This window comes from Streptomyces sp. NPDC046977 (genome assembly GCF_040644455.1).
Taxonomy (GTDB): Bacteria; Actinomycetota; Actinomycetes; order Streptomycetales; family Streptomycetaceae; genus Actinacidiphila.
In genome coordinates this window covers 57,397-225,244 of record NZ_JBEYWO010000014.1, presented here as the reverse complement: position 1 = coordinate 225,244, position 167,848 = coordinate 57,397, and the positions used below count along the sequence as shown (strand labels likewise).

General features: G+C 72.8%; 165 protein-coding genes, 1 tRNA gene and 1 pseudogene (1 of these 167 cut by a window edge). 73 read left to right on the top strand and 94 right to left on the bottom strand.

The window, feature by feature from the left end; all coding sequences use genetic code 11:
* Positions 1-187: 187 nt before the first annotated feature.
* Positions 188-1,150 carry a thaumatin family protein gene (locus tag ABZ883_RS22530; RefSeq protein ID WP_360908686.1) on the bottom strand — a complete coding sequence of 321 codons (963 nt, stop codon included), beginning with the start codon at positions 1,148-1,150 and terminating at the stop codon, positions 188-190.
* Between the two features lie 299 nt (positions 1,151-1,449).
* On the opposite strand from ABZ883_RS22530, the gene ABZ883_RS22525 reads away from it, so the two are divergent.
* Positions 1,450-3,414 (top strand): sigma-70 family RNA polymerase sigma factor, encoded by a 1,965-nt coding sequence (locus ABZ883_RS22525; RefSeq protein ID WP_360908684.1) that lies wholly within the window; start codon positions 1,450-1,452, stop codon positions 3,412-3,414.
* 413 nt (positions 3,415-3,827) lie between these two features.
* Positions 3,828-4,541, top strand: coding sequence for an NPP1 family protein (locus tag ABZ883_RS22520; RefSeq protein ID WP_360908696.1), 714 nt, complete (start codon positions 3,828-3,830; stop codon positions 4,539-4,541).
* A gap of 46 nt (positions 4,542-4,587) precedes the next feature.
* Here the strand turns inward: ABZ883_RS22520 and ABZ883_RS22515 are convergent, their stop codons facing one another.
* The 7 genes from ABZ883_RS22515 to ABZ883_RS22485 all read right to left on the bottom strand — a co-directional run bounded on the left by ABZ883_RS22515 (position 4,588) and on the right by ABZ883_RS22485 (position 10,238).
* A complete protein-coding gene (locus tag ABZ883_RS22515; protein ID WP_360908682.1) occupies positions 4,588-4,980 on the bottom strand; it encodes a hypothetical protein in 393 nt (130 codons plus the stop codon).
* A gap of 59 nt (positions 4,981-5,039) precedes the next feature.
* Positions 5,040-6,005, bottom strand: coding sequence for a zinc-binding alcohol dehydrogenase family protein (locus ABZ883_RS22510; protein ID WP_360908680.1), 966 nt, complete (start codon positions 6,003-6,005; stop codon positions 5,040-5,042).
* A complete protein-coding gene (locus ABZ883_RS22505; protein ID WP_360908678.1) occupies positions 6,002-6,361 on the bottom strand; it encodes a hypothetical protein in 360 nt (119 codons plus the stop codon). The genes ABZ883_RS22510 and ABZ883_RS22505 overlap by 4 nt, the downstream gene beginning before the upstream one ends.
* Positions 6,358-7,221, bottom strand: a complete 864-nt coding sequence (locus ABZ883_RS22500) for an extradiol ring-cleavage dioxygenase (protein WP_360908676.1) — start codon at positions 7,219-7,221, stop codon at positions 6,358-6,360. Before ABZ883_RS22500 ends, ABZ883_RS22505 begins: the two co-directional genes overlap by 4 nt.
* Positions 7,214-8,074: a citryl-CoA lyase gene (locus ABZ883_RS22495; protein WP_360908674.1), complete on the bottom strand. Its 861-nt coding sequence runs from the start codon at positions 8,072-8,074 to the stop codon at positions 7,214-7,216. Before ABZ883_RS22495 ends, ABZ883_RS22500 begins: the two co-directional genes overlap by 8 nt.
* Complete coding sequence (locus ABZ883_RS22490; RefSeq protein WP_360908672.1) at positions 8,071-9,285, bottom strand: CaiB/BaiF CoA-transferase family protein; 1,215 nt, start codon at positions 9,283-9,285, stop codon at positions 8,071-8,073. Before ABZ883_RS22490 ends, ABZ883_RS22495 begins: the two co-directional genes overlap by 4 nt.
* A gap of 131 nt (positions 9,286-9,416) precedes the next feature.
* Entirely contained in the window at positions 9,417-10,238 is an 822-nt protein-coding gene (locus ABZ883_RS22485) for an IclR family transcriptional regulator C-terminal domain-containing protein (protein ID WP_360908670.1), read from the bottom strand.
* 409 nt (positions 10,239-10,647) lie between these two features.
* Here ABZ883_RS22485 and ABZ883_RS22480 point away from each other — a divergent pair, with 409 nt between their 5' ends.
* Complete coding sequence (locus tag ABZ883_RS22480; protein WP_360908669.1) at positions 10,648-12,102, top strand: amidohydrolase family protein; 1,455 nt, start codon at positions 10,648-10,650, stop codon at positions 12,100-12,102.
* Positions 12,103-12,197: 95 nt separating this feature from the next.
* Here the strand turns inward: ABZ883_RS22480 and asnB are convergent, their stop codons facing one another.
* On the bottom strand, positions 12,198-14,042 hold the full coding sequence (asnB, locus tag ABZ883_RS22475) for an asparagine synthase (glutamine-hydrolyzing) (protein WP_360908668.1): 1,845 nt from the start codon (positions 14,040-14,042) through the stop codon (positions 12,198-12,200).
* Positions 14,043-14,435: 393 nt separating this feature from the next.
* Positions 14,436-14,894 (bottom strand): ATP-binding protein, encoded by a 459-nt coding sequence (locus ABZ883_RS22470; protein WP_360908667.1) that lies wholly within the window; start codon positions 14,892-14,894, stop codon positions 14,436-14,438.
* 163 nt (positions 14,895-15,057) lie between these two features.
* Here ABZ883_RS22470 and ABZ883_RS22465 point away from each other — a divergent pair, with 163 nt between their 5' ends.
* Both ABZ883_RS22465 and ABZ883_RS22460 read left to right on the top strand, forming a co-directional pair.
* The gene (locus ABZ883_RS22465; protein WP_360908665.1) at positions 15,058-15,294 is read left to right on the top strand and encodes a DUF397 domain-containing protein; all 237 of its coding nucleotides are present in this window, start codon (positions 15,058-15,060) and stop codon (positions 15,292-15,294) included.
* A gap of 188 nt (positions 15,295-15,482) precedes the next feature.
* The gene (locus ABZ883_RS22460; RefSeq protein WP_360908663.1) at positions 15,483-16,391 is read left to right on the top strand and encodes a helix-turn-helix transcriptional regulator; all 909 of its coding nucleotides are present in this window, start codon (positions 15,483-15,485) and stop codon (positions 16,389-16,391) included.
* Positions 16,392-16,456: 65 nt separating this feature from the next.
* On the opposite strand, the gene ABZ883_RS22455 is transcribed toward ABZ883_RS22460, so the two are convergent.
* The gene (locus ABZ883_RS22455; protein WP_360908661.1) at positions 16,457-17,272 is read right to left on the bottom strand and encodes an SAM-dependent methyltransferase; all 816 of its coding nucleotides are present in this window, start codon (positions 17,270-17,272) and stop codon (positions 16,457-16,459) included.
* Positions 17,273-17,552: 280 nt separating this feature from the next.
* Between ABZ883_RS22455 and ABZ883_RS22450 the strand changes: the two genes are divergently transcribed.
* From ABZ883_RS22450 to ABZ883_RS22440, 3 genes are all read left to right on the top strand, one after another.
* Positions 17,553-18,035 (top strand): Lrp/AsnC family transcriptional regulator, encoded by a 483-nt coding sequence (locus ABZ883_RS22450; protein WP_360908659.1) that lies wholly within the window; start codon positions 17,553-17,555, stop codon positions 18,033-18,035.
* A 197-nt stretch (positions 18,036-18,232) separates the two neighbouring features.
* The gene (locus tag ABZ883_RS22445) at positions 18,233-18,724 is read left to right on the top strand and encodes a DUF2000 domain-containing protein (RefSeq protein ID WP_360908657.1); all 492 of its coding nucleotides are present in this window, start codon (positions 18,233-18,235) and stop codon (positions 18,722-18,724) included.
* A 94-nt stretch (positions 18,725-18,818) separates the two neighbouring features.
* Complete coding sequence (locus tag ABZ883_RS22440) at positions 18,819-19,181, top strand: DUF6204 family protein (protein ID WP_360908655.1); 363 nt, start codon at positions 18,819-18,821, stop codon at positions 19,179-19,181.
* 13 nt (positions 19,182-19,194) lie between these two features.
* Here ABZ883_RS22440 and ABZ883_RS22435 read toward each other — a convergent pair whose 3' ends face one another.
* The 5 genes from ABZ883_RS22435 to ABZ883_RS22415 form a co-directional block, all read right to left on the bottom strand.
* On the bottom strand, positions 19,195-19,833 hold the full coding sequence (locus ABZ883_RS22435; protein ID WP_360908653.1) for an SRPBCC family protein: 639 nt from the start codon (positions 19,831-19,833) through the stop codon (positions 19,195-19,197).
* Positions 19,830-20,246, bottom strand: a complete 417-nt coding sequence (locus ABZ883_RS22430) for a metalloregulator ArsR/SmtB family transcription factor (protein ID WP_360908651.1) — start codon at positions 20,244-20,246, stop codon at positions 19,830-19,832. The genes ABZ883_RS22435 and ABZ883_RS22430 overlap by 4 nt, the downstream gene beginning before the upstream one ends.
* A gap of 99 nt (positions 20,247-20,345) precedes the next feature.
* Positions 20,346-21,470 carry a type III polyketide synthase gene (locus ABZ883_RS22425; protein WP_360908649.1) on the bottom strand — a complete coding sequence of 375 codons (1,125 nt, stop codon included), beginning with the start codon at positions 21,468-21,470 and terminating at the stop codon, positions 20,346-20,348.
* A gap of 373 nt (positions 21,471-21,843) precedes the next feature.
* Complete coding sequence (locus ABZ883_RS22420; protein ID WP_360908647.1) at positions 21,844-23,049, bottom strand: cytochrome P450; 1,206 nt, start codon at positions 23,047-23,049, stop codon at positions 21,844-21,846.
* A 147-nt stretch (positions 23,050-23,196) separates the two neighbouring features.
* Complete coding sequence (locus ABZ883_RS22415) at positions 23,197-24,015, bottom strand: LysR family substrate-binding domain-containing protein (protein WP_360908645.1); 819 nt, start codon at positions 24,013-24,015, stop codon at positions 23,197-23,199.
* An 81-nt stretch (positions 24,016-24,096) separates the two neighbouring features.
* Between ABZ883_RS22415 and ABZ883_RS22410 the strand changes: the two genes are divergently transcribed.
* Entirely contained in the window at positions 24,097-24,498 is a 402-nt protein-coding gene (locus ABZ883_RS22410; protein ID WP_360908643.1) for a DUF5997 family protein, read from the top strand.
* A gap of 38 nt (positions 24,499-24,536) precedes the next feature.
* Here ABZ883_RS22410 and ABZ883_RS22405 read toward each other — a convergent pair whose 3' ends face one another.
* The gene (locus tag ABZ883_RS22405; RefSeq protein ID WP_360908641.1) at positions 24,537-24,863 is read right to left on the bottom strand and encodes a helix-turn-helix transcriptional regulator; all 327 of its coding nucleotides are present in this window, start codon (positions 24,861-24,863) and stop codon (positions 24,537-24,539) included.
* Positions 24,864-25,159: 296 nt separating this feature from the next.
* On the opposite strand from ABZ883_RS22405, the gene ABZ883_RS22400 reads away from it, so the two are divergent.
* Positions 25,160-25,540, top strand: a complete 381-nt coding sequence (locus ABZ883_RS22400; RefSeq protein WP_360908639.1) for an SMI1/KNR4 family protein — start codon at positions 25,160-25,162, stop codon at positions 25,538-25,540.
* Positions 25,541-25,913: 373 nt separating this feature from the next.
* On the opposite strand, the gene ABZ883_RS22395 is transcribed toward ABZ883_RS22400, so the two are convergent.
* Positions 25,914-26,882, bottom strand: coding sequence for a LysR family transcriptional regulator (locus ABZ883_RS22395; protein ID WP_360908637.1), 969 nt, complete (start codon positions 26,880-26,882; stop codon positions 25,914-25,916).
* 191 nt (positions 26,883-27,073) lie between these two features.
* On the opposite strand from ABZ883_RS22395, the gene ABZ883_RS22390 reads away from it, so the two are divergent.
* Together ABZ883_RS22390 and ABZ883_RS22385 are read left to right on the top strand one after the other, a co-directional pair.
* On the top strand, positions 27,074-27,844 hold the full coding sequence (locus ABZ883_RS22390) for a glycine betaine ABC transporter substrate-binding protein (RefSeq protein WP_360908635.1): 771 nt from the start codon (positions 27,074-27,076) through the stop codon (positions 27,842-27,844).
* Positions 27,845-27,894: 50 nt separating this feature from the next.
* Positions 27,895-28,920: a zinc-binding alcohol dehydrogenase family protein gene (locus tag ABZ883_RS22385; RefSeq protein ID WP_360908633.1), complete on the top strand. Its 1,026-nt coding sequence runs from the start codon at positions 27,895-27,897 to the stop codon at positions 28,918-28,920.
* Positions 28,921-28,942: 22 nt separating this feature from the next.
* Here ABZ883_RS22385 and ABZ883_RS22380 read toward each other — a convergent pair whose 3' ends face one another.
* Complete coding sequence (locus ABZ883_RS22380; RefSeq protein WP_360908631.1) at positions 28,943-29,593, bottom strand: TetR family transcriptional regulator; 651 nt, start codon at positions 29,591-29,593, stop codon at positions 28,943-28,945.
* A 79-nt stretch (positions 29,594-29,672) separates the two neighbouring features.
* Here ABZ883_RS22380 and ABZ883_RS22375 point away from each other — a divergent pair, with 79 nt between their 5' ends.
* On the top strand, positions 29,673-30,197 hold the full coding sequence (locus tag ABZ883_RS22375; RefSeq protein ID WP_360908629.1) for a DUF1772 domain-containing protein: 525 nt from the start codon (positions 29,673-29,675) through the stop codon (positions 30,195-30,197).
* An 11-nt stretch (positions 30,198-30,208) separates the two neighbouring features.
* Here the strand turns inward: ABZ883_RS22375 and ABZ883_RS22370 are convergent, their stop codons facing one another.
* From ABZ883_RS22370 to ABZ883_RS22350, 5 genes are all read right to left on the bottom strand, one after another.
* Complete coding sequence (locus ABZ883_RS22370) at positions 30,209-30,763, bottom strand: XRE family transcriptional regulator (protein WP_360908627.1); 555 nt, start codon at positions 30,761-30,763, stop codon at positions 30,209-30,211.
* Between the two features lie 11 nt (positions 30,764-30,774).
* Positions 30,775-32,829: a helix-turn-helix transcriptional regulator gene (locus ABZ883_RS22365; protein ID WP_360908625.1), complete on the bottom strand. Its 2,055-nt coding sequence runs from the start codon at positions 32,827-32,829 to the stop codon at positions 30,775-30,777.
* Positions 32,830-32,833: 4 nt separating this feature from the next.
* Complete coding sequence (locus tag ABZ883_RS22360) at positions 32,834-33,190, bottom strand: hypothetical protein (protein ID WP_360908623.1); 357 nt, start codon at positions 33,188-33,190, stop codon at positions 32,834-32,836.
* Positions 33,191-33,329: 139 nt separating this feature from the next.
* Positions 33,330-34,337, bottom strand: a complete 1,008-nt coding sequence (locus ABZ883_RS22355) for a DUF2278 family protein (protein WP_360908621.1) — start codon at positions 34,335-34,337, stop codon at positions 33,330-33,332.
* Positions 34,338-34,447: 110 nt separating this feature from the next.
* Complete coding sequence (locus ABZ883_RS22350; protein ID WP_360908619.1) at positions 34,448-35,680, bottom strand: FAD-dependent oxidoreductase; 1,233 nt, start codon at positions 35,678-35,680, stop codon at positions 34,448-34,450.
* 120 nt (positions 35,681-35,800) lie between these two features.
* On the opposite strand from ABZ883_RS22350, the gene ABZ883_RS22345 reads away from it, so the two are divergent.
* Together ABZ883_RS22345 and ABZ883_RS22340 are read left to right on the top strand one after the other, a co-directional pair.
* On the top strand, positions 35,801-37,060 hold the full coding sequence (locus ABZ883_RS22345) for a cytochrome P450 (protein WP_360908617.1): 1,260 nt from the start codon (positions 35,801-35,803) through the stop codon (positions 37,058-37,060).
* A 265-nt stretch (positions 37,061-37,325) separates the two neighbouring features.
* Entirely contained in the window at positions 37,326-37,880 is a 555-nt protein-coding gene (locus tag ABZ883_RS22340; RefSeq protein ID WP_360908615.1) for an HPP family protein, read from the top strand.
* Positions 37,881-37,947: 67 nt separating this feature from the next.
* Here ABZ883_RS22340 and ABZ883_RS22335 read toward each other — a convergent pair whose 3' ends face one another.
* Positions 37,948-38,799 carry an alpha/beta hydrolase gene (locus ABZ883_RS22335; protein WP_360908613.1) on the bottom strand — a complete coding sequence of 284 codons (852 nt, stop codon included), beginning with the start codon at positions 38,797-38,799 and terminating at the stop codon, positions 37,948-37,950.
* Between the two features lie 360 nt (positions 38,800-39,159).
* On the opposite strand from ABZ883_RS22335, the gene ABZ883_RS22330 reads away from it, so the two are divergent.
* Positions 39,160-40,311: an acyltransferase gene (locus ABZ883_RS22330; protein ID WP_360908611.1), complete on the top strand. Its 1,152-nt coding sequence runs from the start codon at positions 39,160-39,162 to the stop codon at positions 40,309-40,311.
* 33 nt (positions 40,312-40,344) lie between these two features.
* Here the strand turns inward: ABZ883_RS22330 and ABZ883_RS22325 are convergent, their stop codons facing one another.
* From ABZ883_RS22325 to ABZ883_RS22310, 4 genes are all read right to left on the bottom strand, one after another.
* Positions 40,345-40,608: a hypothetical protein gene (locus tag ABZ883_RS22325; RefSeq protein WP_360908609.1), complete on the bottom strand. Its 264-nt coding sequence runs from the start codon at positions 40,606-40,608 to the stop codon at positions 40,345-40,347.
* A complete protein-coding gene (locus ABZ883_RS22320; protein WP_360908607.1) occupies positions 40,609-40,776 on the bottom strand; it encodes a hypothetical protein in 168 nt (55 codons plus the stop codon). It lies immediately after the preceding gene.
* 200 nt (positions 40,777-40,976) lie between these two features.
* Positions 40,977-41,765 carry an alpha/beta fold hydrolase gene (locus tag ABZ883_RS22315; RefSeq protein ID WP_360908605.1) on the bottom strand — a complete coding sequence of 263 codons (789 nt, stop codon included), beginning with the start codon at positions 41,763-41,765 and terminating at the stop codon, positions 40,977-40,979.
* A 248-nt stretch (positions 41,766-42,013) separates the two neighbouring features.
* Complete coding sequence (locus ABZ883_RS22310; protein ID WP_360908603.1) at positions 42,014-42,892, bottom strand: SDR family oxidoreductase; 879 nt, start codon at positions 42,890-42,892, stop codon at positions 42,014-42,016.
* Positions 42,893-43,752: 860 nt separating this feature from the next.
* On the opposite strand from ABZ883_RS22310, the gene ABZ883_RS22305 reads away from it, so the two are divergent.
* From ABZ883_RS22305 to ABZ883_RS22285, 5 genes are all read left to right on the top strand, one after another.
* The gene (locus tag ABZ883_RS22305; RefSeq protein WP_360908601.1) at positions 43,753-44,547 is read left to right on the top strand and encodes an alpha/beta hydrolase; all 795 of its coding nucleotides are present in this window, start codon (positions 43,753-43,755) and stop codon (positions 44,545-44,547) included.
* Between the two features lie 242 nt (positions 44,548-44,789).
* The gene (locus ABZ883_RS22300; protein WP_360908599.1) at positions 44,790-46,049 is read left to right on the top strand and encodes an MFS transporter; all 1,260 of its coding nucleotides are present in this window, start codon (positions 44,790-44,792) and stop codon (positions 46,047-46,049) included.
* 81 nt (positions 46,050-46,130) lie between these two features.
* The gene (rpmF, locus tag ABZ883_RS22295) at positions 46,131-46,301 is read left to right on the top strand and encodes a 50S ribosomal protein L32 (protein ID WP_360908597.1); all 171 of its coding nucleotides are present in this window, start codon (positions 46,131-46,133) and stop codon (positions 46,299-46,301) included.
* 5 nt (positions 46,302-46,306) lie between these two features.
* Entirely contained in the window at positions 46,307-47,482 is a 1,176-nt protein-coding gene (locus ABZ883_RS22290; protein WP_360908595.1) for a GTP-binding protein, read from the top strand.
* Between the two features lie 2,384 nt (positions 47,483-49,866).
* Complete coding sequence (locus tag ABZ883_RS22285) at positions 49,867-50,172, top strand: hypothetical protein (protein ID WP_360908592.1); 306 nt, start codon at positions 49,867-49,869, stop codon at positions 50,170-50,172.
* 125 nt (positions 50,173-50,297) lie between these two features.
* Here the strand turns inward: ABZ883_RS22285 and ABZ883_RS22280 are convergent, their stop codons facing one another.
* Entirely contained in the window at positions 50,298-50,612 is a 315-nt protein-coding gene (locus ABZ883_RS22280) for a DUF6416 domain-containing protein (protein ID WP_360908589.1), read from the bottom strand.
* Between the two features lie 277 nt (positions 50,613-50,889).
* On the opposite strand from ABZ883_RS22280, the gene ABZ883_RS22275 reads away from it, so the two are divergent.
* Positions 50,890-51,714: a S1 RNA-binding domain-containing protein gene (locus ABZ883_RS22275; RefSeq protein ID WP_360908587.1), complete on the top strand. Its 825-nt coding sequence runs from the start codon at positions 50,890-50,892 to the stop codon at positions 51,712-51,714.
* A gap of 68 nt (positions 51,715-51,782) precedes the next feature.
* Here the strand turns inward: ABZ883_RS22275 and ABZ883_RS22270 are convergent, their stop codons facing one another.
* Together ABZ883_RS22270 and ABZ883_RS22265 are read right to left on the bottom strand one after the other, a co-directional pair.
* The gene (locus ABZ883_RS22270; protein ID WP_360908584.1) at positions 51,783-52,628 is read right to left on the bottom strand and encodes a GNAT family N-acetyltransferase; all 846 of its coding nucleotides are present in this window, start codon (positions 52,626-52,628) and stop codon (positions 51,783-51,785) included.
* A 333-nt stretch (positions 52,629-52,961) separates the two neighbouring features.
* Positions 52,962-53,177, bottom strand: coding sequence for a tautomerase family protein (locus ABZ883_RS22265; RefSeq protein ID WP_360908582.1), 216 nt, complete (start codon positions 53,175-53,177; stop codon positions 52,962-52,964).
* 334 nt (positions 53,178-53,511) lie between these two features.
* Between ABZ883_RS22265 and ABZ883_RS22260 the strand changes: the two genes are divergently transcribed.
* From ABZ883_RS22260 to ABZ883_RS22250, 3 genes are all read left to right on the top strand, one after another.
* Complete coding sequence (locus tag ABZ883_RS22260; RefSeq protein ID WP_360908580.1) at positions 53,512-54,585, top strand: class I SAM-dependent methyltransferase; 1,074 nt, start codon at positions 53,512-53,514, stop codon at positions 54,583-54,585.
* A 100-nt stretch (positions 54,586-54,685) separates the two neighbouring features.
* On the top strand, positions 54,686-54,937 hold the full coding sequence (locus ABZ883_RS22255; RefSeq protein ID WP_360908578.1) for a hypothetical protein: 252 nt from the start codon (positions 54,686-54,688) through the stop codon (positions 54,935-54,937).
* 227 nt (positions 54,938-55,164) lie between these two features.
* Positions 55,165-55,680: a DUF1877 family protein gene (locus ABZ883_RS22250; protein WP_360908576.1), complete on the top strand. Its 516-nt coding sequence runs from the start codon at positions 55,165-55,167 to the stop codon at positions 55,678-55,680.
* Positions 55,681-55,798: 118 nt separating this feature from the next.
* On the opposite strand, the gene ABZ883_RS22245 is transcribed toward ABZ883_RS22250, so the two are convergent.
* On the bottom strand, positions 55,799-56,278 hold the full coding sequence (locus tag ABZ883_RS22245; protein ID WP_360908574.1) for a diadenosine tetraphosphate hydrolase: 480 nt from the start codon (positions 56,276-56,278) through the stop codon (positions 55,799-55,801).
* A 701-nt stretch (positions 56,279-56,979) separates the two neighbouring features.
* Entirely contained in the window at positions 56,980-57,618 is a 639-nt protein-coding gene (locus ABZ883_RS22240; protein WP_360908572.1) for a Type 1 glutamine amidotransferase-like domain-containing protein, read from the bottom strand.
* Positions 57,619-57,970: 352 nt separating this feature from the next.
* Here ABZ883_RS22240 and ABZ883_RS22235 point away from each other — a divergent pair, with 352 nt between their 5' ends.
* Positions 57,971-58,675, top strand: a complete 705-nt coding sequence (locus ABZ883_RS22235; RefSeq protein WP_360908570.1) for an N-acetyltransferase — start codon at positions 57,971-57,973, stop codon at positions 58,673-58,675.
* Between the two features lie 15 nt (positions 58,676-58,690).
* Here the strand turns inward: ABZ883_RS22235 and ABZ883_RS22230 are convergent, their stop codons facing one another.
* Positions 58,691-59,029, bottom strand: coding sequence for a hypothetical protein (locus tag ABZ883_RS22230; protein ID WP_360908568.1), 339 nt, complete (start codon positions 59,027-59,029; stop codon positions 58,691-58,693).
* Positions 59,010-59,144 (bottom strand): hypothetical protein, encoded by a 135-nt coding sequence (locus ABZ883_RS22225; protein WP_360908566.1) that lies wholly within the window; start codon positions 59,142-59,144, stop codon positions 59,010-59,012. The genes ABZ883_RS22230 and ABZ883_RS22225 overlap by 20 nt, the downstream gene beginning before the upstream one ends.
* A gap of 351 nt (positions 59,145-59,495) precedes the next feature.
* Between ABZ883_RS22225 and ABZ883_RS22220 the strand changes: the two genes are divergently transcribed.
* A complete protein-coding gene (locus ABZ883_RS22220; RefSeq protein WP_360908564.1) occupies positions 59,496-60,191 on the top strand; it encodes a hypothetical protein in 696 nt (231 codons plus the stop codon).
* A gap of 491 nt (positions 60,192-60,682) precedes the next feature.
* Here ABZ883_RS22220 and ABZ883_RS22215 read toward each other — a convergent pair.
* From ABZ883_RS22215 to ABZ883_RS22200, 4 genes are all read right to left on the bottom strand, one after another.
* Positions 60,683-60,757 (bottom strand) — tRNA-Trp (locus ABZ883_RS22215).
* Between the two features lie 75 nt (positions 60,758-60,832).
* Positions 60,833-61,369 carry a hypothetical protein gene (locus ABZ883_RS22210; protein WP_360908562.1) on the bottom strand — a complete coding sequence of 179 codons (537 nt, stop codon included), beginning with the start codon at positions 61,367-61,369 and terminating at the stop codon, positions 60,833-60,835.
* Positions 61,362-61,661 (bottom strand): ATP-dependent Clp protease adaptor ClpS, encoded by a 300-nt coding sequence (locus tag ABZ883_RS22205; protein WP_360908560.1) that lies wholly within the window; start codon positions 61,659-61,661, stop codon positions 61,362-61,364. Before ABZ883_RS22205 ends, ABZ883_RS22210 begins: the two co-directional genes overlap by 8 nt.
* 116 nt (positions 61,662-61,777) lie before the next feature.
* Positions 61,778-62,428: an LAETG motif-containing sortase-dependent surface protein gene (locus ABZ883_RS22200; RefSeq protein WP_360908558.1), complete on the bottom strand. Its 651-nt coding sequence runs from the start codon at positions 62,426-62,428 to the stop codon at positions 61,778-61,780.
* Positions 62,429-62,868: 440 nt separating this feature from the next.
* Here ABZ883_RS22200 and ABZ883_RS22195 point away from each other — a divergent pair, with 440 nt between their 5' ends.
* Positions 62,869-63,096 carry a DUF6480 family protein gene (locus tag ABZ883_RS22195; protein WP_360908556.1) on the top strand — a complete coding sequence of 76 codons (228 nt, stop codon included), beginning with the start codon at positions 62,869-62,871 and terminating at the stop codon, positions 63,094-63,096.
* A gap of 20 nt (positions 63,097-63,116) precedes the next feature.
* Here ABZ883_RS22195 and ABZ883_RS22190 read toward each other — a convergent pair whose 3' ends face one another.
* Positions 63,117-65,252, bottom strand: coding sequence for a hypothetical protein (locus tag ABZ883_RS22190; protein ID WP_360908554.1), 2,136 nt, complete (start codon positions 65,250-65,252; stop codon positions 63,117-63,119).
* A 390-nt stretch (positions 65,253-65,642) separates the two neighbouring features.
* Here ABZ883_RS22190 and ABZ883_RS22185 point away from each other — a divergent pair, with 390 nt between their 5' ends.
* Positions 65,643-65,792 (top strand): hypothetical protein, encoded by a 150-nt coding sequence (locus ABZ883_RS22185; RefSeq protein WP_360908552.1) that lies wholly within the window; start codon positions 65,643-65,645, stop codon positions 65,790-65,792.
* A 234-nt stretch (positions 65,793-66,026) separates the two neighbouring features.
* On the opposite strand, the gene hemC is transcribed toward ABZ883_RS22185, so the two are convergent.
* Positions 66,027-66,962: a hydroxymethylbilane synthase gene (hemC, locus tag ABZ883_RS22180; RefSeq protein WP_360908550.1), complete on the bottom strand. Its 936-nt coding sequence runs from the start codon at positions 66,960-66,962 to the stop codon at positions 66,027-66,029.
* A 105-nt stretch (positions 66,963-67,067) separates the two neighbouring features.
* Complete coding sequence (locus ABZ883_RS22175) at positions 67,068-67,778, bottom strand: TetR family transcriptional regulator (protein ID WP_360908548.1); 711 nt, start codon at positions 67,776-67,778, stop codon at positions 67,068-67,070.
* Positions 67,779-67,955: 177 nt separating this feature from the next.
* Between ABZ883_RS22175 and ABZ883_RS22170 the strand changes: the two genes are divergently transcribed.
* Positions 67,956-69,413 carry an aldehyde dehydrogenase gene (locus ABZ883_RS22170; RefSeq protein WP_360908546.1) on the top strand — a complete coding sequence of 486 codons (1,458 nt, stop codon included), beginning with the start codon at positions 67,956-67,958 and terminating at the stop codon, positions 69,411-69,413.
* On the opposite strand, the gene ABZ883_RS22165 is transcribed toward ABZ883_RS22170, so the two are convergent.
* Positions 69,400-70,689, bottom strand: a complete 1,290-nt coding sequence (locus ABZ883_RS22165) for an amidohydrolase (RefSeq protein WP_360908544.1) — start codon at positions 70,687-70,689, stop codon at positions 69,400-69,402. The two genes, ABZ883_RS22170 and ABZ883_RS22165, sit on opposite strands and share 14 nt — an antisense overlap.
* Before the next feature lie 181 nt (positions 70,690-70,870).
* Here ABZ883_RS22165 and ABZ883_RS22160 point away from each other — a divergent pair, with 181 nt between their 5' ends.
* Entirely contained in the window at positions 70,871-71,050 is a 180-nt protein-coding gene (locus ABZ883_RS22160; protein WP_319659509.1) for a thiazolylpeptide-type bacteriocin, read from the top strand.
* Between the two features lie 71 nt (positions 71,051-71,121).
* On the opposite strand, the gene ABZ883_RS22155 is transcribed toward ABZ883_RS22160, so the two are convergent.
* The 9 genes and pseudogenes from ABZ883_RS22155 to ABZ883_RS22115 all read right to left on the bottom strand — a co-directional run.
* The gene (locus ABZ883_RS22155; RefSeq protein ID WP_360908541.1) at positions 71,122-73,038 is read right to left on the bottom strand and encodes a TOMM precursor leader peptide-binding protein; all 1,917 of its coding nucleotides are present in this window, start codon (positions 73,036-73,038) and stop codon (positions 71,122-71,124) included.
* Complete coding sequence (locus ABZ883_RS22150) at positions 73,035-73,796, bottom strand: ABC transporter permease (RefSeq protein ID WP_360908539.1); 762 nt, start codon at positions 73,794-73,796, stop codon at positions 73,035-73,037. Before ABZ883_RS22150 ends, ABZ883_RS22155 begins: the two co-directional genes overlap by 4 nt.
* A gap of 2 nt (positions 73,797-73,798) precedes the next feature.
* Complete coding sequence (locus tag ABZ883_RS22145) at positions 73,799-74,713, bottom strand: ABC transporter ATP-binding protein (RefSeq protein ID WP_360908694.1); 915 nt, start codon at positions 74,711-74,713, stop codon at positions 73,799-73,801.
* Between the two features lie 1,355 nt (positions 74,714-76,068).
* Positions 76,069-77,160: a lantibiotic dehydratase C-terminal domain-containing protein gene (locus ABZ883_RS22140; RefSeq protein ID WP_360908537.1), complete on the bottom strand. Its 1,092-nt coding sequence runs from the start codon at positions 77,158-77,160 to the stop codon at positions 76,069-76,071.
* Positions 77,157-79,925 carry a lantibiotic dehydratase gene (locus tag ABZ883_RS22135; RefSeq protein ID WP_360908535.1) on the bottom strand — a complete coding sequence of 923 codons (2,769 nt, stop codon included), beginning with the start codon at positions 79,923-79,925 and terminating at the stop codon, positions 77,157-77,159. Before ABZ883_RS22135 ends, ABZ883_RS22140 begins: the two co-directional genes overlap by 4 nt.
* Positions 79,922-81,565, bottom strand: a complete 1,644-nt coding sequence (locus ABZ883_RS22130; protein WP_360908533.1) for a SagB family peptide dehydrogenase — start codon at positions 81,563-81,565, stop codon at positions 79,922-79,924. The genes ABZ883_RS22135 and ABZ883_RS22130 overlap by 4 nt, the downstream gene beginning before the upstream one ends.
* Positions 81,566-81,629: 64 nt before the next feature.
* Complete coding sequence (locus ABZ883_RS22125; protein ID WP_360908531.1) at positions 81,630-83,594, bottom strand: TOMM precursor leader peptide-binding protein; 1,965 nt, start codon at positions 83,592-83,594, stop codon at positions 81,630-81,632.
* Positions 83,587-85,806, bottom strand: coding sequence for a TOMM precursor leader peptide-binding protein (locus ABZ883_RS22120; RefSeq protein ID WP_360908529.1), 2,220 nt, complete (start codon positions 85,804-85,806; stop codon positions 83,587-83,589). Before ABZ883_RS22120 ends, ABZ883_RS22125 begins: the two co-directional genes overlap by 8 nt.
* A 356-nt stretch (positions 85,807-86,162) precedes the next feature.
* Positions 86,163-86,897, bottom strand: a pseudogene (locus tag ABZ883_RS22115) (BTAD domain-containing putative transcriptional regulator); the annotation flags it as partial.
* Positions 86,898-87,597: 700 nt separating this feature from the next.
* Between ABZ883_RS22115 and ABZ883_RS22110 the strand changes: the two are divergent.
* The 6 genes from ABZ883_RS22110 to ABZ883_RS22085 are packed head-to-tail and all read left to right on the top strand — an operon-like array spanning position 87,598 to position 93,051.
* Positions 87,598-89,136 carry an ATP-binding protein gene (locus ABZ883_RS22110; protein WP_360908527.1) on the top strand — a complete coding sequence of 513 codons (1,539 nt, stop codon included), beginning with the start codon at positions 87,598-87,600 and terminating at the stop codon, positions 89,134-89,136.
* Complete coding sequence (locus tag ABZ883_RS22105; protein WP_360908525.1) at positions 89,136-89,591, top strand: roadblock/LC7 domain-containing protein; 456 nt, start codon at positions 89,136-89,138, stop codon at positions 89,589-89,591. The genes ABZ883_RS22110 and ABZ883_RS22105 overlap by 1 nt, the downstream gene beginning before the upstream one ends.
* The gene (locus tag ABZ883_RS22100; protein WP_360908523.1) at positions 89,588-89,947 is read left to right on the top strand and encodes a DUF742 domain-containing protein; all 360 of its coding nucleotides are present in this window, start codon (positions 89,588-89,590) and stop codon (positions 89,945-89,947) included. The genes ABZ883_RS22105 and ABZ883_RS22100 overlap by 4 nt, the downstream gene beginning before the upstream one ends.
* Positions 89,928-90,557: an ATP/GTP-binding protein gene (locus ABZ883_RS22095; RefSeq protein WP_360908521.1), complete on the top strand. Its 630-nt coding sequence runs from the start codon at positions 89,928-89,930 to the stop codon at positions 90,555-90,557. Before ABZ883_RS22100 ends, ABZ883_RS22095 begins: the two co-directional genes overlap by 20 nt.
* Positions 90,554-91,804: a cytochrome P450 gene (locus ABZ883_RS22090; RefSeq protein ID WP_360908519.1), complete on the top strand. Its 1,251-nt coding sequence runs from the start codon at positions 90,554-90,556 to the stop codon at positions 91,802-91,804. The genes ABZ883_RS22095 and ABZ883_RS22090 overlap by 4 nt, the downstream gene beginning before the upstream one ends.
* Positions 91,801-93,051 carry a cytochrome P450 gene (locus ABZ883_RS22085; RefSeq protein WP_360908517.1) on the top strand — a complete coding sequence of 417 codons (1,251 nt, stop codon included), beginning with the start codon at positions 91,801-91,803 and terminating at the stop codon, positions 93,049-93,051. Before ABZ883_RS22090 ends, ABZ883_RS22085 begins: the two co-directional genes overlap by 4 nt.
* Positions 93,052-93,186: 135 nt before the next feature.
* Here the strand turns inward: ABZ883_RS22085 and ABZ883_RS22080 are convergent, their stop codons facing one another.
* Entirely contained in the window at positions 93,187-94,125 is a 939-nt protein-coding gene (locus tag ABZ883_RS22080) for a 2-dehydropantoate 2-reductase (protein ID WP_360908515.1), read from the bottom strand.
* A gap of 19 nt (positions 94,126-94,144) precedes the next feature.
* Positions 94,145-95,338 carry an MFS transporter gene (locus ABZ883_RS22075; protein ID WP_360908513.1) on the bottom strand — a complete coding sequence of 398 codons (1,194 nt, stop codon included), beginning with the start codon at positions 95,336-95,338 and terminating at the stop codon, positions 94,145-94,147.
* Positions 95,339-95,379: 41 nt separating this feature from the next.
* Here ABZ883_RS22075 and ABZ883_RS22070 point away from each other — a divergent pair, with 41 nt between their 5' ends.
* Together ABZ883_RS22070 and ABZ883_RS22065 are read left to right on the top strand one after the other, a co-directional pair.
* Complete coding sequence (locus ABZ883_RS22070; protein WP_360908511.1) at positions 95,380-96,015, top strand: CGNR zinc finger domain-containing protein; 636 nt, start codon at positions 95,380-95,382, stop codon at positions 96,013-96,015.
* Between the two features lie 81 nt (positions 96,016-96,096).
* The gene (locus ABZ883_RS22065) at positions 96,097-96,852 is read left to right on the top strand and encodes a glucose 1-dehydrogenase (protein WP_360908509.1); all 756 of its coding nucleotides are present in this window, start codon (positions 96,097-96,099) and stop codon (positions 96,850-96,852) included.
* Between the two features lie 15 nt (positions 96,853-96,867).
* On the opposite strand, the gene ABZ883_RS22060 is transcribed toward ABZ883_RS22065, so the two are convergent.
* On the bottom strand, positions 96,868-97,161 hold the full coding sequence (locus ABZ883_RS22060) for a putative quinol monooxygenase (protein WP_360908508.1): 294 nt from the start codon (positions 97,159-97,161) through the stop codon (positions 96,868-96,870).
* Between the two features lie 164 nt (positions 97,162-97,325).
* On the opposite strand from ABZ883_RS22060, the gene ABZ883_RS22055 reads away from it, so the two are divergent.
* On the top strand, positions 97,326-98,678 hold the full coding sequence (locus ABZ883_RS22055; RefSeq protein WP_360908506.1) for an MFS transporter: 1,353 nt from the start codon (positions 97,326-97,328) through the stop codon (positions 98,676-98,678).
* Here ABZ883_RS22055 and ABZ883_RS22050 read toward each other — a convergent pair.
* Together ABZ883_RS22050 and ABZ883_RS22045 are read right to left on the bottom strand one after the other, a co-directional pair.
* Positions 98,638-99,099, bottom strand: coding sequence for a MaoC/PaaZ C-terminal domain-containing protein (locus ABZ883_RS22050; protein WP_360908504.1), 462 nt, complete (start codon positions 99,097-99,099; stop codon positions 98,638-98,640). The genes ABZ883_RS22055 and ABZ883_RS22050 overlap by 41 nt on opposite strands.
* Positions 99,100-99,172: 73 nt before the next feature.
* Positions 99,173-99,787 (bottom strand): TetR/AcrR family transcriptional regulator C-terminal ligand-binding domain-containing protein, encoded by a 615-nt coding sequence (locus ABZ883_RS22045; RefSeq protein WP_360908502.1) that lies wholly within the window; start codon positions 99,785-99,787, stop codon positions 99,173-99,175.
* A gap of 145 nt (positions 99,788-99,932) precedes the next feature.
* Between ABZ883_RS22045 and ABZ883_RS22040 the strand changes: the two genes are divergently transcribed.
* From ABZ883_RS22040 to ABZ883_RS22020, 5 genes are all read left to right on the top strand, one after another.
* Positions 99,933-100,697 carry an SDR family oxidoreductase gene (locus ABZ883_RS22040; protein WP_360908500.1) on the top strand — a complete coding sequence of 255 codons (765 nt, stop codon included), beginning with the start codon at positions 99,933-99,935 and terminating at the stop codon, positions 100,695-100,697.
* Positions 100,698-100,828: 131 nt separating this feature from the next.
* Entirely contained in the window at positions 100,829-101,752 is a 924-nt protein-coding gene (locus ABZ883_RS22035; protein WP_360908498.1) for an SDR family NAD(P)-dependent oxidoreductase, read from the top strand.
* Positions 101,753-101,942: 190 nt separating this feature from the next.
* A complete protein-coding gene (locus tag ABZ883_RS22030) occupies positions 101,943-103,535 on the top strand; it encodes a multicopper oxidase domain-containing protein (RefSeq protein WP_360908495.1) in 1,593 nt (530 codons plus the stop codon).
* A 44-nt stretch (positions 103,536-103,579) separates the two neighbouring features.
* On the top strand, positions 103,580-104,422 hold the full coding sequence (locus ABZ883_RS22025) for an MBL fold metallo-hydrolase (RefSeq protein WP_360908493.1): 843 nt from the start codon (positions 103,580-103,582) through the stop codon (positions 104,420-104,422).
* A 290-nt stretch (positions 104,423-104,712) separates the two neighbouring features.
* Entirely contained in the window at positions 104,713-105,045 is a 333-nt protein-coding gene (locus ABZ883_RS22020; protein WP_360908492.1) for a tetratricopeptide repeat protein, read from the top strand.
* Positions 105,046-105,073: 28 nt separating this feature from the next.
* On the opposite strand, the gene ABZ883_RS22015 is transcribed toward ABZ883_RS22020, so the two are convergent.
* Positions 105,074-105,289, bottom strand: a complete 216-nt coding sequence (locus ABZ883_RS22015) for a hypothetical protein (RefSeq protein WP_360908490.1) — start codon at positions 105,287-105,289, stop codon at positions 105,074-105,076.
* 107 nt (positions 105,290-105,396) lie between these two features.
* Positions 105,397-106,137 (bottom strand): VOC family protein, encoded by a 741-nt coding sequence (locus tag ABZ883_RS22010; protein ID WP_360908488.1) that lies wholly within the window; start codon positions 106,135-106,137, stop codon positions 105,397-105,399.
* A gap of 156 nt (positions 106,138-106,293) precedes the next feature.
* On the opposite strand from ABZ883_RS22010, the gene ABZ883_RS22005 reads away from it, so the two are divergent.
* From ABZ883_RS22005 to ABZ883_RS21995, 3 genes are all read left to right on the top strand, one after another.
* Entirely contained in the window at positions 106,294-109,323 is a 3,030-nt protein-coding gene (locus tag ABZ883_RS22005) for a glycosyl hydrolase (protein ID WP_360908486.1), read from the top strand.
* A gap of 61 nt (positions 109,324-109,384) precedes the next feature.
* Positions 109,385-110,041, top strand: a complete 657-nt coding sequence (locus ABZ883_RS22000; RefSeq protein WP_360908484.1) for a LysE family translocator — start codon at positions 109,385-109,387, stop codon at positions 110,039-110,041.
* A 70-nt stretch (positions 110,042-110,111) separates the two neighbouring features.
* A complete protein-coding gene (locus ABZ883_RS21995; RefSeq protein ID WP_360908482.1) occupies positions 110,112-110,486 on the top strand; it encodes a VOC family protein in 375 nt (124 codons plus the stop codon).
* Between the two features lie 19 nt (positions 110,487-110,505).
* Here the strand turns inward: ABZ883_RS21995 and ABZ883_RS21990 are convergent, their stop codons facing one another.
* A complete protein-coding gene (locus ABZ883_RS21990) occupies positions 110,506-111,588 on the bottom strand; it encodes an aldo/keto reductase (RefSeq protein ID WP_360908480.1) in 1,083 nt (360 codons plus the stop codon).
* Positions 111,589-111,828: 240 nt separating this feature from the next.
* Between ABZ883_RS21990 and ABZ883_RS21985 the strand changes: the two genes are divergently transcribed.
* Positions 111,829-112,326 carry a DUF2975 domain-containing protein gene (locus tag ABZ883_RS21985; RefSeq protein ID WP_360908478.1) on the top strand — a complete coding sequence of 166 codons (498 nt, stop codon included), beginning with the start codon at positions 111,829-111,831 and terminating at the stop codon, positions 112,324-112,326.
* A gap of 76 nt (positions 112,327-112,402) precedes the next feature.
* Here ABZ883_RS21985 and ABZ883_RS21980 read toward each other — a convergent pair whose 3' ends face one another.
* Both ABZ883_RS21980 and ABZ883_RS21975 read right to left on the bottom strand, forming a co-directional pair.
* A complete protein-coding gene (locus ABZ883_RS21980) occupies positions 112,403-113,314 on the bottom strand; it encodes an aminoglycoside phosphotransferase family protein (protein ID WP_360908476.1) in 912 nt (303 codons plus the stop codon).
* A 167-nt stretch (positions 113,315-113,481) separates the two neighbouring features.
* Positions 113,482-115,287, bottom strand: a complete 1,806-nt coding sequence (locus tag ABZ883_RS21975; protein WP_360908474.1) for an FAD-binding dehydrogenase — start codon at positions 115,285-115,287, stop codon at positions 113,482-113,484.
* Positions 115,288-115,484: 197 nt separating this feature from the next.
* On the opposite strand from ABZ883_RS21975, the gene ABZ883_RS21970 reads away from it, so the two are divergent.
* Complete coding sequence (locus ABZ883_RS21970) at positions 115,485-116,639, top strand: helix-turn-helix domain-containing protein (RefSeq protein WP_360908472.1); 1,155 nt, start codon at positions 115,485-115,487, stop codon at positions 116,637-116,639.
* Here ABZ883_RS21970 and ABZ883_RS21965 read toward each other — a convergent pair.
* The 3 genes from ABZ883_RS21965 to ABZ883_RS21955 form a co-directional block, all read right to left on the bottom strand.
* Entirely contained in the window at positions 116,623-116,847 is a 225-nt protein-coding gene (locus tag ABZ883_RS21965) for a DUF1427 family protein (RefSeq protein WP_360908470.1), read from the bottom strand. The two genes, ABZ883_RS21970 and ABZ883_RS21965, sit on opposite strands and share 17 nt — an antisense overlap.
* Positions 116,844-117,017 (bottom strand): DUF1427 family protein, encoded by a 174-nt coding sequence (locus ABZ883_RS21960; RefSeq protein ID WP_360908468.1) that lies wholly within the window; start codon positions 117,015-117,017, stop codon positions 116,844-116,846. The genes ABZ883_RS21965 and ABZ883_RS21960 overlap by 4 nt, the downstream gene beginning before the upstream one ends.
* Before the next feature lie 132 nt (positions 117,018-117,149).
* Positions 117,150-117,707 carry an NADPH-dependent FMN reductase gene (locus ABZ883_RS21955; protein ID WP_360908466.1) on the bottom strand — a complete coding sequence of 186 codons (558 nt, stop codon included), beginning with the start codon at positions 117,705-117,707 and terminating at the stop codon, positions 117,150-117,152.
* Positions 117,708-117,817: 110 nt separating this feature from the next.
* On the opposite strand from ABZ883_RS21955, the gene ABZ883_RS21950 reads away from it, so the two are divergent.
* The 3 genes from ABZ883_RS21950 (at position 117,818) to ABZ883_RS21940 (ending at position 122,661) form a co-directional block, all read left to right on the top strand.
* The gene (locus ABZ883_RS21950; RefSeq protein ID WP_360908464.1) at positions 117,818-118,459 is read left to right on the top strand and encodes a helix-turn-helix domain-containing protein; all 642 of its coding nucleotides are present in this window, start codon (positions 117,818-117,820) and stop codon (positions 118,457-118,459) included.
* 42 nt (positions 118,460-118,501) lie between these two features.
* Positions 118,502-118,717: a hypothetical protein gene (locus tag ABZ883_RS21945; RefSeq protein ID WP_360908462.1), complete on the top strand. Its 216-nt coding sequence runs from the start codon at positions 118,502-118,504 to the stop codon at positions 118,715-118,717.
* Between the two features lie 119 nt (positions 118,718-118,836).
* Complete coding sequence (locus ABZ883_RS21940; protein WP_360908460.1) at positions 118,837-122,661, top strand: S8 family serine peptidase; 3,825 nt, start codon at positions 118,837-118,839, stop codon at positions 122,659-122,661.
* An 84-nt stretch (positions 122,662-122,745) separates the two neighbouring features.
* On the opposite strand, the gene ABZ883_RS21935 is transcribed toward ABZ883_RS21940, so the two are convergent.
* Positions 122,746-123,585: a helix-turn-helix transcriptional regulator gene (locus ABZ883_RS21935; RefSeq protein WP_360908458.1), complete on the bottom strand. Its 840-nt coding sequence runs from the start codon at positions 123,583-123,585 to the stop codon at positions 122,746-122,748.
* A 129-nt stretch (positions 123,586-123,714) separates the two neighbouring features.
* Entirely contained in the window at positions 123,715-124,476 is a 762-nt protein-coding gene (locus tag ABZ883_RS21930) for an SDR family oxidoreductase (protein WP_360908456.1), read from the bottom strand.
* Between the two features lie 89 nt (positions 124,477-124,565).
* Here ABZ883_RS21930 and ABZ883_RS21925 point away from each other — a divergent pair, with 89 nt between their 5' ends.
* Entirely contained in the window at positions 124,566-124,802 is a 237-nt protein-coding gene (locus ABZ883_RS21925) for a hypothetical protein (RefSeq protein WP_360908454.1), read from the top strand.
* Positions 124,803-124,862: 60 nt separating this feature from the next.
* A complete protein-coding gene (locus ABZ883_RS21920) occupies positions 124,863-125,213 on the top strand; it encodes a hypothetical protein (RefSeq protein ID WP_360908452.1) in 351 nt (116 codons plus the stop codon).
* Between the two features lie 18 nt (positions 125,214-125,231).
* Here ABZ883_RS21920 and ABZ883_RS21915 read toward each other — a convergent pair whose 3' ends face one another.
* From ABZ883_RS21915 to ABZ883_RS21895, 5 genes are all read right to left on the bottom strand, one after another.
* The gene (locus ABZ883_RS21915) at positions 125,232-126,401 is read right to left on the bottom strand and encodes a permease (protein ID WP_360908450.1); all 1,170 of its coding nucleotides are present in this window, start codon (positions 126,399-126,401) and stop codon (positions 125,232-125,234) included.
* Positions 126,402-126,473: 72 nt separating this feature from the next.
* Entirely contained in the window at positions 126,474-127,424 is a 951-nt protein-coding gene (locus ABZ883_RS21910) for an ornithine cyclodeaminase family protein (RefSeq protein WP_360908448.1), read from the bottom strand.
* Positions 127,421-128,554: an aminotransferase class I/II-fold pyridoxal phosphate-dependent enzyme gene (locus tag ABZ883_RS21905; protein WP_360908446.1), complete on the bottom strand. Its 1,134-nt coding sequence runs from the start codon at positions 128,552-128,554 to the stop codon at positions 127,421-127,423. Before ABZ883_RS21905 ends, ABZ883_RS21910 begins: the two co-directional genes overlap by 4 nt.
* A complete protein-coding gene (locus ABZ883_RS21900; protein WP_360908444.1) occupies positions 128,551-129,198 on the bottom strand; it encodes a PAS domain-containing protein in 648 nt (215 codons plus the stop codon). The genes ABZ883_RS21905 and ABZ883_RS21900 overlap by 4 nt, the downstream gene beginning before the upstream one ends.
* Before the next feature lie 62 nt (positions 129,199-129,260).
* Complete coding sequence (locus ABZ883_RS21895) at positions 129,261-130,931, bottom strand: ATP-binding cassette domain-containing protein (RefSeq protein ID WP_360908442.1); 1,671 nt, start codon at positions 130,929-130,931, stop codon at positions 129,261-129,263.
* 416 nt (positions 130,932-131,347) lie between these two features.
* On the opposite strand from ABZ883_RS21895, the gene ABZ883_RS21890 reads away from it, so the two are divergent.
* Positions 131,348-132,439 carry a protein kinase family protein gene (locus ABZ883_RS21890; protein WP_360908440.1) on the top strand — a complete coding sequence of 364 codons (1,092 nt, stop codon included), beginning with the start codon at positions 131,348-131,350 and terminating at the stop codon, positions 132,437-132,439.
* Between the two features lie 8 nt (positions 132,440-132,447).
* On the opposite strand, the gene ABZ883_RS21885 is transcribed toward ABZ883_RS21890, so the two are convergent.
* The 6 genes from ABZ883_RS21885 to ABZ883_RS21860 all read right to left on the bottom strand — a co-directional run bounded on the left by ABZ883_RS21885 (position 132,448) and on the right by ABZ883_RS21860 (position 136,883).
* Complete coding sequence (locus ABZ883_RS21885) at positions 132,448-132,768, bottom strand: WhiB family transcriptional regulator (protein ID WP_360908438.1); 321 nt, start codon at positions 132,766-132,768, stop codon at positions 132,448-132,450.
* 217 nt (positions 132,769-132,985) lie between these two features.
* Positions 132,986-133,828 (bottom strand): oxidoreductase, encoded by an 843-nt coding sequence (locus ABZ883_RS21880; RefSeq protein WP_360908436.1) that lies wholly within the window; start codon positions 133,826-133,828, stop codon positions 132,986-132,988.
* A 166-nt stretch (positions 133,829-133,994) separates the two neighbouring features.
* Positions 133,995-134,867 carry a helix-turn-helix transcriptional regulator gene (locus tag ABZ883_RS21875; protein WP_360908434.1) on the bottom strand — a complete coding sequence of 291 codons (873 nt, stop codon included), beginning with the start codon at positions 134,865-134,867 and terminating at the stop codon, positions 133,995-133,997.
* A gap of 70 nt (positions 134,868-134,937) precedes the next feature.
* On the bottom strand, positions 134,938-135,789 hold the full coding sequence (locus ABZ883_RS21870; RefSeq protein ID WP_360908692.1) for an LLM class flavin-dependent oxidoreductase: 852 nt from the start codon (positions 135,787-135,789) through the stop codon (positions 134,938-134,940).
* Positions 135,790-135,981: 192 nt separating this feature from the next.
* Positions 135,982-136,476 carry a cupin domain-containing protein gene (locus ABZ883_RS21865; RefSeq protein ID WP_360908432.1) on the bottom strand — a complete coding sequence of 165 codons (495 nt, stop codon included), beginning with the start codon at positions 136,474-136,476 and terminating at the stop codon, positions 135,982-135,984.
* 38 nt (positions 136,477-136,514) lie between these two features.
* Complete coding sequence (locus ABZ883_RS21860) at positions 136,515-136,883, bottom strand: DUF4267 domain-containing protein (RefSeq protein ID WP_360908430.1); 369 nt, start codon at positions 136,881-136,883, stop codon at positions 136,515-136,517.
* A 93-nt stretch (positions 136,884-136,976) separates the two neighbouring features.
* Between ABZ883_RS21860 and ABZ883_RS21855 the strand changes: the two genes are divergently transcribed.
* Both ABZ883_RS21855 and ABZ883_RS21850 read left to right on the top strand, forming a co-directional pair.
* Entirely contained in the window at positions 136,977-137,549 is a 573-nt protein-coding gene (locus ABZ883_RS21855; RefSeq protein WP_360908428.1) for a TetR/AcrR family transcriptional regulator, read from the top strand.
* Between the two features lie 71 nt (positions 137,550-137,620).
* On the top strand, positions 137,621-138,349 hold the full coding sequence (locus ABZ883_RS21850) for a hypothetical protein (protein WP_360908426.1): 729 nt from the start codon (positions 137,621-137,623) through the stop codon (positions 138,347-138,349).
* An 18-nt stretch (positions 138,350-138,367) separates the two neighbouring features.
* On the opposite strand, the gene ABZ883_RS21845 is transcribed toward ABZ883_RS21850, so the two are convergent.
* Genes ABZ883_RS21845 through ABZ883_RS21825 form a run of 5 tightly spaced genes read right to left on the bottom strand, consistent with a single transcriptional unit; the run spans position 138,368 to position 143,816 of the window.
* Positions 138,368-139,252, bottom strand: coding sequence for a Gfo/Idh/MocA family oxidoreductase (locus ABZ883_RS21845; protein WP_360908424.1), 885 nt, complete (start codon positions 139,250-139,252; stop codon positions 138,368-138,370).
* Positions 139,249-140,466 carry an ROK family protein gene (locus ABZ883_RS21840; RefSeq protein WP_360908422.1) on the bottom strand — a complete coding sequence of 406 codons (1,218 nt, stop codon included), beginning with the start codon at positions 140,464-140,466 and terminating at the stop codon, positions 139,249-139,251. The genes ABZ883_RS21845 and ABZ883_RS21840 overlap by 4 nt, the downstream gene beginning before the upstream one ends.
* Before the next feature lie 35 nt (positions 140,467-140,501).
* Complete coding sequence (locus ABZ883_RS21835; RefSeq protein WP_360908420.1) at positions 140,502-141,371, bottom strand: carbohydrate ABC transporter permease; 870 nt, start codon at positions 141,369-141,371, stop codon at positions 140,502-140,504.
* Positions 141,371-142,381 carry a sugar ABC transporter permease gene (locus ABZ883_RS21830; RefSeq protein WP_360908418.1) on the bottom strand — a complete coding sequence of 337 codons (1,011 nt, stop codon included), beginning with the start codon at positions 142,379-142,381 and terminating at the stop codon, positions 141,371-141,373. The genes ABZ883_RS21835 and ABZ883_RS21830 overlap by 1 nt, the downstream gene beginning before the upstream one ends.
* Before the next feature lie 34 nt (positions 142,382-142,415).
* Positions 142,416-143,816 (bottom strand): extracellular solute-binding protein, encoded by a 1,401-nt coding sequence (locus tag ABZ883_RS21825; RefSeq protein ID WP_360908416.1) that lies wholly within the window; start codon positions 143,814-143,816, stop codon positions 142,416-142,418.
* A 151-nt stretch (positions 143,817-143,967) separates the two neighbouring features.
* On the opposite strand from ABZ883_RS21825, the gene ABZ883_RS21820 reads away from it, so the two are divergent.
* The 4 genes from ABZ883_RS21820 to ABZ883_RS21805 are packed head-to-tail and all read left to right on the top strand — an operon-like array spanning position 143,968 to position 149,246.
* Entirely contained in the window at positions 143,968-145,014 is a 1,047-nt protein-coding gene (locus ABZ883_RS21820; protein WP_360908414.1) for a zinc-binding alcohol dehydrogenase, read from the top strand.
* A 37-nt stretch (positions 145,015-145,051) separates the two neighbouring features.
* Positions 145,052-145,852: a sugar phosphate isomerase/epimerase family protein gene (locus ABZ883_RS21815; RefSeq protein WP_360908412.1), complete on the top strand. Its 801-nt coding sequence runs from the start codon at positions 145,052-145,054 to the stop codon at positions 145,850-145,852.
* Complete coding sequence (locus ABZ883_RS21810; RefSeq protein ID WP_360908410.1) at positions 145,849-147,267, top strand: hypothetical protein; 1,419 nt, start codon at positions 145,849-145,851, stop codon at positions 147,265-147,267. The genes ABZ883_RS21815 and ABZ883_RS21810 overlap by 4 nt, the downstream gene beginning before the upstream one ends.
* Positions 147,264-149,246 carry a glycogen debranching N-terminal domain-containing protein gene (locus ABZ883_RS21805; RefSeq protein ID WP_360908408.1) on the top strand — a complete coding sequence of 661 codons (1,983 nt, stop codon included), beginning with the start codon at positions 147,264-147,266 and terminating at the stop codon, positions 149,244-149,246. Before ABZ883_RS21810 ends, ABZ883_RS21805 begins: the two co-directional genes overlap by 4 nt.
* Positions 149,247-149,305: 59 nt before the next feature.
* Here ABZ883_RS21805 and ABZ883_RS21800 read toward each other — a convergent pair whose 3' ends face one another.
* The gene (locus tag ABZ883_RS21800; RefSeq protein WP_360908406.1) at positions 149,306-149,635 is read right to left on the bottom strand and encodes a GMC oxidoreductase; all 330 of its coding nucleotides are present in this window, start codon (positions 149,633-149,635) and stop codon (positions 149,306-149,308) included.
* A gap of 85 nt (positions 149,636-149,720) precedes the next feature.
* On the bottom strand, positions 149,721-149,984 hold the full coding sequence (locus ABZ883_RS21795; protein WP_360908404.1) for a UBP-type zinc finger domain-containing protein: 264 nt from the start codon (positions 149,982-149,984) through the stop codon (positions 149,721-149,723).
* Positions 149,985-150,184: 200 nt separating this feature from the next.
* On the opposite strand from ABZ883_RS21795, the gene ABZ883_RS21790 reads away from it, so the two are divergent.
* Positions 150,185-151,012, top strand: a complete 828-nt coding sequence (locus tag ABZ883_RS21790; protein ID WP_360908402.1) for a LysR family transcriptional regulator — start codon at positions 150,185-150,187, stop codon at positions 151,010-151,012.
* On the opposite strand, the gene ABZ883_RS21785 is transcribed toward ABZ883_RS21790, so the two are convergent.
* Positions 150,976-151,842: an alpha/beta fold hydrolase gene (locus ABZ883_RS21785; RefSeq protein WP_360908400.1), complete on the bottom strand. Its 867-nt coding sequence runs from the start codon at positions 151,840-151,842 to the stop codon at positions 150,976-150,978. The genes ABZ883_RS21790 and ABZ883_RS21785 overlap by 37 nt on opposite strands.
* A 188-nt stretch (positions 151,843-152,030) precedes the next feature.
* On the opposite strand from ABZ883_RS21785, the gene ABZ883_RS21780 reads away from it, so the two are divergent.
* On the top strand, positions 152,031-152,525 hold the full coding sequence (locus tag ABZ883_RS21780) for a CGNR zinc finger domain-containing protein (protein WP_360908398.1): 495 nt from the start codon (positions 152,031-152,033) through the stop codon (positions 152,523-152,525).
* Between the two features lie 62 nt (positions 152,526-152,587).
* On the opposite strand, the gene ABZ883_RS21775 is transcribed toward ABZ883_RS21780, so the two are convergent.
* The 4 genes from ABZ883_RS21775 to ABZ883_RS21760 all read right to left on the bottom strand — a co-directional run bounded on the left by ABZ883_RS21775 (position 152,588) and on the right by ABZ883_RS21760 (position 156,053).
* Positions 152,588-153,058 (bottom strand): hypothetical protein, encoded by a 471-nt coding sequence (locus tag ABZ883_RS21775; protein WP_360908395.1) that lies wholly within the window; start codon positions 153,056-153,058, stop codon positions 152,588-152,590.
* Between the two features lie 488 nt (positions 153,059-153,546).
* Entirely contained in the window at positions 153,547-154,284 is a 738-nt protein-coding gene (locus tag ABZ883_RS21770; protein WP_360908392.1) for a polysaccharide deacetylase family protein, read from the bottom strand.
* Positions 154,277-155,233 carry a DMT family transporter gene (locus ABZ883_RS21765; RefSeq protein ID WP_360908390.1) on the bottom strand — a complete coding sequence of 319 codons (957 nt, stop codon included), beginning with the start codon at positions 155,231-155,233 and terminating at the stop codon, positions 154,277-154,279. The genes ABZ883_RS21770 and ABZ883_RS21765 overlap by 8 nt, the downstream gene beginning before the upstream one ends.
* Before the next feature lie 4 nt (positions 155,234-155,237).
* Positions 155,238-156,053 carry an SDR family NAD(P)-dependent oxidoreductase gene (locus ABZ883_RS21760; RefSeq protein ID WP_360908388.1) on the bottom strand — a complete coding sequence of 272 codons (816 nt, stop codon included), beginning with the start codon at positions 156,051-156,053 and terminating at the stop codon, positions 155,238-155,240.
* 464 nt (positions 156,054-156,517) lie between these two features.
* Between ABZ883_RS21760 and ABZ883_RS21755 the strand changes: the two genes are divergently transcribed.
* Positions 156,518-157,675, top strand: coding sequence for a galactosyldiacylglycerol synthase (locus tag ABZ883_RS21755; RefSeq protein WP_360908386.1), 1,158 nt, complete (start codon positions 156,518-156,520; stop codon positions 157,673-157,675).
* A 36-nt stretch (positions 157,676-157,711) separates the two neighbouring features.
* Positions 157,712-158,434: a methyltransferase domain-containing protein gene (locus ABZ883_RS21750; RefSeq protein ID WP_360908384.1), complete on the top strand. Its 723-nt coding sequence runs from the start codon at positions 157,712-157,714 to the stop codon at positions 158,432-158,434.
* Here ABZ883_RS21750 and ABZ883_RS21745 read toward each other — a convergent pair.
* Entirely contained in the window at positions 158,418-158,909 is a 492-nt protein-coding gene (locus ABZ883_RS21745) for a hypothetical protein (RefSeq protein WP_360908382.1), read from the bottom strand. The two genes, ABZ883_RS21750 and ABZ883_RS21745, sit on opposite strands and share 17 nt — an antisense overlap.
* A gap of 184 nt (positions 158,910-159,093) precedes the next feature.
* On the opposite strand from ABZ883_RS21745, the gene ABZ883_RS21740 reads away from it, so the two are divergent.
* From ABZ883_RS21740 to ABZ883_RS21710, 7 genes are all read left to right on the top strand, one after another.
* Positions 159,094-159,843: an SDR family oxidoreductase gene (locus ABZ883_RS21740; protein ID WP_360908380.1), complete on the top strand. Its 750-nt coding sequence runs from the start codon at positions 159,094-159,096 to the stop codon at positions 159,841-159,843.
* A complete protein-coding gene (sigJ, locus tag ABZ883_RS21735) occupies positions 159,840-160,730 on the top strand; it encodes an RNA polymerase sigma factor SigJ (RefSeq protein ID WP_360908378.1) in 891 nt (296 codons plus the stop codon). The genes ABZ883_RS21740 and sigJ overlap by 4 nt, the downstream gene beginning before the upstream one ends.
* Positions 160,731-160,769: 39 nt before the next feature.
* The gene (locus ABZ883_RS21730) at positions 160,770-161,234 is read left to right on the top strand and encodes a hypothetical protein (RefSeq protein ID WP_360908376.1); all 465 of its coding nucleotides are present in this window, start codon (positions 160,770-160,772) and stop codon (positions 161,232-161,234) included.
* Positions 161,235-161,633: 399 nt separating this feature from the next.
* On the top strand, positions 161,634-162,698 hold the full coding sequence (locus ABZ883_RS21725; RefSeq protein WP_360908374.1) for an iron-siderophore ABC transporter substrate-binding protein: 1,065 nt from the start codon (positions 161,634-161,636) through the stop codon (positions 162,696-162,698).
* Positions 162,699-162,737: 39 nt separating this feature from the next.
* Positions 162,738-163,742, top strand: coding sequence for an iron ABC transporter permease (locus tag ABZ883_RS21720; RefSeq protein WP_360908372.1), 1,005 nt, complete (start codon positions 162,738-162,740; stop codon positions 163,740-163,742).
* Entirely contained in the window at positions 163,739-164,833 is a 1,095-nt protein-coding gene (locus tag ABZ883_RS21715) for an iron chelate uptake ABC transporter family permease subunit (RefSeq protein WP_360908370.1), read from the top strand. The genes ABZ883_RS21720 and ABZ883_RS21715 overlap by 4 nt, the downstream gene beginning before the upstream one ends.
* Entirely contained in the window at positions 164,830-165,660 is an 831-nt protein-coding gene (locus ABZ883_RS21710) for an ABC transporter ATP-binding protein (RefSeq protein WP_360908368.1), read from the top strand. Before ABZ883_RS21715 ends, ABZ883_RS21710 begins: the two co-directional genes overlap by 4 nt.
* 15 nt (positions 165,661-165,675) lie before the next feature.
* Here ABZ883_RS21710 and ABZ883_RS21705 read toward each other — a convergent pair whose 3' ends face one another.
* Together ABZ883_RS21705 and ABZ883_RS21700 are read right to left on the bottom strand one after the other, a co-directional pair.
* On the bottom strand, positions 165,676-167,301 hold the full coding sequence (locus ABZ883_RS21705) for an ABC-F family ATP-binding cassette domain-containing protein (RefSeq protein WP_360908366.1): 1,626 nt from the start codon (positions 167,299-167,301) through the stop codon (positions 165,676-165,678).
* Between the two features lie 108 nt (positions 167,302-167,409).
* Positions 167,410-167,848: the 3' end of an ABC-F family ATP-binding cassette domain-containing protein gene (locus ABZ883_RS21700; protein ID WP_360908365.1), read on the bottom strand. It continues 1,199 nt past the right edge of the window; 439 of the gene's 1,638 nt are visible here — the last part of the coding sequence; the start codon falls outside the window, past its right edge; its stop codon occupies positions 167,410-167,412.

Below are 167,848 nucleotides of genomic sequence, written 5' to 3'. Positions count from 1 at the left end.
GAAGCGGCCACCGCCGTCTGCCGGGCGTGCGCCGTCGGCCGCGCGGCCGACGGCGACCCCGGCTTCGTACGGCTGATGGCGGAACGCGGTGGCACACGGCGCTGGGACCGTGTGCAGGACTGGCTCGTGGGCCGCCGCGGGACGTTCACGGCCGCCCTGCTCGCCTGACCTGACCCGGCCGGGAACGCTACCCCGTGGTGCCGAAGGTGATCCGGTAGTAGCAGGCCCCCTTGCACGACATGGTCGCCGAGTCGTCGAAGGCGTAGGAGTAGGCGTAGGGCGCGGCCTTCTTGAAGACTCGGGTGTAGTCGACGGGCCACTTCGAGGGCACGCAGTTGGTGCGGCCCGCCCACGTCCCGCGGCAGCAGTAGACGTCGCCGCCGAAGGCCGCGCAGGGCGGCTTGCAGCCGATGACCTGGCCGCCGGCCTTGGCCTGCATGGCGCTCGGGCAGTCCACGGGGCTCGTGCACGTACCGCGGTAGCAGCCGGAGGCGCTGACCGGGTCGCTGCTCGTGGTGTGCGAGATGTTGATGTACATGGGCAGGTTGGAGCCGTCGACCATGCTCACGTCGTAGAAGTCCAGGCCGGCGTACGCGTCGAAGGTGAACTCGCCGAGTGTGGTGGGTGGGTTGGGGCCGTTGCACACGGTGGTGCAGTCACCGGTGCGGCAGGCGCTCGCGGCGGTCGTGGCGCAGCCCGTGCGGCCCCAGATCCGTCCGCCCCACTTGTTGCCCACGGTCAGCGTGGTGCTCTGCCCGGGGGCGAGCCTGCGGCCGCCGGGGTAGGCCGGGGAGTCGGTGACGACGGCCCAGACCGTCTCCTGCGTCCGGTTGACCACGGTGATCGACCGGCTGCCGGCCGGGACCGCAGCCCGGGACGTGCCTGCCCGGGGCGGGGTCTTGGCGGTGGGGGTGGGCCGGGTGCTGCCCTTGGCCGAGGGGCTGGGCGAGCCGGAGGGCCGGTGGCTCGCCGAGGGGGAGGCCGGGGGCGAGGCGGCCGGTCCCGTCCCCCTGGCGGTCGCCGCCGGGGAGGGGGCGGCGGCCGCCGCCGCGTCCCGTACCGCCGCCCGCGTCGCCGGTGCGTCGCCCGTGCCGAACTGGGTGAGGGCCCCGTAGACGGCGAGAACCGTCACCGCGACCGCTGCTGCCACCGACGCCCACCTGCGCCCTTGCGGGGACTTCGCGCCGTGCCGACCGCGTCGTGCCATCCTTGTGCCCTCCTCGTCCTCACCTGGTGCGTGCGCACGTATCGGGGACCGCGTCCGGGGACGTCCGACAACACAAAATCCGCGCGGGGTTCCCGCGGGATTTGTGTTGTCCGGGCAGCGGCCGGCCGTCTCCTGTACGTGCAGGCATTTCCGTCCGCCCCGCGCACGGGCCGGACGGGTCAGGGCAGCGAGACCAAGTGCCGCGCCACGGGGCGCCGGTACGAAGGGAAGAGTGGAGTCACATGCGCAAGACCCACCGGAGCGGACCCGGCGCCGGGGTGGTGACGGCGGCACGCGCCGGCGACCGGCGGGCACTGGACCAGCTGGTGGCCGAGTGCCTGCCGCTCGTCTACAACATCGTCGGCCGGGCGCTGAACGGCCACGCCGACGTGGACGACGTCGTACAGGAGACGCTATTGCGCATGGTGCGGGGGCTGGGAGAGCTGCGGGACCCGGGGGCGTTCCGCTCGTGGCTGGTGGCGATCACGATCCGGCAGGTCCGTGATCACGCGCGGCTGCGCGCGACGGCCCGGGACCGCAGCGCGGACCTGGCGGCCGCCGAGCAGATACCCGACCCGGGCCTCGACTTCGCCGGGCTGACGATTCTGCGGCTGGGCCTGACCGAGCAGCGCCGCGAGGTCGCGGAGGCCACCCGGTGGCTCGACGAGGACGACCGCGAGCTGCTCTCCCTGTGGTGGCTGGAGGAGAGCGGCGAGCTGGACCGGGCCGAACTCGCCTCCGCGCTGGGCCTGTCGGACCGGCACGCCGCGGTGCGGGTGCAGCGCATGAAGAAGCAGATGGAGGCCGCCCGCGTGGTGGTGCGGGCCCTGAACGCGGCGCCGCGTTGCGCCGAGCTCCAGGCGCCCGCCGACCACTGGGACGGCGTGCCGAGCCCGCTGTGGCGCAAGCGCTTCGCGCGGCACGTGCGCGGGTGCCCGGTGTGCGGCGGGATGGAGGAGGGCCTGTTCCCGATGGACCGCCTGCTGAGCGGGCTGCCGCTGCTGGCGGTGCCCCCGGCGCTGGACCCGGCGCGGGTGGTCGCGGCGGTCGCGCGCGAGGCGGGGACGCCCGCCGCGGCTCCCTCCGGCCCGGGGTCCTCCGGTGGTCCGGGGAGCCCCGCGGGGCACCGGGCGGCCGGCCGCGCGCGGCATTCGCACCGGGCCGCGCGGCCCGCGTCGCGCGTGTTCAGCACTCCGGTCGTCTCGGGGGCCGCGGTCGCGGCCGTGGTCACGGTGGCGCTGCTCGCCGCGGGGCTCACGTCGAACTCGTCGGACACCCCGCAGGAGGCAGCCGCGCTGCCCGCGCGGTCCGCCCCCGTCGGCACGCCCACCGCCTCACCGCGGGCCTCGGCACACTCCGCGAGCCCGTCCCCGTCCGTCAGCGCGTCGAAGTCGCCGGCGAAGAAGAAGGCGACGCCCAGGCCCACGCACAAGGCACCCGCCGCCCCGCCCGCGGTGAACATCGCCTCGACGTCCAAGAAGGGCGTCGGGGTGTGGACCTTCCCCGGGGTGAGCAAGGCGCTGGCGGCGTCCGGCGCGAGCTGGTTCTACACCTGGTCGACGCAGCACTCGGAGGTGACGAGCCCGGCGTCGACCGGATTCGTCCCGATGATCTGGGGGCGCGACTCCGTCACGCCGCAGAACCTGTCGCAGGCGAAGTCCCAGGGCCCGTACCTGCTGGGCTTCAACGAGCCGGACATGGCCGAGCAGTCCAACATGACGGTGGAGCAGGCCCTTTCGCTGTGGCCGCAGCTCATGGACGCGGGCAAGGTGCTCGGCAGTCCGGCGGTCGCGTACGGCGGCGACACCCCCGGCGGCTGGCTGGACCGCTTCATGTCGGGAGCGAAGGCGAAGGGCTACCGCGTCGACTTCATCACCCTGCACTGGTACGGGGGCGACTTCCGCACCCCGGAGGCGGTCGGGCAGCTGACGTCCTATCTGAACGCGGTGCACCAGCGGTACAACAAGCCGATCTGGCTCACCGAGTACGCCCTGATCGACTTCTCCCACGGCACCCGCTTCCCCACCCCCGACCAGCAGGCGGCCTTTGTCACGGCGTCCACCAAGGCGCTGGAGGGCCTGCCCTGGCTGCAGCGGTACGCGTGGTTCGGGCTCGGGGCCGACGCCGCCAAGCCGAGCAGCGGTCTGTTCACCGACGGCACGACGGCCACGGCCGCGGGCCGCGCTTTCCAGGCGGCGCACTCATAACACCCCGGACGGTCGGCTGATTCACAGCGGTATTTAATTTCCCGGCCGCTTGGCCCTGCTCTTCCCCGTCTTACCCCCAACAAAAGCCGGGACATGTCGGGAATGCCGTTCCGGAAATGCGTGCTTGCGCCACCGGATCGGCCTCGGATAACTTGTCGACGCATCAACAGGCGGAGTTCAGGCCGGAGATGATCTCTCCGGCCGCTCCGGCACGGCCGGAAACCTTCGTCGCGCGAAACCGTCAGTCCTCGGGCAGGGAATTCCTGCGAAAAGAGACCCCTGCCCCCTTTCATGCCGAGGAGTTCTTCGTGCGCAGCCTGAGGTCGGCGAAAAACAATCCCGCTGAAACGGCGTCCCGTACCCGGCGCCCCGGCCGTCTCCGTCTGGGCGCCGTCGCGACCGCCCTGGGCGCGATGGCGGTCCTTGCCTTCCCCGCCGAGGCCAACGCCTCCGTTCTCCAGCTCCTGCCGCAGAACGCGGACGGCCTGGAGCAGTCCTTCTCCCCGGCCTACGACTACGACAAGGACGGCTGCTACACCACGGCCGCCATCGGTGCCGACGGCACCCTCAACCCCGGCCTGAAGCTGGGCGGGGACGTCAACGGGCACTGCCACGACTACGCCCAGCTGGCCAACGCCAACACCTACTCGCGCGAGAAGTGCAACAACGACTGGTGCGCCGTCGTGTACGCCAGCTACTTCGAGAAGGACCAGGCCACGCTCGGCCCCGCGGCCATCGGCCACACCCACGACTGGGAGCACGTCGTGGTGTGGATCCACAACAACCAGGTCGAGTACGTCGCGGCGTCCCAGCACTCCGGCTACCAGATCGCCGCCCGCTCCGCGATCCGCTTCGACGGCACCCACCCCAAGATCGTGTACCACAAGGACGGTGCCTCGACGCACTGCTTCCGCTTCGCCAACACCAACGACGAGCCCCCGGAGAACGCCACGGGCGGCTGGTTCTTCCCCCGTCTCGTCGGCTGGGCGGGCTACCCGGCGGGCTACCGCGACAAGCTCATGAACGCGGACTTCGGCTCGGCCACCATCAAGATCAACGACGCCCGCTTCAACTCCACGCTCGCCAACGCCAAGCCGTCCGGCATCCCCTTCGACCCCAACGCCTGATCCGCCGTCGCGTGCGGTGCCCCGCCCGGGGCGCCGCACGCGCGCCTCACTCGCAGAGCCGCTTGGGCTCCGTCGCACCCGGCCGGGCAACGAACCGCACCCGGTGTCCCGCGTTGTCGGTGAACACGGCCTCGGTCGGCGAGACCACGGTCATCGTGCCCTGGTGCAGGGGATTGTCCCAGCCCGCGGGCGGGTTGCCGGAGCCGTCCGAGAGCGGGCGCTCGGCCTCGAACCACGCCGAACCGATACGGACGTCGTCGATTCCGCAGTGGGTGTAGAGCTCGAACGGCATGGCACGCGGCACGGCTGCGCCGGTCGCCGCGGCCGTCGGTTCGTGTCCGGCGGTACGGCGCGGCCGGTCGCCGTCACTGGTGCATCCGGTGAGGACCGCGGTGGAGAGTGCCGCGGCAAGGACGAGAATCGGGATTCTGGGATTCATGGCGCTTTGACGCCCCGGCCCCGGGCCCGGTTCCGGGGCGGGGCGGGCCGGGGCGGCACCTACCCGTGCGGGAGCAGGACGGCGCGGCCGTTCGCGGTGCCCGTCGCCTGGCGGTGCCATGCGGCGGGCAGGTCGTCGAGCGGAACCCGTTCATGGGCGACGGTGAGCCCGCCCTCGGCCGAGCGGCGGGCGATCTCGACCAGGGAGGCCGCCCGTTGGGCCGGGGTGAGCTCGTTGTTGGTGTACCCGAGGACCCGCAGGGAACGGCTGCGCAGCGTCCCCGAGTCGAGCGGGCAGGTCTCGGCCGCGGAACTGCCCAGATTGACCAGGCGTCCGCCGCCGCGCAGGGTACGGGCCGCCGCCGCGGCCGGCGGGCCGAAAAGCGGGTCGATGACCAGGTCCACGGGCCCGTCCGCCGCGGAGGCGATCCGGGCGGCCAACTCGCCCACGTCATCGGTGTCGAGGACGACGACGGCGTCGGCGCCCGCGTCTCGGACCCGCTCCCGCGCCGCGGCGGAGCGGGCGGCGGCCACCACACGTCGGGCACCGGCGGCCCGGGCGAGCTGCACCGCGGCCTGCCCGACCGTGCCCCCGGCGCCGAGGACGACCACCTGCTCCCCCGGGGCCAGTTCGCCGCGCCACGTCAGCGCCATGTGCGCGGCGACCGCGGACAGGCCCAGGGCGGCGACGGCCACCGGGTCGGCGCCGGGCGGCAGTTCGACCAGCGCCTCCTCGGGGACCGCCGCGAACTGGGTCATGCTGCCGTCCCCGGGTGCCATGCCCGCAGACGTCGGGAACCAGACCGTGCGCCCGGCGTGCAGGCCCACGCCCTGGACGCCGGGCACGTACGGGGTGCGCGGCCGGCCGAAGTACGAGGTGCCGCTCGCGCACAGCAGGTCCAGCGGTGTCAGCGGCGCGGCCCGCACCTCGACCAGGACCTCGCCCTCCCCCGGCCGCGGCGGCTCCCGGTCGGCCACCCGGGGCGGCCGGCCGGGCTCGGCGATCTCCGCCGCCCGTATCGTCATGTGGTGATGTCGGGGTAGGGCAGCGTCATGTGCGACAGCCGCCGGGCGTACTCCTTCTGGAACTCCAGCGGGCCGTGGTCGCGTTCGAACAGCCCGATGAAGAGCGTGATCGTGAGGAAGGGGTGCGCCCCCAGCTCGAACAGCTTCGGGTAGTCGTGGGTGGACAGGGCCTCGCGCTCGGTGTCGTCGAAGCTCAGCCACGTCGAGGCCTCGCCGTGCAGGCAGTTGAGGATGCGGTTGGCGTACTCGTCCTCCCACATCCGCACGGTGGCCGCCGGCTCCTCCCGGTAGCGCTCCAGCAGCTCCGGGTCGCGGTCGACGGTGTAGAGGAACTTGTTCAGCAGGTACTTGCTCACGAGCGGCCTCCGCGCGGGTACCAGGTGAAGTAGGCCTCCATGGTGTGGAACAGGTCGAACGTGTCGGTGTAGTCGGCCTTCCGGCCCTCACCGGCGACACCCATCATCAGCATGAAGTCCATGAAGCCGTGGGTGGCGTTCCCCGGCAGGTGCAGGCTGTCGAGGGTGACCTCGGCGAGGCAGCCCTCGATGTCACCGGAGGCGATCCACTCGACGGCCTTGCGGTCGAACTCCGGGTCGGGGCCGTGCGGCCCGAACTGGCGCGGCCCGCCGAGCTCCAGCGACAGATGGCCGGTGCCGACGACCGCGACGCGCTGGTCGGCCGGCCAGGACTCGATGAGCTCGCGTATCGCCCGTCCGAGCTGCACGAAGCGCTTGGGCTGCGGCAGCGGCGGGGCGAAGATGTTGGTGTAGATCGGCACGATCGGCAGGTCGTTCTCCGGCCGCAGCGTGATGATCGGGCACGTGATGGAGTGGTCGATGCGCAGCTCGTTGGAGAACGCGAGGTCGAAGCCGAGGTCGAGGCCGCCGCGCAGCACGTGCGAGGAGAGGTCCTCGTGGCCCTTGAGCAGCATGCGGGGCAGGCCGAACTCGCGTTCCTCGTTGTGGAAGTTCGCGTCGTAGAAGGGCGCCTTGCCCACGAGGAACTGGGGCATGTTGTCCAGCCACAGCTGGTGGAAGTGGTCGGAGCCGACCATGACCAGCACATCGGGCCGGGCGGCGGTCAGTGTCGCGCGGAACGCCTCCACCTTGCGCACCCATTCGTCGGCGAAGGGCGGCCGGTCCTCCCCGGTGGCGTTGCTCGCCCGGTAGTAGAACGGGTGGTGGGTGGACGCGATGACCGCGACCAGCTCAGCCATGCGGACCTCCGTGGGTCTCGTCGGCGGGTGAGTGGGGATCGGGTTCCACGGACCGGTTGTTCAGGTCCACGGACAGGAAGATCTCGTTCGCGACGGGGTACCGCAGCTCCTCGGCGAGCTGCCCGATGAGCCCGGCGGTACGGGCCAGCAGGGCGAAGCCGCGCAGGAGTTGCAGGGGAAGCCCGAGGTCGGCGAGCGCGGCGCCGCACACCCCGGCCCCGTTGAGCGGCAGCGTCCTGCCGAGCACCTCGGGGTGGACCCGGCCGATGGCGGCGAACAGCGACAGGTGGGGGCCGACGAGCCCTTCCTCCTCGGCGATGCGGAAGAGCCGGGGGGTGCGGGGGTCGCCGTTCTTGTGCACGTGGTGGCCGAGGCCGGGGATGAAGCGCCCTTCGGCCCGCCGGGCCCGGACGGTGGTGAGCGCCAGCGCGTCCCAGCCGGCGTCGTCGGTGGGCCGGGGGCCGTCGAGGGTGTCGAGGACGTCGTGCAGGAAGCGGCCGCAGTCCTCGGTGACGCCGAGGAAGCGGGAGCCGCCGCCGAGCAGTCCGGCAGCGAGCGCGCCCTGCACCGAGTCGGGGGCCGACAGGTACGTCAGCCGGGTGACGATGGCGGTGGGGGTGAAGCCGTGGTCGGCCAATGCCGCGAGCACGGCCTCGAAGACCCGGGTCTCCCCCGCCGTGGGACGGCGCTGGGTGGCGAGCCAGAAGGCGAGTTCACCGAAGCCGACCCTGCCCATCACGTCCTCGGCAAGGTCGTGGCCGAGCAGGGTGATGGACTCCGTGGACGAGGCCCCGAGGGCGGTGGGGTACGTGGGCGGGCCGGGGTGGGCCGGCTGCCCGCCGGGCCCCGTCACCGCTCCTCCCCGGAACCGGCGGCGTCCACGCCATCGCCCGGTTCGCCCAGCCAGGCCCGCAACTCGTCCCCGTGCTCGTCCAGTTCGGGTGGCGGCAGCCGGTAGCCGGCCGGGGTGCGGGAGAAGCGGATCGGGTGCCGGGTGGTGGGCACCGCGCGGTCGCCCTCGCCGACCTCGACGACCGGGTCCAGCCCGAAGCGCTCGGCCATCGCGAACCCGCCGTCGATGGTGTTGATGGGCCCGCAGGGGATGCCGGCCCGGACCAGCAGCTCGAACCACTCGTCCGCGCCGCGTTTGGCGAGCTGCCCGACCAGCAGGGGGCGCAGTTCCTCACGCCGCTCGGTGCGGTCGGCGTTGCGGGCGAAGCGCGGGTCGTCGGCGACCTCGGGGATGCCGAGGATCTCGCAGAGCCTGCGGAACTGGCCGTCGTTGGCGGCGGCCACGATGAGGTCGTTGTCGGCGGTGGGCAGCGGCTCGTACGGGAAGACACTGGGGTGGGCGTTGCCCATCCGGTAGGGGACCACGCCCCCGGCGGCGTAGGCGGAGCTGTGGTTGACCAGTCCGGTCAGGGCCGAGGACAGCAGGTTGACCTCGACGTGCTGGCCGTTCCCGGTGGCGTCGCGGTGGCGCAGCGCCGCGAGGATGCCGATGGCCGCGTGGTTGCCCGCCATGACGTCGAAGACGGAGATGCCGGCGCGGTAGGGCGGCCCGTCGGGGTCGCCGGTCAGGCTCATCAGGCCGGAGATGGCCTGCACCATCAGGTCGTAGCCGGGTACGTTCCGCCCGGGGCCGGTGCCGAAGCCGCTGATGGAGGCGTAGACGACGCCGGGGTTGGCGGCGGAGACCGAGGCGAAGTCCAGGCCGAAGCGCTCCAGGCCGCCGGGCCGGAAGTTCTCGATCAGCACGTCGGCGCGGCGGGCGAGTTCCCGGGCGGCCGCGGCGTCGTCCGCGTCCCGCAGGTCCAGGGCGATCGAGCGCTTGCCGCGGTTGACGCCCAGGTAGTACGTCGAGACCTCGCCGCGCACGGGGGGCATCCACGACCGGGTGTCGTCGCCCTGGGGGCTCTCCACCTTGACGACGTCCGCGCCCATGTCCGCCAGGAGCATGGAGGCGTAGGGGCCGGCCAGGATCCGGGAGAAGTCGGCGACCAGCACACCGGCCAGGGGCCCTGCCTGCGGCGGCGGCTCGGGTGGCAGGTGGGTGTTCGGCATAGGGGTGGGCCTCCATGTCCGCGAGGCGGACGACTGTCCGCTCGTGCGATTCTGGCACGTCACCCGCCGACGTCAAGACCGTCCGGCTCCCGAAAACCGCGGCGTCCTCCCTTGGCCTCGCTCTCCCACTGTCACGCGCGCGGCAACGCGGCCTGCGTCACGTGCGGAACGGTCTCCAGCCGGGCGAAATCGGCACTGATCTCCCCGGCGGCCTGCAGCAGCAGCGGGAGATGATGGTCGAGCAGGTGCTCCACGGACGTCTCGGCGGCGTGCGTGTTCACGTTGAGCGCGGCGACGACCCGGCCGGTCCCGTCGCGCAGCGGCACCGCGACCGACCGGATGCCGCGGGCGAGTTGCTCGTCGGTCAGCGCCCAGCCGCGGGCCCGCACCTGGCGCAGTTCCGCGTCGCGCTCCTCGGGTCCGGGCCGCCAGCGCGGCTCCAGCCCGGACCGGCTGGGCTCCGCGAGGACGCCGTCGACCTCCCCGGGCGCGAGCGCCGCCAGCAGCACCTTGCCGAGCGAGGTCTGCAGGGCCGGGAAGCGCGTCCCGATCTGCACGGCGAGGGTCACGATCTTCGGTACGGCCACCCGGGCCGCGTAGACGATGTCCGGGCCGTCCAGCTGCGCGACGGAGCAGGACTCGCCGGTGCGCGCGGACAGTTCCTCCATGTGCGGGCGGGCCACGTCCCACAGCCCCATCGACCGCACATAGGCCACGCCCAGTTCGAGCACCCGGGGCGTGAGCACGAAGCCGCCCCCGCCGGACGCGGCGCGCACATAGCCGAGTTCCTGGAGGGTGAGCAGGATACGGCGGGCCGTCGGGCGCGCGAGGCCGGTCGCGGCGGCCACCTCGCTCAGGGACATCGCCGGCCGGTGCGGCGCGAAGGCCGTGATCACCTCCAGGCCGCGCGCGAGCGCCTCGATGAAGTCGGGTCCGGTGCCCTCGCGTGGCATGTCGCCTCCAGCTGACGTACGGGATCGGTGGACGATCCACGGGAACGGCCCAGCCTAGCGTCCGGCAGGCGGACGCGAGTTCGGGCCCACCACCGGGCTGCCGGCGGGCCGAACGCCCTCTGTTTCAGCAGGTCACGACGGTCTCTGGCCCTTCCTGCCGCACAGATGGCCGGTCGCCCGCCCGATCACCTCCCCCCAGGCTCCGGCAGGCGGACATGATGCGCAAGACCGCCGAAGAAGGCACGCGGCAACGCCGCGCAACAGGTGCGGACAGATTCCTTGACAGCACCGGCACACGACATCACAGTGACAGAAATTCCAAGTGACCGCTTGCCGGACGGAAGTCCGTTGATCGGCCACGGGCGGCTGCCTGCCATGCCGCACCCCTGGCGAGGAGTGGAGTTCGACGATGAACGAGCAAGCGGAGTTCCCGCCCGGACGACCCGTCCTGCTGCGCGGTGGCACGGTCCTGCCGATGGACGACCGGCGGCAGGTGCTCCACGACACCGACGTCCTGGTCCTCCGCGACCGGATCGCCGCGGTGGGGCCGGACCTCGCGGCCCCGGACGGCGCCGTCGTCGTCGACGCCACCGGCGGCATCGTCATGCCCGGCATGATCGACACCCATCGCCACATGTGGCAGACCGCCATGCGCGGTTACGGCGCCGACTGGACGCTGACCCAGTACTTCGTCTGGTACTACCTGGAATCGGGCCGGCTCTTCCGTCCCGAGGACATCCACGCGGGCAACCTGCTGGCGGCCCTGGAGGCCGTCGACGCGGGCGTCACGACCGTCGTGGACTGGTCGCACGGCCTGCGGACCGTCGACCACGCCGACGCGGCGGTGGACGCGCTGCGCTCCGTGCCGGGCCGCTTCGTCCTCGCCTACGGCAACATCCAGCAGCCCCCCGCCGAATGGACCGCCGCCCCGGAGTTCCGCGACTTCGTGAACCGCCGGATCACCGGCGACGACATGCTCGGCTTCCAGCTCGCCTTCGACGTGACCGGCGACCCGACCTTCCCGGAGAAGCCCGCCTTCGAGGTCGCCCGGGACCTCGGGGTAGCGGTGACCACGCACGCCGGAGTGTGGGGCGCCACCGGCGACGACGGCATCCGCCTGATGCACGACCACGGCTTCATGACCGACCGCACCGTCTACGTCCACGCCGCCTCGCTGTCCGCGGACTCCTACCACCGCATCGCGGCCACCGGCGGGTCGATATCGGTCTCCACCGAGAGCGAGCAGAGCGCCGGCCAGGGCTACCCTCCCACCTGGGCCATCCGCTCCCACGGCATCCCGGTGTCGCTGTCCATGGACACCAGCGTGTGGTGGAGCGGCGACCTGTTCTCCGCGATGCGCACCACCCTCGGCGCCGACCGCGCGCGCGAGCACCACGAGGCGCACGCCAAGGGCGAGACGGTGACGCACTGCAGCCTGCGCGCCGACCAGGTCGTGGACTGGGCCACCCGCGGCGGCGCCCGCACCCTCGGCCGGGACCACGAGCTCGGCAGCATCGAGCCCGGCAAGAAGGCCGACCTCGTCCTGATCAAGAACGACCACTCCCCCGTGTCGTTCCCGCTGCTCAACCCCTACGGCCATGTGGCCTTCCAGGCCCAGCGCGGGGACGTGCACACCGTCCTGGTCGACGGCCGGGTCGTCAAGCACGAGCACCGCCTGGTCGGCGCCGACCTCGCGGCGGCGCGCCGCGAGGTCGAGGGGACGGTGGAGTACCTGCGCTCGCAGCTCGGCGAGGAGGGCTGGGTCCGGGGCATGAATCCCGACGTCCCCGAGACCAAGATCCTCGACAACCCCTACCAGTACACCGACTACCGCAGCGGCTCCACGCACAGCCGCGCCGAGTGACGCCCCGGCCCGGCGGGCCGGCCTGACAGGGCCTGCCCGGGGGCCGGGAGCGAGCTGCCCGGCCGCCGCCCGGCCGCCACCGCGCGGCGGCCGGGTCAGGCGGTGTCGACGGTGGGCGAGTAGAGGTCCATCCACAGCGCGAGGTCGAGGACGCGTTCCAGTCCGTGCCGGGCGGCCTGGGTGTGCTGCGGGGCGTCGTCCTTGACCGCGCGTTCCAGCCACGCCTTGCTGACCAGGTCGAAGACCGGGTGCGAGGGCTTGGTCAGCAGGTCCTTGCCGTTCTGCCGCAGTGCCACGGCGTACCCCGGGTCCTGCGTGGAGGGGTAGGGGCTCTTGACCCGGTCGTACACCGACTGCGGCAGCAGGTCCGCGGTGGCCTCGCGCAGCAGGCTCTTCTCCCGGCCGTCGAAGGACTTCAGCGCCCACGGGGTGTTGTAGACGTACTCCACCAGCCGGTGGTCGCAGAACGGCACCCGGACCTCCAGGCCGACCGCCATGCTGGCCCGGTCCTTGCGGTCCAGGAGGATGCGCACGAAGCGGGTGAGGTGCAGATAGCTGATGCCCCGCATCCGGAACTCGAAGTCGCTCTCGCCGTCCAGCCGTTGCACGCCGGTCATCGCCTCGCGGTAGCCGTCGTGGACGTAGCCCTCCAGATCGAGGGCCTTGGACATCGACTCGGTCAGGACGTTGCCGTCGTCCCCGAAGTGCTGGGCGAAGTGCACCAGCCAGGGGAACGTGTCGGCCCGGCGGGCCTCCTCGTCGAAGAACTGCTGGTAGCCGCCGAAGACCTCGTCCGCCGACTCCCCGGACAGGGCGACGGTCGAGTGCTGCCGGATGGCCTTGAACAGCAGGTAGAGGGAGCTGTCCATGTCGCCGAGCCCCGCGGGGATGTCCCGGGCGCGGATGACCCGGGCGCGTACCTCCGGGTCGGCGAGCTGCTGGGAGTCGAGCACGATGTCCTGGTGCTCCGTGCCGGCCAGTGCGGCGACGTCGTGGACGAACGGCGTGTCGGGGGTGGCCCGCAGCTCGTCCGGGACGAAGTGCTCGGTCTGCCCGACGAAGTCGACGGCGAAGCTGCGCACCTTCTCGCCCACGGCGGCGAGTTGGCGTGCGGCCAGCGCGGTCATCGCCGAGGAGTCCAGGCCGCCGGAGAGCAGGGTGCAGCGCGGTACGTCGGCGACGAGCTGGCGGCGGACGATGTCGTCGAGGAGCTCGCGCACGCGGGCGATCGACGTCTCCTTGTCGTCGGTGTGCCGCCGGGTCTGGAGCGACCAGTACACATGGGTGCGCAGCCCGCCCCGGTCGACCGTCACCACAGTGCCGGGCTCGACCTCGCGCATGCCGTCCCACACCGCGTGGCCGGGCGTCTTGACGAACGCGAACAGCTCGCGCAGGCCGTCGAGGGTGACATGGCGCGCGGCGAGCGGGTTGGCGAGGATCGCCTTGGGCTCGGAGCCGAACAGCACCCCGTCGTCGGTCGGGTAGTAGTAGAAGGGCTTGATGCCCATGCGGTCACGGATCATGACCAGTTTCTCGTCGCGGCTGTCCCAGATGGCGAAGGCGTACATGCCGTTCAGCCGTTCGGCGATCCCCTCGCCCCACTCCAGGTAGCCGTGGAGCACCACTTCGGTGTCCGAGGTGGTGGTGAAGCGGTGGCCGCGTGCGGCGAGTTCCTTGCGCAGCTCGGTGAAGTTGTACGCCTCGCCGGAGTAGACCATGACCGCCGTCCCGCCGTCGGGGTCGTCGGCGGCCATCGGCTGCCTGCCGCCGGGGAGGTCGATGATGGCGAGCCGGCGGTGTCCGAGCGCGGCGGGCCCCTGTACCCAGGTGCCGCGGGCGTCCGGCCCGCGGCAGGCCATCGTCTCGGTCATCGCGTCCACTGTGGCCTGCTCGTTCCGCAGATCCCGCTCGAACGAGACCCATCCCGCGATTCCGCACATGCGTGTGCCTCCGGCTCTGCTGTGCCTTCGTGTTCCGTCGCTTCGCGGCCCGGGGTCCCGCCTGGCGACTCCGCGCCGGGAGCACCATCACTGGGAGTGATGTGTATTAAACACCTATATGTCCGAGTTTCCGTCGGCCAGGGCCATTCGTCAAACGCCGCGCACGACGGCCCCCGGCAGCCGGCAAGCCGGGAAGGTGAAGCCCGCAAGGCGCCTCTGACCTGCGAGGACGTCGACATGCGGTATGCGGCGGCAACCCGTGTGCGCACACACGCACAGCGTCGCGGGCCGATGCGCGGACGTCCGTCCGAGCGAGCGGACGGCGGCGACAGGGGGCGGTGACGGCGGCAGCGAGGTGCTCACCATGCGCGACAGCCGGAGCGCCGCGCCGGATCAGCCGCTCGCGGAGACCAGCGCCCAGACCGACTTCCCCGCCCCGTCGGGCGGCGTCCAGCCCCAGGAGTCACTGAGCGAGTCGATGATGTGCAGCCCCCGCCCCGACTCGGCGAACCAGTCGGGCTCCTTGAGCACGGGAACGCCGGTGCCGGGATCGGCGACCGTGCACAGCACGGAGGTGTCGCGCAGCAGCAGCCCCAGCCACAGCGGCCGGTCGGAGAGCACGCACGTCGCGTCCTCCAGCCCGTAGCGAACGGCGTTGGTCAGCATCTCCGAGACGACTATCGACGCGTTCTCGACGACTCCCAGCATCCCCCAGTCGCACAGCGTGGACCGGGTGAACTGCCGCGCGGCGCCGGCCGCATGGAGATCCCCGCTCAGCCCGCAGGCGGCGAAGCGCGTCCCGGGACCCTCGGGCAGGTCGAAATCGAGGGGGGTCGCCGGGTGAGTCGTCATCGAGTACTCCGCGGAGCGTCGAGGGGGGCGCGGTGTCTACGGACTCCACTATCCCGGTCGGATCCCTACCGGTGCAAGCACATCTGCAATTACAGTCGTAAGTGCAACTGTAAGTACGTCTGCACGTGCAGATGCACGTGCAGAACGCCAAGGAGGCGTACCCATGCGGGAGTTCGAAAACGGCGTCCCGGCCACCGACATCGACGGCGCGGTCTGGCGGAAGAGCCGCCGCAGCAACCCCAGCGGCAACTGCGTGGAGCTCGCCCCGCTGCCGGACGGCGGCGTCGCGATGCGCAACTCCCGCCACCCCGGGGGTCCCGCCCTCGTCTACACCCGCGCGGAGATCGAGGCGTTCCTCGGCGGGGTCAAGGACGGCGACTTTGACGACATGGCCGGCTGACGGTCCATCATCCCGGTGATCCCGGCCGTATCCGCGATCCCCTCGATGACCTGCCCTCCCCCCCTTCGAAGCGCGGCCCCCCGGGCGCGCCGCCCGCGAACACGTGCGGCGCGCCCGGGGATATGGCTGTATTCGCACGCCCATTGGTGGGAGACTGGCTGTCTGCCCAGTCACTCACGGGAGTCGGCATGACCGCGACGCGGCCGAGCAACGAACCGTCGATAAAGCAGTACCTGGAGCACCCGCGAGGTGGTCCGACGGTCCTGCGCATCGTACTGGGCACGCAGTTGCGCAGGCTGCGGGAGGCGTCCCACATCACCCGCGAGGCCGCCGGCGAGGCGATCCGCGGCTCCCACGCCAAGATCAGCCGCCTGGAGCTGGGCCGTGTGGGCTACAAGGAGCGCGACGTCGCCGATCTGCTCACCCTGTACGGAGTGACCGACGAGTCCGAGCGCGCCGACTTCCTGAAGCTCGCACGGCAGGCCAGCACACCCGGCTGGTGGCACCGGTACGGCGATGTCCTGCCCGGCTGGTTCGAGACCCTGGTCGGCCTGGAGGAAGCCGCCTCCGTCATCCGTACCTACGAGGTGCAGTTCGTCCCCGGCCTGCTGCAGACCGAGGAGTACGCCCGCTCCGTGATCCGCCTGGGGCACCCCCGGGCGTCCGGCGTCGAACTGGAGCGCCGGGTCGCGCTGCGCATGGCACGCCAGCGTTTGCTGACCACGCCGGGAGCGCCGAGGCTGTGGGCGGTCGTGGACGAGGCGGCCCTGCGCCGGACGCTGGGCGGCCGGGAGGCGATGCGGGGCCAGCTGGAACGTCTCATCGAGGCGGCGGCCCAGCCGAATGTGACGCTGCAGATCGCGCCCTTCAACGTCGGCGGCCTCGCCACGGCGGGCGGCCCGGTCACGATCCTGCGTTTCCTGGAGCCCGACCTCCCGGACATCGTCTACCTGGAGCAGCTGACCAGCTCGCTGTACCTGGACAAGCAGGAAGACGTCGACAACTATCTGGCCGTCATGGACCGGTTGAGTGCCGAGGCCGAGCCGCCGGCGCGGACGCCCGGCATCCTCGACGACATCCTGAAGCAGCTGGTCTAGTCACCGGTTCCGTCCGGTCCCGGGGCGTGCGCCCCGGGACCCGGCACGGACGGTGCTCCGACCCGTCAGACCTTGCGGCCGACTCCGCCGAACTCGATCCACTCCTGTGTGGCCTGACGGGGCGCCAGGTCGGTGTCGGGCCGCCAGGTGGACACCTCCACCAGACCGGGCTCCAGGATCTCCATCCCGTCGAGGAAGCCGGCCACGTCGTGCTCCTGGCGCACCCGGCCCCAGTTGCCCTGCGTGCTGGCGTCCATGAACTCGGTGACGAAGTCGCGCACCGACTTGTCCTCGCTGACCAGCTGGCACACCACGAGGAAGCTGCCCGGCACCAGACGCTCCGCGACCCGCCGCACCAGGCCCGCCGGGTCGTCCTCATCGGTGATGCAGTGCATGACGGAGACGAAGAGGGCGGCGACCGGCCGGCTGAAATCGATCAGCCGCTCGACCTCCGAGTGCCCGAAGATGCCCTCGGTGTCACGGAAGTCGGCCTGGATGACGGCGGTGTTCTCGTTCTCCTCCAGCAGCGCCCGGCCGTGCGCGAGCACGATCGGGTCGTTGTCGACGTAGACCACACGCGAGGCGGGGTCGATGCGCTGGGCGACCTGGTGCACATTGTCCTGCGTCGGCAGGCCTGAGCCGTGGTCGAGGAACTGCCGGATGCCGTAGTCCCGCGCCAGCACGCCCACCACACGCTGGAGGAACCGCCGGTTGTTCACGGCGAGTTCCTTCGTGCTGGGCACGACCTTGAGCAGTTCCTCGGAGGCCTCGCGGTCGACCGCGTAGTTGTCCTTGCCGCCGAGCAGGAAGTCGTACATCCGCGCGACGCTGGGCGTCGCGGTGTCGATCGCGGTCGGCAGCGGCTCACGTTCCTGGCTCATCCGGCCCCTCACAGTCCTCCCCACGACCCGAACGCAGGGGTTGATCGCGGATCTCCATCCTATGGGCAATCCCCGGTGCCGATCTGTGGTTTTTCCATTCCGCTTGAGCAATTGCCCGCGGTGGAACGGATTCTGAAATGCCTTCAGTCAGTGCGGTACGCGACATTCCACGCACTCGGGCGGGCCCGCGCGGAGCGGCCGGCGCGACGGCCTCCCGACGGCCCCTCCCGGCGGCCGACGCCGGTCGCCGCCGCATGTCGTGCGGCATATCGTCGCTCCCATGGAACTCGATGCGCTGGACCGGGCCCTGATCCGGGAGCTCCAGCACGACGCCCGGCAGACCAACCGGGACCTGGCCGCCAAGACCGGGGTGTCCCCGTCGACCTCGCTGGAGCGGGTGCGGCTGCTGCGCGAGCGCGGGGTGGTCACCGGCTTCCACGCGGCCCTGGACCTCGAGGCCGTGGGGCGCCCGGTCCAGGCCCTCATCGCCGTGCGCATCCGGCCGCCGGCCCGGCCGGTCATCGAGGGGTTCCGCGAATGGGCGGCACGGCTGCCGGAGACCATCGGCCTGTTCGTCACCTCGGGGGCGCACGACTTCCTGATCCACATCGCGGTCCCCGACGTCAACGGCGTGTACGCCTTCGTCATCGACCGCCTCACCGAACGCCGTGAAGTGGCGGACGTGCAGACCACGCTGGCGTACGAGCACGTACGGTCCAGCTCGATCGAACCGGCCGGCCCGGACCGGCGCCGGAAACGCTGAGACCGCAGCTCCGGGTCCGGAGCGCCGCCGCACGAACGGGCAGTGCGGGGGGCGGAATGCCCTACGACGTGCGCCAAGAGACCGCGGGACTCGGGGGCCGCCGAAGGAAGTGCGGCAGCCACGTCACATGGCCGGACACCTGCCTAGCATCTGCCGGGTCCACCGAACGACGTGACAGAAGGACGGAAGACCAGACCATGAACGCCGCACACACCGCATCCCCCGCCGGAGCCGTCGGCTTCTCCCCCGAGGAGATCGACCAGGGCGCACCGACCCGCGCGGCCCGGCTCCGTTGGGTCGTCGTCGTCGACAGCGGCCTTCCGCCGGGGCGGGCCGTCAACGCCGCCGTCTGCGCGGGGGCGGCCACCGCCCTCGCCGTGACCGGGCTCCTCGGCGAGGACGCCACCGACTCCGGGGGCGGCGTCCACCCGGGGCTGCCGTGGGCCGGCTGCACGGTGCTGACCGCCGGCACCGCCGCGCTCCGGGCGATCCGCGCGGCGGCGCAGGCCTCCGCGGACACCTTCGTGGCCGACATGCCGCAGGCGGCCCAGCGCACCCGCGTCTACACCGACTATCTGGACGCGATGGGCAGGACCGCGGCCGAGGACGTCGACTACTGCGCGGTGAGCATCGTCGGGCCGCGCCGTCGCATCGACAGGATCGTCGGCAGGCTGCCGCTGATGCCATGACACCCACGGGACGCGGGACAGCCGGGTCGGCCGGGTCACCGGGTCACCGAAAAACCCGTGGAACGGCGAGGCCGCTGCGCCTAGGGTCGGGGACATGAGCACGCGCGTCTTCCGCATCACCGTCCGTGGCGTCTTCGACGGCCTCAGCCCCGAGCAGCGGGCCGAACTCCTGGCCCGCGCCGGGGACCACGACGTGCTGCACGCGGCCTTCACCCCGGAGGGCCACCTCACGTACGACATCGCCGCCCGCCCCGCGTTCACCTTCCGCTTCCAGGACTCGGGCGAGGCCGAGGAGGACATCCTGGAGGCCACCGAGCGCGCCGAGGAGGCGGCCCGGGAGTGGCTGACCGCACGCGGCTACGGCTTCAAGAACCTCCGCGCCCAGGCCGAGGACCTCTCCCAGGCCCCGCTCGCCAAGCGGCAGCGCCGCGCGGCGGCCACCCAGAACCCCGCCTGACGGCAGGGCCCGGCTACGCCTCGCGCGGCGGGACGTAGAAGGCGGTCGTCGCGGCGACCGCGGCCGCTACGGCGTCCTGGGGCGCGCCCGAGGCGGCGTACGCCTCGCCCCATGCCTCGCTGCTGCGGATCATGCCCGCGCGAACCTCGTCGGACTCCGCGAACTCGGCGGCCTTCTCGGGGCTGACGAACTCGCCGGCCAGGTAGCGCGAGAAGCCGAGGAGCGCGAGGTCCCAGCCGACGCCCACCGCACCGGGCCCGAACTGGTCCCACATGCCGGGCGGGACAACGGCGACGTGCTCGAGTTCGAGGACGGTCCGCTCGTCCTGCTCGGACAGGCGCACCGTCACCTCGCTGAAGCCCGGCGCCTCGCCCATCACCCAGCTGACGCGCAGCAGCCGGGGTGCCTCGCACTGGAGGATCTCCCCGCCCGCGTTGCCCTCCAGCTGGTAGCGGCCGCCGAGGCGCAGGTCACCGGTGACGGGCAGGAACCAGCGCTGGATGCGTTCGGCGGTGGTGCAGGCGTCCCAGACGTCCTCGATGTCCGCGTCGTAGGCGCGGCGGAGCAGCACGGTGCGCGCCTCCTCGCCGGAGACGTCCCGGGAACCCACCTGCCGGTGGGCTTGGTTGATCTGGTCGACGATGTCGCTCATGGTGTCTCTTCCTGTTCCCTCCCGGAGCGGGGGGTGTGCCCCGTCCCCGGCCGTGGTCCCTGCTGCCGTTCCCCGGCGATGCGCCGTTCCCGGCGTCCGCGCGCCAATTCCGTGCCCAGCGCGTCGAGCCGCTGCTCCCAGAAGCCCCGGAAGCGCTCCAGCCAGACGTCGACCTCGCGCAGCGGGGCCGCTTCCACGGCGTAGAGCCGCCGGGTCCCCTCCGCCCGGACGACGGCGAAGCCGTGCTCCCGCAGCACCCGCAAGTGCTGGGACACCGCGGGCTGCGAGATCCCGAACTCCTCGCGGATCACGTCGCTGATGGCGCCGGAGGGCTGCTCACCGGCGGCGAGCAGTTCCAGGATCCGGCGGCGCACCGGATCACCGAGGATGTCGAACGCGTGCACGCGGAGCACTATGCCAGGCTCCACTTATATAAGCAACAACTTATGGATAACCCGGTGACCCGGGGCGGCCGGCCGCCCCGGGTCGTCCCGGTCCGCCCCTCCCCCGCCTCACGGGGTCGCGGGATCGCGCAGGCCGTCGTCGAGCGTGCCGTAGTTGTGCTGCGGCAGCACGTCCGCGTCGTAGTCGGCCTTGACCCAGGTGCCGAGCACCATCTCGGCGGTGATGCCGGGGCCGAAGCCAGCCAGCAGACCGCGGTGGCCGTCGAGCGCGGTTCCCTCGTCGAACATCCGGGCCAGGGCGTCGAGTACGACGCAACTGGCGATGTTGCCGTACTCGGTGAGCGTGGCACGGCTGAAGCGGAACGCCTCCGGGGCGACGCCGAGGAAGTGGCTCAGGTCGTCCAGGATGCGCGGGCCGCCCGCGTGGATGACGTAGAAGTCCAGGGCCGACGCGTTCCACTGGTGCTCCGCGGCCACGCGGCTGAGCACCGGCGCCAGCGGCTCCATGGTGCCGGGCACCCGCTTGTCGAGCTGGAAGTGGAAGCCGGTCTGGCGCACCGCGTAGGAGATCCACGCCTCGGTGTTGGGAATGAGGTACGAGGAGTTGCGCTCCAGGCGCATTCCGGTGCCGCCGTTCCCCCGGACCACGGCGGCCGCGACGCCGTCGCCGAACAGCCCGTTGGACAGCAGCGTTCCGACGCTCAGGTCCGTCGGCTGGTAGCACAGCGAGCAGAACTCGCAGGCCACGATGAGGACATTGGCCTCGGGGTACGCGGTGCAGAAGTCGTGCGCCCGGTTGATGGCCGCGCCGCCCGCGGCACAGCCGAGTTGGGCGATGGGCAACTGCCTTGTGTCGTGCCGGAAACCCATCGTGTTGATGAGCCATGCCGTCAGCGACGGCATCATGAAGCCCGTGCACGAGACGTAGATGATGAGGTCGATGTCCGCGGCGGTCAGTTCCGCCTCGTCCAGCGCCTGGCGCACCACCGCGGGCACGCGCGCCTTGGACTCCTCCTCGTAGATCGCACTGCGCACATCGAAACCCGGATGTTCCAGCACCTCGTCGATCGGGCGTATCAGGTGCCGTTTCCGGACGCCGGTGTTCTCGATGAGCCGGAGGGTCAGGCCGAGTTGCGGGTGGTCCTTGTGCAGCCGTCGTGCCAGCTCAAGCGTCTGTTCGCAGGTGATAACGTTGTCGGGAACCGCGATCACCGGCTTGCACAGAACTGCCATGATTGGCTCCATTCCTGTCCCTCTGGCGGGCAATGGTCCACGCGATGTGTCGCCCCGGCGTATTTCTGCCGGGGCAGACCCGTACTGTCATGGAAATCAGTAGGGAAGTACGGGCGTTTCACCTGCGGCGCCCCAATGGCGCCGGATATGACACGTGGGCCCAAAACGGAGTCGGAAGACACATTCGGACCGGTCACCGTCGGTATGACGTGGTAACTCATTCACTTTCTGGTCCGCCCAACAAAAAGTACGGCAGCGGGACCCGGAGCGCACGTCGGAGGCGGTCGCGCCCCGCACCGCACGGTCACCGCACCACGGCGCCGGCCCCGCCCCGTACGGGCGGAACCGGCGCCGGGGGCACTCGGGGCGGTTTCTACCAGCCCACGTGCAGCGCGACCGGGTAGCGCCAGATCGACGTGGCGCTCCAGCGCACCTCCTCGGCCGGCTTGGCCAGCCGCAGGTCCGGGAAGCGGCGCAGCAGCTCGGTGAAGGCGACCTGCAGCTCCATCGTCGCCAGCGGGGCCCCGAGGCAGTGGTGACCGCCCCAGCCGAAGGTCATGTGCGGGGCACCGGTGCGCTCCAGGTCCAGTTCGTCGGGGCGCTCGAACTTCGCGGCGTCGCGGTTTGCGGTCAGGTACGAGACGTGCACAATGTCCCCGGCGCGGATCAGGACGCCGCCGAGCTCCACGTCCTCGGTGGCCACCCGCGGGATGCCGACACCCTTGCGGAACGGGATGTGGCGCAGCATCTCCTCGATGGCCTGCGGGATCTTGTCGGGGTGCGCACGCAGCGTCGCGAGCTCGCGGGGCCGGGTCAGCAGCGTGTAGGCGATGTTGCCGATCTCGTTCGAGGTCGTGTCCTGGCCGGTGATCAGCAGCACCATGGCCATGACGGTGAGTTCCTTGTCGTTCAGGATCTCGTCGCCGTCGCGGGCCGTCGCCAGCACGCTGATCAGGTCGTCGCCGGGGTGCGCGCGCCGCTGCGCGGTCAGGTCCGCGAAGTACGCGCGCAGATCGGCCTTGGAGCGCACGGCGTCGTCGCGGTTGTCCGGGCTGAAGTCCATCAGCGTGCGGGCGTGGGCGCGCAGCCGCCACCGGTCGTCCTCGGGAATGTCGAGGACCTCGCAGATCGCGGTGAGCGGCAGGGGCGCGGCCAGGTGCTCCACGAGGTCGGCCGGGGGGCCCTCGGCGGCCATCGTGTCGAGGAGTTCGGTGACGACGCGCTCGATGTGCGGGCGCATGCGCTCGACCTGGCGCGGGGTGAAGCCCTTGGAGACCAGGGACCGCAGCCGGCTGCTGTCCGGCGGGTCCATCACGTTGATCGCCTCGTCCTGCACGATCGGCTCGGGGGTCATGCGGGGGAAGTCCCGGCCGACGACGCCGCGGCGGCTGAAGCGCCGGTCGGTCGTCACCGTCCGGACGTCCTCGTAGCTCGTGACGAGCCACGCCTCGCCCTCCCCGTGGGGCAGCTTGATGCGGGAGATCGGTTCGTTCTCCATCAGGTGCTTCAACTGGGGGTCGAATTCGAGGGCCACGGCGAAGTCGAAGGGGCAGTCGTGCGCGGAGGGACCGGAATCCATGCGATGCTCCAGTGAGCCTGGACGTCAGGGAACATCTCACAACAAATCGCCCCCTGGGTCCTCACGGCCACCGCAGGAAGCCCATCCGGGGGACCCGCACCGGACGGCCCGGCGTGGCGCGCCCCGGGCCGCCTGCGGCCCACCGTGTCAGGAACGCCGGCGGGGCTTGCCCTGCTTGCCGCCGCGGCTCGCGCCGCCCTTGGCGCCCCCGGACGCACCGCGCGGGCTCTTGCCGCCGGCCCGGCCGCCACCCGCCTTCTGCGCGGTCTTCCCCGTGGCCTTTCCGGCCGCGGGCTTGCGCCGGGCCGCGCCGGCGTCGGGGCGCTGCTCCTTCGCCTGGGCCGTCGCGTCGGGGCGGCGGCCCCGCGTGCTGTTGACGGTCCGGCCGCGGACGACGCCGATGAAATCCTCGACCAGGTCCGTCGTCGCGTCCTCGGGCCACGACAGCGCGACACGCGACTGCGGGGCGTCGACGAGCGGACGGTAGGTGAGGTCCCGGCGGTGGTGGAGCCGGGCCAGGGACTGCGGGACGACCAGCAGCCCCACGCCCGCCGCCACCAGCTCGACGGCGTCCGCGGTCGTGGCCGGGCGCTCGATCGCGGGCCGGCCGGGGGGCCGCTCCCAGTCGAGGGTGTCGTCGAGGGGATGGAAGAGCACCTCGTCGGCCAGGTCGCCGGTGCTCACCTCCTCGACCCCGGCCACGGCATGGTCCTTGGGGACCACGACCACGGTCGTCTCGGTGTAGAGGGGGATCGCGCTGAGGTCGGTGCCGTCCACCGGGAGCCGTACGAAGCCCGCGTCGGCGCCGCGGCCGCGCAGCAGTCCCGTGACCTCGGCGGAGGGGACCGCGACGAGTTCCAGAGGGACGGCGGGGAACCGCTCCTGCCAGACCCTCACCCACTTGGCGGGTGTCACGCCCGGAACGTACGCGAGCCTGAACTGGGGGGATGCTTCCGAGCCTGTCACCAGGACAGGCTACCCGGGCCACGGCCGGGACGGCCCGTCCACGCGGTCGGGACAGCCCCGCGGGATCGATATCCTGGACGTATGACGTCGCACCACAGCACCCAGACCATGAAGCCCGCCACCGCGGCCAAGAAGCTGGGTGTGTACCTCGAGGCCACTCCCGCCGAGTTCCGGGAAGGCGTCGTCTCGCGCGACGAGCTGAACGCGCTCCAGGCCGACCCGCCGGAGTGGCTGCGGGACCTGCGGCGCGACGGGCCGCACCCCCGCCCGGTCGTCGCGGCCAAGCTGGGCGTCTCGATCGCGGGCCTGGCCCGCGGCGGCGTCACCGAGCCGCTCACGACCGAGCAGATCGACGCGCTGAAGCAGGACGTCCCCGAGTGGCTGGTGAAGGAGCGCGCCACACAGGCGGAGGTCCGCAAGGAGGCGGCGCGCCTGAAGGAGCGGGACGCCGAGCGCGAGGAGCGGGCGAACCGGTCGCGCTGACCCGAGGGTCCCAGGGGTCCCGGGGGGCGCTCCCCCCGTCACGCGGAGGTGGGGAGCGATCCGCCGGCGACGAGGTCGAGCAGGCCCGGGAAGCGTTCCTGGACGTCGTCGCGGCGCAGCGAGACCTTGCGGCTGTTGCCGTAGTTGACCTGGCGGATCAGGCCGGCCTCGCGCAGGACCCGGAAGTGATGGGTCATGGTCGACTTGGAGATCGCGAGGCCGAAGGACGCGCACGTGCGCTCAATGCCCTCGGACTCCCGGCACAGGTCCTCGACGACCTTGCGGCGCAAGGGGTCCGCCAGGGCGGCGAAGACGGAGCCCAGATCCATCTCCCCGATCTCGGGGTGGCCTTCGGCGTCCGGCATGTTCCCTCCTGGTCCCCTTCTGCCCCGGATACGACAATCACCATACCTCAGGGGTATGTGCGGCCTGCGGGGCGAGCTATCAACATATGCGGACCTTCCCCGAGGTCGGCCGACATCCCGCTTCCGTGGTCCGGCGCACCGTCAACTCCGCACCGGACAGCGGAAATCAGCCACCACCGGCCCCGCCCTGACCGAGCCGCGGGACGGCGGAGCGAACGGGGGGCCGACCGCGATATGGTGCGCCCCGGGAGGGGCCTCGGCGTGCGGTGCCGGAACGCCCAGGGGAGGGATGTGCCATGGGCGCACCAGACGCCGCGATCCAGCGGGCAGAGCGGGCACTCGGCGTCGCCTTCCCCGAGGACTACCGCTCCTTCCTCTCCGACCCGGGCTCCGTGGCCCGGCACTTCCTCCCCGCCGGCGACTTCCTGACGCTGTGCCCGGTCGGCGACCTCCTCGGCCTCAACGACGCGGCGGGCCCGGCCGGCCGTCTGCCCGGCGCCGTGGTCATCGGCGGCGACGGCTGCCGCGAGCTCCTCGTCTACGACTTCCGGCAGCAGCCACCCCCGCTGCTCCTGATCGACTCCGCGACCGCCGCCTGGTCCGAGGGCCTGCGCCAGGCGGCCACACTGACGGAGTTCCTCACCCACTTCCCCGAACACGGCTGGCGCTGGCAGTAGGCGGTGCGAGTGCCTGGCGGCCCGGCAGACCCCCGTCGACCGGAAAGCCGATCACGGCGGCCGCGTCCGCGACGGCCGTGAAGGACGCGGTGCCGTTCAGCGCGCGAACCGTCCACGTACTTGGCGCGCCAGGCGTCGATGTCGACCGGCGTCCCGTAGTACTGCTCTGCGAGATTGCGGAACGCCTCGGGTGCCGGGTCGGTCAGCAACCGGAAGAGCCGGTCGGCGCCATCGGGATCCGCGGACCCCTCAGGGAAGTCGATCCCGCCCGCGTGCCGGCGGTCGTCGTCCGACGCCCTGACCGTCCCGGTCCCCGACCCTGTGGGGCCGAAGTACCGCTCGCCGTAGTCCGACACATGGTGTGGTCGATCCGCTACTCCCCGGAAGGGGTTCCCGGTGGGGCGCCCGCGAGCCCGCGGCGGGCGTCGCCGCAGGCGTGCAGGCGCGCTGCGACGTGCGCGGGCATCAGGGGTGCGTGGGCGCTGAGGATCTCCAGGAAGGACTCGGTCACCGGGTCCGGGGTGGTGCGGGTGTATCCGGTCAGCCGGCGGAGCACAGGCGGGTCGGGGCGCAGGACGAGGCCGCCGAAGTGCGGCGGGATGGTGTTGGCCGGGACGAAGGTGGGCCCCAGGCCGGCGGCGGCGTACTCGACGGCCGACGGCGCCTGCTCGGTGCGCACGGCGATCCGGGGCCGGAATCCGGCGGCGGCGCAGGCGTCGTCGAGGATGTCGGAGAGGCCGCTGTCGGGCGTGAAGTGGACCCATTCGCGTTCCGCGAGGTCGCCGAGCCGGACGTCCGGTGCGCGGGAGGCGGCGGCCCGGTCGCCGGCGTCGGTGACGACCAGGAACTCCTCCGCGCCGATGGGCCGCGCGGGGCCCTCCCAGTCCTCGGGCAGGGGTCCCACCGCGACGTCCGCCTGGCCGGCGGCCATGGCCTGCGCGAGATCGTCCCATCTGCGGTGCTCGAACAACCGGACCCGCACCTCCGGATGTGTGCGGCGCCAGCGGCCCAGCACCGCGGGCAGTACACCGGAGCTGACCGAGTAGAGCGTCGCGAGATGCAGCTCGCCGGTGGCGACGCCCGCGGCACGCCGGGCGGAGGTGGTGGCCCGGCCCGCCTCCGCCAGGGCCGCACGGGCGTGCGGCAGCATCGACCGGCCGGCCGGGGTGAGCCGGACTCCGCGGGGCAGCCGTTCCAGCAACGGCCCGCCCACTTCCCGTTCCAGTGCCCGGAGTTGGTGCGACAGCCCCGGCTGCGAGATGTGGAGGCTCTCGGCTGCCCGGGTGAAGGACCCCTCGTCCACGATGGCCACCAGATATTCCAGCTGGCGCAGCGTTGCCATGCATTCAGGATATCGAAGGGATGCAAAACCTCTCTTGGACTTATGGCCGGGACCGGGCGAGGCTGGAGGGCGTAAGGCGATCCACGCGGTGCCGGTACGGCCCGGCGGCCGGATCGCACCTTCCGAGACCTCATCGGCACTGGAATTCCCAGGGAGGCACTGTGCCGCTCACATCTTCCGATCCGATCGTCGTGGGAAACATCGCTCTGTCCTTTCACCGTGCCGCCGCTGCCGTCGTCCGCCGCGCCCTGGAGTCCCACGGGCACCGGGTGGCGGGCGCCGAGGGCGTGCACGAGGAGATGTTCGGTCTCCTGGAGCACGGACGGGTCGACGTGCTGGTGTCGGCGTGGCTGCCGTCCAGCCACGGCCGGTACCTGTCCGGCTTCCGGGACCGGGTCCAGGTGCTCAGCCCGCACTACCAACCGCACTGTGTGTGGGCGGTACCGCGGTACGTCCCGTTCGACATGGTCGGTGAGGTGTCCGATCTGGTCCGGCCCGAGATCGCGGGCCGTATGACGAAGGCCATCGACGGGATCAACCCCGGCGCCGGCATCAGCCGCTTCTCCGCCGCGATGGTGGGGGCGTACGGGCTGGACAAGGCCGGATACAGGTTCACGCCGGGCGCCGAAGGGGATTTCGTGGCCCGGGTGGGACGCGGTATCGCCGCCGGCGAATGGTTCGTGATCCCGCTGTGGCGTCCGCAGTTCCTCAATCGCCTGCATCACCTCCGGCCGCTCGAAGAGCCCAAAGGGCTGCTGGGAAGCGTGGACGACGCCTGCCCGGTCATCCGCAACGACGCCCTGGAGCGCGTCGGCCCCGAGGCCGTTGCCCGGCTGGACGCCCTGGCCCTGGGCAACGACGGCGTCGAGGAGATCGACGCCTTGATCAACGTCGACGGGCTGAGCCCGCTGCAGGCCGCCGACCGCTACCTGGCCGCGCACCCCCGCGAGGTCTCCCTCTGACACGGCCCCCGGTACCCGGGCCTGTCCCCCACCGAACTGGAGTCACCCCCATGAACGCGACGACCATGCGAGCCGTCGGCTACCTCAAGAACCTCCCGATCGACGACGAGAGCAGTCTGATCGACCTCGAACTGCCCGTTCCGAAGCCGGAACCGCACGATCTGCTGGTGAGGGTCGAGGCCGTGGCGCTCAATCCCGTCGACTTCAAGATGCGCCAGAACAGCGATCCCGGCGCCACGGCGAAGGTGCTCGGCTGGGACGCGGCAGGCACGGTCGTCGCGGTCGGTGAGGAGGTGCGGCGGTTCGGGGTCGGCGACAGCGTCTACTACGCCGGTGCCATCGACCGTCCCGGCACCAACTCCGAGTACCACGTGGTCGACGAACGCATCGCCGCCCTCAAGCCGGCGACCCTCTCCTTCGCCGAGGCGGCCGCGCTGCCGCTGACCTCGCTGACCGCCTGGGAAGGGCTGTTCGAGCGGCTGGGACTGGAGAACGGGGCCATGAACCAGGACGGCGCCCTGCTCGTCACCGCGGCGGCCGGCGGCGTGGGAGCCATGGTCGCCCAGCTCACCCGCGCGCTGACCAGCCTCACCGTGATCGGCACCGCCTCGCGCCCCGAGACCGTCGACTTCGCCACCCGCATGGGCGTGCAGCACATCGTGAACCATCACCAGCCTCTGGTACCGCAGCTCGCCGAGGTGGCACCGGACGGGATCACCCACGTCTTCAGCACGACCAACACCGACCGCAATCTGCCCGACTACGCCGAGGCGCTGAAGCCCTTCGGCCACATCGTCGCCATCGACGACCACGACAGCCTGCGCGTCGGTCTGCTCAAGCCCAAGTGCATCGCCTTCCACTGGGAGTTCATGTTCTCCCGGCCACTCTTCCGCACGCCCGACCAGGACCGGCAGCACCACATCCTGACCCAGGTCGCCCGGCTCGTGGACGCGGGCATCCTGAGGACCACGGCGAACAGGGACCTGGGACCGGTCAACGCGGCCAACCTCCGCGAGGCGCACCGCGTCCTCGAATCCGGCTCCACGGTCGGCAAGGTCACCCTCACCGGGTTCTGACGACCGCGGGGGAAAGGGGGGGCTACGGCGCGAGGAGCGCGCCCGCGAGGGTCCTGGCGAGCCAGTCCTCGTACTCCTCGACGCTCCATTCGCAGACGTCGACGAACCGTTCGTACACCTCGATCGAGGTGAGGGCGTAGGCCTCGTCGGCGGCCCGGTCGGCGGTCAGGCCCGGGCGCAGGGCGCCCACTTCGGCCAGATGCCCGGTCAGTTGGCGGCTGCCGGTGCGGCGCTGCCGCTCGGTGTCGGCGAGCAGGTCGCCGGCACCGGCGCCGCCCGCGGCGGCCGCGGCGCGCAGCACGCGGTGGACCGGCCCGATCCGGCCGAGGATCGCGACCGCCATCGCCGCGTACCTGGCCAACTTCCTTTCCGGGTCGGGCTCTTCGACGATCGCCTGCACCGCGGGGCGTTCGCTCTGCGGGACCTGCCGGCCGTCGCCGGCCAGCGTGACGTCGTACACGAGCTTGACCAGGGCCGGTTTGCCGCCCGGGCAGGTGGCGTACAGCGTCTGCACGGCGACGCCGGCGGCCGCGGCGACGCCGCTCATCGTGGTGGCCGCGAAGCCTTGCTCGACCATCAACGCCCGCGCGGCCTCGGCGATCCGCAGCCGGGTCGCCTCGGCGTGCTCGCGCCGCAACTCGCTGTTGTAGCGCCGCTTGTGAGTGCCTTCCATCGGGGTTCATCGTGCCATACGATTCACAAGACGCGTCTCTAATGAAAAGCTGGATGTCCAGCCAAACAGGGGTGGGGCCATGCGTACCGTCGTACTGGAGATCGTCCGTGGCGGAGCGGCGACGCTGCTCGGGCTCTACGCGGGGGGCGTGTTCTTCGCCGTGATCGCGCCGTCCGTCGGACGGCTCCCCGGCCCGGTGTACGTGCCCTACTGGAAGGCGCTCAACACCGACTACGGCCGGGTGATGCCGCCGTTCCTCCTCACCTGCCTCGCGCTGCTCGTCGCGACGTGCGCGCTCTCCTACGGGCGGGGCAGGACGGCATTCTGGCTCAGCGTGGCCGCCACGGTGCTCGTGCTCGCCACGATCGTGCTGACCGTGACGCAGATGGAACCCCTCAACCGCCTTGTCGACGGCTGGAGTCCCGACGACGCGCCGGCCGACTTCGCCGCCGTCCGCGGCCGCTGGCTGGCCCTCCACACCGTCCGCACGGTCCTCGCGGTGCTGGCCTTCGTCAGCCTCCTCACCGCACAGGGAACCGACCGGGCGAAGCCGCCGCACACCCGTCCGGCCACGGCGGTCGTCGGCGTCGGCGTCGCGCGGTAGGCGACAGCCCGTCAGAACTCCAGCTCGACGTAGTCGATGTCGGTGAACTCGACGTTCAGGCCCTGGGCGCGGCGGCCGCGGTCCTTGAAGTAGATCTCCTGGAGGCCCTCGGCCGCGATGGCGCGCAGTTGCTGCTCGGTGGCCCCGGCGTCCTGGGCGGCGAAGAGGCGGGCGGCGTAGGCGGGCGGCAGGGACTGGGTGATGAGGCGGACGCGGCTGTCGTCGGTGGAGCCGGGCGCGGCGGTGAAGCCGAAGCGGGCGCGGGTCTCGATGACGATGCCGCCGGTGGTGGCGGCGCGCTTCTTCGCACGCTCGCGGACGCGGGGCTGCCAGCGCTCGCGGACGGCGTTCTCCAGCCGGGCCGCGAGGTCCTTGCGGGGATGCTTCAACTGGCCCGTGACGTAGCGCTCGACGGTGCGCTGGGAGATCCCGAGGAGGGCGGCAACGGCACGGGTGCCCTTCTCGTGCTTGACGAGGAAACGCATGCGCGACGGGGCCGACTTGGGGAGGGGGCGGGTGAAGGTCGCCGCGCTCGCCTTGTCGAGGCTGTCGCCGAGGACGCCCATGGGTGCTCTCCCTACTCGCCGTCGGCGGCGGCGTCGGTGCCCTTGATGTGGCGGGCGGGATTGTGCCCGTCCTCCAGGAGTTCGGCGGCCCACATCAGCGACTGGGTGCCCTCGTGCTTGACCATGCCGGGCGAGACCCCGAGGCGGAAACCGCCCGCCAGGGGCTTGCCGTCGGCGCTGTACGGCAGGAAGTCCAGGGGGCCGGGGCCGTCGGACAGGTAGACGGCGCAGTCGGAGAGCACCGCGATCGGGTGCAGGCCGACGGCGGCGAGCCTGAGCATCTTGCGGTGCATGTTGACGCGGGCGGTGGCGATGACGGCGGCGCGGATGTCGGGGCGCCAGGTGGGGCGTTCGAGGGCCGGCCAGCGCTCGCCGGGCCGGTAGCCGGCGCCCTGGGGACGTTCGCGGAGCTTGCCGATGCCGCCCTTGACGGTGGCCTTGATCGCCGACAGCAGCGCGACCCGCGCCGGGTCGGTCCGCTTGTGGCACTCCATCGCGGCCAGGAACTCGCCTTCCGGCATGCCCGGGACCACGCCCAGTTCGCCCATGGTGGCCAGATAGGCGTCGCGCAGCCGCGTGTACCAGGCGTCGAGGTACGGCCCGTGCTCGGGCCGTACGTACGCCTCCAAGGGGGCGACGCCGTAGCCGAGTTCGGCGGCGTAGGCCACCGTCGGCGTGGCGTACCAGGCGGGGCCCTCGGGGCGGCCGCCGTGCGGGGTGAAGGGGCTCGGCAGCCGCGGGTCGAGGTCGAGGCCGGACAGGTCGACCAGCCAGCACCCGGGCAACGACTTGTCGAAGGCCGGTGCCTTCACGTGCACGGGCTCGCCGAGCCCCACGCTGAGCCGGTTCGCGGCGGCGGCGAAGGCCATGTTGACGTCGACGCCGACGGCGTACGGCTGCGCGCACTCGGCGTCGGTGAGGAGTTCCGGGTCGCGGATCCAGTCGTACGCCTCCTCGTCCAGCACCTGGTCCGGGGTGCGCTGGTGGCCGCGGGGGTGGAGCGCGGCGACGACGGGGTGCTCGTCGGGGGCCTCGGGCGGCGCGGGGTCGGCCGGACCGGTGAGCGCGCCGGGGTTCGGCGCGGAGACCCATGCCCCGGTCGCCGGGTCCTTCACCGCCCGGGTGGGCGGGCGCAGGGCGGTCATCAGCTCCAGCCCGGACACGGCGGTCGAGCCGCGCGGGGTCAGCACACGGGAGGCGTAGGCGGCGAGCATCTGGGCGAGTTCGGGCGCCGGCAGGCCGGCGGCAGCGCCCCACGACCTCGTGTCCAGCGCCCCCCACGGCAGGACGGCCAGCTGCACGCACTGGCGCCGGCCGCCCTCCGCGGGCCGGAACACCCGGGCCCACGGGCCGAAGCCGCGCTGGGTCAGCTGCCATCCGGCCCGCGTGATCCGCCGCACGACCGCGTGGTCCGCGGGCAGCCTCAGGCCGCGGCGGTCCTCCAACTCCGCTGGCAGGCCGAGTCGTTCGGCCGCCGCGGCGGTGAGCACGATCAGCGGGTCGGCGTCCTTGCCGTTGCGGTGCAGCCGCGCCGCGCCGAGACGTGCCTCCGCGAGCGTCCACTCCACCAGGGACGGGATGTCCTGTGCCGGGCAGGTGAGCACCAGGCCGCCGGCTCCGTACGCCGATCCGTCGCCGTCCAGCACCGCCAGCGGGCCGTTCACGAACCGCGGGTCCGGCGCCTCCTGTTCGGCGCCCCGGGTGGGGCGTCCCGCCTGCGGCGCCCGCGCGGCGGGGGCGGTCGGCGCCTGCGGCTGCCGTTCCGGCTCAGGCTCCGGCTGTGGTGCGGGCTGCGGCTGCGGTGCCGCGTCCTGCGCGAGCTGCCCGGCGATGCCGTCCAGGAGCTTGGCGTACGCGGCCCGTGTGGCACCCTGCGGTTCGCTGCGGCCGGCCTCCCAGCCGGCCACCGTGGTGCGGGTGACCTGGAGCGCCTCGGCGATCTCGGCCTGGGTGAGGCCGTACGCGGTGCGCAGCCGGGAACGTTCGGCGGGCTCGGGGAGGACGGTGCGGCGGGGCCCGGTCCGCAGGAGGGCGTCGACGGGGTCGGGGCGCTGGGACTTCGTCATCGCGTCATGCCTCCCCGGAACGGTGGACGTCGCGCGGCGCGGCGTCGAGGAACGTGCGCAGGTGCTGGCCGGTGAGGATGCGCGCGGGGTTGCGTCCCGGGGGCAGCGGCAGCCGGTGGCCGAGTGCCCACTGGAAGCGGCGGGCCGGGGCGAGGTCGAAGACGAAGCGGCCGTCCGCCGCGTCGTCGCAACGGCTCCCCCGGATCTCGAAGGCGCCGACGCACACCCCTCCGTCGACGAAGGCGAGCAGGAAGTCGCCGTGCGTGGCGACGGTGCGCGCCGCGAAGCGCCAGCCGCGCCCCGCGCCCTCCGCCACGGTCCGGCCGTCGCGGAGCGACTGCCGGACGTCGACCGCAAGCATGTGCTCCTCCGACTCCGACCGGGGGCGGGCTGTTCGGCCGTTCCGGCCGGTTCACCCGCGTAACGACGGACTTTATCAGCCGATAAAGCCCGTCGCGATCATGCCGGCGCGGAGCCGCCCGGTGTGTCGCAAGGGCTCCTCAGAAAACGATCGTCCAGCCCTCGCGCCCGGCCTGCTCCGCGGTGTAGGAGACGCCGTGCACCTTGCGGCCGTCCGCGTCGAGGAGGGTGATCGCGCCGCCGCGGTTGCCCAGTTGGAGCGGGGCGGCGAGCGTGACGGCCAGGGCCGCGCCGGCCGGGAGCGGTCCGGCGGGCACGGCGCAGCCGTTCTTCAGGCGGTCGAGCAGGGTCCAGCCGGCGAGGTCGACCGGGACGGGCGAGGCGTTGAGCAGCGTGACGGTCTCCGTCTCGGGGGCGGGACCGGGCGGATTGGCGAGGGCCGCCACGATACGGACGCGCTCCTCGCCCGCGCCGGGTCGCGGGCCCGCGTCCTCCAGGGCGTGGCCGGTGATGTCGTCGGTGTGCCAGGCCTGACTCTGGAAGGCGAGGAAGATGCCGACCCAGCGCGGCTCGCCGGGGAAGCGGATCAGGAGGCCGCCGTCCTGCCAGACGCCGTCGTCGCCGCGGAACCGGCCGCTGTTGCCCTGGTTCATATGGATGTCGTGCACGCCGTTGCCGGGCAGGAAGCCGAACACCTTGTCCTTGACGCCCGGTTCGGGGCCCCAGCGCTCGCCGAAGACGTACAGCCGCGCGTCCGGGTCGGCGACGGCGCGCCGCACGTAGTGGTCGAGGAGGTCGGCGAGGTCGTTGTCGGGGCCCTCGGCGTCCGGCGGCAGGGTGCGCATCCGCGCGGGGTCGAGGAGATTGCCGCGGATGTAGTCGAGGTTGGCGCCGCCGGGACCGGCGGGGAGGGTGTTCCAGCCGCTTCCGAGGTCACCGAGGGGCCCGGTGAGGGGGTGCCGGAGGTCGTCCTCGACGAGGTAGAGGAGTTCGGAGGGCTCCTCCTGGGACCTGACGTTGACGGCCGCGCGGTAGTGGGTGCCGCCGTCGTCGGTGAGGTGGATCTGGTAATGCGGGGTGTCGGAGGCACCCTCCCGGCGGACGCCGGTCGCGCGGGCGACCAGGACTCCGTACGACTTCAGCGGCATCGGGTTCTGCTCCTTGCGTGGGGCGACCGCGCGCGCTGTGCGCCGGACGGCCCCAGTGTCGCAGCGAGGCAGCGGCCCGCGCGGCGAAACCTCCCGTTCCGCCCGGGAGTTCACCGTACGGACGCGGCCGGGGGGCGTTCGCGCAGGGCGCCGTACCCGAAGAAGTACGCCGGGAGCCGCCGCAGCCGGCGCGAGCCGGCGAGCGCGTTGGCCACGCGTCGACCGCGCGCGGCGCTGCCGAACGGCGGCTCGCCGCGCAGCACGGGCGCGATGACCCGGGCGTGGGCGATCCGCTGGAGGGTCTGGGTGGCGGCCGTGGTGGGCCGCCTGCGGCGCTGCACGGCGCGTACGTCGCGCAGGCCGACGCCGCCGCGGCGCAGGGGCTCGACGAGATGCCGGGCGGTGGCCACGGCGTCCTCGACGGCGAGGTTGATGCCGATGCCGAAGACCGGGGACATCGCGTGCGCGGCGTCGCCGATGCACAGCAGTCCGGGGCGATGCCAGCGGCGCAGCCGTTCCAGGCGTACGTCGAGGAGCTTGACCTCGTCCCAGGAGCGCAGGGCGCCGGTGCGGTCCCCCAGCCACGGCACGGCGGTGGCGTAGTCGGTGAGGAAGCGCTCCAGTCCGCCGGCGCGGCGCTCGGCGTCGCTGCCCTTGGGGATGAGCGCGGCGCACTGCCAGTAGTCGCCGCGGTCGATCATCGCGGTCAGGAAGCGGTCGCCGGCGCCGCCGACGAGACCGTGCGGGTCGCCCTCGTGCCGGGGCAGCCGGAACCACCAGGCGTCCATGGGGCAGTCGTAGCGGCGCAGGCCCAGTTCCGGCCGGGAGCGCGCCAGTGATCCCCGGCCGTCGCAGGCGACGGTGAGGTCGGCGCGCAGCTCGCCGGTGCGTCCCTCCGGGGTGCGGTAGCGCACCCCGGTGACGCGGCCGCGCTCGATGAGGAAGGAGGTCGCCTCGGTGTTCATCCGCAGGTCGAAGGACGGCTCGCGCCCGGCCTCGTCCGCGAGGAGTCCGAGCAGGTCCCACTGGGGCACCATCGCCACGTAGTTGTAGGGGCCGCGCAGCACTTCGAGGTCGGCGACGGTGACCAGCGACCCGTCGGTCCCGACGGGCAGCTGGAGGGTGCGCACCCGGCGCTGCGGCAGCGCCGCGAAGCGTTCGGCGAGACCGAGGTCGTCCAGCAGGGCGAGGGTCGAGGGATGCACGGTGTCGCCGCGGAAGTCGCGGAGGAAGTCGCCGTGCTTCTCCAGCACGGTGACCTCGATCCCGGCACGGGCGAGCAGCAGGGCGAGCACCATGCCCGCGGGGCCGCCGCCCACCACACAGCACGTGGTCCGTTCCATCGGCGCCCTGCCCCTCTCCGGCAGTGCACAGACACTGCCATATCGGTACATAATATTCCTATTGTGATCACAGCCTCGCGCGCCGGTCCCGACGCGCGAGCCCCACGTTCCGGAGGCACGATGAGCCGGCAACCGGTCCTTCTCCCCTACGCCGACCCGGCCTTCGTGGCGGACCCCTTCCCGTTGTACCGGGAACTGAGCCAGGAGGGCCCCGTACGGCGGGCCGTCATCGCGGGCGGTGTCGAGGCCTGGCTGGTGACACGCTTCGAGGACGGTCTCGCCGCCCTCTCCGATCCCCGGCTGAGCAGCGACGTCCGCGACGCGTCCGACCCCCGCCTCATGCGGATGCTGCCCGTCACGGAGCGCGAGTCGATGCTGAGCAGCATGCTGCGCTCCGACCCTCCCGACCACACGCGTCTGCGGCGGCTGGTCTCGAAGGCGTTCACCGCCCGCCGCATCGCCGAGCTGCGGCCGCGGATCCAGGAGGTCACCGACCGCCTGCTGGACGCGATCGTGCCCGAGGGGCGCGCCGACCTCGTCGCCGACTTCGCGCTGCCGCTCCCCGTCACCGTGATCAGCGAGCTGCTCGGGGTGCCGTCCACCGAGCAGGACGACTTCCAGCGGTGGACCGACGAGATGATCATGCGCGGGGCGGAGCCGCCGGACCCGGCGAAGGTCGACGCGGCCTGGCGGGAGATGCGCGCCTACCTGGTCGGCCTCCTGGACGACAAGCGCGCCCGGCCCGGCGACGACCTGCTCAGCGCCCTCATCACCGCCCGGGACGAGGAGAACCGGCTCGACGAGGACGAGCTGATCGCCATGTGCTTCCTGCTGCTGGTGGCCGGCTACATCACCACGGTCAACCTGATCGGCGGCGGCGTGGCGGCACTGCTCGCCCACCCGGAGCAGCTGCGCATGCTGCGGGACGACCCGGAACTGCTGCCCGGCGCCATCGAGGAGTTCCTGCGCTGGGACGGTCCCGTCAGCCCCGGCATCGCGCGCTTCGCGCGGGAGGACGTCGAGATCGCGGGCACGGCCGTTCCGCGCGGCGCGACCGTCCTGATCGCCTCCGCCATCGCCGACCGCGACCCGCAGCGCTTCCCCGACCCGGACCGGCTCGACATCACCCGCGGCGACAGCGCCCACCTGGCGTTCGGCCACGGCATCCACTACTGCCTCGGCGCCCCGCTGGCCCGCCTGGAGGGCCAGATCGCGATCGGCACGGCCTTGCGCCGCCTCCCCGGGCTCGCGCTCGCCGTGCCGCCGGAGGAGATCCGCTGGCGGATGGGCGGACTGCGCGGGCCGTCATGGCTGCCGGTCACGTTCACGGCCGGTGCCCCCGAGGAGGCGGGCCGGGAGGCCGGGGTCGCGGCGTCGTAGCAACCCCCACCGCCACGCCGGGGCATGCGGGCGGAAGTGCCTCGATAGGCGGTATCGATCAAGCGATAAAAAGCCGCATTTGGACACGCGGAGGGCCGGGACCTCAGGATTTTCTGCGTGCCCCACACCACGGACGACGAACCCGCCGTGTCCGGGAGTCGGGGCCGAATCCGAGGTGTTCCCGTGCTGCTCCCGCGCGTTCCCCCACCCTGCGCCGTGTCCGGATCCCGCCCCACGACGGGCCGCGATCGGGAGAGGCGGCGCCATGGCGACTAGCCCGCCCGAGACCACCGTGACCGCGCAGGCCCCGGCCCGCCCCGCGGACCGGGCGCCGGCCCGGTGGTGGCGCACCACGGAGCCGCGGCCGGCGCGGCGCACGGTCGTGTCGGCCGCCGTCACCACCTCGTTGGGACTGGCCGTCGTGGTGGCCCTGGGAACGCTCCTCCACCAGACGGTGCTGATACCGCCGCTCGCGGCCACGACGGCCATCGTCACGGCCACCCCCGGCTCGCCCCTCGCGCAGCCGCGCCACGTCTTCGGCGGCCACCTGCTGTCCTGCCTCGTCAGCTTCGTGGTGCTCGCCTTCGGCTGGCACGGCCCCTGGGCGGCCGCCGTGGCCTGCGGCATCGCCTGCGGGCTCGTCCTCGTGCTCAAGGCGGCCCACCCGCCCGCGATGGCGACCGCCGTCATGATCATGCTCACGAACCCGCCGGCCCATCTCTTCGTGCCCCTGCTCGCCGCCGGACTGGCCCTGCTGGTCATGGCGCAGATGGCCTCGTCCCGCCTGCAGCGAGAGGTCTACCCCACCACGTGGTGGTGAGCCACCGCGACACGGAGTGGGGCGGCGCACCTGACCTGCGGCCGCCCCACTCCGCCCCGTGTGCCGGTCAGCGCACCGTCCGCGCCGCCTGCTCGATGACGCGGGCGACGGCGTCCGGGTGGGACACGGTCACGGCATGGGAGGAGCGGACCGTCTCGATGTGGGCGTGAGCGCGCTGGGCCATCCAGACCTGCAGCTTCGGGGGGATGATCCGGTCGTTGGTGCCGACCAGGGCCCAGGAGGGGATCGTCTTCCAGGCGGGTTCACCGGAAGGCTCGTGCAGGGCCGTGCCCGTCCCCGGCCGCTGCGTGACCGCCATCAGGCCGGCGGTGCTCGCCGGGACGTCCGCGCCGAACGCCTGACGGAACTGGGACTGGTCTATGGACAGGTCCACGTCCTTGGAGCCGTCGGGATTCGTGATCGGGACGGGCCGGAGCACCTGCCCGATGACACTGCCCGGGAACTTGCCCGCCAGATCGTCGGCGCTCTCGCCCTTGTCGGGGAGGAACGCGTCCGCGTACACCAGTGCCTTGACCTTGTCGGAGCCCCGGGCGGCGTTGCTGATCACCGCACCGCCGTACGAGTGGGCGGCCAGGACCACCGGCCCGTCGACGGCGGCCAGCACATTCTTGACGGAGGCGGCGTCGCCGCTGAGACTCCGCAGCGGGTTGGCCGCGGCCACCACCGGGTAGCCGTCCTTCTTCAACTTCTTGATGACGCCGTTCCAACTGGAGGAGTCGGCGAACGCCCCGTGCACGAGCACGACGGTCGGCTTGACGCGCTGTGGGGAAGCGGCCTTCGCCGTGCTCGTCGCGCCTGCCGCATCGACCGACGCGGCAAGGAGGCCGGCGGCGGCCGCGGCCGTGGCCAGCACGACGAGCGGAGTACGGGCACGGGGGTACATCGAAAGACGGGACATGGGGGTCCTTTCCGAGCGGATGGTTCAGCCGTGCAGGGCGAACTGCCGGGAGGCCGCGGGTTCTTCGGATGCCGGCCGGGCCATGGCGTGTCGCGTCCCGGGCACCGGACGACGGCCTCGGGTCGGCAGGCTCTGCCCTGCTCACACCCCTTACGACAAAGCACTCGCCGAAAACGTGACATTCACTGCGAAAAGGTGTGCCGGACGGGCACTCGGGGAAAATCCGTTGAACCGCTCGGCCGCACACTACGTATCCGTCACTGCGGGTCGCGCCGGGTCGGCGGTGCGCCGCCCTGCGACAGAAGGGGCCGGACGATCTCAGTGCAGGCGAGCCGTCCTCCCGCGGGCAGCACCCTCGACATGCCACTGCCCGTGCCCGTGCCCGTTCCGGCGGGACAGGTGCGGCAGCAGCACGTGGCGGGCCTCGACGGCCTGCGCGGCCTGGCCGCTCTGTACGTGGTCCTCTTCCACTGCTGGCTCTACACGTTCCCGGGCTACCCCCACAGTTCGGCTCCCTGGTGGCTGGACGGGCTGATGTTCGGCCGGCTGGCCGTGGTCTTCTTCCTGGTGGTCTCCGGCTTCTCCCTCGCCCTGTCCCCGGCGCGCAACGGCTGGCGGACCGACGGACTGGCCCGTTTCCTGCGCCGCCGGGCCTGGCGCATCCTGCCCCCGTACTGGGCGGCACTCGTGATGAGCCTGCTCATCGCGTGGTTCGTGGTGCCTGCCTCGCATCTCGGTCCGCCCACGGGCGAGTCCGTCCTGGTGTACGGGCTCCTCGCCCAGGACATGGTCACCGCGCCGACACCGAACGGAGCGTTCTGGTCGATCGGCGTCGAGGCGGAGCTCTACCTCGTCTTCCCGCTCCTCCTCTTCGTGCGGCGGCGACTGGGTGCCGTGGCCCTGGTCGTCGGCGTGACGCTCCCGGTCGTCGTCCGCGGCCTGACGGCGGCCAACGCCTCCCCCGTGGAGGGCGACAACTGGCTGACCCCGCACCTCGCGCCCGCGTTCGTCGCCGGCGTGGCGGCCGCCGGGGTCGTCGCCGCATCGTCCAAGGTGCGGCGCCTGCCCTGGCATTGGCCGGCGGCAGCGGCGCTCGTTCCCGTCCTCGCAGTCGTCATCGCCAAGGGACCGGTGTGGACGGCGCACCACTACTTCTGGATCGACCTTGCCGTCGCACCCGCCATGGCGATGCTGCTCGCCGCGGTCGCCACGGGACGCCCCGCCCGTCTCGTACGCCTGCTGACCGCGCGGCCCCTGCGCGGCCTCGGCGGCTTCTCGTACAGCCTCTACCTCATCCATCTGCCGATCGTCATGACCGTCGTTCGCCGCATCGCCCCGCGGTTCGTGGCCCCCGGCCTGCCCACGTTCTTGCTCGCCCTCGCCGTGGCACTGCCCGTTTCGGTGCTGGGCGCATGGCTGTTCGCCCGGTTCTTCGAGACGCCGTTCCAGCGGCACCGTTCCTGGAAGTCCCTGCTCAGGTACAGCCGTTCCGGTGCGGAGGGGCGTGGGTGAGCAGCGCGTCGGCGGCACGGAACCCGGGCCCTCTCAGCGCGATCGGGCGGCCCGTTCGCAGACCGCTCGCAGCCACGGTTCCCTGACGGCGGGCATCCGCGCGAGCGTGTACCGGAACGCTTCCCTGGACGGCTTGAAGGGGTACCACGGGTACGGCGGCAGCGGATCGTCCCGCTCCACACCTGCCGGCAGCCCGCCGACCACCGGCAGCCGGGTCCGGTACGGCGGAAAGGCGAGCTCGGTCCAGAGCCCGGCCTCCGTGGGTACCGGCACCGCCCCGGTACGCGGCTGCCGCACCTAGCCGGTCTGCGGATGGACCGGGACCAGCACCAGCTCGGCAGCCGGCTCGCCGAACCCCGGGCCCGCCAGGTCCAACCGCTTCGCGCCTTCCCCGGCGGGCAACACCGCGCCGAGTGCCCGGCCGAGGAGTTCGTCCACCGGCCCCGGCACCACCTCGACCGGCACACCCCGGCGGCCACCACCACCCGTGCGAGAGCCACGCCCGCCGGGATGTCCCGGAACTCGCTCAGACGATGCCCCGGCGCGCCGGCACTCAGCAGCTCCGCCCAGTCCATGACCGGCCGCTCCGGCGGGCCGGGCAGCCGCACCACTGCCCGCGGGTCGACACCAAGCGGCGGTTCGGAGCGCAAGGGGTTTTCATGTGCTCAGGCCGAAGTCGGGTGCGGCGCACTCGTGTCGAGGCGGGCGAAGAGGTCGGCGACCAGCGGTGCCGCGTGCTGTTCGAGGTAGAAGTGCCCACCGGGGAAGGAGCGCGCGGCGAAGCCCGACCGGGTCACCGCGGACCAGGCGTTCACTGCGTCCGCGTCGACGTGCTCGTCCTGGTCGCCGTAGTAGGCGACGACCGGGACGTCCAGACTCCGGGGCGCGACATCGTCCCCGTAGCGGTCCAGGAGGCGGTAGTCGGCCCGGATCACCGGAAGGAACAGCTCACGGAGCTCCGGGTTGGCCAGGGCCTCCGCGTTGGTGCCGCTCATGGCGACGAGGTCCGCGACCAGTTCCTCGTCAGTCGCGTCGGCGAGACCCCGGGAGCGGGTCTTCCCCGGTCCGGGCCTGCCCGAGACGGACAGCGCCGCGAGTCCGGGGGCACGGGGACCCGCCGCCAGGCGTACCGCGACCTCGTATGCCACGGACGCACCCATGCTGTGCCCGAAGAACACCAGCGGGCTGTCGGCGAGCCTCGCGCATGCCTGGGCGATCGGCTCGGCGAGCTCCTCCATGCTCCGGGCCTGCGGTTCGGCGAAGCGGTCCTCGCGTCCCGGGTACCGCACGGCCAGCAGCTCGACGTCGTCGGGAACGAGCCCGGACCAGGGCCGGAAGAAGTTGGCCGAGCCTCCGGCGTGCGGGAAGCAGACCAGACGCAGCCGCGGGGCCGGGCAGTTCCGCAACTGCCGGAACCACGGTGAAGGCCATGTCCCATTGGCCGCGGTGTGCATGACATCTCTTCTCTGTCGTCGGCGTCGGAGGCCTTCGGCGTCCCGCGCGTCACACAGTACGGTGCCGGGTTTCCGAGGCTGCCACCACTGTGTCCGCCGAACCATGACCGCTCGCAGCAGTACGCGCCCCGCGAACGGGCCGTGGCCTCATGACCGATGGTGCCAACGCCGGAGACGGCGAGAACGCTTCGCGGCAGTGCGGCTCCCCAAAAGGGGTGGAACCGATGAGGCAGTCGGGTTCATCGGGCTCACGGTGGAGGAGGTTCGGCGACTCCTGGCCGGTTGCGCAGCGCTGCGGCGATTGCGGATCGCTGTTCTCGCATGACCGAGTAGGGCTGGCCGAGGGCGTGGCCGCCGTCGACATGAAGAATGTCGCCGTTGACATAGGCCGATTCATCGCTCGCCAGATACACGGCAGCGGCCGCGACGTCCTCCGGTTCGCCAACGCGCATAATCGGGCTGACTTCCTTCAGAAGAGGAAGAATTCTCCTCGAAACCTCCGCCAGCACCTCCGCGTCTTCGGACTCCTCGTCACCGTACCCTGCGACCTTGGCGAATATCCCCGTCGTGACGCCGCTGACGCTGATGGTGTTGACCCGGACCCCGTACTGCCCCATCTCCGCGGCCGCCCAGTTGCTCAAATGATGCAGCGCGGCCTTGGAAACGGAATAGTCGAGCCCCGTAATGGCCGCCCTCATTCCCGCGACACTGCCGATGTTGATGATGCTCCCCGAGCCCTGCTCCCGCATGAACCTGCCTGCATACTTTATCCCCAGCATCGGGCCGCAGACATTCACTTCGTACACGCGCCTGAAGGCGTCGAGGTCGATCTCGGTGACGGAACCAATGGTCGCCGGGGCCCCGGCGTTGTTCACCAATATGTCCAGCCCGCCGAAGCGGTCGACCGCCGAGCGCATCAACTGCTGGACGTCACTCTCGACCGACACGTCCGCCTGGACAAAGACAGCCGCTTCCCCCAGGCGTTCGGCTGTCGACAGGCCACTGTCCAGCCGGCGGCCGGACAAGGCCACCTGGGCGCCCTCGTCCACAAATCTTTGAGCTATGGCGGCACCGATTCCGCTTGTGGCGCCGGTTATTACCGCAACTTTCCCGTCGAGCCTTTTCATGTCCGCTCCGATACGCGTGTGTGGCCCACGCCCAGCGCGCCCATATCTGGCAATAGCTACGAAACTAACACGCATCTCCGCCAAAGGGCCGTACCGCAGCACTCACAGTCCCGCTCCGGCCAGAGCCCGCTGATCACGGTGTGAGGTCCCGAGTACCGCGAATGGTCCAAGCGTGCGTGCCACCGGACCCGACCCACTCATACGCTCGGGACGGGCATGTCGCCCAGCACGTGATGCCGCGACGTCGCACAGGCCAGTTGCCCTTGGCGTCAGTGCACAGAGGTCAGGAGCGCTCACGGACGGCACATCCCGCTGACATCCGTGTCCACGACTCCGCGCTGTGTGGTTCCGGGACCGAACTCCCCCTGAGGTGCGGCCCGATGGCCGCACCGGCGGCCGCGCTCAGGCCGTGGACCAGCGGTAGCGCTGTCCGCTCCTGCGGATGTGGGCGGCCTGTGCGCCGGGGGCTCGGTGCACCCCTCACCGCGGTCCCGGCCGCCGCCGAACGGGCCGTACACGCAATCCACCGCGTGCGAGACGCACTTGTTCGCGCGACGCGCCGAACGACTCCTCTCAGGACCCGGAGTCCATGCCTGACCACGGGCCCCGAGGAGCAGAGGGGGCCGGCCGAGCCCTGACGGGGCCGCGTGGGGCAGGCGCGCGTACCTGTCCGGACCGTCGACGGACGTCTGCCCACCCCACGCGAGCCCTTCCGGATCCGCGGACTTGATGGGGACTGAATCCTCAATGGAGGCACCACGCGACACGCGCCCCGCACCGTCAACGGCACGTCAAGTAGCCGCCCCTACGCTCGCCCACGATCACTTCAAGGCACCGCTGAATTGAAGGACGTGTAACGGATGACCACCACTCGCCGGACCTTGCTGGCCGGATCCGCCGCAATCGCGACCACCGGCCTGCTCAGTACCACAAGCGCGCAGGCGCACACCCGGGGGAAGGGACCCAAGCCGACCGTTGTGCTCGTGCACGGTGCGTTCGCCGACGCGTCCGGCTGGAACGGCGTCGCCACCCGGCTGATCCGCGACGGCTACCCGGTGATCGCGCCGGCGAATCCGCTGCGCAGCGTCTCCTCCGACTCCGCATACCTGCGGGGCATCCTGGCCACCCTGCAGGGACCGGTCGTGCTCGTGGCGCACTCGTACGGCGGGATGGTCATCACGAACGCGGCGGCCGGGAACACCGACGTCACGGCACTGGTCTACGTGGCGGCCTTCATGCCGGACCAGGACGAGACGCTGCTGGGTCTGCAGACCCGGTACCCGGGAAGCCGGTTGAACGAGGCCGCGCTGGACTTCCGTCCCTACGGCGACGGGCTGGTCGACGGCTACATCAAGAAGGAAGTCTTCCGGGACGTCTTCGCCGGCGATGTGCCGAGAGCCACGACCGAACTGATGTGGGCCGGCCAACGTCCGGCCGACACCCGCACCCTGGGCGAGCCCTCCGCTGCCCCGGCCTGGCGCACCGTTCCCTCCCACTATCTCGTGGCTCACAACGACCAGGTGCTGCCGGCCGCGGCCCAGCGCTTCATGGCGAAGCGGGCCGGCGCGCGCGTCCAGGAGGTCGGCGCCTCGCACGTCGCGATGATCTCGCAGCCCTCCGTGACGGCCGAGTTCATCAAGGGCGCCGCACGCTGACAAGCCCGAGGACAGCGGAGCCCAACGGCCGGGTTCGACTCCTGCCGCGAGTGGTGGGGCGTGGACCCGGCCGTGGCCTTCGCCGTTGTTTCAGTGGCGCCAGGGTCACAAGGCTCCTGCGGCACCGGGGATCGTCCGGATCTCGCCGGGCCGCAGCCGTCCGACGCTGCCCCACACCTGAACTGAGGGCCGTCCCATGCCGGCACACACGCCGACGGGCCCTCTTCCGGAAAGGACGAACGATGCATCAGCAGGCGTACAAGGGCCAGTGTGCCGCCGAGGAGGTCCGCCACACCAGGGCGAGAGCGCCGATCCGCAATCCGAGGCTGACCTTGCTCGCCCTGGCACTGGGCACCTTCGCCATCGGCACGGGTGAGTTCGGCAGCAACGGCATCATCCAGCTCTTCGCGGCCGATCTGCACATAGCGATTCCCGTCGCGACCTACGCGGTCACGGCCTACGCCGTCGGCGTGGTGATCGGCTCCCCTGCGATCATCCTCCTGGGAGCCCGGGTCAACCGGCGCACCCTGCTGCTCGGATTGATCGTGCTGTTCCTGGTCGGCAACGTCCTCTCCGCGCTGGCGCCGAACATCGCCCTGCTGGTGGCCTTCCGGTTCATCACCGGAAGTGTGCAAGGGGCGTTCTTCGGCGCCGGAGCCGTCGTCGCGGCGTATGTGTACGGCCCCGGAAAGAGCGGCACGGCGTTCGCCACGGTGATGGGCGGGCTCACCGTCGCCACCATCGTAGGCTCGCCGCTCAGCACCTTCATCGGTCAGAGCACCGGGTGGCGGGCCATGTACTGGACCGTGGTCGCCATCGGCCTCGTCGCCGGCGCCGCACTGGTCGCCTGGCTGCCGCGAACCAGCGACCTGCGCGGCAGCTCCATCACGAACGAGCTGGGCGCGCTGCGTCGCGGCAGCGTCTGGCTGATGGTCACCGTCGCGGCGCTCGGGATCTCCAGCATCTTCGCCGTCTACACCTTCATCGGCCCGTTCATCACCGATGCGGCCCTGCGCGACGCCTCCCTTGTCCCGATCGCACTCGCCGTCTTCGGCGTCGGCATGGGGGTGGGCAACTACTACGGCGGACGCGTGGCCGACCGGCACGAGAGCCGCGGACTCGTCTGGGGCTACGGCGGCGTCCTGGTGCTCCTCGTACTGATCGGTGTGGGCGGCAGCAACCTGACCGTCCTTCTGCCCTGTTTGTTCGGCGTCGGCGCCACCATGATGTTCGCCATCCCCACCATCCAGGTCCGCCTGACCGCCCTCAGCCCGGACGCCCCCACCCTCATGGGCGCGCTCAACCTGGCCGCGCTCAACCTTGCCAACTCGTTCGGCGCGATCGGTGGCGCCATCACCCTCGACGCGGGCTGGGGACCCCTGTCCACCGTCTGGGCCGGCTTCGCCCTGACCACGGCCGGTCTGCTGCTGTTCCTCGTGACCAATGTCCGGGGCGCGACCTTGTCCCACTCGACGCGAACGGCCCAGCCGACGGCACGCTGATCACTTTCGGTGGTGACCTTTTTTGGAACGGAAACCATTTTCATATAGCGTGGCCTCGACTTCAACGAGGAGTGATCTGTCGTGGCCGTACCGAAGCGCAAGATGTCTCGCAGCAACACCCGCCATCGCCGGGCCCAATGGAAGGCCACTCCCGCCGAGTTGGTCCCCGTCGTGGTGGACGGATCGGTGTACCGGGTGCCTCGCAGGCTGGCCAAGGCCTACGAGCGGGGCCTGCTCCGTCCGGAAAGCTGACGGGCGTGGCACACGATCGACTGCCGGTGACGGTGCTGTCGGGCTTCCTCGGCGCGGGCAAGACCACGCTGCTCAACTATGTGCTGCGCAATCGGGACGGCCTTCGTGTCGCGGTGATCGTCAACGACATGAGCGAGATCAACATCGATGCCGCGCTGGTACGTGGCGGCCAGGCGGCCCTGTCCCGCACGGAGGAACGCCTGGTCGAGATGACCAACGGCTGCATCTGCTGCACCCTGCGGGACGACCTGCTCGAAGAAGTGGCCCGGCTGGCCGGGGAGGGTCGCTTCGACTACCTGCTCATCGAGTCCAGCGGCATCTCCGAGCCGATGCCGGTGGCCGCGACCTTCGCTTTCCCCCGCGACGACGGCGCGACGCTCGGCGATCTGGCCCGGCTCGACACCATGGTCACCGTCGTCGACGCCGCGAACTTCCTGACCGAGCTCACAGGCGGGGACGGTCTCGCCGAACGTGGACTCGACCAGTACGAGGACGACGAGCGTACGGTCAGTGACCTGCTCGTGGACCAGATCGAGTTCGCCGACGTCATCGTGCTCAACAAGCTGGACCTCGTGGACGGCCGGGACGCCGACCGGCTCCAGGCCACGCTCACGCGCCTCAACCCGGCCGCGCACATCGTGCCGGCCCGGCACGGTCAGGTCGATGTCCGTGAGGTGCTCGGCACCGGGCGGTTCGACCTGGAACGGGCTCAGCAAGCCCCTGGGTGGGTCATGGAACTCAACGGGGACCATGTGCCGGAGACCGAGGAGTACGGCATCTCCAGCACCGTCTTCCGCTCCGACCGCCCCTTTCATCCCGCTCGCCTGTGGGCCTTCGTCACAGGCAGTCTCGACAGCGGCGCCTTCGGGCAGGTCCTGCGTTCCAAGGGCTTCTTTCGCCTGGCCAGCAGGCCGCAGGTGACGGGGCTGTGGTCGCAGGCCGGTTCGGTCGCACGGTTCGAGCCCTCCGGCGCCCTCGAGGCCGACTCGCCCCACGCCCAGGAGCTGGTGTTCATCGGAGTGGGCCTGCGCGCGGAGGCCCTGCACGCGGCGCTGTCGGCCTGTCTCATGGCCGACGAGGACGACGTTCCGGCAAGCGACCCGTTTCCCGAGTGGCTCGTCCACGAGGTGAACGACGCCTGTGAGCACGAGCCAGCAGGCCAGTTGACGCAGTCCCGTTAGATCCCGGGCCGGGCAGTGGTCACAGCCAGAGCACTGCCCGACCCGGCGCCGGACCGGTTCGTGCGGCGGACGCTGTTGTGCCACCGCGTCCTGATGCCAGTTCCGCTTCCGCGGTCGGCCGAGGCGTCGATACCTGCCTTACCCGCCGGAAGCCGGGCCCCGTCACCGCCGCCCGAACGGTCAGCGAGCGGCGGTGCGGCTGCGTGCCGCTGCCTCGTAGCGAGTGCCGTCGTGCTGTTGGTTGACGGACGGCCTGCCAACCCGCTCGCCTGAGGCCAAGTCACTTCTTGCTCAAGGCCTCTAACCCGCCGCGTTCATCACGTAGTTGATCGCGGAGACCACGTCATCAGCGACATGGGTGGGTTGTAGCCCTTCTCAGTCCGGGCCAGCCCATCCCTCACCCACACGTTCCCGAAGACCGAGGGCGTGAGCGCCGCCCGCAAGGTCGGCGTGCGCGACGTGATCGGCGTGATCGGCGTGATCGGCGTTTCACACCTGGGCCCGTCAGAGGGGCCGAGCCAATCGACATAGTCCTCGTCGCGGTAATTGGACTCGTCGGAGGCCGCCCGTGACCGCGGGTCCTACGTGTGGTGCGGCACACCGGACCCTGCCGGTCAGAAGGTCGGGCTTCGGCAGCCGGCGTCTTCATCCTCGCGTCGACACCGCCGTCGAAGCTCGTTCCTGGTCACCCAGTCGGCTTCTCAATGTGCACGCCGCAACAGGCAGGGCGATTCTTGCTGTGGGCTCGCTGTGTGTCAGCTCTTTTCTCCTGGTGAGCGGCGTCTGCCGCCCGCTACGAGCCCTTTCCTGGAGGTGACGTGTTGTCCCGAACAACCATGCCTCGGGTGCCCGTTCGGGGGCGCCGAGGCAGCATACGGATGTGGGCGGTGGCCGCGAGCGTGGCCTTGATGTCCAGCGCCATGACGGGTGCGGCGTACGGGGGAAGCGCCAATGGTGGCAAGGCTGATGCCGTGAAGCCCCGCGCTTACGCCGGTCTTGAAGACCCGTGCTTCCGTTTCCCGGAATTCCCCGGGTTCTGCCCGAGCCGCCCCGGTTACCCGGGCCGTCCTGGTCGTCCGGGGCCTCCCGGGCCACAGGGCCCAGCGGGGCCCGCCGGACCTGCCGGACCGCAGGGTCCGGATGGGCCAACGGGGCCCAAGGGCGACCCGGGAGATCAAGGTCCTGCGGGGCCGCCCGGTGTCGCTCCCGCTCACGGCTTGAGGGTCTTCGACGGCGACACTGCACTCATGGTGCCCGCCAACGTGACCTCGGTCTTTATCCAGGCCTGGGGCGGCGGTGGAGGCGGTTCCGGAGGCGACGCCTCAATGGCCGGGTCCGGTGGTGGCGCGGGAGGCTTTGTCTGGTGTGTCCTTCCGGTCCAGCCGGGCACTCTCGTCAACGTGGTCGTGGGCGTAGGAGGCCCCGGCCAACCCGCGCCCTCGAACGGCTTCGGGGGCACCCCCAGCGGGGCCCTCAACGGCCTTGGCGGCTTCGTGATCGCCGACGGCGGGACGGGCGGGAGATTCGTGACACAGACGGGTGGCGCGGGTGGCACCGCCAGCTGTCAGGGCAACGAGGGCACGGCCCGACAGGGCGCCAGTGGCGGAAACGCTCCGCAGCTGCCGACCCAGCCGCCCGGTGTGGGCGGCCGCCCGACAGTGGACGGCGTCGTGCAACCAGCGCCCTCGGATGCAGGCGTCGGTGGCACGGGCGGCGCCGGCGGCGGCGGCGTCACTACAGGTGAGGATGGCCGCGACGGATACGTGGTCATCTGGTGGTAGACCGTGTGAGGCCCGGCGCGCCATGTAGCGCCGGGCCTCACCGGGCAGGAGGCGGGAGCGCCCTCGGCGGTCGCGCCGGCCGGCGTCTTCGGCTTCTCACGGACCTCGCTGTCGGGGTACCGCTCGGCGACGGGCTTCGGCGCGGCGCTCGGCGTCGGGGCGTTCCATGGCTGCGTCGAGGACGTCGACCGGGCTCGGGTCCGCGTTCAGGGCCGTGGTGAACGAGACGGCCGACGACGCCTGATCCACAGGGCTGTCCACGGTAGGGGCGCCGTGTCCGGGCCTTGTCCGGACACGGTGTCCGCGCTGGTCAGGTGGAGGGCGGCGGACGCGGCCAGAGCCAGGTCCGAGCGCTCCGCGACGGCTGTCGCGACGAGCGGGGACGAGTGTCCGGGAACCGGGACGGACAGCAGCTGCCGGCGCCCTTCGTCATGTGGTAGCCGGACCGGCAGGCGGCGAACACCTGCAGGTCCTACTCCGACAGCCACGGCGCGGCGGCACCGGAGAACCGCATGCCGCGCTCGTTCATGCCGACGGTGACGATGCCCGCCACGGTGCGGGTGTCATCGAACCGGCAGGCAACGCTCATCCGACGCCGTCGCGGTGGTGGCCGACATTCGTTGTGAAGGCACCGACCCACACCAACTGGCCATTGTCGAGGCGCGGCTGACGCTGAACAACACGCTGGTGCGTCGCAACGAGGCGGCAACCACGGGCGGCGGCGTCAGCGTCGGCGCAAATGCCGCGGCGACACTGAACGACTCGAAGGTGCGCAACAACACCGCGAGCAATGGCGGCGGCATCAACCTTGACCCAGGAGGCTCGGTGACACCGATCCGCACACGGGTCCACGACAACACACCGAACAACTGCGTCCCGACGGGTTCTGTACCCGGCTGCATCGGCTGAAATCCCCCCGCACCCTCGCGAACACCTCGACCTGACCCGGACCCACACCGATCAGACGTATGCGCCGAAGGAACCGCGACCTCCCACTCGGTGTGCACCGCTTCAAGTCGTCAGCAACCGTACAGTCAGGCGGAGTTGCACTGAGCGGCCAGGAACACCGCTGCCACCGAGGGGCGGACTGCGTACGTTGCACCGGCGCTGCCCTCAGGAGCCTCCCACCAGTAGAACGGAAGCCGCCGCTCACTGTTGCCGTGTGCCTTGCTCATCCCGGACAGCACCCCTGCGACGCGCCGTGCCGGATCGCTCTCGTTCGGGCCGCCCAAGGCCTCGTCCACCAACTCCGTGCAGTGGATTCTCCTGCCAGGGTTGCACAGCAGGTGGTGGAACACCTGCCGCGCCTGCGGTGCGAGTTCGGTCAGGAACATCGCGGCGCGCTCCAAGTCCTCCGGGCCCCATTCAGGGGCTCCGTGGTGCCCCGCTTCCCCGGAGTGCCTGGTCCACAGTGGATCAGCCTCAGTCAGATACGCCGTCATGCCCGCCCCCGACAGTTCGCCACTCATACACGCGGTGCGAGCAGTTCAGCCGAGGAGAAGCCACAGGTCAAGAGGAGATCGGGACGCAGCCACAGGGCCCTCTCAAGCGCCTGTTCCACATTCCGCGGCCGACAGCGACCAGCCCCTGGGCTGATGTGCTGCTTCCCATGAGAGGGTGGTCGACATGAGCCGAGTCTCGGACGACGTGGCATCTCGTGAGTTTCTGGCGGCGATCCGGGTCGGCGACCTCGTCAGTGGGACCGTGACGGAGCTCGATCGATGGGTGTCCGTGACCCTGGACGGTTTCCCCGCGCGTCCGCTCGGGTTTGTGGGATCGCTCGACCGCGGCTGGGGCCGGCGGCGGGCAACGATGGACGTCGGCCGGCGGATCACCGCCGAGGTGACGGCAATCGATCTCGATCGGGGCCAAGCCTGGCTGTCCATGGCCGCCACGGAGCACCCCGAGCTCTGGGCATTCCTGAAATCCCTCCGCACCGGTGCGGTGCTTTCAGGGACGATCGCATCGATCGAACGGTTCGGTGTATTCGTGGCGCTGGACGACGGCCCGGACCATCCGCTCTTCCCCGGTGTCGGGTTCATCACGTACCCAGAGCTGTCCTGGTGCCACTTCGAGGCGGCCTCGGACGTCGTTCAGGTGGGGAAGAGCGTGTCCTGCGAGTTCCTCCAGTTCGACACAACCCACGGAGAAGCCCGGCTCTCCCTGCGAGCTACGCAGCCCGATCCCTTCCAGACGTTCGCCGACACCGCCATGGTGGGACAGACGATCCAGGGTGAGGTCACCAAGCTGGTCCCGTTCGGCGCCTTCGTCCGCATCACCCACGACATGGAGGGACTGGTCCCTCTGCGCGAGCTGGCATGGCCGCCTGTCGATGCTCCAGAGGACGTCGTCCAAGTCGGCGAGGAGATCGCAGTCGTCGTCACGGAAATCGATCGACGGCGACGCAGGCTGTCCCTCTCCCGGCGACGGGTATCTCCAGCTCTCAAGTAGCCCCACCGGCTTGTCGGCAGCGCCAGGATTCACCTGCCCAGGTACGCGCTACCGGGCCGAGCCGTGGCTCAAGCGAAGTCGAACGAGGCGAAGTCGGCGACCGGACGGTACCCGATGCGCTGGTAGAGCGCGTTGCTCGTCGGGTTCGCCAGGTCCGTGAACAGCACGACCTCCGCTGCTCCGGCGGCCAGCGCGGCTCGGCTCACCTCCGCCGTCACCGCGCCCGCGTACCCGCGACCGCGCAGCTCGGCCGGGGTGTAGACGGGCGCCACGCGGACCTGGCCCGCGACCATCGGCGTCACGCCCGCCATCGACACGGGGGTGCCGTCCGAGGTCTCCCAGAACGTGAAGCGCCGGTAGCCGGCCGACGGACCGGTGCCCCCGGCGGGGGCCTCTCCGGTCGCCACCGCGAAGTCGTCGTGCCACTGGGCCAGCCGCTGCTTGTCCTCGACGCCGGCGACGCGGCTGCGGCCCTCCGGCGCGGGCTCGGGCGGGGTGAACGTGCCGAGGCGGTACAGACGTCGCCGCTGGACGAGTACCGGCACCGCTCCGGTGCGGTGCCCCCAGGCCTCGGCGAACGCGACCGCCGTGTCATGCACCGCGGTGACGCCCGGCAGTCGGTGGCCGAGGTGGGACAGGCGGGCCGCGAGCACGTCGGCCTGGTCGACGGTGAGCTCGGTGAGGTTCAGTCGGCGGGGCGGCGTGCGGAAGAAGGCGGCGGCCACATCGCCCGCGTGCTCCAGGCTGCCGAAGACGGGGGCCTGGGCACCGTTCGAGGCCGCTCCACGCGCGCACAGGACCTCCGTCACCGTGAGCAGCAGCGTGTGCAGGGCGGGACGCGAGTGCAGGAAGTCCCCGGCCCCGGCAAGGAAGCCGTCGACGTCTTCGGTGAGCTGCCAGTCATCCACCCGCATACCCGGGACTCCTCACGGTCGGCGCACGACGGTGGCCCCGTCGCGACGGGGGAGACACGACGGAGCCACCACGGCCAGTGTGCGGCGACACTGCACGACACTGGGGGCAGTTCAGCCAAATGCCTGCTCAGCGTGGACTCGGCGGGTTGACGCCGCGGCCGACCCGAGCCGCCTCGGGCACTTCAGTACAGGCTTCTCCGGGAAGTGGACCCCGACCGCGGCACGTGGACGGGGGCGTCGGGGCATCGGGGCGTCCTGATCGGACTGCAGCTGGGCGGCCTTTTGATTCCGCTGTTCTTGGTTTACCTGGCTGATGCAACCAGTTTTCGATGCTCAACTTATTGACATTTTTTGCACATCCTCCGTCGTTACGGGGGTTCCGGCAATCCCCCAGGACCCGCTTTCCACCTCCTCGAATGTGACTACCACCACACTCCGAAGATGCTCTCCGCCTATTTCAACGAGCGCATCCGTCAGCTTGGATATTATCTCCCGCTTCTGGCGTTCGTCGTAGACGCCTTTAATTGCCTTCACTTGAATGAGTGACATGGAATCCTCCATAAGCCTGGAACACCACCCTAGGCGATGTCACCCGATGCGCAAATCGAGTGGCCTCAGCGTGAGGCGGTGTGCCGACCAGGACGGAACGCGCCGGAACCACAGTCTCGTTCGCCCTCCGAGACGTCAGCGCGACTGCATGTCAGCGCCTGTTCTTTTACATCATCGTGATGACCTGGTGATGGGGCGTGCGCGGGACGCATCGACACCTGGACATCAGGATCTGGCGCCCACTTCGACGTGCGGGAACAAATGCCCATGTCGAACACCGCTGTTACTGTTTCCTTGGTGTGGCAAATCACTGCACACGGAGAGGGTTGCGGTTATGACGCTGAGTTCTGAAGCCGTGGATCCGGAGCGGGTGATGGCGTTTCTTGGCCGCGTCGTTGGAGATGGTGCGGCCGCCGTTGCCGGACTGTCGACCTCAATAGGAGGGCGGCTCGGTCTGTACACGGCGATGGCGGGGGCAGGCCCGACGACCTCAGCACAGCTGGCCGAGCGGACCGGTCTTGTCGAGCGATACGTGCGGGAGTGGCTGGACACCCAGGTCGCAGGCGAGTACGTGCTCTTCGATGCGGAGGCACACACCTATTCCCTGCCGGCCGAGCACGCGGCGGTTCTCGCCGACCCTGCTTCGCCTGCCTACGCCGTGGGCCTGTTCGCCTTGATGAAGGCTCTGTACGCCACAGAGGAAGCCTTGGTGGAGGCATTCCTCGGGAGACAGGATGTGGGGTGGCAGCACCACTCCGATGCGCTTTTCGAAGGCGTTGCGGCGTTCTTCCGCCCCACGTACGCGGCATCGCTGGTGGATGAGTGGCTGCCGTCACTCGACGGCGTCGTGAACAAATTGGAGCATGGGGCGTCGGTAGCGGACGTGGGCTGTGGTTACGGATACTCCACTCTTCTGATGGCCGAGGCCTATCCGAAATCCCGTTTCCACGGTTTTGATTTCCACGAACCGTCGATCAAAGCGGCACGAGAACTGGCAACGGAGCACGGTCTGGCTGACCACGTGACCTTCGAGGCTGCAACAGTCGGCGACTCCCCGGGTGATCAATACGACCTGATCACCTTTTTCGACTGCCTCCACGACATGGGAAATCCCGGCGAGGTGCTGCACCGTGCCGAGCAGGCCTTGGCGAAGGACGGGACCTGCATGATTGTGGAACCGAATACCTCGCATCGGCCCCAGGACAGCATCAACCCGGTGGGCCGGGCGTTCGCGGGTCTGTCCACTGTCCTGTGCCTGCCGTCCGCGATGGCACAAAGGGGACCTCAAGCACTGGGCAACCACGCCGGCGAGGCGGCTATGCGGGATATCGCGAGCAGGGCCGGCCTGGACAGTTGGAGGCTGGCAACGGAGGGACTCATCAGCCGGGTTTACGAGGTAAAGCGCTAATGACCCGAATCGGGCAGTACCGGGTCTTGCTGACGCTCGATGCACGCATGGCCAGGATGCGGCTGCGCCATCTGTCAGACGGTCCCGGCACACTGGAGCCATGAAGCTGCCTCGCATCCCCTGCCCGACATGCGGCAGGCCCATCGCGGCCCGCCCGGTGGCCGGCACCCTCGGCCGGGGCCGGCTGTCGCGTCACGACGAGCCCGGGATGCGGTCCGAGTACGGCGGGGCTCTGGTGTCGTGCTCCAGCTCCCGCTTGGTCGTGAACCTGCCGACCGGTGCGCACCAGCTGGAACTCGGCGCCGACGTGGCCGCCCCCGCCGCTGAGGACCCGGCGCTGCCTCTCTTCTGACTGGCGCGGACGGACGACTCGGGGCTACCGGCCGCGCTGGAGGGCCCGCGGCATGAAGTCGTTGGGCCTGGTGCCCGGGTGGCGCACGTACGCGGCGAAGACCTCGAGCCCGCCGATGTCGAACCGCTTCCCTCATGGCGATGTCGGCAAGCCGGGCGGTACGCGTGGGCCGCTCGGGGTGAGGGCTGTAGACCTCACCCCGAGCGGCGTTCGCGCTACTGCACCGCATGGCGTTGACGCAGCAGCTCGCACGAGTCACCCCCCGATACCTGGAGCAATGCCGGCAGAACGCGGCAGCCTCTCCCGACAATGATCCTCAATGGGACCCGCCGCAGGACGACACCCTCGACCTGGACTGGGCGATCTGGGGTCTGATCAGCTTCTTCCGCTGGGCTCACGTCGACACGAAGCACCTCGACGCGCTCGACCGAAGCATCTCTGGGGACAACAGCAGTGACGTGGCATGCCTAGACCATCCCGAGGTCTATGACGGATTCGATGCCCCACCCGCACTGCTCGCGCACACGGAAGTTGCCCAAGTCGCCGACATTCTCAACGCCATCGACCTGGACCAGGCTCTGAGCCTGCTTCCCTCCAACAGCACGGAAGCGGCCCAAGCCTGCGGATTCGAGGGATTCAACGGACACCCTCGCGACTACCTGGTCCAGCATTTCACCGCGCTGCGGAGCTTCTACAACACCGCCGCCCAACGAGGCCTCGCCGTCGTCACCTGGGTCGACTGAACCCGATTTTCGGACCGCCACCTCCGCAGCCTCGGTCGAGCGGACCGAGCCGCCCGCCTGACCGGGCGGCTGAGCGAGCGGCCTCCCATCCGTGCCGGGTGGGAGGCCGCTGTCGTGGTCAGGCCACCGAGCGCAGCCGGTCCAGTTCGCCGCTGATCGCATCCCGCAGTACGTCGTGCTGCGGACCCAGCCTGAACTGCTCGTCACTCCACCGCTCTCGCGGATAGAGCCACACCGGGGCACCCACTGCATCAGCCGACTCCCACTCGAACCGCGGCCAGACATGCGCGTGCAAGTACGGGTCCGTGTTTCCAAGGATCTCCAGGTTGATTCGTCGGAAGGCCGGGTCCAGCCGCCGACAGACACGCTCGACCGCTTCACCGAGTTGGTCCATGTCCGACAGGAACAACAGCCGCTTCGCCCTCGGCAAGTCCGAGAGCCGCTGCACCTCTGGCTCGTCCACCAGCAGAACCGAGTAGCCGGGCAGGAACTGCACATCTCCGATCACCGCGAACCCCGCCGTGAGTCGCCGCAGCACAGTCGGGTTCTCACCCCTCAGCGCAGCCCCGATGCGGTCCATTCGCCAGTCACCAGTCATGGCCGGAACCTGGTAGGGCAAAACATGCGTTCGGCTTCATCGCTCGCCTGCGATGAGGACTCGTCGGCCCCGCAGCGGATGGTTTCCGCACTGAAGGACCGCGACCAAGTGGTCACCTCTCCCTGAACCTGGCCTCCTGTGCAAACGACGGAGAATCCTGCTGTCACACGTCTGGCTCCTACCGCGTACACGAAGCGGCCTCGATCAGAGGCGTCGTCGTAGTTGGCGACCCCCAAGGTGGAGTGCTCAAGGTCCCTGGGAACCACAAATCGGTTACCGAACTTGACCAGCCGAGTACTCGTCGTGGCCTCCAGTGAGAGGACAGCGACCGCAGGGTTGACGCCGGCTTCGACCGCGGCAGGCGAGATCGACGTCAGCATCGGATGAACCTGTCTCGCCTCAAGATGGAGCATCGCCGTTCGGCGTGCAGGAATCTCCACGTCTTGGGCATCGGACGCGGCTGCCAGTACCGACTCGAACTTGATGTGCTCCCATCGGTACGTGCCAGCCGCACATTTGTGTTCACCAGTCAGCAGGATGGAGGGCGCCGGATACGTCTTGTAGCCGACCGGTGCTTGCTCCCCACCCGTGCAGGCAGAAAGCAGCCCAACAGCCAGGGTGGCAACCGCCAGTGGTAAGGCTCTCAACGTGGCTCCATCCGTAGAGTAATAGTCAAGACCAGTGGATCAAGGAGGTGGCGGTCAGATGGCCGGCTCGGTGGTGTTGTGGACGTTGACCGCTTCCCCGTCCCGCAGGCATCGGTGCGGGAGCCCGCTTTCGGCCAGATGAGCGGCGGCTCGCTCGGCACCTTCCGTTTCGGGGTGGTTGGATCGCCAGTGGGGAACGATCCGGTAGGGCAGCAGGCGGAGGCATTCCGGTGAGGTGGTCGGCGGATACCCGTCGGGCAGGACGGTGGGGTCATCGATGAGGTCGATGCCTTGGAGGTCCGGTCCTGCGACGCAGGCTCCCGCTGAGTAGCCGCCGTAGGTGAACTCGGGCCGATGTAACTGCTCTTGGAGGGCGTCACGGAGTCCGGCCTGGGTCATGGCGCGGGCCAGGACGAATGCGTTGCCGCCCAGAACCCAGACGAGATCGAGGTCGGCCAGGCGCTTGGGCAGTTCCTTGGGGGCGGAGAAGTAGTTGCGGAAATCGAGTTCTTCGCAGGCGTAGCCGAAAGTCTCAAAGGTGCGGCACTCGCGGGCGTAATCGCGGGCGCGGGAGCCGCCGTACTCGTCGAGCGCGTTCAAGACGATGCCTGCTCTGCCGGTGCGAAAGGTGCTGGGCAGCGCCGACGGACGGCTGTCGGGGGTCAGAAACCAGGAGCTCAGAAGCAGCCTCATCGGTACTCTCCGTCAGTGAATCACGCCATGGTGATCGCTCATGCTGCCGTGCATGAAACCTGGCTGCTGGGGCGTTCGACAAGCCGCTGCGTTCGAAGACGGCTCCAGGGCGGACAAGGGCGACGAGGTGAGGGGCGTTCACGGCCCGCCAGCGGGTCTGATGTCCGGACGTCCGGACGGAGAAGGACGTGGCCTGCGCGGACACCGTCCCGGACAGGTTCGACGGCTGTGTCCGGCCCACCATGAAGGCCATCCAGATCGGCTGCCTACACTTTCAGCTTGTCCGCGGCTGGGGAGCCGCGGCAGGTCCAAGGGGGGCGGCATCGTGTGGTCAAGGCTGCGACGAAAGCGCGTGGGGCCGCTGCTGCCCTTGCCGGGCATCTGCGCCTATGGACGGCACGTTCTCTGGACAGAGCAGTTCTTGTTCCACACACCGGAGACGGCACTGGACATCGCGGCTTTGCTGGCTGCCGCCGCGGACCCTGAAGCGCAGCATTTTGTCGGGATGCCCGAGAACGCGGCGACTGTCCCTTTGGCTGATGACCGCATCCGGGAAGCCATCCTGAATCTGCGTCCAGGTGACCCCGCCTCCCTCCGTGCGGCGCCGTGGACGAGGGAATTGCTGGCTATCCCCTTCGACATCAAGGGTGAAGGGGAGTATCTCGTCGCTGTACGCCGAGACGACGGCAGATACGCCGGGTGCATGCAGTTGCATCCCGTGCTCCGGCAGATCAGCGGATGGCTGGCACCCCATACGCGCACCGTTGAGATGGAGACGGAACTGTACCGGGCAGCGGCGCTACTCGCGCACACTCATTTCGGATTTCAGACCATAGGCGCGGGCTACGAGGTGGCGAGCCCCGACGGTGCCCAGGCATTCGCCGCCGCCGGTTTCGTCTCCGTCGACGGTCCGGCAACCTTCACGCTTGAAAACGGCCGTGAAGTCGAGCCGCGGTGGGTGCAGCACGTAGCGGAAGGTCCGACCTCGCGTTGTCGCGGCTATCGGCCCTCCGCTCCGAGCACGTCGGAGGCCGGCGAAACCTCCGAGAGCCCGTAGGTCAGATTCTTCGGTTCAGCCGTACAGCTCGATGATCACGACGCCCTTGCCCCCGTCGAGTCCGGCCCCGTCACCGCCGAACGACAGTGAACCACCGGCGCCCGCGCCGTAGCCGCGAGTGGTCGTGCCGGGCCCCTCGCTGGCTCGCGGGTAGCCGCCGTGCCCGAGTCGGCTCTCCCCACCCGCGCCCGCGAAGGCCTGCGTCCCGGACAGGCGGATCGCGCCGCCGCCTCCGCCGCCGCCCTGGGCGATCTGCCCGATGCCGGCGCCCGGCCCCGGCACGCCGGACACCGCGTCCAGTGCGACCCCGGAGATCTCGACGGTGGACCGGCCGTCACCGCCGGGCGCGGACACGACGCCGCCGAACGACGACGTGCCGCCCGCGCTGCCGGGGGGTGCCGATCTCGCCGACTCCGTCCGCGCCGATGGCGATGGTCTCCACGGCGCCCAGGGCCAACATGTCGATCATCGACTCGGAGTCGCCGCTCCGGCTGCGCCCGCCCGCACGATGCACTGGTTCTCGGCGGCGTTCGCCCCGGCGGAACCCCCGCCCCCGCCCTGCACCATGACCCGGATACGGGCCAGCCACGGGAACGCGGACTTCTCGAACCGGTCGGTGCCCGATTCGGTGAACAGCAGAGAGACAGCAGCCCGGCCCAAAACCAGAGCTTCCCTGCTGAGTCTCGCTGGACGAGAGCCGTCGCCATGGTGGCCCCGGCATCGCCTGGCCACCCCCCTACGCCTACTATGCGATCCTCCGGCGACCCCTCGCTTCTGTTCGAAGGCCCGCTGCCGCACCATCACGTGAGGATCGCTCGCCATGAGGCGTTGGATTGCAGCTTTCGTCGCTGCCCTGTCGGTCGCAGGCAACGCCGCGTGCACCGCAACGACCGCGCACCCCGAACCGAAGGCGTCGGCGACGGTTGCGGTGGCGGGCCCGAGGGCTTGCGTGAACGGTACCTACCAGTGGTTCAACGTCGAGCAACCTCTTCGGCTCTCCGCGCTCTCCGGGGTGCTGACGCTCGGCAAGGGCGGCGGCGAGTTCAAAGATCCAGCTCCCATACACCGGGTATCGTGGCCCGTGACCTCCGTCTCGGCGAGCGGACCCGCGCTGCCTTCGCGTGACGTGCTGCTTTCCCTGGCCACATGGATAGGCGAGGCTGAAGCGGGCGACGATCCCAACAGCTATGCCTTCACCGACGTCAGCAGGAAGTCAGAGGACCCCAACAAGAGCCGGGCCATCTCCTCGGAGTCGGCAGGCCGCTTTGTGGAGTACGGGGAGACTCAGATCGTAGAGGCAGACTTCCGGTACGCGTGCCCGAGCTCGAAGGCCGTGACCATCGGGCACGCCAAGAGCTGGACGATCGAGGGCGGGGGCTTGATCGAGTGCGGCACGCCGATCCACGGCACCCGCGAATGGGCCCGCACCCATCTGGCTGTCGCGCGTGAAGCTGCCCGTCTCTCCTGCGGACCCAAGTCGGTGGCCGCGCAGGCCGATTCCGCAACCGGGTACTAGGCGAATGCCTGCTCACTGGACTGGTTCGGTCCTCGTTGCCCTTCTCGCCGCCGGAGCCCTCGCGCTGTTTGTCCGTGACGCACGAGCGCGCCGCTGGTTTGCTGCTGCCCGTAGCCTCTTGGCCGCGAGTGGCTTCGGCTTTCTAGCCGCCGGCAATGTGGGCTTCCCCGGATGTGGCTCCGCCGGAGCGTTCCTCTTGCTCTCCGCCATGGGCGCGTCCGTGTTTCTTCTGCCAGCTGACCACCATTCCGGGAGCTGATCATCAGGACCGCGCGCAGCAGATCTGGACTCGCCGCTGCCAGGTTCTCCTCGGCGAGGGCATACAGCGGCACCCTGCCAGGTATCCGGCCCCTCACCCCGATCAGGTAGGAACCCGTGGATCACTTCCCAGGACGCGGCCCAGACGCCCTTCAGGCGACCGATGTTCGTCCCCTGTGTCACTGACTCCAAAACCGTCGCAGTTCAGAGGGCATGCGGTGCGCCGCTTCTTGCAGGGGCGGCAGGATTTGAACCTGCGGCGTGCGGGTTTGGAGTCCGCTGCTCTGGCCGGGCTGAGCTACGCCCCTCGGTGCGCTCACTCTGGCACGGGAGCGCACCGTTGGACCAAGGATTTATCGCCGGACGCCAGTGGCCGCGTCCAACTACGGGCGCCCCGTGTCGCGTTCGTCGAGGGCGTCCAGGAACTGCGCCATCAGCGATCCGACGAGCAGTCCCTCGGGGCCGAAGCCGGGCGGCGCGACGACGTCGGGCTCGCGCAGGTAGCTGCCCGGTATGTCGAGGGGCTGGCCGTCGCCGACGGCGATGCCGTCGAGTTCGGCGGCCCGCACGGCGACGTAGAGGCGGTTGAGCCATTCCAGCCACAGGTCCGCGGCCTCGTCGTCGAGCCGGGCGTGGACCACGGAGCCCGACGCCGCGAGGACGTCCGTGACGGAGCAGTCGGAGTCCGCGACGCGGTCGGCCACCCGGCCGCGCAGCGACTCGGCCGCGGCGTCGGCCTCCCAGCGCCGCAGCGGGTCGTCGGCCGCGTCCTGGGCGAGTTCGACGAGGTGGTCCGGCCCCTGCACGGGGCTCGGCGCGGCGGCGACGCGGTCGGCCAGCCGGAGAAGGGTGCGCGGCAGCGGCTGCCGCAGGGCGACGAGGATCGTGTCGCCGTCGCAGGTGAAGACGGAGTCAGCCATGCCGCACCGTCGCCCACAGGCTCGCCGCCATCAGGCGTGCGGCGACGACCTCGCACGCGTCGCGGTCGCCGTTGAAGACGGCCGTCCGGCCCTCGGCGTGGGCGAGCAGCATGAGCCGGCGCGCCTCGTCCTCGCTGACCGACAGGATGCGGACGAGGACACGAACCACGTATCCCATGAGGTTGACCGGGTCGTTCCACAGCAGCACCGCCCACGAGGACGGCGTGACGGTGTCGGCGTGTTCGTCGAGTGCCGTTCCTGAGGCGGGGGCGGACTGGGTCGGGGTGGTCACGGTGTCCTTCGGTCCTTCCGGGACGGGTGGGGCGGCCGGAACAGCAGCCGGGTGCCGGTCCTCCCTGAGGAGGAGCCGGCACCCGGGCCTATGAACGAGGTGTCGTGCGGGGCTCGTCAGTGACGGGCGGCGCGACGCTTGCGGTTCGCGAAGAGCAGACCGCCACCGGCGAGCAGCGCGACGGCTGCGGCACCGGCGAGAAGCGGGGTGGAGCTGGAAGCACCCGTCTCGGCAAGGTCGGCGGCGGGCGAGGACTCGCCACCGGCCGGGGAGGGTGCCGCCTCGGAGGCACTCTGGCTCGCCTCGACGGTCGGAGTCGCGCTCGGCGCGGGCGACTCGGTGGTCGGGGTGTCCGACGGGGTCGCGCTCTGCGACGGGGTTACCGGAGTCTGCGGGGGCGCGCCCTCGCAGGCCTGAACGGTCTTCGTGTCGCTGAACGAGTACTGCTGGCCGTCGCCGGCCTTGACGACCAGGCTGACCTGAACCGCGCTGGTGTGCGGGGGCAGGGGCAGGTGGTCCTTCTCGAACGACGAACCGAAGGTCGTCGTCGGCAGAAGGTCCTTGCCGTCCACGGTGATGGTCACCGTGTTCTCCACACGGCCGTTGTAGGCCTTGAGGTCGACGGACGTCACCTCGGAGCAGCTCACGTCCCACTTGGGAGTGTGCGCCGAGGCAGGCGCGGCGCAGAGGCCGAGCCCGATGATGCTGGTTGCTGCGGCCGCTATGAGCACGCCGGGGCGCGGCCGGAATCGGGGGGATTGGGTCACTGGATCTCCAGGCTGTCGTTATCCGATGCCATTGGCGCGCAGATTACTCTGTCGCGCCACACGTCCCTCAGGCGCCCCATAGGTTGACTTCCGTCAACTGGCGTGATGCCCGGCTCGCGTGTTTTCCGGGTTTCGCAGCGGCCTGCGCGGAATACGCCCGTTGCGTGAGGACTCGTCCGTGCCGCGTACCGCGTCCGGACGCGGTACGCGCCGACAGGCCGGTCTCCGCGTGCGGTTGGCCCCTCGACAGCGGGGGGGCCCGCCGCGCACGGGGCGGCCGTCCGCGGGAACCCACAGGTCATCGCCGCCGCGACGGGCACGGTCCCGCCGCCCGGCCTACCATCGAAGGACAGGGCGGAGCGCGGCAGGGCCGCCGTCCCCGGGCGGGCCCGAGGTGCCGCGGTCATCCGCACACCGGGAGCACATCGGGAGTGATAGGGATGGCGACCACGAACGACGGCCCCAAGCTCGCCCCGCAACTGCGGCCGCACCGTGAAGGTGTGCCGCCCACGCCCACTCCCCCGTGCGAGGGCAGCACCACGGCCGGCATCTCCTACACCGAGCCGCCGGAGGTGCGGACGGCGTGGGAGGTCGTCTCGCTCTTCCTGATCTTCGCCGTGGCGGCCCTCATCGCCGTCGGGCTGATCGCCCGGGTGGTGGCGCTGTAGCGGGCGCCGTCACCGACGCCTCACCCCGACCCGGTCGTCGCCGCGGCGAGCAGCAGGCCGGCGCGCCGGCGCAACCGTTCGTCGTCGCGGACGATCCGGTCCTCAAGGCCCGAGCGGACGACCCGGGGATCCCGCTGGGCCAGGTCCGTGAGACGGCGTATGTGGTCCGGGGTCAACGCGCCCGCGCCCAAGGCCTCCAGGGCCTCGCACGCCCCGGCGGCGTCGGCGTCGTGCTCGGCCGAACGCAGGGCCGCGCCGGCCAGCGCGGAGCGGTCCAGGGAGCCCGGCTCCGCGACCGAGAGGAGCGCCAGGACGGCCGCGGGTGCCGCGTCGGGATCGTCGAGCAGCGACGCCAGCCGGGGTACGAGCGGGCGGCCGGCCGGGCCGAGGACGGCGGCAGCGCGGGCCGCGCGCACGGCCGTCCAGCGGTACCAGGGGTTGCCGGCGGTCCGGGAGAACACCGTCTCCAGGACGGGAAGCACCGCTTCGGCATCCTGGGTGAGTTCCCACAGGGCGGCGGCCACGGCCACGTCGGCTTCGAGGGCCGGTACGTTCTCCCGCGGGTCCTCCGACCTCAGGAACGCGCGCAGTGCGGGCGCCAGGGCGGCCGCCGCCGGGCCGGCTTCGCGCGCCGCGTCGGCCGCCTCGCGTACCGAGGAGGTGCTGCCGGCCAGCAGCCGGGCGAGCGCGTCGAGGAGGGGTCCGCTCTCGCCGGTCAGTGCGTACAGGGCCTGGGCCACGGCGAGGGTGCCGCTTCCCATGACGTCGCGCAGGGCGGCCGCCGCGCGCTCCCGCTCGGCGGCGGGGCAGTCGGCCGCGATCGCGGCCACGGCACGGGCCGCGGGGTGCGGGAACCTGGACAGCGACGCGTACAGCTCCGGCAGCGCGGGCGCGGACCGCGCGCCCCATCGCGCCAACAGCCCGGTGAGATGGACGGGTTCATTGCCGCACAGATCGTCCGCGGTGAGCCGCAGCCGGACGGCCTCCAGCAACGCGGCGTCGAAGGGGAGGGACGGCATGTCCTGGGAGCGGAATCCCGCGGCCTGGTCCAGGGCGCGCGGCCGCCGGGCGAGGTCGCGGGCGAGCAAGCGGGTGGCCCGGCCGGGCGCGACGCGGACGAGCGCGGCGAGCGCCCGGTCGGCGAGGTCGCCGTCGCCTGCCGCGATGCCGGCCAGGGCCGGTGCGGCCTCCGCGGCGGCGGGCCCGAACTCGGCCAGGAGCGACAGCGCTCCGGGGAGGGTCTCCGCGTCCGCGGCCAAGGCGACGATCGCGGGCAGCAGACGTGCGGGCGCGCCGCGCGAGATCCGGCAGGCGTTGTCGGCGGCCCACACGGCCTCGCTGCGCACCTCGGGCCGCGGGTCGCGCAGCGCCGTGTCGAGCAGGGCTGCCGCCGCCTCGCGGTCCGCGGCGGTGTCACGTCGCAGCAGGGCCGCGGTGATCGCGTACAGGGGCTCGGTACGGTCCTCGTCGAGGCGACCGGAGACATGGCCGTCCGCGGGCAGCAACGCGAGGACGGCCGTGTGCAGTTCCGGGCTCCACGGCAGGCCGGCGTCCAGGCAGGCGAAGACCGCGGCGACGCGCACCTGCGGGGGCTGCGCCGGGTCCAGGGAGGCCCGCGCGGCGGCCGTGGTGGCGACGGGGTCGACCCGGGCCAGGGCGCCCAGCAGTTCGGCCCGCACCAGCGGCTCGCGCTCGGACTCCCAGCGGCGGCGCAGCACGGGCAGCACGGCCCCGCCGTCGCCGGTCCGGGCGACGGCCCAGGCGGCGGCCTGGCGTATCGCGGCGTCGGGGGCGTCGAGCTGCGGCAGCATCAGGGGCAACTGCCGGGCGACCGCGGCCCGTACCGCGCCCGGCGCCACCCGATGCTCGTCGCGGCTCTCCGCCATGCCGCCGAGCAGGATCAGCACGTCGGCCGTACGGTGCCCGGCGGCGGCCACGCGCGCCAGGAAGGGTGCCACCTCGGCGCTGGCGGCGTAGACCGTGCCCTGGTGCAGCACGCTGCCGTACAGCTCGGAGATCGCCTGCTCGGCGGCCTGGTCGTCGCCGCCGGCCAGCGCGCGCAGATGGTGCGGCAGGTCGTCCGCGGAGCCGTAGGCGTGAGAAGTGTCCGCCCAGGGGTGAGCGTCGAGTCCGTCGAGCGGGTGCGCGAGTTCCATGGCCGGATCATGGCAGGCGGCTGTGACACCGGGTCCGGCGCGGGTGCCAGGTGCCCGCGGCGGGCTACGGGTACGGACCCGTGCGGGCCCGCGGAGGGGGAGCGTCATGCCCGGTCGTCACCGGCGGCCTCGCCTGGGCGGCGATCCGCCGGCAGGTCACGCGTCAGCGGGATCGCGACGACCGGCGGTGGCACCGGCAGAACCGCCGTGGGGCGTATGTGGAGTTCATGGCGGCCTGCCGCACCGCCACACGGGAACTGGCCTCGGCGGTCGGCCATCGCGCGGCGCACCCGTAGGAGCAGGCGGACCACCTGGTGGCCGCCCGGCGGGCACCCGTCCCCATGGACGCCGGACTCGCCGCCGTCCGCGGGCGATCTCGCGCACACGGTCATGGATCTGTTCGGGGCCGCGTACCCGTTGCTCTCCGGCGCCGGGATCGAGGACGTGCGCGGGGCGTTCCGGCCCGCCATGGGGCGGTTCGGGGTCGCCAACCGGGCGTTCGCCGCGGTCGCCCGGGCCGATGTACGGGGGACGCCCTGACGCGGCCGGGTCCCGGCACGTCACGCGGGCGCGCTGCTCGTGTTCGGGCGGGCGGACCGGGAGGTGCCGGCGGAGTGGCACGCGGGGAGGCGTCACGTCCACGTCGTCTCGACCGGTGGGGCGAATCGCGTACGGGTTGCGGGCCGTGCCGGCGGGGAGGGGTTGCGACGCGGTGGCGGACGTGACCGCAAGCGGCGGCCCGCCACCGCCACCACCTGACGGTACGTCAGTACCTCAGTGCGCGATGCTGTCGATCACTTCGCGCGCCCCCTGCCGCAGCAGGGCCACCGCGACCGAGGTGCCCAGTGTGGCGGGGTCCAGGGGGCCCGCCCATTCGTGGGCGTCCAGGACGGTCTTGCCGTCGGGCGAGAAGACGCGGGCGCGCAGGGAGAGGCGGCCGTCGCGCTCCGCGCGGGCGTAGCCGGCGATGGGGCTGTTGCAGTGGCCCTGGAGGACGTGGAGGAGCATGCGTTCCGCGGTGGTCTCGCGGTGCGTGTCGGGGTCGCCGAGGTCGCTGACGGCGTCGATGGTGGCGGAGTCGTCCTCGCGGCACTGAAGGGCCAGGACGCCCGCGCCGATGGGCGGGATCATCGTCTCGACGGGCAGGATCTCGGTGATGACGTCGGTGCGGCCGATGCGTTCGAGGCCGGCGACGGCGAGCAGGAGCGCGTCGGCGTCGCCCTGTTCCAGCTTCTCCAGGCGGCGGTTGGCGTTGCCGCGCAGCGGTACGCACGTCAACTGGGGGTGCGAGGCGGACAGTTGCGCGACCCGTCGGACGGACGAGGTGCCGATCCGGGTGCCGTCGGGGAGCGCGTCCAGGGTGAGGCCGCCGGGGTGCACGAGGGCGTCACGGATGTCGTCGCGCTTGAGGAACGCCGCGAAGACCGTGCCCGCCGGGAGCGGGCGGTCGGCGGGGATGTCCTTCACGCAGTGCACGGCGAGGTCGGCCCGGCCCTCCAGGAGCGCGGCGTCGACCTCCTTGGTGAACGCGCCCTTGCCGCCGAGCCGGCCGAGGTCGCCCATCCAGCGGTCGCCCGAGGTGGTCACGGGCACGACCTCGATGGCGAGCCCGGGATGGAGCGCGGTCAGTTCGGCGCGGACCCGCTCGACCTGAGCGAGGGCCATGGGTGAGGAGCGGGAGACGATGCGGATGAGGTCAGGGACGGCCATGTGCCCACGGTACGGCGGCGGGGCCCGGCCCGGGCAACCGGGGCGAAGCCGCCACCCAGGGTGACGAATCCGGCTAAGCTGCGCGAGCCCGCTGCGGCCCGGCCCTCAGGGCGTCACGTGCCCGCACAGGAGTCCCTTGAGGGCGGCGTGCAGCATGGTGCCGAGCGACTCGCCGAAGTTGACGCGGGCCTCGGCGAGGCAGGGGTCCCCGGTGGCCTCGACGACCGCGGGCGACGGGTTGGCGAACGGCCACAGCCCGGCGGTCAGCACGACGGAGATGCGGGTCAGTTCCATCGCCGCGGGCTCGTCCAGGCCCGGCAGCCGGTCGCCCGCCATGCGGGCCAGCCGGGCGCGGTGGTCCGCCTCCCGGAGTTTGAACGCGCGGACGGACTCGACCGAGACGTTGCGTTCCAGGACCGCGGCCAGGATGCTCCACAGCTCGCACAGCAGCGGCCGGCGGGCGAGCGAGCCGGCCCAGGCCCGGGCGAGCGTGCCGGACGCGACGGGCGGCCCGTCCGGCCCCGGCACGGGCGGCAGCTCGTCCTCCAGGGCGTCGAGCCACTCGCCGATGGAGCGGTCGAGGAGTTCGAGGAAGACGGCCTCGCGGGTCTCGAAGTAGCGCACGACGTTGGACTTGGAGAGCCCGACGCGGCGGCTGAGTTCGCGCAGGCTGACCTCGGACGCGGGCATCTCGCGGAGCAGTGTCCCGGCGGCGTCGAGGATCGCCTCGCGGCGCTGTTCGCGCTGTTCGGGGCGGCGGGCGCGCTGGAATGCGGCAGCGCCCGGGCTCTGCTCCCGGCTCTCGATCCGCGTCACGGTTCCGGTCCCCCTCTCCTCGGGCTTCCTCCGGCCGGTGTGGCCACCGTTACATCATAACGGACCGCCGGAACTTTATTAACGGCCCAGCGGTCTGTTAGCGTGGAGCACATAAGAGCCCACCGTCCCGTTATTTGGGACGGCTGCGGCGCACCCTCCCTTCAGGAGCGAACTCCCATGACCGCAACCCCGTCCGCCACCTCCTTCGACCGGTTGTTCATCGGCGGCCGCTGGACCGCCCCCGCCGGCGACGGCACCATCGAGGTCCGCTCGCCGCACGACGGGCGCCTGGTCGGCGTCGTCCCCGAGGCCGTCCCCGCCGATGTCGACCGGGCCGTGGCCGCCGCCCGCAAGGCCTTCGACCACGGCCCCTGGCCACTGACGACGCCCGCCGAGCGCCGCGCGGTGATCAGCCGCTTCAACGACCTGCACACCGCGCGCGGCGAGGAGCTGGCCGCGCTCGTCACCGCCGAGAACGGCTCGCCCCTGTGGTTCACCCACTGGCTGCACAACGGCGGGATCGCCGAGCAGACAGCCGCGTACCTGCGCGCCTCGGAGGCGTTCGGCTGGGAGGAGGAGCTGCCCTCCGCCGGCGCCGGCCGCACCCTGGTGCGGCGTGAGGCGGTCGGCGTCGTCGCCGCGGTCATCCCGTGGAACGCGCCGCACCAGTCGGCGCTGGCGAAGGTCGTCCCGGCGCTGCTCGCGGGCTGCACCGTGATCCTCAAGGCCGCGCCCGAGACCGCGGTGGACGCCCTGGTGCTCGGCGAGCTGTTCACGGAGGCCGGGCTGCCCGAGGGCGTGCTGAGCATCCTGCCCGCCGGGCGCGAGACCAGCGCGTACCTGGTCGCGCACCCCGGCGTCGACAAGATCGCGTTCACCGGTTCCACCGCGGCCGGCCGCGCCATCGCCTCCGTCGCCGGTGAGCAGCTCAAGCGCGTCAGCCTGGAACTGGGCGGCAAGTCCGCGGCCGTCGTCCTGGAGGACGCGGACCTCGCCACCGTCGCCGAGGGCCTGAAGTCGGCGTCGTTCGGCAACAACGGCGAGGCCTGCATCGCCCACACCCGCATCCTCGCGCCGCGCTCGCGGTACGAGGAGGTCGTCGCGGCGGTGGCGTCGATGATGGAGGGCATCACCGTCGGCGACCCCTCCGACCCGGCCACCTATCTCGGCCCGATGGTCCGCGCCGACCAGCAGGCGCGCGTGCGGTCCTACATCGACCTCGGGATCGAGGAGGGCGCCCGCCTGGTGACCGGCGGCCCCGGCATGCCGGAGGGCCTGGAGGACGGCTACTACGTGCGGCCCACGCTCTTCGCGGACGTCGACAACTCCATGCGCATCGCGCAGGAGGAGATCTTCGGCCCGGTCCTGGTCGTGATCCCCTTCGACGACGAGGACGACGCGGTGCGCATCGCCAACGACTCCCCGTACGGCCTCAGCGGCGGGGTGTGGACGGCGGACACCGAGCGCGGGCTCGCCGTGGCGCGGCGCATCCGCACCGGGACGTTCTCCGTCAACGGCGGTTTCGGCGGCTTCGACGGCCCGTTCGGCGGCTACAAGACCAGCGGCATCGGCCGCGAGTTCGGTGCCGCGGGTCTCGGCCAGTACGTCGAGCAGAAGACCATCAGCGCGGCGTGACCCCGGGCCCGAGGAAGGCCAGGGCGGCCGCCGTCAGGGCGGTGATGCCCGCAGGGACGGCAAGCCGCGGGTCGGTGCGGAAGTCCGGGGCGTGGTTCGGGGGCAGGGCCGCCATCTTCTCGGCGGCGCTGTCCCCGGGGGTCCCCGCCCACTGGCGGGGGCCGGTGCAGCCGAACATCCAGTAGGCGGTCCGGATGCCCTGGGCGCCGTGCAGAGCGGCCCCGGCCGGCCCGAACAGGGGGAAGTCCTCGGTGGCCGTCGACGCGGGCCACAGCGCCACGCGCCGCTCGCCGAGCGCCCGTTCGTGCGCGCGGCGCACCGTCTCCGCGGCCCCGGCGTCCGGTACGGTGGGCGGCGACTGGGCCAGCACCCGGACCGACGGCTCGCGCGGGCACCCCGAGGCCGCGCACTCGGCGGTGGCGATGCGCCGCACGGCGGACTCCACGCGGTCCAGGGCGGCGTCGGTGAAGGCCCGCACCGAGACCTCCAGCGTCGCGCGGTCCGGGACGATGTTGCCCCGGACGCCGGCGTGCAGGGAGCCGACGGTGAGCACGACCTGCTCGGCCGGTGCGGTCTCCCGGGACACCACGGTCTGCAGCCGCAGCACGATCGCCGCGGCGGCGACGACCGGGTCCACCGCCAGATGCGGGGCGGCCGCGTGCCCGCCGGAGCCGTGCACGACCACCTCCAGCAGGCGGCTGCCCGCCAGCACCGGCCCGTGCGCGGGTGCGTGGGCGGCCATCCCGGCGGGCAGGGGCGCGGCATGCTGGGCGAGCACGGCGTCGGGGGTGGCGAACCGCTCGTACAGGCCGTCCTCCAGCAGGGCGCGGGCGCCGCTCAGGGTCTCCTCGGCCGGCTGGCCGACGACCATGAGCGTGCCCGACCAGTGGGCGGCGGCGCCCGCCAGCAGGTCCGCCGTGCCGGTCAGGCAGGCGAGGTGCAGGTCGTGGCCGCAGGCGTGCATGACGCCGGGGCGCTCGCTGGCCCATGCGAGGCCGGTCCTCTCCTGCACGGGCAGGGCGTCGAGTTCGGCGCGGAGCAGAACCACGGGCCCGGGGCCGTTGCGCAGCAGGCCGACCACGCCGTGCCCGCCGACGCCGCCGGCGGTCTCGTAGCCGGCGGCGGTCAGGCGGGCGGCGACGCGGGCCGCCGTCCGCTCCTCGGCGCCGGAGAGCTCGGGGTGGCGGTGGATGTCGAGATGGTCCTCGACGGCCGCGCGCAGTACGCCGGGCAGGCCGTCGAGGACCGCGGTGGTGGCGGGGGCGGTGGGGTGCACGCCGGGCTCCTTGCGAGAGTCGTAGAGCTGAAGGGACCTGACAGCGAGGTGACAGCGGGACGTGGGCCGATCTGCCAGTGGGGGTCGTTAGAAAGGACTCCGGTACAGCGCACGGGTGTTCGCTCGATCCACCCGGGCCTGGGCCGCCGCTCCCGCCACGTTCACGTTGAGGAGGACCACCATGTCGCCGCAGCCGAAGTCCCTCGCGTCGCTTGCCGACGAGATCCTGGAGCTCGAGTCCGAGACCTTCGAGATCACCGACTACTCCGACGCCAGTGAGGTCATGCTGGGCTCGTCCACCAGCTGCAGCAGCACCAGCACCTGCAGCAGCACCACCAGCACCACCAGCTGCACGGCCTGACCCGGCCCTCGGCCCCCTGCCCGGCGGTTCGCGCCGCCGGGCAGGGGGCTTCGCCGTGCCGGCCCCGGCGATCAGGGGAACGGGTGCGGCACCCGGCGCAGTTCGGCGTCGGCGAGGTCGGTCTCCCGCAGCCCGGCCCGGCGGAAGGCGGTACGCAACCGGGGCATGTGCAGGGCGCGTTGCCGGGACCAGCCGAAGTCGATCGGCAGCAGGCCGGGCACCAGCGTGCACACCGTCCGCAGGCCCATGCGCGCCTGTTCGGGTGTGGTCTGGTCGACGGCGATGACGTCGTAGCCCGCCCCGGCGAGGAGGTCCCGGCACAGCGCGACGTCGTCGCGGAGGTCGCCGGTGCGCGGGCGCATCCGCTCCCAGTCGGCGTGCAGGTCCCGCAGCGGCCGTACGGCGGCCGGTTCGAGGTAGCTCGCGGCATGCCGGGCCATGTCGGGGAGCCCGAACAGCGCCGCGTGGTCGGGCAGCCGGCGTACGAGGCCGAAGTCGTCCGCCATGGCGGCCAGTTCGTCCGGGCGTTCGCGGACCTGGCCGGGCAGGTGCGGGATGTAGGTGAGGATCTCGGAGACGGCGGACTCCACGGCCGTCTCCGGGTCGAAGGCGGCGCCCGCGGCGAACGCCAGGGTGCCGGGGCCCCCGTCGCGGCGGACCGCGAGTCCGGTGGCGACCGGCACCGGCAGGTCGACGCGGTTGTCGAAGACATGCACGTCGTAGCCCTGCAGCGCCGCCCGGTCGACCATGGCGCGGGTCGTGCCGCGGGCGAGCGACCCGAGGTCGATCTCGGTCAGGGGCGCGTTGCCGTACCAGCCGAGCAGGAAGGCGTCGCGCTCGATGAGTTCGAGCAGCCCGAACAGGACCGCCTCCTCCAGGCAGCTGCCGATGGCGCAGCCGTTGGAGCACTCGAAGACGAAGTTGTCGGCGGCCAGGCCCGCGCTGTAGTGCACCAGGCGGGCCGGGACGAGGACGGGCCGTTCGTCGCGCAGCGACCAGCCCTCCACCCAGGGGATCGGCCGGTCGGGGGCGAACGGGCTGAGCAGGGGGTCGTCGCGGTAGGTCTCCGGCGCGTACAGGCCGCACTCGCGCGGGTCGAGGGCGCGGTCCCCGAGGGTGTCCCAGGCGGCGGTCATGAGTGGCGCGCGGCGCCGGCGGTGGGTGCCCGCGTAGCGTTCCAGGCCCTCCAGGAAGGCCAGGTCGCGGCTGGCCCGGAAGGAGTTGGCCTGTCCGCTCCAGGTGACATCGGTCAGACCGGCGTAGCCGCGCATGAAGACGCTGCCCGCGACCGGCGCGGTGGTCGGCGACTTGACGTCGGTCCAGGTCGCGGCGCCGAGCACACCGCAGACCGGGTTGGCGAGGGCCTGGGCGGGGAGTTCGTACGAGCGCGGGGAGCGCAGGCGGTAGGCGTCCGGCGCGGGCTTGGGGCGGGGGACGGTGCCGATCGGCGCCGCCGCCCCCTCGTCGGACGGGGCGCAGTGCGGGCACAGCGGTTCGCGCAGCAGCGGCACCGCCGCGACCTGGAGGGTGGCCAGGTCGAGCCGGACGACGCGGGGCAGGGGCCCGTCGGCGCGGCGGGCGGACGCGGCGGCGTACAGGGCCGCCGCGGCGTCGACGACGTACTCCGGCAGCACCGGCCACCGCCCTGCCGTGCCCGCGGAGGTGCCGGTCTCCCAGGCCTCGCGCTCGGAGCGGGTGCGCAGGCGCTGCCAGCGCATCGCCAGGCACTGGCCGCAGGCGTCCTCGGCGGGGTCGGTGCCGCCGAACGGGCCGAGCAGGACGGCGTCGTGGGCGAGGTGGACGCGGGCGCCGGGCCGGCGGTCCGCGTGGGGGTCGCGGCCGGGGTTGAGGGTGTCGACGGCGCCGAGCGGCACCACGTCCGGGACGGCCGCGGGCAGGCGCGCGGCGAGGGCGTCCCGCAGGGCGCGGGCCGCAGGGGCGGTGGGTGTGCCGGGCGGGGCCGCGGGCGCGGCGAGTTCGGCGGTCATCCCCGGTTGCTCCAGCGGAAGGTCCGGGCCGCGACGAGCGCGAACAGGACGGCGAAGCCGACGAGTCCGGCGCAGGCGAGGCCGAGGTCGGAGGCGCTGCCATGGTGGGTCTGCGAGAGCACGCCCAGGATGCCGTCGTTGAAGTAGCGCAGCGGCAGGGCGAGCGCGATGTCCCGCAGCCAGCCGGGCATGAGGTCGCTCGGGTAGAACGAGCCGGACAGGAACGCCATCGGCACCATGATGCAGTTGGCGATGGCGGCGACGGCCTCGGGCGTGTTGGCCAGGCTGCCGACGACCAGTCCCAGCGCCATGAACGTGGTGATGCCGAGGACCAGCACCGGGATCACCAGCGGCCAACTGGAGGCGAGTTTCAGCCCGAACAGCGGCAGCAGGGCGACGCCGACGAACAGCGCGGCCTGCACCAGGCCCACGCCGATGGCGATGGCGTAGCGGGAGGCCAGTACGGACGGCAGCGAGGTGGGCGTGCGCCAGATCAGCCGGAGGATGTCGTCGCGCCGCCAGTGCATCATCGTGAACGCCACGCCGAACATGGCGGCGTTGCCGACGCCCCAGGACAGCACGCCGGGCGCTATGTAGTTGATGTACGGGGGCCCGCCGTCCTCGACGGTCTGGCCCTTGAAGATCAGCCCGAAGACGACGAGGAAGATCAGTGGGAAGGCGAAGGTGAAGAAGACGGTGGTCTGGTCCCTGACGTAGGCGCGGTAGTTGGCCTTTGTCAGTGCTGCGTAGGCGCTCACGGTCAGTGCTCCGATCCGGTCAGGGCGAGGTAGGCGTCCTCAAGGGTCGCGGTGCGGGTCTGCACCGCGTCCGGTCCCGCGATGTCGTTCACGGCGACGATGACCTGTCCGGCCACCCGGGTCTCCATGACGACCTCGCCGCCCTCGACCTCGGCGCGGTCCACGCCCTCGATGGCGCGGGCGCGTTCGACGGTGATGCGGTCGGCGGGGACCAGGACCCGTGTGGGGGCCTTCAGGGAGCGGACCAGGTTGGCGGGCGTGTCGAGCGCGATGACCTTGCCGGCCGACATGATCGCGACACGGTCGCAGAGCGCCTCGGCCTCGTCCAGGTGGTGCGTGGTGTGGACGATGGTGCGTCCCTCGCGCTTCAGCTCGCGCAGCACGGTCCACAGCGAGCGGCGGGCCTCGGGGTCGAGGGCGGCGGTGGGCTCGTCCAGCATGATGAGTTCGGGGTCGTGGACGAGCGCGGTGGCGATGGCGAGGCGCTGGCGCTGGCCCCCGGAGAGGTTGTCGACGCGGGTGCGGGGCTGCGCGGACAGGCCCACCAGGTCCAGGGCGCGGACGGCGGCCTCGGGGCCGAGGCCGTAGAGGACGGCGACGGTCTCCAGGTGCTCCAGGGCGGTGAGCCGGGTGAAGAACGCGGAGGCCTGGGTCTGGACGCCCAGGCGCCGCAGCAGCGCGGTGTTGCGCGGCCACGGGGAGGCGCCGAGGACGGAGACGGTGCCGCTGTCGGCCCGGCGCAGTCCCTCGACCATCTCGATGAGGGTGGTCTTGCCCGCGCCGTTCGGCCCGAGGATGCCGAAGAACTCGCCGCGGTGCACGGTGAACGACACCCCGTCCACGGCCTGGACCGGGCCGTAGCGTTTGTGCACGTCGTCGATCACCACGGCCTCGGGGGCCGTGTCCACTGCCGTCATCTGCCGTTCCCTTGCTGTGTGTGCCGTGTGGGGGTCGTCGCCGGAGGGGGAGGTGCTGGTGCCGGGGGGTGCGGCGGCGTCCGGTGCCGTCGGCTCCCCGTCCTGGGGGGTGTGCGCGGTGCGCCTGGCGCGGGCGGCCAGGCCGAGCCGCCGGAGCACGGCGGCGGCCACGAGGAGGAGTACGGGGGCCGCGCCGGCCAGGGCACCGTACCGGTCGGCCAGCCACCGTCCGGCGGCGGCCAGGACGACCGCGGCCGTCCCGGTGGTGAGCGCCCCGGCCAGCAGTCCGTAGAGCGTGTAGGCCGCCCGGGCCCGGCGCGGGTAGGCGCTCGTGCCCGGCCCGCGACGGAACCGCCCGGCAACCGCCTGGGCGAGGAAGATGCGGCTGCCGGCGGCCAGTTGACCGATGCCGAGGGCGTAACCGAGCAGTTTGTAGCCGTCCAGCGGGGGCAGTGGGACGAGGTTGGCCAGCGCCACCGCGACGCCGAGCAGCAGCGTCCCGCCGAGGGCGTAGTGGGCGGGGCCCTCGTCCGGCACCCAGGCCCACAGGGGCCAGAACGGCAGCAGGAAGACGAGGTTGGCCGCGGGTCCGGCGGCGGCGGTCGCCACCTGGTGGCGGCGCCGGGCGAAGAACGCCACGTCCTGCACGAGGCAGTACAGGTAGGTGACGGGCAGCCGCCAGCGCAGCCCGATCTCCGCGACGGTGCCGCCGAAGGCGCGTCCCACCAGGCCGTGCGCGAGCTCGTGCAGGGCCAGGCTCACCCACAGCACGACGCCCACCGCCATCAGCAGCACGGGGCGCTGGGCGAGTTGGGACACGTCGTGGACGAGGGTGCCCAGGCGCGTGGCCAGGTGGACGAGCATGCCGAGGACCAGGACCAGCAGCGCGCCCAGGAAGGCCGGGGTGCGGGCGAAGGCGGTGCGCCGGTGCAGGGTCTCGATGAGCGCGCCGGCGTCGGACGCCATCCGCACATGGCCGTTGAGCAGCGTGGACCTGCCGTCCTGCACGCGCGGGACGGGGGCGGGTGCGGCCGGTTCCGGGAGCGGGCCGCCGTCCAGCAGCCGGCGCGCGCCGAAGAGCCCGAGGATCTGCTGCCAGCGGGCGTCGTCGAGGCGGGCGCCGAACTCGTGGGCGTAGGCCTCGCCGATGGCGCCGAGGGTGTGTTCGCCGTCGAGCCGGGACAGGACGAAGAACTCCTTGGGCCGCAGCTCGAACCGGCGGCCGCCGACCGGGTCCTTGAGGGGGTGGACGGGCGTCGTGCCGCGCAGCACGGACGGCCCGATCAGCAGGTCGGGCCGCCGCCGCGGCCGCAGCCCGAGCAGGTCGGGCAGGTCGGGCAGGTCCGGCGGTGCGGTCACCGCTCCCCCTCGGGCGTGCCGATGCCGTCGGTGGCGCCGGTGCCCTCGCGCAGGGCGCGGGCGAGGACGTAGGCGAGGAACGCCTCGTCGCGGATGGTCACCGAGAGCCGGTTGTTCGTCATGTGCATGTACGGGGACATGAGCATGGCCAGCGCCTGGCCCGGCTCGGTGACCACGAACTCCTCGTCGCCGCTCCAGGACCGGAAGACCAGCTCGCCCCCGGCCGCCAGCTCCCGTACCCGGTCCGCCAGTTCACGGCAGTGCCGCGCCCAGCCGCGCAGGAAGCCCGGGAGTTCGTCCTCGGCACCGGCGGCGACGGCCGACCGGACCCCGGCGAACCGGCGGCCGAGTTCGGCGCCCATGTCGCCGAAGGCGCGGTCGTAGCCCCGGCGGGCGGTGAACTCGGTCTCGGAGAACGCGCCGTCCCAGAAGGCGTGGTAGCGCTCCAGGAAGTGCGCCAGCTCCTCGCCGTCCTCCAGGAAGGAGGCCGACATGACCATCATGAGCTGCGCGGCGGTGCCCAGCAGGACCGTGCGCACATGGAGGTTCAGCGTGCGCAGGGCCTCGACGACCAGTTCGCTGGAGCGCTGGAAGTGCCATTCGGCGAGCGCGACGCCCGCCGGGCCGCCGTACTTGCCGTACTCCGGCTCGTAGGGCTCCACGCTGGCGGAGTTGTTGTCCCGCAGGAGCATCCGCCCGTCCGGCCCGACCAGCCGGTCGCGCTGCTCGCGCGGGTACTCCAGCTCGAACAGCTGGTTGTACAGGTCGGCGAGGAAGCCCGCCTTGACCTCGTACAGGGCCGGGCGGGTGGCGAGGAAGTCCTGGACGGCCCGCAGCGCGCGCTCGCCGACCTCTTCGGCGACCGCCGCGGAGGAGGGCTTCAGGCGCAGCCGTACGTGCGGTCCCTGGAGCCAGTAGTTGATGAAGAACCACCCCGACAGCAGCCCCTCGGACTCGAGTCCGGCGACCAGTGGCCGGACGCAGTCCAGCAGCAGCGGGCGCGGGCTGGCGGCGTAGAAGACGTGCAGTGCCTGCCATTCGCCGGGGGCGGCCCCGGTGGCGGCACCTGTCTGCGCGGGTGAGGTCATGACCGCTCACCGTGTCCTTCCTCGTCGGGTACGGGGTGTGCCGGGGCGGCGGGGAACATCTCGACGGCGAGTTCGGCGACGTGCCGGCCGCGGGCGGTGCGGACGTGGAGGTCGTCCTCGGCCGGCAGCATCTCCTCCAGGACGACCCGTCCGGCGCGCTCCTTGAGCAGGCCCTCCAGGGCGACCAGGCTCAGGGGGCTGTCGAAGTCGACGTAGTGCGGCTTGGAGCCGCCGCCCGCCCAGCCGCCGCCCGCCGCGCCCCGCGGGGCGTGCACGGTGGCGAACACCCGCGCGGGGAGGCCGTGTTCGAGCCGCCAGCGCTGCCAGGCCAGGAACCAGCCGGCGTCGTCCTGCCCGGCGGGCCGGACGGGCAGGGCCGCGGCGTCGGCGGTCCAGCTGCGCCGGCTGAGCACCACGGACCCGTGCCGTACACGGGGCCGGGCGGTGACGCCGCCGGTGGCGGGCGCCTCGGGCACGCCGGTCCACACGTCGAGGGCGGTCTTGGAGGTCGGGGAGAGCAGCAGCAGGGTGCGGGGGATCTCCGGGAGCACCATGGGCACCAGGTAGCCGAGGTAGAGCGGGACGACCTCCTTGCCGAGCCGCCGGGAGCGCACAACGAGGCGGTCCTCGGCGGCGTCGTGCTCCACGTACAGGTCGTCCAGGTGGATGCGCTGCTCGGGCGGGGCGGAGCCGGTCTCGCCGGGACACAGGATCTGATAGTCCGTCATGCGTCCGTGGAGATTGAGGTTCGTGGTCGCCGAGCCCGCGGTGATCTCCGCGAAGACCGCGCCCTCCGGCTGCGCCGCGCGCAGGTCCGCCAGGAGCGCCGCCGACAGTCCCGGGTCGTCGCCCGCGGTGTCGAAGCAGTGCGTGAAGCGGGTGAAGGGGAAGCACACGCCGCCGTAGGAGCCGTTGAGGACGACGAGGGGGTCATCCTCCCGGGCGGCGAGCTGGAGGAAGTGGCTCTGTGCGGCGAAACCCTCGGCGAGCGGGAGGAGTTCGCCCGCGATCCCCGCCACGAACGCCTCGTCCAGCCTCAGTTCCCCCGCGCCCGGCGGCAGGTCCTGCCACAGCGTGCGCATCCGGGTCACGAAGGCGGCGCGGGCCCGGTCCAGGGCGGCGATCTGCGGCAGCCCGAGCCAGTTCTCCTCCGGGGCGTGGCCCTGCGCGGGGTCGTGCGGGCCGCGTTGCGAGGTGAACAGCAGATACTGCTCGAAGAGGTCCTCGTGGAAGTCGTGGACGAGGCGCAGCAGGTCGTCGCAGCGGCCCCCGCTGCCGTAACGGGCCAGGAAGAAGCCCTTGAACGTGAGCCGCTGCGCCAGGGAGACGTCGAAGGCGGGCAGGATGCGCGCCAGCGACCGCAGGGGGCCGGCGGCGAGGCCGGTCCAGGTGCGCGCGTCGGCGGTGACGGGATCCGCGCCGGCTCGCGCGTCCTCGTACAGCAGGGTCTGCGGCAGGGTCGTGCCGGAGGCGCCGAGGGACTCCACGAGCGCGGGCAGGTCCCGCCTGAGACCCGCCAGCAGTTCGCGGCGGCGGGCGAGCGGCGCGGCGGCGTAGGCGTCGACGGCGGCCGCCACGCCGTCCAGGCGCGCGGCGACGTCCAGCGCCCAGGGGCGGCCGACCTCGCGCAGCGCGGTCTGGAACGCCCGCACCGGGTCGGGGCTGTGCACGTCGGGGTAGAGGCCGTCGAGCTGCACCATGCCCAGTTGCAGCAGCGCCGACAGGTAGCGTTCGGCGTCCTCCTGACTGGCGTCGCGCTCGGTGGTCAGCCAGGACGTGAGGTCCCGGTGGCGCAGCCGGGGCCGCTCGCGCAGCAGGGTGAGCAGCCCTTCGAGCGCGCCGCTGCGGCGCAGGAAGAACAGCCGGTCGCGGGCGGCGTCGAAGCTGACGGGGGCGCTGTCGTCGCCGGCGGTCACCGACCGGCGGACGAAGCGCACCCGTTCGTCGTCCAGTTCCCAGCCCGAGGCCGGGCCGACGAGCAGGTCGCCGCGCCGTTCGGGGTCGGCGGCGACGGCCTCGGCGATGCGGCGCAGCACGACGACGTTGAGGCGGGCGTGCCCGGTCCAGCTCTCGGTGACCTCGATGCCGCCCGCCGGGTCGGCGTCCGGCCGGAAGGCGCCGAGCGCGACCCCGGTGAAGGTGCTGAAGGGGCTCGTCTTGCAGGCCGTGCGGTACAGGTACGCGAGCAGCGACCGCTCGATCTTGCGGCCGCGCTTGCCGGACGCGGACGCGTCGCCCCGGATGTACGCGTCGAGCTGGCCGTCGAGGGTCGGGGAGGCCAGCAGCAGGCCCAGGCGCAACTGGTCGGATCCGGCGAGTCCGCGCAGCGCGTCGCGCCCGCGGGTGAACTCCTCCGCCAGCAACCCAGGGCCCTTGGCGTGCAGTTCGGCCAGGTTCCTGCGCTCGTGCAGCCAGTCGGCCAGGTCGCGGCCCGCGGGACCGTCGAGGCGGGCGGCGAGGCCGAGGGCGGCGGTCACGTCCTGCGGGAGCCGGTTGTTGAACACGGCGCGGCGCAGGCGCAGCACCTCGCGGCGCATGCCCTCGTCCTCGTTGCCGTCGACGACCGCGGCGAGCGGGTCGCTCAGGCGTGCGCCGAGGTCACGCAGGCGGGCCTCCTCGGCCAGCACCTCGTCGGCCCAGCCGCGGGCGGCGGCGCTGCGCAGCACCTCGGCCGCCTCCACGGGCAGGCCGGCCAGGCGCATCATGAAGCGCGGGGAGAGCACTGTGTCGGGCACGAGCCCCGACGGGGTGAGCGAGGTGGTCACCGGCCCTCGTCCTCCTGGGTCGGGCGCTGGGTGCGCTGCGCGGGGTCGTGGGCGAGGTCGTAGTGGAAGTCGGCCGTACGCGGCCGCTCGTTGCCCACCAGCATCAGCAGCAGGGGCAGTTCGCCCGTCCCGGTCAGTCCCAGCTCCTCGGCGAAGGCGACGCTGTCGAAGCCGAGCGCCACGCCGCACGCGGTGTCCGAGGCGGCCGCGGCGGTGTAGACGGCCTGCGCGGCCGCTCCGATGGCGGCGCTGACGAGCCGGTAGCCGCGCTCGCCGACGGCGTCGAGCACGTGGTGGGTTCGGATCGCGGGGACAATGGCGGCGGCGGCCTGCTCCAGGTTGTAGTTGTTGAGGAAGTAGTGCGCCTGGAGGAAGGGCCCGGGTGCGCCCGGCTTGATCAGGCGCAGTTCGTCCGTGCCGGGGTCGAAGGCGTAGGTGCCCTGGGGCACGCCCTCGACGTGGTTGACGAAGACGTACAGCGAGGCGAGCCGGGGCCCGCCGGGCGGGGTGGCGTCGGTGGTGAGTTCCGTCCCGGCCGCGGCGGCCCGCAGGGCGGCGGTGAGGTGGGCGGCCGACAGCGGTCGCAGTCCGGTGAACCGCCCGAAGCTGCTGCGGCGGGAGCGCAGGGCGCGGCGGACGCTCAGGTCCATGGGCGCGGCGGGCGGCAGCGGTACCCGTTCGCCGCCGGAGGGCACCGCTGGGGCGGCGGCGTCCGCCAGCGCGCCGGGCGCGGGGCGCTCCGCCGCGTGCCGGGTGGTGGCGCGGTGCACCGTGCGCACGGTGTCGAAGGCGATGACGCGGCGGGACCGTTCCTGCTCGGTGCGGTGGACACCGGAGGTGCGGGAGCCGGGCCGGTCGCTGTCCCGGACGGGGACCGCGCCCTCCCAGCGCAGCGGCACGACCGCGAAGACGCCCTCGTCGTCCGCGTCCGCGCCGAGCAGCCGGCCCAGCCGCGGCTCGTCGAACCACAGGACGGGGTCGATCCGCAGACCGCGGGCCCGCGCCCACATGCTCCAGGTCTGGAGCAGCGCGCCGAGGTCCATCGTCACCACGTGGTAGGCGAAGCTGTTGTACTTGAACGCGTTCTGCCAGAACTTGACCCCGAGGACGAGGAACTGGTCAGCGTCCCGGTGCAGTTCTGCGTCCCCGACCGCCGCCCGGACCTCCCCGGTGACGTCCCCGGTCAGCAGCCGCTGCACGGCGTGGTGCTGCGGCGAGTAGTGGTGGACGCCGGGGGCCAGCGGGCCCGACGCACCGGAGACCCAGTGCACGCCCACGGGGTAGAGGCCGCCGCCCGAGGCCGTGCCGCGCGACCAGTTGGCCTGGGTGTACATCGGCAGCGTGCCGAGGTCCGTATTGGCCTGCACCGCGAGGCGGCGGCCGACCAGCCCGTAGGAGTCCCGGAGCATGCCGCCGAGCAGCGGCAGGGTGAAGGGGGCGTCGCCGGGCGGACCGGTCAGGCCGCGGCCGACCCCGGCCTCCTCGGGGAAGTCGCCGTCGGGCAGCGGGAAGCGCTCGGCCCCGGGGTAGAACTTCTCCTTCCGGGGGCGGTCCGCCCAGTCGGGCACGAAGTCGGCGGGCTCCATCGCGACCCGGCCGCGCCGCATCACCGCGGTCGCGTACTCATGGGTGTCCCCCATGTCCGTTCCTCTCTGTCCGTGGTCTGTCTGTGGCGGCGTCGGCCGCGCCGGGTGGTCGGCTGGTTCACGGGAAGGGGTGCGGGGCGAGGTTGAGGTCCTCGTCCCGCAGGACGTGGCCGGTGAGGCCGGCGGTGTGCGGGGCGGTGCGCAACCGCGGCATGTGCAGCGCACGCTGGCGGTGCCAGCCGAAGTCGATGGGGATCAGGCCGGGCACCATGACGGCGGCCGTGTGCAGTCCGGCGTCGCGCTGCTCGGGCATCGTCTGGTCCACCACGACGACGTCGAAGCCGTGCGCGGTGACGGCCTCCACGGCGGCGTCGAGGTCCTCGCGCAGGTCGGCGGCGGGCGGGCGGCCGGTGCCGAGGGCGGCGACGGGGCGCGGCGGCGGTCCCGCGGGCCCGTCCCGCCGGTCCAGCAGGAAGTCCGCGTGCCGGGCCATGGAGGGCAGCCCGTACAGCAGCGGGTGGTCGTGCAGGACGTGGACGGAGCCGAAGTCGGCGGCCATCGCCTCCAGCCGGTCCCGCTCGCGTTCGGTGCGCCGCTGGAGCTTGACGGCGTCGGTGGCGATCTCGGCGAGCCCCGCGGCCAGGGCCGCCTCGGGGTCCCAGGAGGCTCCCGCTCCGAAGCACAAGGTGCCTGTGCCGCCGTCGGCGCGCTGTGCGACGGCGGTGACGACCGGGACCGGGAAGGTGATCCGGGTGTCGAAGAACCGGGCCCGGTAGCCGTACATGGCGAGCCGTTCGACCATGTGCCGGGTCGCGGGCCGGGTGCTGGTGGCGGGGTCGATCTCGGGCAGGGGGAGGCCGGCGTACCAGGCGATGAGGAAGGCGTCGCGTTCGACGGCCTCCATGAGCCCGAACAGGACGGCCTCCTCCAGACTGCCGCCCGAGGCGCAGCCGTTGGAGCTCTCCTGGACGAAGCGGTTCTCCAGCCCTCCGGGTGCGTGGTAGTACGCGAGCACTTCGGGGACGAGCAGCGGCCGCCGGTCGCGCAGCGAGTACCCCCACACCCAGGGGTGGGGCCGGTCCGGGTCGAAGGGCCGGACCAGGTCCTGGTGCCGGTAGAAGGCGTCGGAGTACACGCCGCAGGTGCGCGGGTCCAGGGCGTCGTCGCCGAGTTCGGCCAGGGACGCGACGACGGTGGTGCGCTTGCCGCGGGCGCGCATGCCGGCGAAGCGTTCCATGCCCTCCAGCACGCCGACGCGGACGCTGCGTCCGTAACTGCCCGTGTGGCCGCCCCAATAGGACTCGCGCAGGTAGCTGCCCGAGCGCAGGGTGAACGAGCCCACGGTGGAGGCGGTCGACGCGGAGGTGAGGTCCGGGGCGACGGAGGGGCCGAGCATGCCGGTGACGGGGTTGACGAAGGCCTCCAGCGGGAGGTCGTAGTCGTCGATGTGCCGGCCGCGGAAGCCGGCCGGGTCCGCCTTGGGGACGCTTCCCACGGTGACGGTGGCCGCCTCGGCGGTGTCGGGGACCCGGCGGTCGCAGTGCGGGCACTCCGCGTCGGGGACGAGGACGGCCCGGTTGACCTGGAGGCTCTCCAGGTCGAGCAGGTGGACGGCGCCGAACCGGCCCTGCTCCGGGGCGCGTTCACCGGCCGCCGCGGCCAGTGCGGCGACCGCGTCGACGGCGAAGGCGGTGGTGAAGGGCCACTCCCCCGTCGCCCGGGTGCCGGCGCCCAGTTCGAGGGCGTCGCGCAGGGTACTGGGCCGCACGGCCTGCCAGCGGCGGGCCAGGCAGCGCGGGCACGGCGTCCGCGCCGCCCGCCGGTCCGCGGGAGCGGGGCCGACGAGGGCGTGGTGCCCGTAGAGATGGACGGCGGCGGCCCCCTCGGCGGGGGCTCCGTCGGCGGGACCGGTGGCCGCGGCCTGCTCGTCGCGCAGGCCGAGCACCGCGACGCGCACCTTCGCGCCACCGCCGAGGTGGCGGCGCAGGCTGCGGGTGAACAGCGCCTCCATCGCCGGCGCGTCGGCACCGGCGTCGGGCGCTCCCCGCGGGGCGGCGGGCCGTGGCGCCGTGTCGTTACGCATCCACGGCCCCGTGGGCGAGCAGGACCCGGGCGACGTGCACGCCGCCGGCCCGCAGGTCGGCCGAACCGGTGTCCACGACCAGGGCGTCCAGGCCGTGACCGGCCAGCCGGGCGAGGACGCCCGCGCCCGGCTCCTGGTCGCGTACGGGCAGCGCGGACTCGCCGGTGACGGCCAGGGTCATCGGGTCGAGGTCGCCCAGCAGCGGGTCGCCGGTGTCGGGGAGCGCGGCGGGCGCGGACTCGCGGCCCAGTTGGACCTGTCCGAGCAGGTCGCGCAGGGCGGCGACGGCGGCTTCGCGGCGCGCGGGTCCGGAGCCGGTCGCCCAGAGCGTCCGCCCGGTGTGCGGGTCCTCCGCGCGGGCGAGCAGTACCGGCGCGGGCGCCTCGGCACCTCCGAGGTCCAGGAGTTCTGCGGCCAGGCCCAGGTTCACGGCCGACCGGCGCAGGAAGACCAGTTCGCGGTCCTCGCCCTCCCAGCCGGCCGGGAGCAGGGTGACCGCCGTTCGGCCGCGCAGCGCGAGGGTCAGGGTGTGCAGCGTCAGCGCCGAGTACAGGCCCTGCGCGGCGGCCTCGGACGGTGACCCGGCGGCGGCCGAACCGGCGGACGTGGGCTGGAACATCCGGTCGTGGTTGTCGGGGCCGAAGGGGCGCACCGCGCCCGCCGGGACCAGGGCGGTGCGCCCGGAGGCGAGTGAGGTCGCGGGCAGCCAGGTGCGGACCTGCCCGGCGCCGGCGCCGGTGCCCGAGGCCGCGTCCAAGGTGGCGGGGGCGAGCAGCGGCCACTTCTCCCGCGCGGCCTCCAAGGCGGCGCCGCGTACCGCGCCCGCCGGCGGCACCACGTGCTCGGCGTAGGTCGCGGCGGCGCGGTGCAGGGCCCGCAGCCGGGCCCCGGCGACGTGGTGCACGTCGAAGGCGGTGATCTCGCGCGGCCCGCGGTGGCCTATGCCGAGCCGTACCGTGCCGACCTTGAGGGGCGTCTGCTCCCACGCGTCGTCGGCGAAGGCGTCGAGCACGCCGGCGCGGGGGTGGGTGAGCACCGAACGAGCGTCCAGGGCGGCCATCGCCGCGTCGGCGTCGGCCTCGGGGGCGACCTCGCCCTCGTCTTGACGGACCGTCAAATTTGCTTCGACGGTCACGGGTTCCGGGCGGCCGTCCTGCTCGTCCCGGCAGAAGGGGCAGCGCGGATGCGGCAGCAGCGGCTCGGTGACCACGTCGAGGGAGTCGAGGTCCTGGAGGACGACGCGGCCCTCGGTCTCCGGCGCGAGCACACCGGTGATCTGCCGGAACACCTCGTACGCCAGGAGGTTGCCGAGCATGGCCGCGGGCGGGCCGGACACACCGGCGGTGGCGGACCGGCCGCTCTCGCCCAGGCTCGCGCCGCTCCAGAGGTCGGCCGCGGCACCGGCGTCGCCGTTGGCGCCCAGCCGCAGCGCCGCGCACGCCCAGCAGCCCGTCGTGGCCGAGGTCATGACGGGGCCGGCCACCGCCTGGCCGCCGAACGTCCAGGCGGGCAGCAGCCGTACGCCCTCGGGAACGCCCGCCTCCAGCAGACCGAGCACGGTGCGCGGGCCGCCCGTGGTGACGACCACGTCGTACCCGGCGAGGTCCGCCCACCCGGCTCCGGGGCCGAGGTCCTTGCGGGCGATCTCGACGGGGCATCCGTCGGCGGCCAGGGCGGCCGCCTCGTCGACGGCGGCGGCGAACGGGTCGTCACCCGTGGCCGCAGGTACAGCGATCGCGGCGCAGCCGTTGCGGACCAGGCTCAGCGCGCACCACTGCGCGACGTCGTCGTCGCCGAGCACCGCGACCCGGGTCTCGCGGAAGCGGCGGAACCGGCCGCCCGCCTCCCCCACATAGTGGTCGACGTAGTCGATCTGCGGGGCGAAGCGCCGCGCGACCTCGGGCGGCACTTGGTCCAGGCCGTCGCTGCCGGGCGTGACGTCACGGGCGAAGCCCCGTCCGTACAGGGCACCCACCAGCTCGCCGACCATGGCGCGCTGCTGGTCGCCCAGGCCGGCGCACATCTCCTCGACGCGGTGCGTCCCGTCGAGGTGGGGCACGATCAGCGACGCGAACCGGTAGGCCGATCTGCCCTGGAGATTGAATCCTCCGTGGGCATTGTGGAATACCACCCCGGCGGGCGTCTCGGTGAAAAGAACATCACGACGGATACGGGGATACGAGTGCGCGACTTCCTCGTACGCAGCGGTCATGCCGTATTACTCCCTTGCAGGGGCGCGGTCATGGGACACACGGAATCCCGGGCCGGTCGGGGAAACCGTCCGGAATCCGGTCAGGTCGTGCCGGGGGACATATCGGGGCCGGTGGCGTCGGAACGCATTTCCAGTGCGCCCCTGGCGAGGATGCGCAGCGAGTCGTGCATTCGGTACTGGCCTTCGGGGCCCTCTTCGAGCAGCCCCGCCCCGACGAGTGTTTCGAGGACCTGCGCCGCGCCACCGGCCAGAAAGGACTTTCCCGCGCCATCGGCCTTGGCGCCGGATTCGGAACGAGCCGGGAAATGGTCTCGACCATTGGCACGGGCCGCCGGGAGGGCGCGGCCGCCGGGCGCGCCGGCCGTGAGGTCGTCGCCCCGCAGCACCGCGAGCTCCAGCCGTTGCAGCGCGGGGCCGGGGTCGACCCCGAGCTCCGTACGCAGGTAGCGCTTGATCACCCCGTACTCGCGCAGCGCGTCCGCGCGGCGGCCCGTGCGGTGCAGGGCCGCCACCAGCTGCACCCAGAACGGCTCGTGGGCGGGGTGGGAGCGGGCCGCGGGCCACAGCTCGGCGAGCACCTGGCGGCTGCGCCCGAGGGCCGTTTCGAGGTCGAAGACCCGCTCCATGGCGCGCAGCCGCTCCTCGGTGAGCCGGGGCACGACCTCGCGCTGCAGGATCTCGGAGTGGATGTTGGCCAGCAGCGGCCCCTGCCACAGGGCGAGCGCGGCCCGCAGGGTGCGCAGCTCCTGTTCCGGGTCGGCCGCGGTGTCGGCGCTGCGCAGCAGATCGCGGAAGGCGATGAGGTCGAGCGTCGTGGCGTCCGCGGTGATGCGGTAGCCGCCGGGGACGGCCTCGATGAGCCGGCTCGCGACGCCGTACCGGGCGAACAGCTGCCGCAGCCGCTGCACGCAGGTGTGCAGCGCGGACTTGGCGCCGCCCGACCGCTCCTCCCCCCACACCACCCGCTGGAGAAAGTCCGCGGACACCGTGGAATTGGGGTGTAAAAGAAGGGCGGCAAGGAGGTTGGCGGGTTTCGACGGCTGAAGTGCGATGACGTCGCCGCCGTCCGCTATCCGAACCGGCCCCAACATGAGAAACCTCGGACTGAATTCCCCGGAATCGAATGACGCACCCGGTCCGGGTCCGTCGGACGTTTCCTGCACCTGGTCGACAGATTGCCTTTTCTGCATTTCCGCCCACACTCCCCGCTGACGTCCGCGAACGTACCACCGCTCACAGACCGCTCACAAGAGGACCGCAACAGCGCCGATGGGGTTTCCGGGAAGCCGTATGCACCATTTGGCCTCATTCATCTACGCGTGTCGACCCGGATGTACGAAGTTTTAACAAAAGCGCACCCTCGACCGCACTCCAAGAAAGGACCCGGCAATAGCGCGATGACGCGAACCACCCCATGCGCTCTTGCGCCGGACATCTCGGAGCACGCCGGACACGGGTAATCACCGCGGACATCCGGTTCATCGCCGCGCCGCCCGCCGAACCCGCCCTCCGGATACCGCCTCAGCTGACGTCACAGCAGGTCACGACGGTGATGCCGTCACGAAACCTCATCGGCGAACAGAAGTAACCGTGGTACCGATCAACCACGGTCAGGAACTCGCATATAGTGACCCGGAGTTCACGCGCCCCCGGCCCCGCCGGACGGGACGCGTGTTCTTTTGTGACATCACCTCCTTTATCCCCTTGCCCCCTTCACTCCCTTCACCTCCTTTACCTCCTTTCACGTCCGATCCGCACCCTCCGTCCGCACGGCCCCGAGGTCACCGATCCATGACAGCGCACACCCCGCCCACCCGCCTGTGGTCCGGGCGTTCGCGAGCCGCGGCAGCGCCAGAGCCGCCGCGTCCGCCGCTCCCGTACCTGGCCCGGACCGTCGCCGCCCCGGTGGTCGTCACCGGATCGGCGGGAATCTGGCTGGTGTCCGCCGCCGACGGTGCGCGCGTGCCCGCCGCGGTCGGCGCCACGGCCGGAGTCGTCCTCCTCGCAGCGGCGGCCGTCGTGGCGGCGACCTCCTCGTGGCGCGCGCGGCGTCTGGGCGAGCATCTCGCCCAAGAGGAGGCGGACACCGCCCGGTTCGCCGACGAGGTACTGCCCGCCCTGATCGACCGGCTGACGCACGGCGACTCCGCCGCCTCCGCCCTCGCCGCGCTGGGCGTACCGCTGGACGACGCCCGGCGCCGGACCCTGGCCCTGGTCGCCGAGGAACTGGCCACCAGCGAGGCGCGCCGCGCCGCGGCCATGTCCGCCGGATCCAACGCAGCGGGCCGCATGCAGGCACTGACCACCAGCATGCTGGCCGACCTGAGGGAGATGGAGCACCGGCACAGCGACCCCGCGGTCCTCGGCGACCTCCTCCACCTCGACCACCGCACGGCGCAGGCCGGCCGGCTCGCCGACAGCATCGCCGTGCTCGCGGGCGCCCGTTCGGGACGCCGGTGGGCCAAGCCGATCCGCATGGAGTCGATCCTGCGCGGCGCGATGGGCCGCATCAGTGGCTACCAGCGCGTGCGGCTGCACTCCAGCAGCGAGGTGGCGGTCGTCGGGCACGCGGCCGAGGGCGTGATGCACGCCCTGGCCGAACTCATGGACAACGCCGCCAACTTCTCGCCGCCGACCGCCGAGGTCCATGTGTACGTCGAGGAGGTGCCCGCGGGCGCGGTCATCACCATCGAGGACAGCGGACTGGTGATGGGCGAGGTCGCGCTCCGCCGCGCCGAGAGCGCGGTCGCGGCGAACGGCTGGGACCACCTCACGGGCCTGTCCGGCACGCGCCTCGGGCTCGTGGTCGTCGGCCGGCTCGCCCGCAAGCACGGCCTGAAGGTGTCCTTCCGGCCCTCGGCGCGCGGTGGCACCGGCGTCGTGGTGATGATCCCCCAGGAACTGATCACCCGTCCGCGCCCCGGCGGCACCGCGGACGCCGACTCCGCCGAGATCCTGCTCCCCGACCCGCTGCCCGTCGCGCCGCGCCCGGACCCCGAGGACCTGCCCTCGCGCACGGCTGCCGGTGAGGCAGCGCCGGAAGCCACGACCGAGACCGCGTCGGAGACCGAAACGGCGGCCGACCCCACCGAGTTCGGGGAGAGCGGCCTGCCCAAGCGCCGCCGCGGCCGCACCCTGGCCGCCGCCCGTCACACCGAACCGTCCGTCGTCACCCGCCGCTCCGCCCCCCGCGACGACGACACGCCCGCGGCCCGCGCCGCCCGCTTCAGCACCTTCCGGGGAGCCCTCAAGCGCAAGCCCTCCCCCGCATCAGCCCCCTCCGCGGCCCCCCACCAGCAGACCGCGACGGACCCAGAAAGCGATTCCTGATGACCGCAACCGCAGCCGGCAGCACCCACGGCAGCAGCACCAGCACCGACGAGAGACTCAACTGGCTGCTGGAGAACCTGCTCGAGCGGACGCCAGGCGCCCGCCACGCCCTGGTCCTGTCCCGTGACGGACTCAAGCTGTGCCGCACCCCCGAACTCTCCGTGGACCAGGCGGACCAGCTCGCGGCGATCTCCGCCGGCATCCAGAGCCTGTCGCAGGGCGCGTCCGTCGAGTTCGGCGACGGCAGCGGCGGCGTCCGGCAGGCCATGGCCGAGTTCTACGGCGGCATCCTGTTCATCGTGGAGGCCGGGGACGGCGCCCACCTGGCCGTCGTCGCCCGCGAGGACTCCGACGTCGGCGTGATCGGCCACAACATGAGCGAACTGGTCGAGCAGCTCGGGGAGCACCTCAGCGCGCCGCCCCGTGAGGCCGGCGCGGACGGCGACCTCGGATGACCCCTCGCCCGGGCCGGGACGACGATCCGGACCGGCTCTACACCCTCACCGGAGGACGCAGCCGTCCCGAATCGGACGTGTTCGACCTGGTGACCCTGGTGGTCGCCGAGTGCGATCCCGCACCCGGGATGCAGTCGGAGCACCAGCTGATCCTGCGCGTCTGCCGGCAGCCGACGGCGGTGGTGGAACTCGCCGCCGACCTCGCGCTGCCGGTCGGCATCACCAAGGTCCTGCTCGGCGACCTGCTGGAGACCGGCAGGATCAGCGCCCGCCACCCCCGAACCGTCCGTACGGCGGCCCAACTGCCGGACCCCGAGATCCTGGAGCAGGTGCTCGTTGGACTACGCAACCTCTGACCACAGCCCGCCGTTCCGGCGGCCGCTCAGCTCCACCGCCGACAACGGGCTGAAGATCGTGATCACGGGCGGGTTCGGCGTGGGCAAGACGACCATGGTCCGCTCGGTCAGCGAGATCCGCCCGCTGAACACCGAGGAGACGATGACGCAGGCGGGCGAGGCCGTGGACGACCTCGCCGGTGTCCAGGCGAAGACCTCCACGACCGTGGCCTTCGACTTCGGGCGGATCAGCCTGGACCGGCGCAATGTGCTGTACCTGTTCGGCGCGCCCGGTCAGCAGCGCTTCTGGTTCCTGTGGGACCGGCTGTTCAGCGGCACCCTCGGCGCCGTCGTCCTGGTCGACACCCGCCGGCTGGACGACTCCTGGTACGCCATCGACCGCCTGGAGCACCACGGGACGCCCTTCGTGGTGGCCCGCAACGACTTCGGCGGCCCCCGGCACACCGAGGAGCAGGTACGGGACGCGCTGTCGCTCGCGGACGGCATCCCGCTGATCGAGTGCGACGCGCGCTCGCGCCAGTCCTCCAAGGACGTGCTGATCACGCTCGTCCGGCATCTGCACACCCTGTCCGCAGCCAGCCCGCGTGCCCGGGAGACGACCGCACCGTGACCACCGAGCCATCGACCACCGAGGACGCGTTCGCGGGCGCCGTGCCCTTCAGCGGACCGCGCTTCCACGTCGAACCCGCCCAGCTGTACCGGGAGATGCGGCGCGACCACGGCGCGGTCGCCCCCGTCCTGCTCGACGGCGACGTGCCCGCCTGGCTGGTGCTGGGCTACCGCGAGCTGCTGCACGTCACCAACGACGCGGTGCTGTTCAGCCGCGACTCCGACGTGTGGAACCAGTGGGACCGCATCCCGGACGACTGGCCGCTGCTGCCGATGATCGGCCGCAAGCAGCCCTCGATCCTCTACACGGTCGGTGAACGGCACCGGCAGCGCGCCGCGATGATGAGCCACGCCATGGAGGCCGTCGACCCGTTCGAGCTGCGGCGCAGCGCCGAGCGGTACGCGGACCGGCTCATCGACTCCTTCTGCGGCCGCGGCCGGGCGGACCTGCTGGGCGAGTTCGCCACGCTGCTGCCGGTGCGCGTGCTGGCCCGCCTCTACGGCTTCACCGACGAGCAGGGCCCGGCGCTGGTCAAGGCGATCAACGACCTGGTCGACAGCACCGAGGACGCCATCGCCGGGCAGACCCATGTCTTCACCGCCATGACCGGGCTGCTGGAGCTGAAGAAGGAGCGGCCCGGCCCCGACGTCGTCTCCCGCATGCTCGCCGACCGGTACGACTTCTCGGACGAGGAGATCGTGCAGGACATGATGGTGATGACCGTCGCGGGCCACCAGCCGACCGCGGACTGGATCGGCAACTCGCTGCGGCTGATGCTGACCGACGACCGCTTCGCCGCGTCGTTCTCCGGCGGCCGGCACAGCGTGGGCCAGGCGATGAACGAGGTGCTGTGGGAGGACACGCCCACGCAGAACATCGCCGGGCGGTGGGCCACGCGCGACACGCGGGTGGGCGGGCGCCAGATCCGCTCCGGCGACCTGCTGATCCTCGGCTTCGCCGCGGCCAACGCCGACCCCCAGGTGCATCTGGAGGCGGGCGGCCCGACCCACGGGAACAACGCCTTCTTCTCGTTCGGGCACGGCGAGCACCGCTGCCCGTTCCCGGCCCAGGAGATCGCCGAGGTGATCGCCCGTACCGGGATCGAGGTGCTGCTCGACCGGCTGCCCGACATCGATCTCGCCGTCGCTCCGGAGACCCTGGTGCGGCGTGCGTCCCCCTGGCTGCGGGGAATGACCGAACTCCCCGTGCGCTTCACTCCCACTCCGGCTCTTGGAGAACGTCCATGAAATGCCCCGTCACCGGAGCGAGCGCCCTCGACGGCGCGCGCATCGTGCTCGACCCCCTGGTCCAGGACCTGGCCGCGGAGAGCGCGCTGCTGCGCGACGCGGGCCCGCTCGCGGCGGTCGAACTGCCCGGCGGCGTACCCGTGTGGGCCGTCACGCACCACGCGGAGGCGCGTGCGCTGCTCACCGACCCGCGGCTGGTGAAGGACATCGCCCACTGGGACGCGTTCACCCGCGGTGAGATACCGGCCGACTGGGCGCTGATCGGCCTGGCCAACCCGGGCCGCTCCATGCTCACGGTGGACGGCGCGGACCACCGCCGGCTGCGCGCGCTGGTCGCCCAGGCGCTGACCCCGCGTCGGGTGGAGCGGATGCGCGAGCGCATCGAGGAGCTGACCGCGGGTCTGCTGGACCGGGTGGCGAAGGCCGCCGAGGACGCCGAAGTGATCGACCTCAAGGCCGAGTTCGCGTACCCGCTGCCGATGTACGTGGTGCAGGAGCTGATGGGCATCGACGAGGCGCATCTGCCGCGGCTGAAGGTGCTGTTCGAGAAGTTCTTCTCGACCCAGACCCCGCCCGAGGAGGTGCTCGCCACCCTGGGCGAGCTCGCGGAGATGATGGGCGGCACGGTCGCGGCCCGCCGCGCCGAGCCCGGCGACGACCTGACGAGCGCCCTGATCGCGGCCTCCGAGGACGGCGACCACCTCACCGACGCGGAGATCCAGAGCACCCTGCAGCTGATGATCGCCGCCGGTCACGAGACGACCATCTCGCTGATCGTGAACGCGGTGGTCAACCTGCTGACCCACCCGGACCAGCTCGCGCTCGTCCTGGAGGGCAAGGTGGCCTGGGAGGCCGTGGTGGAGGAGACGCTGCGGCACTCCACGCCGACCTCGCACGTGCTGATCCGCTTCGCCACCGAGGACGTCCCGGTCGGCGACAAGGTCATCGCCAAGGGCGAGGCGCTGATCGTCTCGTACGCGGCCATCGGTGGCGACGAGGCCCAGCACGGGCCGACCGCGGGCGAGTTCGACATCACGCGGGAGCCGATCCGGCACATCGCCTTCGGCCACGGCCCGCACGTCTGCCCGGGCGCGGCGCTGTCCCGCCTGGAGGCAGGCGTGGCGCTCCCGGCCCTGTTCGCGCGCTTCCCCGGCCTGTCCCTGGCGGTCCCGGCCGCGGAGCTGCGCAACAAGCCCGTCGTGACCCAGAACGACCTGTACGAACTGCCCGTCCGGATCGCCGGCTGACCAGCCCGGCACGTCTCCCCCAGGTGCGCTGCGTCGCACCTGGGGGAGAGTCGTCCCGTGGCCGGCACGGTCGGCCCCTCGAGGCGGTAGCCGGGGTGGGGCCATTCGACACGCGCCCCGGCCCGGCGGCCGGGGTCAGGCGTCCGGGGACGCCGGACGGCCGAGTTCGTACGGGGCGAGGATGTCGGCCACGGTCCGGTTGCGCGGCGTGGGCACGCCGAGCCGCTGTCCCAGGGAGACGACCCCGCCGCTGAGCCACGGCACTTCGAGCCGGTTGCCGCGCTCCAGGTCGTGGGCCATGGACGAGGCCATGCCGGCCGGGAGGCCGTCGACCGCGGCCATCTGCGCGTCGGTGAACGCCTCGTCGAGGTCCACACCCGCGGCACGCCCGACGGCGACGGCCTCGGCCATCACCTCGCGCAGCAGCTCGCGGGAGCCGGGATTGCGGCGGATGACGCCGATCGGCTGCCGCACGGCGGTGGTCGTCGCGGACAGCCCGGTGAGGAACACGTACTTCTCCCAGACCGTCCGCGCGATGTCCGCGCCCACCTCGGCGTCGATACCGGCCTTCACGCACGCCTGCTGGAACTCGGCCACGCCGTCCGCCGGCCGCCCCTCGTAGGCGCCGAGAACGATCCGCTGCAGCGCCCCGCGGTGCACGACGACGCCGGGCTCCTCGATGACCGCCGCGATGTAGCAGACACCGCCCCACACGGCGTCGTCCGGCAGGTGGCGGCGCAGCACCGTGTCCTTCTCCACGCCGTTCTGGAGGGAGAGCACACGGGCCCCGCGGTCGGTGAGATGCCGCAGCCCGGCCGCGACGTCCTCGGTGTCCCACAGCTTCACGGCGACCAGGACGACATCGGCCTCGCGCACGTCGGCCGGCGACTCGACGAAGTGCCCGGCGCCGACCCGGACGTCCCCCAGCGGGCTGCGCACCAGCAGCGCCCCCCGTTCCCGTACGGCCGCCAAGTGCCGGCCGCGCGCCACGAAGGTGACCTCGTGGCCCGCCTCGGCCAACCGGGCGCCGAAGTAGCCTCCGACGCCGCCCGCTCCCACAACCACGATGCGCATGACGTGCTTTCCTTCCGGTTCAGCCGGTGTGACTCGGGTGCCCGGGCGATGCCCTGCGCAGCAGCGCGGTCGCCGGGATGAGGATTGCCGCCGTGGCGGCGGCGCAGACGAACAGGGGCGCGGGCGGCAGGACGCCGTGCAGCGCGGTGACGACGAGCGGCGTGACGAATCCGAGGTAGGCCAGGCAGTAGAAGACCGCCGCGGCGCCCGCGAGGTCGCGCGGCCCGGCCCAGCCCTCCACCTGGCTGAGCCCGGCCACCAGGAGCAGCCCGTAGCAGGCCCCGAGGGCCATCGCCGCGGGGATCAGCAGGACGGGTTCCGCCAGCCGGACGGCCGCCGCGGCGAGGAGGAATCCGAGGACGGCGGCGGCCAGACCCCAGCGCCGGGTCACATGGGAGCCGCGGCGGGACAGCCGGCGGGCCGGCGGCTGGACGAGCAGGCCGGTGAGGAGGGTGAGTCCGGCGATGCCGCCGCCCGCCGCGATGTCCGGGCCGTGCAGCGGCACGAGCGCGGGCAGCACGGCGAAACTCGTGGTGGGCGCGCCGAAGACGAGCGGCGCCGAGGGGGCGACCTCCCAGCGGAACTCCCGCTGGAGCAGGGCGGTCCGCAGCCGGGGGCGGGCCTGCCGGGAACCGCCGGCGGCGGTCGCCGCGACATCCGGCACGGCGGGATCGGGCGCGTTCCACACGAACGGTGCCACGGCCGCCGTCAGGCACAGGTGCACGAGATAGGGCAGTGCCTCGGGCGCCGCCAGCCACTGCGCGAGGATGCCCGCCACCAGCGGGCCGCCGCCGAATCCCGCCGACAGAGCGACGGCGGCGCGCCGCGCGCCCGCGCCGGGTCCGGCGTCCGCCGACAGGTCCTTGATCCATGCCGTGCCCGGCCCGAAGGCGGCGCCGGACGCGACACCGGCCACCAGCCGTCCCAGCATCAGTGCCCAGAACCGGTCGCCGCCGGCCAGGAGGACGGCCGAGGCGACGGCGGACAGCACCAGGGCGGCGCACACCACCTCCCGCCGTCCGAAGCGCTGCGCGAAGCGCGCCGCCAGCAGGAGCGCCGGGATCAGCCCGGCGGCGTAGGCCGCGAACGCGGTGGTGACCACGCTCGCGGTCACCCCGCTGTCCGCGCGGTAGACGAGCAGCAGCGGCGAGAACTGGTTCGCGCCCCAGCCGACGACGAACATCGCCGAGGCCGCGCGCATCCAGGATCGCATCGTCCGTCCTTGGTAACCGTCTTTCCGGTTACTATTGTCGCATGAGCGTGGAAGCCCCGGCCACCCCGCGGACCCGGATCACCGCCAAGGCAAGGTCGCTGCGGTTCGACGCCGGCTCGCTGTCGCTCGACCTGGTCGCCACCGTCGGGCGCCGTCCCAGCACGCCCGTCGAACGCCTCGACGGTCCCGAGCGCCTGCGCGAATGGTGTGCGGGGGTCGGCCTCGCCCCGAGGGACGACGAGGACCCGGCCGCGCTCCTCGCCGCACTGCGCGAACTGCGCGGCGCCGCCCACGACGTCGTCACGGCCCACCTGGACGACCGCGCCCCGCGACCGGAATCCGTGGACCTGGTCAACGCACTGGCCCGGGTCGCCCCGCCGGCGCCCCGGCTGCGGACCGACACGCGGGGACGGCTCGCACACCCGCCCGCTCCGCGGCTGACGACGGCCGAACTGCTCTCCGCGGTGGCCCGCGACCTGATCGCCGTGACGACCGATCCGCGCACCCGGGATCTGCTGCGCACCTGCGACGCGGAGATCTGCCGCATGATCTACCTCGACAACGGCGCCGGCAAGGGCAGGCCGCGCAAGTGGTGCTCCATGGACCGCTGCGGCAACAGCGCCAAGGCGGCACGCCACCGGCGACGCACGGCGGCCCCCGGCCCGGCCCGTTCCTGAGCCCGCCGCGGTCGCCGGTCCTCAGCACCCGCTGCGACGATGGGAAGGCGATGGCCGACCCCGAGCGGACGGGAGCGAACCATGGGAGAACTCACCGGCAGGACGGCGGTCGTCACCGGCGGCACGACGGGCATCGGCCTGGCGACGGCACGGCGGTTCGCGGAGGAGGGCGCCCTGGTCTTCGTCACCGGCCGGCGTCAGGAGGCCCTCGACGCCGCCGTCGCCGCGATCGGCGGCGACACCGTGGGCGTGCGCGGCGACGTGTCCGATCTCGCCGACATCGACCGCCTGTACGCCGCCGTCACCGACCGCGGCCGGCAGGTGGACGTCATCTTCGCCAACGCGGGCACCGGCCGGACGCTGCTGCTGGAGGAGGTCACCGAGGAGTACTTCGACGCGACCTTCGCCGCCAACGTCAAGGGCGTGTTCTTCACCGTCCAGAAGGCACTGCCGCTCCTCCCCCGGGGTGCCTCGATCGTCATCAACGCCTCCACCGAGCGGACCGCGGCCAAGGAGGGCCTGAGCGTCTACTCCGCCACCAAGGGCGCGCTGCGCACCCTCACCCGCTCCCTCGCCAACGAACTGCGCCACCGCGGCGTCCGGGTCAACGCGGTCAGCCCCGGCCCGGTCGAGACCCCGGGCCTCGGAGGCCTGGCGCCCGACCCGAACGAGAAGGACGCCTTCCAGTCCGCCCTGGCCCAGGGCGTTCCCCTCGGCCGGCTCGGGCGGCCCGAGGAGGTGGCGGAGGCGGTGCTCTTCCTCGCGTCCGACCGCAGTTCCTTCACCACCGGCGGCGAGCTCTACGTGGACGGCGGGATCAACCAGTTCCAGACCTGATACGGCGTCCCGGGGCTATTCGCCGGCCTCGTAGGTCGTGACCACCCGGCTGACCAGCAGGGGGGCGATCCGCCGGAGGACCAGGTCCTTGAAGTGGAGGGAGTCGCGGTGGGCCGCGAAGGCCCGCGGGGAGTCGTACCGCTCCAGGAGCACGACGTCCCGCGCGTCACCGAGCGCGTGGAAGACCTCGAAGGAGACGTTGCCCGGTTCCGCGCGGCTCGCCTCGGCCAGCACGGGCAGCAGGGCGAACACCTCGTCCTCGTGACCCTCGGAGACGGTGTAGCGGGCGATGACCTGCACCTGGGGCATCGGGGCACCTTTGCGGTCGGGCGGCGGGGCTGCGGGGTGTCGGGGTGGGGTGACGAGCGGAGCATCCGCCCCACTCATCATCACCGGGGACGGGTAACGGGGCAGTTCCGAGGGAATGTGGTTGTTACACGTATATAGCCCCGTCCCTCACCGCCCAGGTGCCGATGCCGCTCATCCACCGATCCGACCCGCCCGACCCGCCCGGCCGCCCTTGCAGCCGGCCCGGCGCCGGCCCGCGCGAACGGGCCCTGCCGGCGGCGGGGCAGGCCCCGTCCGGACGGCTCGTCCTGCTGCTGGCGGTCGCGTGCGGGCTGACGGTCGCCAACCTCTACTACGCCCAGCCGCTGCTGGCCGTACTGCGGCAGTCGCTGCACATCAGCGAGCTGACGGCCGGCACGCTGATCACCGTCGGCCAGGCGGGCTACGCGGCCGGCATGATCCTCCTCGTCCCGCTCGGCGACCGCGTCGAGAACCGGCGGCTGACCACGATCCTGCTGGCGGTCGCCACGGCGGCGTGCGTCGTCGCGGGGACGGCACACGGGTTCGGGGTACTCGCCGGGGCGCTGCTGGTCGCCGGCGCGGTGTCCGTCGTCGCCCAGATCCTGGTGCCCTTCGCCGCCGGACTCGCCCCGGACCATCTGCGCGGGCGCGTCGTGGGCCGCGTGATGAGCGGGCTGCTGACCGGCATCCTGCTCTCCCGCACCCTGAGCAGCCTGATCACCCATGCGGCCGGATGGCGCGCGGTGTACCTGCTCTCGGCGGGGCTGATGGCCGTCCTCGCGGTGGCACTGCGCGGGGCGCTCCCCAGCCGGCCGCCGCCGGCCACCCTGCCGTACGGGCGGCTGCTGCGCTCCACCGCCGGGCTGCTGCGCCGGCACGCGGTCCTGCGCCGGCGGGCGCTGTACCAGTCACTGATGTTCGGCGGGTTCAGCGCGTTCTGGACGACGGTCTCCTATGTGCTCACCGGGCCGCCGTTCCACTACTCACAGATCGGGGTGGCCCTGTTCGCGCTGGCCGGGGCGGGGGGTGCGGCCGTGGCACCCCTGGCCGGCCACTGGGCGGACCACGGACTGACCCGGCCGATGACGGCCGCCGCCTTCGCCACCGGCGCGCTCGCGTTCGTCCTGGCCGGTCTCGGCCGGCACCAGATCCTGCTGCTCGCACTGGCCGCCGTACTGATCGACATGGCCGTCCAGACCTCCCTCGTGCTCGGTCAGCACACGGTCTACCGGCTCGCCCCCACCGCCCGTGCCCGGCTGAACAGCGCGTACATCGCGGTGTTCTTCGTCGGCGGCGCGCTGGGGTCCCAACTCGGCTCCGTCGCCTACCACCTGGGCGGCTGGGAGGCGCTGACCGGCTTCGGTGCCGGGCTGCTCACCCTCGGGCTGCTGCTGCAGGCACCGGCGCTGCTGCCACGCGGCAAGAACGCCGCGGACGCCCAGAACACCGCGGACGCCGAGACCACCGCGGACGGCGTCAGTGCTCGCCGTCCCCGGAGGGACGCAAGGCGACCATGAGGTCGATGTTCCCCTCCTGGGCGACCTGGTCGCGCTGATTGAGCAGTGCGAACCTGCGGTTCAGGATGCCCGCGTCGCCCCGGCCGGTCAGGCGGGTGGACAGGATCGCGACGCGGCAGCGCACGGTGTCGCCGACCAGCAGGGGGCTGCGGAAGCGCCAGTCGTCGATACCGAGGAGGGCGATCGAGCTGCCCTCGAAGACGCCCAGTCGCGAGGCGAGCCCCATGGCGACGGAGACGCCGAGCAGCCCGTGGGCGATCCGCTCGCCGAAGCGCGTGCCCGCGGCGAAGGAGGCGTCGGTGTGGACGGGGTTGGTGTCCCAGCTCCACGCGGCGAAGGAGGCCACGTCGGACTCGGTGAGCGTACGGCCCTGGGTCGTGAACTCCTGGCCCGCGCGGAAGTCCTCGAAGTACAGCGGCATGTCGGCTCCCGGTGCTTGCGGCGGTCCAGTCCAGTGGCGGTGCGGGGTTCAGCGTAGGGCGGGGACGGGGGCGCTACGCACCGCCGCCGGGGGTTCCGATGCCGGCCATCAGATTGGCGACCAGGGCGACCGCGAACTCCTCCGTGAGGGGCTCGTCGGGGATCAGCAGGCGGTGGTAGCAGGCGCCCCACAGCTGGTCGACGAGCACCTGCGGGTCGACCTCGGGGCGGATCTGGCCGCGCTGCTGCGCCCGGCCGATCGCCTCGGCGGCGAACGCGCGCCGGGGGCCCGAGTAGTGCTCCCGGAACGCCGCCGACAGGTCCGGGTCGGTCTGCGCCTGCCCGACCAGTTCGACGACGATCCGCCCGGCGCGGGTGCCGGTCATCAGGCGCACGAAGGCGCGCAGCTGGGCGGTGAGGTCCGCGGCGATGTCGCCGGTGTCGGGGAAGGCCAGCGTGCCGCGGACCGCGGCGAAGTAGCCGTCCAGCGCGAGAGCGCCCTTGGAGGGCCACCACTTGTAGATGGTCATCTTGCTGGCGCCGGCGGCGTTGGCCACCCGCTCGATGGTGAACGCGGCCATGCCGTCGGCGAGCAGCAGCGCGCCCGCGGCCTCGAGGATGTCGGCGCGTACTTCGTCGGCCGGCCTGCGGCCGCGGCCGCGGCGGACGGGTTCTGATGCTGATGTCATGACGGTCCTCTTCCTCGGTTCAGGGTCTCGGGAACATTTTATATAGACGCGGCGTCTACATGTGTGCTTATATGGACCCCGCGTCCATAAAACGCTTCCACGGCCGCCCGGCCACGGAAGTCCCACACCGGAAGGACCCCTTGCCATGAGCACCTCCGCCGCCTCCGCCGCCGCCACCTCCACCACCGACCGGGTCGCGATCGTCACCGGCGGCTCCGGTGGTATCGGCCGGGCCGCGGCCGAGCGCCTCGCCGCCGACGGCATGAAGGTCGTCATCGGCTACGCGGGCGGCCCCGGCCGCGCCAAGGAGGCCGTCGAGGCCGTGGTCGCCGCCGGCGGCACCGCGATGGCCGTCCGGGCCGACGTGGCGGACGAGGACGAGGTCGCCGCCCTGTTCGACCAGGCCGAGCAGGCCTACGGCGGCGTCGACGTGGTGGTGAACACCGCCGGGGTCATGCTGCTGAGCCCGCTGGCGGAACTGGACTTCGCCGACTTCGACCGGATGCACCGCACCAATGTGCGCGGCACCTTCGTCGTCAGCCAGCAGGCCGCGCGGCGCGTGCGCGCCGGCGGTGCCATCATCAACTTCTCGACCAGCGTGACCAAGCTCGCGTTGCCGGGCTACACCGCCTACGCCGCCACCAAGGGCGCGGTGGACGCCATGACGCTGATCCTCGCCCGCGAGTTGCGCGGCCGCGACATCACCGCCAACGCCGTCGCCCCCGGCCCGACCGCCAGCCCGCTGTTCCTGGAGGGCAAGGACCAGGCCACCATCGACCGCCTCTCCTCGGTGTCCGCCTTCGGGCGCCTGGGGACCCCCGAGGACGCCGCCCAGGTGGTCTCGTTCCTCGCCGGACCCGGCCGCTGGGTCAACGGCCAGGTCATCTACACCAACGGCGGAGCCATCTGACGGCCCCCGCGCCGCCGCACCCGCTCCACCGGTCGCACCCATCGATCCTTCATCCCCCTCACCCCCTCACCCACCGGCCCCGGCACACCGCCGCCGGGGCCGGGCCCCACCCGCTCCAAGGAGTCGTTCACATGTCCTCCACCATCCTCATCACCGGCGCCGGCTCCGGATTCGGCGCACTGACCGCCCACGCCCTGGCCGCCGCCGGCCACACCGTCTACGCGAGCATGCGCGACATCGAGGGCCGCAACGCCGCCCGCGCGGAGGCGGTCCGCGAGCGTGCCGCCCGCGAGGGCATCGACCTGCGCGTGGTCGAACTCGACGTGCTCGACCAGGGAAGCGCCGACCGCGCGGTGGCCCGCGTCGTGGCGGAGACCGGCGGGCTCGACGTGCTCGTGCACAACGCCGGGCACATGGTGCTCGGCCCCGCGGAGGCCTTCACGCCCCAGCAGTTGGCCGACGTCTACGACACCAATGTGCTGGGCACCCAGCGCGTCAACCGGGCCGCCCTGCCCCTGCTGCGCGAGCAGGGCCACGGACTGCTGCTGTGGGTCGGCTCCTCCAGCACCCGCGGCGGCACCCCGCCGTACCTCGCGCCGTACTTCGCGGCGAAGGCCGCCATGGACGCGCTCGCCGTGAGCTACGCGGCCGAACTCGCCCGTTTCGGCATCGAGTCGACGATCGTCGTCCCCGGCGCCTTCACCAGCGGCACCGAGCACTTCGCCAACGCGGGGTACGCCGCCGACCGCGCTGTCGCGGAGGCGTACGAGGCGCGGTACGCGGGCATGACGGACCAGGTCGGCCGGGCGCTCGCGGCGATGACCCCCGAGAACGCCGATGTCGCCGACGTGGCACGGGAGATCGTCCGTGTGGTCGGGCTGCCCGCGGGCAGTCGTCCCTTCCGCACCCACATCGACCCGGCCGACGACGGGTCCGAGGTCGTGTCGGTCGTCGCCGACCACATCCGTGAGCGCTTCTACCACCGTCTCGGCCTGCCGGACCTGCTGGGCCCGGTCCTCGCCCCGGCGGCCGAGGTGCGCCCGCCGTCGGCCTGAGGCGCCGGACGGCCGTTGCCCCTGGTCCGGGTTCCCGCGCGAGCGGGGCCCGGACCAGGGGCTTTTAGTGCGTTCATATGTCTATTCGCCGGGCGTGACGGGTGTCGTCCTGGCACGCGTGTCCCACCCTTTCGTGTGTACGGTGCAGCCCTATGCTGACGAAAGCCGTAAAACGATCAAATCGGCGTGGATGGGAGCCAACGTGATCCGAGGTATCGACCGGCGCCGCTTTCTCGCCACAGGTGCGGCAGCGGTCATCGGGGCGGGGGTGGCGGCACGCGCCACGGCCCTGTCCCCCGCCGACGTGCCACCAGGCGGCGTCCTGCGGAGCAAGGCCCCGCTTCCCCGCCCCTACCAGGTGCCGCTGCCGATCCCCGCGGCACCGCCGCCACTGCAGAGCGCGGGCGGCACCGACACGTTCCAGATCGTGCAACGCGAGGCGAAGCTGGAGATCCTGCCGGGCCTGCGCACGCGCTGCTGGACGTACAACGGCACCTTCCCCGGGCCCACGATCATGTCCCGCGCCGGGAGGCGCACCATCGTGCGGCACCGCAACGAGCTGCCGCAGCCGACCGTCGTCCATCTGCACGGCGGCCACACCCCGTCGGAGAGCGACGGGTACCCGATCGACCTGACGATGCCCGTCAACAGCCGCCTGTCCGTCAAGGACGCGATGGCGGGCATGGACGACATGGGCGAGACACACGGCACCATCGCCTACGGCGAGCGCACGTACACGTATCCCATGCAGCAGCGTGCGTCCACCATGTGGTACCACGACCACCGCATGGGCTACACCGGATCGGCCGTCTGGCACGGCATGGCGGGCTTCCACCTGCTCGGCGACGACGAGGACGGCGCCCTCGCCCTCCCGCGCGGCGAGCGGGACATCCCCCTCATGATCACCGACCGGGCCTTCGAGGCGGACGGTTCGCTGATGTACCCGGGCGACCCGGGCATGCACTCCCCCGGCGTCTCGCGCAACCACACCGCCGGCGTCCAGGGCGACGTCATCCTGGTCAACGGGGCCCCCTGGCCCGTGCACCGGGTCCAACGCGGGCGCTACCGGCTCCGGTTGCTCAACGCCTCCAACGTCCGCTACTACAAGCTCGCACTCGACCCGCCGCCCCCCGGCGGCAAGGGCCTGGTGCAGATCGGCAGCGACGGCGGCCTGCTGGAGCGCCCCCTGGCCCACGACAACCTGCGGCTGGCACCCGGTGAGCGCTTCGACATCGTCGTGGACTTCTCCCGCTACCGGCCCGGCACCAAGGTCCGCGTGGTGAACCACTTCGGCAGCCGGACCACCGCCGACGTCATGCGCTTCGACGTCTCGCCGTCCACGCGTGCCGTCCACGACGACGCCCGCGTCCCCGACCGGCTGGCGCTGCGGGCCGAGACCGTCCTCAACCCCGCGAAGGCCGTCGCCACCCGGACCTTCGAGTTCCGGCACTCGGGCCGCAGCGGCTGGACGATCAACGGCAAGCCCTATCTGCCGGGCCGCTCACTGACCCGCGCGAAGCTGGGGACCGTCGAGATCTGGCGCTTCAGATCGGTCTTCTTCCACTCGATCCATGTGCACCTCGACCCCTTCCGCGTGGTGTCCCGCAACGGCAAGGCACCGGGGCCGTTCGACCACGGCTGGAAGGACACGATCGCGATGGGGCCCGGGGAGACCGTCGACGTGGCCGTCCGCTTCACCGACTACACCGGCCACTTCATGCTCCACTGCCACAACCTGGAGCACGAGGACATGGCCATGATGGCCGACTTCTCGACCTACTAGGGCCGCCCTGGTCGACGGTCCGCGAAAGAGAGGCGGGTGCCGCCGTGGCCCCTCGCATCAGTCCCGAGCGCCGGGCGTGCGCGGTCTGCGTCGTCGGCGGCCCCACCGTCGTCCTCGACATCGGGGGGCTGCGGCTGGTGACCGACCCCACCTTCGACGAGGCCGGGGAGCACGGATACCTCACCAAGACCGCCGGCCCGGCCGTCCACGAGGACGAACTCGCCCCCGTGGACGCCGTCCTGGTCAGCCACGACCTCCACCCCGACAACCTCGACGTGCGCGGCCGGGCCTTCGCCCTGGCGTCCTCGCTGGTGCTCACCGGGCCCGCCTCCGCGCGCCGGCTCGGGCACCCCGCCCGCGGTCTCGCGGTCTGGGAGAGCGTGGAGTTGCCCCGGCCCGGCGGGGACACCGTCACCGTTCACGCGGTGCCCGCGCAGCACGGCCCCGACGACGGCGAACGGGACGAACAAAACCAGGTGAACTGCGAGGTCACCGGCTTCGTCCTGAGCGGCACGGGACTGCCCACGGTGTACGTCAGCGGCGACAACGCCTCCGTCGGCGTCGTCGCCGAGATCGCCCGGCGCATGCCGCCCGTGGACATCGCCGTGCTCTTCATGGGCGGCGCGCGGGTGCCCGTACGCAGCCGCAACCGCCCGCTGACGCTGACCGCGGAGCGCGCGAGCGCAGCGGCCTCCGTCCTGGGATCGCCCCTCGTGGTCCCCGCGCACTGCGACAGCTGGGCCCACTTCACCGAGGACCGCGCCGACATCGACCGGGCCTTCGACGACGCGGGACTCTCCGCGCGGCTGCGCTCCGCGGAGAACGGCGTATGGATCGACCTCGGCTCGCCGGGGCCCTCCGGGGCGGACCGGTTCGCCCCGCGGTAGCGGCGGGCGGTTCATCGCGCGCTCCGCGTGCGGACCCGGTGCCCGGCCCGCCCTCTGGCAGCAAAGCGGCACCTTGCCCGGCCGCGCCCGGCCCGGGTCACGTCACACGGCAGAAGCCGGCGCCACCCGTGTGACACACACCACCCCGCCGCGAACAGATCCGCCCCAAGGGCGGAACAAACGGACACTCCGGGCGGTTGGCACCCCTGTCGGTCATCGGACCGGCGACCACCCACCACCCGGAGGGGCGCTGTCACGACAGCGACGTCGGAAACGGAAAGGGCCCCCGCATGAACAGCTCGACTGCGGAGACGTTCAAACGAGCGACGCTCTACTTCAACGGCCAGCACTACAGGGCGGCAGCGAAGGAACTGAGCGGCATCGTGGACGTGGCACCCCGCAACCTGGCGGTTCGCATGCTCCTGGCGCGGTCCTACTACTACTCCGCCCAGTTCACGAAGGCGGAGAAGGAACTCCGGCACATTCTGCGCACCGAGCCGAACGACCCCCACGCGCACCTGCTGCTGGGCCGCTCGCTGGAGCGCCTGGGGCGCAGCGCGGAGGCGCGTCCCCACCTGCGGCTGGCGGACGCGATGACGGCCTGGGACCTCATCGTCGTCTGATGTCCTGACGCCCGGCTTCAGCCGCTGCTCACGCGCAGTAGCGGATGAGCCAGTCCGTGTCCGGGTTCCTGCCGAAACCGGGATCGTTCGGGGCGGCGACGGGCCGGCTCTCGACGGTCTTCTCCAGCGGGACACGCTCGGGCAGCCTGCCGAAACGGGCCTCGCGCAGAGCGGCGTCCACAGCGGCCTCGGCGGCGTCGTCGCGCGGTGGCCGCGGGACCTGGGAGTGGGGCTGTGCGCTCATCGTTCCCTCCCTGATCACGAAGTCCGGAGCCCGGCGGCCCGGAACCCCAGGGTACTGCCGCACCGCGGCGTCCGGACAGGGTGGCCGAGTGCCGTAGGGGCTCCGGGTCAGGACGGGGCGAGGACGCAGAACTCATGGCCCTCGGGGTCGGTCAGGCAGGTCCACGGGACGTCCCCCTGGCCGATGTCGAGGTCGCGGGCGCCGAGGGCCCGCAGCCGCTCCGCCTCCGCCTCCTTGTCGTCACCGGGGTACGGCAGCAGGTCGAGGTGGACGCGGTCCGGCACGGTCTTCGGTTCGGGCGTGCGGTAGAAGTCGAGGTAGGGCCCGCCGGCCCTGGTGGAGCGCAGCACCGCGTGGTCGTCGTTCACCTCGCGCAGGGTCCAGTCCACCGCCTCCCCCCAGAACCGGGCCATGGCCCGCGGGTCCGCGCAGTCGACGACCAGGGCGGCGATCGGTCCGGTGTCCCGGTAGACCTCCCGGGGTTCCAGCACGCAGAACTCGTTGCCCTCCGGGTCCGCGAGGACCGTCCACGGGACATCCCCCTGGCCCACGTCGACGGGTGTCGCGCCGAGCGCCAGGAGGCGGTCGACCAGCTCCGCCTGATGGGCGGCGGACGTGGTGGCGAGATCCAGGTGCAGCCGGTTCTTTGCCGGTCCCTTGGGCTCCGGGACGGGAACGACGTCGATGCCGACGGCGACCGGGTCCGGCCAGGCGAAGCCCTCGCCGGGTCCGACATAGGTGGTCGCGCCGGGCCGGAAGACGTTCCAGCCGAGCGCCTCCGCCCAGAACCGGCCGACCGCCAAGTGATCACGAGCCTTGATGTTGACCTGCACAGGTCGCGGTGCCATGGCCGGATCCTATGCGGCCGCTCCCCCGCCCGCCCCCGCACCGCTCCCCGGCGACGACGGCGCGCAGGGATCTTGCCGGGCACCGGAACGGGGGGATAGCCTCCGCGTGGTTCACGATTAAAACGTTTCAATACCTTCACCGGGAGCCGCGCACCGATGCATGACGACACAAACCGTCCCGAAGGCGCCGGGGTCTCCCGGCGCACCCTGCTCATCGCGACCGCCGTCGCGGGCACGGCGGCCGCCCTCGCCCCCGCCGCCCCGGCGAACGCCGTACCGGCCGCCGGAGGCGAGGCCCTGAGCCGTGGCCACGGGGCGGCCGCGGCCGGGTCGTTCGCCCGGCCGGGCGCTGCCGTCCGGCCGAAGTTCCGGTGGTGGTGGCCGGACGGGCTGGTGGACCCGGACGAGATCCGACGCGAAGTCGACCAGATCGCCGAGGCCGGTTTCGGCGGGGCGGAGATCGCCGCCGTCCACCACAGCGTGAAGGACACCTCCGTCCTCGACACCGAGCACCACGGGTGGGGAAGCCCCGCGTGGACCGCTGGCGTGCGCGCGGCGCTGGACCAGGCGCGGCGCCGCGGCATCACCATCGACCTCACCATCGGCCCCAGTTGGCCCGCGGCCGTCCCCGGCATCACACCGGACAGCGAGGCCGCCGTCCAGGAACTCGCCCTCGGCGCGGTCACGGTGGCGGCCGGCGCCGCGTACGACGGCCCTGTCCCGCCGCCCGCCGCGGCCCCCGCCTCCGGTGTCACGCGGCAGGACCTCGTGGCGCTGCTGGCCACCCGTGTCGACCCCGCCAACGCCACGCGCAAGGAGACCGGCCTGGACCGCGCGAGCGCCCAGGACCTGACGGCCTCCGTCAGCGGCGGCACCGTGAGCTGGACGGCGCCCGAAGGCGGCGACTGGGTGCTCACCGCCTTCTGGCGGCGCGGCACCGGCCAGACCCCGGAGGGCGGTCCGCACACCGCGCCGACCGCATACGTCGTCGACCACTTCAGCGCCGCCGGCACGTCCGCCGTCACCGGTTTCTGGGAACGGAACGTGCTCACACGGGAGTTCCGCGGCCTGCTGCGTGCCGCCGGCGGGATGCTGTTCGAGGACTCCCTGGAGATCGAGACCAAGGCGCTGCCGTGGACCCCGGGGCTGCCCGCGGCGTTCGAGAGGCGCACCGGCTACGCCCTGCTTCCGGTGCTGCCCGTCGTCGCGATGTCGGGTGGCAACCAGGTCTACGCGTACGACGCCGTCGCCACCCGGCAGATCCGGCACGACTTCTGGGACACCGTCAGCGAGCTGTACACCACGCACCATCTGACGGCGCTGCGCGACTGGGCACACGCGCTCGGCCTCGGGCTGCGCGCCCAGCCGTACGGACTGCAGACCGACGCCATCGCCTCGGCCGCGCTGCTGGACATCCCCGAGGGCGAGTCGCTGGGCTTCAAGAACCTGGACGACTTCCGCTGCCTGGCCGGCGGCCGCGACATGGCCGGGCACACGGTCCTGTCGTGCGAGGCGGGCGCCTACACCGGCTCCGCGTACAGCACGACCTGGGAGAAGTTCCTGCGCACGATGGGCGGCGCCTACGCCGCGGGCGTCAACCAGACCGTCGTGCACGGGTTCTCGTACGCCACGCTCCCCGGGGTGAAGTGGCCGGGCTACGCGGCCTTCACCCCGTACAACGGCACGGTCGGGTACGGCGAGTCGTGGGGGCCGCGCCATCCGACGTGGCGGCACGTCGGGGACGTCTCCGGCTATCTGTCGCGGGTGCACCACGTGACGCAGCGGGGCACCGCACGGGCGGACGTCGCGGTGTTCCGGCAGACCGGGTACACCGCCACCGGCATCGGGGCGTCCTGGTTCACCTCGACGGGGATCCCGCTGGGCTGGACGCACCAGTTCCTCAGCGGGCCGCTGCTCGACCTGCCCTCGGCCCGGGTGCGGGACGGGCGGCTGGCGCCCGACGGGCCCGCGTACCGGGCGCTGTTTGTGGAGGCCGACTTCTTCTCGGGCTCCGCCGTCACCCTCACCCCCCGCGACGCGGAGCACCTGCTGCGGCTGACCCGGTCGGGGCTGCCGGTGGTCCTGCTCGGGGACTGGTCCGCGGTGACCACGCCGGGTGTCGCCGACGCCGCGGAACTGGCCGGACTGCGCTCGGTGGTGGCCGAGTTGCTGGCGCAGCCGCGAGTCCGCCAGGTCACCGACAAGACGGCGGTGGGCCAGGCGCTCGCGGACCTCGGCGTCGAGCCGGACGTCGGCTACGCGACCTCCTCGACGCTGCTGACGATGCACCGGTACGAGGACGGCACCGACTGGTTCTACCTGTGCAACGGCAAGCACGCGGAGACCGTCAAACCGCCGGTCGCCGCGATCGACCACGAGATCACGGTGCGCGCCACCCGCCCCGGCACCGTGCCGTACCTGCTGGACCCGTGGACGGGCGAGGCCCGGCCGCTCGCGCTGTACCGCCGCGAGGGCGAGCGGTTCACCTTCCGGGTGGCACTCCAGCCCGCCGAGTCCATGGTTGTCGCGTTCGCCCGGCCGGGGCGGCTCGGCGCCCGGCCCGGACGCGTCCACGCGACCGCGACCGACGCGGGCGACGTGCGCTTCGAGGGCGGGCGCCTGGTGCTGCGCGCGCAGGCGGCCGGCACCTACGCCACGACGCTGTCCGGCGGGGAGACCGTGCGGACCGTGGTCGCCGAGGTGCCCGCGGAACGCGAGCTCACCGCGTGGACACTGGACGCGGAGGACTGGCGGCCGGGCGCCGACCCGGACCGCACCGTCGTCGTCCGCCACCGGGTCGAGCTGGACGCGCTCGCCCCGTGGAACGCGATCCCCGAACTCGCCGACGCCTCCGGCATCGGGCGCTACCGCACCACCGTCGACCTCGACGGGCCCTGGAGCGGCGGGTACGGGGCCCTCCTCGACCTCGGGGAGGTCACCGACACCTTCCGCGTCACCGTCAACGGCCGCCCGGCACCGGTCACCAGCCTGATCGACCCGGTCGTCGACCTCGGCCCGCTGCTGCGCCGGGGCAGCAACACCGTCGAGGTCGAGGTCGCCACGACGCTCCTCAACCGGCTGCGCGTCAGCGATCCGTCCGTGTACGGGGGCGCCGCCTCGCAGCGCACGGGTCTCGTGGGCCCGGTCCGGCTGGTTCCGTACGGGGAGGCGGCGGTACGGAAGTGACGGACGACCGCTGACCCCGGGGGTCACGATGCTGCTTCAATGGCCCGCGGAGGTGAGGACATTGGTGTCCACCGACCGGCTGCTCGCGTTCGCGGCCATGTCCCTGATCGTCATCGTGATCCCGGGTCCCAGCGTGCTCTTCGTGATCGGCAGGGCGCTCGCGCACGGCCGGCGTACCGCGATGGCCTCGGTCCTGGGGAACTTCCTGGGGTCGTACCTGCTCGTGGTGGCCGTCGCGCTCGGCCTCGGCTCGCTGTTCGAGCGTTCCCTGCCGCTCTTCCTGGCCGTCAAACTGGCGGGCGCCGCCTATCTGGTGCATCTCGGCGTGCGCGCCTTCCGGCACCGCGGGGAGATGACGGTCGGCGCGACGGACACCGCGGCCGGGGCCGGGGCCCCGGCGGCGCGCGGGGACCTGCGGACGGTGGCCGACGGCTTCACTGTCGGCGTCACCAATCCCAAGGGCATCGTCTTCTTCGCGGCCGTGCTCCCGCAGTTCGTCGATCCCGCGGCGGGCCATCTGCCGGCCCAGATGCTGCTCCTCGGTGTCATCCCCATCGGGATCGGCCTGGTCACCGACACCTGCTGGGGCCTCACCGCCTCCGCCGCCCGCGCCTGGCTCGGCCGCTCGGAGCGCCGCCTGTCGCTGCTGGGCGGCGCGGGCGGCATCGCCATGATCGGCCTCGGCGTCACGGTCGCGGCCACGGGCCGGTCGGACTGACGCGGCCGGCCGGGCGCGGGCCGGCGTTCCCCCGTTGCGGAAGCCCGGCGCAACCGGCGAGACTCGGCGTATGACCTCCGTGATCCGCCATGTGACGATCGACTGCGCCGACGCCCACCGGCTGGCGAGCTTCTGGTCCCTGGTCCTGGACCGTCCGCTGCACGACGAGGACGAACCGGGGGACCCGATGGTGCTGGTGCGGACCGACGGGGCCGGGCTGCTCTTCATCACGGTGCCGGAGCCGAAGGCCGTCAAGAACCGGGTGCACCTGGACGTGCAGCCGCAGGACCGCACCCGGGACGAGGAGGTCGAGCGGCTGCTCGCCCTCGGCGCCGCGCTGGTCGACGACCGCAGGAACCCGGACGGCACGGGCTGGGTGGTCCTCGGCGACCCGGAGGGCAACGAGTTCTGCGTCGAGCGCAGCGCGGCGGAGCGCGGGGACTGACGAGACGTCAGCCCCCGCCTCAGTAGCGGACGTCGCTCTGGAGCAGCGGCGGATACACCGTGGAGGACTCGCCGTCCACGGTGGTGCCGCCGAACTGCAGCATCGCCCGCAACGCGCCGTTCAGCGGTGCCGGGTAGCCGAGGACAGGGGCCGACACCTCGTCCAGCCGCCGCAGGTGGCCGGCGGTGAGGGTGACCTCCAGGCCGGCGAGGTTGCTCTCCAGGTGCTCCAGGCGGCGGGCGCCGACAATGGGCACGACCGTGCCCTCGCGGGCGCGCAGCCAGGCGAGCGAGACGGCCGCGGCGGTGGTCCCGAGCTCGTCGGCGATCCCGGTGACCGCGTCGATGACCGTGAAGTCCTCCTCGGTGGGCTCGCCCACGAAGGACGTACGGGCCGAGTCGGCGGTGCGCGTGCCGCGCCGGTACTTGCCCGACAGGAAGCCGTTCTTCAGCGGGCTCCAGGGCACCAGCGCCATGCCCTGGTCGCGTGCGAGCGGCGCGAGTTCGCCCTCGACGGTGCGGGCCAGCAGCGAGTACTCGACCTGCAGCGCGATCAGCGGGGTCCAGCCCTTGAGCAGGGCGGTCGTCTGGGCCTGGGCGGTCACCCAGGCGGGGGTGTTGGAGAAGCCGATGTAGCGGATCTTGCCGGCCCGGACCAGGTCGTCGAGGGTACGCATCGTCTCCTCGATCGGCGTGTTCCGGTCCCAATTGTGCAGCCAGTACAGGTCGATCCAGTCGGTCCGCAACCGGCGCAGGGTCTCGTCGAGCTGGGCGATCACCGACCGGCGGCCCGCGCCGCCGCCGTTGGGGTCGCCGGGGTGGAGGTTGGTGAAGAACTTCGAGGCCAGCACGGTGTGTTCGCGCCGTCCGGGCCGCGCGGCGAAGAAGTCGCCGAGAATGCTCTCCGCGTGGCCGTTGGTGTAGAAGTTCGCGGTGTCGATGAAGTTCCCGCCTGCGTCGAGATAGGTCGCGAGGATCTTCTCGGACTCCTCGACGCTGCACCCGGCGCCGCCGGGATCCTCCCCGAAGGTCATCGCGCCGAGGGCGAACGGGCTGACCCGCAGCCCCGAGCGGCCGAGGGTGACGTACTGGTCGAGCGGCATGGAGATGCTCCCGTTGAGGTCGGAACGGTCTGTGCAGCGGTCCCGACCATCGAAGCGCGGGGCGTATCCCGGCCGGTAGGCCGATCGACGCGGACCCTTGCCCGATCCTGCCGGTACCGCCCCGACATCCGCGCGGATCGCGCCGCACGAGCACCATGTGCGACCTGCCGTGAGCGCCCACCTTGCCAGAGCTATCGAATCTCGATAGCTTTCCATCGTTGTTCGATGGATGGAGGGGTGATGAGACAGCTGACGGTGGTCGCGCTGCGCGCGGTGCTCCTGGTGCTGATCGCGGGTTCGGTGTTCGTGCAGACCGTGATGGTGCCGCTGGTGGCGATCGACATGAGGCAGCTCGACGCGGACCTCGCGTATCTGCGCGTCCCGTTCCTTGTGATCACGGTGCTGGGAGCCGTGGCGGCCCAGGTCGTCCTGGTTTGCGTGTGGCGGCTGGTGACGATGGTGGGCCACGGGACGGTGTTCTCCCCCGCCGCCTTCCGGTACGTGCACATCGTCATCGGGGCGATGGTGGCCGCCGGACTCCTGGTCGTCGCGCTCGGAGTGCTCCTGGCGCCGGGCGAGGCCGTCCCCCCGGGCCTGGTCCTCCTGATCGGCGGATGTGCCGTGGCCGTCATGGGTGTCGCGCTCGTCGTGCTCGTCCTGCGGATGCTGCTCGGTCAGGCCGTCGCGCGCGACGTCGAGGCGGCGTGGCTGCGGGGCGAGCTGGCGGAGGTGATCTGACGCCGACCGCGGTGGCCGTCGACGTCATGCCTGGCGCTGCCCGGGAACGGCCGCGCCGGCAGGGTCGCCGCCCGCCTCAGGCGTGCCGGTCGTGGTCGTCCAGCACCTCCCGGATCACGCGCTGTTCGGCCGCGGCGCGCACCGGATCACCGTCGATGACACCGGTGAGCACCAGCAGCGCCTTCCACAGCGCCCACCCCCGCGCCCGGGCCCAGGTCGCGTCGTCCATGGCGACATCACGGCGGAACGCCTCGCGGCCGGCGCCGGAGAAGTACGTCCAGGTGATGACGAGGTCGCAGGCCGGGTCCCCGACCCCGGAGGTGCCGAAGTCGATGACGGCCGCGAGGTCACCGTCGTCCACCAGGAGGTTCCCGGCGGCGATGTCGCCGTGGAACCAGACGGGTTCGCCCCGCCATCGCGCGGCGAGGGCGGCGTCCCAGACGGCGGTGGCGCGGACGGTGTCCACGCGGCCGTCGAGGAGGGCGAGGCAGCGGCGGGTCTGGTCGTCGTAGTGCGCGGGTGACGCGCCCCGGTACCAGCTGTGCTCGCCGGCGACGGGCCCGCCGGACGCGTCGCAGCGCTGGAGGGCGCGCAGGAACGCGGCCAGGGAGGCGGCGAACCGCGCCGGGTCGTCGACGCGTCCGCGCTCGGCGGTATCCCCCGGCAGCCAGCGGCGCACGGACCACGGGAAGGGGTAGCCCTCGCCGGGGACTCCCGTCGCCAGAACGCGCGGAACGGGGACCGGCAGGCCGGGCGCGAGCCGGTGCAGCCACTGGTCCTCCTTGGCCACGGCGGGAACGTATCCGGGGGCCGTCGGCAGCCGCACCGTCATGGCGTCGCCGAGACGGTAGGTGCGGTTGTCCCAGCCGTCCTTCTCGACGGGCGTCACGGGCAGGTCGCGCCACTGGGGGAACTGCGCGCTCACGAGCCGCCGTACGAGGTCGGCGTCGATCCCGGCGCGGCCGTCGGGCGGAGAGGTGGTCGGCACCCGGGGATGGTGGCCCCCCATGCGGCCCGGCCGCAACGGGATTTCGGCGAGCGACCGCGAGGGAGGAGATGCGGACCGGCCGGCGGGCCGGGGCAGGGAGGCCCGGCCCGCCGGCGGTCGTACGGGGACCGGCCCGGTGCCGCCGGGCCGGCCGGTCGCCGTGCCGGTCAGGTCGCCGTGGCGGCCGCCGCCGCACGGCCCGCCTGGCGGCCGGAGAAGAGGCAGCCGCCGAGGAACGTGCCCTCCAGGGAGCGGTAGCCGTGGACCCCTCCGCCGCCGAAGCCGGAGACCTCACCGGCGGCGTAGAGACCGGGGACGGGGGTACCGCCGGCGTCCAGCACCCGGCCGGACAGATCGGTCTGGAGGCCGCCGAGGGTCTTGCGGGTCAGGATGTTGAGGCGCACGGCGATCAGCGGGCCCGCACCCGGGTCGAGGATGCGGTGGACCTGGGCGGTACGGCTGAGGAAGTCCCCCGTGTAGGCAAGGGCGTTGCGGATCCCCATCACCTGCGCGTCCTTGCTGTAGGGGTGGTCGGTCTCCCGGTCCCGGGCCCGGATCTGCCGTTCCAGGCCGGCGAGGTCGATCAGCCCTTCCCCGGTCAGCCGGTTCATGCCCGCGACGAGGTCGGGCAGGTTGGTCGCCACGACGAAGTCGGCGCCGTTCTTCTTGAACCGCTCGATGGGCTCCGGGGTCTGCCACAGCCGGGAGAGGGTGAGCGGGATGTCCTTGTTGGTGAGGTCGGGGTTCTGCTCGGAGCCGGAGAGCGCGAACTCCTTGGCGAGGATCTTCTGCGTCGTGACGAACCACGAGTAGTCGTGGCCGCTGCCGGTGATGGCCTGGAGGGTGCTCAGCGTGTCGTAGCCCGGCAGGTTCGGGGCGGAGAAGCGCTTGCCGGTGGCGTCGAACCACATGGACGAGGGGCCGGGCAGGATGCGGATGCCGTGCTTGGCCCAGATCGGGGCGTAGTTCTGGAGCCCCTCGGTGTAGTGCCACATGCGGTCGGGGTTGACGATGCGTCCGCCGGCCGCCTCCGTGATGGCGAGCATGCGGCCGTCGACGTGCTCCGGGACCCCGGAGATCATGTTCTTCGGCGGGGCGCCGAGGCGAGCGGGCCAGTTCTGCCGGACGAGGTCGTGGTTGGCGCCGATGCCGCCGGAGGTGACGACGACCACCGGGGCGCGGAACTCGAACTCGCCGACGACCGTGCGCGAACTGCGCGTACCCCGGGGTGCGTTGCTCGGCTCCAGCACCGCCCCGCGCACTCCCGTCACCACCCCGCCGGTCCGCACGACCTCGTCGACGCGGTGCCGGAACCTGAACGCCACCTTGCCGCGCGCCACGGCGGCGCGGACCTTCTTCTCGAAGGGCTCGACGACGGCCGGCCCGGTCCCCCACGTGACGTGGAAGCGCGGCACCGAATTGCCGTGGCCGTCGGCGAGGCCGCCGCCGCGCTCGGCCCAGCCGACGATCGGGAACCACCGCACGCCCAGCCCGTAGAGCCAGGACCGCTTCTCCCCCGCGGCGAAGTCCACGTACGCCTGGGCCCACTTGTGGGCCCAGTAGTCGTGCCCCGCGGGGTCGTCGACGCCTCGGTCGAAGCCGGCCGCGCCCTGCCAGTCCTGCCAGGCCAGGTCGTGGGAGTCCCGGACGCCCATGAAGCGCTGCTCGGCGGAGTCGACCAGGAAGAGGCCGCCGAACGACCAGAAGGCCTGCCCGCCGAGGTTGGTCTCCGGCTCCTGGTCGAGCAGCAGCACCTTGCGTCCGGCTTCCGCGAGTTCGGCCGTCGCGACCAGACCGGCCAGACCGTGGCCGATGACGATCGCGTCGGCGTCCTGCGCCGCCGTCGCGCCGAAAGCGGGTGCGGCCTGCGAGAAGGCGGCCGCGCCGGCGAGGACTCCGCCGGCCACCGTCAGCAGGTGGCGGCGGCTGGGCAGGGGGGACTGGTGGGGCGATCTGTCTTCCGTACTGTCCATGCTGTTCACGGGTGCCTTCCGGACGCGGTGGGGGGCGGAACGCACGAAGGCTCTGTTGTCCCGGTGACCTTGCTGTTACCTTCGGTAGCTCACAGGTAACCAGGAGGTCGCGCCGGTGCGGTAGTCGCCCGGCGTCAACGCGTCCGCACCGGCGTTGTGTCCCGCGCACAGCGCACGGACGAAGAGGGGCGAGGCTCTTGACCGTCACCGATCAGCGCGAGCCCGTCGCCGGGATCCTGCGTGCCATGGCCGCCGACGCGGACGTACGGGGCGAACTCGTGCACGCCGCGCGGACGCACTCCCCCGACGTGGCGCGACTCGGCGAGGACGACACCCGCCGGCACGTCACCGCCATGGTCCGCGCCGCCGGAGGCTGGCTCGGCACCCTCGACCGGGTGGACGACCAGGACTTCGCCGCCGCGCTGGGACTGGGCACGGACCGGGCGGTGCAGGGCGTCCCCATGACCTCCGTACTGCGCGGCGTGCAGGCCGGGCTCACCCGCGCGGTGGAGATCACCGTCGACCGCAGCCGCTCGGCCGGGGTGCCCGACGGGCTGCTGCTGACGGCGGTCCTGCGGCTGAAGGAGTACGGCGACGCGGTCGAACGCCATGTCGTCAACGGCTACCGCGCGGCGGAGCGCGGCATGCCCGCGACCGCGGAGGGAGCGGCCAGGGCGCGGCTGCTGCGCCGGCTGCTCGTGCACGGTGTGCTGCCGGCCCCGGAGGACCTGGCCGGGGCGGGCCTGCGACCGGACGGCACGTACCACTGCCTCGTCGCGGAGACCCGCGACCCCGGTGCCGTACGGCTGCCGGCGCACGGGATCGCCGCCGTGCTGGACGGGCGGCTCGTCGGTCTGCTGCCGTGCCGCCCGGTGTATGCGGCCGGAGGCGCGGGACCGGTGGCCGTGGTCTCCCCCGCCGTCCCGCCGGCCGGGGCGGGCGCGGCGTACCGGCTCTGCCTGCGGGCACTGGGCGTCGCCGCGCGCGGCGGACGACGAGGCCTGCTCGACCTGACCGACCTCGCGGGGGAGACGGCTCTGGCGGAGCAGCCGCTGCTGGGCGCCTACCTGAGCGGGCGGCTGCTCGGCGGCCTCGACCCGGCGGACGACTTCCACCGGCAACTCGCCCTGACCGCACGGGCGTTCCTCGACCACGGCCGGCGCCTGGACCAGACCGCGGCGGCCCTGTTCACGCACCCCAACACCGTTCGCTACCGGCTTGCGCGGCTGCGGGAGATCACGGGCGGCTCCCCCGAGGGCTCCGCGGGCCCGATGGCCGCGCTGCACTGGTGGTGGGCGCTGTCGACCTGGCTGGGGCCCGGCTCCGAGCCGCCGTTCAGGTCGCCGTCGTAGTCGTGGTCGTGGTCGCAGGGGGCTGGCCGCGCCGCCGCCACCGGTCCCGCAGCGTCCGCACGGCGTACTCGCCGACCAGGATGCCCAGCAGGCCGGCGAGGGAGATCCACGGCGGGGCCGGCGACCGGACGCCCATCAGCCAGTAGAGCCCGCCCGCGAGGAATCCGGCGGAGAAGGACACGGCGCAGCGCTTGAGCAGGGCCCTCATGCGAACGACTCCAGCAGTCCGTAGCCGATCAGCATGCCGGCCAGGCCCACCAGGCAGACGAACGGCGGTGCGGGCGTCCGGACCCGCAGGAGTCCGTACATGACACCCACGGCCAGGCCCGCGCCGACGGAGAGGGCGTACTCCACGCGGGACCTCGTTCCGATGCGCACGGCGTGGACGTTTTGTCCCTTTGTAGCAGCACGTGCGGCGGCTTCCGCATCCCGACGCGACGTACGGGGGAAGCGCGACGGCGGCGCGACGGAGTGCGTCGCGCCGCCGTGGGCGCCCGGGGGACGGGGATGTCAGGCCGCGGTGGCGGCCGTGGAGCTGAGGCGCTCGATGACCTCGATCACGCCGGAGACCACCTCGGCGTCGTCGATGGGGTGCGTGTCGGCGAAGCGGACGACCGAGCCGGGGATGGAGAGCTTGACGTCCTCCAGCACCGCGGCACCGGCGATGCGCGCCGCCTTGCGGGCCTCGTCCTGCGCCCACACGCCGCCGTACTGGCCGTAGGAGGTGCCGATGACGGCGACCGTCTTGCCGGTCACCGCGCCCTCGCCGTGCGGGCGGGACAGCCAGTCGATCGCGTTCTTCAGCACCGCCGGGATGGTGCCGTTGTACTCGGGCGAGAAGAGGAGGAGGGCGTCGACCTCGCGGACGGCGGCGCGCAGACGGGCCGCGGGCTCCGGCAGCGTGCCCTCGACGTCGAGGTCCTCGTTGTAGAAGGGGATCTCGGCCAGGCCCTCGTAGAGCTCGATCTCGACGCCGTCAGGGGCGTGCTTGAGGGCGACCTCGGCGAGCTGGCGGTTGTGGGAGCCGGCGCGGAGGCTGCCGACGAGCGCGAGGATGCGGACGGACATGAGAGGAACTCCCGGTGAGCGGTGGGGTAAGCGGACCGTGGTCCGTTTCTCCTTTGTAGCACCTCAAGCGGACCGCGGTCCACTTTCATTCCCGCCGCTACGCTATGGCCATGACCGACCCACCCCCGGCCATCCGTTCCGCCTTCGACGCCGCCTCGGAGATCACGCTGACCCCGGCGGGCGACCAGCCGCCCCTGCGGGCCGACGCCGCGCGCAACCGGCAGCGCCTGCTCGAGGTGGCCGCCGAGCTCTCGACCGAGCACGGGGCCGCCAACGTGACCATGGAGGCGGTGGCCACCGCCGCGGGGGTCGGCAAAGGGACGGTCTTCCGGAGGTTCGGCGACCGCGCCGGGCTGATGGTGGCGCTCCTGGACCACCACGAGCAGCAGATCCAGGCGGCCTTCCTCATGGGCCCCCCGCCACTGGGACCGGGCGCCCCGCCGCTGGAACGCCTCCGCGCCTTCGGGCCGGCGGTGATCCGCCACGAGCACGCGTTCCGCGACCTCTACGTGGCGGTGGCGGCACACCCGCGCCGCCGTTTCAACCCGTCGTACCACGTCAAACACACCCACATCACCCTGCTGCTGCGGGAGTCGGGGGCAGCGGGCGACATCGAGCTCGTCGCGCACACGCTGCTGGGCTACCTCAACACCACGCTCGACGACTACCTGATCAACAGCCGAGGGATGTCCGTGGAGCGCCTGACGGCGGGCTGGCACGACCTCGTCACGCGCCTGGCCGGCGGGGAGTAGCCCGGTGGCCGGGCAGGCCGGACGGGCACGGACCGTCGCGCCGTGGCACGGATCCTGGCCGACCTCGCTCTCGGGCCGCCGGCCGCCGTACCGCTCTCTCCTGCGCCCAGATGGACGCTGACCGCGTACCTGCCGATGGACTGCCGCAGCATCGCCGACGCCGCCGCGCCCGGCTTCTCCGGCACCCGCGACCACCACGTACTCGACCACGCCGGTCCCGGGATGTTCCTGGCACTTCCGCTCGTCGTGCACGCGTGACGGGATCCGGACAGCCGTCATAAAGTCGCCGCTGGTCAACCTGGGGTTTCCCTACGATTGAATCGTTCAATTCACTAGCATGCGGCGGACATTGGACGGATCTAGCGTGAAGGACCCATGTGAGACCGCTCTTCCGGGGCCGCCCAGGCCTCCAGATCATCGCGGGTGTCGCGGGTGTCGCGGCCGTGCTGGCGGCGATCCCGCCGGCATCGGCCAGTGACCACGCCACCGCTTCCGCTTCCCTGCCCTCGCACCGCACCGCGACCGACGGCGAGGCCCGGGGCGGCTCGCCCTCACGGACCGTCACCCTGCTGACCGGCGACCGGGTGACGCTCACGGCCGGCGGCTCCGGCCCTGACTCCCTCACCGTGCAGGGCCCGGACGGCGGGCGCGCCGACGCCCGCATCACCACCCGGGACGGCGACACCTACGTCTACCCGGCCGCGGCCGAGCGCTACGTGGCCGCGGGGCTCCTCGACACCGATCTGTTCAACATCACCCGGCTGATAGCCGACGGCTACGACGACGCCCACGCGCAGGGGCTGCCCGTCATCCTCACCTACGCCTCGGACGCCCGCCGCAGGCTCGCCGCCCCGGCGCTCCCCGAGGGCGCCACCGGAGCACGGGCGCTGACCAGCATCGGCGGCACAGCCGTCACCGCGGAGCACGACCGCGCCGCGGACTTCTGGGCGGACCTCACGCACCAGGCACCCGGTCCGACGGCAAAGGCCGCGAAGGCCGAGAAGGCCGTCGGCGCTTCTGCGGCCCGCCCCACGCTGACCGGCGACGTCCGCAAGGTGTGGCTCGACGGCAAGGTCGACGCCGACCTCGCGGACAGCGTCGCGCAGATCGGCGCCCCGCAGGTGTGGGCCGGCGGCAACACCGGGCAGGGCGTGGACGTGGCCGTCCTCGACACCGGTTACGACACGGGCCACCCCGACCTCGACGGCGTGGTCGCCTCCTCCGAAAGCTTCGTCCCCGGCGAGGACATCACCGACCACCACGGCCACGGCACCCACGTGGCCTCGACCATCGCCGGCAACGGCGCGGCCTCCGGCGGCAAGGAGAAGGGCGTCGCCCCCGGCGTGCGGCTGCACGTGGGCAAGGTCCTCAACAACGCCGGCAGCGGCGCCGACTCGTGGATCATCAGCGGCATGGAGTGGGCCGCCCGCGACGCCAAGGCCCGCGTGGTCAGCCTGAGCCTCGGCAGCGACCGGCCGTCCGACGGCACCGACCCGATGAGCCAGGCGGTGAACGAACTCAGCGCCGAGACCGGCGCGTTGTTCACCATCGCGGCGGGCAACTCCGGGCCGGGCGAGGCCACCGTCGCCGCCCCCGGCGCGGCGGACGCGGCCCTCACGGTCGGCGCCGTGGACGCCTCCGACACCGTCGCGGACTTCTCCAGCCGCGGTCCCCGCTTCCGGGACGACGCGCTCAAGCCGGAGGTCACCGCCCCCGGGGTGGACATCCTGGCCGCCCGCTCGCAGTACGCGCCCTTCGGTTCCGGCCCGTACGCCACGCTGAGCGGCACCTCCATGGCCACCCCGCACGTGGCGGGCGTCGCGGCCCTCGTCGCCGCCCAGCACCCCGGCTGGTCCGGCACCATGATCAAGAACGCCCTGGTCAGCACGGCCGAGCCGACGCCCGCCAACCCGGCGGACGCGGGCGGCAACGGCCGGGTCGACGCGGTCGCCGCCACCGGGAGCGCCCTGGTGGCCACCGGAGTCGCCGACGCCGGCATCCACTCCCTCGGCGGCACGCCCGGCGAGACCGTGACCCGTACCGTCGAGTGGACGAACGCCGGTGACACCGCGCTCACCCTCACCGCACGCGTCGACGCGCCGGACGCCCCGGAGGGGCTGTTCGTCCTGAAGGACCGTCAACTGACGGTGCCCGCGCACGGATCGGCCTCCACCACGGTGACCACCGCGCTGGACCGCGCTCCGGCCGGAGGCCGGTGGACCGGCCACGTCGAGGCGACCGTGGACGGCAGGGTCGCCACCCGCACGCTGCTCGCCGTCAGCACGCGTGAGGAGATGCACCACCTGCGGGTCCACGTCACCGACCGCGGCGGCGCCCCCGTCTCGGACCTCGTGATGTACCAGCGCAAGGGCGACGAGTACGCCCAGGCCGCCTACAGCGACCTCGACGGCACCCTCGACGCGGTCGTGCCGTCCGGCACGTACACGGTCTGGACCTGGATCGCCGTCCGCGGAACGCACGGCGAGTCGTCGTTCGGCCGCGCCCTGATGGCGAGGACCGGCGTCGAGATGCGCGGCGCCGACACCGACGCCGTACTCGACGGCACGAAGGTGCGCCGGACCGAGGTCGTCACACCGCGGACGTCCACGGACAGCGACATCCGCATGGACCTCACCCAGTCGTTCAAGGACGGCACCCCCGCCATCACCGACACGGTGACCGTCGGCGACGGCTTCGACAGCGTGTGGGCGCTGCCCACCGCCAAGCCGTCCTCCGGCGACCTGGCGTACACCGTCCGCTGGCGGATGCAGCAGCCGCTGCTGGCCCTCTCCTCCGGTTCGCAGGAGTTCGACGACCTGTGGCTGCAGCCCGGCTCCGGCCGGCCCGCGGAGGCCACCCGCACCCTGCCCGCCGTGTTCGCGGGCAACGGCACCCCGGCGGAGTACGCGGCCGCGGGCGCCAAGGGCAAGGTCGCGGTGGTGCGGTACGTGCCGCCCGCCGACGACGAGGACGACGACGAGGAAGAGGACCGGTCCGCCGCGACCGACGACCAGTACACCGCCGCGCAGAAGGCCGGCGTCGCCCTGCTGGTGGTGGTCAACGACCTCGGCGGCCGGCTGCGCGAACCGGTGCGCCGGACCGACCTCGTCATCGCCGGCATCTCGCACACCGAGGGCGAGACCCTGATCGGCCGCATCCAGGACAGCCGCTCGGGCTCCGTGCCGATGCGGGTCACCGGGCACGCCGAGACCGGCTACCTCTACGACCTGGTGCACACCTGGCACGGCGGCATCCCGGCGACCCAGCGCTACGCGCCCGCCGAACGCGCCCTCGCCCGGGTCGACGTCGGCTTCCGGAACGAACCCGGCACCGAGGTCGACGAGTTCCGCTACGACATCCAGCCGTACCTGGGGGTGAAGGTGGGCGGCCAGCGGCTGTCGACCGCCGGGGCGGAGCGCACGGACTGGGTCACGCCGGCGGGCGAGGCCACCTGGATGGAGGAGGCCTCCAACGGCATCCGGTCCATCCAGTTCTCCGGGCAGGTCGGTTACCCGGCGGGCCGCACCACGGACGTCCAGTGGTTCGGTCCCGTCGAGCACCCGCGGATCAACGAGAGCCAGCAGCTGCCGCAGCGCACCGGCGACCGGCTGGAGGTGACCGTGCCCGGCTGGGGCGACGGCGGCCGCGACCACACGGGTGTGGTGGGCCCCGGCACGACGTCCGAGGTCAACGAGCTGTTCCGGAACGGCAGTTCCCTCACCCGGACCGACGGCACCTGGCTGGGCGCCGACCTGCCGGCCGGCTCCGCGCGCTACCGCCTGGTGACCGCCACCGAACGGACGGAGGGCTACCCGTACTCGACGGCCACCCGCACCGAGTGGGGCTTCACCTCGGCCACGCCGCACGGGGACGCCGCGCAGACGCTCCCGCTGCTGCAACTCGACTACGGGATCGCGACCCGGGCGGACGGCACGGCGCGCCGTGACGCCGAACTCCTGGTCACACCGGCGCAGTTGCCGGGCGTGTCCCGGGCGTCGCTGCGTACGGACTCCGTCGAGGTGTCCTACGACGACGGACGCACCTGGCGCCGGACCGCACCGCGGGACGCCGGCTCCGGTGCCGCCCGCGTCCGGCTCGACGCCCCGCGCAGTGCCGCGTTCCTGTCCCTGCGGGTCCGGGCCTCGGACTCGCGCGGCAACACCGTGACGCAGACGGTCGTCCGGGCCACCGGGCTCGGCTGACCGGCTGCCGTACGGCACGGAGGTGCCGGTCCCCGCGACGGGGGCCGGCACCTCCGGCGTTCCGGGGTCGCGAACGGCCGCGCGTCAGGTTCCGGGCACGCGTTCGCCGAGGGCGGCGAGCAGTTGCAGCTTCTCTTGGCTCTCCGACCCGGGTGCCGCGGTGTAGACCAGCAGTGACTGCGCGTGGTCGGCGTCGTACAGCACCTGGCACTGCAGTTCCAGCAGCCCCAGTTCCGGGTGGACGATGCGTTTGATCTCGCCGCAGCGCACGCCGATCTCGTGCGCCTGCCACAGGTCGCGGAATTCCGGGCTGTTCGCGATCAGTGCCTCGACGAGGGCGCCGGCCTGCGAGTCCCTGCCGAGCCGGGAGTAGACCTCGCGCAGGTCCGCCACGAAGCGGCGGCTCAGCCCGGGGCGGTCGTCCTCGTGGTGGGCCAGCCTGCCGGCGGGGTCGGTGAACCAGCGGTAGACGAAGCTGCGGGCCGGTCCGGTGAACCGTGTCTCGTCCCCGACCAGGGCCACCGACAGCGGGGTCTGCAGCAGCGTCTCCCACAGGGCGTTGACCACCTGGGCCGGGGTGTCGGCGAGCCGGTCCAGGATGCGCATCATCCCGGGGCTGACATGGTCGCCGCGCAGGGCACGGCTGGGGGTGTTGTGCCCGGCCAGGCGGAACAGGTGGTCGCGCTCGTCCAGGGACAGCCGCAGGCCGCGGGCGATGGCCGCGAGCATCGGCTCGGACGGCTGCGGGCCGCGCCCCTGCTCCAGCCGGGCGAAGTAGTCCGTGGACATGCCGCACACCGCGGCCGCCTCCTCGCGGCGCAGACCCCGGGTGCGCCGCCTGGGGCCGCGCGGCAGGCCCACGTCCTCGGGTTGGAGGGCTTCCCTGCGGGTGTGCAGGAAGTCCGCCAGTTGTGGTCGGTCCATGTCGGGATGCTTCCAGTTCGCTGCGGTTGCGGCCGGGGCCGCTCCGTCCGAAGGGTACGCCCGGGCCGGGCGCGGGCGGCGGGGGCGGTGGCGGGGGACGGCGTCCGTCCCCCGCCACCGCGTCCCGGTCTACAGGCGCGTGCCGCCGGAGGCCTCGACGCGCTGGCCGGTGATCCAGCCGGTCCCGGGTGCCAGCAGCGCGGCGACGGCCGCCCCGACGTCCTGCGGCTCCCCGATGCGGCCCAGCGCCGCGTGGGAGGCCATCACCGTGCGCAGCCCCTCGTTGTCACGGACCACCCCGCCCGCGAAGTCGGTGGCGATCGGCCCCGGCGCGATCGTGTTGACGCTGATGCCCCGCGGGCCGAGCTCCTGTGCCAGGTACCGGCTGTAGGTCTCGACCGCCGACTTGGCCGCCGCGTAGACCGACCAGCCCTCGCCCACGAAGCGGGTCAGCCCGGTCGAGGTGTTCACGATCCGGCCACCGTCCGCGAGCAGCGGCAGCAGCTCCTGGGTCAGGAAGAACACCCCCTTGAAGTGCACGTCGACCAGCAGGTCGAACACCTCGGCGCCGGTGGCGCCGAGCGGGGTCAGCGCCCCCGTGCCCGCGTTGTTGACCAGGAAGTCGAACGAGTCGCGCCCCCATGTGGCACGCAGGGTGTCGCCCAGCGTCCGCGCGAATCCGGGGAACTCCTCGAACGCGGTGGTGTCCAGCGGCAGCGCGGCGGCCCTGCGCCCCATCGCGGTCAGCGCGTCCACCACCTCCGCGGCCTGCTTCTCGTTGCTCCGGTACGTCAGGACAACATCCGTTCCCGCCTCGCCCAGCGCGAGGGCGGTGGCGCGGCCCAGTCCCCGGTTGCCCCCGGTGATCACCGCGACCGTGTTCGTGCTCATGTTCGCTACTCCCGCTCCATCGGTTCGCGGCCGGGGCCGGACGGGCTCCGGAACCGCTCACCACCAGACTCGGGGCCGCCGCCGTGCCGATGAAGGCATCACCTGTCCAGGGAGCGCCGGTCCCTCCTTCGGGCCGCCGACCGGCCGCCGCAGGTATAGTCGCGGCCGTCACAGCGACCCCCGCCCTTCGTTCCCGCCCCGCCGTCGCCGCGCCGGCGGCGAGCGCCCTGTTCGGGCTGGTGCTCGGTGGCGCGACGTACCTGCTCCACGGGGTGTCCCCGGTGTTCGAGCGGGCGACGAACTCCTCGTCGTCCTGGATCGTGTGAACGGCACTCGCCGGAGCCCTCGTCCCGCGCGTCCGGACGGCGGCCGCGTGCGGGGCGCTGATGATGATCACGACGTGCGCGGGGTACTACGCGACGTCGTCCCTGAACGGGACGTTCGGCAGCGGAGGCATCCCGACGGCGTTGGTGTGGGCGGCCGCGGGGACCGTCGGGGGCCGCTGGTGGGCGCGGCGGGCTGGGCCGTACGAAGGACTGTACCTGGGGCTGGAGTTGGGCTACTGGGGCGAGGCGGCCGCCTTCCTCGGCCTCGGGGCCGTGCTGACGGCGGTACTCACCTGGTACCGCGCACGGCAGACCGGGCCGCACTCGTGGCTGCCGGTCCCGCTCATGCCGGCGGTCGCGGCCGCGTACTTCGGCCTGGAGGCCGGCGTCCTCGACGCACTGCCGGGCTGAACGCCCGCGACCGCCGCGTCACCCGTGCGTGCGACCGCAACCCGGCTCGCGGGCCCCGGGCGGCGCACCGCCCATCATGCGCAGCATGCCGCGGCCCCCGGTGGCCAGGAAACGCGCCAGCAGGACGGCGGCAAGAGCGAGGAAGGCGATGTTCAGCCAGGTCGTGTAGTCCCAGCGGACACCGCCCGTAGGGACACGGGCCCGCGAAGGATCGGGGATCAGGCCGAGGGCGCCGAAGACGATCTCGACCACGTACCCGGCGACGACCATGGCGACGTAGAACGTACCGAGGAGGAACAGCGCCATCCGGGTGCCGTAGTACTTCCGGTAGATGTTCAGGATGGGCAGGATCAGCAGGTCGGCGAAGATGAAGGAGACCACGCCGCCGAAGCTGATGCCCCCGGTCCACAGGACCACCGCGAGCGGCACGTTGCCGACCGAGCAGACGAACGAGGCCATGGCCACGAGGGGGCCGACGAGCGGTCCCCAGATCTTGGCGGCGAGCGGGTGGTCCTCGAAGAAGAAGGCCTGCCAGAAGGTGTCGGGCACCCAGGCGGCGACGGCGCCCGCGATGAGCAGGCCCACCACGAGGTCCCGGAGGATCGCGGCCCACTCCATGACGAAGACGTGCGAGATGGCGGTGAAGCCCTCGGCCGAGAACAGCCGGCGCCGGAACGACCCCTCGCGCCGTACGGTCATGTCCATCGCCGCGTGCCCCTCCATCGACCCGGCGACACCCCGCTCGGCCTGCTCGCGGGCCTGCCGCAGCAGACCGGGGCGGAGCAGGCGGCGGAAGAGCACCGCCAGCACCACGATCATGACGGGCCCGCCGACGAACTCGGCGGCCGTGAACTGCCACCCCATCAGCAGGGCCAGGATGACGCCCAGTTCGATCACGAGGTTGGTCGACGCGATCTCGAGCGTCATCGCGGCCGTGAATCCCGCTCCCTTGCGGAACAGCGACCGCGCCAGGGCGACGGCGGCGTAGGAGCACGAGGAGGAGGCCGCGCCGAGTCCGGCGGCGATCGCCAGCGTCCGCGGGCGGTCGTCGCCGAGCAGCGCGCCGACACCCTCCTTGCGCGCCACGGCCTGGACGACCGCGGACAGGGCGAAGCCGAGGATCAGCGCCCAGGTGATGTCCCAGGTCATCGATCCGGCGATCGACAGCGCGTGCAGTACGGCGTCCATGCCCGCAGTCTCCCCGGGCACCGGCACCCTCGCGCGGCACGACACCACCGGCCGAGCCGCGCGGGGCCGCGTTCAGGCCAGGCCCGCCGCCCGTACCACCGCCGAGGCGACCGCCGCGTCCAGGGCGCCGACACCGGTCAGGTCGGCGACCGTCACGTCCCGCGCGCCGCGGGCGGCACCGTCGCGCAGCAGCAGTCCGGCCGGTGTGTCGGCATCGGGCGCGACCTGGCCGGCTCGCACCGCGTGGCCGAAGTCGCCGTGGTGGAGGCACTGTTCGTGGTCGTCGGTGGCCACGATCGCGGCGCGGGCGAAGAGCGCCGGGGGCAGTTCGTTCTTGTGCGGCATGTCGGTGCCGATGCCCGTCACGTGGGCGCCGTCGTTGACGGCGGCGGCGTCGAGGACGGGCACGGCGGACGGGGTGGCGGTCAGCACGATGTCCGCGCCGGCCGCCTCCGCCGCCGTGGCGGGCACGGCGGGCAGCCCGTGCTCCCGCAGCCGGTCGCACAGGCCGCGTACCCGGCCGCCGTCGCGACCGTGGACCAGGACGGCGGCCACCGGGCGCAGCCGGGCGAGCCAGGTGACCTGCAGCAGCGCCTGCTCCCCGGTGCCGAAGACCCCGACACTGCCGGCGTCCGGGCGCGCCATGGCGTGGGTGATCAGCGCTCCGGCGGCCGCGGTGCGCCGGGCGGTGAGCACTCCCCGGTCGTCGAGGAGGGCCCGTACCTCGCCGGTGCGGGCGCTGAGCACGCAGACCAGTCCGTTGTTGACGGGCAGGCCGCGTTCCGGGTTGCCGTAGAAGCCGGTGGCCACCTTGACGGTGAACTCGTCCGCGCCGCTGATCCAGCCGGCCTTGACATGGCAGTCGCCGTGCTCGGCGGCGAAGTCCAGGTGGATGGGGGGCGGGACGGTGGTGCGGTGCTCGGCGTGCGCGACCAGGGCGTCCCGCACCGCGGCCAGGACGGTCGCGGGGCCGGCCGCGGCGGCTGTCGCCTCCGGGCCGAGCACCGGGATCGTCGTGGTCACCGGCGCTCCCGCAGCCAGCGGTCGAAGGCGTCCAGGGCGGGCGCCGGGTCGCTGCGGCCGACGCCGATCCGGAAGCGGTCGGTGGGCCCGGGGGTGAGCTCGGAACGGAACACGGACGCCGGGAGCAGGAGGACCCCGGCCTCCTCGACCAGCCGGGTGCAGAACTCCTCGACGCCCTCCGCCCCCAGGTAGCGGGGGTAGGCGACGCAGCCGCCGTCGGGGGCCCGCCACTCGAACAGGTCGGGGAAGCCGGCGAAGAAGGCGTCGAAGAGCGGGAGGTTGGCGTCGATGATCGCCCGGTTGCGCGCCAGGACGGCCGGGCGTGCCTTGAGGGCGATCCTCGCGAGGATCTCGCTGGGCGCGGAGTTGCAGATCGTCGTGTAGTGCTTGGCCCGCTCCAGCCGGGACAGCAGCTCGCGGTCGCGGCAGGTGATCCAGCCGATCCGCAGCCCGGGCAGGCCCAGCGACTTGGAGGTGACGTTGAGGGACAGCGCGCGCTCGGACAGATCGGCGGCCTGCGGGAGCGTACGGTCCGGATCGCGTTCGAGGCCGCGGTACACCTCGTCGCTGAACAGGCGGATGCCGCGCTCGTCGCAGAGCGCCGCGAGCCGGGCGAGGTCGGCGGCGTCGATCACCTTCCCGGTGGGGTTGTGGGGGAAGTTGACGGACACGACACGGGTGTTGGGGCGCAGGGCGGCGGCCACGGCGTCCAGGTCCAGGGCCCAGTCGTTCCCGGGGTCCAGGGCCACACCGGTGACGGCGCACAGGGAGAGCGGTACCGTCTCGGCCGCCTGGTAGTTGGGCGTCACCACCACCGCGTGGTCGTCGGGGCCCAGCAGCACCTGCATGGCGAGGTAGAGGGCCTCCTCGGCGCCGCCGAAGCACAGCACGTCGTCGGCACCGGCGTGGTCGTACGTCGACGCGACGGCCTCGCGCAGCAGCGGGTCGCCGTAGGTCTCGGTGTAGCCGAGGGCCAGGGTGTCCCAGGCCTCCCGGTCGGCGGGATCGGCCAGTTCCAGCAGCCCGGCCACGGTCATGGTCTGGGCGTCGGAGGCGGTGAGGTGGTGGCGGGCGGTGAACTCCCAGCGGGAGAAGTACGTCTCCAGCCGGAAGTCGGGCAGTCGGGTCACGAGGGGTCCCTTGGTCGTGCCTTGAGTTCGGCGAGCAGCGAATAGACCGTGGAGCGCGAGGTCTTGAGGGCCCCGGCGACGAACGGCACCGCGCGCCGCACGGCGAACACCCCGGCGCGGTCGAGCTCGCCGAGCAGGGCGAGCCGGTCTTCGCGCCCGAGGCGCTCCACGGACCGGCCGCGCTCGCGGACGTACGCCCCGACGACCTGGTTGACGCGCTCGGTCCAGTCCTCGGCGAACAGTGCCTCGGGGCGGGGCGCGGTGGGCGCGGCGAAGCCCGCGAGCAGCGCCGCGACGCCGTCGAGGGGGGTCCGGTCGAAGTTGACGCAGAGCACCGCGGAGGGCGCTCCCGCCGCGTCGCGGAGGACGGCGCTGACCGAGGTCAGCCGCCTCCCGTCGGGCAGCAGTTTCTCGTACGGGCCGTACACGTCGCGCCCGGCGGGGTCCAGCCCGTCGAGCTCGCCGAGGAGCGAGGGGTCGCCGGGGGCGCGGACCGACATCGGGTTCCAGATGCCGATCACCCGGTCGGTGGCGGCGTCGTGCAGGACGACCTCCGCGTGCGGGGCGAGCAGCAGCGCCACCGCCTGGCACACCGGCGACCACGCCGTGACGTGGGGATGGTCGGGGTCCGTTCGCGTCTCCATGTCTGGACCATACGTCCGGACTGGACACTCTGTCCAGATCCACTGGTAACGGCGGACCGCGCTCAGCCGGCGGCCGATGCCTCCAGCAGCGCGCGCACCTCCTCGGCGCTGGTCTCCCGCAGGTCCTCCCCGACGAGCACCCAGCGCGTGGTGCCGATCGCCTCCAGGAACGCGAGGTCGTGCCCGGCCACCACCAGCGCCCCCTCGAAGGAGGCCAGGGCGCCGGTCAACTGCCGCACGCCGGAGGCGTCCAGATTGTTGGTGGGCTCGTCCAGCATCAGCAGTTGCGGGGCCGGTGCCGCGAACATCGCCGCGGCCAGCGCGGCCCGGAAGCGCTCGCCCCCGGAGAGGGTGCCCGCGGGCAGGTCGGCGCGGGCACCCCTGAACAGGAAGTGGGCAAGCCGGGCCCGGATCTCGTTGTCCCCGGCGCCCGGTGCCGCGGCGGCCACGTTCGCCGCCACGCTCAGCCCGTCGTCCAGCACGTCCAGTCGCTGCGGCAGGAAGCGCAGCGGCACGAACGTCCTGGCCTCGCCGGACAGCGGCGTCAGCTGCCCGGCGAGCGTGCGCAGCAACGTGGTCTTGCCGGCCCCGTTGCGGCCCACGAGCGCGACGCGTTCGGGACCGTGCACCTGGAGGTCGCCCGAGCGCAGCCTGCCGTGGGCCGGGCGCAGCCCCCGCACTGCCAGCACCGTGCGGCCCGCGGGCACGGCGGTGGCCGGCAGGCTCACACGGATCTCCTCGTCGTCCCGGACGGCGTCCGCCGCCTCCTCGCGGCGTTCGCGTGCCGCGCGCAGCCGTTCCTCGTGCAGGCCGCGCAGGGCGGCGCCGGACTCCTGGGCGGACCGCTTGCGGGCACCGGCGACGATGCGCGGGGCCCGCCGCTGCTCGTCCATCTTCCTGGTGTGCCGCTGCCTGCGGGCGACCTTGATCTGCGTCTCCTCCAACTCGCGCTTCTGGCGCCTGACATCGGCCTCGGCGGCCCGGAGCATCCGTCCTGCAGCCTCCTGCTGCCCGGCCACGGCCTCCTCGTACGCCGACCAGCCGCCGCCGTACCAGCTCACCGCGCCGGAGCGCAGCTCCGCGACGCGGTCGACGCGTTCGAGGAGTTCGCGGTCGTGGCTGACCACGACCAGCACACCCGAGCGCCATGAGCCGACGGCGTCGTGCAGCCGGCGGCGGGCGAACAGGTCGAGGTTGTTGGTGGGTTCGTCGAGCAGCAGGACCTCGGGACGCTCCAGCAGCAGCGCGGCCAGCCGCAGCAGGACCGTCTCGCCGCCGGACAACTCGCCGACGGTGCGGTCGAGTCCCACACCGCCCAGGCCGAGCGAGCCCAGGGTGGCCATGGCGCGCTCCTCGACGTCCCAGTCGTCGCCGACGGTCTCGAAGTGGTGCTCCGCGACGTCGCCGGCCTCGATCGCGCGCAGCGCGGCCCGCCGCCCGGCGATGCCGAGCGCCTGGTCGACCCGCAGACCGGTCTCCAGGGTCAGGTTCTGCGGCAGGTACCCGAGGCGGCCGTCGACCGTCACCGATCCCCGGGTGGGGCGCAGCCGCCCGGCGAGCAGCCGCAGCAACGTGGACTTGCCCGTGCCGTTGGCGCCGACCAGGCCCGTCCGGCCGGGGCCCGCGGTCAGCGAGATCCCGTCGAGGACGGGCGTGCCGTCCGGCCACTGGAAGGACAGCGCGGAACACGTCACGGCGGGCCCCGAGGGGCCGGGGGTTCCGGAAAGGGACATGGGGGTTCTCGCATTCGCGGTCGCGTGGGGTGAGGGCATGGCGTGCGAGCACCGCGCGGCCGTGGGGCGAGAAGGGGGAGCCCGGTCCCGGGAAGGTGAGGGACGGCTCTGACGCCGAGGTCGCGGAGGGGGCGCGGGTCACGGGCGGCGGAGCGCCGGCGGCGTGACGCGCGTACGGCGGGGGGCCGTACCGCGCGATGATCGCGGACCTCAGACGAGCAATGTCCACCTCAATCGAAGACAACAGGACCTTCGCACTGTACCCCGGCCCCCCCGGGGAGCGGCCAAGGATTTTCTCAGTCCCCGGTCCCCGGTCTCCGAAGCCCGCCGGCCCGGCCGTGCGGCGACATTCCGTGGTGCTACGGTCGCACCGTGCCCGCCTGCCGGGGCGGGTCGAGGCCGAGGGGGGCGCCGCAGTGAAGCACCCTGACATGTCGCGCGGCGCGCGTACGACCGCGTACAGCGCCGTCTCCACAGCCCTGGCCCTGTGCAGCGACCGCGCCCTGCGCGACCTTGTCGACGCGGCCGTGCCGCTCGGGTCCGGCATCGGCGGTACGTCGGCCCGGCTGGAGGTCGCGGGCATCCCGGTCTTCGTGAAGCGGGTGCCCCTCACCGACCTGGAGAGGCTTCCGGAGCACGTGCGCTCCACGGCGAATCTGTTCGAGGTGCCCGGCTTCTGCCAGTACGGCGTCGGCACCATCGGCGCGCCGGGCTTCGGGGCCTGGCGAGAACTCGCCGTGCACACCATGACCACGAACTGGGTGCTCGCCGCGGAGTACGAGGGCTTTCCGCTGATGTACCACTGGAGGGTGCTGCCCGGCTCTTCACCGCTGCCCGGGGAACTGGCCGACGTGGACCGGGCGGTGGCCTATTGGGACGGCAGTCCGCAGGTGCGGCGCCGGATCGAGGCTCTTCAGCGGTCCTCGGCAAGTATCGCCCTGTTCCTGGAGTACTTCCCGCAGAACCTGCACCAGTGGCTGGGCACCCGGATCGCGGTGGGCGACGAGGCCGCCGACCGGGCCTGCGCGATGGTGGAGAGGGAACTGGCGGCCGGCGTCTCGTTCATGAACAGCCGCGGGCTCCTGCACTTCGACGCGCACTTCGAGAACATCCTGACCGACGGCCGGCGCCTCTACTTCGGGGACTTCGGCCTCGCGATCTCCTCCGGCTTCGAACTGTCGCGGGCCGACGCCGACTTCTTCGACCGGAACCGGGCCTACGACCGCTGCTACACCGTCACCAACCTCGTGAACTGGCTGGTCACCGCTCTGCAGGGGATCAGCAGGGAGGACCGGGACGGCCGTTACGAGCTGGTGCGCGCCTACGCGGAGGGCGGGCGCCCCACGGGCCTCCCGAAGGAGGCCGCGGCGATCATCGCCCGGCACGCGCCGATCGCTGCGGTGGTGTCCGACTTCAACCGCACGTTCCAGCGGCGGAGCAGGCAGACCCCCTACCCGCTGGAGGAGATCTGCCGGCTCGGCGGGATGGCCGCCCCCGCCGACCGCTGAGGGACGCCCTAGCCCGCGGCCTCGACAGGGCCGCTCTCGTAGGCGGAACGGGCCGTGCTGAGCAGGTCGCGCCAGGAGGTGACGGCCGGGCGGCGGCGCAGGAGGGCGCGGCGCTCGCGCTCGGTCATGCCGCCCCAGATACCGAATTCGATCTTGTTGTCCAGCGCGTCGGCAAGGCACTCGGTCCGGACCGGGCAGCCGGCGCACAGGGCCTTGACCCTGTTCTGCGCGGACCCCTGGACGAACAGCTCGTCCGGGTCGGACACGCGGCAAACGGCCTGGGCGCCCCAGTTCTCCACCCACGCCCGCACTGCCACATCAAGCTTCATCCGTGCCTCTCTTCCGCTCAATCCCCGCGGTTGACGTCGCCGTCTGATACGGGTTCCCGGGCGGAAGCGTTCAACTCCAGTCACGAGAGGCCAATTTATTTCAGCAATTGTCGGGGTCGGAGTGTGACATGACGGCACATCACGCAGCGGAAGCCCCGCGAAGCCTACGGCCCCGGCCGCAGCGGCAGCCGGGGCCGGGCACACGCGCGGGCGCCGGTCACCCGGCGGAGGGGGCGAAGTCCGTGGACAGGGCCACCTCGCGCCAGGCGTCGATGTCGCGCGCGACCTCGGCGAGCTTGTTCTCGACGTCGGCGACGCTGGCCTTGCCCAGCGGCACACGGGCCGGCATCCGCTCCGCACCGGCGACGGTGATGATGGCCGCCGCCGCCTTCACCGGGTCGCCGTCCTGGGCGTGGTTGCTGTCGTCGGCCCAGGCGCGCATGCCGCCCGAGCTCTCCTCGTAGTCGCCGATGACCCGCTCGGTGCGGTGCAGCGAGGAGGAGTCGAGGAAGTCGGTGCGGAACGGGCCCGGCTCGATGGAGGTCGCCTGGATGCCCAGCGGGGCGAGCTCCAGCCGCAGGGCCTCGGTGACGGCCTCGACGGAGAACTTGGTCGCGCAGTACAGGCCCCAGCCCGCCCAGCCCACGAACCCGCCGACCGAGCTCAGGTTGACGATGCGTCCGGCGCGCCGCGCCCGCATGACCGGCAGCACGGCCCGGGTCACCGTCAGCAGGCCGAAGACATTGGTGTCGAAGACCGCCCGCGCCTCGGCGTCGCTGGTCTCCTCCACCGCGCCCAGCAGGCCGCGGCCCGCGTTGTTGACCAGGACGTCGATGCCGCCGAACCGCTCGACGGCCGCGTCGACGGCGGCTTTCGCCTGCCCTTCGTCGTTGACGTCCAGCGGCACGGTCAGCAGGCGGTCGCCGTGCCCGGCCAGGGCGTCCCGCAGGGGGCGCGCGTCCCGCGCCGTGGCCACGACGTTGTCGCCCCGGTCGAGGGCCTGCCGCGCGATCTCCAGACCGAAACCGCGGGACGTGCCGGTGATGAACCACGTGGTCATGTGGTGTGCTCCTCTGGGTACGGGGATCGGCTGGTTCACCGATCCGCACCCAGCGTGCGGCGGCCGCCGACGAGGGGCCAGAGACGCTTCGACCATAGGAGACGCCTGCCTGGGACCGGCGTTACCAGGCAGGCGCGGAGCGTACGGCCGGGGCCGGGGGCCGTCGTCAGCGCCGCGCGGCCGCCGGGGCCGAGGACCACGTGGCCAGGAAGCGCAGCGCCTCGGAGGACGGCGTGTCCGGCTGCGCGGTGTAGACGAAGACCGTCCGGTCGGGCTCGTCCCCCAGCACCAGGCTCTGGAAGTCCAGCGTCATCGCGCCCGCGACCGGGTGCCGGAAGCTCTTGGTGCCCACCGCCCGGGTCCGCACCCGGTGGTCCGACCACCAGCGGCGGAAGTCGCGATCGGCGGCGGACAGCTCCTCCACGAGCGCGAGCAGCCGCCGGTCCCCGGGGTCGTGGGCCATGCCCATGCGCAGATACCCCACGCACTCGCGCGCCACGTGCCGCCAGTCCGCGTAGAGCTCCCGGTACGACGGGTCCAGGAACGCCAGCCGCACGAGATTGCGCTCGTTCTCCGGAAGGGCGCCGAAATCGGTCCCCAGGAGCGCCGCGCCGAGCGCGTTCCACGCCAGTACGTCCAGCCGGGGCCCCAGCAGCAGCGCGGGGAAGGCCCAGCCGTCGAGCAGGGTCCGGGTCTGCGGCCGGACGGCGGAATCGGCCGGCTGCGGCGCCGGCGCGTGGGACGCCGCGCCGGCCTCGGCGACCCGCAGCAGGTAGTCCCGCTCGTCGGGGCGCAGGCGCAGTGCCCGCGCGAGCGACTCCAGCACCGTCGTCGACACGTTGGCCGTGCGGCCCTGCTCCAGGCGCACCACGTAGTCGACGCTGACGTTCGCCAGTTGCGCCAGTTCCTCGCGCCGCAGCCCCGGCACCCTGCGGTGCCGCCCGTCGTCGGGCAGACCCGCCTCGACGGGGTGCACGCGCGCGCGGCAGGCCCGCAGGAAGTCGCCCAGGGTCGGGTTCGAGGCGTTGCGGTGACTCATACCTCGATTATCGGCGCTCGGCCGCGGTGCCGGAACGGGCCGCCGGGCCGGACGGCCCGGCGGCCCGGTCTCAGGAGGCCGCGTCCGCGAGCCGGGCGACCTGGTCCGGATCGGGCGACCAGCAGTAGAGCATCACCTCGTCGGCGCCGAGGTCGGCGAACGCGGCGACGGCCTCACGGACCGCCCGCGCCGTGGTCAGCAGGCCGGCGGCGATCCCGGCGGCGTGGCCCGTGAACGCGTAGTACGCGCCGATACCCGCGCGCGCCTCCTCGACCACGGCCTCCGTGCCGAGCGCGACATTGACCTGGGCCAGCAGGCGCGGGCCGCCCATCCGCCCGTGGGCCGCCCAGGCACGCTCCACGTCCCGGAAGAGCCGGTCCATCGACCGCGGGGGCAGGCCGGCGCCGATGAAGCCGTCACCCCAACGGGCGACCCGCTCGGTCACGGCGGCGGCGAAGCCGCCGAAGAGCACTTCGGGACCGCCCGGTGTGGCCGGCGCGGGGCCGATCGGCCCGATGCCCGTGCCGTGGTCCTCGCCCGCCCAGGTGCGGCGCAGCGCCGCCATCTGCGCGTCGAGCCGGCGTCCGCGGCGCCGCGGGTCGACACCGGCGGCGAGGTAGTCGTCCTCGCGGCCGCCGACCCCGATGCCCAGGGTGAACCGGCCGCCGGAGAGCCGGTCCAGCGTGGCCGTCTGCTTGGCCAGGAGTGCGGTGGTGTGCAGCGGCGCGATGAGGACCTCGGTCTGGAGCCGGATCCGGGTCGTCGCGCCGGCCAGCAGGGCGAGGGCGACCAGCGGTTCGGGATTGCCGTACACCAGGCGGTCCAGCAGTCCGAGCGTGGTGAAAGGACCCGCGTCGGCGCGCCGCGCCCAGGACAGCAGTCGGGAGGGGTCGTCGACGGGGAGGCCGAGGCCGATCTTCATGGTGCGGTTCTCCTTCGGGAGGGCAGGTGTCATCACTGCCGCCCCTCCGAGGTCCCCGCACCCGTGGTGCGTTCGTGCTCCCGCTCTGCGGCGTCGTTCCAGGGAGCATGCTGTGTGAAGTGCCCTCACCGTATCCGGGTGTGCCCGGGCCGGCCAACGGGATTTCCCCCCTGGCCGGCCGGCGTGGCACCGTCAGGAACGGGCCTGCTTCCAGGGGGTGCTGGTCTCGAAGTAGGTGTCGTAGAGCTCCTGGACGTCCAGCAGGGACTCCGGCGGCACCTTGCCGTAGGCGATGCGCTCCAAGTGGCGGAAGTACTCGAAGCGTTCCACCCCCGGGGTGATGACGATGAGGATGTCGGCGCTGTGGCCGGGGGCGGCGGCGAAGGCGTGGGCGAGGCCGGGCGGGACGATCACGAGGTCGCCGCGCTCGGCGGTCACGACCTGTTCGCCGGACAGGAGTTGGGCGGTCCCGTCGAGCAGGTAGAAGAGTTCGGCGGAGTTGGCGTGGTGGTGCGGGTTGGCCCCGTCGGCGCCGTCGGTGAGCGTGACGCGCTGGGTGGACAGCGCCCCGCCCGTGGCACTGCTGTCGGCCAACAGCCGGATGGTGGTGGGGGCGTGGCCGATGACCTCGGCATCGGCGGTGCGGACGACCACGGACTCGGTGAAGCCGGGAACGATCAAAGACACGGCCGGATCCTTTCGGCGCAGGTCGGTGGGGACGACGGTCAGACGGCGAAGAGCAGGGCGGCGCTGATCAGTACGACCACGGCGGTGGCGAAGTGGATCCCGAACGCGACGGCCTTGGTTCCGCCGTTGCGGAGCACTATCAGGGTGTCGCCGAGCGGCAGCAGGGCGACGACCAGCATGTACCACGCCTCGGCGGTCGCTCCCGCGAAGGCGAGAAGTGCCAGGCCGAGCAGGCCGTACGCCCCGTCGCGCAGGCCCTTGACGGTCAGGTAGGCGCCGCCGGCTCCCTCGGCCGGAACGCCGTAGCCGGCGGCCGCCGCGCGCGGGGCGAGGAGGAAGCGGCCCCCGATGAAGAGGACGAACAGGTTGAGCACGACGGCGAGCGAGTAGGCGACGGTGCTGAGCATGTCTTCCCCCTGCGACTTGGCTAGCGTTGCTAGGAACAAGAATGACGCTAGCAGAGCATCGACATGAAATCTAGCGCTGCTAGAATGGAGGCCATGACCATCAGCACGCGCCGGGAGCGCGAACGCGCCGAGCGGGAGGCGCTGATCATCACGGCGGCCCGCGAACTCGCCGAGGACGAGGGCTGGGACGCGGTGACGACCCGGCGGCTCGCCGAGCGCGTCGAGTACAGCCAGCCGGTTCTGTACAGCCACTTCAAGGGCAAGGACGCCATCATGGCGGCCGTCGCGGTGGAGGGATTCGCCGACCTGGCCGAGGAGTTGCGCGCGGCCCGCGTCGCGGCGCCCGGGGCCCGCGGCGCGCTCGCCGGTGTGAGCGCGGCCTACGCCGGCTTCGCCGAGCGGCGCCCGGCCCTGTACGACGCGATGTTCGGCCGGGCCGTGGACCTGCCGTTCGCCACGCCGCAGGCTCCGGCGGCCCTCCACGCCTGCTTCGGCGAACTCGCCGAGGCCGTCCGCCCGCATGCCGGACAGGACGATCCGGGCCTGCTGACGGAGACGTTCTGGGCCGCGCTGCACGGCCTGGTGACCCTCACCCGGGGCGGGCGCCTCCCCCGTGAGGGGCACGCCGACCGTCTCGCGCTCCTGCTGGCCCGGTTCACGAGCTGACCGCCCCCCGTCCGCAACCGGCCGCTCCGCCGGGGGCGTCCTGCATGGTGGGGAGCCGTGTGGGGGGCCGCATGCAGTTCATCGAGGTGACCGAGCTGGCGGGGGTGCGTTCCGCCGTCGTCCGCTTCCGCAGGCGCGGCAGCGGGCTGTCCTTCGTGCTCTTCCCCATGGTGCACCTGGGGGAACGTTCCTTCTACGACCAGGTCACCGCCCGCCTGCGCACTTGGTGCGACCTGGTGATCGCCGAGGGCATCAGGGGCGAGTCGCCCACCACGGAGGCGCTCACGCAGTCCTACCGGCGGCTGGACGGCGTCGAACGGCTCGGCCTGGTCGTGCAGGACATCGACTACAACGCGCTCGGCGTGCCGGTGGTGTGCCCGGACATGACCGGCGAGGAGTTCGAGAGCCGGTGGCGGCGCGTCCCGTTCCGGGAGCGGGCCGCGGTGGCGGCCCTGGTGCCCGTCTACGCGGCGGGGATGCGGCTGCTCGGCACGCGGCGGTTCATGGCCCGGCACCTGCGCACCGAGGACCTGCTCACCGACGCGGAGGAGGCCGCCGCCAACGTCATGACGGGGATGGAGGACGTGATCCTGCACCGGCGGGACCGCCTCCTGCTGGACGCGGTGAAGGAGTTCCACCGCGCCCGCGGCGGCCGCAAGGAACCGTTCACGGTCGGCATCGTCTACGGCGCCGAGCACATGCGGGCGGTGGCCCCGGCACTGGCCGACCTCGGCTACCGCACAGCGGAATCCGAGTGGCTGACGGTGTTCGCCCTCGACCCGCCGCGCCCCCGGCGGTGACCGGCCGGCCGCCCCGCGTCAGCGGACCGCGGCCTCGATCAGCTCCTGGAGGCGCAGCCCGCGCGCGGCGTCCAGTTCCCCGGGGCGGCCGGTGCGGACGGCCTCGGCGAACTCGGCGCGCAGGATCGGCCAGCACTCCTCGTGGTCGATGCCGGCGGTGTCGTAGGTCAGTTCGCCGCCGGGGCCGAGGAGTTCGACCCGGGTACGGGCCTTGGGCAGGTTCACGCTCCCGGAGAGGGAGGCCTGGCTGACCGCGCCGTTCTCGTGCTCGCAGGTCAGCTCGACCCAGCGGCGGGGATCGCCGGTGGCACGGATCGCGGTGATCGGGCCGATCGCGGCGTCGAGCAGGTCGATCAGATGCGGGCCGAGGTCGAGCAGGGCGCCCTGCTCCAGCCGCCAGCCGGTGGCAAACTCCCCGCCGAGGAAGGCCCCGTGGAGATAGCAGGACCGGGCGCCGAAGACCTCGGTACCGCGGGCCCGGCGCAGGAAGTCCCGGGTCACGGGGTGGTAGCGCTTGGTCAGCACCATCTGCGAGACGACCCCGGCCTCGGCGACCGCGTCCGCGACCGCACGGGCCACGGCCAGGTCCGGCCCGAGCGGCTTCTCCAGCAGGACGGCCTTGCCCGCCTTGGCGGCGCGCACGGCGAGTTCGGCCTGCACGGCCGGGGGCACGGCGAAGGCGACGGCCTCGCACTGGTCGAAGAGTTCCTCGGGGCTGCCGGCGGCCACCGCGCCGTGGGCGGCGGCGATCTCCTGGGCGGCGTCGGGGCGGCGGGCCCAGATGGCGGTGAGCCGGGTCTCGGGACCGGCGGCGAGCATCCGGGCGTGCATGGCGCGGGCCCACGGTCCGGCGCCGATGAGGCCGACCCGTACGGGGGCCGGAAGGGGGGCGGGGGTGTTCATCGGGCTTGCTCCAAGAGGCGGTTGGGGTCCGCGGCGGCCAGGCGGGCGTTGGCCTGGTCCGGCGCGTACAGGTGCTCCACGACCATGGCGCCGGCGCCGGCGAGCGCGGAGCGGTCGCCGAGGCGCGAGGTGACGACCTGGAGGTGGCGCGTGGCGCGGGGAAGCGCGCGCTGGTAGAGCAGTTCGCGGACGCCCGTGACGAACTGGGTCTCCGCGAGGTCCCCGGCGATCATCAGGACACCGGGGTTGAGCAGGGTGACGACGGTGACCAGGACCTCGCCGCAGCGCCGGCCTGCCTCGCGGGCCAGCCGGACCGCGTCGGGGTGGCCCGCGTCCAGCTGGGCGCGGACGTCGGCGGCGGAGGCGGCGGCGACGCCGAGGGCGCTGAGCTGCCCGGCCAGCGCCCGACCGCTGGCGACGGCGGCGAGGCAGCCGTACGAACCGCACATGCAGCGGGCGTCCGAGGCGTCGTGCAGCCGGATGTGGCCGAGGTCGCCGGCGCCGCCGTCGATGCCGCGGAAGGGCCGGCCGTCGATGACGACACCGGCGCCGATGCCGGTGGAGACCTTCACCAGGACGAAGGCCGAGCAGTCGCGGTACGCGTCGCGCTGCTCGCCCAGGGCCATCAGGTTGGCGTCGTTGTCGACGAGCACCGGCACCCCGGCGGGCAGTCCGGCGTACCGGGCGAGCGCCTCCTGCATCCGGGCCGGGACGGGGTAGCCGTCCCAGCCGGGCATGATCGGCGGACGGACCACCACGCCCGTCGACTGGTCGACGGGCCCGGGGACCGACAGGCCCACGCCGCACACCGCGGCCGGGGCGGTCCCGGCCGCGGTGAGCAGGCCCGCGAACCGGCGGGCGAGTTCGTCCAGGACCTGCTCGGGCCCGTCGTCGAGGAGGAGCTCCCCGGTGTGCTCGGCGAGCACCCGGCCGGACAGGTCCAGCACGGCGGTGTGGGCCTGCGCGGTGTCGAGGTCCGCGGCGAGCACGGCGGCGTGCCCCGGGTCGAACCGCAGGTGGATGGAGGGCCGTCCGCCGGTGGACTGCCCGCCCGGCACCGACTGCACCCAGCCCGCGGCGAAGAGCTGGTCCAGACGCTGGCCGACGGTCGAGCGGGACAGGCCGGTGACACTCTGGAGTTCGCCGCGCGTGGCGGCCTGCCCGGTGCGGATCAGTTCCAGCAGATGTCCTGCCGTGCTCCAGGGCGTTGCCATCCGTGCTCGTTCCCCCTCGTGTCGGGCCACTGCGCTCAGCTCTTGTCCGCGCCGCTGGTCAGGCCCTCGGTGAGAAGCCGTTCGGCCGCGTAGAAAAGGAGTACCACGGGAATCGTGAGCACCACGGAGCCGGCCATGAGGACGGTCTTCGGGACCTCGATGCCGTTGGCCAGCTGCTGGAGGCCGAGCGAGACCGTCCACTTGTCGGGATCGGCCGCGAGGAACAGCAGGGCGAACAGGAACTCGTTCCAGGCGATCATGAAGACATACAGGCCGGTGGCCATCAGCGACGGCGCGGCGAGCGGGAGGACGACCCGCCGTACGGTCTGCAGCCGCGAGCAGCCGTCGAGCGCCGCGGCCTCCTCGATGCTCTCCGGAATGGTGATGAAGTAGTTCTTCAGCATGTAGATCGAGACCGGGACGGTCTGCGCGATGTAGACGATCGCGAGGCCGAACAGGCTGCCCTGGAGGCCGATCCGGGCGAACACCACGAACAGCGGCACGGCCAGCAGCGTCGCCGGGAAGAGGTACACGGCCAGGAAGACCGCGCTGACCTGGCGGCCGCCGAAGAACCTCAGCCGGCTGACCGCGTAGGCGCCGGGGACGGAGACCAGCAGCGTCAGCACGACCGTGCCGAGCGCCACGAGCGCGGAGTTGCCGAGCATCCGCAGGAAGCCCTGGCCTCCGTCGTCGACGGACTGCAGCACGGTCCGGTAGGTGTCGAAGGTGATCTCGGAGGTGCTGACCCAGAGCTTGCCGGGGTCGAGCAGGAGCTCGTCGATCGGCTTCAGCGACAGCAGCACCATGTAGTAGAAGGGGAAGATCGTGGCGACGGCGAGGCCGGCGATCACCACCCAGCGCAGGACCGCGAAGGTCCGGTCCTCGATCTGCGCGCGACTGGCCATCACGCCTCCTCCTGAACCTTCTTGGCGAAGAACTTGAAGTAGATGCCGAGCAGCACGGCGAGGATCGCGGCGAGGACCAGGGCCTGCGCCGCGGCGGCGCCCACGTCGTAGCGGGCGGTGAGGAAGTCGTAGACGCGCACGGCGACCACGTCGGTGCCGGAGCCGCCGCCGGTCAGCAGGTAGACGTCGTCGAACTTGTTGAACGTCATGATGAAGCGGAGCACCGACAGCAGGGCGATGACCGGCATCAGCTGGGGCAGCAGGATGTGCCGGAAACGCTGGGTGATCGTGGCGCCGTCGACGACGGCGGCCTCCTCGAGCCCGTCCGGGACCGCCTGGAGGCGGGCGAGCAGGAAGAGGAAGGCGAACGGGAAGTAGCGCCAGATCTCGAAGGCGATCACGGTGAGCAGGGCCAGCGGCAGGTGGATGTGCCAGCCGAGCAGGGAGATCTCCTGCGACCTGGTGGACAGGAACGCGACGGGCTTGTCCCAGCCGAGCAGGTTGGTGCCGACCTCGTTGACGATGCCGAACTGCGGGCTGAGGGCGATCTCCCAGACGAATGTCACGGCCACCACCGGCGCCACGTAGGGCAGCAGCATGGTGCCGCGCAGCAGCGCGCGGCCCCGGAAGGGGCGGCGCAGCGCGAGCGCCGCGACGAGTCCGAGGAGGATGGAACCGACGGTGGCGCCGACCGTGTAGGCGAGCGTGGTCCACAACGAGGTCCAGAAACCGGGCGAGGTGAAGACCTCGGTGAAGTTCCGCCAGGTCCAGTTGGACAGGAAGTCCATGCTCTGGATGTCGACCAGCCGGGCGTGCTGGAAGGCCAGCAACACGGTCCAGGCGATCGGGAGGATCACGACGACCAGGACGACGAGCAGGGTGGGCGACACGAAGGCCAGGCCCGTCCGGTTCTCGCGCTGGGTCAGGGTCAGGGGCCGGCGCCCGCGGGGGTCTCGCGGGGTGTCCGCGGCCGGGCTTCTGTGCTGCTGCGTGGTCTGTGCGGTGCTCATCGCTGCTTCCTTGAAGGACGAGGCCGGTGGCGGGTCACTGGAGGGACTTCTGCAGTGCCGCGACTTCCTCGTCGGCCTGCCTCATGGCCTCGCGCGGAGGCGTCTGGCCGGTGGTCATCTCCCCGACGGCCTTGGGGATGGGCAGCTCGCCGATGGTGGCGCCGACCAGCGCGCCCTGCCCCTGGGTGATGCCCCAGCGCTTCATGTTGCTGACGCCGGCGGTGAGTTCGTCCAGCAGTTGCGGTGAGAAGACCGACTGCAGGGGCTTCTTGGTGTCCACGCCGATGTCGCTGGCGCGCCAGGCCTTGAGGTATTCGTCGGGGTCCTGGGCGGTACCGGAGCGGACCGGGATCTTGCCCTCGGGGGCCATGCCGAACCAGCCGGGATAGCCGTCGCTCATCATGTAGCGGATGAACTTCTCCGAGGCGGCGGTCTCCGCGGTCCTGGTGACCACCCACGAGGAGATCTCGCCGAACTGGGCGGGGGCCGAGGCGTCGGGGCCGCGCAGGGCGGTGACGATCCCGCTGTTGTCGGACAGGTACTGGTGGTCCTTCTTGCACTGCGGGCAGCTGGGCAGGGCGTCGTTGCGCAGTCCGGCCAGTTCGTCCAGGAGGAAGGTGGACCAGACGATCATCGAGGACTGTCCGGCGAAGTAGGTGGCCCGGGTGGTGTCGACGGTCTGGGTGCCGGGGGCGCCGTAGTCGCCGCCGAGGCGGTCGTAGAGGGAGAAGGCGCGCTCGCACTGCGGGCTGTCGAGGGTGACCTTGCCGTCGCTGCCGGCGAGTTCGCAGCCGTTGGCGAGGGCGATGTCCTCGAAGCTCTGCTGGGTGAAGACGTCCCCGGGGTCGGTGGACAGCGACATCCCGTCCAGGCCCTTGGTGTCGAGCTTCTGCGCCGCCTTGAGCATGGCGTCGTAGGTGTCCGGGGCGGCGAGGCCGGCCTTGGCGAAGAGGTCCTTGCGGTAGACGAGGATCTGCATCCAGGCGTCACTGGGGACACCTAGCCGGGTGGCGCCGTCAGCGGTGAGCTTCAGGGCATTGGCGTTGAAGGTGCCGGCGCCGAGGTCCTTCACGACCTTCGCGGTGGCGTCGGTGTTGAGCAGGCCGTTGGTGTACATCTGCCAGACGGGGGCGAGGGGTATGCCGCCGATGACGTCGGGCAGGGTGCCGGCGGCCGCGGCCGACATGATCAGTTGCGGGAGCTGGCCCTCGTCGACGCCGACCAGGTCGACCCTGACGCCGGACTGCTTCTCGAAGGCGGCGACGGTCTTCTTCGTCGCCGCCATGCGGTCGGTGAGGTTCTCCAGACTCCAGACGGTGATCTTGTTGTCGGGTGTACCGGTGTCCTGCGCGGCGCACCCCGACATCACCCCGATCCCCAGTGCGGCGGCCAAGCCGCTCGCCAGCGCCCTCGACCGTCGGGACCACATCCCCATCAACCGTCCTCACGTCAGCCCTGCGTTACGTATGCGTTGCATCAGAACACCACTTTTGCTTGTTGACAAGACTTAAGTCTCGGATATCTTCGACGTAAGTCAGCTCGCGAGAGCTGAACGGCCCGCATAACCAAACTCCCCGGAGCCCCTTGTGGAACGCGTCGTCCAGTTCACCGGCCCCCGTCAGGTGGAGGTCGCCCCGAGCGAGTCAGCCGCCCTGCCCCCCGGCCATCTGCGCGTGCGCACCCGCTACTCCGGCATCTCCGCGGGTACCGAGCTCACCGCCTACCGCGGCACCAACCCGTACCTGACCCGCACCTGGGACGCGGAAGCCCGCCTGTTCAGGGACGGTGCCGCCGGCATCGAGTACCCCGTGGCCGGCTGGGGCTACTCCGAGGTCGGCGAAGTGACCGAAGTCTCACCCGAACTCGCCGGCGTACCGGGCATACCCGCCGCCGGCGACCTGGTCTGGGGCATCTGGGGCCACCGCAGCGAGGGCATCGTCCCCGCCGAGCGCATGGTCGGGCACCGGCTCCCGGCAGGCCTGGAGCCGCTGGCGGGCGCCTTCGCCCGGGTCGGCGCGATCGCGTACAACGCCGTGCTCGGCAGCGACCTGCACCTCGGTGAGGACGTCGCCGTCTTCGGCCAGGGCGTCATCGGACTGCTCACCACCCGGCTGGCCCAGCTCAGCGGCGCCCGCGTGACCGCCGTCGACGCGCTCGACGGCCGGCTGGTCAAGGCCGCGGAGTACGGCGCGAGCACGACCCTCAACGCCCGCACCGACGCGGTCGCCGAGCGGATCCGCGCGGCCACCGACGGCCGCGGCGCCGACGTCGCCATCGAGATCAGCGGCGCCTACCCCGCGCTGCACGAGGCCCTGCGCTCGGTCGTCGTCGGCGGCCGGGTCGTCGCCTCCGGCTTCTACCAGGGTGACGGCGCGGGCCTGCGGCTCGGCGACGAGTTCCACCACAACCGCGTGCAGCTCATCTGCTCGCAGATCGGCGGGGTCCCGCCGCAGCTTGCCGGGCGCTGGACGGTGGAACGCCTCCAGCAGACCTTCCTGCGGCTTGTCGCCGAGGACCACGTCGATGTGAAGTCCCTGGTCAGCCATGTCGTCCCGGTCGCGGAGGCGGCCGACGCGTACGTCCTGCTGGACGAGCGTCCCGCCGAAGCGCTCCAGGTCGTCCTGGAGTTCTGAGACCGCCCAGAGTTCCTATCCGAGAGGCCCCTCGACCATGTTCAAGACCGCCTGCCAGGAACAGCTGCTGCCCGGCGACACCCTCCAGCAGAAGTGGGAGTTCGCGCGGAGCGCGGGCTACGACGCCATCGAACTGCGCGGCAAGGGCGACTTCCACTTCCGCGACCGGCTGCCCGAGCTCCGCAAGGCCCAGGCCGACGGCGTCGTCATGCCCACCGTCTGCGTCGACATGCTGCACTTCTTCGGCGCCTTCGACGCCGAACTGCGCCGCGACGCCCTGGAGCAGATGAAGTCGCAGCTGTCCGTCATCGGCGAACTCGGCGGCCTCGGCGCCCAGACCCCCGCCTCGTACGGCATGTTCTCCCGCCGGCTGCCGCCGTTCGAGCCGCCGCGCAGCGAGGAGGAGGACCGCGAGGTCCTGCTGGAGGGCCTGGCCGAGCTCGGTGAGCACGCCCGCTCCGAGGGCGTCACGCTCTTCCTCGAACCCCTCAACCGCTACGAGGACCACATGGTCAACCGGCTGGAGCAGGCCGCGGACCTGATCCGCGCCGTCGGCCTGGACTCGGTGCGCATCGGCATCGACAGCTACCACATGAACATCGAGGAGGCCGACCCCTCGGCCGCCATCCTCGCCGTCGCGCCGCTCATCGGCCACGCCCAGGTCAGCGACTCCAACCGCTTCCAGGCCGGCGCGGGCCACCTGGACTGGCCCGCCTGGCTCGGGGCGCTGGACGCCGCCGGGTACGACGGCTACCTGGCCGCCGAGTGCCGGCTGACCGGCGACCCGGTCGAGGCCGTGCGCTCCGTCCCGGCCTTCCTCCACCGGGCCGCGGGATGACGTCCGTGCTCGAACCGGCCGTCCGTACCCCGGTCACCGACAGGGACGCGGCGAACCCTGGGGACACAGCAGAGGCGGCGCTGCGGCGCGACGCCGCGCACGTCCTGCTCTCCAACTGGACGGGCGCGGCGACCGTGCCCTCGCGGACCCTGTACCCGCACCAGTGGAGCTGGGACTCGGCGTTCATCGCCATCGGGCTGCGCCACCTGTCGCCCCGCCGCGCGCAGCGGGAGCTGGAGACGCTGCTCGGCGCGCAGTGGGGCGACGGCCGTGTCCCGCACATCGTGTTCAACCGCGCGGTGCCGCTGGACGCCTACTTCCCGAGCCCCGACTTCTGGCGCTCATCCTCGGCGGGCGCCGTCTGCGGCGCCCCTGCGGACATCGAGACCTCCGGCATCGTGCAGCCCCCCGTGCACGCGCTCGCCACCTGGCAGGTGCACCGCGCCGACCCCGCCGAGTCGCGCCGCCGCGGCTTCCTGCGGCGGATGTACCCCCGGCTCGCCGCGTGGCACCGCTGGCTCGCCTCCTCCCGTGACCTCGGGGGCGGCGGCCTGGCCGCGATCGTGCACCCCTGGGAGCCGGGCCTGGACAACAGTCCTGTGTGGGACGCGGCGCTGGCCCGCGTCGAGCCCGCACCGCCCGAGTCGTTCCGGCGGGCCGACCTCGACCACAGCGCGGCCGCCGACCGGCCCACCGACCTGGACTACGGGCGCTACGTCCGGCTGGCCGCCACCTACCGGGACCACGGGTACGACGACGCGGTCGCGCCGCACGCCTTCGCGCTGGAGGACCCGGGCTTCAACGCCCTGCTCATCGCCTCCGAGCACGCCCTGGCCGCCATCGCCGAGGAGGCGGGTGCCGACCCGGCGCCGCACCGCGAACGGGCCGCGGCGGCGACCGCGGCGCTGGTCGGCCGGCTGTGGAGCCCCGAGGCCGGCGTCTTCCTCGCCCGCGACCTCGTCACGGGCGAGGCGATCCGCGCGTACAGCGTCTCCGGGCTCGTCCCGCTGATCGTTCCCGGGCTGCCCGAGGACGTCGTGCGGGCACTGGTGGCCACGGCGCACGGCGAGCACTTCGGGCTGGGCCGGGCGCACATGGTGCCCAGCTACGACCTGACAGGCCCCGTCTTCGACGCCAACCGGTACTGGCGCGGGCCCAGTTGGTTCAACACCGCATGGCTGGTCCACCACGGGCTGGCACTGCACGGGCAGAGCGAGGCCGCCGCCCTGCTGCGCGCCCAGGTCCTCGACGACGCGGCCGCCACCGGCTTCGCCGAGTACGTCGAGCCGTGGAGCGGCCAGGGCCGCGGCATCCGCCGCTTCAGCTGGACGGCGGCCCTCGCGCTGGACCTGCTGCGGCAGCCCGATGCCGGCCGTCCGGCACACCGCACGAAGGAAGGAGAGCCCCGCCGATGACCGCCGACCGTCTACTGGTCCACCGCGGCACGTTCGCCGCCGTCGGCCCGTCCGGTGACATCACCGGCCGCCGCGGCGACAGCCCGGACGGGCTGTTCCTCCGCGACGCCCGGCACCTCAGCCGCTGGCGGCTCACCGCGAACGGCGCCGAGCCCGCGGTGCTGACCTCGTCCGGCGAAGGCGTGGTGCTCACTCCCGCGGGCGGCCGCGACGAACCGCCCGCGTACTCCCTCTTCCGCCTCCAGGCGGTCGTGGCGGGCGCGCTCACCGAGCGCATCCGGGTGGTCGGCAACCGGGCCGAACCCACCGTCGTGGAGATCGGGTTGGAGGCGGACGCCGACTTCGCCGACCTGTTCGAGCTGCGCGCCGACCACCGCCGCTACGACAAGTCCGGCGCCGTACGGACCGTGGAGGAGGGCACGGCCGGCGTCGTCTTCCACTACCGCCGCGGCGACGACTGGGTCTCGCGCACGACGGTCGCCGCGTCTCCCGTGCCGCTGGAGGTGCACCCCGTAGACGACGCGGACGACGCGGACGACGTGCAGGACGGCGGCACCGCGCGCCGGCTCACCTGGCGCTTCGAGCTGCCCGCCCACGGAACCGCCGAGCTGGCCCTCACCGTGACCGCGGTGCCCCAGGGCGCCGGCGCGCAGCCCGCTCCCCCGTCGCCCGCGGCGGTCCGCAACCAGCACGCGGCGGAGACGGACGCCTTCGTGCAGGCCCGGCCCCGGCCGCGCTCGCTGACCTCGTGGGACGAACTCGCGCGCGCCTGCGACGTGGGGCTGGCCGACCTGGCCCGGCTGCGGGTGCCGGCCGCCGGCCCGTCCGGGGAGGCACTGCTCGTGCCCGCCGCCGGCATTCCCTGGTTCCTGACGCTCTTCGGCCGCGACTCGCTGCTCACCTCCCTGTTCGCACTGCCGTACCGGCCGGAACTCGCCGCGGGCACCCTCCTCGCGCTGGCCGCGACGCAGGGCACGCGCGACGACGACAGCCGGCTCGAGCAGCCGGGCCGGATCGTGCACGAAGTGCGCCACGGCGAACTCGCGCACTTCCGGCAGGTGCCCTACGGCCGCTACTACGGCAGCGTCGACGCCACCCCGCTCTTCCTCGTCCTCCTGGAGGCGTACACCGCGGCCACCGGCGACCGCACGCTCGCCCGCCGGCTGCGCCCCCACGCCAGGGCGGCCGTGGACTGGATGTTCGGCCCCGGCGGCCTGGGCGCGGGCGACTACCTGCGCTACACCTCCGACGCCGATCGCGGCGGACTCGCCCACCAGAACTGGAAGGACTCCGAGGGCGCGATCTGCCACGCCGACGGCCGCCGGCCCGAGGGCGCCCTCGCCGTCTCGGAGGTCCAGGGCTACGCCTACGACGCCCTGGTCCGCACAGCCCGGCTCGCCCGCACCGTCTGGGAGGACGCTGCGGAGGCCGACCGGCTCGAGAAGGCCGCGGCCGATCTGCGGGACCGCTTCCGCCGGGACTTCTGGATGGCGGACGCCGGCTTCCCCGCGCTGGCGCTGGACGGCGGGGGCCGCCAGGTCGACGCCCTGGCCTCCGACGCCGGGCACCTGCTGTGGTCCGGCATCCTCGACCCGCGCGACGCCCGTACCGTCGGCCGCCGCCTGCTGCAGCCGGACTTCTTCTCCGGCTGGGGCATCCGGACGCTGGCGGCGGGCCAGGCGCCGTACCACCCGCTGTCGTACCACCGCGGGAGCATCTGGCCGCACGACAACGCGGTCATCGTGCTCGGACTCGCCCTCAGCGGCCTGGCGGAGGAGGCCTCACGGGTCGCCCACGGCCTCGTGCGGGCCGCCGCCCTGCACGACTGGCGGCTCCCGGAGGTCATGGCCGGCTACGGCAGCGCCGACCACCCGGTCCCCGTCCCCTACCCGCACTCCTGCTCCCCCCAGGCCTGGGCGGCCGCCACCCCGCTGGCGCTGCTCACCGCCCTCAACAGCGCGCCTGACCCGCGCGGTTGAGTTCCCGGCCCGGGCGCGGTGCGGACGGCATCCACGCCGCACCCGGGCCACCCCTCGACTCACACGTCAGGCTCCCGGGCGATCAGCTCGGCCGCGCGTTCCCCGATCATCACGGACGGGGCGTACGTGTTGGCGTGCGTGATGGCGGGCATGACGGACGCGTCGGCGACGCGCAGCCCCGTGATGCCGTGCACGCGCAGATCGGGTCCGACGACCGACTGCTCGCGTGGCCGACCGCCGACCCGGCCGCCACCACGCCCTGAACGGCGGGCGTCAGCCCGCGGTGCGGTGCACGAAGCACCATCGCCACGCCCGTCGTTCCGACCGGGCGGGCCGGCGGCACAGGCAGGGCACAACCCCCGGCACGCCGGCCGCACGCCCGGCACCATGGGGCCACCGGACCGCGCCCATCGGCGCTCATCGGCCTCGCGCAGACCGCCGACCCGGCCACCACCGCGCCCTGAACGGCGGGCGTCAGCCCGCGGTGCGGTGCACGAAGCACCATCGCCATGTCTCGCCCGGCTGGAACGAGCGGATCACGGGGTGTCCGGAGGCCGCGTAGTGCGCGCTGGCGTGCTTGCCGGGCGAGCTGTCGCAGCAGCCCACCCGTCCACAGGTCAGGCACAGCCGCAGATGCACCCAGTCACGCCGGCCGTGCGCCAGGCATTCGGCGCAGCCGTCCGCCGGCGGCAGGGGCGCGATGTCCGCCGGCGCCGCGTCGAGTTCGGCACAGTCCATGCTCGCCACCCGCGTCTCACGAGGTCGACGGCCCGCCCCGGGTCCGGGGCCGGTGGCTTTCCACGCTACGCGCACCCGGCGTGGCCCGCGGGGCGGGCAGCGGCCTCAGGCGAGCCGACCACCACCCGGACCGCGATCCGGCCCGGAGACCGCCGGGTGGGAGCCACGACCGCTTCGACAGGCGTGCATACCCTGAAGGTATGGACCGACTGGAGACCCGCGAGCTGGTCTATTTCGTCGCCGTCGCCGAGGAGCTGCACTTCGGCCGCGCCGCCGAGCGGCTGGGCATCGCGCAGCCGCCGCTGTCGCGCGCCATCGGCAGGCTGGAGCGGCGGGTCGGGGTGCGACTGCTGGAACGCAGCAGCCGCCGCGTCGGACTGACCGCCGCGGGCGCGGTGTTCCTGGAGGAGAGCCGCAGGGCACTGGACGGCCTCGACGCACTGGTGCGCCGCACGCGGCGGGCCGCCACGCCGGGCCGCCTCGTCCTCGCGGTGCGGCCCGGCACCGCCTCGGGGCTGCTCGGTGAACTGGTGCGCGGCGGCGAGGGGCCGGCGGTCGACCTGGTCTTCACCCACGACCAGCCCGCCGCGCTGCGGGACGGCAGCGCGGACGTCGCCGTGCTGTGCGCCGGCACCGACGACCTGACCGGGCTGCGGACCGCCGACCTCACCGAGGAGGAGCCGGTCGCCCTGCTCCCGGCCGGACACGCCCTCGCGGCGCGCGCGTTCGTGACCACGGCCGACCTCCGGGACGAGGCGGCCTACCAGGGCGAGTGCCCCGCTGCCACGCTGGACGAGATCGTCGACCGCGTGGCGCTCGGCCGCCTCGTCGCCGTCGTCGGGTCGACCGCCGCCGGACGGACCGGGCCGTCGGCCGTGGCGGTCCCGGTGGCGGACCTGGCGCCGACGCGGGTCGTCCTGGCCTGGCCCGAGCGGGTCTCCCGCCCCGACGTCGCCGGCTTCGTCCGCGGTGCCCGGGCCGCCGCCGCGGCTCAGGACGTGATGCGCCCCAGGAAGCCGCGCATGTAGCCGGCGATCGTGTCGAGCTGGCTCTCCAGGGCGAAGTGCCCGGCGTCGAGGAGATGGACCTCGGCGTCGGGGAGGTCGCGGAGGAAGGCGCGGGCGCCGTCGGGGCCGAAGATCTCGTCGCCCGCGCCCCACACGGCCAGCAGCGGGACCTGGCTGCTGCGGAAGTACTCCTGGACGGCCGGGTACATCTCCGCGTTCCGGGGGTAGTCGCGGAAGAGCCGCAGCTGGATCTCGTCGTTGCCGGGCCGATTCAGCAGCGCGAGGTCGTGCAGCCAGGTGTCGGGGCTGACCAGGCTCGGCTCGGGGACGCCGTTGAGGTACTGCCAGCGGGTGCCCTCCTCGCTCAGCGCGAACCGCGCGCCCCTCTCGTTCTCGGGGTTGGGATCGGCCGCGTAGGCCCAGACGGTCTTCCAGAAGTCCTCGACGAAGCCCTCGGTGTACGCGTTGCCGTTCTGGCTGACGATGCCGGTGATCCGGGCGGGGGCGCGCAGGGCGAGGCGCCAGCCGATCGGGGCGCCGTAGTCCTGGACGTACAGGGCGAAGCGCTCGACGCCGAGGTGCTCCAGGAGCCCGTGCGTGATGTCGGCGAGGGCGTCGAAGGTGTACGGGAACGCGTCCGGGGACGGCATGGCGGACTGGCCGAAGCCGATGTGGTCGGGCGCGATGACCCGGTACCGGTCGGCGAGCAGCGGGATCAGGTTGCGGAACATGTGCGAGCTCGTCGGGAAGCCGTGCAGCAGCACGATCACGGGGGCCTCGCGCGGCCCGGCCTCCCGGTAGAAGACCTCCTGCCCGGCGACGGTGACGGTGAGATGACGTACGGGAACCATGACCTAACCTCCGAAGACTCTCTGTGTGGTTAGTTCCAGCCAAGCCCATGTGCGCTAACCTGTCAATTCCATTGATGAGGTTAGGTGCGCTGAGGTCCGGCCCTGCCGCACCCGACGCTTTCCAACCTGGACGACGCCTTAAGCTGGTGAGACCTCTCGCGCACTGCGGGGACGGAAGGGAGACCGGAATGGCCGACAGCGAGTTCCTGCTCGCCCTCCTCAACAGCCGGCCGGTCGTGCACGGCGAGCAGCAGGACGCCCTGGCGGGGGACGACGCCGGTACGGCCTGGCTCCGCGACCGCGGCGGCACGGGGACCCCGGCGGAGCTCGCCGCGGTGCGACGGGCCCGGTACCTGCTCGACGAGGTCGTGCGCGGCGGGAGCACCGCCCAGGTCCTCGCCGAGGTGCTGCGCGGCGTGCACCAGGTGCCCGTGTTCGGCACCGGCGCCCTCGACTGGGAGCTCGTCGTCCCTGACGACGCCCGCCTCGCGGTGCACAGCGTCCTGGCCTGGGACGAACTGCGCCACACCGCCCCCGGGCGCCTGCGGGCGTGCGCCAACCCGGAGTGCCGGCTGTTCCTGGTCGACCGCAGCCGCGCGAACCAGGCGCGCTGGTGCTCCATGGCCGCCTGCGGCAACCGCATGAAGGCCCGCCGCCACTACGCCCGCGGCCGCGCCACGTAGACCGCGCCGCCCAACACCGCTGCCCCGGCGGCCCGTTGACCCGCCGACCGGTCCCGGCCGGGTCAGCGGGTGAGCGGGCCGTCCCACAGCTCGTAGGTCGAGGAGTGCGGCCACCACGGCTTCCGGTTGAGATAGGTGATCGTCAGCGTCGTGTAGCGCCGCAGATGCGGATCGCCGGGCCAGGCCACGTTGCCGGAGAGCCGTACCCTGACCGCGAACGTGTGGAAGGTGCCGGCGGCGCAGTACGGATCGCAGTCGTTGACCTCCTCGTACCCCGAGCCGACGGCCGAGTCGCGGTCCCAGCTCGTCCAGTAGAGCCCTCCGAGGCGGTCGTTGCCGTCGCCGCAGGCGAGCAGGACGTCGCCCGGGATGACCCGTGGCTGGCCGAAGCAGTTGACGAGGACGGTGGCGTACGTCGCCGCGCCGGGGGTGTTCCGCGGGCCGGCGGCGGATGCCTGCGTGGGCGCGAGTGCCATCGCGGTGGTGAGACCGGTGGCGGCGGCCGTGAACGCGAGGGTGCGGAGGAGTGGCATGGCGTTCTGCCTTCCTGGCCGCTGCCTGGTGCGGTAGCAGTCGGGTGCGAAGGTCGGCGACGGGTCCCGCCGCCGGTGGTGCGTTCGCGAGGGGGCGCGACAGGTGTGACGGCCCCCTCGGGCGGCAGTCGTACCACTGCGAACTCACGGTCCTACAGGGGGCGGCGGCTCGCAACCCGGCTCCGGCCCACCCCCGCCGGAACCCTGATGACCTGCCGTTTCACGGGCTTTGGCCCTCCCTCGGATCCCGGCGCACACCGGTCGCGCACCGCGCACCCGCGGTCACCCGCCGTCATCGGCAGGGCGTGCCGCGCACCCCGTGCTCCGCGAGCGGACCGACCGTCAGACCCGCCGCACGACACCCGGCGACCAGCCCCGGCAGGGCTGCGAGCGCCACCCGCCGCACGGTCCGAGTACCGCCCGCAGCACCGGGTTCAGGCCCACCCACGCAGCAGCGGCAAGCACCGCGCACCCGCGGTCACCCGCCGTCATCGGCAGGACGTGCCGCGCACCCCGTGCTCCGCGAGCGGACCGACCGTCAGACCCGCCGCACGGCACCCGGCGACGAGTTCCGGCAGCGCGGCGAGCGCGGCCCGCCAGCTGCCGGGGGCCGAGGCGCGGTCGGAGTCGTGGAGGAGCACGGTGCCGCCGGGGCCGAGGCCCGAACGCACCGTCCGCAGCACGGAGTCCGCGGTGGCCCCGGCCGTCCAGTCGCGGCCCCACGCCGTCCACAGCACCGGGGTCAGGCCCGCCGGCGCGGCGGCGGCGAGCCGGCCTCCGGTGAGGATGCCGTACGGGGGCCGGTACCAGCGCGGCACGCTGCCGGTGGTGTCGCGGACCGCCGCCGCGGAGCGCAGCAGCGCGGCGCGGTCCCGCCCCGGGGCGGGCAGCCAGGGGCGGGTGTGCGTCCAGCCGTGGACGGCGAGTTCGTGGCCGCGGCGCACGGTCTCGCGGGCGACCGCGGGATGCCGCAGCACGCTCGCGCCGAGGACGAAGAAGGTGGCCCGGACCGACAGTTCGTCGAGCGCGTCGAGGAACCGCGGTGTGGAGCGCGGGTCGGGGCCGTCGTCGAAGGTGAGGGCGACGTGGTCTGCGCGGCCGAGGCCGGCGAGCGCCGGGAAGGCCCGGCGGCGCAGACCGGGCAGCCAGGTCGCGGCCGGGACGATGTGCGTGGCCGCCAGCAGCAGCGCGGCCGCGCCGGCCCGGCCGCCCGCCGCGCTAGTCACGGCGCGCCGTCCGCACCGGGGCCTGCGTGCGCTCGCGCTCGGGCGTGTCCCAGCCGCCGCCGAGCGCGGGCGAGCGGGACAGGCCGACCACCCCGGCCGCGATGAGCGCGGCCCCCACGATCTCCGGGACGAGATGGGCGCCCAGCGCGATCCGCTCCCCGAACAGCACCCACCCCAGGGCGACGCTCAGCAGCGCGTCCCCGAGCGTGAGGGCGGGCTGCGAGGCGGCGAGGGTGCCCGCCCGCAGGGTGGCCTGGAGCATGACCAGGCTGAGCAGGCCGACCGCGGCGGCGGCGTACAGCTGCCAGGCGGTGACCGGCGCGCCGAGGCCGTCGGGAATGCGTCCGGTGACGTCCTTGATCAGCGCCGCGGTGCAGGCGAAGCCGGTCGCCGTGGCGCAGCCGAGTACGCCCGCCCGGGCCGCCGCACCGCGCAGCGCGCGCCCGGCGAGCCACAGGACGGCCGCCAGCACGGCCAGCGGCGGGCCGGCCCGCAGCCAGGCTCCCGCCAGGGCCGTGGGCTGCCCCTCCGAGGGCGCCGCGGCGGCCAGGAAGACGGCGAGCCCGGCGGCCAGCGCGAGGAACCAGAGCCAGGTACGGCCGTCCGGGCGGTGGGAGAAGACGATGCTGCCCGCCATCAGGGTGAACAGCAGCTCGGTCGCCATCAGCGGCTGGACGACGGAGAGCCGGCCCACCGCGAGCGCGGTCGCCTGGAGCACACCGGACAGGGCGAGCGCGGCCATCCCGGCCACCCACAGGGGGCGTCCGACCAGCCGCAGCACGGACCGCACGATCCCGGTCCTGCCCCGCCCCCGGACACCGCGGCCGGGCGCGCGGTCCCGCCGCTGCTCGTCCTGCTGCAGGTTGGCCTTGCGCTGGAGCACCGAGGCCGCGCCGTTCGCGCAGGCCGCCAGCAGGGCCAGCACGATCGTCAGGACGTGCGCGTCCACCGTCTCATCCGTACCTGCCGGCCATCCGGCGGTAGACCCCGGGCAGCAGACCGCGCACCATCACCGGCACGCGCAGCCAGCCGGGCACGTACACCTCGGCGCGGCCCCGGCGGACCGCGTCGCTCACCGCGGCCGCGACGCGCTCGGCGGGCACCGGACGCGGCCGGGACCGCTTGTAGGCCACGCCCCGGTGGGCGAAGAAGGGCGTGTCCACCACGCCCGGGATCACGTGCGTGACCCGTACGCCGCTGCCCGCGAGTTCGTACCGCAGCGACTCCGCGAACGTGCCGAGGGCCGACTTCGCCGCCGAGTAGACCGCCTCCTCGCGCACGCCGACGGTGCCGGCGAAGGAGCCGATCATCACGATGTGCCCGCTGTGCCGCGCCAGCATGCCGGGCAGCGCGCGCCGCACGAGTTCCATGGCGGCGAGCACGTCCACGTGGAAGACCCGCTCGACCGCGTTCTGCGGCATCGACACGAACGGCCCGGCCCAGCCGATGCCGGCGCCAACCACGAGGAGGTCCATGTGGCCGGTGGTGAGCAGGGCGTCGCGCACCAGCCGCTCGGGGCTCCCGGGGTCCTCCAGGTCGGCCCGCAGGGCGGTGGCCGCGGTGCGTTCCGCGACGGCACCGAGCCGCTCCCGGTCGCGGCCGCTGACCAGCAGGCGCCATCCGTCGGCCGCGAGGCGGTCGGCGACGGCGGCACCGATGCCCGACGACGCCCCGGTCACCAGCGCGACGGGGGCCGGCGCGCCGGGCGGTACCGGCCTGCCGGACAGAGCGCGTTCGGCGCTGATCGCTTTGGACGGGTGAGTGGTCATGGGCGTCGCTTTCTGTCGCTGCCGCGGACGCGGGGCAGAGGGCGCTCCGCTTCCCCGGAACGTGTCCCTCCGGTCTCAGTAAAGCGCCCGAACGCCACCCCGGCTCTGCGAGCTTCACCGCCGGAGCGGTGTTTGCCGCGGCGGCACAACCGATGCCCGACGACGCCCCGGTCACCAGCGCGACGGGGGCCGGCGCGCCGGGCGGTACCGGCCTGCCGGACAGAGCGCGTTCGGCGCTGATCGCTTTGGACGGGTGAGTGGTCATGGGCGTCGCTTTCTGTCGCTGCCGCGGACGCGGGGCAGAGGGCGCTCCGCTTCCCCGGAACGTGTCCCTCCGGTCTCAGTAAAGCGCCCGAACGCCACCCCGGCTCTGCGAGCTTCACCGCCGGAGCGGTGTTTGCCGCGGCGGCACATCGGATACTCCGATACATCGACGAAATCCGCAGTTCCGCGGAGGTGATCCGGTGACCGGTGCCGACGTGCCGCACCGACCCCATGAGGACCCCGCGCGCCCCCGGGTCCTCGTGATCAGCGCGTCCATGGGCGCGGGCCACGACGCGGTCGCCCGCGAGCTCGGCGCGCGGCTCACGGACCGCGGCGCGCACACGGTCCGCACCGACGTCCTCGACCTGCTGCCCGCGCACACCGGCGCGGCCCTGCGCTCCTTCTACCGCGCCTCGATCCTGCACCTGCCGCTGCTCTACGCGGGGATCCACACCGCCTTCCTGCGGTCCGGCGCGGGGCAGCTGCCCGGCCCGGGCGGGCTGGCGGCCCTCGCGGAGGGGCGCCTGGCGGAGGTGGTCGGGCGCGAGCGGCCGGACCTCGTCGTCCCCGTCTTCCACCTCGCGGCGCAGCTCACCGGCGCGATGCGGGCGAAGGGTTCGCTGCGCGTGCCCAGCGCCGTGGTCGTGACGGACTTCGACGTCCACCGGCAGTGGCTGCACCCCGGCAACGACCTGTACTGCTGCCTGACCGAGGACGCGGCGCGCACCGTGCGGAAGGCCGCCGGACGGCCCGCCGCCGCGACCGGCCCCCTGGTGGCGTCCCGTTTCCTTGCCCCCGCCGCCGGTGCGGAGCGGTGGCGGCGTTCCTTCGCGTCCCGCGCGCCCGGGCGGCCGGTCGTGCTGCTGTCGGCGGGCGCCTGGGGCGCGGGCACGCATCTGGCCGGCACCGCCCGGCTGCTGGCGGGGGCCGGGTACCTGCCCGTGGTGATGTGCGGAGGCAACGCCCGGCTTCGGGCCCGCCTCGCACGGGTCACGGGCACCGTCGCCCTCGGCTGGGAGGACGACGTCCCGGGCCTGATGACCGCGGCGGACGCGCTGGTGGACAACGCGGCCGGGCAGACGGCGCTGGAGGCCCTGGCGATGGGGCTGCCGGTGATCGGCCACCGGCCCATCCCGGGCCACGGCAAGGCGGGGGTGCGGCGGATGGCCGCGCTCGGGCTGACCCGCTGGGCACCCGACCCCTGGTCGCTCGTCGACACCCTGGACCGGGTCACCGATCCGGGCGGCCGCGGCCCCCGCGTCCGCGGTGCCGCGGCGGCGGAACTGTTCGCCCGGGACACCGCCGAACTGCTGTTCTCGGCCTCCCGCGCTCCGGCGACACTCAGTGGGGTCGAGTAGCTGCGCCCGGACCCTCGTCCTCCGTAGCATCGGCCCATGGCCACCCTCTGGGAACTCATGAACGACTGCATTCCCAACGATCACGCACGGCAGGTGACCTCGCGGTATTACCTCGACGAGGCCATGACCGCCAAGGGCGCACCCGACCGGGTCGTGGATCTCGGCTGCGGCCGGGGCACCTCCGCCGGGCTGTTCCGGAAGCATGCCCCGAAGGTGCGGTGGGTGGGCGTCGACATCAGCGGCTCGCCCGAGGCGCAGCAGCGCGCGGCGGGACGGGACCCGATCGTCTACTACGACGGCATCCGGCTCCCGTTCCGCTCGGGCACGATCCCGCTGGTCTACTCGCACCAGGTCTTCGAGCACGTCTCGCACCCGCGCGAACTGCTCGCGGAGATCGGCCGGGTGATGGAGCCGGGCGGCGTGTTCATCGGCAGCACCTCGCAGTTCGAGCCGTACCACTCCTTCAGCCTGTGGAACTACACGCCGTACGGCTTCCGCGTACTGGTCGAGGAGGCCGGGCTCACGCTGGAGGAGATCCGGCCGTCGCTGGACGGCGTCGCGCTGATCATGCGGACGTACCACGGCCGGCCGCCGGAGTACGCGCGGTACTGGGACGAGGCGTCTCCGCTCAACTCGGAGATCGACACCTGGGCGAAGAAGACGAAGCGCCGCACCGCCCTGGTGAACCTGCGCAAGCTCACCTTCTGCGGGCAGTTCGCGTTCCGCGTGCGCAAGCCCGAGGTCACGGCCGCCGGCTGATCCGCGACCACCACCGTGGGCGGGGCCCGGATGCCGGGAGACGGAGTCCGAGCCCCTCCGCGTACGCGACGAGGCTGTCCTCGGGACCGTTGACGAAGCGCTTCACGACCCGCCGGACCGGCCGCACGACCGAGCCGTCCGGCAACCGGAGCGCGACGTTCACCTCGCCCCGCGGATCGTCGTCGTCGGCCTCCCACGTGCCTCCGGCGGCGCGGCGGACGGTCTCGCCGACGTAGGCCCCCACGGCGAAGAGAACCGCTCCAAGGCGCTCCGCGAGCGGGCTGCCCGCGACGGCGCTGCCCCGGTCGCTGTTCGCGGTCATGAACCGCTCGACCTCGATGAGGCTCGCCGGCGTGAAGTCGGCGCGGTAGCCGTCACCGCGCAGGGCCCGCGCCACCCATGCGGCCTGCACCGGCAGGTCCACCAGGAGCGGGGTGTCCGGCCCGGTGCCGGTGTCGTCCGTGGTCTTCCCCATGAGGCCTCCCCCTCTGCGGTGCTCAGGGTCCGCACCGTATCCGCCGCGACCGACAGCGCGGCCCGGCCGGTCGGCCGCCGCCGATGTCACATTCCGGTGCGGCTGTCCCGTCGTACCCGTGTGGGACCTTCCGCGGCCGGATGCCGCGGACCCCGATCAGGGGTGACACGGGAAGGGCGAGGACATGCGCATCGCGGTGGCAGGCGGGACCGGCTGGGTCGGCCGGAAGGTCGTGGAGGCCGTCCGGGCGGCGGGGGACGTACCCGTGGTGCTGGCACGGTCGACGGGCGTGGACCTCACCACGGGGGCGGGTCTGGACGAGGCGCTGGACGGCTGCACGACGGTGATCGACGTCAGCAACGTGGTGACCACCGGCAAGCGGAGGTCGGTGGCCTTCTTCGACGCCGCCACGACCCGTCTGCTGACCGCGGGCGCCCGCGCCGGGGTCACCCACCACATCGCGCTGTCGATCGTCGGCTGCGACCGGGTCGGGCTCGGCTACTACATGGGCAAGCGCCGCCAGGAGGAACTGGTCCTGTCCGCGGCCGCGCCGCACACGGTCCTGCGGGCCACACAGTTCCACGAGTTCGCCGCCCAGATGCTGGCGCGCCGGGGCCCGGTGGTGGCGCCGCGGATGCGCAGTCAGCCGATCGCCGCGCGCGAGGTCGCCGACGCGCTCGTGACGCTGGCCGGCGCCGCCCCCGCGGGCCTGGCGCCCGACCTCGCGGGACCGGAGGTGCTGGAGATGGACGACATGGTGCGCCGGCTGGCCAGGGCCCGCGGGGACCGCCGGCTCCTCGTCCCCGTCCGGCTGGGGGCCACGGGCCGGGCGCTCACCGCAGGGGGGCTGCTGCCGGCGGCGGACGGCCCGCGGGGCCGGCAGACCTTCGCGGAGTGGCTGACCACACCCGACGCGGGGGCGGAGGGCCGGTGAACAGCCGCGCGGCGGAGCTGTCGGTGGCGTACAACGCGGCCCGGCCGCGGCTGGTGCGGGTCGCGTACGCGGTGCTCGGCAGCCGGGCCGAGGCCGAGGACGCGGTCTCCGACTGCTGGCTGCGGCTGGTCGCGGCCGACGCCCGCACCCGCGTGAAGGACGTGGAGGCCTGGTCGACCGTGGCGGTGGCCCGGGTTGCGCTGGACGTGCTGCGTTCCGCGCGGGTCCGGCGCGAGCTGTACCTCGGGCCGTGGCTGCCCGAACCCCTGGTCGAGGCAGGGCCGTTCGAGGGTGACCCGGCCGACCGGGTCACCCTCGACGACACCATCAGCTACGCGCTGATGGTCGTGCTGGAGTCGCTGAGCCCGGCGGAACGGACGGCCTGGGTGCTGCACGACGTGTTCGGCATGCCGTTCACGGAGGTCGCGCGGACCGTGGGCCGGACCCCGGCCGCGGTGCGCCAACTGGCCGTCCGCGCCCGCCGGCACGTCGGCGAGCGGGCGCCCCGCGCGGAGGTGGGGGCCGCCGAGCACGCGGCCGTGGTGACACGGTTCCTGGACGCGGCCGTCGGGGGCGACCTCGGCGGCCTGCTCCGGGCCCTCGACCCGGACGTCGTCCTGACCACCGACGGCGGCGGCCAGGTGTCGGCGGCGCTGCGCCCGGTGCACGGGGCGGACCGGGTGGCCCGGTTCCTGCAGGGTGTGGCGGCGAAGACGCAGCCGCACGAGCGGATCGGGGTCATCGTCGTCAACGGGGCGCTGGGGATCGGGGTCTTCGACGGCGAACGGCTCACCACGGTCGTGTCGTTCACGGTCGCCGAGAGAGGCGTCGTCCGCGTCGACGTCGTCCGCGCCCCGGACAAGCTGCCGCCCGTGTGCCCCTCCTGACCGGGGCGGCCCGCGGCTTCGACGAACGGAGAGACCCCCATGACGCTCACGTTGCGCCGTGCCCTGCTGGCGCTGCTCGCCTTCGTCGGCGGGTACACCGGGATCTGGGCCTGTGCCGCCCCGCGGCAGTGGTACGCGAACTTCCCCGGGTTCGGGCGCCATTGGCTGCCGCCCCTCGGGCCGTACAACCAGCACCTGACCGTGGACATGGGCGCCATGTTCGTCGCGCTGACCGCGATCACCCTGCTCGCCCTCGCCCGCGCGCGCGACGACGGGACGGTCCGCACCACCGCCACCGCCTGGCTGGTGTTCAACGTGCTGCACATCGTCTTCCACCTGACGCACCTGCACATGTACGGCCCGCTCGACAAGGCCCTCAACGCCGCCGGTCTCACCGCCGCGCTGATCGCGTCCCTGGCCCTGCTGCTGCCGGTGCCCCGCACTCCCGGGCCCGCCCGCCCGGAGACGGGGACGAGCCCCGCGGCGGCCGACCGCACCGGCTGATCGGGCGACGGCGCGGGGCCGGGTCACCACGGGAGGAGCACGGCCCGACGGCGCCACCCTCGAGCCCGCGGTGCTGCGCACCGATGTACGGCACGCTCGACAAGGTCCTCCACACCGCAGACTTGGCCGTGTACCCCGCACTCCCGGGCCTACCCGACCGGAATCCGGGACGAGGACCGCCGCGGCGGACCGCGCGGGCGCCGGGTCACGACGGGGGACCACGGCCCGGCACCCGCTTCTTCTCGCCTCACCGGCACGGCGGGATTCATGCGTGGCCGCCCGCCGTTCCGGGCGCACGGCGCCTTCCGGGACCCCCGCTTGTCTCCTGGGCGAGGGTTCGACATAAGGTAAGGCTCGCCTAATGATTCACAGGCGCACCACAGCTACAGGAGCCTCCACATGTCTCTTCGGCACCGCGGTACCGCCGCAGTCGCCCTGGCCGTCGCCGCCGCGCTGTCCCTCGCGGCCTGCGGCAGCGATTCCTCCTCGAACGGGAAGGAGGGCAGCGCCGCCGCGTCCGCGACGGCCGGTTCGGGGTCGAAGGACTCGAAGTCGGTCGCGCAGGGCGGTCAGGACTTCGCGGACGCCGCCGAGAAGACCGCCGCGCTCGGCACCGACGCCAAGCCCGGCCAGTGGCCGCGCACGATCAAGCACGCGATGGGCAGCACCGAGCTCACCGCGCAGCCCAAGCGCGTGGTCGTGCTCGACGTGGGCGAGCTCGATAACGTTGTCTCCCTCGGGATCAAGCCGGTCGGCCTGGCCCCCACGGAGGGGTCGCCGGAGCTGCCGTCGTACCTGAAGAAGGACGCGGGCACGCCGAAGAACATCGGCACCATCAACAGCCTCAACCTGGAGGCCATCGCCGCGCTCAAGCCGGACCTGATCCTGGGCAGCCAGCTGCGCGCCGCCGCCTCGTACGACGAACTGTCGAAGATCGCGCCGACCGTCTTCTCGATCCGCCCGGGCTTCACCTGGAAGCAGAACTACCTCCTCAACGCCGCCGCGCTCGACAAGACCGCGCAGGCGCAGGCGAACCTCGCCGCGTACGAGAAGCGCGCCAAGGACCTCGGCGCCCGGCTCGGCGCGCACAAGCCGACCGTCTCGATGGTCCGCTACATGCCCGAGGGCAAGATCCGGCTGTACGCGAACGACTCCTTCATCGGCACGATCCTCAAGGACGTCGGCATCCCGCGCCCGAAGAACCAGGACATCGAGGACCTGGCGGCCGAGATCAGCGCCGAGAACATCGACCAGGCGGACGCCGACTGGATCTTCACCGGTGTCTACGGCGACCCGAAGGCCACCGACAAGACCAAGGCCCAGGGCAACCCGCTGTGGAAGAACCTCAAGGCGGTCAAGGACGGCCACGCCTTCGACGTGCCCGACGAGACCTGGTACCTGGGGCTCGGCGTGACCGCCGCCAACGCGGTGCTGGACGACCTCCAGACGCACCTGACGGCCTGACGGTCTGCCGGTCCGACGAAGAGAGAGTGAGCGCGGCGCATGTCGCCACCCACCCGCCGCCGTGCCGCCTGGCTGCTGGCCGGCGTGCTGATGCTGCTGACCGCCGTCCTGCTGAGCCTCGCCGTGGGCAGCCGCCAGATCGCCCCGGGCGAGGTGGTCCAGGCCCTGCTGCACGGCGGCACGAGCAACGACGCCCAGGTGGTGCGGTCGTTGCGGCTGCCCCGCACGGTCATCGGGGTCCTGGCGGGCGCCGCGCTCGCCCTCGCCGGGACGGTCATGCAGGGCATCACCCGCAACCCGATCGCCGAGCCGGGCATCCTGGGTGTCAGCCAGGGCGCGTCGGTGGGTGTGGTGTGCGCGATCGCCTTCTGCGGCGTGCACACCCTGAACGGCTATGTGTGGTTCGCGTTCACGGGCGCCGCGCTGGCGGCGGTGGGGGTGTACGCCGTCGCCAGCGGGGGGCGCGGTGGCGCCTCACCGGTCAAACTCGCCCTCGCCGGGGCCGCGATGAACGCCTTCCTCGCCTCCCTCGTCTCCGGGATCGTCACGACGAACGCCCGGGCCCTGGACGAGTTCCGCTTCTGGCAGGTCGGCTCCATCAGCGGGCGCGGCAACGAGATCATCGGCCAGATCTGGCCGTTCCTGCTGGCCGGCGTGGTGCTGGTGGCGGCCATGGCCCGCGGTCTGGACGCCCTCGCGCTCGGCGACGACGCCGCCAAGGGCCTCGGCCACAACGTGGGCCTGCTGCGCGTGCTCGGCGCGCTGGGGGCGACGGTGCTGACGGGCGCGGCGGTGGCCGCGGTCGGCCCGATCGCCTTCACCGGTCTCGCCGTTCCGCACATCGCCCGCGCCCTGGTCGGCACCGCGCACCGCTGGGTGCTGCCGCTGGCCGCGCTGCTCGGACCGGTGATGATCCTCGGCTCCGACGTGATCGGCCGCATCGTCTTCCCGCCCTCGGAGGTGCCGGTGGCCGTCATGACCGCCCTGATCGGCGTGCCGTTCCTGATCGCGCTCGTGCGGCGCAGGGCGGTGGTCGCGGCATGACTCTCGACGCCCCTCGGGCGACCGGCACTTCGGCCCGCTCCTCCGTCCGCCCGGCCGGGCACGCCGTCGTCCGCGGCGGACGCGCCAGCTTCCTCGTGCACCGCCGCGCGGTCGCCGTCGCGTCGGTGCTCGCCGTGCTGCTGGCCTGCGCGGTGGTGGCGTACCTGTGCGTGGGCGAGGCCTTCGTCTCCCCCGCGCAGGTCGTCCGCGTCCTGCTCGGGCGGCCCAGCCCCGACGAACTGGTGGTGGGCACCTTGCGCCTGCCCCGGCTGGTCGTCGGGCTGCTGGCCGGGGCCGCGTTCGGTGTGGCGGGAGCGCTGGTGCAGACCGTCGCCCGCAACCCCCTGGCCAGCCCCGACGTCATCGGCGTCACGCACGGCGCGGGCGCGGCCACCGTCGCCGCCATGAGTTTCAACGCCGTCGCGTACGACGTGCTGCCGTACGTCTCCGTCGCGGGCGGCCTGTCGGCGGCGCTGATCGTCTACGTCTTCGCCTGGCGGCGCGGTCTGCACTCCTCGCGGTTCGTGCTGGTGGGCATCGGGGTGTCGGTCGCGCTCGGCTCGCTGACGCAGCTGTTCCTCACCAAGGGCGACTACCTGGTGGCCCAGCAGGCCAAGGTGTGGTTGACCGGCTCGCTCAACGGCCGCGGCTACGAGGAGGCCGGGCCGCTCGGGCTCGTCCTGCTGATCGGCGTCCCCGCGGCGCTGTGGGCGGCGCGGGCCCAGCGCGGCGCGTCCTTCGACGACGACACCGCGACCGCGCTCGGCGTGCGCCTGGACCGGGTCCGCCTCGGTCTGACCGCCCTCGGTGTCGTCCTGGCGTCGGTGGCGACGGGGGCTGCGGGACCGGTCGACTTCGTCGCGCTGCTCGCCCCGCAGATCGCCCGCCGGCTGACGCGCACGGCCCAGATCCCGCTGCTGTCCTCGGCGTTGGCCGGCGCGCTGGTCGTCGTGGTCGCGGACCTGCTGGCCCGCCGCCTGTTCTCCCCGATCGAGCTGCCGGTCGGCGTGCTCACCGCCGCGGTGGGCGCCCCTTACCTGATGTGGCTCATCGTCCGCACCCGCAGCCGTTCCGGAGGCACCTCGTCATGAGCCGTACGCCCACCAGCCGCCTCTCGGCGCGGGACCTCACCCTGGCGTACGAGGACCGCACCGTCGTCGAGGGCCTGGACCTGGAGATCCCGGACGGCCGGGTCACGGTCGTCGTCGGGCCCAACGCCTGCGGCAAGTCGACCCTGTTGCGGGCCCTGGGCCGGCTCCTCAAGCCGCGCCGCGGCACGGTGCTGCTCGACGGCACCGAACTCGCCCGCGTCCCCGGCCGGCAGGTCGCACGGACCATCGGGGTGCTGCCGCAGTCCCCCACCCCGCCGGACGGCATCACGGTCGCCGATCTCGTCGCCCGCGGCCGCCAGCCGCACCAGCGGTGGTGGCAGCAGTGGTCGGAGGCCGACGAGCGGGCCGTCGCCGACGCCCTGGAGCGCACGGACACCGCCGACCTCGCCGACCGGCCGGTGGACGAGCTCTCCGGCGGCCAGCGGCAGCGGGTGTGGATCGCCATGGCCCTGGCCCAGGACACCGACCTGCTGCTGCTCGACGAGCCCACGACCTATCTGGACATCGCCCACCAGGTCGAGGTGCTCGACCTGGTCCGCCGTCTCAACCACGAGCGCGGCCGGACCGTCGTCGCCGTGCTCCACGACCTCAACCAGGCCGCCCGCTACGCCGACCACCTGGTCGCCATGAAGGCCGGCCGCATCGTCGCCCAGGGCCCGCCGGAGTCCATCGTCACCGCCGAACTGGTCCAGGACGTCTTCGGCCTCGCCTCCGTCGTCGTGCCCGACCCCGTCACGGGCGGACCGCTGGTCGTCCCCACCCGCGCCTGGCAGCCCGCGCCGCCGCAGGGGACGCGGGCCGGCTGAGGCCCGCCCGGCCGGTCACGAGGCGCCGCACAGCCGCAGTTCGCGGCCCGGCCAGCGGGAGCGCAGGCGGCGGTCGTGGGTGGCGACGACGACGGCGCCGGGGCCCGCGCCGAGTGCCTCCTCCAACTCGTCGCACAGCCGGGGCGAGAGGTGGTTGGTGGGCTCGTCCAGCAGGAGGAGTTCCGGCGGGTCGGCGACGAGCAGCGCCAGTGCCAGGCGGCGCCGCTGACCGACCGAGAGGTGGGCGACCGGCTTGCCGAGTTCGGCCTCGGCGAGCAGGCCGAGCGAGAGCAGGGGCACGGCCGCGGCACGCTCGTGGCCCAGAGCCGCGTCGTAGGTCTCCGCGGCGGTACGGTCCGGCTGCGCGAAGGCCGTGTCCTGGGTGAGCAGCCCGACACGCAGGCCGCCACGTCGCCGGACGGTGCCGGAGCCGGCGGCCAGTCGGCCCGCGAGAACGGCCAGCAGGGTCGACTTGCCCGCGCCGTTGGCACCGGTGACCAGCAGACGGTCCTGTGCCGGGACGTCGAGTCGGGCGAGGCGGAGGCGGCCGGGCACATGGAGGTCGCGCAGCACGACCAGCGGTCCGTCGGCGGAGGCGGCCGCGGCGAGGCCGCCGGTGCGCAGCCGCAGCGGCTCCGGCGGGGGGCCGGTCCGGTCGCGCTCCAGCCGTTCCAGGCGGCGGGCGGCGTCGCGGACGCGCCGGGAGACCTGGTTCTGCACGCGGCCCGCGCGGTGGCCGTATCCCATCTTCTCGTTGTCGCGTTTGACGTGGTCGTGGGCGACCTGGTGCGCGGTCACGGCGACCTGGCCGCGCAGGGCGGCGATCTCGGTCTCCTGTTCGGTGAACCGGCGCTGCCAACGCTCCCGTTCGGCGTTCCGGTGGGCCAGGTAGGCGCTGTAAGTGCCGCCGAAACGGGTGGGGCCTCCGGGGGCGGGGTCGAGGTCGATCAGGTCGGTGCAGACGGCGTCGAGGAAGGCCCGGTCGTGACTGGCCAGCACCACCGCCCCCGGCAGCGCGCGCAGTTGCTCCTCCAGGAAGGCGGCCGCGGCGTCGTCCAGGTGGTTGGTCGGCTCGTCGAGCAGCAGCGCCGGGGGCCTCCTGACCAGCAGCGCGGCCAGGGCCAGCCGGCCGCGGCCGCCCCCGGACAGACGGGCGAGGGGCAGGTCCCGCGGGACGTCGCCGAGGCCGAGTCCGGCGAGGACGATCCACGCACGCCGGTCGGCGTCCCAGCTCTCGCGGTCCTGGGCGGCCTCCAGCCGCACGGCGTACGCGTCCAGCAGGGCGCCGTGGGCGGGATCGCCCGCGGCGGTACCGGCCAGGGCACGGGTGAGACGGTCGAGTTCGGCCAGGTCCTCGCGGGCCTCGCGCAGCGCGTCGTCGAGCACGTCGGCGACGGTGGCCGTCGCGGCGAAGGGCAGTTCCTGCCACAGGAAGCCGAGACCGGGCGGGCGGACGACCGTGCCGGCGTCGGGTTCCTCCACCCCGGCCAGCAGCCTGAGCAAGGTCGACTTGCCGGAGCCGTTCTCGCCGATGAGGCCGATCCGGCGGCCCGGCGGGGCGGTCAGGGAGACACCGTCGAGGACGCGCCGCGTCCCCAGGACGCGGACGAGGTCGTGGGCGGACAGGGCGTGTTCGGGCATGCGGACCACCGGGAGGAAGAAGGGGGCGCCCGGCCCCGGCCGTGACACGGCGGTGCCACGGCCGGGAAGGGCAGTGGGCAGGAGCAGGAAGCGGGGCGTGCGCGCGGGCTACGGCCGCACGGGCCCGGTCTCCGTCAACTGCCCGTCCGCCAGGCGCAGCCAGCGGTCCGCGCCGATCGCGGCGAGGAACCGCACGTCGTGGCTGACCACGACGAAGGCACCTTCGTAGGCGTTCAGGGCGCTCTCCAACTGGCCCACGCTGACGAGGTCGAGATTGTTGGTGGGCTCGTCCAGCAGCAGCAGATGAGGGGCGGGTTCCGCGCACAGGACGCAGGCCAGGGTGGCGCGCAGCCGTTCGCCCCCGGACAGCACCCGTACCGGCAGGTGGGCGCGCGTGCCGCGGAAGAGGAAGCGCGCCAGCAGGTTCATCCGGTCCGCCTCGGGCATCGCGGGCGCGGCGTCCGCCAGGCTCTCGGCGACCGTGCGGTCGGGGTCCAGCAGATCGAGGCGTTGCGACAGGTACGCGACACGGCCGTCGGCGTGCCTG

Bases quoted from the DNA above. Each gene is read 5' to 3' on its own strand.
- ABZ883_RS22525 (WP_360908684.1), top strand. From the start codon at position 1,450: ATGCGCAAGACCCACCGGAGCGGACCCGGCGCCGGGGTGGTGACGGCG.
- ABZ883_RS22520 (WP_360908696.1), top strand. From the start codon at position 3,828: ATGGCGGTCCTTGCCTTCCCCGCCGAGGCCAACGCCTCCGTTCTCCAG.
- ABZ883_RS22515 (WP_360908682.1), bottom strand. From the start codon at position 4,980: ATGAATCCCAGAATCCCGATTCTCGTCCTTGCCGCGGCACTCTCCACC.
- ABZ883_RS22510 (WP_360908680.1), bottom strand. From the start codon at position 6,005: ATGACGATACGGGCGGCGGAGATCGCCGAGCCCGGCCGGCCGCCCCGG.
- ABZ883_RS22500 (WP_360908676.1), bottom strand. From the start codon at position 7,221: ATGGCTGAGCTGGTCGCGGTCATCGCGTCCACCCACCACCCGTTCTAC.
- ABZ883_RS22490 (WP_360908672.1), bottom strand. From the start codon at position 9,285: ATGCCGAACACCCACCTGCCACCCGAGCCGCCGCCGCAGGCAGGGCCC.
- ABZ883_RS22485 (WP_360908670.1), bottom strand. From the start codon at position 10,238: ATGCCACGCGAGGGCACCGGACCCGACTTCATCGAGGCGCTCGCGCGC.
- ABZ883_RS22480 (WP_360908669.1), top strand. From the start codon at position 10,648: ATGAACGAGCAAGCGGAGTTCCCGCCCGGACGACCCGTCCTGCTGCGC.
- asnB (WP_360908668.1), bottom strand. From the start codon at position 14,042: ATGTGCGGAATCGCGGGATGGGTCTCGTTCGAGCGGGATCTGCGGAAC.
- ABZ883_RS22470 (WP_360908667.1), bottom strand. From the start codon at position 14,894: ATGACGACTCACCCGGCGACCCCCCTCGATTTCGACCTGCCCGAGGGT.
- ABZ883_RS22465 (WP_360908665.1), top strand. From the start codon at position 15,058: ATGCGGGAGTTCGAAAACGGCGTCCCGGCCACCGACATCGACGGCGCG.
- ABZ883_RS22460 (WP_360908663.1), top strand. From the start codon at position 15,483: ATGACCGCGACGCGGCCGAGCAACGAACCGTCGATAAAGCAGTACCTG.
- ABZ883_RS22455 (WP_360908661.1), bottom strand. From the start codon at position 17,272: ATGAGCCAGGAACGTGAGCCGCTGCCGACCGCGATCGACACCGCGACG.
- ABZ883_RS22450 (WP_360908659.1), top strand. From the start codon at position 17,553: ATGGAACTCGATGCGCTGGACCGGGCCCTGATCCGGGAGCTCCAGCAC.
- ABZ883_RS22445 (WP_360908657.1), top strand. From the start codon at position 18,233: ATGAACGCCGCACACACCGCATCCCCCGCCGGAGCCGTCGGCTTCTCC.
- ABZ883_RS22440 (WP_360908655.1), top strand. From the start codon at position 18,819: ATGAGCACGCGCGTCTTCCGCATCACCGTCCGTGGCGTCTTCGACGGC.
- ABZ883_RS22435 (WP_360908653.1), bottom strand. From the start codon at position 19,833: ATGAGCGACATCGTCGACCAGATCAACCAAGCCCACCGGCAGGTGGGT.
- ABZ883_RS22425 (WP_360908649.1), bottom strand. From the start codon at position 21,470: ATGGCAGTTCTGTGCAAGCCGGTGATCGCGGTTCCCGACAACGTTATC.
- ABZ883_RS22420 (WP_360908647.1), bottom strand. From the start codon at position 23,049: ATGGATTCCGGTCCCTCCGCGCACGACTGCCCCTTCGACTTCGCCGTG.
- ABZ883_RS22410 (WP_360908643.1), top strand. From the start codon at position 24,097: ATGACGTCGCACCACAGCACCCAGACCATGAAGCCCGCCACCGCGGCC.
- ABZ883_RS22405 (WP_360908641.1), bottom strand. From the start codon at position 24,863: ATGCCGGACGCCGAAGGCCACCCCGAGATCGGGGAGATGGATCTGGGC.
- ABZ883_RS22400 (WP_360908639.1), top strand. From the start codon at position 25,160: ATGGGCGCACCAGACGCCGCGATCCAGCGGGCAGAGCGGGCACTCGGC.
- ABZ883_RS22395 (WP_360908637.1), bottom strand. From the start codon at position 26,882: ATGGCAACGCTGCGCCAGCTGGAATATCTGGTGGCCATCGTGGACGAG.
- ABZ883_RS22385 (WP_360908633.1), top strand. From the start codon at position 27,895: ATGAACGCGACGACCATGCGAGCCGTCGGCTACCTCAAGAACCTCCCG.
- ABZ883_RS22380 (WP_360908631.1), bottom strand. From the start codon at position 29,593: ATGGAAGGCACTCACAAGCGGCGCTACAACAGCGAGTTGCGGCGCGAG.
- ABZ883_RS22375 (WP_360908629.1), top strand. From the start codon at position 29,673: ATGCGTACCGTCGTACTGGAGATCGTCCGTGGCGGAGCGGCGACGCTG.
- ABZ883_RS22370 (WP_360908627.1), bottom strand. From the start codon at position 30,763: ATGGGCGTCCTCGGCGACAGCCTCGACAAGGCGAGCGCGGCGACCTTC.
- ABZ883_RS22365 (WP_360908625.1), bottom strand. From the start codon at position 32,829: ATGACGAAGTCCCAGCGCCCCGACCCCGTCGACGCCCTCCTGCGGACC.
- ABZ883_RS22360 (WP_360908623.1), bottom strand. From the start codon at position 33,190: ATGCTTGCGGTCGACGTCCGGCAGTCGCTCCGCGACGGCCGGACCGTG.
- ABZ883_RS22355 (WP_360908621.1), bottom strand. From the start codon at position 34,337: ATGCCGCTGAAGTCGTACGGAGTCCTGGTCGCCCGCGCGACCGGCGTC.
- ABZ883_RS22350 (WP_360908619.1), bottom strand. From the start codon at position 35,680: ATGGAACGGACCACGTGCTGTGTGGTGGGCGGCGGCCCCGCGGGCATG.
- ABZ883_RS22345 (WP_360908617.1), top strand. From the start codon at position 35,801: ATGAGCCGGCAACCGGTCCTTCTCCCCTACGCCGACCCGGCCTTCGTG.
- ABZ883_RS22340 (WP_360908615.1), top strand. From the start codon at position 37,326: ATGGCGACTAGCCCGCCCGAGACCACCGTGACCGCGCAGGCCCCGGCC.
- ABZ883_RS22335 (WP_360908613.1), bottom strand. From the start codon at position 38,799: ATGTCCCGTCTTTCGATGTACCCCCGTGCCCGTACTCCGCTCGTCGTG.
- ABZ883_RS22330 (WP_360908611.1), top strand. From the start codon at position 39,160: ATGCCACTGCCCGTGCCCGTGCCCGTTCCGGCGGGACAGGTGCGGCAG.
- ABZ883_RS22315 (WP_360908605.1), bottom strand. From the start codon at position 41,765: ATGCACACCGCGGCCAATGGGACATGGCCTTCACCGTGGTTCCGGCAG.
- ABZ883_RS22310 (WP_360908603.1), bottom strand. From the start codon at position 42,892: ATGAAAAGGCTCGACGGGAAAGTTGCGGTAATAACCGGCGCCACAAGC.
- ABZ883_RS22305 (WP_360908601.1), top strand. From the start codon at position 43,753: ATGACCACCACTCGCCGGACCTTGCTGGCCGGATCCGCCGCAATCGCG.
- ABZ883_RS22300 (WP_360908599.1), top strand. From the start codon at position 44,790: ATGCATCAGCAGGCGTACAAGGGCCAGTGTGCCGCCGAGGAGGTCCGC.
- ABZ883_RS22275 (WP_360908587.1), top strand. From the start codon at position 50,890: ATGAGCCGAGTCTCGGACGACGTGGCATCTCGTGAGTTTCTGGCGGCG.
- ABZ883_RS22270 (WP_360908584.1), bottom strand. From the start codon at position 52,628: ATGCGGGTGGATGACTGGCAGCTCACCGAAGACGTCGACGGCTTCCTT.
- ABZ883_RS22265 (WP_360908582.1), bottom strand. From the start codon at position 53,177: ATGTCACTCATTCAAGTGAAGGCAATTAAAGGCGTCTACGACGAACGC.
- ABZ883_RS22260 (WP_360908580.1), top strand. From the start codon at position 53,512: ATGACGCTGAGTTCTGAAGCCGTGGATCCGGAGCGGGTGATGGCGTTT.
- ABZ883_RS22255 (WP_360908578.1), top strand. From the start codon at position 54,686: ATGAAGCTGCCTCGCATCCCCTGCCCGACATGCGGCAGGCCCATCGCG.
- ABZ883_RS22250 (WP_360908576.1), top strand. From the start codon at position 55,165: ATGGCGTTGACGCAGCAGCTCGCACGAGTCACCCCCCGATACCTGGAG.
- ABZ883_RS22245 (WP_360908574.1), bottom strand. From the start codon at position 56,278: ATGACTGGTGACTGGCGAATGGACCGCATCGGGGCTGCGCTGAGGGGT.
- ABZ883_RS22240 (WP_360908572.1), bottom strand. From the start codon at position 57,618: ATGAGGCTGCTTCTGAGCTCCTGGTTTCTGACCCCCGACAGCCGTCCG.
- ABZ883_RS22225 (WP_360908566.1), bottom strand. From the start codon at position 59,144: ATGATCGACATGTTGGCCCTGGGCGCCGTGGAGACCATCGCCATCGGC.
- ABZ883_RS22220 (WP_360908564.1), top strand. From the start codon at position 59,496: ATGAGGCGTTGGATTGCAGCTTTCGTCGCTGCCCTGTCGGTCGCAGGC.
- ABZ883_RS22210 (WP_360908562.1), bottom strand. From the start codon at position 61,369: ATGGCTGACTCCGTCTTCACCTGCGACGGCGACACGATCCTCGTCGCC.
- ABZ883_RS22195 (WP_360908556.1), top strand. From the start codon at position 62,869: ATGGCGACCACGAACGACGGCCCCAAGCTCGCCCCGCAACTGCGGCCG.
- ABZ883_RS22190 (WP_360908554.1), bottom strand. From the start codon at position 65,252: ATGGAACTCGCGCACCCGCTCGACGGACTCGACGCTCACCCCTGGGCG.
- ABZ883_RS22185 (WP_360908552.1), top strand. From the start codon at position 65,643: ATGGATCTGTTCGGGGCCGCGTACCCGTTGCTCTCCGGCGCCGGGATC.
- hemC (WP_360908550.1), bottom strand. From the start codon at position 66,962: ATGGCCGTCCCTGACCTCATCCGCATCGTCTCCCGCTCCTCACCCATG.
- ABZ883_RS22170 (WP_360908546.1), top strand. From the start codon at position 67,956: ATGACCGCAACCCCGTCCGCCACCTCCTTCGACCGGTTGTTCATCGGC.
- ABZ883_RS22160 (WP_319659509.1), top strand. From the start codon at position 70,871: ATGTCGCCGCAGCCGAAGTCCCTCGCGTCGCTTGCCGACGAGATCCTG.
- ABZ883_RS22155 (WP_360908541.1), bottom strand. From the start codon at position 73,038: ATGACCGCCGAACTCGCCGCGCCCGCGGCCCCGCCCGGCACACCCACC.
- ABZ883_RS22145 (WP_360908694.1), bottom strand. From the start codon at position 74,713: ATGACGGCAGTGGACACGGCCCCCGAGGCCGTGGTGATCGACGACGTG.
- ABZ883_RS22140 (WP_360908537.1), bottom strand. From the start codon at position 77,160: ATGACCTCACCCGCGCAGACAGGTGCCGCCACCGGGGCCGCCCCCGGC.
- ABZ883_RS22130 (WP_360908533.1), bottom strand. From the start codon at position 81,565: ATGGGGGACACCCATGAGTACGCGACCGCGGTGATGCGGCGCGGCCGG.
- ABZ883_RS22125 (WP_360908531.1), bottom strand. From the start codon at position 83,594: ATGCGTAACGACACGGCGCCACGGCCCGCCGCCCCGCGGGGAGCGCCC.
- ABZ883_RS22120 (WP_360908529.1), bottom strand. From the start codon at position 85,806: ATGACCGCTGCGTACGAGGAAGTCGCGCACTCGTATCCCCGTATCCGT.
- ABZ883_RS22110 (WP_360908527.1), top strand. From the start codon at position 87,598: ATGACAGCGCACACCCCGCCCACCCGCCTGTGGTCCGGGCGTTCGCGA.
- ABZ883_RS22105 (WP_360908525.1), top strand. From the start codon at position 89,136: ATGACCGCAACCGCAGCCGGCAGCACCCACGGCAGCAGCACCAGCACC.
- ABZ883_RS22100 (WP_360908523.1), top strand. From the start codon at position 89,588: ATGACCCCTCGCCCGGGCCGGGACGACGATCCGGACCGGCTCTACACC.
- ABZ883_RS22085 (WP_360908517.1), top strand. From the start codon at position 91,801: ATGAAATGCCCCGTCACCGGAGCGAGCGCCCTCGACGGCGCGCGCATC.
- ABZ883_RS22080 (WP_360908515.1), bottom strand. From the start codon at position 94,125: ATGCGCATCGTGGTTGTGGGAGCGGGCGGCGTCGGAGGCTACTTCGGC.
- ABZ883_RS22075 (WP_360908513.1), bottom strand. From the start codon at position 95,338: ATGCGATCCTGGATGCGCGCGGCCTCGGCGATGTTCGTCGTCGGCTGG.
- ABZ883_RS22070 (WP_360908511.1), top strand. From the start codon at position 95,380: ATGAGCGTGGAAGCCCCGGCCACCCCGCGGACCCGGATCACCGCCAAG.
- ABZ883_RS22065 (WP_360908509.1), top strand. From the start codon at position 96,097: ATGGGAGAACTCACCGGCAGGACGGCGGTCGTCACCGGCGGCACGACG.
- ABZ883_RS22060 (WP_360908508.1), bottom strand. From the start codon at position 97,161: ATGCCCCAGGTGCAGGTCATCGCCCGCTACACCGTCTCCGAGGGTCAC.
- ABZ883_RS22055 (WP_360908506.1), top strand. From the start codon at position 97,326: ATGCCGCTCATCCACCGATCCGACCCGCCCGACCCGCCCGGCCGCCCT.
- ABZ883_RS22050 (WP_360908504.1), bottom strand. From the start codon at position 99,099: ATGCCGCTGTACTTCGAGGACTTCCGCGCGGGCCAGGAGTTCACGACC.
- ABZ883_RS22045 (WP_360908502.1), bottom strand. From the start codon at position 99,787: ATGACATCAGCATCAGAACCCGTCCGCCGCGGCCGCGGCCGCAGGCCG.
- ABZ883_RS22040 (WP_360908500.1), top strand. From the start codon at position 99,933: ATGAGCACCTCCGCCGCCTCCGCCGCCGCCACCTCCACCACCGACCGG.
- ABZ883_RS22035 (WP_360908498.1), top strand. From the start codon at position 100,829: ATGTCCTCCACCATCCTCATCACCGGCGCCGGCTCCGGATTCGGCGCA.
- ABZ883_RS22030 (WP_360908495.1), top strand. From the start codon at position 101,943: ATGGGAGCCAACGTGATCCGAGGTATCGACCGGCGCCGCTTTCTCGCC.
- ABZ883_RS22020 (WP_360908492.1), top strand. From the start codon at position 104,713: ATGAACAGCTCGACTGCGGAGACGTTCAAACGAGCGACGCTCTACTTC.
- ABZ883_RS22015 (WP_360908490.1), bottom strand. From the start codon at position 105,289: ATGAGCGCACAGCCCCACTCCCAGGTCCCGCGGCCACCGCGCGACGAC.
- ABZ883_RS22010 (WP_360908488.1), bottom strand. From the start codon at position 106,137: ATGGCACCGCGACCTGTGCAGGTCAACATCAAGGCTCGTGATCACTTG.
- ABZ883_RS22005 (WP_360908486.1), top strand. From the start codon at position 106,294: ATGCATGACGACACAAACCGTCCCGAAGGCGCCGGGGTCTCCCGGCGC.
- ABZ883_RS21995 (WP_360908482.1), top strand. From the start codon at position 110,112: ATGACCTCCGTGATCCGCCATGTGACGATCGACTGCGCCGACGCCCAC.
- ABZ883_RS21990 (WP_360908480.1), bottom strand. From the start codon at position 111,588: ATGCCGCTCGACCAGTACGTCACCCTCGGCCGCTCGGGGCTGCGGGTC.
- ABZ883_RS21985 (WP_360908478.1), top strand. From the start codon at position 111,829: ATGAGACAGCTGACGGTGGTCGCGCTGCGCGCGGTGCTCCTGGTGCTG.
- ABZ883_RS21975 (WP_360908474.1), bottom strand. From the start codon at position 115,287: ATGGACAGTACGGAAGACAGATCGCCCCACCAGTCCCCCCTGCCCAGC.
- ABZ883_RS21965 (WP_360908470.1), bottom strand. From the start codon at position 116,847: ATGAGGGCCCTGCTCAAGCGCTGCGCCGTGTCCTTCTCCGCCGGATTC.
- ABZ883_RS21955 (WP_360908466.1), bottom strand. From the start codon at position 117,707: ATGTCCGTCCGCATCCTCGCGCTCGTCGGCAGCCTCCGCGCCGGCTCC.
- ABZ883_RS21950 (WP_360908464.1), top strand. From the start codon at position 117,818: ATGACCGACCCACCCCCGGCCATCCGTTCCGCCTTCGACGCCGCCTCG.
- ABZ883_RS21935 (WP_360908458.1), bottom strand. From the start codon at position 123,585: ATGGACCGACCACAACTGGCGGACTTCCTGCACACCCGCAGGGAAGCC.
- ABZ883_RS21930 (WP_360908456.1), bottom strand. From the start codon at position 124,476: ATGAGCACGAACACGGTCGCGGTGATCACCGGGGGCAACCGGGGACTG.
- ABZ883_RS21925 (WP_360908454.1), top strand. From the start codon at position 124,566: ATGAAGGCATCACCTGTCCAGGGAGCGCCGGTCCCTCCTTCGGGCCGC.
- ABZ883_RS21920 (WP_360908452.1), top strand. From the start codon at position 124,863: ATGATGATCACGACGTGCGCGGGGTACTACGCGACGTCGTCCCTGAAC.
- ABZ883_RS21915 (WP_360908450.1), bottom strand. From the start codon at position 126,401: ATGGACGCCGTACTGCACGCGCTGTCGATCGCCGGATCGATGACCTGG.
- ABZ883_RS21900 (WP_360908444.1), bottom strand. From the start codon at position 129,198: ATGGAGACGCGAACGGACCCCGACCATCCCCACGTCACGGCGTGGTCG.
- ABZ883_RS21895 (WP_360908442.1), bottom strand. From the start codon at position 130,931: ATGTCCCTTTCCGGAACCCCCGGCCCCTCGGGGCCCGCCGTGACGTGT.
- ABZ883_RS21885 (WP_360908438.1), bottom strand. From the start codon at position 132,768: ATGAAGCTTGATGTGGCAGTGCGGGCGTGGGTGGAGAACTGGGGCGCC.
- ABZ883_RS21880 (WP_360908436.1), bottom strand. From the start codon at position 133,828: ATGACCACGTGGTTCATCACCGGCACGTCCCGCGGTTTCGGTCTGGAG.
- ABZ883_RS21875 (WP_360908434.1), bottom strand. From the start codon at position 134,867: ATGAGTCACCGCAACGCCTCGAACCCGACCCTGGGCGACTTCCTGCGG.
- ABZ883_RS21870 (WP_360908692.1), bottom strand. From the start codon at position 135,789: ATGAAGATCGGCCTCGGCCTCCCCGTCGACGACCCCTCCCGACTGCTG.
- ABZ883_RS21860 (WP_360908430.1), bottom strand. From the start codon at position 136,883: ATGCTCAGCACCGTCGCCTACTCGCTCGCCGTCGTGCTCAACCTGTTC.
- ABZ883_RS21855 (WP_360908428.1), top strand. From the start codon at position 136,977: ATGACCATCAGCACGCGCCGGGAGCGCGAACGCGCCGAGCGGGAGGCG.
- ABZ883_RS21850 (WP_360908426.1), top strand. From the start codon at position 137,621: ATGCAGTTCATCGAGGTGACCGAGCTGGCGGGGGTGCGTTCCGCCGTC.
- ABZ883_RS21845 (WP_360908424.1), bottom strand. From the start codon at position 139,252: ATGAACACCCCCGCCCCCCTTCCGGCCCCCGTACGGGTCGGCCTCATC.
- ABZ883_RS21840 (WP_360908422.1), bottom strand. From the start codon at position 140,466: ATGGCAACGCCCTGGAGCACGGCAGGACATCTGCTGGAACTGATCCGC.
- ABZ883_RS21835 (WP_360908420.1), bottom strand. From the start codon at position 141,371: ATGGCCAGTCGCGCGCAGATCGAGGACCGGACCTTCGCGGTCCTGCGC.
- ABZ883_RS21830 (WP_360908418.1), bottom strand. From the start codon at position 142,381: ATGAGCACCGCACAGACCACGCAGCAGCACAGAAGCCCGGCCGCGGAC.
- ABZ883_RS21825 (WP_360908416.1), bottom strand. From the start codon at position 143,816: ATGGGGATGTGGTCCCGACGGTCGAGGGCGCTGGCGAGCGGCTTGGCC.
- ABZ883_RS21815 (WP_360908412.1), top strand. From the start codon at position 145,052: ATGTTCAAGACCGCCTGCCAGGAACAGCTGCTGCCCGGCGACACCCTC.
- ABZ883_RS21810 (WP_360908410.1), top strand. From the start codon at position 145,849: ATGACGTCCGTGCTCGAACCGGCCGTCCGTACCCCGGTCACCGACAGG.
- ABZ883_RS21805 (WP_360908408.1), top strand. From the start codon at position 147,264: ATGACCGCCGACCGTCTACTGGTCCACCGCGGCACGTTCGCCGCCGTC.
- ABZ883_RS21800 (WP_360908406.1), bottom strand. From the start codon at position 149,635: ATGGTGCCGGGCGTGCGGCCGGCGTGCCGGGGGTTGTGCCCTGCCTGT.
- ABZ883_RS21795 (WP_360908404.1), bottom strand. From the start codon at position 149,984: ATGGACTGTGCCGAACTCGACGCGGCGCCGGCGGACATCGCGCCCCTG.
- ABZ883_RS21790 (WP_360908402.1), top strand. From the start codon at position 150,185: ATGGACCGACTGGAGACCCGCGAGCTGGTCTATTTCGTCGCCGTCGCC.
- ABZ883_RS21785 (WP_360908400.1), bottom strand. From the start codon at position 151,842: ATGGTTCCCGTACGTCATCTCACCGTCACCGTCGCCGGGCAGGAGGTC.
- ABZ883_RS21780 (WP_360908398.1), top strand. From the start codon at position 152,031: ATGGCCGACAGCGAGTTCCTGCTCGCCCTCCTCAACAGCCGGCCGGTC.
- ABZ883_RS21775 (WP_360908395.1), bottom strand. From the start codon at position 153,058: ATGCCACTCCTCCGCACCCTCGCGTTCACGGCCGCCGCCACCGGTCTC.
- ABZ883_RS21760 (WP_360908388.1), bottom strand. From the start codon at position 156,053: ATGACCACTCACCCGTCCAAAGCGATCAGCGCCGAACGCGCTCTGTCC.
- ABZ883_RS21750 (WP_360908384.1), top strand. From the start codon at position 157,712: ATGGCCACCCTCTGGGAACTCATGAACGACTGCATTCCCAACGATCAC.
- ABZ883_RS21745 (WP_360908382.1), bottom strand. From the start codon at position 158,909: ATGGGGAAGACCACGGACGACACCGGCACCGGGCCGGACACCCCGCTC.
- ABZ883_RS21740 (WP_360908380.1), top strand. From the start codon at position 159,094: ATGCGCATCGCGGTGGCAGGCGGGACCGGCTGGGTCGGCCGGAAGGTC.
- ABZ883_RS21730 (WP_360908376.1), top strand. From the start codon at position 160,770: ATGACGCTCACGTTGCGCCGTGCCCTGCTGGCGCTGCTCGCCTTCGTC.
- ABZ883_RS21725 (WP_360908374.1), top strand. From the start codon at position 161,634: ATGTCTCTTCGGCACCGCGGTACCGCCGCAGTCGCCCTGGCCGTCGCC.
- ABZ883_RS21720 (WP_360908372.1), top strand. From the start codon at position 162,738: ATGTCGCCACCCACCCGCCGCCGTGCCGCCTGGCTGCTGGCCGGCGTG.
- ABZ883_RS21715 (WP_360908370.1), top strand. From the start codon at position 163,739: ATGACTCTCGACGCCCCTCGGGCGACCGGCACTTCGGCCCGCTCCTCC.
- ABZ883_RS21710 (WP_360908368.1), top strand. From the start codon at position 164,830: ATGAGCCGTACGCCCACCAGCCGCCTCTCGGCGCGGGACCTCACCCTG.
- ABZ883_RS21705 (WP_360908366.1), bottom strand. From the start codon at position 167,301: ATGCCCGAACACGCCCTGTCCGCCCACGACCTCGTCCGCGTCCTGGGG.